The organism is Streptomyces bugieae (genome assembly GCF_036352915.1).
GTDB classification, from domain to species: domain Bacteria; phylum Actinomycetota; class Actinomycetes; order Streptomycetales; family Streptomycetaceae; genus Streptomyces; species Streptomyces endophytica.
In genome coordinates, this window is sequence record NZ_JAZBJP010000001.1 from 392,415 (window position 1) to 618,018 (window position 225,604).

Genomic DNA, 225,604 nt, shown 5'->3' on the forward strand with positions numbered 1-225,604 from the left:
CGAGGGCTGTTGCAGCGGCTGACCGGTGAGGGGGTGGGAAGCGGGCATCAGGTTCTCCTCATTCCGTGCCGGCCTCGACGGGGACCGGTGCCGCGTCATTGCGGGCGCCGCCCCAGCGGTGCTGGGTCTCGTGGTGGATGTGCCAGATGTCGTCCTCGGTCAGCAGGACGGAGACGACGTCGGGAAAGGCTTCCTCGAAATAGATGTAGGGCTTTCGGTTGTCGATGCGCGGGGAGTGGTAGTCGAGCCGGTCCTGCATGCCGTGGGCCCGGGTGACGGGCGTCGCGGGGTGATAGGTGAGGATGTTCGGGCTGGCCAGGTCGATCAGCTTGTCGTCGATGAGCCGGCCGACCTCGTGGATGGTCTCGTCGATGCTCGACCGGTTTTCCCCGTCCAGGCCGAAGAGGACGGAGGTGCCCAATTGCAGGCCGTGCGCCTTGACCAGCGCGGCGGCCTCCCGGACCTTTTCCCGCCAGGGTTTGCGCTCGTCCCGGCGGAGGTTCTTGTGGATATGGGTCATGACCTGTGTCGACATGCTTTCGATGCCGATGTAGACGTAACTGCAGCCGGCTTCCTTCATCTTCCGCAGAATGGCGTGGGATTCCTCCGCGGAGTGGAGTGCGACGAGGGTGTCGACGGTCAGCTGGGCGCCCCATTGGAGGCCGTGCAGCCGGTCGATGTCGTCCTCGTGGGTGAGGAATCGCCGGTAACGGGCGTCGAGTTCGGTGGGCGGGGTGCTCCGTATTCGGCTGAGTTCCTCGCAGAAATCGCCGATGTCGCGGTAGCGGCCGCTCCAGAAGACCGAGTCGTCGAAGAAGAGTGATTCGGCGCCGTAGCCGAGGTATTCGCAGACCCGCTGGACCGCCGTGCCGATCGCATCGTCCTTGAACCGCTTGAGGCCGTTGCTCAACTGGGCGGATTCGGAGCAGAAGTTGCAGCGGTAGGGGCAGGCGTTGGACACCATGAAGTGGGCGGTGCGCAGCACGTCCCCGGTTTCCGGGTGGGTGAAGATCGGGAAGCGGGAGCGGATGGCGAAGGCCTGGTACGGCGACGGCAGGGTGGCGAGGTCGAGCGCCCCGCCGCGCAGCGGCACCGCGTCGAGGGCGTCCCCCGCGGCCAGGACGACGAGGGAGCTGCCGGCTCCGGGCCCTTCCTCGGCGAGCAGCCCCTGCAGACACGGCAGCACCTGGTCGCGGTCGACCCAGGTCCGGTCGAGGTCGGTGGCCAGCGCGAGGGCCCGCATCAGCAGGTCCACGGCGTGGTACGCCTCACCGCTGATCACCGCGTCGACCACCCGGGGCACCTTGCCCTCCTGCATGACGGCCAGCGGGCTGCTGGGCTTGAGCAGCAGCGCCTGGCCGTCGGGGGTGGCCGTGGTGGTCTCGTCGACGTGCCGGCCGCCGAGGATGACGAAGGCCTCCGGGACCTCGCGCTTGGCCAGTTCCGCGATCTGCAGCGCATAGCGGTGGGCGGGCGATACGGCGCTGATGAGGACGACCCGGGGCCGGACCTCGCGGAGCAGCCGTACCCAGAGGTCGCGGGCCGTGTCGTCCCACACCCTGGGGTCGAACACGGTCCGGTCGGTGTTCGGGGCCGTCCCGTAGGCGCGGTATCCGTCGTCGCCGGCGGAGAGCCGGTACTTCTTGGAGGGGAACCGGGTCCACTCGGGTGCGAGATCGGTGTAGTGCTCGGCGTCCGCCAGCGGGCCGGCGTCGGCCACCGCCCGGTGCACGGCGAGGCTCAGCGCCGTGTAGAGGCACATCGGGTCGCCCGGGTAGGTGATTTCGCCCTCGGACTGGGTCATGACCGGTGCCAGTACGGACAGCACCGGGAAATAGCGGGTTTCCGCCCGGCCGTCGGCCAGGTACTCGGTCAATCGTTTTCTGCGGGTGCGGCGTCGTTCCCGGAAGGCGTCGGGGTCGGTCACGTCCCCGGCCCGGTGCAGCCGTACGGTGCCGTTCCCCGAATACACCTTTTCCATGGCGTGCGTGGCCATCAGTCCTCCGGATTTCCGATTTCTTCCGGGGTCTTTGCCCGGAACGCGGACATCGGTGACGCAAGGGATCCGGTGGGACGCCACAAAAAGAGCGGGTGGCATTCTCGCGATGGTGCCGGGGCGTTCTGCGCATGGGCGTCTGAACTCCCGGGAAAGTCCCCCGACTTTGTCCCCCGTGATCTTTCCGAACTTTACTAGCCCCGGCCCGGCGCGCGTCAACGACAAAGAAAAACTGTCCACATTGTCGTTTTCGGCCCGGGCGCCCAGGACCGGGGTTTCATTCCCCTCGGTGCCGGCGCAGCGCGGCGTCCATGCGCGCCAGCGTCTCTTCGAGGATCTGGGGTGACGTACCGAAATTGAGCCGGACGAACCCCTCGCCGTCGGCACCGAAGGCCGGGCCGGAGAAGAGCAGCACCTTCGCCTGGTCGCGGAAGAACGGCATCGGGTCGGCACCGAGCCCGAGGCTCCGGCAGTCGAGCCAGGCCAGAAAGGTGGCCTCCGGGGTGCGGCAGCGGACCCCGCGGGGCAGCCGCTCGGCCAGCCGCCGCCGGTTGCGGTCCAGGACCGCCATGACGTCGGCCAGCCAGTCGTCACCGGCCGTCCAGGCGGCCTTCAGCGCCTCGACCGCGAGCACTCCCACCTGTCCGAAGAGCAGCCCGCGCCGGGCGTCGACGGCCTCGCGGACGGCCGGCGGGCCGATGTGGGCCAGCGCGCAGCGGATCCCGGCGAGGTTGAACGCCTTGCTGCCCGAGGTGAGGGTGATGGTGCGGGCGGCGATCTCCGGGCCGAGCGAGGCGAAGGGGAGGTGCCGGTGCGGGGCGTGGGTCAGGTCCGCGTGCACCTCGTCGGAGATCACCAACAGATCCCGCCGGAGGACGAGTTCGGCCAGCGCCTCCAGTTCGTCCCGGCGGAAGACCCGGCCGGTGGGGTTGTGCGGGTTCACCAGGAAGAGCACCCGGCACCGCCCCACGTCCCCGTCCGCCGCGGCGCGTTCCATCCGCTCCTGGTCGAACCCCCAGCCATCCGGCCCCTCTTCGACGGGCACGGTCAGCGGCCGGCGGCCGATCTTCTCGATGACGTCGACGAACGGCGGACAGGCCGGGGTGTGCAGCAGGACGGCGTCGCCCGGGTCGGTGGCGACCTGCAGCGTGGCGAGCATCGCCTGGTTGATGTCGGTGAACAGCCGGGCGTGGGTGGGTTCGGGCCGGTGGCCGTACTTGCGGTGCATCCGGGCGGCGAAGACCTCCCCGAGCGGGCCGCCCTGACTCTCGTCGAACCACGTGGGGTAGCCGAGATCGCCGTCCGCGCGGCGTATCAGTGCCTCGCGGATGGCGGGTGCGGTCGGGAAGTCCATGTCGGCGACCCAGGAGGACAGCATGCCCTCACCGGCGGTGGCCCATTTCTCGCCGTCCCGTTGTGCGAGGTGGTGCAGTTCGACGGCGTCGAGCGCGGCCGGCGAAATGTCGGTGCTCATACGGCTCTTCCCCCTGCGGTCGGATGACACGGCGCCGTGCGGCCGGTCGGTTGCCGCGCGACAGGGAGACGGCGACGGATTTCCCCGCGTACGTCCTCGTCGAGGCCCCCTTGGGGAGTACATGATTATGCAGCAGGCGCGGACCGGGGTATGTGACGCCCGCCACATTGTGGCGGTCAGTGGTGGCCGGTTAATGTCGCCAACAGCCGGGCGCGCAGCCCGGATTGGCCACTGAGCGGGACAGTTCCCGGACTCGGAGGTTCCCGACCCGGCATCGGTGCGCAGCCGCGCCCCACCGATTGCCCGCCGCCGAAATTCCCCTGCGAAGTCGAGAAACTCCGAGACAGGAGACGGTAATTGTCCTCCCATGCCGCCCAACTCCCCACGGACCGGCCTCGTGGCGTCGATGCACCGGCGTGTACGGCAGTGGTGCGCCAGGAGATTCCCGGGCTGTACGACGACGCGGTCCGCGCGCTGGCCGCCTCGTGTGCGACCACCCCGGAGAACGTGCTCCTGGCCGGATTCGCCGCGCTGGTGTACCGCTATTCCGGGCAGAACCAGGTCGAGTTCCGGGTGGGCCGGGAAGGCGGCAAGGAGGCGCTGCTGCGCTTCTCCGTCACCGGCGGGAGCACGCTGCGCGGGCTGGCGGGTGAGGCCGGCGCCGTGGCGCACCCCGGGACGGCGCCGGCCCGGCTCGGCGTACGCATCGGCGCGCCCCCGGTGGACGGCGACCCCCGGCCCTACGAGGCCGAACTCGCCCTGCCGGCGGCGGACGCGGGCTCCCGGTGGGCCGCCCTCCACTTCGACGACCGGCTCTTCGCCCCGGCGACGGCGCAGCGGATGCTCAGCCACTACGGGCATCTGCTCACGGACGGCGTGCGCCACCCGGACCGGCCGCTGGAGCAGCTCGCCCTGCTCACCGAGGCCGAGCAGCGCCGCGTCCTGCTGGAGTGGAACGACACCGCCGTGACACTGCCCCACGAAGGTGCCTGTCTGCACGAGGTGTTCCAGGAGCGGGCCCGGCAGGCACCCGAGGCCGTCGCCGTGGTCCAGGGGACGGCCCGGCGGACGTTCCGGGAGATCGATGCCGCGGCCAACCGGCTCGCCCGCCATCTGCGGGACCTGGGCGTCGGCCCGGACGACCGCGTCGGCCTCTTCCTCGACCACTCCCCCGAGCTGCTCGTCGCCATGCTCGGGGTGCTCAAGGCCGGCGGGGCCTATGTGCCGCTGGACCCCGGGTATCCCCGGGCCCGGCTGACCACGATGATCTCCGGTGCGTCGTGCGTGGCCCTGATCAGCCGGACCGGGCTCGCAGACGCTCTGGGCAGCGGCGCGGATTCCGTGGTGCGGGGCCAGCTGATCCTGCTGGACCGGGACGGGGCGGCCCTGGCCGAGCGGCCGGAGGACGACCTCGAGCCCGTGGCCGGCCCGGACAACCTCTGCTACGTGATCCACACCTCGGGGTCCACGGGACGGCCGAAGCCGATCGCGCTGCGCCACCGGGGCGTGCTCAACAACATCGCGGACCTCAACACCCGCTTCGCCGTCGGCCCCGGCGACAGCGTGCTGGGGCTGTCCTCGCCGAGCTTCGACATGTCGGTCTACGAGTTCCTCGGCATGACCGCGGCCGGCGGCACCCTCGTGCTCCCGGCGCCGGGCCGCGCCAAGGAACCCGCGCACTGGGCCGAACTGGCCGCGGAGCACGGCGTGACCGTCTGGAACACCGCCCCGGCGCTGCTGGAGCTGGTGCTGGACCACCTCGACGCGACCGCCGCGGACGGCCCCGCGTCGCTGCGCTCGCTCCGGCTGATCATGCTCGCCGGGGACTGGATCCCCGTGAAGATGCCCGACCGGACGCGGGAGTTCGCGCCGGACGCGCGGTTCGTCTCGCTCGGCGGGGCCACCGAGGCCTCGATCTATTCGACGCTCTACGAGGTCGAGGCGACCGACCCCGGCTGGACCAGCATCCCGTACGGGCGGCCGATGGCCAATCAGCGGACCTACCTCCTGGACGAGGCGCTGCAGCCCGTTCCGCCGGGCGTGACCGGCGAGCTGTACCTGGCGGGCGACGGCCTGGCCGTGGGCTATCTGGACCTGCCCGAGCTCACCGCCGAGCGGTTCCTGGACTGGTCGTACGGCCCGGTGTCCGGCGAGCGGCTGTACCGCACCGGCGACCTGGCGCGGTGCGACGCCGACGGGCTGATCGAGCTGCTCGGCCGGACCGACCTCCAGGTCAAGATCCACGGGCTGCGGGTCGAGCTGACCGAGATCGAGTCCGTGCTGCGGGACCACCCCCGGATCAAGGAAGCGGCGGTGGCGGCGCGGCCCGATGCCACCGGCGCACCGGTCCTGGTCGGCTACGTCGTCCCGCGCGAGGGCGAGGTGCTCGACCCGGACGAGATCCGCGACCGGCTGGCGACCCGGCTGCCGGCCCATATGGTGCCCGGCACGCTGCTGGTGCTGTCCGCGATGCCGCTGAGCCCGAACGGCAAGCTGGACCGCAAGGCGCTGCCAGCGGCCCCGTCGCCGCACGACGGGGACCGGGACGGCACCGTACCCGCGGGCGCCGCCCCGAGCGGCCCGTGGGAGGAGCGGATCGCCGCTGCCTGGCGCGAGGTGCTGGGGGTCGAGGCGATCGGGCGGGACGACGACTTCTTCCGGCTGGGCGGCGACTCGATGAAGGCGCTGCGCAGCATGACGCAGGTCCCCGAGATCACCCTGGTGGACCTGTACCGGCATTCGACGCTGCGGCTGCTGGCCGCGCATCTCGAGGCCACGGCGGGTGGGCCCGGGGCCGCGGAGCGGTCACCCGGGCCGGACGCCGCGGTGTAGGGAAGGGTCCCTCGTGGGTCAGCCGGCGGCGGTGCAGCGCACCGGCAGCCGGCTGACCCCGGTCAGGAAGCTGGACCGGAGCCGTTCGACCGGTCCGGACAGCTCCAGTTCGCCCACCTGGTGGCGCAACTCCTCCAGCATGACCCGGAGTTCGACCCGGGCCAGCGGGCCGCCGAGGCAGAAGTGCGGGCCGTGGCCGAGGGTGAGGTGCCGGTTCGGGGTGCGGGCGAGGTCGAAGCGGTAGGGGTCCGGGAAGACGTCCTCGTCGCGGTTGGCGGAGGTGTTCCAGAGGGTGACGATGTCGCCCTCCTTGATGTCGCAGCCGCGCAGCGTGAGGTCCGTCGTGGCGGTCCGTCCGAGGTGGGTGACCGGGGTGGTCCAGCGCAGCACCTCTTCGACGGCGGAGTCGAGCAGGCCCTCGTCCTGGCGCAGGCGCCGCCACTGCTCGGGGTGCTCGATCAGGGCCAGCACGGCGCCGGCGGAGGACAGCCGGGTGGTCTCGTCGCCGCCGATGATGATGTTGTAGCAGTTCAGCAGCACTTCGGCGTCGCTCAGCGGCGTGCCGCCGGCCTCACCGTTCGCCAGCAGGCTGACCACGTCCGCGCCCGGGAACTCCCGCCGGCCGGGCAGCAGTCCGGCGTAGTACAGCAGGATGTCCTCCTGCGCGTCGGCCGCGGCCTCGGCGGCCTCCGGGGTGCCGTCGTCGCCCATCGCCGCCATCGTCAGATCGAGCATCAGGGTGCGGTCGGCGGGTGGTACGTCGAGCAGTTCGCAGATGGCCATCAGCGGGATCTGCGCGGCGACATCGGCGACGAAGTCACCGCCGCCGGCGTCGACGACGGCCGCCACCAGGTCCTTGGTGGCCGCCCGGACGCTGTCGGCGATCTGCGCCATGGCCCGGGCGGAGAACGCCCCCTGCAGCACCTTGCGCACCGCGGAGTGCCGGGGCGGGTCGGTGACGACCAGCATCCGGCCGCCGGCCGGGTCGCCGCCGGTGAGCAGGGTGCCGAGCATGTTGCCCTGTTCGGAGCTGAGCCGGGCGGTGTCGCGGTAGACGGTGGCGAGGTCCTGGTAGCGGGTGATCACCCAGAAGCCGGGACGGTCGCCGTCGGCCTCGCACCAGGCGACCGGGTGGGCGTCGCGCAGGGTGCGCCAGGCGTCGCAGGCGTCGGGGTCCGGGTGGACGGCCGGGTCGATGAGGTCGAACGGGATGGTGTGGCGCGGTGCGGTCATGCGGGTTCCCCGTCCGGGTTGCTGGTCACGTGGGCTCCTGTGGGATGGTCGGCGGCACGGCCCGTCACTCGGGGCGGGGCAGCGTCCGGAGGCGTTCGGCGAGCAGGGTGCCGATCTCGGCCAGCGGCTCGGGGGCGAGCATGTCGCCGTGCCGGCAGGCGACCTGGTGGGCCTCGATCCGGCCGCTGACGTACGGCGCCCAGTTGGCGGGCCGTTCGGGGTCCGGGCCCTTGTCCTCGGTCGCCTCGAAGAACAACAGGTCCGCGTCGAGCGGCCGGGAGTGGTGCCGGCGCTGGGCGTTGACGTTGTGGGTGAAGACCGTGGCGACCGCGGACAGTTGGCGGGGCCCGAGGGTGGCCAGGGCGCTGCCGTGTTCCTTGAGGAGGCGCAGCGCCGACTCCGGGCCGAGCGAGGTCCCTTCGGGCTGCGGGAGGCCGAGCGAGTGCAGCACCTCGGCCAGCGCCTGCGGTTCGTCGTAGTCCACCGGGCGGGCGTCGGGCAGCCGGGGGTACGCGTCGAGCAGGGCCAGCAGCGCGACCCGTTCGCCGTCGGCCCGCAGCAGCCGGGCCATCTCGTGGGCGACGATCCCGCCCATGGACCAGCCGAGGAGGTGGTAGGGGCCGTGCGGCTGGACGGTGCGCAGCCGGGCCACGTAGTCGCGGGCCATCTGTGACAGGTCGGCGGCGGGTGGTTGGCTGCCGTCGATCCCGCGGGACTGCAGGGCGTACACCGGGCGGTCGGCGTCCAGGTGCCGCAGCAGCCCGGAGTAGACCCAGCCGATGCCGACGCCGGGGTGGACGCAGAACAGCGGCTCGCGGGTGCCCTGCGGGCGCAGCGGTACGAGCACGTCCAGCGCGTCGTTCGGGTCGGTGGGCCGGTCCGGGTCCGCGAGCAGCTCGGCGATGCCGGCGACGGTGGGCGTGCGGAAGAGCGTGGCGATGCCGAGGTCGGCGCCGAGGGTGGCGCGCACCCGGCCGGCCAGCCGGAAGGCGAGCAGGGAGTGCCCGCCGCGCTCGAAGAAGCTGTCGTCGATGCCCAGCCCGCCGGACTCGGGGCCACGCTCGTCCAGGCCGAGTACCTCGGCGAACAGGGCGAGCAGCTGGGCCTCCAGGGGCGTGCGCGGGGCCCGGCTCGTGCGTCCGGGGGTGGTGGCTTCGGGTTCCGGCGCGGGCAGCGCCCGCCGGTCGAGTTTGCCGTTGGGGGTGAGCGGGAGGGCGTCCAGGACGACCACGACCGGCACCATGTGGCGGGGCAGCCGGCGCTCGACATGGCGGCGCAGGTCGAGGGCGTCGGCGGTGGCGCCGGGGGTGCGGACGGCGTAGCCGACCAGCCGCTGGTCGCCGGGGCGGTCCTCCCGTACGACGACGGCGGCCCGGTCGACCTGCGGGTGGTCGCGCAGCGCGGCCTCCACCTCGCCCAGCTCGATCCGGAAGCCGCGGAGCTTGACCTGGTCGTCGAGCCGGCCGAGGAACTCCAGGTCGCCGTCGGGGCGTCGGCGCACCAGGTCTCCGGTGCGGTACATCCGCGCGCCGGGTTCGCCGAACGGGTCGGCGACGAAGCGTACGGCGGTCAGGTCCGGGCGGCCGAGGTAGCCGGTGGCCAGGCCGAGGCCGCCGAGGTAGAGCTCGCCGGGGACGCCGGGCGGTACCGGGCGCAGGGCGTGGTCGAGGACGTAGGCGCGGGTGTTCCAGGAAGGCCGGCCGATCGGTGGGGCGGTGTCGAAGGGGCCGGTGCCGAGCCAGGCGGTGGCGTACACCGGTGCCTCGCTGGGGCCGTAGATGTTGGCGATCCGGGCGCCGGGGAAGGCCGCCGCGATCTCGTTGGCCACCGGGGCGCTGAGCGCTTCGCCCGCGAGGACGACGGTGCCGGCGGTCACTTGCGCGTCGAGCCGCGGCAGGAGGCCGGCGAAGACCGACGGGACGCCGCTGACCAGGGCGGGTGCGGTGATCGGGCCGGCTTCCAGGGCTTCCGGTTCGCCCAGTGCCAGCAGGTCGCGGTGGAGGCGTACGGTGCCGCCGGCGGCGAGCGGTCCGAAGAGCTCGAAGATCGAGACGTCGAAGCTGACCGAGGTGGTGGCCTGCACCTGCGCCAGTCCGTCCGGGCCGAGGAATCCGGCGATCCAGGCCATCAGGTCGGCCATGTTGGCGTGCGAGACGATGACGCCCTTGGGGCGGCCGGTGGAGCCGGAGGTGTAGATGAGGTAGGCCGGGTCGGCGGGGTGCAGCGGCCGGCTGCGTTCGTCGTCGGTGAGGTCGGCGCCGGACCGGCCGGCGAGCCGCCGCACGGTCGCCGGGTCGTCGAGGACCAGCCGCGGGGTGTCGTCGGCGGGCAGGGCCCCGGCCGTGTCGCGGGTGGTCACCAGCAGGGCGGGCGCGGCGTCGCCGAGCAGCAGCGCGATCCGCTCGGCGGGGTAGTTCGGGTCGATGGGCAGGTAGGCGGCGCCGGCCTTGAGGACGGCGACCATGGCCACCAGCAGGTCGGCGGAACGGGGCGCGGAGAGGGCCACGATCCGGCCGGTTTCCACGCCGTGTGCGAGGAGTTCCCGGGCCAGGCGGTTGGCCCGGGCGTTGAGCTCGGCGTAGTCGAGGACGGTGCGGCCGCTGATGACGGCGGGGGCGTCCGGCTGGGCCGCGGCCCGTTCCTCCAGCTGGCGCGGGAAAGGGCGGTCGGCGCTGCGGGGCCGGGACTCGCCGTGCCAGCGGTCGAGTTGGCGCAGCTCCTCGGCGGAGAGCAGGACGGTCCGGTCGTGGCGCCGGTGCGGTGCGGTGGCCAGGGCGGCCAGTGCCCGGCGGTAGTAGCCGCCGATCAGCCGCACCTGTTCCTCGGTGAACTGGGCGGCGTCGTACCGCAGATGGAGGTTGATCCCGGACGAGGTGAGGTCCTGGGCGAACTCGGCGCCGAACGGGATGCTGGTGTTGGTGATCCGCCGCTCGTCGAGCACGGTCAGCTCGTCGGAGCGTTCCAGTACGGATTGGTAGACGCGGAAGCGGGTGAAGTTGAAGAAAGTCTCGAAGAGTTCCCGGCCGCCGAGGAGGCGGCGGATCTCGGGCATGGGGTAGCGGCGGTGGGGCTGGAGGTCGATGTCGGTGCGGCCCACCGCCGCGACCAGGTCGTCCCAGCTCCCGCCGGTCAGCCGGGCCCGGAACGGCAGGGTGTTGAGGAACATGCCGAGGACCCGGTCGCCGTCCCGGTCCTCGGTACGGCCGTTGTGGACCACGCCGGTGACGACGTCGGCGGTGCCGGTCAGCATGCCGACGACGTGGGCGTGGGCGGCGAGCAGCACGGTGCGTACCGGGACGCCGACCCGGCGGGCGCAGCGGTCCACGCCCTCGGAGACCTCGGCCGGCAGCGACACGGGGGTGATGCGCATGTCGGGCCGCTCGGCGGGCGGGACCAGCCGGGGCAGGGTGCCGAGGTCACTGTCGGCCAGTTCGGCGGCCCAGAAGTCGCGGTGTTCCTCGGCGGCGATGGCCGCCTGTTCCTCGGCGATGAAGGCGCCGAAGTGGGCGCGGGGCGGTTCCCGGAACGGGGTGGCGGAGCCGCCGAGCAGGGCGAGGTAGCGCTCGAACAGCTCGGAGATCAGGGAGCGTTCGCTCCAGCCGTCGAGGATCACATGGTGCTCGGTGAGCCACAGCTCGAAGGTCTCGTCGGTGAGCCGCTGGAGGTGGAAGCGGATGAGCGGGGCGCGGTCCCAGGCGAACTCCCGGCGCTTCTCCTCCTCGAACCGCCGGTCCATGGCGCTCTGCCGGTCGGCGGCGGAGAGCTGCCGCAGGTCTTCGAAGGTGATCGGCGCGTCGACCCGGCGGTGCACCAGCTGGAGCGGTTCGCCGTAGGTCTCCAGGTCGAAGGAGGTCCGCAGGACCGGGTGGTCGGCGATCAGCGACTCCAGCGCCGTCCGCCAGGCGGCCTCGGACCAGCCGGCCCTGAGGTGGTAGCCGGCCACGTTGTGGTAGATCCGTTCGGCCGCGTTGAGGCCGCTGTGGTAGAGCATGCCGGCCTGGAGGCGGGAGAGCGGATAGGCGTCCTCGACGTCGGCCGGCAGCAGGGCCCGGTCCGCGTCGCCGAGCAGGGACAGCGGCCGGTAGTGCGGCCGGGCGGCGCCCGGGGTGACGGGCGTGGTGTGCGGGGCCAGTTCCCGGATCGTCTGGTGCCGCAGCAGGTCCTGGAGCTCGAATTCCAGGCCGAGTTCGCGGGCCCGGCCGAGGATGGCGATGGTACGGATCGAGTCGCCGCCGAGCAGGAAGTAGTTCTCGTCGGTGCCCACCCGGTCCTGGCCGAGCACCTCGCTCCAGACCTGGACGAGGATCTCCTCGGCGCGGTTGGCGGAGGCGGTGGCCGGGCCGCCGGCGGGGCGTTCCGGGGCGGGCAGCCGCCGCCGGTCGACCTTGCCGTTGACGGTCAGCGGGAAGCGCTCCAGCACGACGAAGGCGGCCGGGATCATATGGGCGGGCAGCAGGCCGGCCAGGTGGGCGCGTAGTTCGGCGGCGCCCAGGTCGGTGCGGCCGGAGACCGCGTAGCCCACCAGGCGCCGCTCCCCCGTCCGGTCGGGTTCGGCGGTCACCAGGGCCTCGGCGACGTCCGGGTGTCCGGCCAGCGCGGCCTCGATCTCGCCGGGCTCGATCCGGAAGCCGCGGATCTTCACCTGGTCGTCGATCCGGCCGCGGTACTCCAACTCGCCGCCCGGCAGCCGGCGGGCCAGGTCGCCGGTGCGGTAGGCGCGTCCGCCGGGGAGGGTGACGAAGCGGGCCGCGTCGAGTTCGGGCCGTCCCAGGTAGCCGCGGGCGAGCCCGGCGCCCCTTACGTACAGTTCGCCGGTGACGCCCTGCGGGACCGGCCGGCCCCGGCGGTCGAGCAGGTCCAGCCCCAGGTCCGGGATCGGCACGCCGATCACGCTGCCGTCGCCGTCGGTGTCCTCCTTGCGGATCGGCCGGTAGGTGACGTGCACGGTGGTCTCGGTGATGCCGTACATGTTCACCAGCTGCGGCCCGTCGGGGTGCCGCTCGAACCAGGGGCGGAGCGCGCGCGGGTCCAGCGCCTCGCCGCCGAAGACCACATAGCGCAGGGCGAGCCGCGCACCGGCGCCGGGCGGCGCGTCCGCGGCCCGCAGGTCCTCGCGCTGGAGCAGGGCGAAGGCCGAGGGGGTCTGGTTGAGGACGGTGACGCCTTCGGTGCGCAGCAGTGCCAGGAAGTCCTCGGGGGCCCGGCTGACCTCGTGCGGAACGATGACGAGGCGGCCGCCGTGGGCGAGCGCTCCCCACAGCTCCCAGACCGAGAAGTCGAAGGCGTAGGAGTGGAACAGCGTCCAGACGTCGTCCTCGCCGAAGCCGAACCAGGGCTCGGTGGCGGTGAAGAGCCGGGCGACGTTGCGGTGCGGGACGAGGGTGCCCTTGGGTTCCCCGGTGGAGCCCGAGGTGTAGATGACGTAGGCGAGGTCGTCGGGGGCGACGCGGGAGGCGAGCGGTCCGTCCGGGTGGGCGGCGATCGCCCCGGCGTCGTCGTCGAGGGAGACCAGGGCGCCGGTGAAGCCGTCCATCCAGCCGCCCGGGCGGCCCTGGACGACGACGTGGGCCAGCGCGGCGTCCCGCAGGATGTAGGCGAGCCGGGCGTCGGGGTACGCCGGGTCGAGGGGGACGTAGGCGCCGCCGGCCTTCTGGATGCCCAGGAGGGCGACGACGAGGTCCGGCGAGCGTTCGGCGGCGAGACCGACCAGGGTTTCCGGGCCGACGCCGTGGGCCCGGAGGTGGCGGGCGAGCTGGTTGGCGCGGCGGTCGAGTTCGCCGTAGGTGAGGTGCTCGCCGCCGTGGCTGACGGCGACGGCGTCGGGGCGCTGCGCGGCGTGGCGGGCGAAGCGTTCCAGGACGGTGGTGGCCTCGGGCCGGCCGTCGGTGGTGTCGAGGGGGGCGGTGCGGCGGTCCGGTTCCTCGGCGAGGTGCGGCGCCAGCTCGTGCACCGGGCGGTCCGGGTGGCGGACGATCTCGGTCAGCAACTGCCCGAAGTGGGCGGCGAATTGCCCGGTCAGCCAGTCCGGCCAGGCGCCCTCGAAGTGCGCGGTGCCGTCGGTGGTCACCACCAGGCGCAGGGCGTGGCCGCGCGCCTCGGGCGCCGGGTGGCGGGTGACGGTGCTGCCGCCGGGGAGGTCCCAGTGGGTGGGGTGCGGGGCGCGCAGGGCGAAGCCCACGGGGAGCGCGGGCTGTTCCTGTGCGGTCCAGTCGGTCAGCGGGTCCGGCTCGGGCAGCCGCCGCAACTGCCCGGCCAGTACGCGGAATCCGGGATTCGTGGACAGGTCGGCGTGCACGGTCGTCCGGGCGGTGAACGGGCCTATGGTGCGGGCGAAGTCGGCGCCGCGCGGGTCGGGGCCGTCGGCGGCGATCAGGACGTCGTCGGCGTCGGTGTAGCGGTTCACCAGGACGGCGAGCGCCGCCAGCAGTCCGTCGGCGAGCGGGGCACCGGCGGCGGTGCAGAGGGATTCCAGCGCGGCGAGGGTGCCGTCGGGCAGCGCCGACCGGTGGGTCCGGCCGAGCGTGCGTCCGGTCGCCAACGGCAGCTCCCCGGTGGAGAGTTCCCCGGCCGGGGTCGCGGGAGCGTCGTGGGCCGGGTCCGGAAGTACGACATGACCGGCGAACTGCCGCACAGGATCCGGCAGTTCCGGTGCGTGCGGGGCCAGCCGGGCGCGGTAGGCGGCGACGAGGTCGTCCACCAGGAGGGTGGCGGACCGGTCGTCGGCGATGATGCGGTGCAGGGTGAGGCGCAGGCGGAGTCCGGTGTCGCCGGTGCGCTGTGCCCGGGCCCGCAGCAGGGGGCCCGCCTCCAGGTCGAACGGGCGGTCCGGCGCGGGGGCTTCGGCGTCCTCGCCCACGGTTTCCCACAGCGGCGGCAGGTGGTCGGCGACCGACTGCACGAGGGTCGTGCCCTCGAAGACGAAGCGGGTGCGCAGTGCTTCGTGGCGGCGGACCACGTCCTCCAGCGCGGAGCGCAGTGCCGAGGTGTCGGGCACGCCGTCGAAGTCGAGGTCGATCACCAGGTGGTGGCGGGTGTGGTCCTCGGTCAGGGCGTGGGCGAGGTAGCGCCGTTGCTGCTGTGGCGTCGCCGCGACCGTACGGGCCGGACGCGCTTCTTCCGGTGCGGCCGCCCGGTCCGCCTGATGAGTGCTCACTGATCGTCGGCCCTTCTGTCACCGGTGTGCTATCGGGATCGTTCGGTTCGCCGGCGCCAGCCGTTCAGGGCCTGGGTCCGGGCGGCAGCGCGCACCACGGGCCGGGACCGTTCCGGTGCTTCCCCGCCGTCGTCGCCGGCCGCGTCGACATGGCGGGCGATGGCGCGGACGGTGGTGTAGCGGAAGAGGTCGGCCGTGGTGAGCTTCGGGTACGGGCGCTGCAGCAGGGCGAGCACGCGCACGATCTGTCCGGAGGTGCCGCCGAGGTCGAAGAAGTGGGTGTCCAGGCCGCGGACGGGGGCGCCGAGTACGTGTTCCCAGGCGCGCCGGACCACCTCGGTGGCGTGCCCGGAATGGGGGCCGGCCGACGGCTCGTCCATCACCGGTGCGGGGGCCGCCGTGGGCGCCCAGTCGGCCACCGCGGCGCGGTCCAGTTTGCCGTTGGGCAGCTGGGGCAGCGCCTCGACGAGCAGCCAGGCGGCCGGGACCATCGCGGGCACGAGCGAGACGGCTGCGTGCCGGCGGAGCTCGTCGGCGAGTGCGGCGGGCGCCGGACGCGGACGCCCGTCGCCGGCCGGGCTCGCCGGGTCGGTGGGGATCAGGCAGGCGGTGACCGCGGTGCCGTCGCCGCTGACGGTGGCGACGGCCTCCTGGACGGCGGGGTGGGCGCGCAACACGGTCTCGATCTCGGCGAGTTCGATCCGCTGCCCGAGGACCTTGACCTGGGTGTCGGCCCGGCCGAGGAAGCGCAGCCCGTGCTCGGGGTCGAGGGCGGCCAGGTCGCCGGTGTCGTAGCCGCTGCGCCCGTCGTGCTCGGCGAAGCGCTCGGCGGTCAGGTCCGGCCGCTGCCAGTAGCCCGATCCCACGCCGGCCCCGAGGATCAGCAGCCGGCCCGGGACTCCGGGCGGGAGCGGACGGCCGTGGGCGTCGACCACCCGGCACTCCTCCCCCGCCAGCGGGCGGCCGATGTGCACGGGTACCTGGGGCTCGACCCGCCACACCGTCGACCAGACGGTGGTCTCGGTCGGGCCGTAGCAGTTGAACACCGGGCCCGGCACCAGGTCGGTCAGCCGGTCGGCCAGGTCGCGGGCCAGCGGTTCGCCGCCGACGAACAGGACCGCGAGGCCGCCGAGCAGCCGCCGGCCGGCCGGGTCGTCGGCGAGGATCCGGGCCATGGTGGGGGTGCACTGGTAGAGCGCGCCGCGCGGCACCTCGGCGTCGGCCACCTGCTGATGACTGGTCAGCAGCACGGTGCGGCCGGTGGCGAGCGGCCAGAACAGCTCCAGCACGCTGATGTCGAAGGAGACGCTCGCGCCGGCGACCGACACCTGGGGCGGCTCGGGGAGGACCTGCGCGAAGGCCGAGAACAGCGCGGCCAGGTTGCCGTGGCGGACGATCACGCCCTTGGGCCGGCCGGTCGAGCCGGAGGTGTGGATGACGTAGGCGGGGTCCTGCGGCGCGAGGACCGGCCACTGCTCGGGCGCGCGGCCGGCCACCGTGTCCGGGCCGACCAGGGTGACGCCGGTGGACGCCAGGACCCGCGCGGCCGCCGCGTCGCCGACGACCACGGCCGGCCGGGCGTCCTCGACCATCATCCGGAGCCGGCCCGCCGGGTACCCGGGGTCGAGCGGAAGGTAGGCCGCGCCCGCCCGCCATGCGGCGACCAGGGCGACGAGCAGGTCCGCCGTCCTCGGCAGGCACACGCCGACCCGGTCGCCGGGCCGCACGCCGGCCTCGATCAGCGCGGCGGCGAGATCCCTTACCCGGCGGTCCAGTTCGGCGTAGGTCACGCGCTCGGAGCCCGCGATCAGGGCGGTGGCCCCGGGTGTGTGCCGGGCGTGCTCGGATATCAGCTCGGGCACCGCCGGGCCGGCCTCGGCGGCCGGCGTGGCGGGCGGCGGTGGGCCGGGGGTGTACAGCCGCAGCGCGGTGAGCGGGGCCGCCGGTGCGGTGCCGAACGCGGCGAGCGCGCCGGCCAGGTGCTCGGCGAAAAGGCGCGCCGACGCGGCGGGCAGGGCGGCGCGGTCGTAGCCGACCGTCAACGTGAGTGCGCCGGCGGGATCCTGATGGAGCGTCACGGCCAGGCCGTACTCGCTGCGCGCGTCCTCGGCCGGTACGAGCTGCCATCGCAGGTCGCCGGTGGTCAGTGGGGCCGCTGCGGTGGCCTGGGTGCAGATGATCTGTGTCAGCGGTGTCCGGCCGGGGCGGCGGGTGGCTCCCGACACGGTGAGGATGTCCTCGATCGGCAGGTCGCAGTGGTCGAGGGCGTCGAACAGCGCGTCGGTGGCCCGGTCGAGCACGGAGGCGGTGTCGGCGCCGTGCAACGGCAGGCGTACCGGCAGGGTGTTCTGCAGACAGCCGATGACCTCGGCGTCCGCCGCGGTGCGGGTGGTGGCGACGCTGGCGAGCACCACGTCCTCGGTGTCGCCGTACCAGCCGACGACCACCGCGACGGCGGCCAGCACCTGCGCGAAGGGCGTGGCCCCGCTCTCCCGGGCGCGCTCGCGCAGCGCGGCGGTGAGTGCGGCGTCCAGCGGCAGGGACACCACGCCGTGCCCGGTCCCGCCGCCCGGTGCGGTCGGGAGGTGCGGCAGGGCGGTGTCCGTGGGCGCGCCGGCCAAGTGGTCGGCCCAGAAGGCGTGCAGGGCCGCGCGGCGTGCGGGCTGCGGCGCGGGCCGGTGGGGGTCGGCGGCGGTGAGCGCCTCGGGGCCCTCGGCGTACGCGCGGGCGAGCTGCCGCAGCAGGACGGCCGCGGAGTCCTCGTCGAACACCGCGTGGTGGACGCCCACGAGGCAGTGCGTGCGCCCGGGCATACCGACGATCCGGATCCGGCACAACGGCCCCGCGCCGTGCGGGAGCGGGGCGCGGGCCTCCGCGATCCATCCGTCGAGGGCGCTCTCGTCGTCCGCCCGTCCGGTCCGGATGTCGACCTCGGAGACGGGGTGGGTGCGCTGGACGAGTCCCTCCGCCGTCGGGTGCAGGGACGTCCGCAGCGCGGGCTGCGCCCGGCAGACCGCCCTCGCGGCCGCGGTCATCCGCTCCTCGTCGACCGGGCCGTCGATCCGGATGTGCTGGAGGAGAGTGGTCGCCCTGCCGCCCTGCTGGTCGAGCAGGAAGAACCGGGTCTGTGCCGAGTCGGCGGGCCTGACCGCATTCCCGGCATCGTCATCGCTGGTCACCGAACAGCCCCCCGACTGAAATCCGCACCGGAATTAGTCGGGCCAGGCTATGAAGGCGGTTTGACCTTGTCAAGAAGAATTCTCGGGGCCACCGCACACACCGCCCGGGAATTCAACAAGAATGCCGGAGACGGCATTGTGATCTACCTCACATTGATCAACTTCCCGATGGCGCTGTAGCGTCAACCAAACCGTTGAGGCGGGTAATTGAGCCCTGCGGCCGTGAAAACTGGATGGAGTCGACCACCCCCCAGTGACACGCCCCGTGACACAACGTGGCGCAGAAGCGGGGAATTCGGACTCATAGAATTCGGGGGCTGTTCCATGGAATTCAATGCTGACCCCTCCCTGCCCTCCTCCGAGAATTCGGCTGAAGTGGCGGAGAATCTCTGGAGAGAAATACTCGGGTCTGGTGCTGATCTCGGTAAAGGATTCCTGGAGAACGGCGGGGACTCTTTCCGCGCGGTCCTGCTGAGCAGCCGGCTCTACGAGCTGACCGGCCGGGAGGTCGAGTACCTCGACGTCCTGGAGGCCGACGGCGCCGGTGCGATCGCCCGCCTGCTCGCCGCCGACGGCGCGGGGAGCTGACATGCGCTGGGAACTGGCCCCGAATCAGGTCGACCTCTACACCGCCGACCAGGCCGCCGACGACCCCTCGACCTATCTCGTCAACAGCGTGTACCGGATCACCGGCCCGGCCGACGAGGCGCTGCTCACCGAGCGCTTCGCGCGCCTGGCCGAGACCTACCCGGTGCTCGCCTCCCGCGTGGTGGAGGACGACGGGACGTGGTTCCTGGAGACCGCGCCGAACCCGCCGCAGCTGCAATCCGTGCGCGTCACGGACGAGCCGGACGGCGCAGCGGCCCGCCTGCGGGTGCGCGAGGAGCTGACCTTGCCCCTGGACCTCGCCAAGGGCCCGCTGTGCCGCGCCGTGCTGCTCCGGTACGCGCCGGACACCGCCGACCTCGTCATCGTCGCCCACCACCTCGTGGTCGACGGCCGGTCCATGGAACTGCTCGCCCGCGGCCTCCTGACGGACCGGACCGCCGAGCCTGCCACCGCCTACGCCGACTGGGCGGCCGCGGCCCACGGCCGGCTGCCCCGGCGCGCCGGTCGCGCGGCCGAGATCCGGGCCGAGCTGGCCGCGGCCGATGTCGTCCTGTCCCTGGAGTGGGCGGGCGCCGCCGGCGACGCACACGCCAGCGGCGGCGGCGTCGCCGAAGCGTTCCTCCCGGCCGCGCTGCACCGGAGCCTCCGCGACCTCGGCACCGAACTGGGGGTCACCCCCTACTCGGCCGTCCTCGCCGCGGCCGCCCTCGTCCTCGGCCGCAACTCCGGGGCCGCGCGCCCGGTCATCGGCACCACCGTCTCGCGGCGTTCACCGGCGCACGCCGACACCGTCGGGTACTTCAACAACACCGCTCCCGTCCCGGTCCACCTCGACGGGCAGGCCACGGTGGCGGACTTCCTGCGGGAGGTGCACCAGCGCGGCCTCCAGGCGTACCGCGACGCCGACCTGCCGCTGTCCTCCGTACTGCCGGGAACCGGCCTCACCGCGCCCCAACTGGTGGTGTCGGCCATCGACACCCTGCCCACACTGCGCGAGGGCGACCGGCACGCCGTCCCGCACGAGGACCAGGGACTGGGCACCGCGCACTTCCCGCTGACCGTCGGCCTGTACCAGGAGCACGGGCGCACGGACGGGATCCGGATGCTGCTGCGCCACCAGCGGGCGCTGGTCACCGACGCGGCCGCCGCACTCTTCTTCCGCCAACTGACGGCCGTGCTCACGCACTTCACCGAACGGCCCGATGGACGCCTGGACGAGGTGGACACCCTCCCGGCCGACGAGCTCACCGCCCTGCTCACCACCGGACGGGGCGCGCGGCTCACGGATCCCCCGGTGGCACTGACCGAACTGTTCGCGCGCCAGGCGCACGAGGCGGCCGAGCGCACCGCCGTGGTCTGCCGGGGAGAACGGGCCAGTTACCGCGAACTCGACGAGCAGTCACGGCAGTTGGCGCTCGCACTGGTGGAATCGGGAGTCCGCCCCGGCGACCGGGTCGGGGTCTGCCTGGACCGGGGCATCGGGCAGGTCGCCGCCGTGCTCGCGGTGCTCCGGGCGGGCGCCGCCTACGTCCCCCTCGACCCCGACTACCCGCCGCAGCGGCTCGCCTTCGTCATCGAGGACACCGGGCTGCGGACCGTCGTCACCGAGGGCGAACTGCTCGCGGACGTCCCCGGCCTGCACCGGGTCGCGCCGGACGCCGCACCCGAGGACCCGGATCCGGCCCTGCCGGACGTGGACCCGGAGAGCACCGCGTACCTCATCCACACCTCCGGCTCGACCGGCCGTCCGAAGGGGGTCCGGGTCAGCCACCGCAACGTGGCCGCCCTGCTCGAAGCGACCCGCGGGGAGTACGCACCGGGCCCCGACGACGTCTGGTCGTACTTCCACTCGCTCGCCTTCGACTTCTCCGTCTGGGAGATCTGGGGGTGTCTGCTCACCGGCGGCCGGCTGGTCGTCGTCCCCTACGACGTCTCCCGCGACGCGGAGGCGTTCCACGAGCTGCTGCGCGCCGAGGGCGTGACGGTGCTCAACCAAACCCCTTCGGCGTTCGCCCAGTTGGTGAACGCCGCGGCGTTCCGCGACGGCGGGCTGGCGGTGCGCCTGGTCATCTTCGGCGGCGAGGCGCTCGACCGGGGCGTCCTGGTGCCGTGGTTCGCGCGCTACCCCGAGGACGTCTGCCGGCCCGTCAACATGTACGGGATCACCGAGACCACGGTCTTCTGCACCTGGCACCCCGTCGACCGCGCCGAGGCGCTGGGCGGCAGCCGCTCGATCGGACGGCCGATACCCGGCTGGGACCTGTACGTCCTCGACGAGCGGGGGCGCCCGGCGGCTCCCGGTGTGCCCGGTGAGATCTGGGTGGGCGGCGCCGGGGTCACCCAGGGCTACCTCGACCGCCCGGAACTGAACGCCGAACGCTTCACCGAGGACCATCTGACGGGAACGCCCGGCGCCCGCCTGTACCGCAGCGGCGACCTCGGCCGGTTCCTGCCGGACGGGCAGATCGAGTACCTCGGCCGGCGCGACGACCAGGTCAAGATCCGCGGCCACCGCATCGAACTCGGCGAGATCCGGCACGCCCTCCTGGAGGACGACCGGGTCCGGGCGGCCGCCTCCCTGGTCCGGGCCCCGGACGGGCCGGCGACCGCGCGGATCGACGCCTATGTGGTCACCGACACCGACGCGCCCGGGGCGCTGGCGGACATCCGGCAGCGGCTCGCCGAGCGGCTGCCCGGCTACCTGCTGCCCGCCACCCTGACCGCGGTGCCCGAACTGCCCCTGACCGCCAACGGGAAGCTCGACACCGCACGGCTCCCCGACCCGCGGCCCGCGGAGCCTCCCGCGGCGCCCGGGCCCGCCGAACCCTCGGGTCCCGAGGCCGCCATGGCCGCCATCTGGCAGCGGGTCCTTGAGGTGCCCGTCGCCCCCGACGACAACTTCTTCGACCTCGGCGGCACGTCCGTGCAAGCGGTGCTGCTGGCCACCGCCCTGCGCGAGGAGAACTACCCCGCGATCCGGTTGCGGGACATCTTCCGCAACTCCACCCCCCGCCGGCTGGCGGCCGCCCTCACCCCGCGGACGGACGCATGAGGCCCCCGCTGCCGGCCCCGCCGGGCACACCGCAACCGAGCAGCTCGTACGCAATGGAAGGAGAACCGGCATGACGGAGCTGGACAATGCCGTGGCCGTGGTGGGGCTGTCCCTGCGGGCCCCCGGCGCATCGGACCCGGAGACCTTCCTCTCCCGACTCGCCCAGGGCGAGGTCGCGCTGCCGGCGGCCAAGGGGGAACAGACCCGGAACGGCAGACTGCTCAGCGGGCAGATCGACCGGTTCGCCGAGTTCGACGCCGAGCTGTTCGGCATGGCCCCCGCCCACGCGGCGCTGACCGACCCCCAGCACCGGGTGATCGCCGAACTGGTCTGGGAGGCCCTGGAGGACGCCTGCCTCGACACCCAGCGCGCCGGCAACCGGGTCGGCGTCTACCTCGGTGGCGGCCCCGACATCTACCTGCACCGCAACGTCCTGCCGGACGAGCGGACCGTGCGCGCCCACGGCACCGAGCAGATCATGCTCGGCAACTCCCGTGACTTCCTCGCCACCGCGCTCTCCTACCGGCTCGGCCTCACCGGCCCGAGCATGACCGTGCAGACGGCCTGCTCCACCTCCCTGGTCGCCGTCCATCAGGCGGTGCGCAGCCTGCTCACCTACGAATGCGACGTGGCGATCGCGGGCGGGATCACCGTCTTCCCGGTCGAACGGCCCGAGCACGACGGGCCCGAGGGCGGCATCTACGCGCCCGACGGCCGCTGCCGCAGCTTCACCGTCGGCAGCCGGGGCACGGTCCCGTCGAGCGGCGCGGGGATCGTGGTGCTGCGCCGGTCGGCCGATCTCGCCGACGGCCCCGGCCGGGCCCGTGCGCACATCATCGGCAGCGCGGTCAACAACGACGGCGCCGACCGGATGGGCATGACCGCGCCCAGTCCGCGCGGCCAGGCCGAGGTGCTCCGCGAGGCCCTGGAGGTCTCCGGGCTCTCCCCCGCGGACATCGGCTACATCGAGGCGCACGGCACCGGAACCGTCCTCGGCGACCAGGTCGAACTGGCTGCGCTGGCCGAGGTCTACGGCACCGGCACCGCCGCCCCCCGCTGCGCCATCGGCACGGTGAAGCCGAACATCGGCCACACCGACAGCGCGGCAGGGGTCCTCGGCCTGATCAAGACCGTGCTGGCACTCCAGCACGACATGCTCCTGCCGGTCGCCTCCCAGCCGGGCGACGGCCCGGACGCGGACCTCGGCGCGGCCCGGTTCTTCCTGCCGCGCGCGGCCGCGACCTGGAGCGCCGAGGTCCCGCGCCGGGCCGCGGTCAGCTCCTTCGGCTTCGGCGGCACCAACGCGCACGTCATCCTCGCCCCGGCCGACCCCCTCCCGGAACCCGCCCCCGCCCAGGGCGTCCGGCCTCCGGTCGCCGTGCTGTCGGCCGCGACCCCGCAGGCCCTGCGCGACAAGGCCAGGGATCTGACCGACTGGCTCGACGGCCCCGGCGCACGGGCCGGCCTCCCCGGTGTGCTCGGCACCCTGTGGCACGGCCGGCGCCAGCTCGCCCACCGCGCCGCCGTCGCCCTGCCCACCGACCCGGCCGCCGCCCGCGAACGGCTGCGGCAGTGGCTGCTGGAGACCGCGAAACGGGCCGACACGCCACCGGCCGTGGCGGACGCCCCGGTGGCCGTGCTGCTGCCCGGACAGGGCATCCGCCTGGCCGGCACCGCTGCGTCGGCCGCCGACGACCCCCGCTTCGGCGCGGACCTCGACCGGTTGTACGCCGCCGTGCTGCGGGCCGGCGGCCCCGATCTGCGCGGCTTCGAGACCTGGGCGGGCGACGACCCGCGGCTGCTGGACACCGCGGTGGTGCAGCCGCTGCTCTTCGTGGTCGGTCTGGCGCACCTGTGGCGGCTGGAGCGCCGGGGCGTCCGGCCGGGCACGCTGCTCGGCCACAGCGTCGGCGAGTTGACCGCGGCCGCGTACGCCGGGGTGTTCGGCGTCGAGGACGCGGCGGCGGCCGTCGTGCGGCGCGGAGAGCTGATGGGCCGGGCCCCGGCCGGGGCGATGCTCGCCGTCCCGCTGGACGAGGAGGCCGCCCGCGACCTCGCCGCCGGGCTCCCTGCCGACGTCTGCGGCGTCAACGGCCCGGAGACGACGGTGCTCGGCGGCGACCCGGACACGGTCGCCGAGCTGGAGCGGCGCTGCACCGGGCGCGGGCTCACCGCGCGACGGCTGGAGACCGCGCACGCCTTCCACTCCCGCGCGATGGAGGAGGCCGCCGCCCGGTTCGCGGAGTTCCTCGCCACCGTGCCGCTGTCGGCCCCCCGGCTGACCGTCCTCTCCAACCTCACCGGCGCGGAGCTGACCGCCGAGCAGGCCACCGACCCGACCTACTGGGCGGCGCAGTTGCGCGGAACCGTGCGGCTGGCCGACGGTGTCCGGACGCTGCTGGCGGGCCGCCCCGCCGCGGTCGTCGGCATCCACGGCGGCCGGGCGCTGACCAACCCCGTACGGCAGACCGCCCGCCTGCTGGGCATGGCGCACCCGCCGGGCATCATCGAGCTGCTCGGGCACTCCGGTGACGACGAGGCGCAGGCCCACGAGGACGCGCTGGCGCGGCTCTGGGCGGCCGGCTGCCCGGTGGACTTCGACGTGCCCCACGTCACCTCCCCCGCTCCGCTGCCGCGTTACCCGTTCGCGCACACCCGGCACTGGATCGAGGCGACACCGGGGGCGCTGCCCCACGAACGGCCCGCCACCGCCGCCGCTGTCCTCCGCGAGCCGGCACCGCCGCGGGAACCGTCGGCCCCGGCGGAGCACACCGGAGAGACCGGAGAGGAAGAGACCGGCAGCGACCTCGCCACCACCATCACCGCCATCTGGCAGGAGGCGTTCGGCGGCGAACCGCTCGGCCCGTCGGACAACTTCTTCACCCTCGGCGGCACGTCGCTGCAGGCCGCACAGCTGCTCACGGTGGTCAACGACACGCTGCTGCTCGGCGTGGCGCTCGGTGACCTCTACGAGCACTCCGACCTCGGCGCCTTCATCCGCCGCGCCGAGGAGCTCGCCGCCGGCCGGGACGACGCCGAACTCCTGCGGCTGCTCGACGAGATCGAAGGTGTCCAGTGAGCGACCTCTCCGAGCGGCTGGCGGCCCTGACGCCGGAACAGCGCCGCGTCCTCGGCCAGCAGATGCGGCGCCGGGCCGCCCGTACCGGCACCCCGCCCGCGGACGGGTCGGCCGGCGGCGCGCCCGCCCGGCAGAGCCTGTACTTCTTCGCCAGCGCGGACACGGTCTCGGCCCGCGAGTACTACCGCTTCGTCCTGGAGGCGGCGGAGCGGGCGGACGCGGCGGGGCTGCACGCCGTCTGGCTGCCGGAACGGCACTTCGTGGACTTCGGCGGGCACTCGCCGAACCCGTCGGTGCTGGCGGCCGCGGTCGCCGTGCGCACCGAACGGCTGCGGATCCGGGCCGGCAGCGTGGCCGCCCCGCTGCACCACCCGGCCCGGATCGCGGAGGACTGGGCGGTGGTCGACAACCTGTCGGACGGCCGGGCCGGCATCTCGTTCGCCAGCGGCTGGCACCCCGACGACTTCGTGCTGGCCCGTACGGACTACGCCGGGCGGCGCGCGGACACCGTGCGGATCATCGAGCAGGTGCGGGCGCACTGGCGGGGCGAGACGCTCGCCCACCCCACCACGGCGGGCGGCACGGCCGAGGTCCGCACCGGTCCCCGCCCGGTGCAGCCGGAGCTCCCGGTCTGGCTGACCTCGGCCGGCAACGGCGAGACCTTCGAAGCCGCCGGGCGGGCCGGCTGCGGCGTGATGACCGCACTGCTCGGCCAGACGCTGCCGGTGCTGCGGGAGAACATCGCCCGCTACCGCGCGGCCTGGCGGGAGGCCGGGCACCCGGGAGAGGGTGACGTGGTGGTGATGGTGCACGCCTACGTCAGCGACCGGCCCGATCTGGAGGACTACCTGCGCTCCGCGATGCACGGCTATCTGCGCGCCTACCGCAGTCAGACGACCGCGCCGGGCGAGGACGAGGCGGTGCTGCTGGAGAGCGCGTACCTCAACTTCCTGCAGGGCCCCTCGCTGCTCGGCTCGCCCGGCAAGGCCGCGGAGGTGCTCGGTCTGCTGGGTACGGCGGGCGCCGACGAGGTCGGCTTCCTGGTGGACTTCGGGCTGCCCACCGAGGACGTACTGGCCGCGCTGCCCGCCCTGTTCGACTGCCTCCCCGCGGAGCGTGCCCGATGAGCGGCGCGGAGTCGGCGCTCGCGGCCCGGCTCGCCGCACTGGCCCCCGAGCAGCGGGCCGCCCTCCTGGCCAAGCTGTCGCAGCAGCGCTCCGGCAAGCGCCCGCTCCGGCCCCGGCCCGGGCCGCGGGACACCTTCCCGGTGGGCATGGACCAGGAACGGCTGTGGATCCTCGACCAGCTCTATCCCGGCACCACCACCTACACCCTGGGGTTCGGGCTGCGCTTCCTCGGGGAGTTCGACCGGTCGGCCTTCTCCGAGGCGGTGGCCGTCGTGGTGGGCCGGCACGAGCTGCTGCGCTCGGCCATCGAGACGGACGGCACCCGGCCGGTGCTGCGGCTGCACCCGGACCGGGGCGCCGACCTCACCTTCACCGACCTGTCGGCCGGGCCGGACGGCGAACGGGAGCGGCGCCGGGCGGAGTTCATCCGGCAGCACGTCCGGCGCCCGTTCGACCTGGCCCGTGACCCGGTGCTGCGGATCGGGGTGGCCGACCTCGGTGGCGGTGACCACCAGATCGTGCAGACCATGCCGCACTCCTTCACCGACCAGTGGTCCTACGTACGGCTCAACAGCGAGCTGCTGGAGGCCTACCGGGCGGTCCGGGAGGGCGGTGAGCCCCAACTGCCCGACCTGCCGGTGCAGTTCGGCGACTACGCCCAGTGGCAGCGGGAGTACTTCGACAGCGAGCACGGCGAGCGTCACCGGGCGTTCTGGCGCAGCTACCTGGCGGACCTCCCGGACCGGCCGCTGCTGCCGTACGACCACTCCCCCGAGACCGAGGACCGCGCCGGGCGGCAGTACAACTTCGTCCTGGACAAGGGGACCGCCGCCGCCTTCATCGCCCGCGCCAAGCAGGCCCGCAGCACGGTCGCCAACGCGATGGCCGCCGTCTACGCGGCGCTGCTGTACGAGGAGAGCGGCGAGCGGGACGTCCTCCTCGGGGTGCCCAGCGTGACCCGCGGCGAGCCGGCCGTCCAGGACCTGGTGGGCTTCCTGCTGACCAACGTGCCGCTGCGGATCCGGCTGCCGGAGAATCCGACCCCGCACGACTTCATGGCCGCCACCCAGGCCGCCGGTGCCGAGGTCGCCGCGCACCACGAGACGCCGTTCGGCGAGATCGTCCGGGCGGTCGCCCCCGAGCGGTCGGTGCACAGCTATCCGCTGCTGCGCACCATGCTCGTCCATCTCGACCTCGCCGAGACGGTGTCCTACTCGGTCCCCGGCGCCACCGTCTACGCCAACGCGGTGCCCGAGGGGATCTCCTCGATGGACGCGACGGTCGCCTGGTGGCATCTGGGCGACCTGGTCTACGGGCGCTTCGAGTACCGGACCGCGCTCTTCGAGCCGGAGACCATCGACCGGCTCGCGCGGCGGCTGCTGCAACTGGTCGAGGTCTTCGCCACCGCGCCCGACACCCCGCTCCCCAGCCCGGCCGGGCGCGCCGCCGAACTGGTGGCCGCGGCCTGGTGCGAGGCGCTGGACGTGCCCTCCGCGGACCCGCGGGACGCGTTCGCCGACCGGGGCGGCACACCGCTGCTGGCCATGCGGCTCGCCCGGCTGCTGACGGCACGGGGCTTCACCGCCGGGCCCCGGGACATCACCGAGCACACCACCCTCTCCGCCCTCACCGAGCTGCTGCTGCCACGCGGCAACCCACTGGCGCGGGCCGCGATCGCGGACGCCGACGTCCCGGGGCGGGCCGGGGTCTCGGAGGAGTACCTGGAGCAGCTCTTCGCCGGCACCCGCCGTACGGAACAGGAGATTCGATGACCTCGCCCCCCGGGCCCGACGCCACGGTGCGGGAACGCCGGCCGCTGGTGGTCCTGCTGCTGGCGCATTACCTGTCGTCGTTCGGCAACGCGGTGACGGTGGTGACCATCCCGCTGTACGTGCTCGGCGTCACCGGCAGTTCCGTCTCGACCGGCCTGGCGGGTTTCGCCAACACGCTGCCGCTGATCTTCGCGGGCGCGGTCGGCGGGGTCTGGATCGACCGCATCGGCGGCAAGCGGATGAGCGTGGTCTGCGACCTGCTCGCGGGCACCGTCATCGGGCTGATCCCACTGCTCAACGACACCGTGGGGCTCGCCCTGCCGGTGCTGATGGGTCTGCTGTTCGTGCGCAGTCTGGGCTCGACACCGACCGGTGCCGCCCGGCAGAGCCTGCTCAAGGGACTCTCCGACCGCGCCGGGGTGCGGCTGGAGAGCGCCAACTCCTGGATGCAGGGCGCCCCGCGGCTCGGTCTGCTGGTCGGGGCGCCGCTCGGTGGTCTGCTCGCGGCCGTGTCCGGTCCGGTGGTGGGCATGTACGTGGACTCCGCGACCTTCCTGCTCTCCGCGCTGCTGGTCGGGGTCGCCGTGCCGGGCGGGCCGGTCGCGCCGGCCGCCGAGCGCCAGGGCTTCGTCCGGCAGCTCACCGAGGGCCTCCGGCTGGTCAAGCAGCTCCCGGTGATCGGCGCGATGACCTCGTTCGTCTTCGTCACCAATTTCCTCGACGACGCCTTCACGCCGGTCATCCTGCCGGTCTACTCGGACCAGGTGCTGGGCGGCGGGCAGTACCTCGGCTGGCTGGTGGCCGCCTCCGGCTGCGGCGCGGTGGCCGGCACGTTCCTCTACGGTCCCGCCAGCAAGCGGCTGCTGACCAGCCGCCGTTGGACGCTGCTGGGCTGCTTCCTGGTCATCGGGGGGCTGCGACTGGCCCTGGGCGGGCAGCCGAACGCGGTGCTGTCCATCGCCATCTCGTTCCTGCTGGGGCTGGCCGCCGGTCCGCTCAACCCGGTGCTGTCCACGGTGATGCTCAACAAGGTGCCGCAGGCCCTGTTCGGGCGGGTCTTCGCGCTGACCTCGGCCGTCGCGATGAGCGCCGCGCCGGTCGGCATCCTGGTGGCCGGCTGGGCGATCCACGGCATCGGCCTGCGCTGGACCCTGCTGGCCTTCGGTGCGACCTACGTCGTGCTGGTCCTGGTCTCGCTGCGGAACCGTGCGCTGCGGGAGATGGACAACCTGACCCCGCCGCCCGGGACCGCCGACGGCGGCGGCGCGCCGGGCACCGACAAGGAGCTGGCCCGTGACTGAGCGCACGGCGCCGCGGGTGCAGCCCGCCTCCGCGCTGGAGCGGCAGTTCTGGCTCGGTGAGCAGATCGCCCCGGCGAGCCCGGCCAACTGGGTGCTCGCCGAGGTCCGCGCCGACGGCCCGGTGGATCCGTCCGCGCTCGACGCGGCGCTGGCCGCCGTGGCCCGCCGCCACGAGGCGCTGCGCACCGCCTTCGTCATCGAAGGGGGACAGGTGGTGCGTACCGTCCTCGCGGAGCCGGTCGCCGAGCCGCCGCTGCGCCTCCCCGCCGGCACCGCCTTCGCGGACGCGGCCGCCGCGCTGCTCGGTGCGGACACCTTCGACATCGCCGCGGGCCGGGTCCACCGCGCCGCGGTCGCCCCGGACGACGACGGCACCACGGTCTTCCTCGCCGTCCATCACATCGCCTTCGACGGCCTCTCCCAGGAGGTGTTCGCCACCGACCTGGCCCGCGCGTACGGCCTGGCCGCCGAGGGCCGGGCGCCCGACCTTCCGGTGCGGGAGCGGCCGGCGCCGGTGGAACCCGCTGCCGCACAGCGCACCGAACTCGCCGCGCACTGGCGGAGCGTGCTGGCGGGCGCGGCCGACCTGCCGGTGCCGGACGACGGGCCGGCACCGGGCCAACGCGCCCTGGCCCGGGCCGGCCTGGCCGAGCGGCGGACCGCCTGCCCGCCCGCCGTCTGGCAGGCGGTGTGCGCCGAGGCCCGGCGCTGCGCCTGCTCCCCGTTCGTGGTGCTGCTGGCCGCGTACGGCAGGGCGCTGGCCGGGATCACCGGGGGTGCGGACTTCTGCGTGGGCACTCCGGTGGTCGCCCGCTCCGCCGGGCAGGCGGACGAACTCGGCTGTCTGATCAACACCGTGCCGGTCCGGATGCCGGAGCTGTCCGCGCCCGGAGCGGTCGAACGGGTCTGGGCCTCGGTCCGGGAGACCATCCTGGGCTCCGCGCTGCCCTGCGACGAGATCGTGCGGGCCGCCCGCACCGTCGCGGGCCGCCGGATGCCGGTGTTCCAGGCGGTGTTCGCCTTCGAGAGCTGGCGCCGGGTCGAGCACCCGGCGGGTCCGGTGCGGATGCACACCGTCCCCGTACCGCCCGTGGGTGCGGTCGCCGAGGTGCAACTCCAGGTGTGCGAGCTGCCCGACGGGACCCTGAAGTGCGTGGTCCAGGCGCCGACGACCGGTGCCTGGGCACCCCGCCTCCCCGACCTGGCGGACGCTTTCCGTACCCAACTCGGCCTGCTGGCCGCCGAATCCGCCCCACCGCTCCCCCTCGTCCCGGAAGGTCCCGCATGACGACCACGCTGATGTGCCTGCCCTACGCCGGAGCGGGAGCCGGCGTCTACCGTCCCTGGCGGCGCCGGGAGTCCGAGGTGCTGCGCGCGGTGCCCGTGCAGGTACCGGGCCGCGAGGAGGAGTTCAACCGGCCGTTCTACCGGACGATGGCCGAGGCCGCGGCCGGCACCGCCGAGCGCTTCCGGGCGGCGGCCGGCAAGGAGCCGTTCGTCGTCTTCGGGCACAGCTTCGGCGCGATCCTGGCCTACGAGGCCGTCCAGCACCTGGTCGCGACCGGGGGCCCGCTCCCGGTCCACCTCGTCGTGAGCGGTTCGACCAGCCCGCGGCACCGCCAGGCCGAGCGCCTCGATCCCGACGACGAGGTGGCGGCCGCCCAGGCCGCCGCCATCGCGGGCCGCGAGATCGAGATCTTCGCCGACCCCATGGCCCGCTCGCTGCTGCTCCCGGCGATGCGCGCCGACGTGGACATGCTGGCCGACTACACCCCCGCGACGCTCACCCCGCTGCCGTTGCCGCTCACCGCTCTCCGCGGTGACGCCGACCATCTGGCACCCACCGACGAGTGGCTGGACTGGTCCGCGTTCACCTCGGCCGCCTTCCGGACGGCGGAGTTCCCCGGTGGCCACATGTATCTGACGGACCACTGGGACGAGGTGTGGCGGACGATCGAGGAGCTGCTGTGAGCACCGCCGCGCTCCTCCCGCCCCCGCCCTGCCCCTTGGCACACCGGCCGACGAACAGGACCCGCCGATGACCTCCGCCGCTCCCTCCCCCACGACGCCGTACCCGCCCGCCTCCACCCTCTTCGGACTGTTCGCCGCGAGCGTCGAGCGGTATCCGGAGCGGATCGCGCTGGAGGTCCGGGACGAGGTCCTCACCTACGCCGAACTGGACCGGCTGGCGGCCGGCTTGGCGCAGCGGCTGACCGCAGCGGCCACGGAGCGCGGCACCGGGCGGCCGGCCAAGGTCGGCCTGCTGGCCGCACGGAGCCTGACGGCCTACGCCGGATATCTGGCGGCCCTGCGCGCGGGGGCCGCCGTCGTCCCGCTGAACCCGTCCTTCCCGGCCTCCCGCATCCTGGCCATCGCGGCCACCACGGACCTGGACGTCATCGTCACCGACGAGGACTCCGCACGGGCGGCCCAACTCCTGGCCGCCCAGGCGGCGGAGGACGGTGCGCCCCTCCCGCCGGTGCTCGCCCTCACCCCCGCCGAGCTGACCCGGCTGCGCACCCCCGGCCCCGAGGACGGGCCCCGCTCCCCCGCCGCACCCACCTCCGCCCAGGACATCGCCTACGTCCTGTACACCTCCGGCTCGACCGGCCGGCCGCGGGGCGTCCCGATCCGGCACGCCAACGTCCTGCCGACCCTTCGGTGGCTGGTCGAGGAGCACGGCTTCGGCCCCGAGGACCGCCTCTCGCAGAACGTCGAGCTCTCCTTCGACGTGGCCGTGCTCGAACTGTTCACGACCTGGTCGATCGGCGCGGCGCTGGTGATCCCGCGGCCGAACGACGTGGTGCGGCCGTCGGCCTTCGTCAGCGCCAAGCGGATCACCCGCTGGTTCTGCGTACCGTCCGTCGGCAGCATCGCGGCGCGGACGAACGCGCTGGTGCCGGACTCGATGCCGACGATGGCCGGGGTGATGTTCGGCGGTGAACGGCTGCTCAGCGAGCAGGCCGAGCAGTGGGCGGCGGCCGCACCGGGCGCGCGGCTGTGGAACCTGTACGGCCCGACCGAGGTCGCGATCGTGTCCACCGCGCACGAGCTGGGCAGCGGCAGCTCGCTGCGGCCGGCCGGTTCCAACGGGACGCTGCCGATCGGCCGGGTGCCGGACCACCTGGAGCACGTCGTCCTCGACGATGCGGGCGAGCCCGCGGAGACCGGTGAGCTGTGCCTCCGCGGCAGTCAGCGCTTCGACGGCTATCTGGACCCCGCCGACGACATCGGCCGGTTCCTGGCATGGCGCCCGGGCGAACGCGCGGTGATCCACGACGGGTCCGCGCCGCTGACCCGGGACCACTGGTACCGCACCGGTGACCGGGTCCGGGTCGAGGACGGCGCCCTGGTGTTCCTGAGCCGCCTCGACCACCAGGTCAAGGTCCGGGGCCAGCGCATCGAACTCGGCGATGTGGACGCGGCGTTGGCCCGCCACCCCGCCGTACGCGACGCGGTCGCCCTGGTCCGCGAGACCGGTGAGGACTCCGTCCTGGTCGCCTACTACTCGGGCGAGCCCACCACGGCCGCGGAGCTGACCACCTTCCTGCGCCGCCTGGTGCCCGTCTACATGATCCCGGGCTCCTTCACCCACCTCGCCGAACTCCCGCTCAACACCAACGGCAAGGTGGACCGCGCCGCGGTCGCGGCCTATGACCGCGAGGCCGCCGGCACTACCGCGCGGCCCGCCACGCCACCTCTTCGGGAGTCATCGGCGCAGTGATGCCGCAGACGTCCCCGACCTGCAGGTCGTCCGGTGTCCGGTACTCCTCCTTGGCGCCGATCACGGTGACGCACGTCCATGAACCGGGGTTCCAGAACAGGCGGTAGCAGGGGTCCTGACCGGACGGGATCTCCCTCAGCACCGTTCCGCGCTTCTCCAGCAGCCGCTGCAGTTTCCCGAACCGCAGCCTGCGGGCGAACCGCCCGTACCTGGACCGGAGCTCGTCGTTGACGACCTTTCCGCCGTACGCGAGCCGGTGGACCTGCAGGGTGAAGTGGTGCCCGGTCCACGGGCCGTCGGCGGACTCCCGCTGCCAGAAGAACTCCGCGAGTCCGTAGTCCCGCCACATGTGGTGACGGCCGGACCGGTTCTCCGCGAAATCCGTTCCCAGCAGGCCGGTCACCCGGTCCGGTTGATCGGTCGGCTTCGCGCCGAGCACCGTTCCCGACGTCACGACGTCCAGATAGAACGCCAGGGAATGGGGAGTCATCCCGCCTCCTCCGGCCGGCTCGCGCCGGGCAGGGCGGGCCTGGACGTGCCGGGGGTGAGGCCCGCCCGCGCGGCCACCGCGAGGGCCGCCTCGATGTCGAAGCGGCGGCCGGGCTCCGGGTCGGCGCGGCGCAGGACGGGCAGCAGGACCTCGGCGTCCAGCGTGCCGGCCCGGGCCGCGTCGAACGCCGCGTCGGCGAGGCGGTACGCCTCCCGCAGGTCGGCCGGGTCGGTGCAGTCCTCGAAGAGCCGCCCGCCGGACTCGCCGTAGGGGGCGCGCACGAGGGCGCTGCCGTCGTCATGCAGCAGTCCGGTGTCCTCCACCCAATAGCCCTGTTCCGGCCCGGCCGCGTGCAGGACCGCCATGACCGCACCCTCCAGCCACAGCTCCGTCGGATTCCACACGGCGCGTTTCCCTTCGTCTGCTTCGCGGCCGAGGACCCGGGTCGGCTCGCGGAAAAGGTACGTCATCGTCGGCGGAGCGCGCCTAACCGCCCGCGGGCGCGCCCGAGTTGTGCTGTTCGTCGAAGGCGGCGAGCATCTCCGGGGACCAGGTCAGTCCGCCGCTTCGCAGGTCGTCGGTCACCGCGCGGACCCAGCGTTCCTCGGCATCGACCATGGCCAGCAGGTATTCGTGCTCGATGAGGGTGACGCGCGGGACGCCCTCCCCGGTGTGCACGGCCAGTTGGGCCTTCAGGTCCGCGCGCTGGGCCGCGAGGCGGTCGGCGCGCCGCTCCAGCACGTCCAGCGCCTCGTCCGGGGTGAGCATGGGCAGGTTGGACAGGGCGGCCGGGAAGACGGGGAACTCGCCCTTCGGGACGGCCAGCATCTGGTCCAGCCACTCGCGGGCGACCGCCCGGCCCTCGTCCGTGACCTCGTAGACGGTGCGCTCGGGGTACTGCTGGTCGCGCTCGGTCTGCCGTACGGCGATCAGCCCGCCCGCGTGCAGCCGCTCGATGGTGCGGTACAGACCGGCCCGCTGGCCGACGTTGACCACCTGCTCCTTGCCCCACTGCTTGATCAGTTGCTGGATGCCGTACGGGTGCAGCGGCTTGTAGTGCAGCAGCGCCAGGACGGTGAGGGCGAGCGGCGAACTCTTCACGGGAGCGGTCATGGCGTTAGCGTAGTAGAGGCGAGACTAGTTGCATTGAGACTAGGTGCAGTGCAACTATGGATGCCAGGAGCCCGCTGTCCGGCGGGCGCATCCTCGGGAGGGGTCATGAGCGACAACGGCACTCAGGGCGGGCGCGGCGGCGCGGCCGTGCGGACGGCACTGGTCATCGGGGGCGGCCTGGCGGGCCCGGTCACCGCACTCGCGCTACGCAAGGCGGGCATCACCGCAACGGTCCACGAGGCCTACCCCGCGGCCGCGGACGGCGTGGGCGCCTGGCTGGCCCTGGCCCCCAACGGCCTCGCGGCGCTGCGGACGATCGGCGCCGACAAGGCGGTGGAGGCCCTCGGCCAGCCGGTTCCCGGGACGGTCATGGCGGACGGCGCCGGGCACCGCTTCGCCGCCTTCGACGGCTTCGCCGAGCTGCCCCCCAGCCTCGCGATGCCCCGCGCCACGCTCTACCGCGCCCTGACCGATCACGCCGCCGACCAGGGCATCCCGTTCGCCTACGGCAAACGGCTGGTGGGCGCCGAGGAGACCCCCGAGGGCGTCACCGCCCGGTTCTCCGACGGCACGTCGGCGACCGCCGACATCCTCATCGGCGCCGACGGCATCCGCTCCACCGTCCGCACCCTGATCGACCCGCAGGCGCCCGGGCCGGAGTACGGCGGTGTGCTGAGCTTCGGCGGGTACGCCACCGACAGCGGCGTCGAGGCCGAGCCCGGCACGATGTACTTCGCCTTCGGCCGCACCTTCACCGGCCACTGGCGCGGCCCGGACGGCCGGTTGATCTGGTTCGCCGGACTGCCGACCGACACCCCGCCGGACCCGGCCGACCTGGCGCGGGTCCCGGCCGCCGAGTGGCTCGCCGCGCTGCGCGAGGCCTACGCGGGCCACGTCCCGGGCGAGCGGCTGCTGCAGCACACCGACCCCGACCAGCTGATGGCGGTCGGCCGGATGGAACGCATGCCGTCGGTGCCGCACTGGCACCGCGGCCGCATGGTCCTGGTGGGCGACGCGGCACACGCCCCGTCCTCCAGCTCGGGCCAGGGCGCCTCGCTGGCCATCGAGAGCGCCGTGGAACTGGCCCGCTGCCTGCGTGATCTGCCCACGCCCGGCGAGGCGTTCAGCGCCTACGCAGGCTTGCGCCGCGAGCGGGTGGAGGCCGTCGGGCGGAACGCGGCCGCCGCCAACAAGGTCAAGGCCGGCAAGTCCGACCTCGAGGCCGCGGCCGCCTTCCCCACCCCCGAGCAGATGTTCCGCCCGCTCCACTTCCACCGCATCGACTGGGCGGAGACGGTGGCCGGGAACTGACGGTGACGGTCATCCGGTGATCGCCGCGGCCTCGGCGGCGGTGGCCGGTTCGTCGTCGCCCAGTGCGGTCAGCGCCATGGCGGCCCGGTGCTGCTCGGGGCTCATGCCGAGCAGCCCGGCTCCCCCGCTGTCCTCGCTCTCGTACAGCCGCAGCTGACCGTCCGCGTGGCTGCGCAGGATGGCGCGCGCCTCGTCGGTGCCGAGGTCGAGGGCGGCGGCGATCTGGCTCCAGGTGGCGCCGAGTTGCAGCGCCTCGTGCAGGGTCTCCGCACGGTACTGCTCGACGGCCCGGGCGATCCGGACGCCGAGCGCGAGCTGCGCCAGCGCGTCCCCGGCATCACCCCGCTCGTCGGGTCCCCGGTACGCGGCGGGCAGCCGGCGGTCGGCCAGCCGCTCCCCGTGGGCGAAGTGCTTCTCCGCCATCCAGGACAGCGGTGTGGTCACCGGTACGTCCTCGGGACGGCGGACCGTACGGGCCCGCCACTGCTCGTACTCGTGGCGGCGCTCCTGGTCGTGGTGGCGCTCGTGGTCGTGCTCGAACTCGCGCTGCTCACTCATCGGTGGTGTCGTCTCCCTCCGTAGGGCGTCTTCCGTAGTGGAACGACCACGGACATGTGCCCCGTACGGGCGGAACGATGTCTGCGTTTGCGCGGCGGCGTCCCGGGCAGGCGGCTCTTCGTCAAGGAACGGCTCGACAGCAAGGGAGCACGACCATGACCGCCGACAAGAAGACCTCTGCGAAGACCGAGCAGATCAAGGGCGCCGTGAAGGAAACCGTCGGCCGCGCCGTGGGCAACGAGCGCATGACGGCGGAGGGCCGCGCCGAACGGGCCAAGGGCGATCTGCGTCAGGCCGGGCACAAGGCCCGGGACGCCATGGAGCGATGACCGCGCCGCACGGCCGCTTCGGCGGCGACAACGGCGGCGAGGTGGGCAGAGCCCGCAGAGTGTGAGGCGGTGGCCCGGCGGATTCCCCCTCCGCCGGGCCACCGCCGTGCCCGCGCGTGTCGATGACGGGCGGGAGCCGGGCCGCTTGGCACAGTCGCAGGGAACGCGCCCCACGACCGGCGACTCGACTCTGCGGAAGGCCCATCGGTGACGGAACGCGAGACCGGGACGGCGGTGGCGAGCGGAGCCGGGGCCGAGCTCGACATCAGGACCGTACGCACGCCCACGCTGGACACGGCCTACGCCGTCAGCGGACCCGAGACCGGGCGCCCCGTGGTGGCGGTGCACGGCTGGCCGGACGACATCCACTGCTGGGACGGCGTACTGCCCTTCCTGCACGCCGCCGGATGCCGCGTCTACCGCCCGTATCTGCGGGGTTTCGGCGCGACCCGGTTCCGCGACCCGGCCCGGCCGCGCAGCGGGCAGATCGCGGCGCTCGGCAGCGACCTCGGCGAATTCCTCGACGCGCTGGACCTCGGCGAGGTCGTCCTGGCCGGGCACGACTGGGGCGCCCGCGCCGCGTACGTGGTCGGCGCGCTCTGGCCGGAGCGGGTACGCGCCATCGCGGCGATGTCGGCCGGCTACGCCACCCACCGCCCGGACACGCCGCTCCCCTACGCGCTCGCGCAGGCGTACTGGTACGAGTGGTTCGTCGCCACCGGCCGCGGCCGGAAGGCCATGGTGCAGGACCGGCGCGCCTTCTGCCACTACCTGTGGACGGCCTGGTCCCCCGGCTGGGACTTCTCCCAGGAGGAGTTCGACGAGACGGCCGCGGCATGGGACAACGACGACTGGGCCGACGTGACCGTGCACGCCTACCTCCACCGCTGGGGCGAGGCCCCCGGCGACCCCGCGTACGACACCGTCGAGGAACGCCTCGCCGCACCGGCCCCGGTCCAGGTGCCGACGATCGTGCTGCACGGCGCGGAGGACGCCGACAACCTCCTGGGCACCACCGCCGGCAAACATCAGCTGTTCGCCGACGGCTACACCCGTCAAGTCCTGGGCGGAGTGGGCCACTTCCCGCCCCGCGAGGCACCCGGTTTCACCGCCGAGGCGATCCTCAGCCTCTGCTAGCGGTCTTCCCCTTGCACGACCGTTACGGCCGGGTGCCGCCGCGCCGTAGCGGTGCCGTCCCATGGGCCGCGCCGCAGCAGTGCCGTCCAGAGGAAGGGCTCGCCGAAGTGCGGGGAGTCCGGCGGCTCGTCGTGCATGCGGCGCAGTTCCACCTCCGTCAGGTCGGCGAAGATCCGGCGCAGGGACTCCGGCGGGTAGGCGAGTCCGCCGTGCAGACCGGTGGACCGGCGGTAGAGGTCGGCGTCGCCGAGCTCGGAGCCACCCCGCTCATCGCCCGGCGCGAAGCAGGTGAGCGCGAGATGGCCGCCAGGGGCCAGGGCGCGGTCGAGCAGGGCGAGGTAGCTGATGCGGCGGTGCGGCGGCAGATGGTGGAAGCAGCCGGAGTCATAGATCAGGTCGTACGGGCCGCGGAGCGGGGCACCGTCGTCGGTTCCGACAACGGTGAAGGCGTCACCGCAGTGGAAGGTGATGTCGGCCCCGGCTTCCCGGGCGCGGTCCTCGGCCCAGGCGATCGCCGCCGGGGAGAGGTCCACCGCGTCCACCCGGAAGCCCCGGGCGGCGAGGTGGAGGGCATTACGGCCCGGCCCGCACCCCAGGTCGAGCGCGCGCCCGGGAGCGACCAGCCCGCGGTCGAGGTACGAGACCAGGTTCTCGTCGGGCTTCGCCACGAAGAACGGCACCGGCTTGGAACGGTCGGCGTAGAAGCCGTCCCACCAGGAGGCCGCACCGGCCGTCCAGCGGTCGGCCTCCGACGCGAACAGCCCGTCCAGCAGCCGGAGTACGTCCTCGACGGTGCACATGTGACGGTCGATCAGGTCACCGCCCCCGTCTCCCGGACCCCCGCCTTCCGGCCCCCCGCTTCCGGTCGCCATTCCCTTCCTCTCCTCCCTTTCCTTCCTTTGCTTCCGCATTACCCCTCCCCTTTCCCATCTCCTTTTCGGCCATTTCCTCCCCGCGATCGTAGTTCCGGTGCCGGCCGGGGCCCCGTTCCGGCGAGGTGCTCGGATGCCGTGACAGACCGTCTGGACGTCTCCAACGAGGGCGAGAAGGATGCCGGTAAGGGGTGGGGATGAAATGGCGGAGGAGGCCCCCGGGCCGGCCGGGAAGGGGGCAATCTCCCGCCGCGCCGAGCTGATTTTTCCGGCGTTCTGCGGGTACCAGCGTTCGTGCAAGCCGCCGCAATGGAGCGGCCGGTGCCCGTCCGTGCCGGCAGCGCGCTGCGCGCCCGCCGGCCCCACAGGGAAAGGCACAGGCACACCATGCTCTTCCTGGTCTTGGCAGTCTTCCTCTTCGGCGTGCTGCTGGGGACCGCAGGTCATGTCCCCGCGGCCGTCACGGTCGTCGCGGGAATCGCGATCACGGCATGGCTGGCGGTGTTCTTCGTCCGCGAACGCCATAAGGCGACGACCCCGTCGAAGGAGGCACAGCGATGACGTCCACCTGGATTCCGTTGAAGACCGGTCCGCATCCGCAGGCCGACCGCATGGCCGTGGCCGCGTTCGTCTGCGGACTGCTCGGGACGCTGGTCTTCAACGTCTTCTTCGGCCCGTGCGCGCTGGTCTTCGGCTTCCTGGCGCTCCGCCGCGGGACGATCCGTCGGCTGCGGGCCTGGCTGGGACTGGCCTTCGGCGCGCTCGACCTGGTGCTGCTCGTCGCCGTGTCGACGGCCACCGGCACCGTGAGCTGGCACCTCTAGGCCGGATACCGGCACATACGGGGCCGGACGCGTCCGCTCGCCCGGAATGGGGGACCAGCGGAATACGATCAACGGAAGTCGATCAATGGCAAGGGAGAAAAGTCATGGCTGATTTCCTTATGGACATCGAAACCATCCGCGCCCGGGCCCGCCAGGAAATCGAAAAGGGTCCGGTGACCGATGCGTACGGCGCCGATCTGGAGCGCGTGCTGCAGGTGCTGAACGAGGCACTGGCCACCGAAATCGTCTGCACGCTGCGGTACAAGAGGCATTACTACACGGCTTCCGGGATCTATTCGGAGCCGGTCGCGGCGGAGTTCCTGGAACATGCCACGCAGGAACAGGAGCACGCCGACAAGATTGCCCGGCGCATCGTGCAACTCGGCGGGAAGCCCGATTTCCACCCGGACACGCTGACGCAGCGGGCGCACGCGAGCTATGACGCGAGCGCCGATCTGGTGGAGATGATCAAGGAGGACCTGGTGGCCGAACGGGTCGCCATCGCCGCGTACACCGAGATCGCGCAGTGGCTGGGCGACGGCGATCCGACCACCCGGCGGGTGTTCGAGGACCTGCTGGCGCAGGAGGAGGAGCACGCGGACGATCTGCGCGGGCTGCTGGAACGCATTCCGCAGCATGGCAGGGCCTGAGGAAGGCTCCGCCCTTCCCCCTCGGGAGGCCTCCCCATCGGGGGGCCTTCCCATCGGGGGGCCTTCCCCATCAGGACGGATCGGGTCACAGATCGGGTCACATCAGGTCAAGCGTGACACTGATGGCCTTGCCGCCACGGGCCGTGGGAACGATGGTGACCGAGGTGGCGAGTTGGCGCACCATGGGCCAGCCGTAGCCGCCGACGTCCCCCGGTCCGTGGCGGGAGGCCGTCACGGGGTGGTCCGGGCTGGCGTCCTCGACGAGCAGGGTGAGGCGGTTGCCGGTGACGCGCGCGCTGAAGTCGATCAGACCGTCCGTGTGGCGGTGGGCGTTGGTGACCAGTTCGGACGTGATCAGCAGGGCATCGGTGAGCTTCATCGCCTCCACCGGCCCGGGATGGGCCTTCAAGAGGTCGCTGACGCGATCGCGTGCCTGCGCGGCTGTGGCCGGTACATGGGACGCTGCCTGGGTCACCGTTTCCCCCCTCCTCCGAGCCGGGCCGATCTTCGTGACACTCCTGCGTCTACCCGTGTTGTGCGGAATATCGCCAGCTTTTTGGCGGCCCGCCCACGCTACGGCGCCCGGGCCCCGGAGGACACCTGTTGTGATGCAGCCCGCCGGAGCGGTGCCGGGGAGCGGACCGGACGGCTACGCTCCTTGCGCACACCTCCCGTCACTTCCGCCGCACAAGGACGATCCCACCCGTGAAGAAGAGCGCGATAGCCGGCCTCTGCACCCTCGGCCTCCTCGTGGCCGCCGGCGCCTACGAAGGCAGCGCCATCGCCAGCGACCCGCTGACCCTCGCCGAATTCAACGAGATCAAGGCGGGCAGCAGCGTGCGCACCCTGCTCCGTTACGCGAGTACCTGCCAGCAGGAGAACAAGACCGAGCGCGCCGACAACTACCCCGTCACATGGACGTGTTACGGCGCCGACGGCAGCAGCAACGCGGTGTTCTTCTATTCCGAGGGCGTGCTCTTCAGCAAGTCACAGACGGGGCTGCAGTAGCCCGCCACACCCCCCGTCACATCTGTCGTATTATCCGCCTCTTTTGCGTTATGTCTGCATTCGGTAAAGCCCACGGTGTTGACCGCACGCGCGCCGCTTGGCGGGTGCATTCTCCTTGCTGCCCGGCCAGAGCCGGGGCACTCGCAGCATGGCAATGCAGAAAGGCATGATCCTCATGATTGACGGATTCAAGCGCGCCTTCGCACTGGGCGCCGCCACCGTTGCCCTCACCGGGGGCATGGCCCTCTCCTCGGTGGGTTCCGCCTCGGCCACGGCGCCGGCGCACGGCGACCACACGGCATCCAGGCACGTCGACCGGGGCCACTGCCGCGTGGTCCACGGCCGCTGGGTCCGGGTCTGGCACCCGGCCTGGCAGGACCGGCGCGGCCACCGCCACCCCGGCTACTGGACCCGCACCTGGCACCGGACGCACCTGGTGTGTCACCGGCACTGAGCATCTGACGCGATAGGCACGTGGGCCCCGGGGCTGGATCACACCCCCGGGGCCTCTGCGTCTCTTGCTTCCGCGAGGGCCGGAAGTGGAGCATGCGTGCACGCGCTTGTAAACAACGAGGCACAAGAACACTCAAAATAGGTAAACCTCAGCAGTCGGGCGCACCGTGCTCTAGCGTTCACCTCCGACACGGAGGCGGTCGCGTACCGGGGGGTCCGATCGCACCGGACGTGAGGGGACGACCAAGTGGGGGGCCATGGGGTTGTTCGAAGCTGCCGGTTCACGGGTGATGACGTCACCCGCCGGGACAGCCAAGCTGGAGCGCACGCCGCAGCGGCGCGAGGAGGAAAGGCACCGATCCACCGAACAGCGGCTCTTACAGGTGGCGTTGGCCGCCGACCTCCTCGGTGCGCTGGTGCCGATGGGGGCGGTCTGCGCCGCGACCAGGCAACCGCAACCGCTGCTCGTCGCGGCGCTCGCCGGCGCCGCCTGGCTGGCCGTTGGAGCGGCAAAGAATCGTTACTCCAGGGATGAGCTGGGCGGCAGCGGTGCGGTGCTGCCGATCCTGCTGGACTGGCTGACCGTCCTGGGCGTGCTGGCCGTCATCTGCGTCGTGGCACGGATCGACGTCTCCACCGAGATCTGTGTGCTCGCGCTGGTGCCGGGGCTGGCGCTGACGGTGCTGCGGCGCAAGCTCGTACACCGCTATCTGCAGGGCGTGCGCCGCCGCGCACAGGCGCTGCGCCGGGTGCTGCTCATCGGGGAACCCGGCGCCGTCGACCTGGTGTTGGAGGAGCTGGCGCACCGCACCGATCACGAGTACGTGGTCGTGGGGGGCTGCCTGGTCGGCGAGGAGGACACGGACTCGGCGCTGCCGGTGCCGGCCCGGCTGACCTTCGACGGGGACGGGCCGGACGGCGCGCGGGACGGCGAGACCGTGCTGCGGTGTGCGGCCGAACTCGAAGCGGATCTGGTCTTCGTGGCGCCCGGCCGCCGGATGTCCGCCGCGCGGGTGCGCCGGCTGGCCTGGGCACTGCACGACGAGGGACGGGATCTGGCCATACTTCCGGGGCTGATCGACGTGTCCCGGCACCGGGTCCGGCTGACGAAGGCCGCCGGACTGACGGTGATGCACATAGACCCGGCGGCACGACGGGGGCTGCCGGTACTGCTGAAGCAGACCACGGACCGGGTGGGGGCGCTGCTGTTACTGGTGCTGCTCGCGCCGTTGTTCGCCGTGGTGGCGGCGGCGATCCGGCTCACCTCGGCCGGCCCGGTCTTCTACTGGCAGATCCGGGTCGGCCGCGATCTGCGGCCGTTCCGGATGTGGAAGTTCCGCACGATGGTCGTCACCGCCGACCGGATGCGGGCCGCGCTGGAGTCGGCGAACGAGCACGACGGGGCGATGTTCAAGATCCGGCGGGATCCCCGGGTGACCCGGGTGGGCCGGGTGCTGCGCCGGCTCTCGCTGGACGAACTCCCCCAGCTCTTCAACGTCCTGGCGGGCCACATGTCCCTGGTGGGGCCGCGGCCGCCACTGCCCGAGGAAGTGGAGCGGTACGACGGGACGGAGCTGCGCCGGCTGTCCGTCAAACCGGGGCTGACCGGCCTGTGGCAGGTCAGCGGGCGGTCCGATCTCTCCTGGGACGAGACCGTGCGGCTGGACCTGAGTTACGTGGACAACTGGTCCTACGGCCGGGACATCGGCGTGCTGGCCCGTACGGTGCGCGCGGTGCTGGACGGCCGCGGTGCGTACTGAGCGGGTCGGCCGGCCCGGGTGTGCGGCCGGTGTGGGCGCTCGTGGGAGCGCCCGCCGTGCGCACACCCGGGGCCCGGCGGCGTCCTCACGCCCGGGCCGGCTGCGACCGCCAGGCGGCGTAGGTCGCGGCGATGCCGTCCGCGAGCGGGACGGTCGGCGACCAGCCCAGGGCGCGCATCGTGCTGATGTCGAGGAGCTTGCGCGGGGTGCCGTCGGGGCGGGACGGATCGAAGGAGAGCCGTCCCTCATAGCCCACGACGGAGGCGACGCAGGAGGCGAGTTCGGCGATGGTGAGGTCCTCGCCGCAGCCGACGTTGACCGGGTCCTCGCCGTCGTGGCGGCGCAGCAGCACTTCGCAGGCCGCGGCCAGGTCGTCGACGTGCAGGAATTCGCGCCGGGGGGTGCCGGTGCCCCAGAGGGTGACCTCGGGCAGGGCCTGCTCCTTCGCCTCGTGGAAGCGGCGGATCAGTGCGGGCAGGACGTGCGAGGTCTCCAGGTCGAAGTTGTCGCCGGGGCCGTAGAGGTTGGTCGGCATGGCGGAGATGAAGGAGGAGCCGTACTGCCGGCGGTAGGAGCGGATCTGCACCAGGCCGGCGATCTTGGCTATCGCATACGCCTCGTTGGTGGGCTCCAGCGGCCCGCTGAGCAGGGCGTCCTCGGTGATGGGCTGGGGGGCGTGCTTGGGGTAGATGCAGCTCGATCCGAGGAACAGCAGCCGGCGCACGCCTGCCTGGTGGGCTCCGGCGATGACGCTGAGCTGGATGCTCAGGTTGTCCTCCAGAAACTGCACCGGCTGGGTGCTGTTGGCCATGATCCCGCCGACCTTGGCGGCCGCCAGGACGACGGCGTCGGGCCGGGCCACGCGCAGCCAGTCCGCGGTGGCGGCGGCATCGCGCAGGTCGAGTGCGGTGCGGGGGCGGGTGAGTACGTCGTAGCCCTGAGCGGACAGTCGCCGGGCGACGGCGGAGCCGACCAGGCCCCGGTGGCCGGCGACGAAGACCCGGGCGGGCGGGGGCAGCAAGTCATCCATGGCCCGGATTGTGGCAGTGGAACCGATACACCCACCGGCCATTTCAGGAAATAACTACGTTTCTCGTGGGGGGAAGCCATGACCAAAACCGCCGTGATCACCGGTATCACCGGCCAGGACGGTTCGTATCTCGCGGAACTGCTGTTGGGTAAGGGCTATGAAGTGCACGGGCTGATGAGACGCTCGTCGAGCTTCAACACCGAGCGCATAGACCACATCTACCAGGACCCGCACACCCCGGGGCGCCGGCTGCTGCTGCACCACGTCGACCTGTCCGACGGGGTGGCGCTGGTGAACCTGCTGCGCGACGTGCAGCCGGACGAGGTCTACAACCTCGGCGCGCAGTCCCATGTCCGGGTCTCCTTCGACGCCCCGCTGTACACCGGCGACGTCACCGGGCTGGGTGCGCTGCGGCTGCTGGAGGCCATCCGCGCCAGTGGCGTGCGGACCCGGCTGTACCAGGCGTCGTCCTCGGAGATGTTCGGCTCCACCCCGCCGCCGCAGAACGAGTCGACGCCCTTCCATCCCCGCAGCCCCTACGGCTGCGCCAAGGTCATGGCCTACTGGTCCACCGTCAACTACCGCGAGGCGTACGGGTTGTTCGGGGTGAACGGGATCCTCTTCAACCACGAGAGCCCGCGCCGCGGCGAGACCTTCGTCACCCGGAAGATCACCCGCGCGGTGGCCCGTATCCAGGCCGGTCTGCAGCAGCACCTCTACCTCGGCAATCTGGACGCCGTCCGCGACTGGGGCTACGCGCCCGAGTACGTGGAGGCCATGTGGCTGATGCTCCAGCGTGACGAGCCCGACGACTACGTGGTGGCGACCGGGGTGGCCGCGACCGTGCGCGACTTCCTGCACGCCGCGTTCGACTGCGTGGGGCTGGACTGGGAGCGCAGCGTCCGCTTCGACCCCAAGTACGAGCGGCCCAGTGAGGTGGACGCGCTGATCGGCGATCCGTCCAAGGCGAAGCGGCTGCTGGACTGGTCGCCGAAGGTGCAGTACGACGAGCTGGCGCGGATCATGGTCGAGTCCGACATACGGCAGCTGGAGGACGAACTCTCCGGCCACCGGGTGCGGGTGGACCGATGACCACGGCCGCCACCGCCCGTCGGCTGCGCGGCTTCACCGGCGCCGGCTACGACAAGGGCCGCGGTCTGCTGACCCAGGCACTCTGGTTCGCCGTGCTCAACCTGTTCTTCGTGAAGTGGTGGTTCCCGCCGCGGCTTCGTCCCGCGGTGCTGCGGGCGTTCGGCGCGCGGGTCGGTGACCGGGTGCTGATCCGGCACCGGGTGCGGGTGCAGTGGCCGTGGAAGCTCACCATCGGCGACGACGTCTGGGTGGGCGAGGACGCCTGGCTGATCACTCTGGAGCCGATCACGATCGGCCATGACGTCTGTGTGTCCCAGGGCGCCGTGCTGTGCACCGGCAGCCATCAACGCCGGTCCCCCACCTTCGAGTTCGACAACGGGCCGATCCGTCTGGAGCCCGGCGCGTGGGTGGCGGCCCGTGCCATGGTGCTGCGCGGGGTCACCGTCGGTGCCGGCGCGGTGGTCGGTGCGGGCGCGGTCGCCCACCGCGACGTGCCCGCGGGGGCCGTGCACACCACCGGAGGTGCCCGGTGAGGATCAGCCATGTCGTGACCCTGGTGAGCGACGACGGGGCGTACGGCGGGCCGGTGAGCGTGGCCACCGGGCAGCTCGCCGAACTGGCCGCGCGTGGGCACGAGGTCGAGCTGATCGCGCTGTGGCGCGGCCGGGGCGGCCCGCCGCGCACCGTGGACGGGGTGCCGCTGCGGGCCCGCACCGCGCACACGCTCGTCCCCGGGCAGGGGTTCCTCGGCCTGTTCCACCCGGGGCTGCTGCCGCTGCTGTGGCGCGCCGCGGGCCGGTCCGGCGCCCTGCATCTGCACGCCGGCCGCGACCTGGTGTCGCTGGCCGCGCTCGCCGTCGCCGTACTGCGCCGCCGGCCGTTCGTGGTGCAGACGCACGGCATGGTCCAGCCGCGGTCGTCGGCCGTGGCCCGGCTCTTCGACCGGGTCTATGTGCCGCTGCTGCGCCGGGCGGCCGCGGCGCTGGTGCTCACGGACGAGGAGGAGGCCGGGCTGCGGCGGGTGCTGGGGCCGCGCGGGCCGCGGCTGGTCAGGCTGCACAACGGGGTGCGGCCGGGGGCGACCGAGGCGGCGGTGCGGGTGCCGGCCGAGGTGCTGTTCCTGGCCCGGCTGCAGGCCCGTAAACGGCCCGAGGCGTTCGTGCGGATGGCGGCGCTGGTGCACCGCAAGCGCCCCGAGGTGGCGTTCCCCGTGTACGGCGCGGACGAGGGACGGCTCGGTGCGGTCCGGCAGCTGATCGCCGAGGAGGGGCTCGGGGAGGTGGTGACGTACGGCGGTGCGCTGGACCACGCGGCCGCGGTGGAGCGGACCGCGCGGGCGGCGGTGTACGTGCTGCCGAGCGTCGAGGAGCCCTTCCCGATGAGTGTGCTGGAGGCCCTGGCCGTCGGCACTCCGGTGGTCTGCACGGACCGCTGCGGGATCGCCGGCGCGCTCCGGCGTCGCGGAGCGGCGCTGGTGACCGACGGTTCGCCGGAGCAGCTGGCCGATGCGGTGCTGCGGCTGCTGGAGGACGAGGCGTTGCGGGAGCGGGTGGTGCGGGCCGGCCGCGCGGCGCTGGACGAGGAGTTCTCGCTCGCCGCGGTGGCCGACCGGCTGGAGGAGCACTACCGGTCGCTCGCGGGAGGCGGATGAGCCGGGTGGCGGCGGGGCCCCGGCCCCGCCGCCGATACCTCACGTCCCCGTGCCTAACGGCCGCCGACCCGGCCGTCCGTGGCCAGCCGCAGCAGGGCGGTGATCCGCGCCAGTCCGGCCCGGCTGCTGAGCCGTTCCTCGGCGTACCGGGGACCGCGGGCGCCCAGCCCGGCGGCCCTTACGGGGTCCTCCGCGAGCGCGCGGACCTCGGCCAGCAGTGCCTGGGGGTCCTCAGGGGCGATGACGGTCCCGGCGCCCGAGCGGAGGACCTCCTGGGCGGTGCCGCCTTCGGCCGCGACCGAGGCGATCACCGGCCGGCCGGCCATGAAGTACGAGGTCAGCTTGGACGGCAGGCTCATGTCGAGCACGGACGCCTTCTGCGTCACGGCGAGCGCATCGGCGGCCGCGAGTACCTCGGGGAACTCCTCGGCGTCGGCCGGCGGGAGGAAGGACAGCGCGCGGACGCCGTCGCCCAGCCGTTGCAGCGCGGCGCGCTGGTTGCCGTCCCCCATGAGCACGATCCGTACCGGAGCGGCTTCGCGGTCGGCGAGCCGGGCGGCCTCGACCAGCACCTCCAGCCCTTGTTTGAGGCCCATGTTGCCGGCGTGCAGCAGCACGGTCTCGTCGGCCGCCCAGCCCAGCCGGGCCCGGGTCCGCTCCCGGTCGCCGCGCGGGCCCGTGACGTGCGTCCAGTTGGGCACCACGTGGATGCGCCCGCGGGGCACCCCCATCGCCGTGACCCGGGCCACGAAGGACTCGTGCACCACCCCGACGACGGCGGCTCCGCGCAGGACGCGTGCCTCGACGGCTCCGGCCAGGGCCGCGGCCCGGCCCCCGCCCTGGATGCCGCTCTGCTCGGCGGCCGCGCCCATCAGGTCCTGGACGACAACGACGTGCGGCACCCCGGCCCGCCGCGCCAGCCGGCCGCCCAGCACTCCGCCGGCCAGGGTGGGCATCTGGGTGAGCACCACATCGGGCCGGACGGGCGGCGGCGCCAGCAGGCCGTGCGCGAGGATGCTCGCCTCGAACAGCGCCCGGCGGGCGGCGGTCTGCACCGCCGGCACGGTGTGCCACCGGCGGTGCACGGTCACCCCGCCGCGGTGCTCCCGCATCCGCCGGTGGCCGCGGTAGCCCTCCGCCACCCGCCAGGACGGGTAGTGCGGCAGGCCCGCGAGGACGTGGGTGTCGGCCCCGGACGCGGCGAGGTGCTCGGCGATCTGCGTCGAGTACGGCCCTATGCCGGTGTGCTCGGGTGCGTAGTTGGTCGAGACGACCAGCACGCACCGCCCGTCGAACGAGTCTTCCACGGATGCCCCCCTCAGGCTGTGCGGGTCATCGTAGAAGCGGTCAGGGCATCCCGGACTGTGAATTGGGTTGCGATTGTGTCCCGAAGCCACTCTTGTCATCCGATGTCGCTTAGATTGTGGGCCGCTGACGGGGAGTTGGGGGTGGTGGGCCGGTGAGGGCGGGGCGTCGGACGGCCGGTGGGCCCGGGCGTGCGGTGGCCGCGCTGGGCTGCTGGGCGTTGTTGCTGGTGGTGTTGCTGCCGCTGCTGGTGCTGCGGTCGCTGGACGCCCGCTTCGGTGCCGCGCTCGCCGTCCAGTGCGTGGTGGTGGTGCACACCGGCGCGGCGCTGGCGCGGGTCCTGACGGACGTCCGGGCCCGGCTGATCGCCTTCGGATTCTGGCTGTTCTCGTACGTGTGGCTGGGACTTGCGCCGCTGGCGATGCTCGCCACGGACGCGTATCCGCGCGGGTTCGTGGTCGATGCGCACACCGCGTTCGTCTCAACGGCCCTGGTGGAGACGGGACTTCTGGCGTACAGCGCGGGGTCGGCGGTGGCGGCGTGGCGGGCCGGCCGCGGGTCCGCGGTCCTCGAACCGGTGCTCGCGCGGCGGCTGGCGCCCGGGCGGGTGCTGCTGCTGTGCGGGGCGGCGCTGTTGCTGGCGGTGGTGCTGATCCCGCAGCAGGGCGGGCTGTCGGCGTTCTTCCTCAGCCGGCAGGCGGCCAACGAGGCGGCGGCGCTCGCCGAGCCGTCGGGGTCGGCGGACCGGGCGATGTCGGCCTGGCTGTTGTCGGTGCCGGCGTTCTGGGCGCTGGTGGCGCTGGTGCACGTGCCGCGGTTCCAGGCCGGCGACCGGATTCTGCGCGGGTTGCGCCGGCTGCTGCTGCCACTGCTGGCCGCGGTCAACGTGGTCGTCAACAATCCCATCAGCCAGCCGCGGTTCTGGGCCGGGACGGTGCTGCTGGCGCTGGTCTTCGGCGCGTCGTGGCTGCGCGGGCCGCGGGCGTTCCGGGTCGGCGCTGCGGCGGTGGCGGCCGTGGTGCTGGTGGTGTTCCCGTACAGCGACTACTTCCGTTACGACAAGCGGGAGCCGGTCCGCATCGTCTCGCTCGCCGAGCAGTTCACGTCCAACGGGGACTACGACGCGTTCCAGCAGATCGAGACGGGGGTGGACTACGTCCGCACCCATGGCTTCACGCCGACGGCCGCGCTCGGGCCGCCGCTGTTCTTCGTGCCGCGCGCGGCGTGGCCCGGCAAGCCGGACGACGCGGGCATCCTGCTCGCCCGGCACGCGGGGTACTCCTTCGAGAACCTCTCCGCGCCGCTGTGGATCGAGTCGTACATGTGGGCCGGGTTCCCGTCGGTCGTCGCGGTCTTCGGTCTGATCGGCGCGGTGGGGCGGCGGATCGACGGGCTGCGGCACCGGCTGCGGCGGCATCGGGGCACGCTCGCGGCGCTGCTGGTCCCGGCGTTCGGGTTCTACCAACTGGTGTTGCTGCGCGGCAGCCTGATGGCGATCGTCGGGCCGCTCGCGCTGCTGGTGTGCATCCCGCTACTGATCACCCGCAAGCCGGGGCGCCCGTCCCCGCCCGCGGCCGCGCCGGAGCCGGTGGCCCCGGCGGACCGCACCGCACCGTCGCTATGCACAGGAGGAACACGTACGTGAGCGTCTTCGACGAGCCCGCGGAGGAACCGGACCAGATCCGTGATCAGTTGCGCCGGCTCTTCCGGTACCGGGCGTTCATACTGCTCGGCCTGGTGCTGGGTCTGCTCGGTGGCGGTGCGGTGTTCGTGCTCGCCGGCCCGACCTATACGGCGACGGGTGAGGTGGTGGTGCATGCGATCAGCACCGCGCCGTTCGAGGCCGGCGGGATCTCGGCGGACAAGCAGATCAGCATGGGCACCGAGCGGCAGATCGCGCAGAGCGCGTCGGTGGCGGCCGGTGCGGCCAAGGCCCTGCGGGAGCGAACGGATCCGGCCGTTCTGCAGCGCGATCTGCGGGTGAGCAATCCGCCGGAGACCCAGACCCTGCTGTTCGAGTACAGCGCGGATTCGGCGGACCGGGCGTCCGCACTGGTCAATGCGTTCGTGCACGCCTACCTGACGTACCGTCAGGATGCCGCGGCGCAGCGGATCGAGACCACGGTCGGCAAGCTCGGCGACGAGCTGAAGCCGCTCATGGCGCAGCGCAAGGTGCTGGACCGGCGGATCGCGGACGCGAGCGGCGGTGCGGGGCGGGCCGCCGACGAGTCCGAGCGCAGGGACCTGGTGTCGCAGATCGCGGATCTGCAGGGGCGGATCTCCAGTCTGAAGTCCCTGGACACCACGGCGGGCGACATCGTGCGCAAGGGTGATCCGCCGGCCTTCCCGTCCAGCCCCGGCCTGGCGATGCTGCTGCTCGCCGGTGCGGTGGGGGGCCTGGTACTGGGGATCCTGGCGGCGTGGGTGCGGTCGGTGCTGGAGCCGCGGGTGCGGTCGGTGGCGGACGTCCAGGACAACCTGCGGGCTCCGGTGCTGGGCATACTGCCGCGGCGGCGGGGTGGCGAGCAGGTCCTGGAGGTGGGCCGGTCCGGTCACGGCAACCGCGCGGAGGCCTATCGCACCATCGCGTTCCGGCTGATGCACGACCTGCGGTTCTCCGGCACGGACAGCCTGCTGATCGTCTCCCCGCGGGAGAACGCGGAGGCACTCTCGGTCGCGGTCAATCTGGCCGGCGCGTTCGCCGAGATCGGCAACGACATCCTGCTGGTGGAGGCGGATCTGCGGACGCCGCAACTCGCCCAGCGGCTGCCGCTGCGGCCCGGTCACGGCCGGCCGGTCCCGGGCAGCTGGGCGGAGGGCGAACGACTCGCGGTGGAGGCGGGGGTGGACGGCCGGTTCGAGCTGCTGCCCGGCCGTGAAGTGCCCAATCCTGCCCGGGTGTTGTCCTCGCCGCAGTTCGCACGGTTGCTCAACGCGCCGTCGGGCCCGGACGAGCGGGTCGTGGTGGTCACCGGGCCGCTGCTCTCGCACGCGGACGGGCTGGCCGTCGCCAAGCAGGGCGCCGGCGTGGTCGTGGTCTGTGACCTCAACGAAGTGCGCCGGGACGATCTGGACCGGGTGTGGGAGCTGATCACCGGGGCGGGCGGGCACATTCTGGGTGCCGTGCTGGACAAGGGACGCCGCGGTCCGTCGCTGCGCCGGCTGACGGACGGCGGCCCGACCCGCCGCAAGCGCGGCTCGCACCAGCCCCGGACGACCGTGGTGGCACCGTCCGTCCGGCCCGGTCCGCCGGCACCGCGCACCGGCCCGGTGGGGGCGGACGGCGCGTCCGCCGATGCCCGGCCGCTGCGCGGGTGACCGACGTCCGCCCGGCGGGCCCGGGCAGCGGGACGACGACAACGGGCGTCCAGCACAAAGGAGTTGAGGGCGGCGGCGTACGGACGACGGCGCGCGGGAGTCTGTTCGCGCTGGCCGGTTCGGCGGCGAACGCGGTGTTCGGGTTCCTGCTCGTGGCCGTCGTCACGCAGGGGCTCGGGGCCCGCGGCGCCGGTGCGGTCTTCACCGCGGTCGCGGCCTTCACGATCCTCAGCAACGCCCTGAAGCTGGGGGCCGACACCGCGCTGGTCCGTTTCGTCTCCCAGGACCTGGAGCTGACCGGTGGGGCCGGGGTGCCGGGGCTGCTGCGGACCGCCGTGCTGCCGGCGCTGGTGGCGAGCGGGGCCGGGGCCGCGGTGCTGCTGTTCTCCCCCGGGCTCGCCGGCCGGCTGCTGCCCGAACTGGACCCGGGGCAGGCCGGTGCCGTGCTCCGGCTGTGTGCGGTGTTCCTACCGGTGACGACGGTGACGCTGGTGCTGCTCGGTGCCACCCGGGGGTACGGCTCGGTGGTGCCGTTCGTGGGCGTGGAGCAGATCGGCAAGCCGGTGCTGCGGGTGCTCCTGGCGGTGCCACTGGTGCTGTGGATGCCGAGCGTGTCCGGCGTCTGGGCGGCCTGGCTGCTGCCCGGGGTGCTCGGCGCGGTGGCGGCCGGGATCTCGCTGCGGCGATCCCGGCGTACCCATCCCGGTACCGGCCGACCGCCGCCGCGGGCCCGGGAGTTCTGGGCGTTCGCCGGACCGCGCGCGGTGTCGTCGCTGTTCGACATCGCCGCGGTGTGGATCGGCGTGATCCTGCTGTCGATGCTGGGCACGAGCGCGGAGGCCGGCGTCTACACGGCGATCGGGCGGCTGATCACCGCCGGGACGCTGCTGCAGCTGGCGGTCCGGCTGGCGGTGGCGCCGCAGATCAGCCGGCTGCTGGCGGGCGGTGACCGGAGCGCGGCTCAGCGGCTGCACCGGCTGTCGACGCGGTGGATCGCCCTGTTCTCCTGGCCGGTGTTCGTACTGCTCGCGGCGTTTCCGCGCACCGTGCTGTCGGTGTTCGGTACCGGCTTCGCCGACGGTGCGCCGGGGCTGGTGGCACTGGCGGTGGCCGCCCTGGTCAACGTCGGGGTCGGCAACGCCCAGACCGCGCTGCTGATGGCCGGGCGGAGCGTGGGGAACCTGGCGGTGGCGGGGTCCGCGTTCGTGGTCCAGGTGGGCAGCGGGGTGTGGCTGGTGCCGCGGTACGGAGTGCTGGGGGCAGCGGTGTCCTGGGGGCTGGCGATCGTCGTGGACAACGGGGTCTCGGCGCTGCTGGTCCGCCGACGGCTGGGGTTCCGCACCGTGGACCGGGCCTATCTGCTGGCCGCGCTGACCGGGCTCGGGGCGGTGTCGTGCGGGGCGTTCGGCATGCGAGCGGTCTGGGGTGACAGCGTGGCCGGTGCGCTTTTCGCAATAGTTTTGGCAATCGGGGCGTTCGGCGCACTGGTCTGGCGCTATCGTTTGCCGCTGGGGGTAGGGGAGTTCTTCGGTGCGCTGCGCAAGCGCGGTTCGGAAAACTCACGGTGAACGCTCGTAGCAATTCCACACGGAATTCCACTCGTTCGCGCGTCCTGTCCCGACAACATTTCTTGCTCGCGCCATGCTTCCAGGGGGGACCTGTGCGCCAACGAAGCAGACCCATTCATCTCTTCCTCGCGGCCGCGGTGCTCGGCACCGCTTCGACGGCCCTCGCCGCCGGTCCCGCCCAGGCCGACGGCGAGGCCACGCTGACCGCCGATCCGCTGAGCACCTGGCAGACCGACGGCATCGTGTGGTCCCTGGCGTACGCCAAGGGCATCGTCTACGTGGGGGGCCGGTTCGATCACATCCGGCCGCCCGGTGCGGCCCCCGGCGGCGGCGGTGAGCTCGCCCGGAAGAACTTCGCGGCCTTCGACGCCAAGACCGGCCAACCGCTCGCGTGCGCCCCGGCGTTCAGCGGCGGTGAGAACACCATCCGGGCGATGAAGGCCTCGCCCGACGGTTCGCTGATCTACATCGGCGGCTCGTTCGGCAAGGCCGGCCCGGTCGGGCGGTCCAACACCGCCTCGCTCAACACCGCCGACTGCACGATCGGCGACGACTGGAAGCCCACGGTCAGCTCGACCGTGCGCGCTCTGGACGTCACCGACGACGCGGTCTACATCGGCGGCCAGTTCTCCACCGTCCAGGGGCAGACCCGTGAGCGGGTCGCCGCACTGCGTCCGACGGGTGCCCTGCTGCCGTTCAAGGCCACGATCCGGGGCTCGTCGATCCCGAACGACCCGACGCCCGGCGTGAACGCGATCACCGTCGCCCCGAAGCTCAACAAGGTCATCATCGGCGGCCGGTTCACCTCGGTGAACGGCAGTCTGCTGAGCGTGCACGCGCTGGCCGGGCTCGACGCGACCACCGGCAAGGTCGTCAACACCTTCACCGGCTGGATCCCCAGCAGGTCGGCGGTCAAGGCGCTGGTCAACGACGGCACCAACTTCTATCTGGGCGCCGAGGGCACCGGCGGCGGCGTCTTCGACGGGCGGATCGCCGGCCGGCTGTCGGACGGCGGGCAGATCTGGAAGGACACCTGCCTGGGCGCCACCCAGGCCGTGCTGCCGTACAAGGGCGTCCTCTACAGCGGGTCGCATGCGCACAACTGCTCCGACACCCCGGGCGGTTTCCCGGACATCGGCAACCGGCAGCACTTCCTCGCCCAGTCGATCTCGGACAAGACGATCCTGCCGTGGTTCCCGGACACCAACGACGGGATCGGCGAGCAGATCGGCCCGCGCGCGCTGACCATGGCGGACGGGATCCTGTGGGCGGGCGGCGAGTTCACCACCGTCAACGACGCGCCGCAGCAGGGCCTGACGCGGTTCGCGGCGGCTCCGGACACCGGTGCGCCGCAGGTGCCGCTGATGAGCGGGTCGAGCCCGTCGCGCGGGAAGATCACGCTGACCTGGAAGGCCTCGTGGGACCGGGACAACGGCGCGCTGACCTACAAGCTCTACCGGGACGGGGTGTATCTGACCTCGCTCACCAAGGACTCGCGCTACTGGAACCGGCCGGACATGAGCTTCACGGACACCGTGCAGCCCGGCTCGGCGCACCGCTACTCACTGGAGGTCACCGACGGCACCAACGTCTCGGGCCGCAACGGCCCGGTCAACGTCACCGCCAAGAACTGACCGTTCGCCGACTGGGGAGCACATGACGCACCGCGTGGGGTACGCACCCGGGGTCTACGACTTATTCCACATAGGGCATCTGAACATCCTCCGGCATGCGAAGAGCCAGTGCGACTATCTCGTGGCCGGGGTCGTCTCGGACGAAATGGCCGAGCAGGCGAAGGGCACGGCACCGGTCATTCCGCTCACCGAGCGGCTGGAGATCGTGCGCAGCGTCCGGTTCGTGGACGCGGCCTTCGTGGAAACCGTGCCGGACAAACTGGTGACCTGGCAGCAGGTCCGGTTCGACGTCCTCTTCAAGGGCGACGACTGGCGGGGAACGAGCAAGGGCGACAAGCTCGAACGGGATTTCGCGACGGTCGGCGTCGAGGTCATCTATTTCCCCTACACCGTGCACACGTCGAGCACACTGCTGCGCAAGGCGCTCGACGGGCTGGCGAATTCGGCGTAGTGAGGAAGGCCGGCAGAGGTGTGCGGAGGCATTCCCCGGAGTTTTTCCGGGGAATGCCCCGCCGTCTCGTCCCCGGCGTCAGCGGGCGGGTACGGACAGTTCCCGGTACCACTTGACGAGGAACGCCACCATGAAGAGGAGATGGGCGGCGAGCAGCGCGCAGTACGCCACGACGAACAGATCACGGCTGCCGAAGAGCAGGAACGCCGCGCAGAACACGCCGTAGTCGACGGGGAGCAGGGCCACGGCACGCAGGGTGGACACCGGTGCCGCGGCGGGGCGGTCCGCGCCGTTCCGCAGCCGCTCGGCGCGCTTGAGCTGGTCGGTGAGGATTCCGCCGAAGAAGACCATCACCGCGGCGAATTGGAAGGCCACCGGCAGCAGCAGGAACACCGGGTCGGAGAATCCGAAGTGACGGTAGAAGGCGATGAGTACGGCCATGTGGACGGCGAGCATCTTCGCGCAGTCGACCACATGGTCCAGCCACTCCCCCGCGGCGCTGCCGGCCCCGGTCAAGCGGGCGAGCTGACCGTCGGCCGAATCCAGCGCGAAACCCAGCACCAGTGCCACGACGATTCCGAGCGCCGCGGCGGGCGAGGGCCGGAGCGCCGCGATCAGCACCACTCCGGCGAAGGTCACGGCCGCGCTGATGAGCGTGACCTGATTGGGCGTGAGTTTCAGGCAGTAGCCCGCCGCGGCCAGTATCCGGCCGGCCGGCCGGTTCACATAGCGCGAATACAGGGACACCCCCTTCGCGGATTTCTGGGCCGCCGACAGTTCCCTGAGCGCATATCCGAACTGACTCATGTCCCCCCCACTCGATGAAATGGACCCCCCGGAGGAGCACATCATGGCAGGCAGGACCTCTCCGTCAAATGGTGGTGCCGGCCGCCGGACGGTGCTGGCGGGTACGGCCGCCGCGCTCGCGGCCGCCCTGGCCGGCTGCGACGCCGCGCCCTCCGGGCAGCCGTCCGACGACGCCCCGCAGGGGCCGCTGGTCACGGGCCGCAAGCCCAAGGGCAAGGACGTCATCGACGTGGTGGCGGACTGCGGCGCCAAGGGGGACGGCCGCACCGACGACAGCCGTGCGTTCGCCCGGGCCTACGCCTACGCGGCCGGCCGGGTCTGGGACCACATCGGCCGGACCGTGATCGACATTCCGGCCGGGACGTACCTGATCCGGTCACCGCATGCGCTGCTCAACGCGCCGGCCGGCAAGCTCAAGGCGAACGGCCTGCGGTTCCGCGGGGCCGGGAAGCGGATGACGCAGCTGATCTTCGCGCCGTCCCGGTCCGAGGACGCCTATCTGTGCCGCAACGAGGACGGCTGGGCGAATGTGATGTTCGAGCAGATCGCCTTCCGCTCCGCCACGCCCGGTGCCTCGTTCTTCTACTCGTTCTCGACCGGCCAGGCCCAGGACTACCGCTTCTCCGAGTGTGAGTGGACCGGTGAGTGGACCTACGGGCTGGCCCTCGACGGCAGCAACACCAACTCCGAGATGCGCTGGGACGCGTGCCGGGTGGGCGGCTCCTACCGCAAGGCGTTCCTCTACTCCGGGCTGTCGCAGAAGTCGCCGGACCGGTCGCAGCAGGACCAGTTCCTCAACTACTGGTTCACCGACATGAAGGTCGAGTACTCCTGGGGGAATTTCCTGGAGTTCCCCTACGGGGGCTCGGTCACCTGCCGCGGCGGTTCGTACATCATCACCGGCCGCCGCCCCGGCGACTCCCCCGACTACGGTCGGACCAGCACCTTCTTCCGTTTCCCGCGCGGCCCGCACCACGACTCCGTCCAGCGCTTCCACGCCGAGGACATCCGCTTCGAGGTGCGCGGCCCGGACACCGTCGTGATCGACTGCGCCTGGGACAGCGGCACGGTGCACTTCAACGACTGCGACGACACCGCCCACTCCTTCAAGCCGTTCGCGGAGACGAGCCGCCCGCACCGCTACCGCATCGGCCCCCGGGGCCCGTTGGTGCGTTACGACTCGTGCCAGCTGTCCGGGAAGCACTTCTACGAGGAGGACGCCGGCGGCGGCCCGAAGGCCCGCTACGACATGTGCCTGCTGCGCAACCACTCCGCGCAGGACTTCATCGAGGGCGCGGGCGGGCGGGTGTCGTTCGTCGACTGTCTGGGGACCTGAGCCGCCCGCGGGCGAAAACGCGCTTTCGGTGCGGAGTGCGGACAGGCACGATCACCGCATGCAGATCCTGTCCTTCCCGGAAGCGGACACTCCCGCAGCACTGCGCGCGCAGGTCCTGGACCTCCAGCGCCAGGCCTGGCCCCCGGCCGAGCCCTCCCCCGGCCCACACCCCACCCTCACCCACGATCCGGCGCTGCATCCCCGCTCGATGCTGCTCGTCGACGACGACGGCACCGTGGTGGCGGCGCTGGACGTACTGTCCAAGCCGTTGGTGCACGCGGGCCGGCGCTACCGGGCGGGCGGACTGAGCACGGTCGTGACCCGGTCCGCCGTACGCGGCAGGGGATACGGCCGGCGGCTGGTGGCCGCCGCCCGTACGGCCATGGGCGATGCGGGCCTGGATCTGGGCGTGTTCACCTGCGACCGGCCCCTCGAACCGTTCTACCGGAGCGCGGGCTGGCGGCTGCTGCCCGGCACCCACCTCATCGGCGGCACTCCGCAGTGCCCCCTCTCCAGCGACCGGCCTCCCTTCGACAAGGTCACCATGGCCGCCTTCTTCTCCGCCGAGGCCCGGCGGCACCACGCCGCGTTCCGGCATACCCGTCTCGCGCTGTATCCGGGGACGATCGACCGGCTCTGGTGAGGCGTCGGCGGGCGTGGTCCGGGCAGCAGTTGCCTCCCGCGGTCGTGGGATCCGACGATCCTTCACCGGCGGGCGGATTAACGCAGGGTGACCAGGGTAGGAACGATCCGCAACCGAAGAGGCTGACGGAACAGCAGGTCAGGGCCATGCTCTTGACTTGCGCTGCGATGGACGCACGAGAGGAGTGACTCTCCGTGTAGGGCACACGGAATGGCCGGCGGACGACGGCCGGCGGACCGGAGACGTGCGCGGGAGGACGATGTGGCGGCCCGGTGGCACGTCTCGAGGACGACACGAACGAGGTGATCCTGTTGAGCAGCACCACGGCCCGGCACCACGGCACGACGCCGTCGGCCCCCTCGCCGTCGGCACAGGTGACGACGCTGGCCAGGCGGCCCAGGGCGGCCGCCACGGCGCGCGACGTCACCCGGAAGTTCCTGGCGGGCCTGCGGCCCCCGGTGGACGACGGCGCCGCCGACGCGGTGGTGCTCGTGGTCTGCGAGCTCGTCACCAACTCCGTACGGCACGCGGCCGGTTCCTCGTGTTCGCTGCGGCTGGCCGTCTGCGGCGACGCGCTCGCGGTGGGCGTGACCGACGCGTCCTGCCGTCCGCCCGTGGGACGGGCGCCCGATGTCGACGGCGACACCGGGGGGTTCGGCTGGCCGATGGTCCAGCGGCTCGCGATCGCCACGTCGGTGTGCCTGACGGACCAGGGCAAGACGGTGCACGCACTGATCCCGTGCCGCCGGCGGGCCCGGTGAGTGCCCACCCGTGAACACCCGCGGTGCTCTTGCCTACCCCGGCTGCGGGGTCCGGCGGAGGGTCAGCGCGAGGGTGTCGTCGGAGTGCAGGATGACCGCGTGCATGTCCTCCGCCAGGGCACCGGGGATCTCCCTTATCGGGCGGTGCCGGTGCTGTAACACGCTCTCGATCAGCCGCTGTTCGCCCTCCAGCGGGTCCCGGCGGCTCTCGGTGAGGCCGTCGGTGTAGAGCACCAGCAGGTCCTGCTCGTCCAGCCGGGCGCGCAGCAGCCGTTCGCTACCGGGCAGCGGGAAGCCCACGCCGCGGCCGCGTACCTCCAGGAATTCCGCGGTCCCGTCGTGGCGGACCACCAGCGCCGGCGGGTGGCTGCCGTTGGCCAGGTGCAGTTCGCCGGTGGCGGGGTGGAGCCGGGCGAGCAGGACCGTGGCCATCAGATCGGGGTCGAAGGGGGTGAGGATCTCGTGGGCGCGCGCCACGATCGATTCCAGGGGGTGGCCTTCGAGGGCCAGGGTGCGAACCGCGTGGGTGACGTTGAGCGCGCTGCGGGTGCTGCGCACGCCGTGGCCGAGGGCGTCGACGATGGTGATGTGCACGGTGCCGTCCGGGAGCAGGAACCAGTCGTAGAGGTCTCCGCCGGTGGGGGCGTCGGTGCCGGCCGGTGCGTAGTGGACGGCGAGCTCCAGGCCGTCGAGGGTGAGCGGCGGTGGCCGCAGGGCGTCCTCGAGTTCGCGCAGCGTCTGGCCGTGGGCGTTGCGGAGCCGCTCGTCGCGCTCTTCGAGCTGGACGTAGAGGGCCAGCACCCCGGTGTTGGTCTCCTCCAGTTCCTCGGTCAGCCGGCGCTTTTCGGCCACGAGGGCGTCCACCCGGCCCAGGGCCGCCCGCAGTTCCTCCTCCAGCGCGGCGGTCTCGGTCGTCGCGGTGTCCGCGGCGCCGTGCGGGCGGTGCGCTGCCGGCCCGCCGCCGGTCTCGGAGAGCGGGACGCGCCAGGTCAGTGCCCCGTCGGGGCCGGTGCGGGCCGGCAGCGGGGAGTGCCCGGCGCGCGGGGGGCGGGTGGCGTCCGGGGTGCGGAGGGTGAGGACGAGCGCGGGCGCGCCGCGCCGGCCCCGGCCGACCTCGCGGGTGACCTCCAGGGTCACCGCCTGGCCGGCATCGAGCGCGGCACCGGCCGATTCGCTCACGGCGAGCACCAGACGCGCCCGGGTCTCGACGGGCAGCGCACTGGATTCGGCCAGCCCGCGGACGGCCTGCTGGAGCGCCGGGAGGGTGTGGAGTACGCGTGGGGTCACAAGGGTCTCTGATAGCGGTTGGCGGCAAGGACGGTCGCGTCGTCCCTGGTACGGCGGTGGCCGTGGGCCAGGGCGGCCACGAGCAGGGGCGGCGGCAGGCGCAGCAGGAACGGCGGCGGGGTGCGGGTCCAGCGGTGGTCCAGGCCGTCGGTCTGCAGCACGGCGGTGGCCCCGTCCTCCATGGGCAGCTCCCGGGGGTGGGCGCGGGGCAGGTTCAGGCCGGCCACGCCGGGCTGCCCGGTGAGCTGGTGGTGGACGCCGTCAGGGGTGACCACCAGGGCGCGGACGTTGCCGACCCCGCAGTACTCGGCGCGGTCCGGGTGCAGCCGCAGCAGTCCGGCGGCGGCGCCGCGGGTGTGGCGCAGGGCGCGGTGGACGGCATGCAGGATGTCGGGCAGCGGGGCGTGCGGCTCGCGCTGGAAGGTGCGTACCGCGAGCTGGGCGGCCTCGGCGGCCTGCGGGCCGTGGCCCAGTCCGTCGACGACGAGGGCGGTGCGGGCGTCCGGCCCGTCGGCGACGGCGCAGGCGTCACCGCTGAACCGTTCGCCGGCGGCCGGGAGGCAGACCGCCCCGAGGCCGTGCAGGTCGGTGGCGAGGCGGGCGGACGGGGTGAGCCGGGCGCAGGCGAAGGTCCCGTCGGTCGCGGCACTGCGGATCGTGAAGGTGGTGGCGATCCGGCCGACCGCGCCCAGGCCCGCGCCGAGGGTGTCGGTGGTGGTGTAGCCGTCGGCCAGGCACCGCCCGAGCTCCGGCATGCCCGGCCCGCGGTCGGCGGCGAGGATCTCCACGCCGTCGCCGAGCGGGGTCCGCTGGACGTACAGGGCGCCGTTGACCGCGTGTTTGGCGAGGTTGCTGCCCAGTTCGGAGGCGAGGACGGCGGCCTGGTCGGGCAGCGGTGCGGGCAGCGCGCCGTCCCGGGCCAGCGCGCGGGCGGTCTCCGCGGCGACGTGGACGGCGCTGTAGTGGTCGATGGGGACGCACGCCGTGGGCGGCGGGGCGGTCATCGTACGGCCCACCGTGTGGCCGTCACGGTCGTCCCGCCGCCCACCTCGGTGCGGATGTCGAATTCGTCCATCAACCGCCGGGCGCCGCCCAGGCCGTGTCCGAGGCCGTTGCCGGTGGTGTAGCCGTCGGCGAGCGCGGTGGGGACGTCGTCGATGCCGGGGCCGTCGTCGGTGACGGTCAGCCGCAGACCGACCGCGTCCCGCCGGGTCGGGTAGTCGATGGTGAGGGCTCCCCCGCCGCCGTGGACGTAGGCGTTGCGGGCGAGTTCGCTGGCGGCGGTGACGACCCTGGTCTGGTCGACGATGCTGAAGCCGGCGCGGCGGGTGGCGGCCCGCACGGCATGACGGACCGTCAGCAGGTCCTGTTCGCTGCGCACGGCGTACGTGACCGGCCGGGCGGCGGCCTCGCCGTTGGCCGCGCGGCGTTCCGCGTCCCCGAGCACGGTCGTGCCCCCGGACTCACCGGCGCCGGTCATGGCGTACCTCTCCGGGTGGCGCCGGGCTCTGGTGCCAGCCCAGGGCCGCCATGCCCTGTTCCGCGTTGAGGGCGGTTTCCACCCCGGTCAGCTGCAGTCCCAACTCGGCGAGCGTGATGGCCACCGGCGGGCGCATGCCGGCCACGATGACCCGGGCGCCCAACAGGCGGGCGGTGGTGGTGAGTTCCATCAGCGTGCGGGCGACGAAGGAGTCGATGATCTCCAGCCGGGAGATGTCGATCAGCACCCCGCGGGCTCCCTCGGTGGCGATCCGCTCCATGAGCTCGCTGGTGAAGCGCAGGGCGGCCTCGTCGTCGAGCTCGTTGAGGAGCCCGGTGACCAGGACGTCCCCGAGGCGCAGGATCGGCACTCCGGTGGCGGGCGGGCTGCTCATCGCTCCGTCCCCGGTCCGGTCAGGGCCGGCGCGGCGTCGGTGAGCCGGATCGCGGTGGCCAGTGCGTCGGCGAGGGTGGCGCGGGTGAGGATGGTGGACAGGTCGATGCCGAGCTGGGCGATGGTCTGGGCGATCGGCGGCCGGATCCCGCTGATCACGCAGTCCGAGCCCATCAGCCGTACCGCGTTGACGGTCTGCATCAGGTGCTGGGCCACGGCCGTGTCGACCGTGGGCACGCCGGTGATGTCGATGATGGCGACCAGCGCCTCGTGCTCCTGGATGGCCTCCAGGAGGTTCTCCATCACGACCTGGGTGCGGGCGGTGTCCAGGGTGCCGATCAGGGGGACGGCGAGCACCTGGCGCCACAACCGCACCACGGGCGTGGAGACTTCGAGCAGCTGCCGGCTCTGCCTGCGGATGATCTCTTCCCGGCCGTCGACGTAGGTCTCGAAGGACAGTGCGCCGGCGGTGTCCAGCAGACGGTTCGTGAGGACGGAGGCGGCGAAGAGCTCGTCGCCGTCCCGGGTCTGCCGCTGTACGGCCTCCATCAGCGCTTCCTTCAGCGCCATCACCGCGAGCGAGGTCACGGTGGGGGTCACGCCGTTGCGGGCCCGGCGCAGCGAGAGGTCGGACACCGCCTGCCGCAGCGCCTGGTGGCCGGTGAAGACCCGGTCCACCGGGAGGTCGCCCTCCAGACCGGCGAGCAGGGCGCCGAGCAGTGCGTCGGCCTCCTCGCGCAGTGCGCTCTCGCCGACCCCGTCCCCCGAGGCCGCCCGGGCCAGCTGCAACTGCACCCAGCGGTCGGCGATGTCGTCGGCCTCCGTGCGCAACGCCCCCGCGATGCGCTCCCGTGCTGCCGCCTCGGTGGTACGCAAACCCCAATCCTTTCTGACGATTTACCAGGGCGGTGCCGCCCCGGTCGTTCCGCGCGAGCCGCCCCCGGCCGCTCGCGATCTTCCTCGCCGCCGGCAATGCTACCGAGGCGGTCACGTATCAGGATGCCCAGTTCGAGGCGGTCCGATCAGGAAGAGTGCGGGCCGACCGGTGCGCGGGCAGGAATTCGTCCTGGCTTGGCCGCCCTCAGCCCGGGCCGCCCAGCAGGTCCCCGATCGCGGCGATACCGGCCGTGATCGCGCGCTCACCGAGATCGCCGAAACCGAGGACCAGTTGGGCGGGTGCGGTGGCGCCCGTCGAGCGGCAGGCGCTCATGCCGTGCAGGCCGACGGACCGGGTACGGGCGGCGGCGATCACGGTCTGCTCGTCGGTCTCGGGTGCGAGGTGGGCGACGGCGTGGAAGCCCGCTGCCAGGCCGGTCACCGCGACGCCGGGGGCATGAGTGGCCAGCGCCGCCACCAGGGCGTCCCGGCGGGCCGCGTAGACCGTCCGCATCCGGCGCAACTGCCGGTCGTACCTGCCGGACTCGATCAGCTTCGCCAGAGCCAGCTGGTCGAGCGTCGGGGAACCGCGGTCGGCCAGTTGCTTGAGCGCGCTGACGGGTTCGGCCAGGGCGGGCGGGCAGAGGAGCCAGCCGAGGCGCAGCGCCGGGGCGAGGGACTTGCTGACGGTGCCGATGGCCAGGACCCGGTCGGCCGCGAGTCCCTGCAACGACCCGACCGGCTCCCGGTCGTAGCGGAATTCCGCGTCGTAGTCGTCCTCGATGACGAAGCCGTCCCGGCGCTCCGCCCAGTCGAGCACGGCCAGCCGCCGCTCGGGGGCGAGGACCACTCCGGTCGGCCACTGGTGGGCGGGCGTGACCACGACGGCCCGGGCGTCGGTGGCGGCCAGCGCCGCGACGTCGATGCCCTGCTCGTCCACCGGTACGGGCACCGCCGACAGGCCGGCCGCGGCCGCGGCCGCGGTGAGGGTGGCCGGTGAGCCGGGGTCCTCGTGGGCGACGGTGCGGATGCCGGCCCGTGCCAGGGCGCGCAGGGCCAGGCCGAGGCCCTGGGCGTAGCCGGAGCAGATCACGAGCCGTTCGGGGGCGGCCGCGCCGGCCCGTACCCGGCGCAGATAGCCCGCGAGGACGTCGCGGAGCACGGCGCTGCCGCGCGGGTCGCCGTAGTCGAGTTCCGCGGTGGGCAGGGTGCGCCCCGCCTCGCGCATCGCCCACAGCCAGTCGCCGAGCGGAAAGGACCGGAGGTCGGGGACGCCCCAGCGGAAGTCGGCGAGCAGGCGCGGGGGTTCGGGGTGGGACGGCGGGGCCGGCGACGGTGGTACGCAGGCGCCGGCGGCGACCCTGGTGGCGGAGCCGACCCGGGTCACGAGGTAGCCCTCGGCCTGGAGCTGGGCGTAGCAGTCCTGCACCAGGCCGCGGGACAGGCCGGCCTCGTGGGCGAGTTGGCGGGAGGAGGGCAGCCGTTCGCCGACCTGGAGCCGGCCGGTGCGGATGGCGTCCCGCAGTTGGCGTTCCACCTGGGAGCGCAGCGGTTCGCCGCTGTTCCGGTCGACGGCTACCAGGAGATCGGGCGACAGACCGGACCACTGTGGCGGCACGGAATTGGAGCTTACCGGGGGTCCACCCGGACTTTAGCGTCGCCCCATGACCACATCGATGGACCCCCGTTGCCCGGACAACACGGCCGGTGTGCGGCCGCGGCTGGTGACCCGCGCGCTGCTGCTGCGCTTCGTGAGCATGGTCGGTGCCTCCGCGAGCTTCTTCCTGCTGTTGCCGGTCGTGCCGCGGTACGCCGAGGCGTCCGGCGGGGGCAGCGGGGCGCCGGGCCTGGCCACCGGAACGCTGATGCTGGCCACGGTCCTGGGGGAGTTGGCCACTCCCTGCCTGGTGGGCCGCTTCGGCTACCGGGTGGTACTGGGCGGTGGCCTGTTCCTCCTGGGGGCACCCGCGCTGGTACTGCCCCTCTCGGGCGGAATGGCGGGGATCGTCGTCGTCTGTTTCCTGCGCGGGCTGGGGTTCGCGGCGGCCGTCGTCGCGGGTGGCGCGCTGACCGCCTCGCTCATACCGGCCGCGCGCCGCGGGGAGGGGCTGGCGCTGGTCGGCGTCGTCTCGGCGGTGCCGTCGCTGTGCGGCCTGCCGTTGGGCGTGTGGCTGGTGGCGCAGGTGGGGTACGGCCCGGTCGCGGTGGCCGCCGGGCTGGTCGCGCTGGTGTCGGTCGCCGCGGTGCCCGGACTGCCCGACCGGGAGGTGACGGCGGGGCCGTCGGTGGGTGTGGTCGCCGGGCTGCGCGACGGGGCGCTGCTGCGGCCCGCGGCGGTCTTCGGGACCACCGCGCTCGCGGCCGGGATCATCGTGACGTTCCTGCCGCTCGCCGTGGCGTCCGGCTCGGCCGGCGTGGTCGCGGTGGCGCTGTTCGTCCAGCCGCTCGCCGCGGTCGTCGCGCGCTGGGTCGCCGGCAGGTACGGCGACCGGCACGGGCCCTCCCGGCTGGTGCTGCCCGGTCTGCTGCTGTCCGCCGCCGGAACGCTCGGCCTCGCGCTGACGGACAGCCCGGTCGCCGTGCTCGCCGGTGTCGCCGTCTTCGGCACCGGATTCGGCATCGCGCAGAACGCCACCCTGACGCTGATGTTCGCCCGCGTGCCCGCTTCCGGTTACGGCACGGTGAGCGCGCTGTGGAACGTCGCGTACGACGCGGGCATGGGCGTGGGCGCGGCCGGCTTCGGGGTGCTCGCCGGGTGGACGGGCTATCCGGCGGCCTTCGCGATCACCGCCGTCCTGATGCTGGCAGCGCTCGTCCCGGCCCGGCGCGACCGCACCGCCGGGCCGCGCCACGGCGGTTGACGGTGCGTCCGCGCGAGGTCCGGTGCGTCAGCTCTCCTGCCACCTGCGGCCGGTCCCGCGGAACAGCGCCGGGTAGACGCCCAGGTAGCGGAAGGGCTTGATGGCCGCCATGTAGAGGGTGCCGAACGGCCCGTTGGGCTTGACGAGGACGGCCATCTGCCCGCGGTAGCCGTCGGCTCCGTCCGGGACCCAGCCGATGTGCATCACCGCCCGCACGGTCCGGTTGGCGATCTCGGCCACCCACTCGTCGTGCGTCAGGTAGACGGAGGTCAACGGCACCGCGCGGAGGTCGGGTCCCCGCGGGCCGTCGCGGAGGTCGGCCGGCAGCCGGTCCCGCAGCGTCCACTTCCGGCTGCCGGGACCGGCGACCGGCTTGTCCCACCCGAAGAGGTGTCCGAGCGCCCACCGCGCGGCGAAGAGGGCCCGCGGTACGAGGGAGAAGTGGTGGGCCCCGCGTTCGGGTGCACCGCCGCTGAACTGGCGCACCAGGCGCGCGAGATCGTCCGGACCGCCGGGCGTGGGGAGCGCCCACACGTCCTCGACCTGGAAGTCCCCGGCGATCTCATGGATGCGCCAGGGACGGGAGGTGTGCGCGGTGCTGGGGAGTCTCATGGCCGGCCCCTATCTATACGGTGGCGTATAGATCTAGGCTAGCACCGGTCTATACGGCTTCGTATAGACCGGGCGAGAAGTGAGAGGAGACGCAGCATGGGCGTGACCCGCACGCCGCGCGGCAAGTGGATCGAGGAAGGACTGCGCGCGCTCTCCGCGGGCGGCCCCGAAGCCGTCCGGATCGAGGCCTTGGCACAGGCCCTCGGCGTCAGCAAGGGCGGCTTCTACGGGTACTTCAGCAATCGGGAGGCCCTGCTCACCGAAATGCTCGACGCCTGGGAGCGCGCGGTCACCGATGAGGTGATCGAGCAGGTCGAGAGCGGAGGCGGGGACGCCAGGGCCAAGCTGGAGCGGCTGTTCGCGATCGCCTCGTCGTCCACGGAGGGGCCGCTGCGGGGCACCGCGGCCGACCTCGCGGTCCGCGACTGGGCCCGGCGCGACGAGGCCGTCGCCCGGCGGCTGCGGCGCGTCGACAACCGGCGCATGGCGTACCTGCGTTCGCTGTTCGGCCCGCTCTGCGCCGACGAGGACGAGGTCGAGGTACGCAGCCTGCTCGCCTTCTCGCTGCGGATCGGCAACCACTTCATCGCCGCCGACCACGGCCCGCGCAGCCGCGCGGAGGTGATGGGGATGACCGCGAAATGGCTGCTGCGGTAGCCGCCCCTTTGGACGATGCTCTCTCAGACCCGCACGGGAAGCCGCCGGTTGCGCGCCGCCCGGTATTCCCGGGCCAGGACCCCGAGCGCACCGGCGACCGGCGGCCGGGTGGCGCCGGCGAGCAGGGCCGCGCCCTTCCGTTGCACCGTGCGCACCCGCAGTTCCTGCAGGGCGAGCAGCGCGCGAACGAGCGGCCGGCCGGGTGCCGCCACCCGCTCGACCAGGTCGCACGAGGCCGACAACCCGGTCCGGACCAGCGCCAGTTGCTCCGGCACCAGGGCCGCGAAGGCGGTACGGGCGGCGGGACCGGCCTCGGTCAGGTCGTGGTGGGTGAGCCCGTGCCGGGCCAGGGCGTCCTGGGGGATGCCGAGCCGCCCCTGCGGCAGGTCCTCGGCGATGTCGTCCAGGAAGTCGAGGCGCTGCATCGCCTCGATGAAGCTGCGGCAGCCCGCCACGTACGCCTCCGTACCGGTCTCGGGCGCGAGCAGGCAGGTGAGGAGCATGAAGGCGGGCAACGAATAGGCGTCGATGTAGTCCTGGAAGTCCCGCTCGGTGGCGAACCCTGCCCAGTCCAGGTCCGCGGCCGCCCCGGCCAGGAACGCCCTTACGTACGGCTCCAGTTGGGGGTGCCGGGTGACGGTGTGCCGCAGCGCGCGCAACAACGGCTCGTCCGCCGGGCCGCCCGCGAGCGCCGTTCGTACCTGTCCGTCCCATTCGGCGAGGGCCGCGGCACGCTCCGCCACGGGCCCCTGGTCGATCCGGTCGTCCGTGTGGTGCATGAAGGCCGTGGCGGCGAGGACATCGGGGACCAGCGCAGGGGGGAGCAGCAGCCGCACCGCGGTGTATTCGGCGCGGGCGAACCGCGCGACCAGGCGGCGCTGTTCGGTGTAGTCGCGCCGCAGCGACGGGTCCGTGATCCCCGCCCGGTCGAGTGTCACCGGCCAGCCGGCCATACCGCTCCCCTCATTGGTGCCGCGACGACCCTAGACGACCTGCGCGGGAGATTTCGCACCGGGTGGCACGCCGCCCCGGCACACTCGCCGTACCGCCCCACCCCCCTCAGCGCCCCGTACGGGCGACAATCGCCGTATGCCGGGGCGCTGCCGCCGCGCTGAGCCCGTCGTTCCGGGACCCGGTTCGAGGCCGCGGAGCCCGGTGTGGAAGGTACCGGTGTCACTCCGGTTCCTCCGCCAGCCAGGTGGCGATGGCCTGGGCGATGGGCTGGTCGGTCTCGAGCTGGACGAAGCCGAACTGGCCGCCCTGGTTGCATTCCAGGAACCACCAGGCCCCCTCCCGGTCCTCCGCGAAGTCGAACGCGCCGTAGGAGATCTGGGCGAGGCGCAGGTACGTGGCCACCGAGCGCCGGACCGTGTCGGGGACCTCGGTGGGCTTCCAGGCGGCGTTCTGGGTGAAGCGGCTGTCGACCTCGTCCGGATCGGCCTGCTTGCGGGCGGCGAAGAGCCGGCCGCCGACGCAGGTGAGCCGGATGTCGGCCTGCTTGTGGACGTGGCGCTGGAGCAGCGTGGGGGAGGCGGCCACTCCGGTGAAGTCCACGTCCGGGCCGATGCGCGTGGTGGGCAGCACCATCGGGGGTTCGCCGGGGTGTTTGCCGGAGACCGACTTCACCACGAGGTCGCGGTGGGTGGCGGCGAACTGCCGGGCGTCGGACGGGAAGGTGGTGATCAGGGTGGGCGGGATGGTGAAACCGCTCTGCTGGGCGAGGTGCAGCTGCCAGGGCTTGTAGCGGGCCTGCGCGGCCGCGACGGGGTGGTTCATCCAGCGCGCCGGTGTGCAGGTGAGCATGCCGTAGAGGGCGTGCTCGGCCTCCCCGGCGAGCCAGGCGGACTGTTCCGCGGCGTGGGTGCCGGGGGTCCCGGGCCGGCGGACCCATATCGACCGCAGACTGCGCAGGCTCACCATGCGCTCGCCCGCCTTCAGGTAACCGTGGAAGGAGTGGTGGGCGTAGTCCGCCGACAGGGCGACCCGGCCCGGCAGGTCGGCCGGGTCGAGGCGGACGAGCGGGACACCGCGGTCGTGGAGGATCGTGACCACCATGTCCGCGGTCAAGTCCTCCTCGCAGGTGAGGACCAGGACGGTCATGGACGCTCAGTCGTCGAAGTGGGTCTTGGAGCCGGCCGTGGACGCGGTGGTGCCGGTGGCCAGCAGCACGGCCCGGCTGGAGGTGGCCGGGCGTCCGTCGGGCAGTACGTTGAGTTGCCGCGTGGCGTCATAGGTGTACGGAGCGGCGGTCGACGGCGTCACCGCCGGCCGGGCGTAGCTCAACGCAAACGGTCGCATGCTTTCTCCTTTACAAGACCCGGTTCCCACCCGCCGCGGTGGCGGTGTGGTGACGGGAGCCCCCACCTGATGACTCTGCACGGAGGACGCGACAGTCCGGTCAAATAGTTGCCAGTTTTGCTCGTTTCCGACGATCCTCTTGACGGAAATGCGGTGAGAACGTAGCTGCCGACCCGGTACGTTCGGTCTGACGGCACGGCGCCGGGGCCCCTAGGAGAGCATTCCCTCTGCCGTGCCGTAGATGGCCGTGAAATACGCCTCCTCTGACGGGGTGTCAGCGATGGTCAGCCGTCCGACACCTCGGCGAGCCGGAACGGCCCCGCGGCGCCGGGGCCGAACATCACCGGCAGATTGCGTCGCCGCGGTACGACGACGAGCGGTTCGTCGCGGTACTCGCGGAGGAATTTCTCCAGCGGTTCCCAGATGAGGTCCCGGTAGCCGGATTCGGTCCGCTGGTGCTCGAAGGAGAGCGTGAGGGCGGACTCCACGAGGCTCACGCTCACCGAGTCCACCTCCAGCCACTCCCCACCGATCCAGGCTTCGAGCCGCACGTATGACATGACGCAAGAGTGCCCCGGACGGTGCGGCGACCGCAATCGGCGTCCGGGCGCGCGCCGCGCTCAGGGGGTACGGAAGGACGCGGCGGGGAGCGCGCGCAGTACGCCGTAGACGGACCACACCACCGAAACGAGCGGTACCGCGACGATCGCGCCGGCCACGCCGGCGGTGACCGCGCCGCAGACCACCGAGAGCGCCACCACGACCGGATGCAGCTGGACCGCGCGGCTCATCACGAGCGGATGCAGCACATGGCCCTCGATCTGACCGATGACCACGATCAGCAGCACGACGATCAGCGCGATCACCGGGCCCTTGGCGGCCAGCGCCACCACGGCGGCCACGGCCAGCGCGACCGGCGAGCCGACCAGCGGGATGAAGGCGGCGAAGAACTCCAGCACGGCCAGCGGGACGGCGAGCGGCACCCCCAGGATGAACAGCGCGACGCCCACGAGCACGGCGTTGATCGCGGCGACCAGGACGATCCCGCGGGTGTAGCCGGTGAACGTCGTCCAGGCGGCGCGCCCCGCGAGGCGAACGGGGCGGCGCCGGGCGCCGGGCAGCTGGCCGCCGAACCAGCGCCACATCCGGCTGCCGGAGTGCAGGAAGAAGACCGAGCAGAACAGCGCGAGCACGCCCACCGTCGCGGCCTCGACGATCCGGTCCACGCCGCTCAGCGCCGTACTGATCAGCGCCGAACGGTGGGTGGAGACGAACCGCCGGACCCAGGTCTGCAGATGTGCGAGGGTGTCGCGGCTCAGGTGGACCGGCGGGCCCTGGAGCCATCGCTCGATCCTGGCCACACCGCCGTCGAACTCCCGGCGCAGGCCCGCCCACTCCCCCGCGACGTTCGCGCCGATCAGGCTCAGCACGCCGAAGAGCAGCACGATGCCGAGCAGCAGACCGGACGCGACCGCCACCGACCGGGGCATCCAGCGGTTCAGCAGGCTGGTCAGCGGCTCCAGAAGGGCCGTCAGGACGAGCCCCAGGAAGACCGCCAGGGTCACCAGGTGGAACTTGCCCAGCGCCACGAAGACCGCGTAGACGACCGCACCCACGATGATCAGGCGCCATCCGTAGGCGGCGGCGGCCCGGAGCATCGGGGACAGCCCGGCGGGTTCGGCCGGGCCGTGCTCCGGCGCCCCGCCCGCCGTCCGGCGTACGATCACGACCCGCCGGGCGGGGCCGGTCCGCAGTACGGTGCCCGCACCGCGCCGCCGGTCGCCGCTCCCCGGGGCGCCGGACGCGCTCTCCCGCTTCCTGCCGGGTCGGTTCCGCACCTGGCCGCCACCGCCCTCCGCGCGCCCGTGCCTACCCAGAGGTGGTATCACCCCACAGCGGTTCTCGAACGCCCGCGGACCGGCATTCCCCCGAAGGCACCCGAGCGCACGAGGACGTTCGTGTCCGGATATGGCCGGTTATCGAGCGGTCATGATCCCGAGGCGAGTCAAGGACACGCTTCCGGAGCTGGAGGCCTTCGCCCACGCCATACAGGCGCGGCGGCCCGCCGAGGGCACCTGGTGCGAGGCGTGGGCCGTCCGCGACGTGGTGATCACGGACGACATCGTGGTCACGGCCGGCGCGGAAGGCACCGGCATCCGCCTCGCCCCACCGGAGGGCAGCGGCTACTGACCCGGCGGCGGGCGGCCCGGCGGGCGGGGGTCCGCACCGGTCTGTTGGGTGTCCGCACCGGTCCGGCGGGCGAGGAGGTCGGTCACCAGCGCCAGCGGGGGCCAGTTGATGCTGCCGTGGCGGGCCACGGCGTACGCGCGCAGGACGACCCGCGGTGCCGCCAGCCGGACGATGCGGACGCCGGGGAAGGGCGCGAGGTCCCCGGGCAGCAGCCCGACGCCCAGCCCCGCGGCGATCATCGCCTGCACCAGGTCGAGGCTGTCGGCCTGATGGGTCACCCGGGGCGTGAAGTCCGCCATCGAGGCGAGCGTGCGGATGGCCACCTCGTCCGCGGAATTCCGGGAGTTGACGATCCAGTTCTCCGCGCGGAAGTGGGTGACGACGTCCAGGGCCGTGCCCTCGGGGACCTGCGTACCGGCGGGGACGCCCAGGCCCCATTCCGTGGTCCACAGCGGCGTCGCGCCGACGGACGGGTCGAGGGTGGCCGGTGCGAGGTTGTAGTCGTAGGTGAGCGCGAGGTCCGTTTCGTCGGCGGCGAGGGCGTGCAGGGCCTCGGCGGGCTCGTGCTCGCGGATGAGGACCCGCACCTGGGGGTGGCTCGCCGCGAGCTCGGTGACGATCGGCAGCAGGTACGCACGGATCGCCGTGCCGAATCCGGCGACCCTGAGGGTGCCGTGCGGCTCGGCCCCGGGCCCCAGGTCGAGCCGGGCCGCCTCGACCGCGGCGAGGATCGTCACGGCGTGGTCGGCCAGCCGCCGGCCCGCCGGGGTCAGCCGGACCCGGCGCCCATCCGGCTCGATGAGCGTGGTGTCCGTCTCACGGGCGAGCGCGGCGATCTGCTGCGAGACCGTCGAGGTGGTCGTCCCGAGGGCCTCGGCGACGGCACGCATCGACCCCAGCCGGGACAATTCGGCCAGCAGTTCCAGGCGCCTGGTCTCCATGCGCGCCATTGTTCAGCTTTCCCGAACGGAATGTCCATGATCGGCACGTGGACGGCAACGATGCCGAGACCGTCTACTGGCGGCCATGACCGCGCCACCCGCCCTGACGTCCCCCGCCACCGCCCGTCGCCCCGCCCTCCGCGGGACGGATGCCGGTGTCCTGATGGCCCTCGCCTCGATGAGCTGCGTCCAGCTGGGACTCGCGCTCTCGGTGCGGCTCTTCGACCAGCTCGGGCCGGTGGGAACGACGGCGCTGCGCCTGACGTGGGCGGGGGTGCTCCTGCTGGTCCTCGTCCGCCCGCGCCGCTCCGACTTCACCGGCCGGGACCTGCTCGCCTGCCTCGGACTGGGGGTGGTGACGGCCGGGCTGATGCTGCTCTTCATGTGCGCGGTCGCCCGCATTCCGCTGGGGACGGCCAGCGCACTGGAGTTCCTGGGGCCGCTCGGCGTGGCCATGTTCGGGGCGAGGGGCGGCCGCAAGCTGTGGGCCTCGCTGGCCGCGGTGGGGGTGGTGCTGCTCACCGAGCCCTGGCACGGCGGGAGCGACCCGGTCGGCCTCGGGCTCGCGCTGGCCGCCGCGGCCTGCTGGGCCGGGTACATCCTGCTGACCCAGCGCGTCGGTGACCGGGTCACCGGTCTGAACGGCCTGGCCGTCTCGATGCCGGTGGCCGCCCTGGTCGCCACGCTGTTCGCCGGACCGTCCGCCCTGGGGTCGGTGACCTGGCCGCTGGTGCTCACCGGTCTGGCGCTGGCGGTGCTGCACCCGGTCATCCCGTTCAGCCTCGAATTCCTGGCCCTGCGCCGGCTCTCCACCACCGCCTTCGGCACCCTGATGAGCCTGGAACCGGCCATCGCCCTCGTCATCGGCGCCGTCACCCTCGGCCAGCTGCCCGGCGCGGGCCCGGCCGCCGGGGTCGTCTGCGTGGTCCTCGCCGGCATCGGCGCCACCCGCACCGGCCGCCGCGCACCGGCGTCCGCGGAGGGCCCGCCTCGCGGCGAGTGACGGCCGTGCCGCTGCGCGCAAGAACAGGTCAGGCGTCCACCACGTCGACCGTCGCGCCGCGGTCGCGCAGGGCGGCGAGTTCGGCGGCGGGGGTGGCGCGGTCGGTGACGATGCGGTCGTAGCGCCCGGCGTCGCCGTACGCGTGGGTGGCGGTCTTGCCGAACTTGGTGTGGTCGACGAGGAGCAGGGAGCGCTGGGCGCAGTCCAGCATGGCTTCCTTGATCTCGGCGTACTCGCGGATCGGGTGGAAGAGCCGGCCGCCGAGGACGGAGACCGCCGACATCACCGCGAGGTCGGCGCGCAGCCGGCTGAGGGCGCGCAGGACGTCGGGGCCGACGCAGGAGCCGAACTCGCCGCGGTAGCGGCCGCCGAGCAGGGTGACCTCGGCGCCGGGCGTCTCGTCGAACAGCCGGGCCACGCCGAGGGAGTTGGTGACCACGGCGACCGCCTCGGTCCGGGCGATCCGCGCGGCGAGCGGGAACGACGTGGTCGAGTCGTCCAGGACGACGGTGCTGCCGGGCCGGATCTCGTCGGCGACCGCGGCGCACAGCGCCTCCTTCAGCGGGCGCTGTACGCCGATGCGGAAGCGGGTGGCGGTTTCCATGGTGAGGGTCGGGAAGGGTGCGGCCCGGCCGCGTTCCTTGCGCAGCAGCCGGCGTTCGGCGAGCTGGTCCAGGTCGCGGTGCATGGTCGCGAGGCTGACCCCGAAGTGCCGGGCCAGTTCGTCGATCCGGACCTCTCCGCGCTCGACGACGAAGGCCAGTACGTCCTGTCGTCGCCGGTCGACCTCGGCCAGCGACGACCGTGTGGAAGCCATCGGGGCCGCCCCTTTCCCGGTCGCACAGCGGCAGCGGCGCGCCTACCGCTGCGGATGGATGACGGCCTTCACCGCGGTCGCGTCCTTGGTGGCGACGGTCAGTGCGTGCTCGGCCTCGGCAAGACCGTAACGGTGCGAGACCAGCGAGTCGAGCCGGACCGCACCCGACTCCACCAGCGCGATCGCGGTGGGCCAGGTGTGGGCGTAGCGGAAGGTGCCGGTGAGTTCGAGTTCGTGGTTCTGCACCCGGCTGAGCGGGAGCGGGATCTCGTCCCCGCCCATGCCGATGAGCACGACCCGGCCGGCCCGGCCGACGGTGCGGATCGCCTCGCCGGTCACCGCGGGGACGCCCGAGCACTCCAGCAGCACGGTGGGGGTGTACCCGGCGTCGGGCAGCGGGGTGCGGGAGACGTCGAGGGCGCTGGCGCCGGCCGCGCGGGCGAGTTCCAGGCGGTGCGGGACGACGTCGGTGACGAGCACCTCCCGGGCGCCGAAGGCGCGTGCGGTGCGGGCGGCGACCAGGCCGATCGGTCCCGCGCCGGTGATCAGTACCCGGTCCCCCGCGGCGACGCGGGCCTTGCGGCAGGCCCAGACGGCGACCGAGAGCGGCTCCAGCAGGGCGGCGTCCTCGGTGGACAGGGAGTCGGGGACGTCGTGGGCGAAGTCCTGGTGGACGGCCAGGTATTCACAGAAGGCGCCGTCGACCGGGGGTGTGGCGAGGAAGCGCATGCCGGGGCAGAGGTTGTAGCGGCCCGCCCGGCATTCACCGCAGGCGCCGCACGGGGTGCCGGGCTCGATGGCGACGCGCCGGCCGGTCCGCCGAGGGTCCACGCCCGGTCCGCAGGCGACCACGGTGCCGGCCGCCTCGTGGCCGAGGACGAGGGGTTCCCGTACGACGAAGTCGCCGATCCGGCCGTGCCGGTAGTAGTGCACGTCGGAGCCGCAGGTGCCGACCGCTTCGACGCGGACCAGGACCTCCCCAGGCCCGGGGGTGGGGACGGGGCGTTCTTCGAGCGTCAGCCGCTCGGGGCCGTGCAGGACGGCGGCGCGCATGGTGGCGGGGATCTCGGCCTTGGCGGAGGTGGTCGTCATGGCGGGCACGGCTCCCTGGGTCTTCGAGGATGTGCGCTCTTTTTCAGCAGAGCAGGCTTGACTTCGCACAAAATACGAGAAGACTTTGCGGCCGGTCCACCGTTCGGCGGCATCTTCCGGCTCCGCCGACGCGGCGGTGGAACCCGCGTCCCCTTCCTTCTCCGCCCTGGAGGGCCCATGAGCAGCCCCGCCCCGTCGTCGAGCCCGGCCCGGACCACGGCCGGTGCGCACCAGCCGGCAGCCGCCCGCTCCCGCCTCGTACGACTGGGCATACCCCCGGCTCTCACCTGGGGTTTCGTCGGCGTGCTGCTCTTCATGACCGGCGACGGCGTGGAGACCGGGTTCTTCTCGAAGTACCTGGCCGACCACGGCCTGGCCAAGGCCGATGCGGCGGTCGTCATCGCCGTCTACGGCATCACCGTCGCCGTCGGCGCCTGGCTCTCCGGAGCGCTGTCCGACCTCTGGGGGCCGCGGCGCGTGATGACCGCCGGGTTCGCCATCTGGCTCGTCTTCCAGCTGCTCCTGCTGTCGGTCGCGCTGCCGGCGATGAACTTTCCGCTCCTGCTGCTCGTCTACGGGCTGCGCGGCTTCGGCTACCCCTTGTTCGCCTACGGGTTCCTGGTGTGGGTGACCGCGGCGACCCCGCCGCACCGGCTGGGCACGGCGGTCGGCTGGTACTGGTTCGCCTTCACCGGCGGCCTGCCGACCCTCGGTTCGCTGCTCGCCAGCGTGACGATCCCGCAGGTCGGCTCGTACCGCACGCTCTGGTGCGCGCTCGGACTGGTGACGCTCGGCGGACTGCTCGCCCTGCTGCTGGTGCGCGAGCCCACCGGACGGTCCCGGCTCGCGCCGGCCGGTGAACGGCCGCTGGCGACGCTGGCGGGCAGCGTCTCGATCATGCGGCGCCGTCCGCGGGTCGCCGTCGGCGCCGCGGTACGCGTCGTCAGCACCGGTTCCCAGTTCGGGTTCCTGGTCTGCATGCCGTTCTTCTTCACGGAGACGGCCGGATTCAGCACCTCGGAGTGGCTGCGGCTGCTCAGCGTGATGTTCACCGCGAACATCTTCGCCAATCTCTTCTTCGGCGCCGTCGGGGACCGGCTCGGCTGGCAGCGCACCATGACCTGGTTCGGTGCCGTGGCCTGCGCACTGACCTGCCTCGCGCTGTACTACGTCCCGCTGGTGGCCGGCCCGTCGTTCGCCGCGTCCGCGGTGGCCGCCGCCCTCTACGGCATCGCGCTGGCCGGCTACGTACCGATCTCGGCGCTCGTGCCGGCGCTGGCGCCGCGCCACAAGGGGCAGGCGATGTCCGCGCTCAACCTCGGCGCGGGGCTCAGCACCTTCGCCGGGCCGGCCGTCGTCGCGCTCGCCCTGGGACCGTTCGGGATCGAAGGGATCGTCTGGATCTTCGCCGGACTGCACCTCCTGACCGCGGTCGCGATCCGGTTCCTGGAGCCGGACCCGGAGTTCACCGTGTCCGCCGCCACCGCGGCCGAGGACGGTGCGGCCCTTCCGGCCGGCCGGCACTGACCGGCCGTCAGCCGGACGGCGCCGTTCAGTCGCGGCCGCCCGGCGGGAACGTAATGTGGCAGATCGGTACATCACATGACATAGCGAGGACCTGCATGCACGCTCGCCGTCTCGCCACCGCCGCCGCTCTCGCGCTCGCGACCACCGCACTCGTCGGCGCCGCTCCCCCGCCGGGCACCGCGCCCCCGCCCGGCATCCGGACCACCGCCGGGCAGCCCGCCGGCAGCACCGAGGTTCCCGTCGAACGGGGCACCGCCCGCTTCCGTGTCCCGGCCGCCCTGCTCGCCCGGCTCGCCGCCCGCGGTGTGGTCCCCAAGGCCCTCGGCACCAAGGGGGCACTCGGCCCGCACACCGCACACGACGGCAGCCGCACGCTGAGCCTGCGCCTCTCGGGAGGTGCGGTCACCAACAGCGGCGGCAAGGCCGGCGGCGAACTGCGGTTCGGCGCCGCCGGACTGGCCCTCGTGCACGCCAAGGCCCACAAGACCGTCCGGCTCACCCGCTTCACCGCCGAGCTCGGCCAGGGCACGCTCAGCGCCGGCACCGGCCGCGGCACCCGGATCACGCTGGGCAGCTTCCCCCGCGCCGATCTCAGGTCCGCGCTGGACACCAGGACCCGGGTGCTGCGCCTCAAGGCCCCGGTCACCCTGTCCGCGTCCGCCGCCGAGCGGCTCAACAAGGCCCTCGCGACGAAGGCGTTCACCCGCGGTACCCGGCTGCTGGACGTCCGGGTCACCGCCTCGCTCGACCGGACCGCCGACCTCCGCACCGCCCTCAATCTCCACGGGCGGCGAAGTCCTGCGTCCACCAAGGCCCGCCGGTGCCCGCCCGGATGCCGACGCCGATGTCCTTCAGGTCGCACTGGAGGGTGTTGCGGCGGTGGCCGGGGCTGTTCATCCAGTCCTTCATGACGGCGGCCGGCGTCGGCCGGCCCACCGCGATGTTCTCGCCGTACGCGGACCAGGAGTAGCCGGCCGCGGTGATCCGGGCTCCCGGATCGGCACCGTCCGGATTGGTGTGGCCGAAGAACCGGCGGGCGGCCATGTCGTCCGCATGGCGCTGTGCCGCCCGCTGCAGCGCCGCGTTCCACCGCACCCGCGGACAGCCGTGCGCCGCCCGCTCCCCGTTCACCAGCCGGATGACCTGGTCGACGGCCTGCCGTACGGACCCGGCGGACGGGCGCTCGACAGCAACGGGGGCCGGCGCGGCCAGGGCCGCCGGGCCGGCCGGCAGGGCGACGACCGTGGCGGCGAGCACAAGGGCCGGGGCGTGGCGCGGACGCCTCCCCCGCCGGGCGTGGTGCGGACGCTTGCCGTGCGCTCCGGGCATGCCGAAACTCCCCCTCTGCGGAACGGGACCGTGACCTCGAACGGCCCGCTCGCCGGGCGGTGCGCGAGGGGCGCGGAGTGCCTGGCCGGAGGCGGGCGCGTTCATGCCCCGGTCCACCGGCCTGACGGGGCATCACCGGCGCGCGGGGACGGCGTGGGGCGGCGGACCGGCGCGGGCATGCCGCCGCCGCTCCCCCGTCCCACGCCGCCCGCGCCGGGCGTCACCGGTCGGCCGCGGTGGCCTCCGCCGGCAGCGCCGCCGCGAGCCCGGCCGGCAGCGGCCCGGTGTGGAGCACGCCCAGCCGCTGGGTCGCCCGGGTGAGTGCGACGTACAGATCGCTGGTCCCCAGCTCCTGCGGCTCCACCACCAGGACGGTGTCGAACTCCAGGCCCTTGGCCTGCCGCGGATCGATCAGCACCACCGGGCGGGTCAGGTCCGGGGCCGGTCCGGCGGACGCGGACGGGAGCAGCGGCAGCAGGTCCGCGTGCCGGGAGCGCGGGGCGATCACCGCGAGTCGGCCGTCCTCCCGGCTCTCCTGTGCGACGGCCTCGGCCACCGCGCCCGCGAGGTCGCCGGCGCGCCGCGCCCAGGGTCGTACGCCGGTGGAACGGATCGAGCGGGGCGGTGCGAAGCCCGGGTCCAGGGACCGCGGCACGTGCGCCGCGACCTGCATGATCTCGGTCGGCGTACGGTAGTTGACGCCGAGCCGGGCGTGGTGCCAGCGGTCGCCGACGTACGGGGCGAGGATCGTCTCCCAGGCGCCGCAGCCGCCCGGTTCCGCGGTCTGGGCCGGGTCGCCGACCAGGGTCATCGAGCGGGTCGGGCAGCGGCGCATCAGCAGCCGCCAGGCCATCGCGGAGAGTTCCTGTGCCTCGTCGACGATGATGTGGCCGAAGGCCCAGGTGCGGTCGGCCGCGGCGCGTTCGGCGGCGCTGCGGTGGTCGGCCTCCTCGTGCCGCTCGGCGAGCAGTTCCGCGTCGACCAGGTCGTGCGCGCCGAGCACCTCCGAGTCCTCGTCGTCGCGGTCCTCGAACTCCTGGGTGCGGGAGCCGTAGGACAGGTCGAGCACGCCCTGGGCGTATTCGATCTGTTCCAGGCGCTCGGCCTCGGCGGCCGCGCGGGCCGCCGAGTCGTCCTCGCCGAGGAGTTCGGCCGCCTCGTCGAGCAGCGGGACGTCCGCGGGCGTCCACTCGCCGCCGGTCCGCCGGATCGCCTCGGCGTCCGCCTCCGGGAGGTGGACGGGCTCGGCGAGGAAGTCCGCGACCAGCTGCTGGGGGGTCAGGGCGGGCCACAACTCCTCGATGGCGCGGTGCACTTCGCGGCTGGTGGCGATGGCCTTGCCGAGCTGGGCGATGTCGTCGGCGCCGAGCAGGTTGGGGCCGCCGTAGGGGTCGGTGCCGAGCCGGTCGGTCAGTTGGGCGGTGAGGGCGTCGATGATGCGGAACGCGAAGTGCGGGCGGGCGAGGTTGTGCGGCAGCCGGGTCTCGCGGGCCCGGCGCCGGGCCTCCATCGCCATCTGTGCGTCCAGGCGCAGTTCGCCGTCGTCGTGCTCGATGACGATCTCCGGGTCGGGCAGGGTCTGCCGGTCCTGGACGAACCGCGCGAGCGCCTCGGCCATGGCAGAGGCGCCCTTGACCTCGGCGGCCCGGGGCGTGTCGGTTCCGGTCGCGGTCACGCCCGGGAAGAGTTCCGCGGGGGTGGCCAGCAGCACGCCGGTCTCGCCGAGCGCGGGCAGCACCTCGCCGATGTAACTGAGGAAGGCGGGGTTGGGACCGACGATCAGCACGGCGCGGCGGGCGAGCTGTTCCCGGTGGGCGTAGAGCAGATAGGCCGCGCGGTGCAGGGCGACGACGGTCTTGCCGGTGCCGGGACCGCCCTCGACGACGAGAACGCCGTGGTGCGGCGCGCGGATGATGCGGTCCTGGTCGGCCTGGATGGTCTGCACGATCTCGTGCATCCGGCCGGTGCGCGCGGTGTCCAGCGCGGCGAGCAGCACGGCGTCCGCGTCGGCGCCTTCGTGTCCGGTGCGGACGGTGTCGGCGAGGTCGAGGATCTCGTCGTGCAGGGCGGTGACCCGGCGGCCCTCGGTGGTGATGTGGCGTCGGCGCCGCAGGCCCATGGGGGTGTGGCCGGTGGCGAGGTAGAAGGGGCGGGCGACCTCGGCGCGCCAGTCGAGGACGAGCGGGGTGTGGTCGGCGTCGTCGCGGCGGATGCCGATCCGGCCGATGTGGTGGTCGCGGCCGTCGCGGAAGGCCAGCCGGCCGAAGCAGAGCCCGGACTCCCCCGCGTCGACGGCGGCCAGTACGCCGGACTGCTCGGCCACCGCGACATCGCGCTCCAGGCGCGCCTGGGCGTTGTTCCCCGCGAGCGCCAGGGCCTTTCGTACCGCGGTCGCCGCTTCGGCCCGCATTTCCGCGAGGCGTTCGTAGAGCAGGTCGATGAATTCCTGCTCCTGCCGCAATTCCTCGTTTGACAATTCGACTCCGCTCAAGTACAGTTTGCTTTGGAACGTTGGGTAGTGTTCTTGCGCAATCAAGACACAGAAGCCCCCAATATACGCAGAGAAATACCCCGGACGTCAATTCGTCGCGGGGTATTTTTGCGTCTCCGAATCGACGGGCGATGGGTGTTCCGCGTTCCGGGCCCGTTCAACTTCCGGCCACGCATCCCGCGCACTCTTCGGAACGAGATATTCCGTTTGGTGACACCGCGGTGGCCCGCCATTCCGGCCGCCGTCTACGGAGGGCCCCATGGCCGGTTTGCACACCCCCACCAACCGTCGTCGATTCCTTCTCTCCTCCGGTGCCGCCGTCGCCGGGGCCGGCGCCGCATGGGCACTGCCCGGCCAGCGCCGGAGCAGCGCGGCCGCGGATCCCGGACCCGCGCGGACCGGCTCGGTGCCGTCGCCGGCCCGCCCCGCATCCGGTCGCCCGGCGCCGTACGGCGTCACGACTCTGGAGACCACCGCCCGGCTCACCGGCACGAGCGGCTACCGGCGTCTGGCCTCCGGGCCCGGCTGGCCCCTGGTCGTACGGGACGAGCTGGCCGCGGCCGGGCCCCGGCGGCAGGACCGGCGGACCCCGCTGGCCTGCTTCGTCCAGCTCACCGATCTGCACGTGGCCGACGTCCAGAGCCCGCTGCGCACCGAGTTCCTGCGCGCCGGATCGCCGGGGTCCTGGCGGGTGCAGGAGGCGCTGTCGGTGGCCGGTGCGGTCTCGCTGGTGGAACAGGTCAACGCGATTCGCGGCGGACCGCACACCGGGCGGGCGCCGGCCTTCGCGATGTCCACCGGCGACAACATCGACAATCACGAGACGGTGGAGCTGGAGTGGTTCCTCACGCTGATGAGCGGGGGCCGCATCACGCCGAATACCGGTGCCCCGACGTCGTACGAGGGCGTCCAGAATTCCGGGCTCCCGCTCTACTGGCATCCGGACGCCGGCCTGCGCGACCAGGACAAGCGGCGCGGGCTTCCGGAGATCCCCGGATTCCTCGACGCCGCGATCCGCCCGGTGACCAGCCCCGGGCTGCGCATTCCCTGGTATTCGACGCCGGGCAACCACGACGACCTGCCGGGCGGGTGCCTGAATCCGGCCGACCCCTGGCTGTGCGACTACATCGCCGGGGGCCGCAAAATCTTTTCCGTCCCGGACGCCGATGTGGCCGCACTGGCCCGGGTGCTCAACACCGGTGACGATCCCAAGAGCGCGGTGCTGAAGGAAGTTCTGCAGCGCAATTCCGCCGGGGCGCGCAGTGTGGTGGCCGATGAGCGGCGGCGGATGGTGACCCCGCGGGCGTATCTGCGCGCGCATCTGGATCCGGTCCACGCCGGGGCGGGGCCGGCCGGGCACGGCTACACCGAGAACCACCTCGACGGCGAGCGCATGTACTACACGTTCCCGGTCGCCGAGAACGTGCTCGGCATCAGCCTCGACACGACGTACCGCAGCGGCCACTTCGAGGGGTCCCTGGACAGTGAGCAACTCGGCTGGCTGGAGCGGACGTTGGCGGCGCACAGTTCCCGATACTTCGACGCGGACGGCCGCCCGGTGCGCAACCCGGGCGCGGCGGACGCCCACGTTCTGGTTTTCAGCCACCACCACAGTCCGAGCATGACCCGGCGACCGGACGCGGCCCGCACGGACGCGCCGCGGCACGACGGGGCCGAGGTCATCGCGCTGCTGAACCGGTTCCCGAACGTGGTGGCGTGGATCAACGGGCACAGCCACGTCAACCGCATCACCCCGCATCCCCACCCGACGCCGGCCCGGTCCTTCTGGGAGGTCAACACCGCCTCGCACGTGGACTATCCGCAGCACGCCCGGCTGCTGGAGCTGGTCGACAACCACGACGGGACGGTGTCGCTGTTCACCACGCTCATCGAGTCCGCCGCGCCGCACCGGGCCGACCTCGGCGATCTGTCCGCGGTCGGGCTCGCGTCCCTGTACCGCGAGCTGTCGTACAACGCCCCGGGGCTGGCCGACGGCATGGCGGGCGGGGTGCTCGAGGAGATGGCGGGCCGGCCGGCGGACCGCAACACCGAACTCCTCGTCCGCGGCTTCCGGGGATGAGCCGCGACCGGTCGGATCCGGTCAGAACTTGGAGGTGTGGCGGGCCTCTTCGGCCGCTTTGAGAACGGTGGGGAGGGCGGCGCCGCTCGCCGCGGTGACGGCGGCCGCCACGGCTCCTTCGAGGAAGGGGGCGTCGGCCAGGACGGCGTGGATGCCGGGGTGGTCGGTCAGCACGAGCCGGGTGGCGAGGACCGAGCTGCCCAGGTCGGGCAGGACCACCGCGCCGGCCTCGCTGGTGGCGGCGGTGCGCAGCGCGCGCAGGATACGCGGGTAACTCGTGCCCGTACGGCCGTCATCGGTGCCGCCGGCCGGGGCGACGACGACTCCGGGGCCGGCCATCTGCTCGACGAGGGTCCGTACGCCGAAGGCGATCTCCGCACGGTGCGACACAAGTACGATGCCAACCAGCGGTGTCATGAACGAGGACTCTAGTGGCCGGAACGCCGTTCAGCAATACCGAACAGGAGTTGATCGATGGTCCAGGCTGTGCACAGGGCGATCCACGTGCTCCGGGAGCTCGCCACGGCGACGCCGCGCCTGGGCGTCACCGAGCTGGCCGACCGCATCGGGGTGGCGAAGCCGACCGTCCACGCCCTGCTGCGCACGCTGGAATCGGAGGGCATGGTCGTCCAGGACCGGGAGACCGGTAAGTACCGGCTGGGCCCGGGCCTGGTGACCCTCGGCAACGCCTATCTGGACTCGCACGAGCTCCGCACCCGCGCCGTGACCTGGGCGGACCTGCTGGCCAACCAGGCCGGTGCGGCCGTCTGGGTGGGCATTTTGACGGGCAGTCAGGTTCTGGTCATCCACCATGCGTTCCGGCCCGGCGGGTCGGTGCAGGTGCTGGAGACCGGGGCCAGCCTGCCCTGGAACGCCTGCGCCATCGGGAAGGCGATCGCGGCGTTCCTGCCGGCCGAGCGGCGCGGCGAGCTGCTCGCGGGCGAGCTGGCCCGGGTCACCGGGGCCAGCATCGACGACCCGGGCTGGCTGGCGACCCAGCTGGACCGCGCCAGGGAGACCGGATACGCCCTGGAGGAAGGCGAGTTGACGCTCGGCGACGGGGGTATCGCGGCGCCGGTGTTCGACCGCAGCGGCGAGGTGGTGGGTGGGCTCGGCCTGGTGGGACCGGTCGAGCGAATCTTGGCCGAAACCGCTCGCCAGGAGTGTGCGATCGCGGTCCGCGAGGTCGCCCGCAGCCTGTCGCGGGATCTCGGCGCGCCGCGCAACGCGGGGCTGCGCGCCGCCGGTTGATGTGCGCGGAAGACCGCGCGACTTCATCACGGGTTCATCAACTCGCCGTGCTCAGGGGCCGCTTGCCCCGCGATTGTGTTGCCTGCGTTGCCAATGCGCCGAAGCCCTTGACGGGGCCGGGGTCGCTGCGTTTTGCTCTCTATGGCCATTCGGCAATGCCGAACAGCTTTCGGTAAAGCGTTAGTTATCCGACTCGCCCTCAAGGTTGCGGGCACCCGGGGCAACGAAGGAGCGCCTGCCATGCGGAAGCCTGCGGAGAAGACCGACAACTTAGTGTTGTCCGGGCCGGTGATGCCGGGGCCGGGGTTCCACGCGTCGACGAGAACCCCGCCACGGCGGCCGGGCGGCCCGGACGCTCATACCGGCGGCCACCGGGCCGGCCGGACGGCACGACCCGGCCGGTGCAGCACGATCGGCAGAACCGGAGGAGTAGCGGTGGACGCGGCGCTCGCCCTCGGCTGGATGCAGCACGTCGCCTCGGCCATGCAGCGGGACCGGGACCTGCTCACCCGCCTGGACTCCGCCATCGGCGACGGTGACCACGGGGCGAACATGGCCCGGGGGTTCACCGCGGTACAGACCGGCCTGGCCCGCTCCGGGCTCGTGCCCTCCGCACTCGTCGCGGCACCGGACGGCACCGACGCACCCGGCGAGATCCTCGTCCGGGCCGGGAACTGTCTGGTCTCGGTCGTCGGAGGCGCGTCCGGACCGCTGTTCGGCGGCGCGTTCCGGGCCCTCGGCGCGGCGCTCGGCTCCTCCTCCGAGGTGGACGCCCGCCGGTTCTCGGCCGGGCTCGCCGCGGCGCTGGCGAAGATCCAGCAGCTGGGCGCGGCGGTGCCGGGCGACAAGACCATGATCGACGCATACGCTCCCGCGGTCGACGCCTTCCGGGCCGCCGCAGAGTCCGGCGCCGCGTTCGCCACGGCGGCGCACGCCGCGGCCGAGGCCGCCGAGGCCGGGATGCGGGAGACCGTTCCGCTGCAGGCCAGAAAGGGCCGGGCGGCGTATCTGGGGCTGCGCAGCATCGGCCACCAGGATCCCGGCGCCACCTCAACCGCCGCCATTTTCCGCTCACTTGCCGAGGCGTCCGGTCCCCTCCGCTAGGCCGCTCCCCTTACCCCTTGCTCCGTCGCCGCACGCTTCCGGCGCCGTGCCGAGCCGCGGTGTGCCGCTGCGTGCCGCTCCCACCTCCCGAGCAACAGATTGGATCATTGTGACCGCCCACTCCATCGACCACGTTGAGTTCTATGTGGGGGACGTCAACCAGGCTTCCCACTACTACTGCGGGACCTATGGCTTCCGGGTGGTGGCCGAAGCGGGGCCGCTCACCGGCTTCGCCGGCGCCCGGTCGCTGGTCCTGGCGCACGGCGGCGTCCGCCTGGTGCTGACCTCCGCCCTGCACGCGGACCACCGGGCCGCGCGCTTCGTCCACCGGCACGGCGACGGCGTACGGGACGTGGCCCTGCGGTCGACCGATGCCGTCGCGGACTTCGAGCAGGCGCTGGCCGCCGGGGCCGAGCCGGTGTCCGGGCCGGAGACGTTCGAGGAGGACGGGGTGCGGGTGGTCCGCGCCACCGTCGCCGCGACCAACGACCTGGTCCACAGCTTCGTCCAGCGCGACGGGGACGACGAGGCGACCACCCACTTCCTGCCGGGGCGGTACCGGCCGGTGGCGGAGGGCGCCGAGGCGTCCGGCCCGGCCCTGCTCCGCTCGGTCGACCACCTGGCCCTCTGCCTGCGGGCCGGTTCGCTGGAGACCATGGTCGACTTCTACCAGCGGGCGCTGGGCCTGAAGCACACCTACGACGAGTACATCGTCGTCGGCGGCCAGGCGATGGCCTCGAAGGTCGTCCAGGACGAGACCCGGGGCATCACCTTCACCATGGTCGAGCCCGACCCGGTCGCCGGTCGCGGGCAGCTCAACGACTTCCTCGACGGGTTCGACGGCCCGGGCGTCCAGCACGTCGCCTACGGCACCGACGACATCGTGCACGCCGCCCGTGAACTCCGGCTGTCCGGCGTGGAGTTGCTCTCCACCCCGGCCGGCTACTACGCCTCGCTCGCGGAGCGCGGCATCGAGGTGGGCATCGACCCGGCGGTGCTGCAGGACCTCGGCCTGCTCGCCGACCGGGACGAGTGGGGACAGCTGGTCCAGGTCTTCACCCGGTCCCCCTACGCCCGGCGCACGGTGTTCTTCGAGCTGATCCAGCGGCTCGACGCCCGGACCTTCGGCAGCGGCAACATCAAGGCGCTGTACGAAGCCGTGGAGCGCGAGCGGGCACGCACCGACGAGGCCGACGATCCGCGCGACGCGGTCCCCGCCGGCGCGCCCGCGAAGGCCGGCGTATGACCGCGCGGGCCGGCCGGGAGCCCGGGACCGACGCCGGGGAGGTGCTGCTGTCGCCGGAGGACTACGAGACGGCGGCCCGCGCCCGACTGGACCGGGCGGTGTACGACTTCATCGCCGGCGGCAGCGGGGACGAGGTGACGCTGCGCGGCGAGCGCGCGGCGTACGACCGCTACCGGCTGCGCCCGCGGACCCTGGTCGACGTCTCCCACTGCGATCCGGGCACCACCCTGCTCGGCTCCCCGGTGTCCTTCCCCGTCGGTGTCGCGCCGATGGCGTACCACCGCCTGGTCGACGCGGAGGGCGAGACGGCGACCGTCCGGGCCGCCGGTGCGGTCGGCGCGCTCACCGTCACCAGCACCTTCGCCAGCCGGACGATCGAGGAGACCGCCCGGGCGGCGTCCGGACCGCTCTGGCTGCAGCTGTACGTGCTGCGCGAGCGGAAGGTGACCGAGTCGCTGGTGCGCCGGGCCGAGGCGGCCGGCTACCGGGCGCTGGTGATCACCGTCGACGCGCCGCGGATGGCGCGCCGGGAGCGCGATCTGCGGAACGGTTTCAGCCTTCCGCCGCACATCCGGCCGGTGAACCTCGACGACGGCCAGTCCGGCGGTCTGCACGGCAGCCGGGCCGGCAGCTCCACCCTGGCCGAGCACGCCGCGCGGCACCACGACGCCGCGTTCACCTGGCAGGACCTGGCCTGGCTGCGCTCGCTGACCAGCCTGCCGCTGGTCCTCAAGGGCGTACTGACCGGACAGGACGCGCGGCAGGCGGCCGAGTTGGGCGTCGAGGGCCTGATCGTGTCCACCCACGGCGGCCGGCAGCTCGACGGCGCGATCGCGGCGCTGGACGCGCTGCCGGAGGTCGTGGCCGCGGTACCGGAGACCTGTGAGGTGCTGGTCGACGGCGGCATCCGGCGCGGCACCGACGTGCTCAAGGCGCTGGCGCTGGGGGCCCGTGGGGTGCTGGTCGGCCGCCCGGTCCTGTGGGGCCTGGCCGTCGATGGCGCGGCCGGCGCCGAACGGGTGCTGGCCACCCTCCGCGCGGAGTTGACGGACGCGATGGCCCTGACCGGCCGCCCCGCCCTCGACGCGATCGCCCCGGACCTGCTGCACCTCTCCCCCGCCGCGACGGCACCCGCCGCCGGCCTTCCCCACCTCTCCCCCGACCACCTTTCCCAGCCCCTCCTCACCAACGACAGGGATATGGCATGACTCGCAATGACACCCCGCGCCCGCTGACCGCCGCCGAACAGGCGTTGCTGCCGACCGATGACGAGGTGCAGTTCTACCAGGAGCACGGCTGGTATCTGTCGAAGAAGCTGCTGACCGACGAAGAGGTCGACACGCTCAACGCCGCGGCCGACCGCTTCTACGCCGGCCACCGGGACCGCACCCTGCCGAAGCGGCCGCCGCGGCTGGCGTACTGGGAGCCGGAGAAGGGCGACGTCCACCGGCACAACGACTACATCTTCTACGAGGACGAGACCATCCGGAACATCCTCTCCAAGCCGGTGATCGGCGCGGTCGCCGCGCGGATAGCGGAGACCAGCCAGATACGGCTGTGGAACAGCACCCTGATCCACAAGCCGCAGCGCGCGGACGACGAGCGCAACATCGTGCCCTGGCACTTCGACCGGCACTACTGGCAGACCTGCTCCTCCGACGAGATGCTGACCGCGTTCATCCCGTTCCACGACTGTGGCGAGGAGATGGGCACCATCACGATGGTCGACGGCAGCCACCGCTGGAAGGAGACCGGCGGGGACGACACCACCAGCCGGCACTTCGCCGAGCGGGACCGGTCGGAGCTGGAGGACATGCTCGCGGAGAACGCCGCGTTCAACAACTCCGAGGTGGTCAAGGTCCCGGTGAACATCCCCAAGGGCCACATCAGCTTCCACCACTGCCGCACCTACCACGGCAGCGGGTACAACCTCAGCGACCGTCCGCGGCGCGCCATCTCGCTGCACCTCCAGGACCGCACCAACCAGTGGCGGCCCTACGAGCTGTCGTCCGGCGACCTCGTCGTCTACAACAATGACGTGCTGGTGCGCACGGACGCGCACGGCAACCCCGACTACACCGACCCGGACTTCTGCCCCGTCCTCTGGGAGGACCCCCGGTGACCAACGGCTCCACCCCCACCGTACTTCCGGCCGGCGAGCTGCACGGCTCGCTCGGCGACCCCCTGATGGAGGTGATGAATTTCCTCAACGAGATCACCTCCCGCTATCCGGAGGCGATCTCCTTCGGCCCGGGACGCCCGTACGAAGGGCTCTTCGAGGTCGAGCGGATCGGTGAGTACCTCGCGGCCTACCAGCGCCACCTCGTGGAAGACCTGGGCCGCACCCCGGACGAGGTGCGCACCCTGCTGTTCCAGTACGGGCGCACCAACGGCCAGATCCACGAGTTGGTGGCCCGGGCGCTGCGCAACGACGAGGGCATCGAGGCTGCGCCGGAGTCGCTGGTGGTGACCGTGGGCTGCCAGGAGGGCATGTTCCTGGTCCTGCGGGCGCTGTTCGCCGATCCGTCGGACGTGCTGCTGGTGCCGTCCCCGTGCTACGTCGGGATCACCGGGGCGGCCCGGCTGCTGGACCTGTCCGTCGCGCACGTCCCGGAGGGCCCGCAGGGAACGGACCCGGAGGTGCTGCGCCGTACGGTCGCCGAACTGCGGGCGGCCGGGAAGCGCCCGCGGGCGTTCTACGTCGTGCCGGACTTCGCCAACCCGACCGGGACCTGTATGCCGGTCGAGGCCCGCCGGCGGCTGCTGGAGCTGGCCGAGGAGGAGGACCTGATCCTCCTGGAGGACAACCCCTACGGGTTCTTCACCCGTACCGGCACCGGGCTGCCCACGCTGAAGGCGCTGGACGAGCGGCGGCGGGTGGTCTACCTGGGTTCGTTCGCCAAGACCTGCTTCCCGGGCGCCCGGGTCGGCTATGTCGTCGCCGACCAGGAGGTGGAGGCCGCGGACGGCCGCCGCACCCTGCTGGCGGACGAACTGTCCAAGCTCAAGGGCATGGTGACGGTGAACACCCCGGCGCTCAGCCAGGCGGTCATCGGGGGCATGCTGCTCACCCATGACTTCCGGCTGCGCGAGGCCAACAAGCCGGCCGCCGACTTCTACCAGGAGAACCTGGCGGTCCTGCTGGAGAGTCTGGAGCGGCTGCTGCCGCGCGAGCGGCGGGAGGCGGCCGGCATTGGCTGGAACGTGCCGGACGGAGGGTTCTTCCTGACCCTCACCCTCCCCGTGTCGGCGGACAATGCGCTGCTGGAAGAGTCCGCCCGCGAGCACGGAGTGATCTGGACACCGATGAACTACTTCTACCCGGACAGTGAGGGGGGCCGGTGCCAGCTCCGGCTCTCCCTGAGTTATCTGACGCCCCAACAGGTCGCCGAGGGGGCCCGCCGGCTGGTGGGTCTGCTGGAACGGAGCTGCCTGTGAACGCCGTCCTCTACGTGGTGACGGTGCTGATCTGGGGTTCGACCTGGCTGGCCATCAAGGGCCAGCTGGGCGATGTGCACCCCACGGTGTCCGTCGCCTACCGGTTCGCGCTGGCCGCGGTGATCCTGCTGGCCTGGGCCCGGCTGCGCGGGCTGCCGCTGCGCTATCCCCTGCGGGTGCACGGGCAGTTCGTCCTGATGGGCGCGCTGATGTTCTCCACCAACTTCGTCTGCTTCTACTTCGCCGAACAGCATCTGACCACCGGCCTCGTCTCGATCATCTTCGCGATGTCGCTGCTGGTGAACATGGTCTTCGCCCGGGTCTTCTTCCGGCGGACGATCACCAGGAAGATGCTGCTCGGCGGGGCGATCGGGCTGCTGGGGATCGTCACCGTCTTCTGGCCGGAGTTCCAGAACTTCGGGCTGTCGTCCGGGTCGGGCCAGGGCATCGTGCTCTCCGCCCTCGGCACCCTGGTCTTCTGTCTGGGCAACGTCGTCTCCGGCAAGACCCAGGCCGCGGGCATTCCGGTGGTGCAGGGCACCGGCTTCGCGATGGCCTACGGGGCGCTGCTCACGGCCCCGTTCGCGCTGGTCTTCGGTGGCGGGGCGGCCTTCGACTCGTCGTTGAAGTACACCGGTTCGCTGGTCTATCTGGCCGTCTTCGGCTCCGTGGTCGGCTTCGGCGCGTACCTCACGCTGCTCGGCCGGATCGGCGGTGAGCGCGCCGCGTACGCCATGGTGCTCTTCCCGATCGTGGCGCTGTTGCTGTCCACGGTGTTCGAGAGCTTCCACTGGACGGTGCGGGACCTGGTGGGCGTCGCCCTGATCCTGATCGGCAACGCGGTGATGCTGACCAATCCGGCGCTGTTGCGGCGGCTGATCGGCAGGCCGGCCGAGGCGACGGAGCCGGCAACCCCGGCCCAGGCACCGGCCGACCGGTAGTACCTCCCCCAGGACCCTCCGGGCCCGCCCGTTCCCCTGTCGGGCGGGCCCGGATGCGTCCGCCTTCCCCCTTCACGGCCCAGGAGCGTTCTCTTGCATACCGCTTGCGTCGTCGGCACGGGTCTCATCGGTACTTCCATCGCCCTGGCACTCACCGGCCGGGGAGTGACCACCTATCTGATCGACCGCGACCCGGACAGCGTGCGGATCGCCGCCGCACTCGGTGCCGGGGTCCCCGGTCCCCCGCAGGCCCCGGTGGACGTCGCTGTCATCGCGGTCCCCCCGTCGGAGGTCGCCCGGACCATCGCGGACCACCAGAAGGCCGAACTGGCCCAGGTGTACACGGACGTGTCCAGCGTCAAGGCGCTGGTGCACGCCGAGTGCCTGGCCCTCGGCTGTGACACCACCGGTCTGGTGGGCGGGCATCCGATGGCCGGAGGGGAGCGCTCCGGCCCGCTGACGGCCCGCGCCGACCTCTTCCAGGACCGCCACTGGATACTCACCCCCACCCCGGAGTCCCGGGAGAGCGCGCTCAACCGGGTGCTGGAGCTGGTCTCGTTGTGCGGCGCGGTGCCGGTCCTGCTGCCGCCGGCCGACCACGACCGGGCCGTCGCGCTGGTGTCCCATCTGCCGCACCTGATGGCGAGTCTGACCGCCGCCCGGCTGGTGGACGGCGAGGAGTACGCGGTCCGGCTGGCCGGCCGCGGCATGCGGGACGTCACCCGGACCGCGGCCGGTGACGCCGGGCTGTGGACGGACATCCTCGCGGCCAACGCGGCGGCCCTCGGCCCGCTGCTGGCCGAGCTGGGCCGGGACCTGACGACGGCGGCCCGGGCGCTCGCCCGGCTGACCGAGGACGTCCCGGAGCAGCACACCGCCGCCCTGGCGGAACTGACCGGGGTGCTGCGCCGCGGCAGTGCGGGACGGGCGCGGATCGCCGCCCCGCACGGGCCGGCGGGCGCGGACCGGCACAAGGTGCTCTCGATAGCCGTCGGCGGTCCGCAGCGGCAGCTGGAGCGGCTGCTCGGCGATGTGGCCGAGGCCCGGGTGGACCTCGAAGGCATGGTGCTCCCGGAGGCACCGGCGGTCCCGGACGCGACGGACGGCGCGGTCGAGTTGTGGGTGGCCCGGGACGTGGCGCGCCCGCTCACCGACGCGCTCCGCGACCGGGGCTGGGCGGTCCGCTGAGTTCCGGCGCATTGCCGCGGCGGCACGGGGCACCCGACCACAACGGGGCGTACCGGTGCGGAAGTTGCCGACCGGTGTGCGGCCCGGCCCGCCCGCCCCCCGCAGCGGACATCGACCGCGCTCCGTAGCGCGGAACGGAGGTACCCCCATGGACTGGCGTCATCGTGCCCGGTGCCGGGACGAGGACCCGGAACTCTTCTTCCCGGTCGGCAGTACCGGCCCCTCGCTGCTGCAGATCCAGGAGGCCAAGGCCGTCTGCCGGCAGTGCCCGGTGATGGACGAGTGCCGGGAGTGGGCCCTCGCCTCCGGCCAGGACAACGGCATCTGGGGCGGCCTGGACGAGGAGGAGCGGCGCGCCGAGCGGCGCCGGATGGCCCGCCGGCGGGCCCGCAGCAACTCCTCGTAGGCGGTGACGTGGCACGGCGGTGCCCGGTGGGTGCCGGGTTTCCGGCCGTGCCGCGGATACGCTGCCCCCGCACCGGGCGGCCCTGCCCGGGTGCGGAAAGGACGGAAGTCATGGCCCTGCCCGCGGACGCCCACCCCGGCCCGCTGCGCGTACTGGTCCTCGGTGCTTCGCTGCGGGCCGAGTCGGCCAACGCCCGGCTGGCCGCGCTCGTGGCCCGGATGATGACCGAGGCCGGCGCCACGGTCGACCTCGCGGGGCTGCGGGACTTCGGCATGCCGCTGTACGACGGGGACCTGGAGGTGGCGGAGGGGCTGCCGGCCGGCGCGCTGGAGCTGCGGGACCGGATCGAGCGGTCCGACGCCTTCGTCATCGCCTCACCGGAGTACAACGCCTCCGTGCCGGGCGTGGTGAAGAACGCGATCGACTGGGTCTCACGGGTCCGGCCGCAGCCGTTCAAGACCAAGCACGCGCTGCTGGTCTCCGCCTCCCCGTCGCTGGTCGGCGGCAACCGGGGGCTGTGGGCGCTGCGGGTGCCGCTGGAGCACCTCGGCACCCGGGTCTACCCGGACATGTTCAGTCTCGCCGCCGCGCACCAAGGCTTCACGGAGGACGGGCAGTTGGCCGACTCCGGGTTGCAGCAGCGGCTCGCCGAGACCGTCAGGGCCTTCCTCAGCCTGGTCGAGGCGGACGCCCGCTACGTCTGTCTGCAGCGCCGGTGGTACGAGTTCCTCGGCGACCGCACCGAGGCGCCGGTCACCCAGCGCGCCGAGGACTGAGCGGGCCCGGTGCGCGCCCGGCGGGTCAGGTGCCGTAGACGGCGGCCACGTTGTTCCGCGGTGCGGGCCGGGTCCTGGCGGCCGGCCCCTGGGCGAAGGCGCGCAGCAGGTTCTCGGTGGTACGGGTGACGAACGCCCTGGTCCGGGCGTCCATCCCGTGGTCGCGGCCGTCGTCGCCGGTACCGGCCATCAGCGCCTCGACCCAGCGCATCGTGCCGGTGGCGAAGACCCCGGCGCCGCTCGCCACGGTGTAGTACGCGGAGTCCGCGTGGCTGCTGCGGCCCGCGCAGACCAGCGGTGAGTGGGCGATGATCTCCAGCTGTTCCGGCGTGGGCGCCTCGGGGGTGACCCGGTCGTACTCCACGCCTACGAGGTGGTCGAACGACGCCCCGCGGCCGGCTCCGGTCCCGGCGAAGAGCCAGTGGTCCGGCTGGTGGACGACGTAGGGGGCGTCGGTGGGATAGCCCTCGTAGAAGACGCCGGTGAGGGACGACTCGGGGTCGGCGGCGGGTGGCAGGCGGAAGTCCTGGGTGGGCGGCTCGCGGTGGTCCGCGAAGGACGGGTCGTCCCGGTAGGCGGTCTTGTAGCAGGTCACGGTGCGCAGCGCGGCGGCCGGGCCGGGGTCCAGCCGGACCCGGCGGAAGCAGGCGTTGGCGCCGAGGAAGGCGAGGTTGGCGCCGGTGTCGCGGGCCCGGGTGACGTGCGCGCGCTGCTGCGGGGTCCAGTACTCGTCGTGGCCGAGCGAGAGGACGGCGGTGGCCCCCCGCAACGCCGCCGGGGAGCGGTGGACGTCCACGGACGTGGTGTAGGCCAGGGGGAGGCCGAGCCGTTCGGCGAGGACGACCACGGCGCGCTCGTAGACCAGGAACTTCTCGGCGCCGTTCGCTTCGTAGGGCCGGTCGAAGCTGACGGCCAGCGACCGCGTCCCGTAGGCGCCGTCCTCGCCGGCGTAGAGGCTGTGGCCGCCCCACCGGTTGTACGCCTGCCAGGTCGTCACGGCGTGCATCAGCACGGTCCGGCCGGCGGCGGTCGCGGACCGGACGACCAGCGGGACGTACCGCTGGTGCCCGTGGTCCGCGTCCAGCCGGAGCAGATACGCGCCCGGTGGCCAGCCGGTGGTGCGGACGGCGAGGGTGCGCTGCCAGTCCGCGCGGACGGTCCGGGTGCCGGGCAGCAGTCGCGGGCGGTGCTGGCGGCTGCCGGCGACCCGCGGCGAGTGCCAGACGAGCCGGGCCTGGGCGCCGCCGTACCAGCCGACGCGGTAGGCCGAGACCCGGAAGCCGGGGGCGGTGGTGGAGACGTACAGGCCGAATTCCTCGCCCGGCCGGACGCTGACCCGGTCGGTGTAGCCCTCGACGGCCTCGGGCGGGCCGGGCGCGCGCAGCCGCCAGTCGGGGCTGCCGGCCCGGGCCCGTTCCGCGGTGAGGTCGTCGGGGCGGGTGCCTCGGACGGGCCCGGGGTTCGTGCCGGAGGGGGCGTCGCAGCCGGTGGCCGTGACGAGGGCGAGTCCGGCGGCGCCGGCCGCGGCGGCCCCGAGGAAGTGCCGCCGGACCAGGCCGCCGGGCCCGTCGGCGCGGCCGGCGTCGCCGTCGCGCGGCGCGCGCGGGTGCGCCTCCTGGTCCCCGTCGCCGCCGCTCATCGCACCACTCCCGTGCGCCGCCGGGCCCTGACCGGGCCGGTCCGTCCTCTCCGGACGATCATCCGTGGCGACGGCCGGCCGGACGACCGCAGGGGTCCGAATGCGGGTAGGGCGGTCACGCATGTTGCTCTCGGTACGGAAAGCGGGAAGGGGGAGGAGAGTGCGTGAAGTAACCGATCCGCTGTTGGATCTCGTCCGGCGGCACAGCGAGCCCGTCGTCGCGCAGACGCTCCGCTCGACCATCGCCGCCGTGATCTCGTACGTCGTCGCGCTGATGGTCAGCAGCGAACCGGCGCCGCTGACCGCACCCCTGACGGCCCTGCTCGTCGTCCAGGTCACCCTCTACACCACGCTGACCACCAGCGTGCGCCGGGTGAACTCGGTGGTGGTCGGGGTGGTCATCGCCATCGGCTTCAGCTCGCTGGTGGGTCTGACCTGGTGGAGCCTGGGGCTGATCATCCTCGCCTCGCTGGTGATCGGCCGGTTCGTGAAAGCCGGCGAGTTCGTCCCCGAGGTGGCGATCAGCGCGATGCTGGTGCTCGGGGTGACGACGACGCGGGTGGCGGCGACGGCCTGGGACCGGGTGCTGGAGACGCTGATCGGGGCGGTGGTCGGGCTGCTGTTCAACGTGCTGTTCGTGCCGCCGGTGCTGGTGCAGCCCGCCAGCCAGGCGATCGAGGGGCTGGCCGGCCGGATGCGGGTGCTGCTGCTGAGCCTCAGCGACGAGGTGGTCGGCCATACGCCGGTCGTGGAGGCCGCGGCCCGGCTGCACGAGGCGCGGCGGCTGGACCACGACATCGTGCAGGTGGACGCGGCGCTGCGGCAGGCCGAGGACAGTCTGCGGCTCAATCCCCGGGTCAAGGAAGGACTGCTCTCCCGGGTGGTGCTGCGGACCGGTCTGGACACGCTGGAGATCTCCGCGGTGGTGCTGCGCACGGTCTGCCGGACGCTGACCGACCTGGCCAAGGCCCGGACCGAGGAGTCGCTGTTCTCGTCGCGGATCGGCGTTTCCCTGAGCGAGCTGTTCCGGCACATGGCCCGCGCGGTGGACAGCTTCGCCGTGCTGATCACGACGCAGGTCAGCGCGAACGCGGACAAGGCGGAGGACCGGCTGGTCAAGGAGCTGGCCGCCAGCCGGGAGAGCCGCGAGACGGTGGCGCATCTGCTGCTCGACGAGGTGCAGGAGCATCCACGGCAGTGGCAGTTGCACGGCGCGCTGCTGGCCGAGATCGACCGCATCCTGGACGAGTTGGACGTGGAGAAGCGCTCCCAGCGGCTGGTGGAGGAGCTGGACCGGCAGTCCCGTGAGCAGCGGGAGAGGTATCCGCTGGTGGACAAGCTCCGGGGCCGGCTGCGGTTGGGCCGGTCGCGCCGCGAGCCGGTGCTGTGACGGGCGGGTGCGGGGTGTGACCCGGCGCGCCGGCGCCCGCCGCGTGGGCCTCGGTGGTCCACGGGCGGGCGCGCGACAGGGTGCCGTCGGTCGCTAGTCGCGGCCGGCGACCGCCTCGGCGAGGGCGAGGATCCGGCGGGCGTCCTCGACGTGCAGGTTCTCGATCAGCCGGCCGTCGACGGTGACCACGCCGCGCCCTTCGCGGGTGGCCTCGTCGAAGGCGTCGATGATCCTGCGGGAGCGCTCGACCTGCTCGGCCGAGGGGGCGAAGACCCGGTTGCACGGCTCCAGCTGCGAGGGGTGGATCAGGGTCTTCCCGTCGAAGCCGAACTGCCGTCCCTGGACGCACTCCGCCTCGAATCCGGCGGCGTCCTTCACGTCGTTGTAGACCCCGTCCAGGATCACCTTGCCGGACTCCCGGGCGGCCAGCAGCGCCAGCGACAGCCCGGTCAGCAGCGGGGCCCGGCCGGGGACGTGCTCGGCGTGCAGTTCCTTGGCCAGGTCGTTGGTGCCCATGACCAGTACGGTGAGCCGTTCGCTGGCGGCGGCCACCGCGCGGGCGTCCAGCATCGCGCGCGGGGTCTCGACCATCGCCCAGATGGCCGTGCGGTCCGGGGCGCCGGCCGCCTCCAGTGCGCGCTCGACCTCCCGCACGGTCGCCGCGGACTCGACCTTGGGGACGACGACCGCGTCCGGGCCGGCCTCGGCGGCGGCCCGCAGGTCGTCGGCGTGCCATGCGGTGCCCGGCCCGTTGACCCGGATCGTCACCTCGCGGTGGCCGTACTCGCCCGAGGCCGCGGCGGCCGCGACCCGCTTGCGGGCGTCGGTCTTCGCGTCGGGGGCGACCGCGTCCTCCAGGTCGAGGATGAGGGCGTCGGCGGGGAGCGACTTGGCCTTCTCCAGGGCGCGTTCGTTGGCGCCCGGCATGTAGAGCACGGAGCGGCGCGGCCGCAGGATCGCGTCGGACACGGGACTTACTCCTTCTCTGCCGCGGCGTAGGCGTCGCGCAGCTCGGGGTCGCGGGCGGCGAGGGCGTCGGCGAGCTGGGCGACGACCTGGCACTGCTTGTAGGTGGCGTCGTCCTGCATCTTGCCGTCGATCATCACCGCGCCGGTGCCGTCACCCATGGCGTCGATGACCTTGCGGGCCCAGGCGACGTCGGCGGGGGACGGGGAGAACACCCGCTTGGCGATGGCGATCTGCACCGGGTGCAGGCTCCAGGCGCCGACGCAGCCGAGCAGGAAGGCGTTGCGGAACTGGTCCTCGCAGGCGGTGGTGTCCTTGATGTCGCCGAACGGCCCGTAGTACGGCAGGATGCCGTGCGCCGCGCAGGCGTCGACCATCCGCGCGAGGGTGTAGTGCCACAGGTCCTGCTGGAAAGTGGCCCGCGGCGCGCTGCCGTCCGCCCCGTGCGGGTCCTCCCGTACGAGGTATCCGGGGTGGCCGCCGCCCACCCGGGTGGTCTTCATCCGGCGGCTGGCGGCCAGGTCGGCCGGGCCGAGCGAGATGCCCTGCATCCGGGGGCTGGCGCCGGCGATCTCCTCGACGTTGGCGACGCCGGTGGCGGTCTCCAGGATGGCGTGCACCAGGATCGGCCGCTGGATGCCGGCCTTCGCCTCCAGCTGGGCGAGCAGCCGGTCGACGTAGTGGATGTCCTCGGCGCCCTCCACCTTCGGCACCATGATGACGTCCAGCTTGTCGCCGATCTCGGTGACCAGCGTCAGCAGGTCGTCCAGCGCCCAGGGCGAGTCCAGGCTGTTGATCCGGGTCCAGAGCTGGGTGTCGCCGAGGTCCGTCGCCTTGGCGACCTTCACCAGGCCGGAGCGGGCCGCCTCCTTGCGGTCGGCGGCGACGGCGTCCTCCAGATTGCCGAGCAGCACGTCCACGGTCGGCGCGATGTCCGGCACCTTGGCCGCCATCTTCTCGTTGCCCGGGTCGAAGAAGTGGATCATCCGGGACGGCCGGAAGGGTACTTCGCGCACCGGTGCCGGTGCACCGACGGCCAGCGGGCGGAAGAAGTCCTTCGGAGAGCGCATGCAGTCTCCCTGGTCGGAGAAAGAGGGGTGCGGGCCGCCGCCGGCTGTCCGGCGGCGCCATCGGGCCCTCACTCTAGGCCCGCGGACCGGTAACGCTACTGGTCAGTACCTGTGCTGTTGGTCACCGAACGCAGCGCGGCGGCACGGAACATCGGCTTCGCACCTAAGATCCACTTCGTGCAGCTTCGCCCTTCCCGCCCCACCCGCGCCCTCCTCCTGGCACTCGTCCTGGTGCTGCCGCTGGGCGCGGGCTGCTCCACCGGCCGCGACCCGCAGGACACCGGCGCGGCGACGCCCCGCGCGGTGCGACCGCCGGCCGCCGACGCGGAGTTCGACTACCAGCTCGGCGGCCCGTACCCGCCGCCCCGCGGCGTCCGCGCGGTCTCCCGCGACCGCACGGCGAAGCCCGTACCCGGCCGCTACAACGTCTGTTACGTCAACGCCTTCCAGGCCCAGCCGGACGAGACCCGCACCTGGCAGCGGCGCCACCCCGACCTGCTGCTCCGCGACGGGGACGGCAGGCCGGTCGTCGACGAGGACTGGGACGAGCCGCTGTTCGACATCTCCACGGCCGCCAAGCGCACGGCACTCATGGACATCGTCGGGCCGTGGATCGACGGCTGCGCCGAGGCCGGCTACGACGCGGTGGAACCCGACAACCTCGACTCCTACGAGCGCGCGGACGGCCGGCTCACCGCCGGGGACGCGGCGGCCTTCGCCCGGCTGCTGGCCCGCCGCGCCCACCAGCGGCGGTTGGCCGTCGCGCAGAAGAACACCGCCGATCTGCTGCCCCGCCGCCGGTCCATCGGCTTCGACTTCGCCGTCGTCGAGGAATGCGCCCGCTACGAGGAATGCGGCGATTTCGCGGACGCCTACGACGACCGGATCTTCGTCATCGAGTACCGCGCGCAGGACTTCGCCGCCGCCTGCCGCACCTGGGGCCCGAGGCTCTCCGTCACCCTGCGCGACCGGGACCTCCGGCCGTCGGGCACCAAGGGGTACGTCGACCGGCACTGCTGACGGCGGGTCGGGCAGCCACCCACGGGCCGTCCAGCCCCGGTCGGCGGTCCCTCCTACGCCGTCTCGTGACCGGCCGTGCCGTTGATCCGCTCGATCGCCTGCCGGGCCTGTTCCTGAGGGGAGCGGGCGGGCAGCGGGGACACCGTGGTGGAGGTGACCGCGGGGGGCGTCCGTTCCTGGGGCACCGTTTTGACGGGCGGGGCCGGCGGCCGGATCCGCAGCCGGTGGGCCGCCGCCTCGTCCAGCGTCACCGGGCGTTTGAACCGGGCGGCGAGCTGGGTGGCCTCCTGGCCGAGGGCGGCGACGTCCTCCCACTGGAGGCGTACCACCAGCGACACTTGGGCGTCACCGTCCGGCATGGCCTGGAGCTGCGGGTTCCCGGCGTCGGTCATGGGCGCTCCTCACGTCGTCGGCCCATGCCCCGGTGGGGCACGGTTGCCGGAAGATACGGGCGTCGGCCCGCGGGCGTTCACTTCCCGCCAGATCTTCCCGTCGGATCCGGGGAGGTCGGATCCGGTTCCGGCGAGGTCAGATCCGGTTCCGGGGAGGTCAGATCCGGTTCCGGGGAGGTCAGATCCGGTGAGAGTCATGGCGTCATCCGGGGCAGACTGGGCGTATGCCGCATCTCCCTCCCCAGCCGCCCCAGCAGCCCGACCCACCCCGCGGCCTCCCCGAACCCGGGTTCCCGCCCGAGGAGTACGCCCAGCGGCTGGCCGGTACACGGGAGGCGATGGCGCGCGACGGGCTGGATCTGCTGCTCGTCACGGCGCCCGAGGACATCCACTACCACTGCGGCCTCAACCACCAGGGGCACTTCGCGGTCACCGCCGGGGCGCGGGAGAACGCGGTGGCCGCCGCGGTGCACGACGCCATGTTCCGGGCCGGCGGTGACCTGCCGGGCTTCGCCCCGCTCGTGCGCAGCACCGACCGGCTCGACCAGGAGCATCTGACCTGGACCCGGCGGGAGTTCGGGCCCCGGGACGGCGTCTTCCTGGAGCTGTCCGCCGCCTACGGGCGCTACCACGCACCCCTCGCCCGGCTGCACCACCTCGACCCCCGGGACGCGGCCCGGCACCGCCCGGCGGCCGAGGCCTCGCAGGAGGCGATGCGGGCCCTGTGCGCGGCGCTGCGCCCGGACCGCACCGCCGAGCAGGTCTTCGGCGCGTGGCGGGCGGTCGTCGAGGAGGCGATCGGCCGGCCGTACCGCCGGCACCACTGCGGGTACCTCGTCGGGATCGGCTTCCCGCCGAGCTGGATGGGCGGCACCCGCACCCTGCGGCCCGGCAACCCGCTGCGGCTGCGCGCCGGGATGACGTTCCACGTCCAGTCCTGGCTCCTGGACGAGCGGCTGGGCACCTACGCGTGCTCCGACACGGCGCTGGTCGCCGAGGACGGCTGCGAGGTGCTCACCCGTACGCCGTATCCGCAGTGAGCCGGCGCGTCACCACCGCGCGCCCCGCCCCCCGAGCACCCCGACCGTGCGCCCGGAACGTGCCACGGGCGCATTCCCGGCGGCCCGAGTGCGCCCTGTCGGGCGTCACACCCAGCCGCCACCATGGGGCGGTGCAGCCCACAACCGGCTTGGAGGCCGACTGATGGACGCAGGCCGCCTGTCCCGTCTCGACGACGACGCTTACGAACAACTCGTCCTCGACAACGCCCACCCGCCCGCACGTGACCCGGAGGTCTGGGCGGCCCTGCTCGACCCGGCACTCATCGACCGCACCCGCGACGCCCTGAACACCCTCTTCCAGCGGAGTTCGTCGGTGCTGCGCAAGCGGCGGGAGGAGCGCGAGCGGTTCCGCCTGGAGTGCTTCGCCCGCGGACCGGCCGGCAAACAGGAGTGGTTCGCCTCGAAGCGGGAGTACGACGCCTGGCGGCACCGCGCGGCGAACTTCAGCCGGACGGTGCAGAACGCCCTGTCGGAGATCAACAAGGCGAAGAAGGAGCTCAACCGCTCCATGAACCACCAGGTCGCGCAGAACCACCGCGACCGGCTGCGCGACCTCGCCTGCGCGGTGCACCGCCACCAGGCCGCGCACGCCCGGTCGGGTGGCATCGCCGACCAGGCCGACTACGAACTCTGGCGCACCCTGGACCGGATCACCGTCCCGATAGGGCCGGCGAACGAGCCGATGTCGCTGCGCACGATGCTGGACATCTACTGGAGCGAGGTGAGCCCGGTGAACGAGAGCAAGGAGCGCCGGGCCCGCGCGGAACGGGCGATGCGCGCGGCACCGGCCGGGCAGGCGGCGCGGTTCAGCGGCGTGCCCAAGGCCCGGCACGTGGGCAACGGCAAGCACCTCGCGTAACGCGCGCAGCGGCAGCCGCGCCCGTGCCGCTCACGCCACGGCGTGGAAGAGCGCCGCCGCCGCGCCCCGGGATTCGACGCCCAGTTTGGTGAGGATCTTGGCGACGTGGAACTTCACCGTCGACTCGCTGATGTGGAGTTCCTGGGCGATCGCCCGGTTGCGGTGCCCGAGCGCGAGCCGCGCCAGAACCTCCAACTCCCGTTCGCCCAGGGCGGTGAGGGGGTCGGGCGCGGGGTCCTGGGAGACCCGCAGCGGGATCGTCGCCGACACCGTCGTGCCCCAGCCGGGCACCGCGTCGACGTCCAGGCGGCCCTTGAGGACGTCGAGCCGGTCCCGGACCCGGCCGGGAGCCAGCGCTTCCGGGGTGAGGGTGCCGGGCCCGTCGTCCCGTACGGTCGCACGCAGTTCGTCGTCGTTGATCTGCCAGCAGACGTGCACCCGGGTCACGGCTTCCTGTTCCAGTGCCTTCATCAGCACGGCCCGGACGACCGCCCGTGCGGTGTGGGCGACGTCGGCGGCCAGGGTGCGCACGGAGTCGGGCGTGCCCAGTTCGAGCCGTACGGGGCTGTAGCGCACCATCGGCCGGAGGGATTCGGCGAGCCGGGCGAAGGCCTGGTCGGCCGGTTCCTCGGCGATCTGCTGGTCGCGTTCGGCCTCGGCCCGCAGTTCGACCAGGGCGGAGACCGCCAGGTCCGTGGCGGTGGCGCGGGCCGCCGCATCGTCGAGGGCGCGGCTGCGCAGGACGCCCAGTACGCCGGTGAGCGCGGCCGAGTAGGCCTCGCCCAGCTCGGCGATCACCCGCGCCCGGGTGCCCGCCGCGGTCCGCGAACGGGCCAGCGCACCGGGCATGGCCTCCGCCGCCAGCCGTTCGAAGTGGCTGGTGACGATGTCCCACAGGGCCTGGACGAGCGCGGTGCCGCTCTCGTCGACCGGTGTCGCCCCCGCTTCGCGCACCAGCAGCAGGACCGCGCCGCGGGGCGTGGCATGGCTGGTCACCGCGAGCACCGGACGCTCGGCCCCGGCCAGGTCGAGCGTCCCCTGCCACGGCCGGCCCGGGGTGCCGGTGGCGAGCAGCGGAGCCAGGTCGGCGGTGGAGAGCCGTCCGGTGATCTCCGGGTCGCCGGCCGTCTTGAACGGTGAGTGCGCGCAGTGCGTGGAGAGTTCGGCCGCCGCACGGTGCGGGACCACCTCGGACAGCACCTCGGAGAGCCGCGGCAGGATGTCCCCCAGCGGCTGGCGGATCACCTCGTAGGCGGCGGTCAGGGCGGGCACGGCTCCGGTCAGCTCCATGGTCGTCAGCCTAGCCAGGCGCGGCGGAACGGGCGCTGGACTTTTGGCCAGGGAGGACTGGCCCGATGGCCGGGGACCGGGCGCTCCCCCGGAGGCGAGGCTGGAGCCCTCAACCACCAGCGTTCTCACACCACCACGGGGAGATGCACCATGAAGGCGATCATTTACCACAGCTTCGGCGGCCCGGAAGTGCTCACGTTCGGGGAGACCGAGAAGCCCGAACCGGGCCCGGGGGAAGTCCGGGTGAAGGTGGTGACGGTCGGCGTCAACCCGCTGGACTACAAGCGGCGTTACGGCTGGGTGGAGCAGCACTACCCGACCACGTTCCCCGCGGTGCCCGGTCTGGAGTTCGCCGGGATCGTGGACGCGCTCGGCCCGGGTGACCACGAGGTGTCCGTCGGCGACGAGGTCTTCGGCTGGACCGCGACCGGTGCCTACGCCGAGTACGCCCTCGCCGGCGACATCGTGCCCAAGCCCGCCGAACTGTCCTTCCGGGCCGCGGCGGCGCTGCCCGTCGCCGGGGAGACCGCGCAGCGGGTGCTCGACGAACTGGGCCTGGCCAAGGGCGAGACGCTGCTGCTGCACGCGGCCGCGGGGGCGGTCGGCCAGGTGGCCGTCCAACTGGCGGTGGCCCTGGGCGCCACGGTGGTGGGCACGGCGTCGCCGGCCAACCACGACTTCCTGCGGGCGCTCGGTGCGATACCGGTGGCGTACGGCGAGGGGCTCGCCGACCGGGTCCGGGCCGCGGCCCCGCAGGGTGTGGACGCCGTCTTCGACGCGGCCGGCCATGACGTGCTGCCGCTCTCCATCGCCCTGCGCGGCGGGACGACGGACCGCATCGTCACCATCGCCGATCCGAACGCGGCCGAGCACGGCGTGCCGTTCTCGGCGGGCGGTACGCCGTCGGAGCAGGTGCGCGCGGGCCTGGCCCGGCACGCCCGGCTCGCCGTCGAGGGCCGGCTGTCCGTGCCGGTCGTCGAGACCTTCCCGCTCGCCGAGGCCGCCAAGGCCCAGGAGCTGAGCGAGGCGGGCCATGTACGGGGGAAGCTGGTCATCGAGGTCTGAGCCGTCCCCGTCCGTCGGTTCGGAATGACCAGGGGTGACCAGGGTGCCGTCACGGTCCGCGAGGCCGTGGCGGCCTTCCCGTTACCTGTGGGGTTTTCCGTTATTCCTGGCATTTCCCGTGGTCCCTGAGCTTTCCCGTTGCCCTCGCCCTTCCGACCCTCTACGTTGAGCGGCGCCTGAATCAGGCTCAACTCGCCGCTCCGGCGGCGACGTTCGGAAGGACTAACCCCCCATGCTCAGACGCTCCCCCTCCATACCCGGCACCGGTCGGCACCGTGGTGCCACCGGACACGGCCCGCGCCGCCCGTCGCTGCGCACCTCCGTCTCCGGCGCGCTGGCCATCGCCGCGCTGGCCGCCACGACGGTCGCCGCGAGCACCGCACAGGGCGCCACCACCCCGGCCCCCTCCCCGCAGGCCCAACGCACCCAGCACGTCGAGTACTTCACCGGCCCGGGCGGCCACCCCCGGCACACCTCCGTGGCGGCCCCGAAGCCGCTGTCCCGCTCGCAGAAGACGGCGATCGCCGCCGGCGACGGCGATGTCACGCCGATCGTCCAGAACGGCCCGGTCGGCAGCAAATTGGACGTCGTCTTCATCGGCGACGGGTACACCTCCGCCCAGCAGGAGGACTTCCACGCCGACGTCCGCGCCAAGTGGGCGAAGATCAGTGCCGTGGAGCCGTACGCGTCCTACGCCGGTCAGTTCAACGTCTGGGCGGTGGACGCCGTTTCCCACGACTCCGGCGTCTCCGGTGACCCGACCCAGGACGTGGTCCGGAACACCGCCCTCGGCTCCGCGTTCTTCTGCGACGGGACCGAGCGGCTGCTCTGCGTCGACACCGGAAAGGTCGAGGCGTACGCCGCCAAGGCCCCGGCCGCCGACCTGGTCGTCGTCCTCTCCAACTCCACCAAGTACGGCGGTGCGGGCTACAACGACATCTCCTCCCAGGTCGGCTACGACGGGATCGCCACCGCCTCCTCGGACAACGACCGGTCCGACCAGATAGCGGTGCACGAGACCGGCCATTCGCTCGGGAAGCTCGCCGACGAGTACGACTACGGCGAGTCCGGCACCTACTCCGGCCCCGAACCCCAGCAGGCCAACCTCACCACCCTCTCCGCCGACCAGATGGCCGCACAGCGCCAGAAGTGGTACCGCTGGCTGGGCCAGGAATCCCCGGACGGCGGTCCCGTGGGTGCCTACGAGGGCGGCGGCTACTACCAGTACGGGCTCAACCGCCCCACCGAGAACTCGATCATGCGGAGCCTGGGGCGGGAGTTCAATCTCCCCGGCCGGGAGGCGATGATCGCGGGCTTCTACCGGTTCGGGAGCGTGCTCAGCAGCCCGTTGGCCACCGACCGGGCACTCACCCGCGGCACCCGCATCCGTGTCACCGTGCCGGCGTCCGCGCAGCTCAAGTGGTACGTCGACGGCCGGGAGCGGAAGTCCGCGCGCGGCCGGACCACGGTCGTGCCCCGGGCCCTGGGCGTCCCGGCCGACGGCCGCCGGCACACCGTCACCGCCCGTGCCGCGGACCGCACCGGCGCGGTCCGCGACCCGGCCCTGCGCCGGGTGATGTCGGGCGCGCTGAGCTGGAAGATCGCGCCGTAACAGGCTTCGGGGTCAACCACCGTCCGCTGGGCGGTGGTTGACCCCTGGAGCTTTGGCCGTGAGGCCCCCCTCCCCTCCCCTCCCCGACTGCTCAAGAACCTGGGAGGGGAGGGGTGGTGGTGGAGGTGCGGCAGGGCGGGAAATGCGCAGGTCAGCGGCGATTGTCAGTGGTCCCTGACACACTCGGCGGTATCCACATCGGGGACCGTCCGCGTCCGAGAGGGCACGACCGGGAGGCCGGGACCCGACACCGAGAGCCCGGCACCAGGAGCCCGACGATGGGAGCCAGACGATGACCGACCGATCCACCCCTGCGCACTACTCCCCCCAGCTGGACAGCGACACCCGCCGCCCGACGCCCGCGACGGGCAGTGAGCGGGAGACGTTGAGTGCGGTGCTGGATTGGCACCGCGCGACCTTCGCCCTGAAGTGCGCCGGCCTGTCGGCGGAGCAGCTCTCCCGGATGGCGGTGCCGCCGTCCGAGCTCTCCCTGCACGGCATGGTCCGGCATCTGGCCGGCGTCGAACGGTGGTGGTTCCGGATCCAGTTCGCCGGCGAGGACCTGCCCTTGCTGTATTACTCCGACGACGACCCCCACCAGGACTTCACCGCTCTCGACGGAGATCCCGACGAGGCCTTCGCCGTCTGGCGGGCGGAGTGCGAGCGGTCACGGCAGATCGTCACCGCCGCGGCATCACTGGAGGAGACCGGGATCCGGAAGAGAACGGGCGAACCGGTCTCGCTGCGCAGCATCCTTGTGGACATGATCGCCGAGTACGCCCGACACAACGGCCATGCCGATCTGCTGCGCGAGCGCCTCGACGGCACCATCGGCCGCTGACCCACACCACGGAGAGCCCCCTCCCTTATGTGACTCAGGTCACACAGTGGGGTGTCATACGGCGAAGTGCCCTTCTCCGTGTACGGAGTGACGGGCCCGCACCGGGCCCGGACCTACGGGGAAAGGACAACACGTGCGTAACAGGGGAGTTCTCACCACCGCGCTGGCGGCCGCCGCGCTCACGGTCGCCGGTCTGGGCGGCGCCGCCCAGGCCCACGCCACCACCGACGCCAAGACCGCCACGCCGTCCCACGTCACCGCGGCCGAGCCCGCCGCCTCCGTGCGGCACCAGGTCCGGCCGATGGACGGTCCGCCCGGAACGGTGTGGACCGGCAAGAAGTTCTGGACCCTCAGCGGCTGCCAGGCGGCCGGCACGGACCTGGTCGCCAGCGGCAAGTGGGCCGACCCCTTCTGCGACGGCTCGGGCCTCATGTGGGACCTGTGGGCCCGTCCGCTCTAAGCCGCTCAAGACGCCGGTAGGTCACCAGTGGGCCACCGGTAAGCCACCGGTGGCCCATCGCTAAGCCACCAGTAGGCCACCGGTAGTTACGAGCGCACCATCCGCACCTCAACGATCGTCCCCGCGCAGATCCGCGGCTGCGCGGGGACGTCGCCGTTCCGGCCGCGGCCGACGCCCCTCCCGCATCTCGTCACACCACCGCCTCACATGAGGTGCTCCACCGTGCGCACCACGCGTTCCAGCAACGTCTCGTCGTACGGCAGGAACGGCAGCGGGACGGCCCGTCGCCCCGTCGGCAGGCTGATCTCCACCGGATCGCCGTCGCGGGTGACCCGTCCGGTGGCCAGGTGGATGGCGTAACGGCCGTCCAACAGCAGCTGCCGGGCGCCGAGTTCGACCCGGCCGGACGCTATCTGCGCCGCCAGGATGCGGCGCAGCGCCTCCCGGCGCATTCGTGCGCCCTCGCCCAACGGCTGGGCGTAGAGGCGGTTCAGCTGTTGCCAGGCGCCTGGTTCGTGGGCGTGGGTCTCGCACCAGCCGAAGCTGCCGGCGCTGACGAGCAGGTCGACGGCGCGCAGGATCTCCGAGAGCCGTACGGCGTCGACCTCCGCCAGGGGCTGGGGACCTCCGTCGGCGCGAAAGAGCTTGACCTCCATGGCCTCCGCCCAGCCACTGGCACCGGGGTAGAGAGACCCGGCGATCACGAAGCAGGCCGTCAACTCGCCCACCGGCAGGACGAGTACGTCGTCCTCGATGTTCCACCCTTGGCGCACGGCCAGCCCCAGGACGGCCTCGATCCGGAGCAGGTGACCGTGGAACATGGTCGTGGAGTGGGCGGAGTCTCCGGTGGTGCCGCCCCCGGCGCCCTCGTCTCCGGTGCCCTCGGGACGGTAGTGCTCCCGGTACGCCTGGCGGAACGGCTGGCGCAGCCCCAGCTCCGCGATGCGGTCGCGCCAATGGTGCCGTTCGGCGGCGGTGGCGCGGGCCGGATGCCAGAGCCGGACCGCGGCGGATCCGGCCGGCTCCGGGGCGTCGTCGGCCGACCCTGCGGCGGGCAGGACGGCCCGCCACTCCCCGGGCGCGTACTCCACCTCCCAGATGAGGCGTTGCGCGGCGACACGGACCACGGCACTCCGGTCGAGGGCATCGCGCCAGCGGTCGTACCGATGGACGGTGCCCTCCAGATAGCCGCCCTCCACTCCGCGGATCAGCGTGCGTATCTGGGCGCGTGCCTTCGCCAGGAGGTCACGGGCGGCCGCGACCTCGTCGGGATGGTCCCGCCGGGCGGCGGCCGGCACGGACTTCAGCGCCCGGCCGCCGGCGCTCTCCCAGGCCAGGGTGGCTTCCTCGCCGACCGTGAGCACGGCGGTGTACGGGCCGCAGGGGAGGCGTCGGGTACCGTCCGCATCGAGGCCCAAGTCGGGTAGCCGGAGGGCGAGTTCGGGGCGGCGGGCGAGGTTGCGCTCGGCGCGTCGCAGAATACGGTCGAGCTTCTTGGTGACGCCGGCGTGCCGGACGACGCGCCGGGCCTCGCGCAGTGCGGCCACGGATTCGGGGGTCGGGTGGGCCTCGACGGCCTGGGCGAGGCCGATGCAGGCGGCCTGCGACGGCAGGGTCTTGGCGGTGGTCGGCGCCACGGCGCTGTGCGGCAGCAGGGTCGCGAAGAGCTCCCCGGCCCATGGTTCGTCACGCCGCAGGGCCTGCCGGGCCGCCCGCCACAGGGTGTCGGCGTCGGCGGCGGTGAAGGCCTTGTCGGCGGCGTACGGGATCCGGCCGGCGTGCACGGCGGCGAGGTGGTCGGCCGCGGTGCTCAGCACCTGGCGGGCCAGCTCGGTGTGCAGTTCCTCGGCGGACGGCCCGAGCGCGGCGCCCGTCAGCAGCGGCCACTCGCCGGTCAGCGGTGGGTACCGCCGGTCCTCGGCGATCAGGGCCCGTTCGCGGGGGCCCGTCGCGAGCAGCACCTCGACCTCCGCCGAGCGCAACGGGCTGTCGGCGTACAGCTCCTGCAGGCGCCCGGCCAGCTCGCGTTCGGCATCCGGGCCGGCCAGCGCGGCCACCGCCAGGGCGGCATCGGCCGTTTCGTCGACCTTGCGCCCGGCGACCTCCACCAGGACGGCCGCGGGCTTCCCCAGCGCCTCCGCGTCCCAGGCCTCGGTGCAGCGCAGCAGGCCGCCGGCCGCGAACCGCACATCGCGGGGCCGCGGGGACTCGGCCAGCGCCAGGAAGAGTTCGGTGAGCGCGCAGGCGGTGAACGAGGGCTGCACCTTCGTCCAGGTGACCTCGCGGGCGACCTGGCGGGCATGGTCGGGCGCGTCCTCGTCGGCGAGGGTGCGGTACGCGACCGGCAGCAGCATGCCCAGCTCCGCCGGGGTCAGCTGGGCACACGCGGCCCAGAGGCCGCCGGACCATGCGGCGTCCTGCGGCGGTCCGGCCATCGCGGCGCGCAACTGGGCCGCGTGCGGTGACAGTTCGTTCATGTCGACGACCGTAGCCGCAGGGTCTGACAACGCCCCCTGACCTGCACCGCAGCCCGTGAACCCGGCCGCACCGACCGCCTCCGCCCAGCCGGTTCGGCCGCACCGGATGCCTCTCCCGCGACCCGCCTCCGTCCAGCCGGTTCGGCCGCACCGGGCGCCTCTCCCGCTCCCCGGAAATCCGTTTGCCCGACGGCTTCAGGGCCGCCTACGCTCCCCGATCATCGACGTGTAGCTCAACAGCAGAGCACCGGGCTCGGGACCCGGAGGGCGCGGGGGCGGCACCCGCCACGTCGGCTTATGAACGACGACGCTGAGCAGCAGCTTCCCTTCACCAGCGGCCCGCCGTACGCCCAGGCGCAGTTGGCCAGGGCCTTCGGCACCGCGCTCACCCATGAGGACGCCGCCACCCGCCGGCGCGCCGAGGAGCGGATCCGCCGCTGGCGGAGCGTGCTCGACGGAGTCGCCACCGGCCGCCTGGCCGTGGGGTCGCGGACCCCGGTGGCGGGCCTGCCGGCCTGGGTGACCCCGGAGGTCGTCCGCGGCGGTTTCGCGACCGGTGTGGCGAGCGCCGGCGGTCCGCTCCTCCCCCACGAGCGGGACGCGGCGCGCCGGGCGGGCGTTCCGGCCGACCGCCGGGCGCTCTTCGCGTACTCCCTGACCGAGGCCGGGCTGGCCGGACTGTGCCGACTGCTGGACGACGGGTGCTACGACATCGCGGTGCCCGAGGAGGCCGCGCTGCTCACCGTGGCCTGGCTGGTGCGCTCCGGGCAGGTGGCCGAGGCGCTGGAACTCGTCGACGTACTGGAGCCGTTCGCCGGGCGGTTGCGGTTCACGCCGCGGCCGGCGGCGGCGCCCGCGCCGGGTGCCTCCGCGGTGCACCGCCGGACGGTCGCCGAGGCCGGGCAGTCCCTGGCGCGCCGCCGGCCGCATGCGGCGGTCGAGGCGCAGCGTGAGGCGCTCACGGTCTGGCAGCCGTTCGCCGATGAGCTGCTGGCCCACTGGCTGGAGACCGCCGAGGGCGACCGGGTGCTGGTCCGCACCCCCGGCGAGGACTGGCTCGCGCGCGGCGCCGTGCTGCTGGACCGCCACCGGCAGCTGGCCGCGGCCCACACCCGCTGCGGTAAGCACCGCAAGCCCAAGGAGAACCTCGCCATCCTGCGGGCCTCTCTGGAGACCACCGTCGCCGGGCGTCCCCTCGATGCCCGCCGGCTCGGTCTGCTGCGGCATGCCGTGTCCTCCATGGTGCGGCGGCGCGGAGCCCCCGGTTCCGTTCCGCATACGGCGCTGCGGGCGCGGCAGGCGGCCGAGGCGGCGCTGCCGTCCCACCACGCGCTGGCGCAGCTGGTGCTCCGCCGGCTCGGCGGGCTGCCCCAGGAGGTGGGGGCGGCCGATGTCGCGCCGCTGGTCGTCGCGGTGACGGAGGAGGAGCACCGGGAAGCCGGCCTGCCCGTGGGAGCCGCGGTTCCGGCGGCGATCCGGCAGCTGGTCGAGTCCACCCTGAGTGCCCCGGTCGGCACGCTCATCGAGCGCGGTGTGGTGCCGTCGGCGGAGGTACTGGCCGAGCTGGTGCCCCAGTTGGTGGCCGCGACGACCGCGCAGGCCTATCCGGACGCGGCGCTGCGCCGGCTGATGGCCGCGCACTACCGGGCGTTCGCGCGCCGCCGTTCGCTGCTGCTGCTCAATCTGGAGCGGCAGGTGCGGGTCGAGGAGCTGCCGTGGGTGCGGGCGGTGGCCGGACAGCGGGCGGCGGACGCCGCCCAGGAGGAAGCGCTCACCACGCTGCGGCACCTCGGCGAGCTGGCCGTCCAGGGTTTCCCGGGCACCCTCCTGCCCAACCCGCTGATCCGTGAGCTCGGGTCGCTGGCCCGCCAGGCGGACCTCGACGCCCCTCTGGTGGAGGAACTCGCCGCGGACATCTTCATGGGGACGTTCTCCCGCAAGTTCCTCACGGCGGCGCGGATCGCCGGTGAACTGCTGGGCGGCACGCTCTACGCGCGCTACTACGGCATCGACTACGCGGCGCTGCGCAATCTGGCGATCGTCGAGACGAGCACCGCACTGGTCCGCGACTACCAGCCCCGGACGTCGCCGGGTTTCGCCCGGTTGTGCACCGAGCGGGCCGGGGTGTCCGGGCACGGCTCGGTGGCGGAGTGCGGTGCGGTGATCGAGCAGGCGCAGATCCTGACCACGCACAATCTGGCCACGCTGGTCGGCCGGGTCGGCATCGCCCCGGAGCCGGGCCCGGCCGATCTGGCGCGGCGCTGCTTCCGTACGGTGTGCCGGCTGACGGCCCGGGTGCAGCACCACCCGAGGCCGCTGGCGACGATCAAGGACGCGGCGTACGCCTGGCGGCACCTGGTGTTCCATCTGGCGCTGTGCGACCCGGGCGAGCAGGCCCGGGTGCTGGCCTGGCTGGACGAGGAGACGGCCCGCCATCCGTGGCATGTGGCCGCCCGGCTGGCGCCCGCCGTTGCGGGCCTGCGCCTGGTCGCCGACGGCGGCGGCTTCGGGCCCGACGGCACGGCGCGGGGCGGCCGGGCCCGCCGCTTCCTCGGCTGGAGCGCGCGGGGCCGCCACTGGTTGAGCGCCCCGCCCGCCGTGTGACGGTCGCCCCGGCCGGCGTGCTCAGCCGCGTGCTCCCTGCACCGCCGCGTCAGGCTCCGGCGCCCCCGCGCTCCGGTGCCGCAGCACCCACCGCAGCGGCGCGTACACCGCCACCGACACGGCGAAGGCCACGTAGTACGCGAGGTCGGCGCCGTGCAGGGCGGCCGCGACCGGGCCGGTGAAGAGGGAGGTGTTCATGAAGGGCACGGCGGCCGCGAACGCGGCGAGGAAGGCGACGCACGCCGGCCACCACGGCTGCGGTCGGGCGAACTCGGCCGCGACGTCGATCGGCGTCCCGCGCCGGGCCCTGGCCCGTACCCGCGCGTCCACGAGCACGATGCCCACGAAGCCGGGAATCCAGTAGCCGACGAACAGCAGCAGGTTCTGGAAGCGGACGGTGGTGTTCGCGGCATGCAGCCACAGAACGAGCAGGAAGCCGAGGACGGCGGCGGCCGCGGCGGCGAGCGGCCTGGGCACCCGCAGGCCGGCCGCCTGGAGGGCCAGCGAGCCGCTGTAGTCGTTCATCGCGTTGCTGCACACGGCCGCGGCGGCGATGGCGAGCAGGCCGAAGGCGCCGAGGACCCCGCCGCCCAGCAGACCGTGCACCCCGGCGGCGGTCTGGTCGGTGAACAGCCCGGCTCCCCACAGTCCCAGCGTCTGCACCCAGACGAAGGAGAGCACCATGCCGAGCAGGGAGTACCAGAACATCCGCGGCCGGGAGGTGCTGCGCGGCAGATAGCGGCTGAAGTCGGAGGCGTACGGCGCCCACGAGAGGGCCAGGCTGAGCGCCACGGTACTGGTCAGCACGAAGGCGCCGGCCCGGTCGGCGCCGTGCGCGGTGCCCGGCACCGGCAGCGGCACGCCGGTCAGCAGCTTGGCGCCGATGACCAGGAAGGCCGCGCCCAGCACGAAGGTCATCACGGTCTGGAGCCGGTGCAGGACCTCGTACCCGAAGACCCCGACGACGCCTTGCAGGAGCAGCACCACCAGTGCGCCCGGCCAGAACGGCCAGCCGAGCAGCTGCGCCAGTGCCTCCCCGCCGAAGAGCCCGATGAGGGCGTCCCAGGCGACGGAGGTGAGCCACTGCAGGACGCCGGGCAGCACCACCCCGCCGCCGAACGCGAGCCGCGCCAGCGGCAACTGCCCGGTGCCGGTCCGGCTGCCCCACGTACACAGGTACGCGGCCGGCAGCGCGCCGGCCACCGTGCCGAGCACCATCGCGACCAGCGCCGTCCAGAAATCCAGCCCCAGCGAGACGCCCACCGTGCCGGTGAAGACCCCGGTCATGGTCAGGTTCGGCGCACACCACACGGTGAACAGCCGGGCCGGCGTCCCGTAGCGGTTGCTCTCGGGCACCGGCTCGATGCCGTGCCCCTCGACCGCCAGGTCCCCGGCCCGTCCGGGCATGCGCCCACGGAACACGGAATCTTCGATGGTCATACCTCTCCCGGCATCAACGGCAGCGCCCTACGGTAGGCGGGGCCGTCGGCGGTGCCGTCACCGGGATGCCCTCGCCGGGGACGGTCGTCAGCCCAGGGCCCGGTCGAGGTTGAAGGCGGCGCTGATCAGTGCCAGGTGGGTGAAGGCCTGGGGGAAGTTGCCGATCTGTTCGCCGGTGCGGCCGATCTCCTCGGCGTACAGGCCCAGGTGGTTGCCGTAGGTGAGCATCTTCTCGAAGGCGAGCCGGGCCTCGTCGAGGCGGCCGGCGCGGGAGAGCGCCTCGACGTACCAGAACGAGCAGATCGAGAAGGTGCCCTCCTCCCCGCGCAGGCCGTCCGGGCTGCTGCGCGGGTCGTAGCGGTAGACCAGCGAGTCCGACACCAGGTCCTCGCCCAGCACGTCGAGCGTGGAGAGCCACTTCGGGTCGGTGGGCGAGATGAATTTCGCCAGCGGCATCATCAGGACGGCGGCGTCCAGGACGGTGTCGCCCTCGTGCTGGACGAATGCCTTCCGCTCCGCGGACCAGCCCCGGTCCATGATCCGCCGGTAGATCGCGTCGCGGGTCCGTCCCCACCGGAGCATGTCCGCCGGCAGACCGCGGTGGGTGGCGAGCCGCATCGCCCGTTCGATGGCGACCCAGCACATCAGCTGTGAGTACAGGAAGTTCTGTGTCCTGCCGCGGGTCTCCCAGATCCCCTCGTCCGGCTGGTCCCAGTTCTCACAGACCCAGTTGACCAGGTGGCCGATGGCGTCCCAGTGCTCACTGGACAGCGGCTCGCCCCATTTGTCATAGAGGTAGAGCGAATCGATGAGTGCGCCGTAGATGTCCAGTTGAAGCTGCTTGACGGCGTTGTTGCCGATACGGACGGGGGCCGAGCCCAGATGCCCCTCCAGATGGGACAGCTCCTCCTCGGGAAGTTCGCTGCGGCCGTCGATGCCGTACATGATCTGCATCGGCCCGGTCGCGCAGCCCTCGGGACGGATGTTGCCGGACAGGAAGTGCACGAACGCCTTGGCCTCATCCGTGAAGCCCAGCCTGAGCAGCGCGTAGATACAGAAGGCGGCATCCCGCACCCAGGCGTAGCGGTAGTCCCAGTTCCGCTCGCCGCCGATCTGCTCGGGCAGGCTGGTCGTGGGCGCGGCCACGATGGCACCGGTCGGCGCGTACGTGAGGAGCTTGAGGGTGAGCGCGGAGCGGTGCACCATCTCCCGCCAGCGTCCCCGGTACCGGGAGCGCGACAGCCAGCTCCGCCAGTACCGCACCGTGGCACCGAACAGCTCCTCGGCCTCCATCGCCGGACAGGCCCGCGGCTCCAGCCCCCCGCCGATACGGTCGAGCGCGAACACCGCGGCCTCGCCCTCGTGCAGCTTGAACGAGGACCAGGCGTCCGGACCGTCGATCTCTACCGGCACGCTGGACGTCAGCGACAGCGACAGCCCCGGCGACTCGAAGACCGTGTGGCATCCCTGACTGCTCACGGTGTGCGCACGCCGGCCGTAGTCGAACCGGGGAGCCACCCGGGCGATGAACGGCAGCGTGCCGCGGACGCACAGCACCCGGCGGATCAGCCGGTGCCGGTCCGCCTCGCGCGAGTCGTCGACGATCGGCATGAAGTCCTGCACCTCGCCGACGCCGTTGTCCGCGAAGAAGCGCGTGATCAGGATGTTGGTGTCGGGGAAGTAGAACTGCTTGGTCCGCGCGGGCACGTCGGCCGCCAGCTCGAACGACCCGCCGCGCTCGGCGTCCAGGATCGACGCGAACACGCTCGGCGCGTCGAATCGGGTGCAGCAGTACCAGTCGATGGTGCCGTTCGTGCCGACGAGCGCGGCCGTCCGCATATCGCCGATCAGGCCGTGCTCGGCTATGGGGATGTAGCGCGGCGCGTCCGCCTTACTGGGACGCAGGCTCTCACCGGCGGCCATGTGACCTCCCCGGCACTGGGGGCAGGAGGGCTCGGTCCAGGGTACCTCCGGGCCGTGACGCACTGCGAGCGTTGAGGGGCGGGGAATGTTGCAGAGGGCAACGGATGACGGGCCCAGGCGGCGGCCGGACGGGCACCGGGGCCGCGATCACGCCCCCGGTTTCACTCGGCCTGGTCGGCCTGCGCCGGGTGCGCCGCCGTCGCCAGCCGTGCCACGACGCTGTCCGCCAGCGCCTCCGCCTCCTCGCGCGCCATGCCCCGCTCGGTGGCGCGCTCGAGGATGTGCGTACGCACCAGTGCCAGCTCATCGCGCGCCAGCTCGACCAGTACGCGGTCCGGCCCGGCGGGAGCACGGCGCAGCAGCCTGCGCAGACCCGCCCGCCCCCGTGCCAGCGCGCTCTCCGTGGCCATATCGACCCCGCGCCGGGCCGCCTGGTCGAGGACGAGCCAGACCACCGGGGTGACCAGGGACACCACTTCCGCATAGCCGAAGCCCAGCGGCACTTCCCGCTGCCCCTGCCGGCTGAGGGTCCGCACGACCCGATCGTCGTCGAACTGCCGCAGGCTGTCGACGAGCGGCAGCTCGTGCGCCGCACGCTCCGCCACCACCTCGCGGACCACATCACGCACCTTGACCATCTTCAACCCCCGTACCTCTCAAGCCTGTTGAGACCATTTCAACACGCTGCGCGGCAGCAGCAAGCAGCAGATTCCGTCACTCCCCGGGCGGGCCCCGCGAAACGCAGGCCCGAACGCACCCGGCACACCGCCCGGAGCAAGTTCATCCACACGCCCTCTCGCCACACCGGGCCTCCCCGTAGGACCATGGCTCGCCCGCTCGGACCCACGAAGCCCGTCATCCGCATGCCGTGCACCGCGGACCGATCCCCACCCACACCCTCGGCTCTCCACGCTCGGCCGGCATCTCTCGGGAGGACCCCGATCATGCACAGACCGATCGCCGTACGCGGCCGCCGCCCCTTCCTGCTCACCGCCCTCGTCCTCGGGCTCGCCGGACTGACGCTCACCGTCCCGCCGGCCCCCTTCACCCCCGTCGCGCACGCAACCAGCGCTCCTCATCCAGCGCCGGCAAGACTGTCACCCGCGTCGACACCGGCATCCCCGTCCGCCTCGGACGACGACGCGTACTGGACCCCGCAGCGCATGGCGGCCGCCGAGCCGGTCGCGGGCGACACGGGTGGCCGGGCGGGGAGGAACAGCCTCCGCGCGGCGCGCCCGTCGGCGGAGGCGGACCCGGTTCCGCCCAGCCACCCGTTCGACGGCCTGCCACAAGTCGGCACGTTCTTCTGGACGGACGGGACCAACACCGGCCGCTTCTGCGGGGGGACGGTCGTCCGCAGCCCGCTGCGCAACCTCGTCGTCACCGCCGCACACTGCCTGCGCGCGCCCGATCCGAAGCGCCACCTGTCGTTCGTGCCGCAGTACCACGACGGCCTGAAGCCCCACGGGATCTACCCCGTCGACCGGATCTACCTCGACCAGCGCTACTACGACCTCGGTACGGACGGGGGCGCGCGCTGGGACTACGCGGTCGTACGACTCGGGGCGCGCGCCGACGGGGCCGAGGTGGAGGACGTCACCGGCGGGTACGACCTCGTCCCCTATCCCGGGTACGACCACCGGAACGTGCGGCTCATCGGCTACCCGGGCAACAGTGACACCACCCACCCCAAGCCGCTGGACTGCACGTCGTCCACGCACCGCTACACCAGCACCGACCCGGCCGCTCCCGGCGACTTCCTGGAGATCGCCTGCGCCGGCTATATCGGCGGCACCTCCGGCGGGCCGTTCCTCGTACGGGACTTCACCGGTTACGCCCTGATCGGGGTCATCGGCGGCTACCACACCGGCGGCGACTTCCCCGACGTCTCCTACAGTTCGTACTTCACCCTCGACACGCTGGCGCTCTACCTGCACGCCGTGCGCGGCGACACTCCGGCCGCACCCCGCACTCCCTCCTCCTGACAAGGCCTCGGCAGCGTCCCCTGTTAATCTCGGCAATGTCGCAAGAAAACCGGCTTTCCGGCGGAGAGCCGGTTTTCCGCACGGCAGATCTGCATTCCGGTCAGGCCGGCAATGGAAGGTGATGACCCGCGTTGGTGCCGTCGTTTCTCGCGTCCGCCCTGAATCGCCTCTTCCGGAACGAGTCATGGCGTCGGCTGCACGCACGGGCCGCATTCTGGGTGACCGTGGGCATGGGCGCGCTGCTGCTCACCGGCGCCGCTCTGACCGTCATCGCCGAATCAGGCGCGCCGCGGGCGAATATCACGTCGTACCCGAAAGCACTGTGGTGGTCGATCGAGACGGCGACCACGGTGGGGTACGGGGATTTCTATCCGGTGACGGTGTGGGGCCGGGTCATTGCGTCCCTTTTGATGCTGGGTGCCATTACGGCCTTCGGCGTCATCACGGCGGCCCTCGCCACCTGGTTCGTCGGCCGTGCGGAACGGGACGCGATCCGGCTGGGCAAGGCGATCGGCAGCCATGCGCGGGAGGACGCGGAGGCACTGCGGGCGGAGTTGCGCACGCTGCATGCGCGTTTCGACCACGTCGAGAACCTGATCAGGGGTCGCGGTCCGACCGCGCCTTCCTGACCGCTTCAGGAGCGTGGTCGACGGGGCTAAAGTGGTGCCGTGATCGATTCCTCCGACGTCCGCCGTATCGCCCTGTCCCTCCCGGAAACGGTGGAGAAGGAAGCCTGGGAGATGCCCACGTTCCGGGTGGCGGGGAAGATGTTCGTCACCGTTCCCGACGACGAGACGTCATGTGCCGTGCGTTGCCCCATCCACGAACGGCAAGAGCTGATCGCCGCGGAACCGCGCAAATTCTGGGTGCCGCCGCATGAGGCAGGTTCTCACTGGGTGCGAGTCCGGCTGGCCGAACTGGAGGACTTGGAGGAACTCCGGGACATCCTCGTGGATTCCTGGAAGCAGGCCGCCCCGGCCAGGCTGTTGGACAGCTTCCGCCCGAGCAGGAACGCGTAATCGAGAACGAGTGGTCGAGTGACCGGCTCGCGACGGCTACCTAGCCATGGTGACGGCGACGCAGATCGCTCCAGTCCAGGGCCTGGTTCGCTTTGATTTGGGAATGCTCCGCCGCCTCACGGATTTCGGCGAGGACATCGCCGTGCTTCTCGACCAGCTCTTCGTAGATGGGCGTGGTGCTGGAGGACTGCGTGGCGGTGGTCATGTCGGTGGTTCCTTCGTTCCGTTTACTGACGCTGGTTCGGCTCGGTAGGTATTCGCCGCCCCGGGAAGAAGGGAGCACCGGTGGGGTCAGCCGGCCCCGGCGGGTCGACTGAAACCTTGGTGCGCAAAGGGAGGTTGTCCCCACTGATACACCGCTCCCCCGTGCGGCGCTGGCCATCGTGTCATGCGCCTGGCGAGCATGCAAAGATCATCCCAGAGCCTGAGACCGTTGATCACCGTTGATGGTCGTACGCACGGTTTGTGCGTACGAAGGGTACGCGCGGACGGCTCACCGGGCCGGGGCGGGGCACGGTGCGTGCCCGCCGGAGCACCCACGATCCCGCGCTCGCCGCCCGCGCCCGGGAACGCTGCGGCTGGTCGGGGGACGCTGCGGCTTGGCGCGCCCGGGGTGGGCGGGCGGCTGCCAATACTGAGCGCATGCCGGAAATCGCGGAGGCGCGGGTGCGGAGAGCGGGGGCCGAATGAGCGCGCGAGAGGTGGCCGTCACGGGGCTGGGACTGGTGACGCCCGCGGGGGTGGGGGCCGCCGCCACCTGGCAGGGCTTGCTGAGGGGCGAATCCACCGCGGCGACCGAGCCGTCACTGGCCGGCCTCCCGGTCGACTTCTGCTGCCGGGTGCCCCACTTCGACGCTGCCGAGCAGCTCGGACGCCGGCTCTCCTGGCGTCTGGACCGGTGCGCGGCCATGGCCCTGGTGGCCGCCCGCGAGGCGGTGAAGGACGCCGGACTGGGCGCGGGCAACTGGGATCCCGTACGGGTGGGAGTCGTCCTCGGGGTGGGTACGGCGAGCATGGAGCGCTACGAGGCGGAGTTCACCAAGCTCACCGAGGGACGGGCCACGGACATCTCCCCGTTGGCCATTCCGCGCAGCGTGCCGAACATGGTGGCCGGCGAAGTGGGGATGGACCTCCAGGTGCGGGGACCGAACTTGACGGTCAGTACGGCCTGCGCGTCCGGGGCCACGGCCTTGGGGACGGCCCGCCAGCTGCTGCTCACGGATGCCTGCGATGTGGTGGTGGCGGGCGGCAGCGAATCGCTGTGCAGCCGGGTGCCGGCCGCCTGCTTCCACCAGATGGGCGCGCTGTCCCGGCGGGCGGACGATCCCGCGGGCGCGTCCCGCCCCTTCGACGCGGACCGTGACGGGTTCGTCCTGGCGGAGGGGGCCGGGGTGCTCGTACTGGAGCGGCTGGAGCACGCCCGGTCCCGCGGCGCCCGCCCCCGCGCCTACCTGTCCGGCTACGGGGCGTCGTGCGACGCGTACCACTTCACCGCGCCGCATCCGGAAGGGCGTGGGGCGGCCGAGGCGCTGTCGGCCGCGCTGGACGACGCGGGGATCGAGCCGGGCGACGTCCACCACGTCAATGCGCACGGCACGTCGACGGTCCTCAACGACCGGGCGGAGGCGCTGGCGCTGCGGCAGGTCTTCCGGCGGCCGCCGCCGGTGACCGCGGTGAAGGGGGCCCTGGGCCACTCGGCCGGTGGTGCCGGGGCGATCGAGGCGGCCTGCACGGTGCTGACGCTTGTGGAGCAGGTGATCCCGCCGACGGCGAATCTGCGGCGGCAGGATCCCGAGATCGAGCTCGATGTGGTAGCGAAGGTGCCACGGCCGTTGCCGATGGCGGCGGCGGTGAGCAATGCGTTCGGCTTCGGGGGCCAGAACGCCGTACTGGTCTTCCGCGCGGTGCCGTAGAGCCGTTCCGCCGTGGGGCCGGTGGGGGCGCACGGACGCGGCCGGAGGTCACGCGAATGCTCGTATTGCAACGGTGCGCCGGTGCGCCGGGGCTTCTGATCCCTGACACTTCGACATACTGCGAAGTATTCCGATAAATAGGAATAACGTCAGTGCCCCATGCCACAGCGCGGGCCCGCGGTGCGGACGCTACCGCGCCGCGGCCGGTGCGCGGTCGAAGGAGTGAGTCGTTGATCACGATCACCGGTGCCACCGGCTTTCTCGGCGCACAGCTCCTCGCCTCCCTGCTGCGCAGGGACGACCGTCCCGTCTGCGCCCTGGTCCGGGGTGATCCGGTCTCGGCCCGCGAACGACTGCTGAGGGCCGTACGCAGCACAGGCACCGGCCCCGGGACGGAAGCCGGATCCCGGGCTGTGTGGAACGCCGACGAGTTCCACCGGCGGGTCACCCCCGTACGCATCGAGCTGTCCGCCCCGCGACTGGGACTGTCCGAGGCGGAACACGCGGCACTGGCGCGGCGCACCCAGGAACTGTGGCACTGCGCCGCCGACACCAGCCCGCTGGGCCAGGCGGCGGCCCTCCACCGCACCAACGTGGAGGGCACCCGCCGCGTCCTGGAACTGCTCAGCGCCGGCGGGCGTACCGCGCGGCTGTTCCACATCAGCACCGCGTTCGTCGCGGGCAGGCGCCGAACGGGCCTGGTGTACGAGGACACACTGGACGAGCAGTACGGATTTGCCACCCTGTACGAGGAGTCCAAGTTCCGCGCCGAGAGCCTGGTGCGCGCATGGGCGCGGGCCGAGGGCCGGCCGGCGGTGGTCTTCCGCCCGAGTCTGCTGGTGACCGACCGGCCGCCCCAGGCGGGTGAGCCGCGCCACTGGCTGGCGGTCCAGGCGGCCCGGATCAGCATGCTGGAGCGACAGGATCCGGCGTTCGTCCTGCGCGCCGCCGGTCTGGCCGGCGACGACATCACCTTCCCCTATACGGCGCACGTGCCGGGACGGCCGGATGCCCTGGTCAACCTGCTCCAGGTCGACTGGGCGGTGGCGGCCATGCTGCGCTGCGCCGCCGCCCGCACCGCGAGGACGACGGTCGAACCGGAGTCACCGGTGGAGACGTACCACGTGACACACCCTCACGACTGCTCGGTGCAGGAGCTGGTGCGGACCGCCTTGAGCGGGTGTGACTGGCTTGATGTCACGCTCGACCCGGAGGTGACGGCCGACGGCATGCGGCCGCTGGAGCGGTTCCTGATCCGCCTGGCCGCCGGGCTGACTCCGCACTGGTGGTCCCGCCGCCACTACGACCGCACCCGCCTGGAGGCCGCGACGGCCGGCCTGGCACCTCCACCGGAGCTGTCCGGGGAGTACGTCCGCGCGGGCATGAGCACGCCCTCGTCGTCGGGGTTCTCCGCCCCTTCCCCCTCTCCCTCCTCCTCTTCCCCCTCGGCACAGAAGGGAGCCGTGACGGCTCGTGTCTGATCCCCGCCCGACGCACACTCCCCCTGCTTCCTCCGCCACCTACACCGTCATCTGCACGGCCCTCCACGAGACCTTCGGCATCGACACGGCCGAGCTGCATCCTGACGCGACGTTCGAGGAACTCGACGTCGATTCCCTCGCCCTCCTGGAATTCGCCCTCGTCATGGGCGAACGCCTCGGCGTGACCGGGGAGACCGAGCTGCGTCCAGGCATGACGCTGGCCGAGGCGACAGCACTCGTCGACACATACTCCCCGGCCGCGCACCCCACGTCCGCCGTGACTGCCGCGTCCAGTACGTGACCGAGCGGTTACCGCCCTCCACTCTCCCCGCTCCGCCTCACCCGCGATCGAGGTCGGGGCTGAGGGCGCCGGGGTTGAGGCCGGAGTCGAGGGGGGAACCCGTCCCCTCGATGTGACCGGATTTGACTGACGGTCCGTCATAACAGGGGGTGGCGCCCCGGGGACCGGTCTCGGGTTGACGAGAGCCGCGCCCCGGTGCCCACCAGTTGGCCCGCCCCGCCAGCCGCATCACCGACGGGACGAGCACCCCTCGCACCACCGTGGCATCGACCACGACGGCCAGTGCCAGGCCGACCCCCAGCTCCTTGAGCAGCAGCACGTCCGAGGAGGCGAGTGCGCCCATCGCCACGGCCACGGCGAGCGCCGCCGCGGTGAACAGCCGTCCGGTCCGCGAGATGCCGTGGACGATCGCCGCCGTATTGTCGCCCGTCGCCCGGTAGTACTCCTGGATACGGGAGAGCAGAAACAACTCGTAGTCCACGGACAGGCCGAATGCCACGCTGAACAGGAGCAGCGGAATGGTCATGTCGATCGTGCCGGTGACGGTGAAGTCGCCGAGCAGCGAACGTAGATGACCGTCCTGAAAGACGAAGACGATGCCGCCGAGGGCAGCGGTGAGGCTCAGGGCCGCCACCGCGAGCACCTTCAGCGGAATCAGCACACTGCGGGTGAACAGGAACACCACGGTCATGGTCCCGGCGGCGATCAGCCCCAGCGCCAGCGGAAGCCGGTCCGCCAACGCCGCCCGTGCATCGACGACTTGAGCGGCCCAACCGGCGAGATGCAGCGCGCCACCGGGCGCCGGCAGCCGGCGGACCGCGTGCACGAGCGCGGCGGCACGCTCCGACTGGGGATCGGGCCGCAGCGTCAACGTCACCACCGTGCCCCGCACCACGCGCCCGGTGGCTGCCGCGCCCAGCCCCGGAGCGTACGCTCCCCCGCCCGCCTCAGGGGTGTACGCTCCCCCGTCCCCCACTCGCCGCCCGCCCGCATACCGTCCCGTCGCGGGCACGGTCACCGTCGCCTGCCCCCGTACCCCGGCCAGCGCGGACAGCCTGCGCCCGTACGCATCCAGCGCCGCCCGGTCGGCCACCGGATCGACCCGTGGGAGGACCGCCACCAGGGTGCCCTCCGCGGACGTCCCCCACCCCCTGCGTACGAGGTCGGCGGTCGCATGCGAGGCGGCGCCGGCCGGCAGGATGCGTTCATCGGCGAGCCCGGGACGACCGTGCGCGAACGGCAGCACCAGCGCCGCCAGCACCACCATGCAGGCCGCTCCCCAGCACACCGGCCGCCGGGTGACCGCCCTCGCGACCGTGCGCCACAGCGGACTGTCCCCGCCGATCGTCGGCGCCGGCGCCCACCGGAACCGCCCCAGGGGATCCAACGCCGTGACCCGGCTCCCCCAGCGGACCAGTACCGCCGGCAGCACGAACACGGCGGTGACAGCGGCGAGTACGACCACCACCATGCCCGCGTACGCCATCGAGTGCAGGAACGAGAAGGGGAACACCAACAGCGCCGCCAGGGCCGCGGTGACCGTACCGGCCGACACCGCGACCGCACGGCCGGCCGTCACCACACTGGCCCGCGCCGCGTCCTCCGCGCCACGCCCACGGGCCTGCTCCTCGCGGAACCGGGCGACGATGAACAGGGCGTAGTCCACCGCCAGTCCGAACCCGAGCGCACCGATGAGGTTGACCGCAAAAACGGAGACGTCCGTGACGGCGGTGAGCACCCACAGCACCGCGAGCGCCCCCACCGCCGACACCCCGCCGACCAGCACCGGCAGGAACGCCGCCACCAGCGAACGGAACGCCAGGGCCAGGATCACGAAGGTCAGCGGTGCGGCGATCAGCTCGGCCCGCAGCAGGTCCGTACGCGCCTGCACGGTCGACTGCGCCAGGCTCCACGCCGGCCCGGTGGCCCGGATCGCGAACGGGCCGACCTCCCCGGTGTAGCGCGGCACGACCCGCTCGGCCGTACGCGCCGTGTCCGTCTCGCTCCCCTCCAGATCGACCAGCACGAGCGCGGCCCGCCCGTCCAACGACCGCAACCCCGCCGCACGACCGCGCTCAGGACCGCGAGCAAGATCACCACCGAGAGGACCACGAGGGCCGGGAGGACCGCCCCCGTCCGCCGCCGCCCAGTACGAGCGGACCCCGGCCACCCCTCCCTCAGCGGCCAGCCGCTCCGTCAGACGCCGTCCCGCGACGCGCACCGCCGGACCGTCCAGCGCATTCCGCGCCGATACCGGCCGTACCACCAGCACGAGTTCCGGACTGCCGGCACCGTAGCGAGCCGCCCAGGCCTCGGCCCGCGCCGAAGGCGTCCCCGACGCGGCCAGTCCGCCGACGGACAGCCGATCGGCCAGTCCCGAGGCCGCACACCCGAAGAGGACACTTAACACCCCCGCCACCACCAGCACCCGCCGCGGAAACCGCACCCCCCACTCCGCGACCCCCCACCGGCCCGTCGCGCCGCTTCCCTTGCCCATCACGCCATGGTCCGGCCGACCTACGGACGGACAGAGCTGACGCGCCGTCACCGGACACACACATGGAACGGATGGCGCACCATGAAGGGCGGACCAGAACTACGTCCCGGCTCCCGGCCCACGCCCCGCTACGATCACCCCGCTCCCCTTCCCCCCACGGAGGTCACCACCATGGCCCAGGCCCGTTACGTGCGCTTCCAAGGCACGACGCGCAGCCCGCACGGCCACTTCCCCGGCGTCTTCGCCCTCGCCAACGGGCTCGCGCGGGACGGCAGGCTGAGCGAGGAGCAGTACCGCTTCTGGCGCGCCGGCAACGACTGGTACGACGCCCATTACCCCAATCCGTCGGACACCGACCCACTCGTCTACGACCGGCAGCGGAACCCGGGCGCGGTGGCCTGGTTCAAGATCACCGCAACCCACCTCATCGACCGGGTGGACGGCTACCTGCACCTACTCGCCGCACACGGCGTGCCGTGCGAACGGCTGGAGTCCACCGATCCGGGCCACATCATCTACGAGGACGACGACCAGGTCGTGGTCGTACCCCGGCAGAAGGCAGGCGGCGACACGCCATCGGACCGGCGGGCGTCATCCGCTCATCTTTGATCTTGGTGAGGGGAATCTTGGTGAGGGATCTAGGCGAGGGGGATCATGGTGGGGGCCGATGGCCCCCGGGCGTTCCGGCTCGGTGCTCAGTGCGGGATGCCGTCGATGAGTTCGCGGGCGCCCTGGCGCAGCAGGGCCACGGCGACGGAGGTGCCGAGCGTTTCCGGGGTGAGCGGGCCGGCCCATTCGTGGGCGTTGAGGACGGTCTTGCCGTCCGGGGTGAAGACGCAGGCGCGCAGGGAGAGTTCGCCGCGCCGGTCGGTGGTGGCGTAACCGGCGATCGGGCTGTTGCAGTGCCCCTGCAGGACGTGCAGCAGCATGCGCTCGGCGGTGGTCTCCTGGAACGTCTGGGGGTGGCCCAGACCGCTGACCGCGTCGATGGTGTCGGTGTCGTCCTCGCGGCACTGGAGCGCCAGCACGCCCGCGCCGATCGGCGGGCACATCTCCTCGACGGAGAGGATCTGGGTGATCACGTCCGTACGGCCGATGCGCTCGAGACCCGAGACGGCCAGCAGCAGGGCATCCGCCTCGCCGGCCGCGAGCTTCTCCATGCGGCGGTTGGCGTTGCCGCGCATCGGCACGCACTGGAGGTGCGGGTGCGAGGCGGCGAGCTGGGCGATCCGCCGGACCGATGAGGTGCCGATCCGGGTGCCTGCGGGGAGCTCGTCGAGGGTGCGGCCGCCCGGGTCGATCAGCGCATCGCGGACGTCATCGCGCTCCAGGAACGCGGCGAAGGTCGTACCGGCCGGCAGCGGGCGGTCGCCCGGGATGTCCTTGACGCAGTGCACCGCGAGATCCGCCTCACCGGCCAGCAGGGCGGCGTCGACCTCCTTGGTGAACGCCCCCTTCCCCTCGACCTGGGAGAGCGCGCCCATCCAGCGGTCACCGGTGGTCTTGACCGGAACGACCTCGGTGGCGATGCCGGGGTGGAGGGCGGCGAGTTCGCTGCGCACCCGCTCCACCTGGGCCAGTGCCATCGGCGAGTCGCGGGAGACGATACGGATCAGTTCTGGGGCGGACATGAGCCCACGATAGACCGTCAGTTAGGGACGGCAGCCACCAGGAGGCCACCTGTGGGGTGTTTCCTCGGCGGCCGTTCCCGTCATCCGCGTGTTCGCGAGATACGGTCCCTTCATGTCCCGGTCAACACCCAGTTCCAGCGCCAGTTCCAGTTCGGGTTCCGATCCCGGTTCCGGTTCGAGTTCCGGTTCGAGTTCCGGTTCGAGTTCCGGTTCCAGCGCCGCTTCCGAGTCTCCTGCGTCCGCGTCCGTATCCCCGTCCCCGTCCTCCCCGTCCCCGTCCTCCCTCACCGTCACCGCGGACGACCTCGACCGGTGCGTGCAGCTCGCGGTGGCCGTACTGCGCGAGGCGCCCGCGGAGGTGTGGCAGCGGAAAGCCGGATCGCTGGAGTGGGACTGCTGGGAGACGGTCGAGCACCTCAGCGACGACCTCTTCGCTTACGCCGTCCAACTGGGGCCCAGAAAGCCGCCGTTGGGCGGTGAGGTGCCCTTCGTGTGGGAGAGCCGGCGGCCGGGCGGGCCCGCGAACGCCGTGCATGCCGACCGCGCGGCGGGGCCGGCGGGGCTGTTGCAGGTGCTGGAGGCGTGCGGTGCGCTGCTGGTCGCCATGGTGCGCACGACGTCTCCGGAGGTCCGGGCTCACCATGTGTTCGGGGCGTCGGACCCGGAGGGCTTCGCGGCGATGGGGGCGGTGGAGACCCTGGTCCACACCCACGATCTGGCCGAGGGGCTGGGGCTGACCTGGGAGCCGCCCGCCGACCTGTGCGCACGGGTGCTGGCCCGGCTGTTTCCTGACGCCCCGGGTGGTCTGAACGGTCCGGGTGAGCCGGGTGACCCGGGCGGTCCGGGTGATCCGGGCGGTCCGGGTCATCCGGGTGATTCGGGTGACGCGGAAGCCTCGTCGTCCCCCGGCCCCTGGGCCGTCCTGTTGTGGGCCACCGGACGCCGTGCCCTACCGGGGCACCCTCGTCGCACCAGTTGGCGCTGGGACAGCAGCGTTCGCCGATGAAGTCCAGGGTGAATGCGCCGACGGGGTGACGACGGGGCACGGCACGAGGCCCACCCTCAGTGCCGTGCCCACGGGTGCCGCAGCCGGATCCAGATGTCCCGGGCCCGCCGACCGGCCTCGGTGCGGCTCTTGGCCACGAGTGCCTGGGCCTGCTCCTCGGTCTCCACCATCGGTCCGGAGCCGCGCAGCGGTTTGCCCGCGGTCTCGTGCAGGAAGAAGGTGGCGATCAGCCCGATGAGGCCGGCCACCATCAGGTAGTACGCCGGGACCATGGCGCTGCCGGTCGCCTGCACCAGCGCGGACGCGAACAGCGGTGTCGTACCGCCGAAGAGCGAGACGGAGATGTTGAAGGAGATCGACAGTGCTCCGTAGCGCAGCCGGGTCGGGAAGAGGGCCGGCAGCGTCGAGGCCGACGTCCCCGCGAAGCACACCAGCAGCAGGCCCAGGATCAGGCATCCGAAGGCGGGCAGCAGGATGCCGCCGGCCCGGATGAGCAGCACCGCGGGCGCGGCGAGCAGGATCAGGGCGGCGCTGCCCGCCATGAAGACGGGCCGTCGGCCCCACTTGTCGGAGGTGCGGCCGACGGTGGTGATGGTGAGCACCACGACGATCATGGTGCCGAGCACCAGCAGCTGCGCGGTGAGGGGGTCCTCGCCGAGGGTCTCGGTCATGTACGTCGGCAGGTAGGAGGTCACCATGTAGTTGGTGACGTTGTAGAGCAGCACCAGGCCCATGCAGATCAGCACCGCCTGCCAGTGCCGGGTGAAGATCTCCTTCAGCCGTCCGTGGCCGGACTGGCGGGCCTCCTCGACCGGGTCCTCGCCCCCCGCGGCACGGGCCTCCTCCGCGTCGTGGTGTGCCTGTTCGGCCTCCCGCTGGAAGGCCGGCGTCTCCTCCAGCCGCAGCCGCATGTACAGGCCGATCAGGCCCAGCGGCCCGGCGACGAGGAACGGCAGCCGCCAGCCCCAGTTCACCAGACCGTCCGTACCGAGGACGCCGGTGAGCAGCGTGACCAGTCCGGAACCGAGCGAGTACCCGACGAAGGTGCCGAAGTCGAGCCAGCTGCCGAGGAAGCCGCGCCGGGTATCAGGGGCGTATTCGGCGATATAGGTGGTGGCTCCGGCGTATTCGCCACCGGTGGAGAAGCCCTGCACCAGACGGCAGATCAGCAGCAGAATCGGCGCGGCGAAGCCGATGGTGTGGTAACTGGGCAGAAAGCCGACCGCGAAGGTACTGATCGCCATCATGATCATGGTCGCGGCCAGTACGCGCTTACGGCCGATGCGATCGCCGAGCGGACCGAATACGAGGCCACCGAGCGGCCGGACGAGAAATGCCGCGGCAAATGTTGCGAACGTCGAGACGACCTGCGCCCCGGGCGAACTCGCCGGGAAGAACACCTTCCCCAGCGTGCCCGCCAGATAGGCGTAGACGCCGAAGTCGAACCATTCCATGGTGTTGCCCAGCGCGGCCGCCGAGACCGCCTTGCGGACCGCGGGCCGGTCCGTGACGGTGACGTCCTGGGCGCTCAGTGGGTGTTTGCGGCGGCGCAGCAGAATGCGCAGCATGCGGTCGGTCGCGGGCGTACCCCCGCGGGCCGGCTTCCGGCCCCGCCGCGGGGTCGGCGGTTGTTGACGTCCGGGGTTCATTTCATCCCGTCATCAGGGCGAGGTTTTCGGTATCACGAGCAGAGTGAGTCAGGCGTACTCACGTCCGCCGTTGTACTCAGCTCTGCTGTCTCCGGGCTGCTGTACTCGTGACGTCTCGCGTGTGCCCAGTGATCGCCGGACAAAACGGCCCACGACGGGAACAACTGCCTATCGCTTATCGAGAGTCATCACGCGGAACCCGGGGCCCGGAACCCGGAATACGGATCGCGGACACACCTCGCGAGTTCCTTCTCCATGCTGGGCGAATGCGGAGTGGTGAGAACTGAGCGCGTTCACTATTCCCTTGCCCCTTCCCGGTCGGGGAGGCATCCATGGTCCCGCGTGTCGCTCATCCGCGCTCGTCCGCGGGACGGATAAAGGACGGTGCCCGGACCGGCATGGGAGCCGGCCCGGGCACCGTCCGGTTGCAGCGGGACGAAAGGTGAGGACGGAGCAAGGACGAAGGAGGAACGAGGGCAGTTCAGGCACGCCTGTACGAGGAGAGGTGGGCGAAGACCACGACGTTGTCGACGTAGTCCCTGACCTTGCGGTCGTAGGCGCCCCCGCAGGTGATGATCCGCAGCGACGCGTCCGGCACATCGCCGTAGACCCGGTCGTTGGGGAAGTTCGCCTTGCTGAAGGTCTCCACGGAGTCGACCTTGAATGTGGCGATCATCCCGTCCTCACGGGTGATGTTGATCGTATTGCCGGGCTTGAGGGATTCGAGTTGCATGAACACCGCGGGTCCGGTCTTGGTGTCGACGTGACCGGCGATGATCGACGAACCGCGTTCTCCCGGCGAGGCCCCGTCCTTGAACCAGCCGACGAGGTTTTTGTCACCGGCGGGAGGAGCTTCGAGCTGGCCGGTCGGGCCGATGCCGAGCTGGGTGAAGGGCGCGTCGACCGCGATCTGCGGGATCGACAGCCGCTTCGGCGCGGAGCGGGGCAGAGCCAGTCCCGGAACGGCGGTCGGAGCGGATGAGGAGCCGTTCGCCCGGGGGTTCGCGGAGGCGGCCACGGCGTTGTGGGACTGCGACTTCGGATCCGCCGAGGTGTCGACGGAGTTGTAGACGAGGAGCGAGCCCAGCAGAAATGCTGCCGCGGACCACAACAGGCCGCGACCGACGGGGCGGGACGCGGGGGGCCGGGGCGGGTTCGTTTTCGGCTGGGGCGACTGCTGGGCGGTCATGTGCAGATGCCTTTCATGAACGGGCGGCGGCGGGTCGTGAGGAGGCGGTGGGAAACGCATGCGCCGCGGCCACCGTCCGCGAGGAACGGTGGCCGCGACGGCGCAGCGGCCTCCGTACGGGGCAGCCTTGTCAGGCCGTCGCAGAACCCGAGCCGGAACGGCGGCGCAGCATGTAGGCACCGGCGCCCAGACCACCGAGCATCAGCACGGAGCCGGCAGCCATGCTGCTGCCGGTCGCGAGGCCGCCACCACCGGTGTGGATGCCGCCGTGCGGCCGGCGGTGGTCGCCGTAGCCACCGTGGTCCCGGTCGCCGTAGCCACCGTGGTCCCGGTCGCCGTAGCCGCCGTGGTCCCGGTCGCCGTAGCCACCGTGGTCCCGGCCGCCACCGTCGCGTCCGCCACCGTCCCGGCCGCCGCCGTCACGTCCGTGGTCACGACCGCCGCCGTCCCGACCGTGGTCCCGGCCGCCGCCGTCACGTCCGTGGTCCCGGCCGCCGCCGTCCCGGCCGTGGCCGTCGCCGTAGCCGCTGCCCTGGTCCCAGTCGGCAAGCACGGCCTGGGCCAGTGCGCCGCCACCGGTGTGCACGCCACCGCTCGGCCGCCGGTGGTCGCAGTTGCGGCCCCAGCCGTAGCCACGACCGTGGTCCCGACCGTAGTCACGACCGTTGTCGCGACCGTTGTCCCGGCCGTTGTCCCGGCCATTGTCCCGGCCATTGTCGCGACCGTTGTCCCGGCCGTTGTCGCGACCGTTGTCGCGGCCATTGTCGCGGCCATTGCCACGGCCGTTGTCGCGACCGTTGTCGCGGCCGTTGTCACGGTCGCGGCCGTTGTCACGTCCGTAGCCACGGCCGTAGTCGCAACGGTTGCCGCGGCCGTGGTCACGGTCGCGATCGCGGTCGCCGTTCCTGTCGTGATCGTTGTTGCTGGCAGACGACCCGCTGCCCGAGGCAATATCCTCCATGATCATTGCGTGTGCGGCGGGCGCGGAGACTGCGAGGGCCGCTGTGATAGCGGCCGAAGCGAACAGGGTGCGGGCAGTGCGCATGGGGAGATGTTCCTTTCGGCGCGACTGCGAAGGCTGACTCTTTGTCGGCACATCGGATCGCAGTAGCGACGTGATCACCGTCAGCCGGATTGCGACCGCGCACCACCGGAGAACGTTGCATTCGAGGTACCCGATGGGCTCTTCGGGTGGCCGAAAGCAGCGGATTCACCCGTTGGACGGCGCGCGTCGTCGGCGTGTCGCACAACGAGTGGGCTAGGGGGCCGGGAGGGTAAATTCCCCAGCGGGATGGTTCACGACTGAACGACCGCGACCGCACTTTCGATGGCGCTGCAACCGCTGCTGCGGCGGTCATCCACGGCCGGGCGGCAGAGAACCCGACCCAGAGCGGTCGGCCGGGCCGCCACCCAACGGTGTCCCGAACTCCCCCTCATCGAGCCACAGTTGAGCACTCGCTGACGGGGTGTCATTTCGATCCACGCAGTACCGCTGCACCACAAAGAGCAGAGCGCCCGCCCCCCCACTGCCCTCCCGCCCATCCCCCGCCCGGAGTAATGCGTACGGCCAAGAGGCCGCCCGGGGAGGCGCCGGCTCGCCCCGCGTGTTCCAGCGCCGGCGGGCGAGGACCAACGGGCAGCCGCTCGCCGTATCAGCCGGCGTTCTCCCGAAGCGCCTCCTGGACGATGGCCTCCAGGCGGGCGTGGTGGGCACCGCGCCAGTAGACGCGGCCGCACGCGGTGCACTGCGCGAAGACGTCGTACGTACGCTGCGTGCCGTGCTGGAGTTGCTCGCGCACCGAGTCCTTGTCGGCGTCCGCCAGTTCGCCGTTGCAGGCGGTGCAGCGCGTCCACGGGGCCAGCTCGGGCGCGAAACGCCTCAGGACGTCGCGGAGTTGGTCGTCGGGCCGGTCGCTGTAGACGAACGCTCCCGCCCAGATCTCCCGTCGGCGCAGCAGCCCGCGGTCCCGGGAGAGCAGCACCCGCTGCTCCTTCGCCGAGAGCGCCGCCAGTGCGGCATCGCCCGGGTCCTCGTTCGTGTACGCGGCATCGACGCCCAGCAGCCGCAGCCGGCGGGCGAGGGTGCCGAGGTGGACGTCGAGCAGGAAGCGCAGCGGGGCACCGGGGACCCGTTGCGGGCGCTCGACGGCCCGCACCTCGATGCGCTCGCCCGCGCTCGGCACATGGGCGGGCGTCGCCTCGGCCCCGTCCACCACCAGACCGCCGACCTCGGTGAGCGGGACGCCCAGCGACTCGACCACATGGCCGAGCGTCGACGTCCCGTCGATCACCACGGGGGCATCCGCGGCACTGTGCTCTGCTGCGACGAAAACGTGCAGCTCAGGGGCGAAACTGAAGTGGACTACCGGTGCGTTCACGTCGCACAGCATGTCATCGGACGGGACGCACCGACCAGCAAATTCCGCCCCGGCGGACGCCTCCGCGGAACGGTCCCGGCCGGTCCCGCGGGTCGGGCGGTTCTCGCTACATACGGACCGTAGTGGTTCACTCCCCCGCTTGTGCACGGTGGAGCAGGCCCCGCTCCCCCGTCGCCCCTAGCCTCACTGCCACCCCACCAACATCACGAGCACGACCAACGAGGGGCGGTACCGGTGAACTGGCTCATCCATGACTACCGCGAGAACGATCTCGCCGAAGTGGTCCACCTGATCGACTCCACGGCCGACCTCGGGCAGGAGTCCGTCTTCTCGCTCGCCGAGTGCATCAGCGCGCTGACCTCGCGGCAGCCCGCCGTGGTGGCCGTCCACCAGGGAGCGCCCATCGGCGCCGCCCTGGCCTGCGTGGCGGGTGAGCGGGGCTGGGTGATGCGGATCGCGATCTCGTCGGCGTGGCGCGGCCGGGGCCTGGCGAGCGCGCTGCTGGTGGAGCTGGAGCGGCGGCTGATCGCGGCCCGGGTGAGCCGCATCGCGTACGTCCTGCCGGAGGAGGACCTGCTCGGTGAGGGGTTGCTGAACGCCGGCTACACGCGCCAGCCCGCGGTGGCCTACTTCGAGAAGGTCGAGCCGCACCACGGTCCGGCGGCCAGCCTCCTGGAGGACCTCGGCGGGCGGTTCCTGCCCGCCGACCTGTGGGCCAAGGTGGCAGGGATGGAGGCCGAGAAGGACCTGATCGAACGGCGGGTCGTGCTGCCGCTGGCGGAGCCGGAGCGGGCCGCCCGGCACGGGGTCCGGCCGCCGCGGGCGATCGCCCTGTTCGGCCCGCCGGGAACCGGAAAGACCACCTTCGCCCGGGCCATCGCCGCCCGTCTCGGCTGGCCGTTCGTCGAGCTGCTGCCGTCCCGGCTGGCCGACGAGGGCAATCTCGCGGCGGCGCTGCGCAGTGCGTTCGCCCGGATCGCGGATCTGGAACGGGTGCTCGTCTTCATCGACGAGGTCGAGGAGATCGCTCCGGTACGCCATGAGCCGGCCCAGCCGGGCGGGCTGCACGGCGTGACCAACGAGCTGCTCAAGCTGATACCGGGCTTCCGGGAGCGGGACGAACGGCTGCTGGTGTGCGCGACCAACTCGATCCGCTCGCTCGACCCGGCGTTCCTGCGCCCGGGCCGCTTCGACTACCTGATCCCGATCGGCACGCCGGACACCGTGGCCCGCTCGGCGATCTGGTCCCGCTACACCGACGGGCGGGCCGATGTGGACGTCGCGGCGCTGGTGGCGGCCAGTGAGCTGTTCACCCCGGCCGACATCGAACACGCCGCGCGGGTGGCCGCGCAGGCGTCGTTCGAGCGGGACCTGGAGTCGGTCGGCGCGGGGGCGGGCGCGCACGGCCGGTTCGGGGCGAGCACCGAGGACTACCTCGCCGCCATCGCCCAGTGCCGGCCGACCGTCACCCCCGCGATGATCGACGAGTTCGGCGCGGACATCACGGCCCACGCACGCTGCTGACGGCCGGGCCGGGGCCGAGTGCCCCGGCCCGGTCCGTGGCGCCCGCGGCCCGCCCCGGACGCGTACGTCCACCTCCGCCGCTCTCAGCAGCTCAGATTGTCGCCAGGTGTGGTGCCCAGGATCTGCACGAAGCTCGTGTAGTTGTTGATCCGGCTCTGCACCTGACCGGGGTTGCCTCCATTGCATTCGATGGACCCGTTGATGCTGCGGATGGTCTCCCCGAAACCGGCGCCGCTCACCATCGCCTGATGCGGCGTCATGGTTCCCGGTCCCTGCTGGGTGTTCCAGTACCAGAGCGCGGTCTTCCAGGCGACGGCGGGATCCTGCTCCACCAGGTAGGGGTTGTGCAGCAGATCGATGCCCAACGCGTCGCCCGCGGCCTTGTAGTTGAAGTTCCAGCTGAGCTGGAGCGGCCCGCGGCCGTAGTAGGCGGCCTGCCCGGCCGGGCACCCGTACGGCTGGCTGGCGTCGCAGTAGTGGGGGTAGTTGCTGGTGTTCTGCTCCACCACGTAGACGAGTCCGCCGGTCTCGTGGCCGACGTTGGCGAGGAACGCCGCGGCCTCCTGCCGCCGTACGGTGTCGCTCCCGGTGTTCGCGAACTCCGGGTAGGCACTGAGCGCCGCGGTCAGTCCGCTGTACGTGTAGAACGGATTCCGGTTCGGGAACATCTGGTTGAACTGCGCCTCGCTGACCACGAATTCCTCGGCTCGCGCATCGGCCCGGGCCCCGGCCGGAGCGGTACAGGAGGGACAGCCCGCCGCGGCCGCCGCGTGCCCGGTCGGGACGACGAGGGCGACACCGACGGCCAGGGTGGCGGCACTCAGTACCGCGGCCATACGTGTTCTCATTGCGAAACTCCTTCGCGCGGCCGACGGGCGCCGCGCGCCCCAGGAGGAGGACGGGGCGGGGCGGGACCGGACGGCCGCAGGGGTGGGGGGAGACAGGAATCGCGCGCACGCACACACAGAGACGAGCCGAGGTCTAGACCAACCGAAGCTCAACGGCAGGCTAGCCAGGCTCAGTTGGCCATGTCCAGACCAATGCGCGACTCTCCCGCTTCGTCGGAGAACACCTTGGAGAGCACCCCGGAGATCCCCCCTTCCCGGAGATCACCTCCCGGGATCGCTTCCCGGGCGGCCACCTCCCGACCGGCCACGTCCCGGACGGTCACCTCCCGGGCGATCACGTCGCCGACCCGCCCCTGTGCCACAGTGACCCCATGAACATGCGAACGATCGGACTGCTCGGCGGGATGAGCTGGGAGTCCACGGCGGAGTACTACCGGCTGCTCAACGAGCTCACCCGCGAGCGTCTGGGCGGCCTGCATTCGTCCAAGTGCGTGCTCTACTCCGTGGACTTCGCCGAGATCGAACGCCTGCAGGTCGAGGGTCGCTGGGACGAGGCCGCCGAGATACTCGCCGAGGCGGCCAAAGCGCTGGAGGCGGCCGGCGCGGACCTGCTGCTGATCTGCACCAACACCATGCACAAGGTCGCCGACCAGGTGGCCGCCGCGACCTCCGTCCCGCTCCTGCACCTCGCCGACACCACGGCGGAGGCGGTCCGCGCCCAGGGACTACGCCGCATCGGACTGCTGGGCACCGCCTTCACCATGGAGCAGGACTTCTACCGCGGCCGCCTGGCCCGCCACGGGCTCGACGTCCTCGTCCCGGACGCCCCCGGACGCAGCACCGTCCACAAGGTGATCTACGACGAGCTGTGCCTCGGCATCGTCCGCGAGGAGTCCCGGGCGTCCTTCCAGGCAGTCATCAACGACCTGGTCACGGCCGGCGCCGAAGGCATCGTGCTGGGCTGCACCGAGATCGAGCTGCTCATCGGCCCCGAACACAGCCCGGTCCCCGTCTTCCCCACCACCCGCCTGCACGCCGAAGCAGCCGTGGACCGCGCGCTGCAACCGTAGACCGCGCGCGCACCCCGCCGAGCACCACGCACACGAGCGTGCGACCCGACGGCAGGTCAGACGGCCCCACCGGCAACGCGCACAACTCCCCTCTCAACTACCCTTTCTCCACGAATTCTTGGGTGGCCCCGAGGTTTGAAGTGGCGACAGGTACTCTGACGTGGTGTCGCGTACCGAGTTAGAACGACTGGCCAGAATCCGGATGCAGGTCACCGGGGAAACGCTCGAACGCGCCATGGCCGTACTCCAGGGACAGGCCGCCGCACCGGACCCGGAGGCCGACCACGCCCCGGAGTCGGACCGCACCCTTCCGGATGTCGAGCCCGAGGCCACCGAGCCGGGCTTCGAACCCACCCTCGTCCCTGCGCTGGACGACGAACCAGCCCTGAGCGGCGACGGTGACGCCGAGCCTGCCGACCCCTCGGACGAAGGCGAGCCCCCGCCCCAGCGGCGGCCCCACCTGCGCGGGCTCTGACCGATGACCGGCTCGCCGCCCCACCTGTGCGTCACTCGCCCTTTGCGTCACTCGCCTCAGCATCACTCGCCGAAATCGCCGAATCGCACGTGGTCACTGCATCGCGCGTAGTCACTGCGGGCCGGGGGCCCTTTCTCGAGCACCGAGCGGCCGCGCGAGGAGCGGTGTACGGGGTGCCTGATGTCCGCCGCTGGCCAGCATGCGCACCTCACCCCGGTCACTGATCTCCGCGCGTACGATCCCCGATTCGTCCTCGTAGACCGGATACCCGCCCGCACCGGCCCGCTCGGTGCGACGGACGACCACCACGTCGTCCTCTACGGCGGGGGCTTGAAATACCAGCTCATAGCGTTCCGGGTAATCCATGGCGGCCTCCCGATACGGCTTGGCCCTTCCATCGTGACTCAGGCCCGCCGGGCGCGCCTCAGGAAAGCGCGCTAGGCACCTACGGAAAAACGCACGGGGCGATAACGGAGCGTGCGAGCCCCGCTCCCGTGCGCTGTCACGGGAGCGGGGCGGGTCCGAGAAGCGCCAGCAGCTCGGATAGTTACGGGCCCCACCGTACGGGCCACCACTGACAATCGCGGTCCGGAAGAGAGCATGATGTGCCGCGCGTACGACACCCGACAACAACTGGCCACCCGAAAATCGCCGTGGCGCGGCACCGGGGCATCACCCGATCAGGGGAGTCCCCTGCGGTCAACCCAGGGCCCTGACAAAACTGACTGATGCAGATGACCGCGGGCGAATGCAGAGAGCCGCAGGCGAATGCAGATAGCCGCGGGCGAATGCAGATGAATGCAGACGAATGCGCCAACCGAACCGAGAAAGCCCACCACACCCGGAAAGAGGTAGCGGAAAGTGACGAGGAAACCCCACTTCTCGATCGCGACGATCGCCCTGGATTGCCCGGACACCCACCAGCTGGCCGGCTTCTACGGAGGACTGCTGGGCTGGGACGTCACCGCCAGCGAACCGGATTGGGTGCTGCTCCGATGCCCGGACGGCGGCACCGGTCTCTCGTTCCAGTCCGAACCGGGCTACCGGCCACCGGTGTGGCCCGAACGCCCGGCGGAGCAACAGAAGATGCTGCATCTCGACATCCGGGTCGACGACCTCGACGAGGCCGAGCGGTACGCGGTCGCGCACGGCGCGGTCCGAGCCGAGCACCAGCCCCAGGACGATGTGCGGGTGCTGTACGACCCGGCGGGACACCCCTTCTGCCTCTTCCTCGACTGACCCACGCCCACCCCTCAACTCCCCCCGACTCCCCTCTCCCCACCTTCTCCCCGCCCTTCCTCGTCTTCCCCGTCTTCCCCTTCCGTCAGCTCGCCTGAGCTCACCGCCCCGGACGCGGAGCGTGTGGGAATGGACACATGCAGAGAGCGAATTCCGTGCACCGGACCATCGGTCCTGGCTGGTCAGGGAGTTGAGGGGGAGGCAGGGACGGGGGCCGGATCGCGCCATGTGAGCCACCGCGCCCCGCAGGCGGGGAGGCGTTGTCAGTGTCTGCCCCTAGCATTGCTCATATGTCCCCAACTCCTTCTGCCCATATGGGTGTGCCTGTCCCTGCCTCCGAGGCGAACGAATCGATTCGGCGGTTCGTGCGCGCGCGGCGCGGTCTGACCTGGACGGCGCAGGACATGGCGGAGTACGCGGCACTGCTGGAGGTCTGGACGCTGGCGGTACGGTCGGAGGACACGGACGTCGTGGTGGTCGAAGCGGCGTAAGAGCCCAGCACGCCCCGGACCATCAGGCAGGGAACCGGACGGGCTGGACACCGGACGGGCAGGACCCCAGGCAGGACACATGAGCACGCCACTCCCCGGCTTCGAGAGCTTCGGCACCCCCGCAGGAGGGCCGACAGCAGGAGAGCCCACAGCAGGAGAGCCCACAGCTGCGGGGAGCGAGCAGGCCTCCGGAGAGCAGGCCGGCAGCAGGACGACAGGCACCCGCCGGGAGATCGCCCCCGGCGCCGTACACGTCCCCGGCTGGCTGACCCTGGCGCAGCAGCAGACGCTGGTCGTCGCCTGCCGGGACTGGGCGCGCGGCCCCGTGCCGATCCGGCACACGAAGCTTCCGAACGGCGGCGTCATGTCCGTCCAGACCGTGTGCCTCGGCTGGCACTGGCAGCCGTACGCGTACACCCGTACCGCCGACGACGTGAACGGCGCCCGGGTCACCGAACTCCCCTCCTGGCTGGTCGAGTTGGGCCGCAAGGCCCTCGTCGCGGCATACCGGGACCAGGATCCCGCCGCAGCGGACACGTACCCGCCCCACACCTGCACCCCCGACACCTACACACCCGACACCGCACTGATCAACTTTTACGACGACCAGGCGAAGATGGGCATGCACCAGGACAAGGACGAGCGCTCGGACGCGCCCGTGGTGTCGCTCAGCATCGGCGACCGCTGCGTCTTCCGCTTCGGCAATACCGCGACGCGCACCAGGCCGTACACCGACATCGAGCTGGCCTCCGGCGACCTCTTCGTCTTCGGCGGACCGTCCCGCTTCGCGTACCACGGCGTGCCCAAGGTACGACCGGGCACCGGCGACCCCGCCACCGGCCTGGCCGGCGGCCGCCTCAACATCACCCTGCGCATGACGGGCCTCAAGGGCTAGAAGCCAGGGGAGGACGCAAGGGGCGGGGCTCAAGGGACGGGGCTCTCAAGGGGGCGCAAGGGTCAGGGCTCCGGGCGGATGACTCCCACGCCGGAAGCCCGCACACTGAACTCATGTGCCGCAGCATCAAGACGCTCCGCCCGCCCATCACCCCCGAGGTCACCGACGAGGACATCAGGGCCGCGGCCCTGCAGTACGTCCGCAAGATCTCCGGCTTCCGCGCCCCGGCCGCCCACAACCGCGAGGTGTTCGACCACGCGGTGGACGCGGTGGCGGCAGCGACCCAGGACCTGCTCAACGACCTACGGATCCGCGGCTCCGCCACCCGACAGCCCAGCCGGCCCTAGTCCCACCCGGCGCCGGAACACCACACGCACCCGCCCTGCTGGGCCACCCTCCCCTGCCTCACCCTCCTCCCCACTCGACCACCGCCTGCACCGGTAGGTGATCGCTCGGAAACTGACCGTGCGCGGAGTAGGTGTTGATCGTCGCGCGCCGGGTCCGGACGCCCGGCGAGGTGAGGATCCAGTCGATCCGGTCCCCGTCCGGCACCAGCGGCCGGTATCCGTGGAAGGTGCCGTACTGCGCGCTCCGCTCCTCGGCCGCGTCCCAGCTGTCGACGAGCGCCCCGCCGTGCAGCATCGCGTCGTACACGGGATTTCCGTGCGCCGCCACATTGAAGTCGCCGGTGACGATCCGGGGCGGTGCGGGGTCCAGTCCGTCCAGCCTTTCGGTGATCAACGCCGCGGACCGCTCCCGCGCATACTGATGCGCGTGATCCAGATGCGTATTGAGCGCGTAGAACTCGCTCCCCGTACGCAGATCCCGGAAACGCACCCAGGTGACCATCCGGATGACGGTGTTTCCCCAGGTCGCCGACCCGATCAGATAGGGAGTGTCGGACAGCCAGAAATGGTCGTACTCAAGCGGAGCGAGCCGTCCCACCCGGTAGAAAATCGCCGCGAATTCGTCCTTGCTGCCACCGCCCCGGCCGGTGCCCAGCCAGGCGTAGCGCGGCCCCAGGTCCTCCGCGATGTCGCGCAGCTGACCGTAGAGCCCCTCCTGGGTACCGAGCAGATGCGGGCCCTCCCGGCGAAGGAGGGCCCGCATCACGGGGCGGCGCTCGGCCCAGGAGTGCGGCCGGGTGTCGGAGGCGTAGCGCAGGTTGAACGTCATCACGCGCAGCGCCGGCCCGCGGTCGGCGGCGTACGCGGTCCCCGACCCGTACGCCGCCGTCGTCACCACCGGCCCGGCGACCGCCGCGGCCGCCACCGCCCGCACCACGGCCCGCCGTCGAAACCCCGACCCGGCCACATCCGTCATGTCAGTCATCCCCCACAGACTCGCGGAGACCGCGGTGGGCGGGAAGTGACCCGCGGGGGAACGCGCGCGGAATCAGCCTCAGCGGTCGCTGGCCGGCCCCCGCCAGTCCGCGTGCCGGATACGGGACAGCTCCCGCACCTCACCGACCGTCCCCCACTCGTCCCGGCCCAGCCGCGCCAACGGCTTCAGCCGGGAAATCTCGGGATGACCGTCCACCAGCGCGTCCTGCGAAACGGCCGCATGCACGACCCGTCCGAAAACGATGACGGAGTCCCCGATCCCCATGGTGGAGTGCACCTCGCACTCCAGCGCCACCGGCGAGGCCGCCACCCGCAGCGGCTTGACCCGCAGACTCGGCTCGGACTCGATCCCGGCCGCCTCGAATTCACTCACACCGTGCGGGAAATCGGTCGCCGTGTCATTGATCTGCTCAAAAAGCCCCTCGGACGCAAAATTCACCACGAATTGACCGGTCGCCTCGATGTTGAGCAGGGTGTCCTTCCGCCCGACCGAACTGAATTGCACGACGGGCGGCGCAACGCTGGCAATGTTGAAGAAGGAGTGCGGGGCGATGTTGTGCACCCCGTCCGCCGAGGTGGTCGACACCCAGGCGATCGGCCGCGGCACCACGGTGGCGGTCAGCAGCCGGTAGAAGTCGTTGCGGGACATGACAGCGGGATCAAAGTCAGTACGCATGCCGATCAGTATCCAGGTGGCGTCCGCGGACCGTACAGCGGATCCACGACACCACGCAGCCCCTGACCTCGGCAGACAGTGCCCGGCATCGAAGCCACCGAGCACCAGGAGCCGACACCGTGACAACAGCCCTCACCGACTGGGAGGACTTCGACGTCCGGGCGCTCGACGACCACCTGCCGCAGCGTGTCCCGCTCCGTCCGGTCGACGCTCAGGCGCCGGCGCAGCTTGGTGCCCACCCAGTGCGCCAGGTACGCCAAGTACGCCAGGTATGCCAAGGTCGGATCACCAGACGGGCCGTCCAGCCTGTTGGTCCGCGAGTTCGGCGTCGGGCTTACGTGTCTGACCGCTCAGGGAGCGTGCGGAAACGGCGTCAGCCGTGCCCGCCCGCGTCCGCGCCAACGCGACCGCATCGCCCTGGAACGCCCAGGACATCTTCGGCTCCATCACGTATCGGAACACCCGCCGTACCGGCCGCGTGCACAGCAGCGTGATCAGCGTGACGGCCAGCAACGTCACCACGACCTCGCCGGCCGGCGTGCGCACCCAGGGGAGGGTGTCGTACCAACCGGACCAGCGTGCCATCTTGATCGCGAAACCGTGCAGCAGATAGCCGTACAGCGTGCCCGCGCCCAGCTTCGTGAACCACGTCTGCCGCGGTGGCACCAGGGCCAGGAAGCACACGGTGAGCACCAAGGCGCAGCCGAACAGCGCGAGTTCCATGACCGGGGAGACCCACGCCGGCATGCCCAGGTCCTGTACGGCGTTGTTCTGCCGGAACCACGCGGTGTTCATGCGCGGCGCCGCCCAGTACGCGAAGACGGCGGCGGCCAGTATCACCGGCGCTGCCGCGACGCGGATGGCGCGCTGCCGCAGCAGGTCGAAGTGGGCCGGCTTCAGGTGCAGTCCGAGGACGAAGAAGGGCAGGAACTGCAGCACCCGCCGCATGGCGAAGTCGTTGCCGACCTGAGGTGAGGCCGCCGCGAGCACGGCGATCACCAGCGCCAGTGGGACGGGCCAACGCACGAGCTTCCAGAGAGGGGTGGTCAACCGCCAGATGAAGAGAGCCGCCAGGAACCAGTCCAGGTAGTACGGGCTGGTGAGGCTGATCGGCTCGTTCGGGGTGTCGTGCACCCAGCGCTGGAAGTAGGCGTAGAGAACCTCGAAAACCACGTACGGCACGGCGACACTGGTGATGAGCCGCTTGAGCTTGGCCGGGCTGAGGTCGAATCCGCGGGAGAAGTAGCCGGAGATGAGGACGAACGCCGGTATGTGGAAGGTGTAGACGGTCATGTACAGCGCCATCGCCACCCGGCCACCGTGGGTGAGCGGCTCCCACGTATGCCCCATGGCGACGAGGACGACCGCCAGGTACTTCGCGTTGTCGAAGAACGGATCTCTCCCGTCGGACTTGGGATCGATCCGTGGGGCGGGATCCTGCCGCGCCTCGGGCGCCGGGTCCACAGTGCGTTCGAGGGGTATGGCCGCGCGGAACATTTGAGGCACCCTAGCCGCACAGCTGTAATGGGCAAAACCGTCCACACGACTGAACCGTCGCCCGTCCGTCGGTTCGGCGCGACGACCGGCCAATTTGCGTATGCCGCCTGCTTGATGTCGCATCATCTGCCTCAAGGGAGGCGTGTACGCGGCGAACCGGGCCAGCCGTTGTCGCGCTACGGCGGAAGAGCCGCTCCGGGCATCGGATGGCGCCCGAGCAACGGTGCCGCCGCGAGACCCAGCCCTCGCACGCGCCCGGCTCTCCCCCCTGGACAGCTACCTCGCCGGGCGGCAGGCCATCGCACAGCTCTCACCCACTGCGCCGACTCCCCCGGACTGGGTGCCTGACCTGGCACAGCGGGTCACCCACCCTGAACGGGACACTCACGGCGCCTGGTTGGACCGGGGAGAGGGTGCTGCACGAACTGACGGAGCGGGAGGGATGTCAGGCACCGGCGCCGGAGCGGCTAGTTTGTATGCGGGACTGGTACGAAGGCCCGTGGTGGCAGAGGTACACGGGGGACGAGAGGTCGGGAAGAGTGTCGCTGCGCGAAGGTGATCCAGCCGAGATCGGTGGATATCCACTTGAGGCCCGGCTCGGCTCGGGTGGCATGGGCACCGTCTTTCTGGCCCGTACGAGTTCAGGGCGACCTGTCGCGATCAAGCTGATCCACCCGCAGTTCGCGGCGGACGACGAGTTCCGCACCCGCTTCCGACAGGAGGTGTCGGCGGCGAGGCGGGTGAGCGGCGCGTTCACCGCCGCCGTGGTCGACGCTGCCCCTGAGGCCGAGCAGCCGTGGATGGCGACGACGTATATCCAGGGGCCCACGCTCTCCCGGCGCATCGCCACGAAGGGCCCGCTGAGCGGAGCGGAGCTGAGGAGGCTCGCCATCGGGCTGGCGGAGGCTCTGCGGGACATCCACCGGGTGGGGGTCGTCCACCGTGACCTGAAGCCCTCGAACGTCGTGCTCTCGTCCGAGGGCCCCCGCGTCATCGACTTCGGCATTTCGCGCGCCGTGGACCAGCAGACGCTGACGGTGACAGGGCGGGTCATCGGTACGCCGCCCTTCATGTCTCCGGAGCAGCTGCAGGCGCCGCGTGATGTGGGACCGCGGTCCGATGTCTTCTCGCTGGGGACGCTGCTGGCGTACGCGGCGACGGGCCACGGGCCCTTCGACGCGGAGAGCCCCTACATAGTCGCGTATCAGGTGGTGCACGGGGTGCCGTCGCTGGAGGACGTGCCGGCGGCCTTGCGCGCGGTCGTCGAGTCGTGCCTGGCCAAGGAGCCCGATGGGCGCCCCTCGGCGGACGAACTCCTCCTGCTGCTACGGGACCTGCCGGCCGACCTCGGCCAGACCGACGCGAGCGGAGTTGGCGCGGGCCGCACCCGCGACACGATCACCCAGCATCATTTCGCGGCGCCGGCCACCCCGACAACCACCCCGGCGCCGACCGTCCCGACAACCACCCCGGCGCCGAGTGCCCCGTCAACCACCCCGACCGGTCCCGGTACGGGGAGCGCCGACACCTCCATCGGCCGCCGACCGCGTGGCCGATGGCGTCCCGTGCTCGCGGCTTCGGTCGCGGTCACGGTGGCAGCGATCGGTGGCGGAGTCGCGGCGCTGACGACGGGCGGCTTCGGGGGGAACAGCGGCGGCGACCAGGGCAACACCCTTGCGGCCCCGGTTGCCGCGCTTCCGGACGGCTTCAAGCCGTGGCACCGGACCGTGCCGGGCGGTCGCGAGGACATACCCGACGAGCTGCGTTGCGTCGCGCACGGCGACGCGCTGTTCTGCGGGGGCGGCGGTGTTGTCGCGACCCGTATCAGGGCCAAGGACGGCTCGCGGGTGTGGACGGCGAAGAGCCCCGGCGTCCCCACCAATGGCATGCACCTGGTGGGCGCCACCGACGACACGGTGGTCGGTTACCGCTTCGCCGCCCAGGACGCCCCTCAGGACCCTCGTAGCGAGGTGGTGGCCATCGACGCCAACGACGGCCGGGAGCTGTGGTCCGTGCCGTCCGGCGCCCAGTCGACGGCCGTCACGGGTCGGACTCGGGACGCCATTGTGGTCGGCTCCGACGTCGTGACGGTCGACGCTTCCAACTCCCGCTTCGAGGCCCGCAACGCGCACAGCGGTCAGGTCACATGGAGGTCGTCGTTCCCTGCGGGAAAGCAGTGCGCTCCCGTCCCGGTGGGCCCCCAGCTCGTCGCGATGTGCGCGACGGACGCGGAGGTGGATGCCGCGGCGGTGCGCCACCCCACCCTGTACCCGGTCGACCGCGCCTCGGGGACCCTGGGCAGGCCCATCGCGGTCAACGGCCCCGCCGTCCCGATGGGCGTCGCCAACGGCAGGCTCGTACTCCTGCACGTACGCCTGGGGGGAACGGAGCTGGACCGCTACAACGGGGTGGCACGGGTCGACCCGGTCTCGCAGAAGGTCACGTACTCCCGCCTGGCCAAGACGTACACGGGGACGCCCGGCATGGCGGGCAGCACCGTCTACGTGAGCGGGCAGACCGGTCTCGTCACGGCACTCGACCCCGCGACCGGCCGGGAGAAGTGGTCGCGGCAGACTGACGTGGAGGGCGCGTCGGGTCCTGTCGTGGGAGCCGACGCACTGTATTTCAGCTCGGCCACCGGACGGGTGGTCGCGCTGTCGCCGCACGACGGCAAACCCCTGTGGACAACAGATCCGCAGGCCGATGGGTTGACGGGCCAGGAGGGCGCAAGCCCGCGGGTGACTCTTGCGGGGCGTGCGGTGATCGTGGCCGCGGCCAAGAACACTCTCTTCGCCTTCGACGCGCAGAAGCCGCCGAAGTCGGGCTGACCCGGGTGGCGGGACGGCGGCTGCAACCTCGCCAGGGAGTACCGCGGGAACCTCCGCCGCTGGCACCACGTACCAAGATCCGGGCCAGGCGCGGACCAACTCGGCTTCGCAGCGGGCATTTCCACCCGTTGGCCGATACCGCTTTCCTCAGAACTTCGCAGGACTCCTGTCACTGGGGGCCGCGCTTGTGATCTGTACGGTCACCGTCGGCTGTTCGTGGTGGGCCTGGCCGTCTTCGGGCTCCCGAAGGACAGGGCTGGACGCGTCGTCCGCTCACGGTGTGGCGGTCGCTTGCGTTCACCCCCTGTCTCACCGATCACACGTTCCCTTCCCCGCGGACGGAGAAAGCACCCGCGGCAGCCGCCAGAACTGCCGCCTCCGCGGCCCGTTTCGGGAGTTGCGGGTCCGGATCGGCACGCAGGAGCACCAGTTGGTGGTAGAGCGGCGCCGTGGCGGCGATCAGCAGGCTCCGCGCGTCCGTGTGCTGTGCGGGGAGTTCACCGCGCTCGATGGCGCGCTCAACGAGGATCTCGCACTGGGCGTACCGGTCCGTCCACAACTGCGTCTGGGCCCGCGCGGCCCGTTCGAAGTGGAACGAGGCAGCCATCAGGGCGACGGCGAACGACGGCTGTACGACCAAGGACTCCTGGATCTCCTGGTTGAGGGCCGTCAGATCGCCGCGCAGCGAGCCGGTGTCCGGCGGCTGCCAGTCGATCTCGCCGGCGGCGTCGATGACGTCGACGAGCAGGCCGCCGACATCGTGCCAACGCCGGTAGACCGTGGCGCGGTGTACTCCGGCCCGCGTCGCGACACCCTCCATCGAGAGTCCTTCGTGACCGCGTTCAGCGAGTTCGGCGCGCACCGCATCGAGAACCCGGGCGCGGATGCGGGCGGTGCGACCGCCCGGACGGCGGTCCGATGTCGTGTCCAGTGGGTCTGTCATCGGCAATCAGTATCCGGTTGATCAAGGCGGCAGGGCCGTGCCAGCATCTTAACGCGACAGTTGTCGCTCTCGGTCCACCAGAGAGGAACCGCCTCCGCGATGCCGCCCGTTCCCGCCGACCCCACCGCACTCCACCCGATGCCCGAGCACCCGCGCGTGGTTCTGCTCAAGCCGTTGGTGAAGTCGCCGCTGATCGAGGTCGGTGACTTCTCCTACTACGACGATCCGGACGACCCGACCGCGTTCGAGACGCGCAACGTCCTGTACCACTACGGCCCCGAGCGGCTCGTCATCGGCAAGTACTGCGCGCTGGGGACAGGCACCCGGTTCATCATGAACGGCGCCAACCACCGGATGGACGGCCCTTCCACCTTCCCGTTCCCCACCATGGGCGCCTCCTGGGCGGAGCACTTCGACCTGATCACCGACCTGCCCGGCCGGGGCGACACGGTCGTCGGCAACGACGTGTGGTTCGGCCACGGCGCCACGGTCATGCCCGGTGTACGCATCGGTCACGGCGCGATCATCGCCGCCGGCGCCGTGGTCACCGGCGACGTCCCCGACTACGGCATCGCCGGCGGCAACCCCGCCCGACTCATCCGCACCCGCTACGACGCCGCTGACATCACCCGGCTCCTCACCGTGGCGTGGTGGGACTGGCCCGTGCAGCACATCACCCGGCATGTACGGACGATCATGTCGGGGACCGTCGCCGACCTGGAGGAGGCCGCCGCGCAGATCGACCAGCCCTGACACCGCGTCCTCGCCACACCACCCGCACCCGTCCCGCGCCGGGAACGAGTGATCGCCCATGTCCCGTCGCCGCGCCCATATCGCGATGGTCGGCGTCCCCATCGCCAGCCATGTCCTACCCAGCCTCGCGCTCATCCGTGAGCTGGTGGCCGGCGGGCACCGGGTCACCTACGCCAACGACCCGGCCGACCTGTACCTCTACGACATCGGCGCCCTGTGCCGCGCGCCCTCGCCGAAGCGCAGGGCCGTCCCCTCGTGCAGCTGTCCCCGACGTTCGTCGGCTGGGACGGCTACCAGGAGGAAGTCGCGGCGCATCTGCGGAAGCTGCCGGGCGCCGACGCGTACCGGGACACGTTCGCGCGGTGGCTCACCGACTGCGGTGCGACCACCACGGACGTGGACACGTTCTCCGGCCCACCCGCCCGGGCCCTCGCCCTGATCCCGCGAGCGATGCAGCCGCACGCCGAGCGAGTCGACACCGACACGGTGACCTTCGTCGGCCCCTGCTTCGGCACCCGAGCGGACACGGACGGCTGGACCCGCCCGGCGGCCGCGGACAACGTACTGCTGATCTCGCTCGGCTCGGCGTACACGCGCCAGCCCGCGTTCTACCGCCAGTGCATCGCGGCCTTCGGCAACCTGCCCGGCTGGCACGTTGTACTCCGGATCGGCAAGTACACCGACCCCGAGGAACTCGGCACCATCCCGCCCAACGTCGAAGTGCGCTCCTGGGTCCCGCAGCGGGCGATCCTGGAACAGGCCGACGCCTTCGTCACCCACGCCGGCATGGGCGGCTGCGGCGAAGTCCTCCTCGCTGGCGTTCCCATGATCGCCGTACCGCAGGGAGCCGAGCAGTTCATGAACGCCGACCGGCTTGTGGAACTCGGCGTCGCCCGCCGCGTGGACACCGCTGACGCCAGCGCCGAGACCCTTCGTGCGGCGCTGAACGACCTGGTCACGGACCCGGAACGGGTCGACCGGTCCCAGCAGTTGCAGGCCGCCGCCCGGACCGAGGGCGGCACCCTGGCCTCAATTCCTGATAATCACAGTGATTCCCGCGTTCCGCATGGCGTCAACGGCGGCTTGCGACTTGTTTTTGACGTCTTCCGTGGCGTGCGGCTGGTAGAGATGATGTGCATCGACGGTGATGGCGAATTTGTGGGTGGTACCGCCATCCTTCGGCTGGTAGCCCTTCCTGGCGAACTCGATGAGCCGTTCGGTGCAGCCTTCTCCGTGTGTCTTTCTGCAGGTTTGCATGGTGGTGGAGCACGGGCTCGTGGAAAGATCCAGTACCAGCGTGTGGTTCAGGGTGTCGTCGCTCCCGACCCGACCGAGGCTCAGGGCGGTGGTGCGCAGACCGTTTTCATGGTTGGCGATTGCTTCGTCAAGTATGTCGAGCAACTGGTCCTCGGCGTGGTCACCCGGCGAGTGTGGAGAGGTTTTGCTGGTGGTGGTTCCGATGGGTTGCCCATTCAGAGTCCCAGTGCATCGGGTGCTGAATCCGGGATGTTCATCGACGTCTTCCTCCGGCGCGTAGTAGGCGGCGGCCGCGCGCTGAATATGGACGTCCTCCCGCCCTTGACCGTGGCCGCACCCCGGCCCGTGCTGGTGGGGCCCGCCACTGACTGCCATCCGCTGGACGGTTTCGTCCGGGCCGTCTGCCGTCCTGCTCCGGGCGACGACGGAGGGAGCGGTCGCCTCACCCGCGCGGAAAGCGGCGCCGTCGTTCCCGGCAGTCTGTTCCGAGTCCTGCTTCGGGTCGGTGAAGGTGATGCCGGCGCCGTTGCTGTGGCCGGTCTCCGGTATGCCCAGGAGGTTGTTGTTGACGTGGCTGAGCTCGTGGCCGATGAGATTCTCGTCGTGCACGCTCGCTTCGGCGGACAGGAAGATGTGGTTGTCGACCGTCATGGCCTCGGCCCCCATCGCCGCGGTGGCGCGCTGAGCCACCGCGTCGCGATGCAGGCGGGTGGAGGAGATCCTCTTGTTCTGGTAGAACGACTCGGCCTTCGCCACCACCGGCGAGGGCAGCGACTCGCTGGAGGAGTTCATGGCGGCGGCCAGCAGCGCGCTCTGTCCCTCCGGGCTGGTGTCCGGCACGGCGTCGTGGAGGTGTGCGTCCTCCTCCGCAGCGCGCGCCACGGTGGCACCCACGGATCGCTGTACGGGGGATCCCTGCGTGTGAGAAGCGCATGCAGGACCGTGCTGGTGCCCGGTCTGCGCCCATGAATGCCCGGCCTGACGCAGCATCTGAACGACCGCCGCGTTGCCGGCAGAACCGTTCAAGTCGAGCATTCGTTGCACCGCCGTGCCTGGGGAGGGGGAAGCCGCGCGCGCCCGCGCGGCCGCACGCGCCTTCTCGTCCTTGCTGTTGTCGTCCCGGGCCAGGCCCATCTGCGTTCCTCCTGAATCGAGGGCGAACCAATCGGTTCACCCTTACGTGCAGGACCGAGGCGGCTCCAGGGACGCAGGGGCAGACTCGCCGGCCACACGGGCAGTCGTGCGCGGCGGCCCGGGCCGGTGTGCCGCGGCCTGCGGGCGGGCCGCCCGCCGGTAGGCGGGACAACGTGCGGGCGGCGGTCGCGTCCCCACAGGCGATCCGCCGTCATCTGCGACGACGCGGAATCCGCCTGGCGTCATGAACTGAGCTGAGCTGCCGCGAACTTCTTGCGCCACGCCAGCGAGACATACACCAGGGCGACCAGGACGGGCACCTCGATCAGCGGGCCGACGACACCGGAGAGGGCCTGGCCGGAGGTGACGCCGAAGGTGGCGATGGCGACGGCGATGGCCAGCTCGAAGTTGTTGCCCGCCGCGGTGAACGCCAGGGTCGCGGTGCGGTCGTAGGCCAGGCCGAGGCCCTTGCCGAGGGCGAAGGTGCCGCACCACATGAGCGCGAAGTAGGCCAGCAGCGGCAGCGCGATCCTCGCGACGTCCAGCGGCTGCGAGGTGATCGTCTTCCCCTGCAGCGCGAAGAGGATGACGATCGTGAACAGCAGTCCGTAGAGGGCGAACGGGCCGATCTTCGGAAGGAAGCCGGTCTCGTACTTCTCACGGCCCAGCTTCTTCTCGCCGAGGCGGCGGGTGAGGAAGCCGGCCAGGAGCGGGATGCCGAGGAAGATGACGACGTTGAGGGCGATCTTCCACAGGGAGATGTCGAGATGCTGTCCGTCGCCGAGGCCGAGCCAGCCGGGCAGCAGATCCAGGTAGAACCAGCCCAGCAGGCCGAATGCGATGACCTGGAAGACCGAGTTCAGGGCGACCAGTACCGCCGCGGCCTCGCGGTCGCCGCAGGCCAGGTCGTTCCAGATGATCACCATGGCGATGCAGCGAGCCAGACCGACGATGATCAACCCGGTGCGGTACTCGGGCAGGTCAGGCAGGAAGAGCCAGGCCAGCGCGAACATCACGGCCGGGCCCAGGATCCAGTTGATGACCAGCGAGGAGACCATCAACCTCTTGTCGCCGGTGACGGCGTCGAGCTTGTCGTAGCGGACCTTGGCCAACACCGGATACATCATGATCAGCAGGCCGACGGCGATCGGCAGGGAGATCCCGCCGATCTCCACCTTCGCGAGGGCGTCGTTCAGGCCGGGGATGACGCGGCCCAGACCCAGACCGAGCCCCATCGCGATCAGGATCCACACCGCCAGGAAGCGGTCGAGGGTGGAGAGCTTGGCAACGACGGAAGAGCCCTGGGCTTCTTCCGTCGTTGCGGGGGCTTCGGTGCGGGTCACGGACAGGACCTCTTCCGGTCAGCGGCGGTACGGGCTTGCTCGGCCAGCTCCGTGAACTGCCCGGCGAGGGCGGCGATGACGTCCGGGCGCAGCTTGTAGTAGGTGAACCGGCCGCACGGCTCGGTCTCCACCACACCCGCCTCGCGCAGCACCCGCAGGTGGTTGGAGAGGTTCGTCTGCTTGGCACCGGTCTCCTCGACCAGATGTGTCGTGCAGAGCGTCTCCCGGGCGAGCAGATGCACGATCTTCAGCCTGAGCGGGTCGGCCAGCACCCGAATCAGGTCAGTGTCGACTGACGTCATCATGGACTGATACTCTCACATCAGCTGACGCTGACACCAGCCCAGGCTGATTCGTGGAGCCCGCCGAAGGGGTTCTCATGACCGCATCCACTCCGCCCGTCCTGCCCGACGAACGGCTGGCCGCCGGGGCGGCCCGCCTGACCGTGCAGCACGCCGGCCGGTTCTCGGCCGAGACCGTGCAGCGTCCGCTCGTCGGCTCCGACGCCCGCCCGGCCACCACCGCCCACGTCCACTCCCACCTGGTGGTGCTGGCCGAGCGTCTGACAACCGAACGGCTTGATGCGCCGGCGCATGTGCAGGGGGCGCCGGGCAGTGGCCTGCCGCGGGTGCTGTTCGTCTGCAGCGGCCCGTCGCCGATCCCGACGGCGCCCCGATCGCCGTCGTGCGCCGTATCCGCGACGAAATCGACGCCCACCTCACCGACCTGCTCGACTCCCTGCCGAGCGACCGACCTCCCGCCCGCACCAGCACCCGCTCAGTGAAGGAAGAACCCATGCCCTCCGCACCGCTCGCCTCCGTGCTGTTCGTCTGCGTCCACAACGCCGGCCGCTCGCAGATGGCCGCCGGATTCCTCGGCCACCTCGCGGGCGACCGCATCGAGGTCCGCTCGGCCGGCTCCCTGCCCGCCGACCAGGTCAACCCCTCCGCGGTCGAGGCGATGAAGGAGGTCGGCATCGACATCGCCAACCAGCGGCCGAAGGTCCTGACCACCGAGGCCGTCCAGGCGTCCGACTACGTCATCACCATGGGCTGCGGCGACGCCTGCCCGATCTTCCCCGGCAAGACGTACCTCGACTGGGCCCTGGAAGACCCCGCAGGGAAGGGCGTGGAGTCCGTCCGGCCCATCCGCGACCAGATCAAGACCCGCATCGAGGCGCTGATCACCGAGATCGACGCGAAGCCGGAGGCCTGAACGCCGCGCCCGACAGCGACGTACACGAGGTCATCGCCACCGGCTCCGCCGGACACACCGCCGCGCTCTACTCCGCCCGCGCCGGCCTCAACCCGCTCGTCTTCGAAGGCGCCGTCACCGCAGGCGGCGCCCTGATGACCACCACCGAGGTCGAAAACTTCCCCGGCTTCGCCGACGACAACCAGGGCCCCGACCTGATGGACGCCATACCCGCCCAGGCCGAACGCAGCGGCGCCGGGCTGTCGCCGACGACATCGTCTCCGTGGACCTGACCGCCCCTAACCCACCGGTACGTCCTTGCCGGTCAGCTGCGCCCGAATGCCGTTCTGTGTCACGGAGATGTCGCGCAGCCGAATGTCGCCCGGCAGGTTGTCCGGCAACTGCACGGAGAACTCCATCTGCTGCGCGACCTTCGGCTCCCGGAGCTTCCGTAGGCCCTGGATGAGCGAAGGGTCGATGCCGGTGGGCTTGAGCAGCGACGGATGGCCCACGAGCGTGTCCAGCACGCTGCCCTTCATCATCTGCTGCGGAAGGACGTTCTTCCCGGTCGCCTGTTGCAGCTCGCCCTTGTCCATCTTGTCGGCGACGGGTGCGGTCAGCTGCAAGCCACCGCCCTTGCCCGGTACGTAGGTGAGCAGGCCGGGCACCACCACGCGCGTGTCCTGCACGGTCATGCGCAGGCCGCGGTCCCCGGTGCGCTGCAACCGCGCACGCCCCCGGATCTGGGCCTGCTTGTCGCCCACCGGCAGGGCGCCGTCGGCCAGCACCGTGTTCTTCTCAGGGCCGGGCATCAAGTGGATCTGCGACGCGCCGACTTCGCGGTTCAGGTCCGTGAAGTCCAGGAGGACGTCACCGCGCACCCGGCTCAGCACCGCGCCCTTGACCGAGGACGGCAGGCTGCCGACGATCCGGATGTCGTCCACCGTCCCCTTCACCTGGGCGACGGAGAGCTTCCCGGCGTCGACATCGGGGACGTCGACCTCGACGTGGTCGATGGTGCCCGCGAGCACCTGCCCGATGAACGGGAAGCTGTCGATGTGCACCTCGGGCTCGGCGTGCAGCTTCAGCGCCTTCTGCACCTGCTGCGCCGCCACGTTCTCCGCGTAGAGCACGGCCCACCGGTCCCCGAGCGTAAGAAACGCAAGAACGATGGCCAGTGCGACGACCACCTTCGCGGTCCTCCGCACCATCCGACGTGACGTGCGCGCGGCCTGCGGGTGCTCCTTCTGGTCGCCGGTAACCGTGTTGCCGGTGCCTGCGTCGGCTGCGGTGGTGGCGCTGCCCGTGCCTGTACCGGAATCGGCGCCGGCGGTGTTGCCCTGGGCCGACGAGGCGTCCGGCTCTACACCGCCCTGGGCCGTCGGTTCGTCCGGGCACTGGTTGTCCGAGCCCGGGCCGTCCTGGGCAGCACGGCTCGCCGGTACCCGCGCCTTGGAGTCTGCGGAAGGTTCGTTGGAGAGCATCGCCACCATGCGACCACACCCCAGGCACTCGAACCAAGTTGTGCGTACCAAGACCCACAAGTGCGCCCAGATCGCAGGCGAAAGCTCGAAGCATGTGGTGCGACCACACCGACGATGCGCTGCCCGCAGCGGAAAGGCTCCAGCACACGGCGACCGCAATCGCCCGCACGCCCGGCACCGGCGGCCACCCGCCGACGAGCCCCACCACTGCGGACACCGCCCGGCTGTGGCCGCACGCCCCCGACGACCTCGCCGGATCACGCATCGTGTCACGTGAGCAATAGCCTTGACCTGCAAGGCCATTGAGCGCATCGCGTTTCCGACCCAAGCAGTGGCACCCTTTCCGCCCGGTGGTCATGATGCCTTCATGACACCCGGGCGCGGAGAGGCTCTGGAACTCCTCGGTCCAGCTCTCCCACTACTCTGCGCGCAGACAGACGCACCAAGCTGCGCTATTCGAGCAGTACAAGCTGGGCGTGGAGATGGCCGACCGGGTCGGTGCGCTGATGGTGCGCTCCCACCGGCAGCTCAACGCTGCCCAGTTCAAGGTTGTGCACATCCCGCTGGCGTACGTGGAGCATTGGGTGCTCGTGATCCACTGCGCCGCGTCCCTCGTAGGGCTCACGGCACTCGCGATCTGACCCGGATGCCCACATGACGACATTCCGTGGATTCACCTCAAGGTCACGGACCCGAAAGGACCGCGTCATCGGCCGCACCCTCGTCGTGATCGGCATCATCTGGCGCCTCGCCGTCGCCGCCTACGGCATCGGAGTCTTTCTCCAGCTCATCCTGGCCCACGGCCTGTCGTCCTGGTGGACGATCACCCTCCACACCACCGTGCTGCTGGTGTGCCTGCGACTGTCCGATGTCGGCCGCCGGATCTCGCGCCACGGACGCCGGTACCTCACACCGGTCATCCATTCCGTGGCGGACATGAGCGACGACCCGTTCGTGCTGTATCTGCGTCCGTTCGCCGCCGATGCGGACGGAGCGTCCATGGCACAGCAACCCGAGGTCCCCTGGCCCCCCGTGGGCTTCATCACCTCAGGGCGCACCTTGGAGGAGCAACTCGGCAGGCTGTTAAGGGAGTTCGGTGTCCTGATCACGGTGGGTCAACCAGGTGAGCAACTCCCCTACGCGGGCGCACACCGCACCTATCTGCCACTGAACGACTGGCAGGACACCGTACGCGAGCTGATGCTGCGCGCACGGCTGGTCGTGCTCGTCGCGGGGCCGGGCCCCGGAACGATCTGGGAGTACACGGAGGCGATCCGTCTCCTTCCCCCTTGCCGCCTCCTCCTGGCCGTCTACCACGGCCCCGAGATCTACGAAGCGTTCCGGCAACTGTCGGCAACGGCATTCAGGCAACAACAGGGCGAGCTCTCCTCACAGCTGGGGACCTCTGGCTTGCCACCGGCACTGCCGGACTACCCGAAGCCCACGGAATCGGGCACGCGGGACTACGCACTCAAGGGAGTCGTTCACTTCGACTCGGAGTGGGGATCGCACTTCATACGCTTCGATCCGACCAAGGGAGGTGTGATGCGCAGCCGAGCAGCCACCAGCAGGGCGGTCCGCCAAGCGCTGCGTCCCGCGTTGAAGGCGATCCGACTCGACGGCGAAACGAGCTGATGCCGCATGAAGATGTCGAGGCCCTTCTCCACCGGACTCACTCATCTGCTGGCGCCGCCAACTGTCCCCACCCGGACGGCCATTGGGGCCATGGCGCTCCTCAATCAAACCCCCGGAACAACGAAGGGCCGCGCCTTGGCGACGGCGATGCGGACCCCCGGCATCGCCATGGCAGCGCTCGGCAGCTAGGGGGAGAACGTGGCGGAGAACGTGCTCGTCATCGTGTACACCTGCTACGCCGGGCAGATCGCGGCCGCACTGCAGACCCTCCACACCGAGATCGCGCGCGGGCGGCGGCACGATTGCCAGCTCGATGTCCAGGTCATCTGCGGCCACGACCAGCCGGTGCATGTCGGACGCGACCGCTCAGCGGCAGGTGATGAGGGGACCGGCCCAGTCGGCGTGGTCGGAGTTGTTGCCGTTGCCCCCGTCGGTGACCACGAGCCGCATCTCGCTGCCGCCGGTCAGGTCTGCGGTGAGGTGCTTCGCAGGCTGGTCGACCGTCATCAGCCCGCTGTCGGCGACCTTCGTGCCGTCCCGGTAGATCTGGAAAACCACCGAGCCGTTCGCGCCCACCTCGTCGTCGATGCCCACGTCCACACCGAGGGCGGAGCAGGCGCCGCCGAGGTGGTAGGTGATCTCGCTGAAGGCGTGGGCCCCCAGCCCTTCGGTGTAGCTGGTTCCCTGGATGGTGAGGGGGCGTCCGTCGATGCTGCGGTTCAGCCGTACCGGCCCCCAGCCGTTCTGGCTGGCGGTCCACGGCCGGGAGACCAACGGGGTGATACGGGCGGGCGACGGCTTGTCGTCGGAGCCCGGGCGCCCGGAAGGCGACGGCTTCGCCGACGACGAGGGCCGGGAACGCGGATGCTTCGACGCCGTGGTGCGGGTGGGGGACGGGGAGCTCGACACCGAGCCGGAGGCGGTCGCCGAGCCGCTGGGCGAAACCGTCGGCGGGTGGTCCGGAGTGGTCGCCGATGAATGACCGGAATGTTCGGGGCTGCCGGCCGAGGCGTCATGGCGGGCCGGTCCGAGCAGGGTGCCGACGGATATGGCACCGCCGGCCAGGACCGTCACGGCAACAGCGAGCACGGCGATGCGCGCCGGGGAGAGCCGGGACGCCTGGGCAACGCGCGGTTCGCCGGACGGCTTCACCCCCGGAGGGGGCACAGGGACGGCGGGCTCGCCGCCGGTGGCTGGCTCCCGTTCGCTGGCGAAGGGATCGGGCCCATCCCCTGACTGGTTGGCCAGCCAGGACTCGAAGTTGTCGCGCAGTTCGGTGTTCCGGGAATTGTGGTGCCAGGCGGCGGCGGTGTCGCGTACCGCCGCCAGCAGCCTGTCCCGCCATTCGGTGTCAGCCCCCTCCCCCGGTTCTTGGGAGTGCAGGACGCCGTCGATGGCTTCCTTCGCCAGATCCGCTGCGGCCTGGGAGCTTCTGGAGCAGGAACGGGCGTAGGCCAGTACGGCGGCGTAGTGCCGGCGGTGAAACTCGTCGAGGGCTTCCTCGCCTGTCTGCGCTGCGCCGTCCGGAGCCGGCGTGCCGTACGGATCAGCCGTCGCCCGGCTTCCGGTCCGGGCTGCGGCACGGATGCGCCGGACCAGCTCGGTGTCGGAAGGTGTTGTCCCACCGACGGTGTCGAATTGCTTGTGCATGATTGGGCTACTGACCCTTCAACGTCCTGACAGTTAGTGAAAATACCGCAGGACGTGGACAGATGTGATGGCTGACCGTTGGTGAGACTCCCACTGGCCTTCAGTCAAACGGCTCGCCTTCCCGTGGGGAGGTCGCCAACGGCCAGCAATCCACCGCGATGGTGAACTCCTCAGTTGTACAACTCGACGCACGCGTCCTCCGGGGACTTGTTCTCCGCGTGACAACAGCCCTCACCGGGTTGCCGCGAACCGGTGAGCGCGGTCATTCCTCCGCGGTGAGCGCACGGTGAGTCCGCGGTGAGTGCTCCCGTAGAAGGTCTGAGGCATGACGAACCTCAAGGTACTGATCTCCGGCGCCTCCGTCGCCGGCCCCGCGCTCGCCTACTGGCTCCATCAGCATGGCTTCCAGACCACCGTCGTGGAGCGCGCCCCCGCGCTCCGCGACGGCGGCTACGCCGTCGACTTCCGCGGCGAGGCCCATCTGACGGTCCTGCGCCGCATGGGCATCCTGGCCGACCTCGAGCGCGTCCGGACGGGCATGGGCTCGATGTCCTACGTCAACAGCGCGGGCAAACCGCAGGCCAAGCTGCCCGCCGACATGTTCGCCGGGGACATCGAGATCCTCCGGGGTGACCTGGCCCGGATCCTGTACGACGCCACCAGGCAGCACACCGAGTACGTCTTCGGCGACTCCATCACCTCCCTCACCGAGGACGCCCATGGCGTAGCCGTGTCCTTCGAACACGGCGCGCCGCGCCGGTTCGACCTGGTGATCGGCGCGGACGGACTGCACTCCCACACCCGCCGCCTGGCGTTCGGTCCGGAGGAACAGTTCGTGAAGCACCTGGGCGTGCACTGCGCGATCTTCACCACCGCCAACCACCTCGGGCTCGACCACACCGGGCACGCCTACCGCACCGCGGGCAGGCTCGTCGCGCTCCACAGCGCCCGCCACAACGCCGAGGCCAGGGCCGTCTTCTACTTCGCCGCGCCGCAGCTGGATGTGGACCGCCGTGACGTGGCACGGCAACAGGCCGTCCTCGCCGAGGCCTTCACCGGGAACGGCTGGGAGACCGACCGGCTGCTGCGGGACATGCGGTACGCCCCCGACTTCTACTTCGACTCGGTCGGCCAGGTCCATATGGACACCTGGTCCCGCGGCCGGGTCGCCCTGATCGGCGACGCCGCCTACTGCCCGTCCTCCCTGTCGGGCATGGGGTCGGGCCTCGCTCTGGTCGGCGCGTACGTCCTGGCGGGCGAGCTGGCCGCCGCGCACGGCGACCATCGCGTCGCGTTCGCGCGGTACGAAGAGGAAATGCGCGAGTATGCGGTGGGCTGCCAGAAGATGGGTGACGGCGTCGCCAAGCTGATGGTCCCCGGAAACCGCGCCCTGGCCACGCTCCTCGACCGCTATTACAAGGTCATGCCGTACCTGCCGGGCAAGAACATGGCCTCCAAGATCGCCCGCAAGGCCGCGGAGAACATCACGCTCCGCGACTACCGTGAACGTGCCCCGCGGCAGGCGCACTGCGCGGAGAAGTCGTCCCCACGCCCTCGGGCCTAGTTGAGGGCCCACGGGCACCGGCACGCCGTGCCCACACGCTCCTATCGAGGCCGCCTACGCGGAGCTCTACGGACATAACCCCAGGGTGACGGCATATCCGGACTCCCGCATCGTCGACCATCTGGTTGCGCTTAGCGGACTCTCCCAGTCACACAGCAAGGAGCAGAGCAATAGAAAGCGGTAGAAAGGTGGTATGCGCGGACTTCCGGGCCAGTTGTGGCACAGGTTTCTCCACTCGTGCAGGAGCCTCCGTGTGCCCGGCCGACGCTCTCGCCGGGGACGCGCTCGTCGGACTCACCAAGAGCGCAATCAGCCCCCCGCACACAGGGTGCGCAGTCTCGCCGGCGAGGTGTTCATCCTCCAACTGGTGATTGTGGTGCTGCTCCTCGCCGCCGCCGTTGCGGCCCTTGTGGTGCAAGCTCAGCACGAGAGCACATCGGACGCCCGGCACCGGACGCTCGCCGCGGCCGAGGCGTTCGCAAGCGCTCCGGGGATGCTCACGGCACTGCACAGTTCCCATCCGTCCGCGGTGCTCGAGCCGCGTGCCAAGGCGGTCCAGAAGGCCGCCGACGTCGACGCCATCATCGTGTACGGGCTGGACGGGATCACCATTGCCCACAGCGATCCGACCCGGATCGGGCAACAGGTCGTCGGCCCCTACGCGGAGGCGGCCGCCGGCCGGGCGTTCACCAGGACCTTCGATAGCTCACTGGGGCGCTCCGTGATCTCGGTGGTCCCCGTCAAGGACACGGACGGCTCGGTCGTCGCCATCGTCGCGGCACCGGTCACGATCGAGAATGTGCAGCACGCGGTCAACCGGCAACTGCCCGTCGTCTTCGGGAGCGCGGCAGTGGCCCTCGGCCTCGCGGCGGGCGGGGCGGGACTGGTGAGCCGTCGGCTGCGGCGGCAGACGCACGGCCTGGACCCGTCCGAGATGACTCGGATGTATGAGCACCACGACGCTGTCCTGCACGCGGTGCGTGAAGGCGTTCTGATCACCGGTGCTGACGGGCGTCTGCTGTTGGCCAACGACGAAGCCCGCCGCCTGCTGGACCTGCCGGCGGACGCGGAGCGGCGCCCCGTGACGAGCCTGGGGCTGGATCCGGGCCTCGCCAGGCTCCTGGTGTCCGAGGATCCGGCCACCGACGAGGTGCATCTGGCGGCCGACCGGCTCCTGGCGGTCAACAAGCGACCCACCGCCCCGTACGGGCCGGCCGGCAGCGTGGTGACGCTGCGCGACACCACCGAACTACAGGCGCTGACCGGCAGGGCCGAGGCCGCCCGCGGTCGGCTGAATCTGCTGTACGAGGCCGCGGGGCGGATCGGGACCACGCTGGATGTGGTGCGCACCTGCGAGGAACTGGCGGAGGTGGCGGTCCCCCGGTTCGCCGACGTCGTCACGGTCGAGCTGCTGGAGCCGGTCCTGGGCGGCGAGGAGCCGACCGGGGGGAGCACCGAGATGCGCCGCACCGCGGCCGTAGGTCTGGGGAAGCATCACCTCTACCCCGTCGGCGAGCTGATCCGGTTCGTGCCCGCCAACCCCATCGCCACCGCCTTGGTCAGGGGGCGTCCGGTCGTCGAGGCGGACCTGAGCACCTCCGCAGGCTGGCGGGCCCAGGACCCCGAACGTGCCCAACGGATCCTGGACCAGGGCATCCGTGCCCTGGTCGCCGTGCCGCTCCGGGCCCGTGGGGTGGTGCTGGGCGTGGCGAGCTTCTGGCGTGCGCAGGTCTTGCCGCCGTTCGAGGACGACGATGTGTCCTTCGCCGAGGAGCTCACGGCCCGGGCGGCGGTCTGCATCGACAACGCGCGCCGGTTCACCCGGGAGCACGCCGTGGCGGTCACGCTCCAGCGCAGCCTGCTGCCGCGCAGCCTGCCCGAGCAGACCGCGGTGGAGGTCGCGTACCGCTACCTGCCCGCGCGGGAAGGGGTGGGCGGGGACTGGTTCGACGTCATCCCGCTGCCGGGGGCCCGGGTGGCGCTGATGGTCGGCGACGTGGTCGGGCACGGTCTGCATGCGGCGGCGACCATGGGACGGCTCCGCACCGCGGTGCACAACTTCTCCGCCCTCGACCTGCCGCCCGAGGAACTGCTGGCGTACGTGGACGAACTGGTGGCCCGGATCGACTCCGACGAGGCCACCGCCGAGGGGGACGGGCAGGGGATCACCGGGGCCACCTGCCTGTACGCCGTCTACGATCCCGTCTCCGGGCAGGTGGCCACCGCCACCGCCGGCCACCTGGGGCCGGCGGTGGTCCACCCGGACGGAACCGTGGCCTTCCCGCAACTGCCGGTCTCCCCGCCGTTGGGCCTGAGCGCAGGTCTGCCCTTCGAGAGCGCCGAGCTGACCCTGCCCGAGGGCTCCCAGCTGGTGCTCTACACCGACGGGCTGGTCGAGGACCGCGACCGCGACCTGGACGCCGGCCTGGCGGCCCTGCGCAGTGCCCTGGCCCGGCCCGGCCGGGTTCCGGAGGCCACCTGCGCCGCGGTGATCGAGGCCCTGCTGCCCGCCCGGCCCAGCGACGACATCGCGCTGCTGGTGGCCCGCACGCATCGGCTCGGCTCCGAACGGGTCGCCGAGTGGGACGTGCCCCAAGATCCGGCGGCGGTGGCGCCCGTCCGCGCCGCCTGCGTCCGCCGTCTGGCCGAATGGGGCCTCGCCGAGATCGGCTTCATCACCGAGCTGATCCTCAGCGAACTGATCACCAACGCGATTCGCTACGGCGCCGAGCCGATCCACGTTCGTCTCTTGCACGACCGTGCGCTGATCTGCGAGGTCTCCGACGGCAGCAGCACCTCCCCGCATCTACGCCGGGCCAAGACCACCGATGAGGGCGGTCGCGGGCTGTTCCTCGTCGCCCAGTACGCCCAGCGCTGGGGCACCCGCTACACGCCCACCGGCAAGATCATCTGGGCCGAATGCGCTCTCCACGGCGAAGGCACCCAGGCCGGGGAAGGCCTCGGCGAGATCCTTCTCGACCAATGGGACGACCTGGCGCCGTGAGGTGGGCACGGCGTCGCCGCACGACCGGCCACCACCGCCCCACCCGGGACCACGCCGGGCGCAGCTACGGCCACCGGCCAGGCAGCCGATCTACGCTGAGCCTCGTGACCCCGCCCACTCGGCCCCCACGTGCCCGAGCGACGGCCGCCGTCGCCGGTTGCTGCCTCGCCCTCTCGGCACTGGCTGTGAGCGCCTGCGGCGAGCCGTACAAAGCTCCGCCCAAGAGATCGTCGCTGGCCACCTCCGCCGAGGACGTGGGCGGTATGCAATCCCTCGTCTCCGCTGCCAAGAAGGAGGGCACCCTCAACACCATCGCGCTCCCCCGCGACTGGGCGAACTACGGCGCGCTGATCGACGGCTTCGAGCGGAAGTACGGGATCCGGGTCAGGGTCGAGAATCCGGGGGGTTCCAGCCAGGACGAGATCAACACGGTGCAGGCTCGCAAGGGCCAGGCCAATGCCCCCGACGTGCTCGACGTCGGCGACTCGTTCGCGCACGCCGGTGTCCAGCAGGGCCTGCTCGCTCCATACCACGTGGCCGCGTACGACAGCATCCCGGAGAACCAGAAGGATCCGCTCGCCCGCTGGTACAACAACTACGGCGGCTATGTCTCCATCGGCTGCGCCGCCGAGCTCGTCGAGACCTGTCCCAAGACCTTCGCCGATCTGAAGAAGCCCCAGTACAAGGACAAGGTCACGCTCGACGGCGACCCCACCCGGTCGGGGTCCGCGTTCGCCGGGGTCTACGCGGCCGCCCTCGCCAACCACGGGTCGTTCGACGACATCCAGCCAGGCATCGATTTCTTCGCGGAGCTCAAGAAGGCCGGCAATTACAGCTCCGTCCGCACCACCGTGCCACCGGTCGACAAGGGCGGGTCTCCGATCATCATCAGCTGGGACTTCCTCAATCTCAGCCGCACCGAGCCGCTCCGTCGCAAGGGCGTGGACTGGCGGGTCTCCATCCCCTTCGACGGGAGTTTCGCCGAGTACTACGCGATGGCGATCAACAAGTACGCCCCGCATCCGGCGGCCGCGCGTCTGTGGCAGGAGTACCTCTTCAGCACCGAGGGCCAGAACCTGCGGCTCTACGGCTACGCCCGTCCGGTTCTGATGGCCGCCATGGCGGAGGACGGCACCCTCGACAAGGCCGCCGCCGCAAAGCTGCCGACAGTCGAGGGCACGCCGGTCTTCCCGACGGAGACGCAGATTCAGAAGGCGCGGGAGGCCATCGCCCGGGGCTGGGCCGATGCCGTCTCAGGCTGACCCGCCGGGGCGCAGGACGAGGTGTCAGGCGCCAGGCGGGACACCTTGGCGGCTTTGTTGACCGCCACGGTGGTCGTGGAGGACCGCATGCCGGCCCGGTGCCGAATCGTGCCTGGGTTCAGCCTTGCCGGGCTGTCAGCTGGGGGTCCGTCACCCCTTCGGGGCAGGCGAGCCGTTCGATGTCCCAGTCGGCGCGCCCGGCGCCGGCCCGGTACGCGCTGTCGTAGAAGGCGAGGACGGCGGCGCGGGGATCGCTCTCGGCCCGGGCGTCGTCGTAGCGCAGCACGGCCAGGTGGCTGCCGTCCCGCGCATGCCAGCGTGCCGTCGTGGGCACGAGTGGCTCCTCGGCCAGATGCGCGGGCTCCGGGGCGGTGTAGGAGTAGAACGCGGGCTCGGCGAAGGTGTCGTCCCCGAACCAGAAGCCGAAGCTGATCACCTCCCGGGAGTACGCCTCCCGGGTCACCGGGTCGACCTGCGGCGGCTGGTCGACGCGCCGCTCGGAGAACCGGGTATGGGCGATGTCGAAGGTGTGCCAGAAGTGGTGCACCGGGCTGGACTTCCCCGAGAAGTCCGCCGCGAACTCCTCCAGCACCGACGCCACCTGACTGAGGACCCGCCAGTAGCGGTTGACGTGCCGGGGATCATACGTCGCGTGCTCGGTGTCCTCGGCGAACGGCCGGCCGGCGTCGGGCAGGTCGAACGGCCTGGGGATATCGAGCCGCACCCGGACGTCCAGCGCGGCCAGCGCGGCCATGACCGCGTCGTGGAAGGACGCCACGGACTGGCCGATGAGCGGGAAGGAGATCTCCCGGCCGTCCAGAGTCGACACCACCAGCTGATGGCCGACGAAGTCAAAATCCATCGTGTAGATCGGATTGCCGTCGACCTGCCCCATCGGGCGGGTGGTGATGCCGCGCCCGGTGAGGTGGAACGGGACATTCCACCAGTGATTGCGGCGGGCGCTCGCGGCGAGGCGGACCTTCCCGACGACCTGCGCGAAGCGGTGGAGCGTTTCCTTGGTGTCACGCCACTCGGCGAGCGGGATCGGCGGGAACAGCTCCATCGTCAACACCTTCCGCTTCCCTGACGGCCGGACGGGGCCTGGAAGACCATGATGACCACGCCGGACAGGCACGGCATCTCGTCACACCCGGGAGGCGTATCAGCGCGCGTGCGCGGCACCGCCCCAGTTGGCCGAGCGGTGCGGGTTGAGCGGCCTGATGGCGTGTAGGCGTCCCGCTACATCGTCGCCGACTTCGAAGTCTGCGGTATGGAACTGGTAACTACCCGCCGGCAGCGGCACAGGCAGCGTCTCGGCTTGTTCCAGAGAATGACCCGGGACCGTTGCATCAAACATGATCAATTGGCCATGGATATCAAGCACGGGGCCTTGATGCCAGTCGTCGATACGATCGAACGAGCTGTGGGCCCCGTCGATCAGTGCCTCCGCGGATGGCGCATAGCTCCATTGGAGCAGGCATTGGAGATCTGGCAGGAACGTAGCGGGCAACGGCTCGTCCGCTACGACGATGCCTGGCACCTTCTGGGCAGCCGGGCCGAATTCCACTCGCCCGAGATAGTCTTCCACCAGACATGCTTCGTCGTAGTCTTCGCCCTCGATTCCCCGCCAAAGGGCGGCGTGAGTGGCGCTAACGATGACGAACGGGCCTCCGGTGGACTCGATCCATTTCGCCGGGTTACTTGCCGCTTCGACGGGAGTGTCCATACCTTCCATCACTTTCCCTTGCTCTCATACAAGGGCCTCATGATAGGCGCGAGCTGCCGTGCCCAGCCCGCTTGCTGTCGGCTGCACGGCAGGCACTGCGGGTAGAGGCGCTGCGGCGTCCCGTCGGGGACCCATGAACTGATGGGTTGGTGGTCGGGCACGAAGTTCCCGCCCTTCGAGAACGGGTCCTTGGAGCCGCACGTGTGGCAACCGAACTGCTCACCAAGGTCGTTGATCTGCCTGCGCTCCTCAGCGGTGAACTTCTGGGACTTGCTCTGCGCTGGAATGGATTCCTGAGCGTAGTCCCCGACGGTGCACACCTGCTCAGGGTCGCTGCGCTGGGCCTTCTTCTTCGGGCAGCTCTCAGGGGACAACCCCAGAGGGTCAGACCAGCTGTGGGGGTTGTGCGGGTAGGTGGCGGGGTTTGGTGCGGGCTCCAGTCCGAGTGGATCGGGCGTGAGGTAGCGCGCCGTATCGGGGTCGTAGTGGCGGTGGAAATTGTAGTGGAGGGCGGTTTCCTGGTCGTCATATTGGCCAGGAAACCGCAGCGGTGTGTGGGCGGTGGCATCGCGATTCCGTGCGGTAGTACCCCAGAGCGTTCTACGGGAGTACCAGGCAACGTGTCCGGTCTCATCGACGAGATCTGTGGGCGTACCGACGAGATCGGTGATGATGGCGAAGAAGCGGGAGTCGATTTCGGACTGGTCCCAGTCGATTCGTCGCTCGGTCTGCGTCAGGGGGCGATGGTCTTCGTGATCCCAGGTCAGAGTGATGCCGGTATGGAGAGTGGTCTGTTCCGCGAGGCGCGTGCCGTCCCAGGTGAAGATGGTTTCTTCCGCGACTGAACCGTCCGCTGACAGCCGGCGCTTGGCGGTCCTGCGTCCCAATGGGTCGTATGTGTAATTCCATACCGTCCCGTCAGGGGTGGTGCAGGCGATCAGGCGGTCTTCGGCATCCCACTGATAGCGCCAGGTATCCGGTTTCTTCGACAGCCGGGTTTTCTGGCGTTGGAGGGTGCGCCCGGCGTCGTCGTATGCGTACCGGATCCGGCCGGCGGTCAGAAGTCGGGTGCCGGAGTACGTGCGCTCGCCACGAGCGGCGGTGCGACCGGCATGGTCCGGCCACTCGGCAGTCGTCTGGTTGCCGGCCACGTCGTAGGCATATGACTCGGACCAGTTCTCGGCTGTCACCGCCACCGGTCGACCGACCGGGTCCAGATCGAAGTGACTTTGCGTTCCCCTCAGCTCATCGATGACGGCCGTGAGGTAGCTGTCGGAGCGGTAGCGGTAGGCGCGCGAGCGGACGGTCCGGGCTTGTGTGGCCAGCGTCTGGTGGGTGGGCCGACTGCGTTCGTCCCAGGCAGTGGTGAGCGTGACAACGTCGTGCGCGGTGCCGAAAGCGCGATGCACTTCGCGGCCCAGCTCATCGTGGGCGAACGTCATCCTGTGCCCATGCACGGACATCTCCGTGCGATTGCCGGCGAGGTCGTAGGCAAGGTGTGTGGCTACGCCTGTGGGGGTGACGCGGGAGATGCGACGGCCTTCCGCGTCATAGGAATAGGTCGTCGTGCGACCATCCACGGTTTCTGACAACACGCGGCCCATGACGTCACGTTCACAGGTCAGCGTGGAGGTCGGGGAGACGGCCCCGATGAAGTCACCGGCCCTGTTGTAGCGGTACTCGGTGACCTCGCCCGCGGCGCCCTTGCTCACCAACTGGCCCACAGCATTCCAGGCATAGGTGAGGGTCTGCCCCAGCGGATTGGTGCGGGACGTAGGCCGGCCGGCGGCGTCATATCGGTAGGTGATGGTGCGATCGTCGAAATCCGTCTCGGATAGCAGACGTCCCGCAGCATCATAGGTGTAGTCCCAGGTGAGACCCTGTGGGTTCCGTACGCTGGTGATGTGAAGCTCGGTGTCGTAAGAGAACTCGTACCGGACGCCGTCGGGGCCTGTGCGCGCCGCCAATTGGTCGAAGTGAGTGTACTCGTAGCGCGTGAGGCCGCCGTTGGTGTCGGTGTGGGACACACAGTTGCCCTCACCGTCCCACGTCCACGACTCCTCGCGGCCGTCTTGCAAGACGCGTCGGGTGGGGTTGCCTTCGACCGACCACTCCAGTCGCACGATCGCCCCAGTGGGATCAATCAGCTGTGTGACATGCCCGAATGCGTCCCGGACGACGGACGTGGTGTTCCCCAGCGGATCCCTGACGGCCGTCGGTAGTCCTGCGGCGCCGTTGACGAAGTGCCTTGTTGCCCCCGTCAGGTCCGTGACCGCCGCAACAGCCCCGGTCGCATCGTGGGTGAACGTCGAACGCGCGCCGTCCGGAGTGGTGACCGACGTGCGATTTCCGTTGCGGTCCCACTCCTGCTGCCACACCGCGCCATTGGCGCCCGTTATCTCAATGGGCAGGTGGAGCGCGTTGCAGGTGATCGTTTGCACGCTGCCATCGGGCAGTTGGATCGCCGCCAGGTTGTGGTCGTCATCCCATACGTACCTGGTGACGCTCCCGCACGCATCCGTGGAGGAGAGGAGCTGGTCCCAGCTGTCCCATTCTTTCCGGCTGGTGTTGCCCAGGGAGTCGGTCTCGGCCACGACCTGAAGTCGTTCGTTGATCCGGTAGTGGGTGGTGTGGCCAAGGGAGTTGGTGGCCGTGGTGATGCGGTGGCCGGTTTCGGGGTCGGCCTGGCGGTATGCGTAGCGGTAGCGCAGGTGGCCGTCGGCGCCGCCCTGAGACACGCAGCGGCCGCTCGTGTCGTAGGTGTACTCATAACGGCTGCCGTTGGTGTCGACCCACGCAGTCATCCGGTGGAGATCGTCGTACTCATACCGGCCGGGAACGCCGGAGGATTTGGTAACCGCTGTGAGGTTGCCCATGTCGTCGTGCTCATACGACACGACCAGGGCGTCATCCCCGTCTTCCGCGCCGCCGGCGAGGTACAGCGCTGTGACACGGCCCTGCTCGTCGCAGATGAACGTGAGGTGGTATCCACCGGAGTGCCTGATGGCAAGCGGAGCGCCGGTCTCGTCGTCGTAGTCGAAGGAGAGGTAATTGCCGTTGCGGTCCGTCAGCTCATCGAGCAGGGCCAGGCCGGGGGCGTGTGCGGCTTCGGAGAAGTATCGGGTGTGGCCGGTTCTGGGATTCTCAATGGCCCAATCACCCTGAGGTGTGCGGAACAACGGCCAGCGAGGTCCGTGGTCCGGCAGCCTCCGCTGACCAGGCTCAGGGAGATCGTAGGACAGCAGCATTCCGTCCTCGGTGACGAAGATGATCCCCTGCTCGTCGATCTCCAGGCGCTGGTCAACCGTGGAGGACCAGGACGGCCCTATGCGCCGACCAACGCGGTACGAGGACTCGAATTTCCGCACGAACCGGAGAGGCAAGATGCCGGGCAGGGAAATGTCGGTTTCCGCCAGGAAGACGTGTCCGTTGGCGACGTCCACCGGATCCCCGCAGTCCTCCTTGGCGTTCTCGGGTCGGGTGTTGTTGTTCTCGTGGTTCTCGCCCAGCTGGTCCCGTGTCTTGCTGTTCGTGCTCGGGTGCTTGGACTCGCCCCCCGCTGCGGTCGGATGAGGGCTTTTGGGGGTCTCCTGGTGTCCGCGGTTCTTGAGGAGATTGTCGAGTTCCGCGGCGTGCTTGGCGTCGTTTTCGGCGTGGTTGGTGGCGACCTGCTTCATCCGGTGACCCGTCCCGTGGTACAGGTCCTCGACCGCCTTGCCCGCGTCCTTGCCGAGGGTCTTGCCCAGCTTCTCCGCCGCGTGCTCCAGCGCCTTGACGATCGGATTGCTCATTCGAAGCTCGCCCCCGCAGCCTTCGTCTGGAATTCCGCGGCGTGCGACGCCACCGTCCGCGCATGTTCGTGCAGCTTCTCCGCGCGCGCGTGCAGCGCCTCCGGGTGGATGGAGAAGCTCTCCCCCGCACGCCCCCCGGCCCCGCCGGCGGAGACGCCCAGGGCGGACTCGGCAGCCTGGAAGACCAGGCCACCGACCGCCTTGCTGACCGTCTCCACCAGGGGATTGACGGCCGCCTCGATCACCTGGCCGATGATGTACTGCTCCAACTGCTGCACCAGGTAATCCATCAGCTTCTCGGCCGCTTCCACGACCAGCGCCTCCGCCGCCTCCGCGATCCCGAGCGTGGCGACGGCGGCGGCCTGGTCCGCGATGAACGTGATGGCCAGCACCGTCAGTTCGGCGATCGCCTCCAGCTTCATCGCCACGATCGTGTCCGCCGCGATGTCCAGCGCATCGGCCACCACATGACAGGCGTTGACCAGCTCCGTCATGTGACCGTCGGACATCTGGCCCCACTTGGCCAGCAGCGCCTCGTACGACGCGCCCTGGTAGACGTCGCCCAGCTGTTTGACCGTGGACGTGGAGTCCTTGTGGGTGTCATCCACCTTCTGCGCGAAATCCCGCACGTGAGAGGCGAATTCGCGGACCTTGTCCTCGTCGATGTTCGGCCAGTTCACCCCGATGAACTGAAGGAACGACACCACCTGTTCGGGCAGCTCGATCGCCATTCCGTCCCCCTAGTTGACAATCCCCACATAAGCTCACCAGAAGATCTCCAAGAGATCGCAACTGGAAGGTCAATGAATAGCCCCGGCAGGGTCAACGCTGTCTCTATGCAGACAGATTGGCGAAAGTCAGTTGGGCGCCCTGGATTGGCAGATCCAGTCCGCTGCGCTGAGCGCGCTCCACCGCGCGCTGCGCGTGATCTGGGAACTGCAACAGGAACCGGCCGGCTTTCGCGAGCTGCGCCGACGTGCGGACGCGATGTCCTCCAGCGTGCTGACCGATCGGCTGCGGGAACTGACCGAGGCGGGAATCGTGGCCACCGACGCCGACGGCGTCTACCACCTCACCGAACTGGGCAACGCCCTTCGCCCCTCGCTCGAACCCCTGCGTGTCTGGGCGGAACGGTGGTCGACCGAACTGTCCGCCCGGCAGGGAGACGACGACAGCTGAGGTCGAACCCGCACCACCGTGCCGACATGCCGGGCGTTGCGGGCGGCACGTCCTCCCGTGTGCGCTGCGCCTCCCGCGGAGGCCTTGCCTCACCTGCCGACGAAGTCGCGAAGGAATCGGCTTCGGAGTCGGGAAGTCCACTGGTGTGCCGCAGGAGCCGACGCACGGCGATGCGGAGCCCGTCGGCCCCCTTTCCGCACGCGAGCCCCGATGGGCAGAGGCCCTGAGCAGCCGGATTCGCCTTCGGCCGTGGCCGCCGCTACGGAACTATCGTGGACGTCGGCCAGGCCAGGCAGTTGGCCTGTCGGCAGCTGCCTCACTCCGATCCGTAGTACGGCGCGGAACTCCTCCATCGCCGCGTTCACGCCGTCGCGCTCACCGGTGGCGAGTGGCTCGGCATGCGGTGACCGACGTCGATCGCACATGAGCGCAGCATCAGCGCTGCCGGCCGACGCCTGGCCCACGGCACCTATACCGTCGAGCCGCTGTCAGGCGGGGGCAGTCGCGTCTCGTTCAGCTACGCCTGGGCGCGCGCGCCTTTCGCCGAGCGCCTGTTGGCGCCCGCCGTCCGGGCCACGATGCGGCGGGCCAACCGCAGGGTCATGCGACGCCTGGCCGCCGAGTTGGCCCGTCACGTCTCCCCCACCAGCTCCTGACGGCTTCGTTCCCCGAGCGCCGGTCAGTCGCGCGCCACCGTCAGATCGAGGAAGTGGGTGGCGCAGGAGATGCATGGATCGTGGTTGCGGATCGTCCGCTCGCACAGGGCGGTCAGTTCGGCATCGGTGGGAGCAGGGCCTGCGTCGAGGCGCGCCTGCACCGTGCGGCGCAGGTCCTGTTCGATGGCGGCCTGGTTCTGGGCGGTCGGCGGGACGAGGGCGGCCCCGGCGACGGTGCCGTCCGGGTCCAGGGTGTAGCGGTGGTAGAGGAGGCCGCGGGGTGCCTCCGTCGCGCCGTGGCCGGTGCCCGCCCGCGCGGGCACGTCGACGTACGGGCGTGGTGGGGGCTCGTAGGCATCGATGAGGCGCAGCGCCTCGCCGACCGCGTAGAGGACCTCGACGGCGCGGACGATGATGCTGCGGAACGGGTTGCGGCACACCGCGCCCTCGCGGGGGTCACCGAGCCCGGCCTCCCGGGCGGCCTGCAGCACTTCAGGGGGCAGCCAGCGGCCACTGATCGCGTAGCGGGCGAGCGTCCCGGTGAGGTGGCGGTTCCCGTCGAGCCGGGAGTGCAGGCCGGTGGAGTGCGGCACCTGGGTTTCCACGACGTGGTCGGGGAACGCGGGCAGCGGGAAGGTGCGGGTGGGCAGGGCGCGGTCGCTGTCCGGGGGCAGACCGGCGGTGCCGGGAGCGGCCATGGCGGTGGGGGCGCCGGAGTCGATGGGGTAGGTGCCGGGTTCGGCGAGGGCGAGCAGTTCGTTGTCGAGTCCGGCGTCCGGGAAGTCGAAGCCGGCCACCCAGCGCACGGTCGCTTCGGCGTCCTCCCGGGCCTGCTTGAGCCGCTCCGCCAGGGGCCGCAGCTCGGCTCCGGTCGGCACGCTGTGGAATCCGCCGAGGCGCACGTTGATGGGGTGGATGGCACGACCGCCGAGCAGTTCCATGAGGGCATTGCCGGTCCGCTTGAGCGCAAGACCCCGCTCGACGTGGGCGCGGTGGGTGCGGGCGAGGTCGATGACGCTGTCGGCGCCGAGGAAGTCGGGGGCGTGCAGCAGGTGGATGTGCAGGGTCTGACTCTCGATCCATTCGCCGCAGTAGAGCAGACGGCGCAGGGCGGCCAGCTGCCCGTCCACCACGATGCCGCAGGCGTTCTCGATCGCCCGGCAGGCGCTCATCTGGTAGGCGACGGGGCAGATGCCGCACACCCGGGAGGTGATGTCGGGCGGTTCGGTGTAGGAGCGCCCGCGCAGGAACGCCTCGAAGAATCGCGGAGGTTCGTAGATCTTCAGCCGCGCCTCGGCCACCTCGCCGTCCCGCAGCCGCAGATGCAGCGCGCCCTGGCCCTCGACCCGGGCGAGGGATTCCACCCGCAGCAGCTTCGATTCCTGGGGGCTCACTCGGTGAGCTCCTTCCGTGCGGCCGCCTCGAACTCCGGTGCCGCGGTGTTGAAGGTGCTCAGCACCCGTACCACGTCCAGGGTGTCCATGCCGTCCCTCCGCAAGAGCGGGATGAACGAGCCGAAGTTCGTGGAGTACGACGGGCCGAAGCAGCCGTAGCAGCCCCGGCCGTACGCGGGGCACAGTGCGCCACAGCCGGCGTGGGTGACGGGGCCCAGGCAGGGCGTGCCGTGCGCGACGGTCACGCAGACGGTGCCGCGCCGCTTGCACTCGAAGCACACGCTGTGCGCCGGCACGTCGGGTGTCCGGTCGGCCAGGTAGGCGGTGATGACCTCGACGAGCTGACCGCGGTCGATGGGGCAGCCGCGGAGTTCGAGGTCGACGGGCACGTGGGCGCTGATGGGCGTGGAGGTGGCGAGGGTCTCGATGTAGTCGGGGTGGGCGTAGACCGCGGCCTGGAACTCGGCGACATCGGCGTAGTTGCGGAGTGCCTGGACGCCGCCCGCGGTGGCGCAGGCGCCGATGGTGACCAGGCGGCGGGAGGCGGCGCGGATCTGCAAAATCCGCTGGGCGTCCGCTGCGGTGGTGATCGAGCCTTCGACCAGCGACAGGTCGTACGGCCCCGGACCGGGCGCACTGGACGCCTCCAGGAAGTGCGTGATCTCCACCCGCCCGGTGATGCCGAGGAGTTCGTCCTCGCAGTCGAGCAGAGTGAGCTGGCAGCCGTCGCAGGAGGCGAACTTCCACACGGCGAGCCGCGGACGCCGTCCGGACGTGGGTGTCATGTCACAACTCCCGTACGGAAAGGAGGGGTTCGGCCTGAGCCCAGGTGACGACGGGCCCGTCCCGGCACAAGAGCAGCGGGCCGAGCTGGCAGTGGCCGCAGTGACCGGTGCCGCAGTGCATGGTGCGTTCCAGGGACACCCGGATCCGCTCCGGAGCCAGTCCTCGGTGGGCGAGGTCGCGGGCGGTGGCCCGCATCATCACCTCGGGGCCGCAGAGGAAGGCCGTGGCGTTGTCGACGTCGAAGCCGGCCCGGTCGAGGAGGGTGGTCACCACGCCCACGTCCCCCTGCCAGGCGTCGTCGGGACGGTCGACGGTGACCTGGACCCGGGCACCGGCCGTCCGCCAGCCGTCGATGTCCCGTGCGCACACGAGGTCGGCCGGGGTACGGGCCCCGATGAGGACGTTCAGCCGGCCGTACCCCTGAGGCCGGGCAAGGGCGGTCCGGATCAGCGGTCGCAGTGGTGCCAGGCCGAGACCGCCGGCCACGATCACCAGGTCGTGCCCGGCGGCGGTGGGCAGGTCCCAGCCGGTGCCCAGCGGCCCGCGCACGCCGACCGTCTCGCCGGGCCGCAGGCGGTGCAGGGCGCCGGAGACCGCTCCGACCGCGCGGACGGTGTGGGTCAGCCGGCTCCCTCCGATGCCGCTCAGCGACAGCGGGATGTCGCCGACTCCGAAGGCGTACACCATCGCGAACTGCCCGGGGAGGAAGCGCGGCAGTGCGCTTGCCACGGGTTCCAGGACGATCTCGGCGGTGTCGGGCGTCTCCTCGGTGCGGCCGACCACCCGGTAGGGGAAGGGGGTCAGGGCCGGGCGGGCGGAGGTCACGGCGTTTCCCCGTAAGCCGTGGGAGCGTTGCGGGCCGGCGGGCCGTACAGGTCCAGAAGGCGGGTGCGCGCGGCCCTCAGGCGCCGGCCGATGGCCACCGAGGCGACGCACCGGGTGACGGCCAGGCCGAAGGCCGGATCCGCGTCGATCGCGGCCCGGACCTGGTGCGCGTCGAACTCGTACGCCTGCACCTCGCCCCGTGTCTGCGCGCCCAGGTGCCACCTGTAGGGCTCGAACAGCCAGGACCAGCCCAGCAGTTCACCCTCGCCGAGAGTCTCGACGACGGTCGGGCCGCGGCCCGGTTCGTACGTGTCGAGGGCCACCAGGCCGGCTCGGACGATCCAGAAACGGTCGGCCGTGCCGCCCTCGTCGAAGATCCGGTCACCCGGAGGGAAGGTGACGTCATGGGCGAAGCCGAGCAGCCGGTCGCGGTGTTCGGGTGGCAGGGCACCGAGGATGCCGCGCGTGCCGTGCCCCTCCGCCGTCATGAGGGCACCTCGTCCGGTCCCGCGCCCGCCGCGCGCTCCGCGTTGAGGGCGTGTGCCTCTTCGGTGATATCGATGCCGACCGGGCACCAGACGATGCACCGGCCGCAGCCCACACAGCCGGAGCTGCCGAACTGGTCGTACCAGGTGCCGAGTTTGTGGGTGGCCCACTGCCGGTAGCGGCTGCGGCCGGACTCGCGCACGGGCCCGCCGGGCAGATGCGAGAACTCCAGGTCGAAGCAGGACTCCCAGCGTCGCCAGCGCTCGGCGTGATCCCCCGTCAGGTCGGTGACGTCCTCGGCAGTGGTGCAGAAGCAGGTCGGACAGGCCATGGTGCAATTGCCGCAGGTCAGGCAGCGCGAGGCGACGTCGTTCCAGCGGTCCGCGTGCAAGGTCTCGCGCATCAGCAGCTGCAGGTCCACGGGCGGCATGGTGCGGCCCATGCGGTCCGCAGCCGCTGCCACACTCCGCCGGGCCGTCGACTCGGTCTCCTCGTCCGCAGGCCGGCGCGGCAGCTCGGCCAGCACCGATGCGCCGTCGTCGCTGCCGGCCCGCACCCAGAACCGGTGGTCGCCGTCCTCCGCCACCTCGGTCAGGGCCAGGTCATAGCCGCCGTCCGCGGCGGGCCCCGTCCCCATGGACGTGCAGAAGCAGGTGGCTCCCGGTTCCGTGCATTCCGCGGCCACCAGGAAGGCGCGTTCCCGCCGCGCGCGGTAGCGGCTGTCGACGTGCGGGCCACCGGCCAGCACCCGGTCCTGCACGCCGATGGCCCGCAGGTCGCAGGGCCGCACGCCGAGGAATGCGTACGACGGGGGTGGCGGGGCGTCCTCCGTCACGACCAGCGCCCCGTCGGCCTGCCGGTCCACGGCCCACTGCCGCTCCCGCTGCGGATGCAGAAACGTCTTCCAGGACTGCGGCCCCGCGCTGTGCGCGAAGACCGCACCGTCCTCGCGCGGGCGCAGCCGGTAGTGCCCGGCCTCCAGCTCGACGCCCCAGCCGTACGGCAGGTCGTCTCCGCCGGCGATTTCGGCCAGCACGATCGCCCCCTCGCGCACGGTCGGTCCGATGACCGTCCGGCCCCGGGCGGCGAGGATGCGGATCAACGCGTCCAGACCGTCCGTGCCGATCACCGCGGTGGTTCCGTCGCCCGTCATCGCCTGCCTTCCGGCATGGATCATGCCCATGCCGCCATTGTGTGTGGCGCTCCTTCCCCCACGCGGGCCGACGGGCCCCGTGCTGCCCCATACGGCCCTCGCGGTCGCCCGGACGGGCCTGGGCCGGGCGACCGCGAGGGCCTCAGGGAGGCTGCCGAGCCGCGGTCGCGAGAGCATCACGCCATGGATGCTTCTGCCGTCGGCCCGCGAACCGCCGTCATCGGGGTCGGCAACGAGTACCGGCGCGACGACGGCGTCGGCTGGGCAGTCGTGGCCTGCCTCGCGCAGCGAGGGGCGCGGCGGCCACTCCCACCCGGCGTCAGGCTCACCTGTACCGACGGCGATCCGGCACGCCTGATCAGCGCGTGGGAAGACGTCCGGTTGGCCGTCCTCGTGGACGCTGCACACGCTCGCCCGGCCCGTCCCGGGCACGTGCACCGCTTCCGGTGCCCGGGTGAGCTGCCGTCCACGCCCCGGGGTGAAGCCGGCTCGCACGGCTTCCCCCTGGGCGACACCATCCGCCTCGCCCGGGCACTGGACCGGCTTCCGGAACAGCTGCTCGTCTACGCCGTCGAAGCCACCGACACCGGCCTCGGCACCGGGATGTCACCACAGGTCACGGCGGCCGTGGAGCCGCTCGCCCAGCGCATCGAGGAGGATCTCCTGCGGCACTTCCGGGGCGGTCGGTGATTCGTGGTGCCGTGCATCGGGCCCGGCGTCGTACCCCGACCGCCGACCCGTCACCTGGTGGGGCCGTTCGGCCCTCACCTGCGCTCCCCAGGTGTGCCACGGTCGAGGTACAGGCGAAAGGGGTGCGTCGTGCCCCTGCAGACGATCCGCCGGTCGTGGCGGCACAATCCGCTCAGGCGCGGCACCGACGTGGCCGAGGCATGGATGTTCCTGGTCACCGCGGTGCTGCTGGTCGTTCTGCCGCTGGCCGCCGGCATCATGACGGCCGGTGCGGTGAACGCTGCGACCCGACCCGAGAGCCACGGCTGGAAGAGCGTGTCCGCCACGCTCACGGCAGATCCCCCCGCTCGCATCGGCCTGAACTCGGCGGACAGCGCGGGCGGCCGCGTCCTCGCCACCGTGCGGTGGACAGCCACGAACGGCACGGTACGAACGGGAGAGACGGCAGTGGCACAAGGTCTGCGCGCGGGCGATCGGACCACCGCCTGGCTCGACCGGCACGGCTCCCTCGTACGCACCCCCGTGACGTCCGAAGACGCCGTCGTCCAGGGCATCGCGGTCGGTGTCGTCACCGCTTCGGGCACCGCGCTGCTGATCCTCGGCGTCAACCGAACCGGAAGCGTCCTGCTGAACCGCCGCCGCTACGCCCAGTGGGAGAAGGACTGGGCGGCCGCAGATTCCGCATGGCGGCCCCGGCAGACCTGAACGCGCACAGGTGCGGTGAGCCTGGACGAGCCTTCGACGCCTCGGATCGCGGCGGGCGGCCGTGGGCTACGCGAGATCCCGGTGCGGAGCCTCTTTCCGGTACGTGAGGCGATCGACCACCGCTGTGACACCGTCGACCTGCCGTGTCATCCGTACCGCGAGGGCTGCGGTACCGCTGTTCTCCAGGCGGCCGCTGAGTATCACCAGACCGTCATGGACCGCGACGTCCACGCTCTGCGGGCTCAGCCACAAGGAGCGCACCACGATCTCGTCGACCACTTCGTCGCGGATTTCCGCGTCGGTACGAACGAAGACCTGCAGCACATCGCGCCGGGTGACCATGCCGACCAGGCGGGCTTCCTCGTCCACCACGGGAAGCCGCTCCACGCCGCTCTCGCTCATGAGGCGGGCCGCCCGGACCACGGAGTCGTCGGCACGGACCGTACGCGCCGGAACGGACATCACCTCGCCAGCGGTGGGCATGCCGTCCGCGGCCGCTGCCCGCCGGTCGCCCTGCAGGTCGGTGGCCGAGACGACGCCGATCACCCTGTCGTCGGCGTCCACCACGGGCAGGCCGTCGATGCCGTATTCCGCCAGCCGCCGCGCCACATCCACGACGGGCGTCCCGCTGCGGGCGCTGACGACCTCGTCGGTCATGATGCTTCCGACCCGTCGGCGCTTCATCTCGCCCCGCTCTCGTCTCAGGTGTCCGGTCCTCACGGAAGCCGGCGCAGATAAGGGTCACGGGCGTGGCGCGGCAGCAGGCGGACCCGGGCGTCCACCACGGTGATGCCGTCCGGCCTGGCGATGACGGGGTTGCACTCCGCCTCGGCGAGCTCGGGCAGGTCGTCGGCCATCCGGGAGAGGCGTGCCAGCAGGTCCGCAAGGCCACCGACATCGGCCGGCGGACCGCCTCGGTAGCCGAACAGCAGAGGTGCGCAGCGTGGTGCGACGAGCAGTTCGCGGATGTCGGTGTCGGTGAGCGGGGCGAGTCGCGCGGCATGGTCGGCGAGCAGTTCGCTGGTGGTACCGCCGAGCCCGAAGACGACCAGGGCACCGAAGACTTCGTCCTGGATGACGCCGGCCAGCAGCTCGGTGCCGCGGGCGGCCATCGGCTGGACGAGGACTCCGGTCAGTGCCGCGCCCAGACGGGCGGTCAGGTCCCGGTAAGCGGCGCGCACCTCCTGCTCACCGTGCAGATCGAGAAGGACGGCACCCCGGTCGCTCTTGTGCACCAGTCCGGGCCCCTGAGCCTTCACCACCACGCCCCCGTCGGGGGCTGCGAGCCTCGCGGCGGCATCCACCGTTTCCTGCTCGGTGCGGGCGCACACCTGCGGCAGACGGGGAATCGCGTAGCAGTCGAAGAGCTGCTCGGTCTCCCGCGCATCCAGCCACCCGCCGCCCGGGGCCTTCCCGAGGGGCGCTTCCACCAGGGCGCGGGCCCGCGGGGAGTCGACGCCTGCCACCTCCGGGACGCCGCCCTCCGGCCTGGCCAGCCAGCGGGCGCGTTCGACGGCGTGGCAGAGCGCCCGAGCCGCGGATTGCGGTTCGCCGTAGGAGGGCACGGTCCGTCCGTCGTCCGTGCGGAGAAGCCGGACGCGATCCGTCTGGTCGAGCCTCACCACGACGAAGGGCAGATACGCAGGTTCCTGTGGCGTCGGGCCGGTCAGGGCGGTGACGAGGTCGGCGCCCACCGCCGAGGCCAGTGCGGTCGGTACCAGGGCGAGCAGGACAGCATCCACCGCCGCGGACCGCACGATCCGGTCCAGGCACTCGCGCACGGTCTGTACGCTCACCGCCGGTGTGAGGTCGACGGGGTTGGCTGCTCCCGCACCGCCGGGAAGCACGGCGAGCAGTTCGCCCACCAGGTCCGGTGGCAGTTCGGGAACCGTCAGTCCCGCGTCCGCACACGCGTCCGCGGCGAGCACTCCCGCGCCGCCGGCGTTGGAGACCACGGCGACCCGTCCGCCTGCGGGAAGCGGCTGGGAGTGCAGCAACGCCGCGGCGTCCAGCAGCTCGCCGAGGGTCCGGGTGGCGGTGATGCCCGCCTGGGCGAACAGCGCCCGACGCGTCATGGTCGGAGTCGCCGCAGCGGCGGTGTGCGAGGCGGCGGCCCGGCGGCCGGCCTCCGAGCGTCCGGCGTCGACCGTCAGCAACGGCATCCGGCGGGCGACGCGGCGGGCCGTGCGGGAGAAGGCGCGGGGGTTGCCGAACGACTCCAGGTGCAGGAGCCCCAGCTCGGTCCGGCCGTCGCACTCCCACCACTGGAGCATGTCGTTGCTGCTCACGTCGCGCTTGTCGCCGAGCGAGACGAAGCTGGAGATGCCGATGCCCAGATGTGCGAGGCCGTCCAGGAGCGCGATGCCGACCCCGCCGGACTGCACGGCGACCCCGGCGGTGCCCGGCAGCGGTTCGGTGACCGCGAAGGTCGCATTCATACGGACCGGCTCTTCGGTATTGGCGATCCCCAGGCAGTTGGGGCCCACCAGCCGCATCCCCCAGTGACGGCAGGCAGCCGTCAGGTCCGCCGTCTGCCTCGCGTCGAGGCCGGACGTCACCACCACCAGTGCTCCGACGCCCGCTCTGCCGCACTGGTCCGCGGCCTCGGGAACGGCGGCAGCGGGGATGGCGAGGACGGCGAGGTCGGGCGGCTGCGGAAGCTCCGCGACGGACGCGTACGCCGGGATCCGCAATACGGCGTGCGCATGCGGGTTGACTGCGTGAAGGCGCCCGGCGAAGTGTGCCTCCCGCAGATTGTGGAGTACCGCCCGCCCGACCGACCCCGGCCTCGTGCCGGCTCCGACGACGGCGAGGGACCGGGGGCGCAGCAGCGGCTGCAGGCTGGCGGTGTCGGCGGTACGGCCGCGGACGTCCAGCGCCGAGAGGTAACGCTCATCCGGCGCGAGCCGGATGACGCCGCGCACGGTGGTGCCGTCGTACTGCCGGGTGACACGTAGTCCGAGGTCCGCGAAGACTCTGTGGATGAGGTGGTTGTCGGCGAGTACGTCGGCGGTGAAGGCCTCGATCCCGTTCTCGCGGGCCACCTCGACGAGGTGTTCCAGCAGCAAGGTGCCTACGCCACGGTGGTGGAAGTCGTCGGCGACCGCCAGGGCGATTTCGGCTGCTGCGGGATCGTCGGTGGTCTCGTACTCGGCGACGCCGACCAGGCGGTCTCCTTGAAAGGCGAGCAGAGTGCGGTGCCCGGGGCGAGCCGCCTCGCAGACCCGGTCGGCGGCCTGCTCGCCGGCACGGCGGCTCACCGCGAAGAACCGGCTGCGCAGATTGTCGGCGGACATCTCGTCGTAGAGCCGGAGTACCGATCCGCGGTCCTCCGGGCACGCCGGGCGCAGCCGTATCGTGCTCCCGTCGGTGAGCAGTGCGCAGACCTCACGGGTGCGCGAGGGGGTGTGGGTCATGGTGCCGGCCTCCGGGGGATGCCTGCGGCGGGCGAAGGAGGCTCAGGAGCGCGGCCGCGCCGGCTCAGGCGGCGTCGGAGCCTGAGCGGGTCCGGTCAGCTCGGATGTCACGTCCACGACGCCCTCGACCGCCCGCGCCAGGCGGGCCGCCACGGCCATCAGTGCCCTGTCGGGGAGCGGGCCGCTGAGGGTGACCACCCCGTCGGTGACGTGGACCGCCACCTCGTCCGGCGTTTCGGGGAAGAGCCGCTCGACGATATCCGTGCGCACTTCCGCCGCCAGCTCCTCGTCGGAGCGCAGGAAGACCTTCAGCAGGTCGGAGCGGCTGACGATGCCCTGCAGCATCCCCGTGGCGTCGACCACGGGCAGCCGCTTGACGGACTTGCGGGCCATCGTCCGCGCCGCCTGGGCCACGGTGTCACCGGCATGCACCGTCAGGGCGGGCGCACTCATCAGTTCCCCGGCAGTCAGGGCACCGGCCTTGCGCACATCGTCCGACCGTCGCAGCCCCTCCGGCCGGTCCGGCGCACCCTCCCGAAACTCCTCCTTGGGCAGCAGATCGGCCTCGGAGACCACCCCGACCACCCTCCCCTCCCCCGCCAGGACGGGCAGCGCGCTGACCTTCCACTGCTGCATGGTCTCGACGATCTCCTTGAAGCCTGCTTCCTGCCCGATCGCCACCACGGTCTGGGTCATCACATCGCTGACGATGTAGGGAGTGTGCTCCATGACGCCTCCTCGGCAGGCCCGCCGTCACACAGCCGTGGCCACGTCTCCAGCCTGCAGACCCACCACCGCCCAGGGCAGGGGCCGTCCGGCCCTAAGGTTCACCGACCCATCGCCGGCGGCTCGGAGCGTGCGGACGGCGGGGCGGTCACGTCGAACGTCACATCCACGACGCCCTCGACCGCCCGCACCAGGCGGGCGATCACAGGTATGAGGGAGGAGTCCCGGATCCGGCCGCTGAGCGTGACGACGCCCTCGGCGACCGTGACCTGCAAATCCTTCGCCGGTGCCGTGAACAGCGCGCCGACGACGTCCCGACGGATCTCCTCCGCGAGGTCCTCGTCCGTGCGCAGAAAGACTTTCAGCAGGTCGGAGCGGCTGACGATGCCACGCAGAACGCCATGTCCATCCACCACCGGCAACCGTTTGACGGACTCGTGCGCCATGATCCGTGCGGCCTGTGAAAGCGTGGCGTCGGCGCGCACGGTGTGGGCCGGGCTGGTCATCAGTTCCCCGGCCGTGACCGCCTCCGCCCTGCGTACGTCGTCGACCCGCCGCAGCTGCTCCAGACGGTCGGGATCCGACTCCCGGAACCCCTCCTTGGGCAGCAGATCGGCCTCGGAGACCACCCCGACCACCCTCCCCTCCCCCGCCAGGACGGGCAGCGCGCTGACCTTCCAGCGCTCCATGGTCTCGACGATCTCCTTGAACCGTGCCGCACGGTCGACCGCGGCCACGGTCTCGGTCATCACGTCCCTGACGATGTGCGGGGTGTTCAGCATGGTGCCTCCTCAGGTCCCGCGGTCGTCGTGACACCTCCAGAGTGGGACGTGCGGGGCGCAGCCGGGGATGGGCCGCCCGGCCCCTTCCCCGGCGGGCCTGCCCGGGAATCCGGTGCGCGGGCGGTGCCGAGTAGCCAGGCGAGGTCCGGGCGCGCAGCATGAAGACACCGCTCACACCACCCGCCCACCTGGAGGTGAGCACCGTGAACATGCCATCCCGATACCGCCCCGGAAGCATGCTGGAGCGGGCCTTCCCAGCCATGAACTGGGGGACCACGATCGCCTCGGAGTTCGACGACCTCTACAGCAGGATGGGGCAGCTGCTGGAGACCGCCGGTACCCTCCCCGCATCGGGCTCCGAAGGGAACTGGGCACCGCTGGCCGATATCCATGAAACCGACGACGCCTACGTGGTCGAGGCCGAACTGCCCGGCGTGAAGCGTGAGGACATCGACGTGGAGATCGGCAATCGGGACCTGTCGATCACCGGCGAATACCGGCAGTGCGAGCGTGAGGGCGTGCTGCGCCGCACCACCCGGCGGACCGGCCGGTTCGAGTACCGGACGCTACTTCCGGCCGACGTCAAAACCGATACGGTCACGGCGAGTCTGACCGACGGCGTGCTGACCGTCACCGTTCCCAAGGTGCAGGCCGCGAAGCCCCAGCACATAGAGATCACCACCTGAGCCCGTCGGCCTCAGGCGCGGCGCGGGCACCACTGTGGTGCCCGCCCCGGCGCGGAGGACCTTGTACGAGAGGCACGCCATGTTGGAGAGAGCCGAGGACGCACCCGCCGGCGTCGACGCAGTGAAGGCGACCGGAACCGTATCGAAGAACGACTACGTGACGGTGATCGAGCCGCTCATCGACAACGCACGCAGCGAAGGCCGGCGGATCCGGCTGCTGTGCGAGCTCGGACCCGAGTTCAAGTCGTTCACCCCGGCGGCCGGTTGGGAGGACCTCAAGGTCGGCCTGGGTTCCCTGCGGCTTTTCGAGGGCTGCGCGCTCGTCACCGATACGCGCTGGATCCGCGAGGCCACCCGCATGACGAGCTTTCTGATGCCCTGCCCGGTGCGCGTCTTCGGCACCCAGGAGCGTGCGGAGGCCCTGCACTGGCTGGCGTCGCTGCCCGAAGGCCCCGGTATTTCCCATCGCCTCCTGACCGAGTCCCAGGTACTCGTGGCCGAAGTGGAACACCCGCTGCGGGCAGCGGACTTCGACGCCCTGGCACTGACGGCGGACGGCTGGCTCAGGACACACGACGAGTTGGCCGGCGTCGTGATCCATGTGCGAGAGTTCCCCGGCTGGGAGAACATCGGCAGCATGATCCGTCACGTGCGGTTCGTCCGCGACCATCACCGCAAGGTCAGGAAGATCGCGCTCGCGGCCGACAGCAAGGTCGCCGCCCTGGTACCCCAGCTCGCGAATCACTTCGTCCGGGCCGAAGTGCGGCGGTTCGGGTACGACGACCTCGACGCCGCCGTCACCTGGGCCGCCGCCCCTCCGGATCAACAGGCAGCCGGGGCGGGCTGATCCAGCGGATTCGCCGGCTCCACGTGGCTGGTGGCCGGTGGCGCTCACGCGGGCTGCGGTACGACCGCCACCGGGCACTCCGCATGATGCAGGGCGGTGTGCGCCGTCCGCCCCAGTTGGAAGCCCACCGGACTCTGCCTGCGTTGCGCTCCGATCACCAGCAGGTCCGCGGCAGCGGAGCGGTGGGCCAGCACCTTGTGCGCCGCCCCCTCGACCGTGAAACGTCGTACCCGCACCGTCGGATGCCGACCGGTCTCCTCCGCAAGCCCCTCGTCCAGCACGGCCGAGGCCCGTTCCTCGTGATGGCGCCCGGGCGCTCCGGCCAGCAGCGGATGGTCGGCGGTCTCGTGTGCGGGGCAGCGCCATGTGCGGACGGCGTCGAGAGTGCCGCCACGGGCCTCCGCCTCCCGGAAGGCGAACCGGACGGCTTCCGACCCTTTGGCCGCATCGCCGATGCCGAGGAGGATGCGGCCATGTGTCCCTTCCCGGCCCGCTCTGTCTCCCCGTACGACGATCACCGGACACCGGGCCCGGGCCGACACGGCCAGCCCCACCGATCCGAGCAAGAGGCCGGTGACGGCGCCGCGCCCGCGCGAGCCCACGACCACGGCGAACGCGTCCTCACCCTCCCTCAGCAACACGGTTTCCGGATCGTCGCCCAGCACCTGCGTGGAGATGTCGAGGTCCGCGTGCCGCAGGCCGGCGCGTTCGGCCGCGGTACCGACGATGTTGTCAGCGAGTACCTCCTCGGCGGGGCGGGCGAGGCTCAGAGCGAGCGCCGTACCCTCGTAGCGCTCCCAACGGGAGGCGTACACCAGCCGCAGCGGCACGCCATGGAGCGCGGCCTCGTCCGCCGCCCAGTCAAGCGCACGGAAACCGGCGTCCGACCCGTCCACACCGACGACCAGAGAACCCTGCATCGTCACCACTGCCTCTCTCACCTCGAGCGAGCGGCGCTCAACAGCGTGGCAGCGGCCGCCCGTTCTCAGTGCTCCCCGCCTCGCACCACAACGACCGGGCAGGGCGCATGCTGGGAACAGTGCTGGCTGACCGAGCCCAGGAGCGCTCCGCTGAAGCCGCCACGTCCGCGGCTGCCCACGACCAGGAGGGAGGCATCCCCAGCCGCCTCCAGCAGCACTGCCGCGGGCGTTCCGTACGCCACGGTGGCCTTGACCCGAGACATGTCGCCCGCCTTGACGACCTCTCGGATCGCGCCGTCAAGTGCCTGGTCAGCCCACATCTTTATGTTCCCCGCGAGTTCCTGCGGCGCGTCGAGCCAACCGATCGAACCGTAAAGCGGCGGATACTCCCAGGCGATCACGGCGTTGACGTGGGAGTCGGTCAGGTCTGCCTGACGTACCGCCCACCGCAGCGCCTCTTTGGACGATTCCGATCCGTCGACCCCGACGACGATACGGCTGGTTCCCTTGCTCGTCTTGCTTGCCTTGCTTTCCTTGCTTTCCTGGGGTGCCTTGGGTGCCTCAGGTTGGCCGTTCATGGTTCACCTCCGCGATGCAACGTGCCGCCGGCTCCCGGATACCGCCGTCAGGCGGCTTCTCGCGGGACGATGACGAGAGGTCCGGGCGCCAGGTGCGACAGCGTGCGACTGGTCGAGCCGAGCACCATGCCCCGGAATCCGCCCACCCCACGTGATCCCACCACCAGACAGCGTGCGTCCACGGCCGCCTCGGCCAGCTGCACCGCCGGGCTGCCCATCACCACCTCCTGGTCCACCGTGACCTGCGGATACTTCTCCTGCCAACCGGCGAGCGCCTCGGAGATGTCGATGTACGACTCCTGGAGGTCCGCCGGCCAGTCGCCGTAGCGGGGACGCCGTACCTGCACCGCCCGTAGCTCCACGCCGCACACCGCGGCCTCCTCGAAGGCGAAGGCAACCGCCGAGACCGAGGCGACCGAACCGTCCACCCCCACCATGACCGGCCCGGACCGGGACGCTTCGTGTTTCGGCTCCAGCACGAGTGCGACCGGGCACGGAGGGTGCCCCACGAGGGACGGCCCGACCCCGCCGAAGGTGACGGCCTCCCCCGGCCCGTGCACCCGCTGAGCCCCGACCACCAGCACGGACGCTTCCTCGGCAACCTCACGCAGCACGGACGCCGGACGGCCGTCGAGCAGTCGGGTGGTGACCTGAAGCCCCGGCAGCCGCTGCTCCGTGGAATCCCGGAAGTCGTCCAGCAGCGACTGGCCGGTGGCGCGGAAATGCGAGGCCCACGCCTGTTCGGGCGAGTCGCGCCGTTCCTTGGGAGCGGCCCCGGCGGGCCACTCCTGAGCATGTACCAAGCACAGCGAAAGGCCCCGTCCGGCCGCGGCATCCGCCGCCCAGTCCACTGCTCTTCGTCCCGTCGACGACCGGGTGACCCCCACCACCACCGGGTTGTGCGCGTCGTAGCTGCTCATGCTCCCTCTCCTTCCGGAGGGCGGTACGGGGCACCTCGGGCCGGCTCCGGTACGGGCCGCCGCGTGGTGGTGTCGTCATGTACGGCGGTGAGCCGGTCGATCACCTCGACCACACCGTCGACGCTCTCGCACATCCGCACCGCCATCGGGACCAGGCTCTTGCGTTCCAGGGCACCGCTGAGCGTCACTGTTCCGTCGTCGACCTCGACCGTGACGGCGGACGGCGGGAGACCCATCGTGCAGGTGAGCACTTCCTCCAGGATCTCCTCCTGGATGGCACGATCGCGCCGCAGGAAGAGCTGCACCAGGTCGCGGCGACTGATCACGCCGATGAGCCGGCCGGACTCGTCGACCACGGGCAGCCGCTTGACCTTCTTCTTCTCCATCGTCCTGGCCGCCCGTACGGCGGACCACTCGGGCCGGGCCACCACAGCCGGGCTCGTCATGAGTGCATCGGCCGTACTCGGGCCCGCCTTCGTGGTCCGTCGGCGCAGCAGGTCGGCCTCGGAGACCACCCCGATCGGCCGCTCGTCCTGGTCGACGACGGGCACAGCGGTGATGTCGTACTCATCCAGCAGGCGCGCGATCACCCTGAACGAGGTGCCGGGCTGGACGACGACGGCGTTGGGCGTCATCAGATCGGCGACGCTGCGATGCCTCATCTCTGGCCGGTCCCTTCGGAATGCGCGGTGGGGACGTGTGGGGGGGTCGCCCACAGGGGCGCCGGTACTCACGAGCCTGCCTCGTCCCGATGCTCCTCAGGTAGGGCCGGGTGGCACCTGGCAGGGCCGGGTGGGCCCCTCCCCACCGTCAGTGGTGCGGCGGCACATTGGCCTCACAGGCAGCAATCGCCGCTCCCCTGATGGCCACGGCGTCATCAGGTCGGCGCCGGATGCCGTGCAGGCGTACCGGCATGGGAGGCAGATCATGGCCAGGACCGGAGAATGGGGGGTCCGTCTCTACCTCTTCGAGGAAGACGGGACGACGAAGGCACGCATGGTGCTCGATACCGGCACCACCTCGCTGACCGGGCACGGCACGGCCCAGTGCAGTCCGGAGGACCCGGATGTTCCGGAGATCGGCGACGAACTGGCCGCCAGCCGGGCGATGAGCGATCTGGCCGCACAGCTGAAGAGGATCGCGTACGGCGACCTGGAGGGGGTGCGGGCGCCGGCAGCACCGGCCCGGACGCGGCGAACCGAGCCGGCAGGTTGAGCGGCCGGTCAGCGGGCCGGCCCCGACATCGGCACCTGCCCGGCAGCACCTCCGCGCGTAGCGTCGACGAGTCCGGGAACGCCGCTGCCGTCCCGACCGGTCTCTCGGAGGACGAGGCCACCCGACGGTTGGCGGACACCGGTCCCAACGCCCTGCCGGCGGAGCCGCGCACCCCGGTGTGGCGGCGCGTGCTGCAGCAGTTGAAGGACCCGCTGATCGTGGTCCTCCTGGTTGCTGCCGCTCTGACGATTGCCACCGGAGACTTCCGCGACGCGGCCGTCATCCTGTTCGTGATCACCGTGAACACCGTGGTCGGCGTCGTGCAGGAGGTACGGGCCGAGCACGCCGTGGCCGCGTTGTCGGCGATGAGTGCGCCCGCCGCCCGGGTGGTACGGGACGGGACGGAGCGGTCCGTGGCGGCGGCCGAAGTGGTCCCGGGAGACCTGATCCTGCTGGCTGAGGGCGACATCGTTCCGGCGGACGGCGACGTACGGGACGCCACCTTGCTGCTGCTGGACGAGTCCTCGCTGACCGGCGAGTCCGTCCCGGTGGAGAAGGCTCCTGACGGGGAGACACCCCGTGGCACGGTCTCAGCGGGGACGGTCGTCGTCCGCGGCCACGGCCGCGCGGTGGTCACCGCCACCGGCGCCAGGAGTGCGCTCGGCCGCATCGCGTCGCTTCTGGGTACCGCCCCCGGCCGCACGCCGCTGCAGCGCCGGCTGGTGGGGTTCGGGCGCGTGCTGGCCGCCGTCACCGTGGCGTTGTGTGCCGTGGTGCTCGCCCTGGGACTGGTGCGCGGGCAACCGGTGGAACTGATGATCGTCGCTGCGATCAGCCTCGCCGTCGCCGCCGTACCGGAGTCGCTGCCCGCCGTCGTCACCCTCGCCCTCGCCCTGGGGGCACGGCGGATGGCGGAGCGGCACGCCATCGTTCGCCGACTGCCTGCCGTGGAGACCATGGGATCCATCACCGTGCTCGCCACCGACAAGACCGGCACGCTGACGGAGGGGCGGATGGCTGCCGAGGAGTTGTGGACACCGCACGGAGGAGCGTCGGTTACGGGCGACGGGTACGCACCGGACGGTCGCGTCATACGCGCCGGTCGGGCGGTCACCGCGCGTGACGCACCCGATCTCGCCGCGCTGCTGAGTGCCGCGATGCTCTGCAACGACGCCGCTCTGGAACCCCCCTCGGACCGCGGCACCGAGTGGCGGGCACTGGGCGATCCCACGGAGGCCGCCCTGGTCGCGGCGGGAGCCAGGCTCGGGCTTGACCGGGCGGCGCTGGACCGTGAGCTGCCACGAGTGGACGAGGTCCCCTTCGAGACGCGCCGCAAGCGCATGACGACGGTGCACCGCCGCCGGGACGGTGGACTGTGCGTCGTGTGCAAAGGTGCGCCCGAGTCCGTGCTGCGGCGCGAGGTCCTGGCCGACGGGCCGGGGCTGATCACGCGGGCGGCCGCGCGGGCGGAGGCATGGGCGCGCGGGGGCCACCGGGTGCTCGCCGTCGCCACCCGCGATCTCGAAGCACACTCCGCACGGCCGGCGAGATGGGAGGAGGGACTTTCACTGCTCGGATTGGTCGGCATCCTGGACCCGCCCCGGGCCGCCTCGGCGACCACCGTTGCCGCCTGCGAACGGGCCGGGATCGTCCCCGTACTCGTCACCGGGGACCACCCGCTCACCGCCCGTGCCCTGGCCGAGCGCCTCGGTATCGCTTCGGGAGGTGCAGCGGTCACCACCGGAGAGCAGATACGGCACGGGACGGCGGGTGAACTGACGAACGTGCGGGTCTTCGCCCGGACCACGCCCGAGCAGAAGCTCGACATCGTCCAGGCCTGGCGTGGGGCCGGGCACGTGGTGGCGATGACCGGGGACGGGGTCAACGACGGACCGGCCCTGCGGCGGGCCGACATCGGCGTGGCCATGGGGCAGCGGGGCACCGAAGTGGCGCGTCAGGCGGCCGATCTCGTGCTCGCCGACGACAATCCGGCCACGGTCGTCGCCGCGGTGGAGGAGGGCCGCCGCGTCTACGCCAATGTGCGCCGGTTCCTGCTCTATGCGCTGGCCGGAGGCACCGCGGAGATCCTCGTCATGCTCCTCGGCCCCTTCCTGGGGATGCCGCTCCCCCTGCTGCCCGCCCAGATCCTCTGGATCAACCTGCTCACCCACGGCCTGCCCGGCGTGGCCCTCGGCGCGGAACCCGTCGAACCGGAGGTGATGCGCCACCCACCGCGGCCGCCCGCCGAAAGCGTGCTGGGCGCCGGGCTGTGGCCGCGGATCCTGGCCATGGGGGCATTCGTCGCCACCGTCACCCTGGCGACCGGGCTCTGGGCGAGGGAAACCGGGCGTCCGTGGCAGTCCATGGTCTTTCTGGTCCTCGGCGCGACCCAGCTGGGCGTGGCCCTCGGCTCCCGTGCCCGCCCCGGCAGCCTGGCCAATCCCTTCCTGCTGGTGGCCGTAGGCGCAGCCCTCTGCCTGCAGGTGGCGGGTGTCTGGCTGCCGCCCCTGCAGGCCCTGCTGGGAACGGAGCCGCTGACCCTCGGCGACTTCGCGATCGCAGCCGGGCTCTCCGGCCTCGGCCATGTCGTCATGCGCCTGCAGCGGTGGCTGTGCCCCGAGCAACCACCGCGCGACACCGCAGGGCCCGGCATGAAGACTCGAATCAGGGACGGAGCAGGCCGAAGCAGCGGCACGGACCGTACGGGCGCACGCAGCACGCACGGCTGACGAGACCCGGCGCCGAGCCGAGCGGGCAGGCCGTGGAGAACGCGCGCCCCCTGACTCTCCGGCCGGGAGCGCGGCGGGCCACGGGTCATTGGAAGGCGGCGTGGATTTCCTGCTCGGTCGCGGCGTGGGAGACGACGAGGAGTTCGTCACCGGCCTGGAGCCGTATGTCAGGGGTGGGGACGGTGGGTTGACCGTCGCGGATGACGGTGGTGATGACCGTGCCGGCGGGGAGCACGATGTCGGCCAGGGCCCGGCCGGCCGCGCGGGACTGCGCGGTGATCGCGGTTTCGATGACGTTGACGCCCGCCTTGCTCAGGCGGAGCAGCGCGACCGTGTCGGTGGCGCCGGTGGCCTCTTCGATGAGCGAGATCAGCGGGGTGGCGGCGGGAACGGGGATGTCGACGCCCCAGCGGTGGTCGAACAGCCAGGTGTTCTCCGCGTCGTTGACCCGGGCCGCGACCCGCGGGACGTCGAACCGCCGCTTGGCGAGCAAGCTGATGACGAGGTTGTCCTCGTCGTTGCCGGTGGCGGCGATGAGGAGGTCGGTGGTCAGGGCGCCGGTGTGCTCCAGGAAGCCGGGCTCGCAGGCGTCGCCCGCGGCGAGACGCACGGCGAGGCGGCCTTCGAGTTCGGCGATCCGGTCCTCGTCGTGGTCGACGAGGGTGACGTCGTTCCGAGCCGCGGCGAGCACCTGGGCGATCTGGGTACCGAGCCTGCCGGCGCCGACGATCAGGGCTTTCACGTCCCGAGCTCCTTGTCGAGAAAGCCGCGCAGGCGGCCGAGGGCGGTGGCTGCCACGGCGAAGGTGACCAGGTCGCCGGGCTCGGCGGGGGTGCTGTGCGCGGGCACGAGCGAACGGCCCGCGCGGGTGACCTCCACGACGCGGATCTCACCGTCGATGTCGAACTCGGTCAGCCGGCGCCCCGTGAGGTAGCCGGGCAGCTCGGAACGGACGAGCAGGGTCTCCCCGTTGCCGAAGGAGAGTTCCGGCGTGAGGTGGCGGTGCAGCAGCATCCGGTGGATCTGCTGCACCGTCCAGCGGACGCTCGCGACGGTGGGGATACCGAGTTCGCGGTAGATGTCGACTCGGTCGGGATCGTAGACCCGGGCGAGGACGATGGGGACCCGGTACGTCTCCTTGGCGGTCCGGGCGCTGACGATGTTGCTGCTGTCGGTGGCGGTGACGGCGACGAACGCGTCGGCGTGCTCGATTCCGGCGGCCTGAAGCACGGTACGGCTGAAGCCGTTTCCTTCGTGGAAGTGGCCGGTGAAGCCGACGGGCAGCAGCCCGCGTGCCTTGGTCAGGAGGTCGACGACCCGTACGTCGTGGCCCTCGATGGCGAGCTGCGCGGCGAGCCGGGACCCGACCCGTCCGCAGCCGACGATGATCACTCTCATCGTCCTGCTCCCTTCCTGGCCCCGGGGCGGTGGCTCCGCAGCCACCACTTGCGGGTTTCCTCAGCAGCCAGCAACAGCGCTCCGAAGCCCGCCAGGACCGCCCAGTCGGCCGCGGCCAGCGGGGCGGTGTGGAAGACGGCCTGCAGCGCGGGCAGATAGCTGATCGCCGCCATCAGGCCGATGCCGAAGCACCCCGCGGCCAGCAGCCAGGGATTGGACAGCAGCCCGATCCGGAACACGCTCTGGCGCTCGGTACGCACGGCCAGCGCATTGAAGAACTGGCTGACCACGATCCCCGCCTGGACCATGGTGATCGCCTCCCGGTAGACGGCGTCGTCCTCGGTGAAGCGGGAGTACGGGATCCCGGCGGCGTGGATGTGCCAGAAGAAGACGACGCACACGCCGAGCGCCTGGATGCCGCCCAGGAACAGGATCCGGCCCATCACCCCGGCGGAGAACAGCCGCTCCCGGCGGGAGCGTGGCGGGCGGTCCATGACGTCGGGCTCGGGCGGCTCGGCGCCCAGCGCCAGCGCGGGCAGCACGTCCGAGCCGAGGTCGATCGCCAGGATCTGCACGGCGGTGATCGGAACGAGCGGAAAGCCCACGAAGGTCGCGGCCAGGATGGGGACGAGCTCGGCGATGTTGTGGCTGAAGAGGTAGATCAGGAACTTGCGGATGTTCTGGTAGACCGAACGGCCCAGTCGCACCGCGGTGGCGATGGAGGCGAACGAGTCGTCCAGCAGCACCATGACCGCCGCTTCCCTGGCGACGTCCGTCCCGGAGGCCCCCATCGCCACGCCGATGTCCGCGTGCTTGAGGGCGGGGGCGTCGTTGGCTCCGTCACCGGTCACCGCGACCACCTCGCCGCGCCGCTGGAAGGCGGTGACCACCCGCATCTTGTGCTCGGGACTGACCCGGCACAGCAGCAGCTCGGCCGGCCCGGCGAGCAGGCCGTCCAGGGCGTCGTCGTCCATGCTGTCGAGGGATGCGCCGGTCACCACGGTGGGAGCGGCCTGCCGCACGATGTCCACCCGGCGGGCCACGGCCTCGGCGGTCAGCGGATGGTCGCCGGTGACCATGACGATACGGATTCCGGCCTGCCGGCAGGCGTCGACCGCCGCACTGACCTCCGGCCGCGGTGGGTCGAGCATGCCGAGCAGACCGAGCAGGGTGAGCCCGGATTCCGCCTCGTCCTGTGTGACGTCCGAGCCGCTCACCGGCCGCCAGGCCGCCGCCAGCACTCGCAGCCCCTGGGAAGCGAGTTCGTCGTTCGCCGCGACGACTTCGGCGCGCAGCTCGTCCGTCAGTGCCCGCCGCTCGCCCTTCCAGTCGATGCCGGTGCACCGGGCCAGCAGCTCTTGCGGGGCGCCTTTGACGTACGCGTGGTAGGTGCCGCTGTCCCGGGACCGGTGCACGGTGCTCATCATTTTGCGGACCGAGTCGAACGGGTTCTCCGCCACGCGCGGCGCCGCGTCCTCCTCGGCGGCCGGATCGATCCCGGCCTTCTCCGCCGCGACGAGCAGCGCCCCTTCGGTGGTGTCGCCGAGCACCCGCCAGCTCCGGTGCCCGGCCCGGGAACCGCTCTGGTCGGCGGCCAGGGGAGGCACCAGCCGGGCGTTGCTGCACAGTGCCGCGGCCCGGAGCAGCTCGCGCACGGCCAGGGGATCGGTGACCTCTCCGACCGGCGCGTACCCCACGCCCGAGACGGGATGCGATGCGCCGCCGGCCCATACCTGCGTGACGGTCATCTCGGCCTGCGTCAGCGTCCCGGTCTTGTCCGTGCACACGACCGTGGTGGACCCCAGTGCCTCCACCGCCAGAAGCTTCTTGACCAGCGCGTGCCTGCGGGCCATCCGCCGTACGCCGATCGCCAGCGACACCGACAGCGTCGCGGGCAGGCCCTCGGGCACCAGGGCGACCATCACTCCCAGTGCGAACACGAACGTTTCCACGAAGGGCTGACCGGTCGGCACGCGCACCGCGAACAGGGCCGCCCCGATGGCCAGGGCCACCCCGGCCACCCGGCGGGCCATCGAGGCCACCTGGAGCTGCAGCGGGGTCTTCTGCCCCGGCGCCGCCGACGCGAGCCGGAAGATCCGCCCGAACTCGGTGGCCGGACCGGTCGCGAACACCACGGCCTTCGCGGTCCCGGCGACGACGTCGGTGCCCATGAACACGCAGTTGCGGGCCTCCAGCAGCGGTCCGGCCGCCTCCGCGTCGCCGGTGCGGCCGACCGCATCGCTCTCCCCGGTCAGAGCGGCGTTGTTCACCGACACCTCGTGCGCCTCGACCAGGCGGCAGTCCGCCGACACGGCGTCCCCGGCCTCCAGGACCACGACATCGCCCGGCACCAGCTCGCGCGCGGGCACCTCCCGCCGCTCCCCGTCACGCAGCACCCGGCAGGTGTGCGGCACCATCGCCTGCAGGGACTGCGCGGTCCGCTCGGCGGAGTACTCCTGGGCGAAGCCGATGGACGCGTTGAGCACCACCACGGCGAGGATGGCCACGGCCAGCCGGAACGTGCCGGCGTCCGGGGGCTGCTGGAGCGCGTAGGCGAGAAAGGTGATCGCGGACGCGACGAGCAGGACGATCGCGAACAGGTCGGTGAACTGCGCCGCCAGTTGCCGCCACACGCCCCGGCGTCCGGCGCGCGGCAGTTCGTTGGGGCCGTACCGGTCCCGCCGCGTCACCGCGTCCGCCGCGCCGAGACCCCGCGGCGAGGTGTCGAGCGCGGCGAAGACGTCCCCGGGTGCCACCGTCTGCAGAGGAGAGCCCGCCGCTTCGGCACCGGTCGGCGGCCCCGGGCCGTCACCGGGGGTCAGGAGCTGAGTCATGGGGTGCGTGGTCCGCGGTAACACGTGTCGCGGGGGCCTTGCACTCCGGCCAGGAGATGACCGGGAGCGCGAAGTACCAGGGGAACCATGGCTTCATCGTGGCGGCGGCCGTTGAGAGGCGCACCCGGTGGCGGACAGGCCGGCGGACCGTCCGGCCGGATCCGCTCGAACAGGTCCTGTCTGCGGCGTGCGGAGAGACGGCGGAGGAGTTCGAGGCGCGCACGAGCACCCACGCCGCGGTGACGCGCCGCTGCCGGCGCCTCGGACAGCCGTTGTGCGGTCACCGAAGCCTCCCTCGGCCCGTGGCGGTGACTCAGTCGGTGTGGATGCGTCGTCCCGTGAGGCGCTCGGGCTCGATGAGCACCCACAGCGGTCGTTCACCGCCTGCCCAGGGCTTCGTATGGGCCCGCTCGGTCAGCCGGCGCACGGCCTCGGGTTCGGTGACGGCACGGGCCGGGCCGAGGACGAGCACGCTCCAGCCCCGACTCATGGCCTCGTCCACGTGGTCGACCTCGAAAGCCACCTTCTCCCCCACCGCCGCTGCCGGAGCCGTGCCCGGCGCGGTCCGATAGGCGATCGCCCCGTCGACGACCTCGTAATTCACCGGGACCACCGTCAGCCCGTCGGCCGTCATCACCGCGATGCGTCCCACCCCGTGCGTCGACAGCCGGCTCCGGCATTCCTCGGGATCGAGCTCCCGCAATTCGGGGTGGTACCCGGCCTCGCCGCCACCGGGCGGCAGATCGACCCCGGCACCGCGCAGCTGCCGCACGGTGGTGCCCAGCGCACCGGCCAGGCCGTTGAGTGTGCCGCTGGTCGGATTCGCCGGCCGTTCCTCCAGGTAGGCCAGGTAGGACGCCGAAATGCCACTGCGCTCGGCCACCTCCGCCCGGGTGAGCCTCTGCCGCCTGCGCTCATGGGCCACCCGACGCCCGACGTCACCGGGGTCGAACGGCCACAGGGCGGGCTTGTCCGACTCCGCCGGCGTCGGCCGGGGCCGCTCGGCCTCCGGCGGATGTGAGAGGTGCTGGACGTGCGCGTCCGGCCCCGGGAAGACGAGGGTCACCTCATTCGTGTCCGCCCAGCGCACCTCGTAGGGCGGAGTCCCGTCCTCGTGAGGAACCCTGACGATTTCGCCGTCCCGCCTGACGGCGCCCGTGGACGGGCTCTCCACCACGAGCTGGTCTCCGATGTGCGCTCGCATGTCCTCACCGCTCTCCGACGCTGCCGTGACATTCCTGCTTTCAACGTGGCACAGCGGCAGGCCGACGGCATGCGCCCACCCGGCCTCACGCCAGGGCCGAACGGACCTGATGCGGCTTCCCGCCGCCGAAAGGGCCGGTCGGCTCATCCGGCGCGGAAGGCACCGGGTCAGGATGGAGAGGTGGCCAGGCGACCGCTCTCATGATCCGCCGGAGGGAGAAGGACATGCATCACCGAACGGTCGGGGAACTCATGACCAGGGGCGTCATCCAGGTACCGCCGCAGACACCGTTCAAGGAGATCGTCAGGACGCTGGCGGAGCACGACGTCACCGCGGTCCCGGTGGTGGATGCGGCAGGCCGCCCGATGGGCGTGGTCTCCGAGGCGGACCTGCTCCGCAAGTCGGCGGACCAGGCCGATCCCGCCGGCCGGACGCCGATCCCGCACCTCGAGGCCTGGGAACGGGCCAAGGCCGAAGGAGCACGGGCGGAAGAGCTGATGTCGGCTCCCGCGGTGTGCGCGCGTGAGGAATGGACCGTGGTCGAGGCAGCCCGCCTGATGGCGGTCCAGAACGTCAAGCGCCTTCCCGTGGTGGACGAGACCGACAAGCTGGTGGGCATCGTCAGCCGCGCCGACCTCCTGCGGATCTTCCTGCGCCCCGACAACGCGATCCGCGCCGAGATCACCCAGGATCTGCTGCACCGGACCCTGGGCCTCGCCCCTTCCGGGGTGACCGTCGAGGTACGCGAAGGGCAGGTCACCCTCACCGGAACCGTCCCGGCCAAGGGCCTCATCCCCGTCCTCACGCGGCTGTGCCACAGCGTGGACGGCGTCATCTCGGTCTCCGAGCACCTCGCGTACGAAACCGACGACACCCGCGGGGCCTCCGTCGGGACCTGAGCCGTCCCCCTCCGCACGCAGCGGGCCTCGTACCCGCGGGGCGACGGACGGTGCACCGCGCAGAAGGGAGTCGGTGATGAGTGACCCGGTGGTGGTGGGGTTCGACGGCTCGGAATCGAGCTTCGCCGCGGTGGAGGTCGCCGCGCACGAAGCACACCTGCGCGGCACCGCGCTGCGCGTGGTGCACGCGTTCGGCTGGCCGGCCCGGGACACGCCGCTCGGCCGCACCAGGCTCGGGCCGGCCGAGTCCGGGCTGCGCGACTTGGCCGAGCACATCGTCGCCGAGGCCGTGGCACACGCGCAGAACCTGGAACCAGCGGTGGACGTCACCCACACCGTCGTCATCGACGATCCGCTCTCGGCACTCGAAGTCCAGTCACACGCCGCCGAGTTGATCGTGGTCGGCAGCCGTGGGCTCGGCAGTTTCGCCGGTCTGCTCGTGGGATCCACGGCCGTCCACCTCGCGGCGCACGGCGCGTGCCCGGTCATGGTGGTCCGGGGCAGACCAGCGCCCGAGGGACCTGTGCTCCTGGCGGTCGACGGCTCACCCGAGGGTGCGGAAGCGGTGGGCTTCGCGTTCGCCGAGGCGTCGCTGCGAGAGGCGGGGTTGCTCGCCCTGCGCGTGTGGAACACCTGGACCGAACGCGCCTATGAGACCCCCGGCGATCTGCGGAGGATGGTGGTGAACCTCGACCGGCTTCACGACGAGGAGGAGCGGTTGCTCGCCGAATCGCTGTCCGGCCATCAGGTCAGGTACCCGGAGGTCACCGTGCGCAGGAGCCTGATGGAGTCCCGTATCCGGCCCGCCCTGATCGAAGCGAGCCGCAGCGCCCAGTTGCTGGTGGTGGGAGCACGTGGCCGGGGTGGCTTCGCGGGCCTCCTCCTGGGCTCCGTCAGCCAGGCCGTCCTCCATCACTCGCACTGCCCTGTCGCGGTGGTCCGCCGCCGGGAGTGACCGTGACCGTCCAGGAAGCCCATTCCCTTCGCGTATCGCCCAGGCGGCATGCCCTGCGCGGCAGGCCGGCGAGCGCGCCCCACAGCCCGTTGGACCGGTCGGCCCGCGGCCAGGCCCCGCGGCCCCTCCCCGAAGCCGGGCACGCCGGGCAAGGGGCATCGGAGACCGCAGCTCTCGCTCCGGAGGTACGCCATGACCAGCCCTGTCCCCCGCCCCGTGGCCGTCGGCGTGGACGGATCACCGGCCGGCCTCGCCGCCGCCGACTGGGGTGCCCGGGAAGCACAGCTCCGGGACGCACCACTGCGGCTCGTCCACGCAGGGGAATGGCAGCCCTACTCCCATCCGCCACCAGAGGGCCCGGAGGCCGCCCGACGCTGGTCCGAGGGCGTACCGCAGGAGGTGACCACCTGGCTGCACCACCGCCATCCGGGCCTCGACATCACTGCGGAGCGGCTCACCGGCCCTCCCCCGGAGGTTCTGTGCGAAGCCGCCCAAGCGGCAGAACTCCTGGTGATCGGCACCGTCGGCATCGGCCCGGTCGCCGGGTTCCTGCTCGGCTCGGTCGCGCTGGCCACGGTGGCACACAGTGAGCGCCCCGTCGTCGTGGTACGGGCCCGGGCGGCGGACGACGGGCCGCACCGGGGACACCCTTCCGGGGCGGCCTCCCCATGGCCGGTGGTCCTCGGCCTCGACCTCGGTCGGCCCTGCGACGACGTCATCCGCTTCGCCTTCGACGCGGCGGCGCTGCGCGTCGCTCCTTTGATCGTGGTGCACGGCTGGAACCCTCCGATGTTCTACGCCGTCGGCGCCGACCCGAACGAGGACGCCGACATCGCGGCCGAAGAGCAGGCGACCTTGCGCCGGACGCTGGGGCCCTGGCGCGAGAAGTACCCGACCGTGGACGTGGCGGAGCAGGCCGTCATCGGGCAGCCGGCCCGCCACCTCCTGGAAGCCGGGAGCCGGGCCGCCCTCGTCGTCGTCGGTCGGCACACGCCCTCGCCGAGGGCGCTCCCACCCCGCATCGGGCACATCGCTCATGCCCTCCTGCACCACTGCCCGGCTCCGGTCGCGGTCGTCCCCCACTGAAGACGATCTCAACCAGCGGCACGGCCCACCCCGAAGTCCGTGGCCCGTTCAGAAGTCGTAGCAGACGTAGGTGCCCTCGGGCCCACGGGCGATCCGGTCCGAGCCCCAGCAGTGGAGCATCGGCCCCACGCGGTACAGGGCGGCGCCACCGGCCAGCAGGACGAGGACGGCAAGCACGGCGGTCACGGTCCGCATGGCCGTCATCCGCCGTACGAGCCACCAAGCCCCGGCGACCGCAAGCGTCCCCAGTCCCAGCATGACGGCCGATATCGGGGCGGTGTTGTTCTGGAGCCCGGGAAAGCGGTCCGGGTGCGCGGCCTGTTGGACGGCGGCGAAGGCGAAGAAGAACAGCAGCAGCCCCAGCAGCAACAGTCCGACAGAACCGGCCCCGCGGCCGACGGCCGCGCCCCGGCTCCGCGGGCTTCCGGGCGCCCCGGCGGCGTCCGCACGCACCAGCCGCCGGTCGAGGACCGCCCGGAGCCGGTCCACCTCCTCCGGGTCCGCCACGGCCCGCTTGGGCAGGACGACGAAACCGACGGCGGACTTGTCGGCGCTGAGCAGCACGAACAGCTCCGGCGTCTCGACATAGCGCGAGTAGAGGTGCCAGTCGTGGCTGCCCGAGCTGTGCGCGGTGGTGATCCGGACCCCGGTGTCGTCGACCGTCCCGCGGATGTCCCCCTGCCGTTCGGCGAGCCGATGGAGGCGGCGCGCCTGCAACCACGGCACCGCGGTCATGAAGACGACGAAGACCACCACCCCCACATACAGCTCCCACCGTGTGCCATGGCGGCCGGAGCCAGCCGCCGACAGCAGGGCGCCGACGGTCGAGACCGCCACCGTCCAGACCAGCGCCCCGCGCTGAAAGCGTCCCACGCCGGTGCTTCTCGCGCGTGCCCGCAGCGCGGACGCCAATTCGCCGACGGTCGGCCGGTAGGCCAGCTCCACCGGTCTCTCAGCGACCGCATCTGTTTCCCGGCCCTCGGCCATGTCCCCTCCACAGTTCGGTGATCAACCGGATCGTAGAGGCATTTTCAGCCACTCCCGCGACCGGCGGTGGTCGGCGCCGTACGTCATCGAGACCAGGGCCGTGAGACAGGACTCCGGGGCCGCTGTGGCGTGATCGTTCATGGAGCCGTGCATGACGGAGGTGGTGGATCGGTCGGCGCCCCGACCGCTTCGGTGCCGCGGACGGCCTCCGGGCCCGTGGCCCCGCAGCCCAGAGGGAGGGAACATGGAAGTGAGGTCAGCTGCGGGCAATGGGCCCGCACCCGCGCGACGCGGGAAGTGAATTTCGATGTTCTGGCATGACCGCTACGGTGTGAGCGCTTGGGGCTGGCTGGCGATGTCGGTCAGCATGATCCTCTTCTTCGCGCTGCTCATTCTCATCGTTGTCCTCATCGTTCGCGCACTGAGTCGATCGGGCCCCCTCCACAACGGGCACCCGGCCCCTCGGGGCGGCCCCAGCCCCGAGCAGATCCTTGCGGAGCGGTACGCACGCGGGGAGATCGACGAGGAGGAGTACCACCGTCGCCTGGCCACCCTCCGCGGGCCCCCACGCTGGACCAGCGGGACAGGTACCGGCCAGCCGTGACGGCCAGTGGCCCGATGCCCACACCTCACGTGGCACGTGGTGATGTTGCGGGGAGCCGCACAGCGCCAGGGTGAATGCAGCCCCTGATGGCTCGTTGGCCGCATGCGTCCGGGCCTCCGTGGGCGGGCGGAGAGCCCGGTCGCCGCGAGGCCGGCTCGCTCAGGCGTGGCAGGTATCAGGCTCGGTGCCGGGCGCCCTTGGGGCGGCACCGCTTCGAGGGCTTCGGCGGCCGTGCGCTCGATGGCCTCGAAGTGTCCGTCCAGGCTCATCCGCAGGCGTTCCCGGTGCTCGGTGGCGAGGCTGCGCAGAGCCGCCACCTTGTTCTCCAGGTCGTAGCGGATGTCGTGCAGGGTCTCCAGTTGCTCGCCTGGGCGATGACCTCGCCGGCGGTGCGGTCGGCGAGGGTGAGGACACGGTGGGCATGGGGCGGTGCGAAGAACTGTACGGTTTCAATTTTATGGTGACGCCGACTCAATACTCATAGCGAGGAGCAACCATCCATGGCGGTCTCGATGGGATTGCATGTCAGCCCGGAATTCCCCGCGGTGCTCGAGCGGATTGACGCACTCGGCGGGGCGCTTGAGGCGGACGCGGACGCGGCCGAGGAACTCGCAGACTCACCGAGGACGTCGGGCGGGCGTTGCTGGGTGCCGGGGTCGTGAGGGCCGCACTGCCGCAGAGCCTCGGCGGCTACGAGTTCTCCCCATGCCAATTGATAGAGACGGTCGAGCGGGTCAGCTACCACGATTCCGCGGCCGGTTGGACGATGATGGCGCTGCAGTTGATGACCGGCACCACTGCGGCCTATCTCGATGCTGTTGCGATGGCCGACTTGTTCCCGGATGTCGCGGGTGGGGACCACGCGTTGTTGGCTGGGCACGGCACCCGGCCCGGGCGGGCCGTCCCGGTGGAGGGTGGCTATCTGGTGAGCGGTAGTTGGCAGTTCGCCTCCGGTATGGCGCACGCCACCCACATCCACAGCGCGATCCAGGTCGAGGGCACCGGGGAGCTGCGGGTGCTGGCGATGCCGAAGTCGCAGGTGGAACTCGTCGACAACTGGGATGTGCTCGGGCTGCGTGCGACGCACAGCATTGATTACCACTGCGCCGATGTGCATGTACCGGCGACGCACACGTATCTCGCCACCACGACCGACCCGGCCAACGGTGGCGCGATCTATCGCCTCGGCTTGGTCAACATGTCCGCGATCGGACACACCGGTTGGGCGTTGGGTGTCGGGCGGCGCCTGCTCGACGAACTGAAGAGGGTCGCCGCGGCCAAATCCGGCACACATAACGCCGCCGTCGACACCGCGCAGTTCCACGCGGAGTACGCGACGGCCGAAGCCAAGCTTCGTTCGGCACGGGCGTGGGCGATGGAGGTATGGCGGGGGATCGAAGACACCCTGGAAGCAGGCGAGTTGACGAGTACGGAGCAGGACACGCTGCTCAGGCTGGCGCTCAACCACGCGACGTGGACCGTGCAGGAGGTGGGTCAGACGGTGCACCGATGGGCCGGGACGGCGGCGATCCGGCGCGGGCCGATCGACCGGTTTCTGCGTGACCTCGGCACGGGTACCCAGCACATCACGTCAAGCCCCACGGTCCTGCAGAACTGCGGGAAATGGCTCAGCGGCGCGCAACCCCAAGCGCACTGGGAATTCCTCGACTTGACGCCGTGACCCGTACGCCGGTCGAAGCGCAGGAGGGCGCGGATGCGGTCGCCGATCAGGTAGTCGATTGCGCGCGGCGGATGGTCGCCGCCTGATTCGGATAAGGCGGAGCGCCGACGGAGCTTACGGTTTCGAAGAAATCAGGTGCTCTGGAGGCGTACATGAGCAGCTGTACCAGGAGTTCGGTGCGTTGACCGGGCACCCGCCGCTGTCCCCCCTACGCTTTGACTTCGCGCTGGACCTGGCCACGTCCAAGGGCCGGGCGGTGCGGCTACCGGTCCGGTCCCTCGTCGAACAGCTGGACTCGGGAGACCCCCTCTTCCAGCGCTCGGACGTGCAGCGCAGCCAGCTGCGGGCCCTCATCACCGCCCTGCTCCTGGCCCAGCCGCACTCGCACACGGCCGAGCTGCGGGACGGCCCTCCCCCCCCCGGCCACCCGGCCACCCGGCCACCCGGCCACCCGGCCACCCGCGTGCGGTACGCGCAGCCCTCGCGTTCATCGAGGCGAACCTCACCGAGCACATCAGTCTCAGTGACATCGCTCAGGCCGCCCACTGCAGCCCTCGCACCATCAGTTCGGCGTTCCGCAACCGACTCGGTCTCTCGCCCCTGTCCCACGTCCGCACCCTGCGGCTCGACCGGATCCGTGCGGACATCCTCGCCTCCACCGACCCCATCGGCACGATCGCCTACCGGTGGGGCGTCTCCCACCTGGGCCGCTTCGCGAGCGCCTACCGCGAGCGCCTATCGCGAGCGCTTCGCCGAACTCCCCTCCGACACCGCAGCTCGAAGGTAACCCAGCTTCCTGTGGAGCGTGGGAAACCCGTGGGCGACGCCCGGCATGGTTAGATCCGGCACCCCTGCCCATGGCGCGAAGAAACGGGATCGTAGCTCACGCGCACCGGCCGGCGGCCGGATTTGAGCATCGTCGATCAATCCGCTTCCTTGCCCAGTGCAACGGTTAGCGTGGCACCGCCCACCCTCGCCCGGACGGCGGCGCCCGTCGGCACTCCGTCGCGCGCAATCCAGGAGGCACGATGAAATCTCATGCGCGAAACCCCCGGCCCACCTCGAACCGCGGCCGCCTCATAGCCGCCGCAGTCGCCCTCACCACGGCCATCGCTGCCGTGTCGGTGTGGCTGTGGCAGCGGAACAGCTCTGCCGACGAGTCCGTCTCCGCCAATCTGCCGGCCGCGAGCGCGGCCCTGGCCGGCCCTGGTGGGGGCAACACCGGCACGGTCTCCGCGTTGGACAAGCTCTTCCTCACCAAGGTCCGGCAGGCCGGCCTGTGGGAGATGCCGGCGGGCCGGCTCGCCCAGACACACGCATCGAGCGAAGCCATCAAGCGCGCCGGTATGCATCTGCTCGAAGGGCACAGCAAGCTCGACGAGCTGGACCGCGAGGACTCCCAGGCGCTGAACGTGCCCATCCCCGACCAGGCCACCGCCGAACAACAGGGCTGGGTGGACCAGCTGAAGAACGCCCGGGGGCAGGCGTTCGACCAGCTCTTCGTGGACCTGCTGCGTGCCTCCCACGGCAAGATCTTCATCACCATCGGCGAGGTGCGCGCCACGACCAAGAACTCGCTGATCCGGCGACTGGCCGCGCAAACCAACAACACCGTCCAGGACCACATGGACGTCCTGGAGGACACCGGACTCGTCAAAGACTCCACCCTCGACGACGTCGCCTCGACCATTCCCAAATGACCTTCCCACGGCACTCCACAGCGCCGGGGCGTTGCTGAGTGGTCACCAACGACTCGGCAGGGGCGCCGGGGGGCCGACTCGCACGACGTTGCTCCAGGCGCCCCCACTGGTGAGGGGGCCGCTCCTGGTCCGCACGATCCCGCTGTCACCGTTCGGCCTGCTGCTCCTTCCGCCGCTGCGGGCGGTCGCCAGGTGACGGCGCGCGGCTGACGGCACCACCCCGGTGCCGGGACGTCTTCCCCGTCTCCGTCACCGGCCGGTCGTGCCGCAGGTCATCGAAGAGCCGGGCCGACCTCCTGACGTCCCACTTCAGTACGTTGCCCTTGGGCGTGGGGATACCGATACCGGACACAGGCACGTGGATCTGCTTGCCGTGTCCGCCCGTGACGCTCTGCACGGCGCGGAACATCCTGCTGAGATCGCGCAGGCTCATGCCCTTGTCGACGATGAGCGTGTCGAGCCCGGCCTGCACGGCCGGACCGATCTTCAGCGGGTCGAAGAGGGTGTCTGGCCGGGCGGCCTGGTGGGCGAGGGTCGACAGGAACTTCTGCTGGTTCCTCGACCGGCCCAGGTCGCCCTCCCTCTCCTGGTGCCGCTCGCGGACGAAGGCGAGTGCCTGCTTGCCGTTCAGGGTGTGACAGCCCTTGCGCAGATCGGCGCCCGACTTCTCGTCCTTGATGTCCCGGTCCAGGCACATCCGAACGCCGCCGATGGCGTCGACGATGTTCACGAACCCGGCGAAGCCGATCTCCGCATAGTGGTCGACGCGCAGCCCGGTGTTCTTCTCGACGGTGTGCACGAGCAGTTCGGGGCCGCCGTAGGAGAAGGCGGCGTTCAGCTTGTCCCCCTCGGGCCGCTTGGTCTTGCCCGTCGACGTGTCGAGGCGGCCGGGCACGGTGATCCAGGAGTCGCGCGGCAGGCTGACCATGCTGGTTCCGTGGGCCCCGGTGTGCAGCAACATCATCGAGTCGGTGCGCCGCCCGCCGCCCCCGCCGGCGTGCAGGTCTTTCACGTCGTCCTCGGAGAGCCCGTCGCGGCTGTCCGAGCCCACGATGAGGTAGTTGGTGCCCTCGCCGGGCGGCGGACGGTCCCCGTACGCGCCGAGGTCGACGTCACGTTGGAGCCGGGTCTCGGCCCAGCCGTACGTGCCGCCCGCCACGACGACCACGGCGGCCAGCAGGACGAGCACCGCCCTCCGCAGCATCCTGCGCTTCTTCGGCTGCCGGGCGTGGGCGCGCCGGGGCCCGTAGCGCGAGCTGGGGCGTTCGGCGAACCGCTCACGCGCGGCGGCGCCTTCCGGGACCGCGGACGGGTCCTGGCCGGCGTACGGACCCGGATCGGCATACAGCTCCGGATCGGCGTACAGATCCGGATCGGTATGGAGCTCCGGCTCGACGTACGGTCCCGGTCCGTCCTCCGGCTCCGGGCGCCACAGCTCGCCCGTCACCCTCACCGGCCCCCGGCGCACGGGACGACTCCCGGCGTCGCCGTGCCGGCCCTGCTCCCCTGTGGGTGTGGTGCGCCCGGCCCGCTGGTCAAGCGGGTCTGTCATGGTCAACTCCCTTGGTCACGTCCCAGGTCCGACTCGCGCGGACGCTCGCCGGTTCCCCTCCGGTCCCCTCCGTCCCCTCACTGCGACGACAGGCTCCGCCGCGGGGGCAGCTCCTCGAGCGGATCTCCGGACGTCTCCGCGGACGGCGCCGCGAGCAGATACGGGTCGGCGGTTCCGGTGCGCTTCATGCTGTGCCACTTCAGGCGGGTGCCGAGCAGCGCCGTGATCACCGAGTGGATGACCACCAGGTACATCAACTGCCGGTAGACGAACTGCTGGAGCGGCAGCACCCACAGCACGCGCAGCCGTTCGCGGTCGAGCCGTAGCGCGTACGCGGCGGTGACCAACTGGACGGCGAGGAACCCGAACCAGACGAGGGCGGCCTCCACGGGGTCGCGGAACAGCGCCCCGAAGAGGGCGAACATGTCCACGACCGGTGCGCACAGCGGCAGCACGATCTGGAACAGCGTGACGTAGAGCAGCACGCGACGGCCGAAGCGTCCGGCGGGGCCGACCTCCGTCACCGCGTGCCGGTGCTTCCACATCGACTGGAGGGTGCCGTAGCACCAGCGGTAGCGCTGCCGCCACAACTGCCGTACGGTGCTGGGCACTTCGGTCCAGGCGACCGCGGACTCCTCGTAGACGACGCGCCAGCCGGCCCGCCAGAGCGCCATCGTGAGGTCGGTGTCCTCGGCCAGGGTCTGGTCGCTGACGCCGCCGACGCCCATCAGCGCGTCCCTGCGGAAGGCGCCGATCGCCCCCGGCACCGTCGGCATGCACTCCAGGACCTCGAACATCCGCCGGTCGAGGTTGAAGCCGAGGACGTACTCCAGGTGCTGCCATTTGCCCAGCAGGCGGCGCCGGTTGCCGACCTTGGTGTTGCCGCTGACCGCACCGACCGCCGGGTGGGCGAGCGGCTGGATCAGCCGGGCCAGCGCCGCGGGTTCGAAGATGGTGTCCGCATCGACCATGACGACGATGTCGTACCGGGCGTGCGCCAGGCCGGTGTTGAGGGCGCTGGGCTTGCCGCCGTTGGGCTGCCGGATCACCGTCACCCGCGGGTCGTCGATGCGCTCGGCGATGTCCGCGGTGGCATCGGTCGAGCCGTCGTCGATCACGATGATCTGCAAGTGCGGGTGGGTGGAGGCGAGCAGCGAGTACACGGTGGAGGCGATGCCGGCCTCCTCGTTGTACGCGGGCACCAGGACCGTCACCGGGTCCCGCACTTCGCGCAGCCGCGGTGCGCCGGGCCGGTACCGGTGCAGCCTGCGCACGTGGAGCCGGGCGAACACCGCGAACAGGAGCATCCGCAGGACGCCGAGCACACCCGCGAGGGTCAGCGTCCACACCATCACGGTGAGGAAGGCGTGCCCGAGCCGCTGCGACAAGATCAGGCCCTCACCCTTGATCTCCTGGGTGACCGGGACCTCGTCGAGGAAGGAGAGCCGGCCGAGGCCGCCGCTGATGGTGGTGAACCGCTTCACGCTGCGGTCCCCCAGAAGATCCTCGGCCTCGTGGTAGCCCAGGTCGGTCTGGCTGTGCTGTGTCACCAGCCCCCGCCACGGCTTGCGGTCCTTGTGGTCCGAGGCGACCACCAGATACCCCTGTGCCGCCGCGCGCTTCGCGGCCGGCCACTCGGCGCCGCAGAGCGTGTCCGCGGCCGTGGTGTGCGGCAGCCGCAGCAGGGTGGTGTTGATGCCGGCCGCCCCCGCGAGAGCGCTCTGGGTGAGCGACAGCTCAAGCCGCGCGCGCAGCGGTGAGGCGACACCGAGGTCGCCGCCACTGTAGGTGTACGAGCCGATCTCGTGCCCCTCGCGCAGGATCCGCCGGATGAGCTTCGGGTGCTGGGCCGCGTCCTTCCCGTACACGAAGAAGGTCGCCCGCACGTGGTGCCTGTGCAGCAGGTCGAGCAGGCGCGGCGTCCACACCGGGTCGAACCCGCCGTCGAAGGTGAGCGCGACGGTCCCCGGCGGCATGGCCGCGGTGGCGACCCCCTTCGGGCCGAACCGCAGCAGCGGCTTCCCGTCGTCCGCCGCGTGCGGGATCGGCCGGGTGCACGGCGGCTTGGTGCGCGCGGCGTCGACCTGATGGGTCGTCCAGCCCTCGAAGAGGAGGGTGACGGCGACCACCAGGAGGACCAGCAGGAGGACGAGCCAGTGTCCGCGCGGCGGGCGTCGAACAGCGGCGGAGTGCCCGCTCACTGCTTCGGGCCTCCGGCCGACGGGGCGGATCTGCCGGCCGGCGGGCGGTGGTGGTCGTCGCGGTCCGCGTGGGCCCTCGCCAGCGGTCGGTGCGCCTCGGCTCGGGCCGGTACGCCGTGGTCGTGCTGCGACCCGCCGGTGTCCGGGCCGGCAGGCACCGGTGCGTTCATGCTCGGCGGGTGCGTGCCGACGGGCTGCCGGAGTCCGCTGATCAGCGTGCCGACGAACAGCAGATACCCGAGGCAGCCGCATCCCACGGCCAGGGCCACGCCCTGCACCGTCCACCTGCGCCAGCCCGACTGGCCGATGAAGACGGGGAGTTGGGAGGCTTCGGCCTCGGGACGCCGTGCCGCCGGGGTCACGCGAGGCGCCGCGCCGCGGGGCGGCATGCGCGGTGTCATGTCCTGCCCGGTGTGCTGCGCCGTGTACGGCTCCCTGCGGGCAGGGGGTACGGACGACAATCGCCCGTCGTGCGGTGTGCTGGCTATGTGGGGGATGCCCTGCACTGGTGCTCCTGATGTGTGGCCGCGCACGCGCGACTCTTTGTGTGTGGGGGTACGGACCCGGGGGCCCGCTGTACTGCCCGTGAGACGTCGGAGCCGCATCCCGGTGCCCGGCGCGTACGGGCGGTTCCCCTACGTGCGCATGCCCTGCGCCCTTCCCGGGTGGGGCCGGGAAAGCCACGTACGCATGTGCCTTCACAAGGGCCGGGAGGCCAGGGTGCAGCCCTCAGCCATCACGCAGCCCCCGACCCTACTCGGGCACCCGGGTGGCACGGCAACAGGCCATCTGGCCTTCGACGTCGTGATGAATGACACGTACGACGTCGACATCACGGTCACCCATGCCGACACCCGATCGGCCGCAGGGCGCCGCTGGCTGTGACGGTCGAGACGGTTGGCTATGCGTGATCCGAGCGTGGTGTGGTGGTGTCGTCCTGCGGGGTGGTGGTTTGGGTTCTGGTGTAGAGGACTTCGCGGCCTTGTTCTGCGGCGCGGATGAGTGCTTCGCTGACGAAGTCGAGGAAGCGGGCGGCGTTTTCGAGGCGGTTGGCGGCCGGGGTGCCCTGGCCGAGGATGGTGATGCCTTGTCGTGCGGTGTCGATGAACTCGTCGTTGGCGCGGGCGCTGCGGAGCATGGATTGGTACCACAGGTCGTCGTCGACGACGTAGCGTTCGCGGCGGCGTTGGTCGCGTTCTCGGCGGACGAGGGCCAGGCCTTCGAGGAAGGTGATGGCTTTGGAGATCGATGCCGGGCTGACGTTGAGGCGTTGGGCGAGTTCGGCGGCGGTCAGGCTGCCGGTGTCGGTGGTGTAGAGGCAACCCAGTACCCGGGCCATCATCTTGGGCAGGCCGGAGGTCATGAAGACGGTGGTGAGCCTCTCCTGGTAGTCGCGCACGGCTTCGGCGTCGCGTCCATGGGGTTGCGGTAGCGCCTGCGATCCCTGGGCTGGGGTCTGCTTGCGGCGCTGGGTGCGTTGTTGGGTGGCACGCTGGGCCAGGTCGGCGCGGTAGCCGCTGGGGCCGCCGTTGCGCATCACCTCACGCGTGATCGTGGAGGTCGGACGCTCCAGACGCCGGGCGATCTCGGCGTAGGGCAGGCCGTCGGCCAAACCCACCGCGATCTGCTGGCGTTCGGACTGGGTGAGCCTGCCTCCCGGCATCACAACCCCCTTCATGCCCACGGATACCCATGGCGCTGCTCGACGTTCCTGATCCTGTTCCTGCTCCCTGGCGCCTTCACCATAGCGTTCATCTTCAACGCATTGCAACGGCTGGCCCTTCGGTCGTTGCGTTAAACGAGAGAACGTTGCAATGATTATTGGCCCTTGACCTGCATGAATGCTGCATCGAAGCAAAGATCTCGTTGCCGTGTACTGGAAAGCAACGTAGTGTTTCCACCGTTCGGAAACAGCGAGCCGCACGTCTCAAGGGAGAGCATGATGCAGAAGTTCACCACCCCCACCCCGATCGCCGCCGTCCTGGAAATCCCCGCCGGACGCGTGCAGTTGATCGCCGCGGACCGGACCGACACCACCGTGGAGGTCCTGCCGGCCAACGCCTCGAAAAGCCGCGATGTGAAGGCAGCGGAACAGACCACCATCGCCTTCGACGACGGCGTCCTGCGGATCGAGAACGCGGCGAAGAACCAGTACCTCGGCCCCTCCGGATCCATCGAGGTAACGGTCAAGCTGCCCACCGGCTCCCGCATCCAGGCCAAGACAGCCGCCGCCGAACTCCGCACCCTGGGCCGCCTCGGCGACGTCACCTTCGACGGCGCATACCGCCAGATCAAGCTGGACGAGACCGCAAGCCTGCACCTCACCGCGGTCGACGGCGACGTCGAAGTCGGCCGACTGGGCGGAACCGCGAAGATCACCACCACACGAGGCGACATCCGCATCACCCAGGCCACGGGCGGCACGGTCGTACTGGGCACCCAATCCGGCGACATCACCGTCGGCGCCGCCGCCGGAGTCTCCGCCCCCCTGGACGCCGGCACCAGCTACGGCCGCATCAGCAACGCCCTCAAGAACGACGGCACCGCCGACCTCGACATCCGCGCCACCACCTCCCACGGCGACATCACCGCCCACAGCCTCTGACCCACCCCCAACGAACACCCCTCGACAACCACCCACCCGCACATCCCACAAGGAGCACACAGTCATGTCCCCCAACCTCACCGGCCGGCACAGCGGTTTCTCCGACACAGGGCTGCGCAAGGTGCGCGACGTGCTGGCACGGCATGTGGAGTCCGGAAAGATTCCCGGGCTCGTCGCCCTGGTCAGCCGGGGCGACCAGACGCACGTCGAAGCGGTCGGGACGATGCGTCATGACGGCGGCGCGCCGATGCGCCGGGACACGATCTTCCGGATGGCCTCGACGTCCAAGCCGGTCTCGATCGCGGCGGCGATGGTCCTGCTGGACGAGTGCCGGCTGCGCCTTGACGACCCGGTGGAGCCGTGGTTGCCGGAACTCGCCGACCGACAGGTGCTGAAGCGGATCGACGGTCCGCTCGACGACACCGTGCCGGCGCGGCGGCCGATCACCGTACGGGACGTGCTCACCTCCACATTCGGGCTCGGTATGGATATGACGGTGCTGGGCACTCCGATCATGGGCGCGGTCTTCGAGCAGGGGCTCACGCCCAATCTGCCGGAGCCGATGCCCGAGCCGGACGAGTGGATGCGTCGCCTGGGCACGCTTCCGCTGATGCATCAGCCCGGCGAGCGCTGGCAGTACCAGATCAGCAGCGATCTGGTCGGCGTGCTCGTCGCCAGGGTCACCGGCCAGTCCTTCGAGACGTTCCTGCGCGAGCGCATCTTCGAGCCGCTGGGGATGCAGGACACCGGTTTCCATGTGCCCGCCGACAAGATCGATCGGATGCCGACCCTCTACGCCCCCGACCCGCAGACCGGGGAGTTCACCGTCTGGGACGAGGCCGAGGGAGGGCGGTGGAGCTCGCCTCCGGCGTTCCAGGGCGGTGGCGGTGGGCTGGTCTCCACCGCTGACGACTACCACGCCTACTTCCGGATGCTGCTGAACGGCGGGATACACCGGGGCGAGCGGATCCTGTCCCGGGCCGCCGTCGAGCTGATGACCACCAACCGCCTCACGCCCGAGCAGAACGCCGCCCGGACCGCCCTGGCCCGCGACAACGTCCATGTGTCCTTCGGCCAAGGGCAGCACGGCGGCTGGGGCTTCGGGATGGCGGTGCGCACCTACCGCGGCGACTACGCACCCCTCGGCCAGTTCGGCTGGGACGGCGGAAGCGGCACCTCGACCTACGCCGATCCGGCCAACCAGCTCACCGGCATCCTGCTCACCCAGGTCGGGGCGTCCGTCCCGCATTCGGTGCGGCTCATGCACGACTTCTGGACCACGCTCTACCAGGCCATCGACGACTGACACCGCCCCCACACCCGGTGCGCCCTCGGCCCTCCGCGCTTGCGGGATGACGGACTCTCCCTCCGCTTGCGCCCGTCGGGGGCTCAGCCACGGGTGCGGGTCGGCGCCAGCGCTCGGTGGATGCCGACCGGTGCGCCGGGGAGGCGGAGGGCCGCGGCCAACGACACCGCCAGGGCACAGGCGATGACGGAGTACGCGGCCCGGTAGCCGCCGGTGGTGTCGGTGAGGAGGCCGGTGACATAGGGGCCCGCGAAGCTGGCGAGGCTGCTGGCCGCGTTGACGCCGGCGAGGGCCGTCGCCGCGCGGGGGCCGGACAGGATCGCGGTGCACCGGCTCCAGAAGGCAGGAACCGCGGTCAGAATCCCTGTCCCGGCCACGGTCAGCGCAGCCAGGGTGAGGACGGGTGCGGGTGAGAGTGCGGCCAGGGAAATGGCGGCTGCGGCGGCCGCGATGGGCGCGGCGATGAGGTACGTCCGGAGGCTCACCCGGTCGCCGTGACGGCTCCACGCGAGCATGGCAACGGCGGTGAAGACGGACGGCAGGGCTGCGAGCGCGGATGCGGCGGACGCCCCGGCGCCGGGGAAGAGGGAGGCGGTGACCTTGGGCAGGAAGAACTGCAGGGCGTACGCGGCGAAGCTCGGGCCCGCATTCACCACGGTGAAGTGCGCGGCGTGACCGAGCGTGGTCCGGTCCGTCGATGAGGGCGGGGCGCCCTGGGTCAACAGGGCTTCGAGTTCCTCGCGTTGGGGTGCCGTCAGCCAGGTCGCATCGCGTGGCGTGTCGGTCAGCAGGCGCAGTGCGGCGACGCCCAGGACGACGGCGGGGGCGCCCTCGATCAGGAACATCGACCGCCAGCCACTGAGACCGAAGAGGGAAAAGTGGTCGACGAGCAGACCCGAGACCGGCAGCCCGACCATGTTGGAGACCGGGATGGCCAGCAAGAACAGCGCCAGCGCGCGGGTGCGCTGGCGGCAGGGGAACCAGGCGGCCAGGTAGGCGACGACGCCGGGGAAGAATCCGGCCTCGGTCAGCCCCAGCACGAACCGGGTCAGATAGAGCCCCTGTGCGTCGGTGACGAACGCGGTGGCGGCCGAGCACACACCCCAGGCGGTGATCACACAGCACAGCCAGCGGCGGGCGCCGAACCGCTTCAACGCCACCGCCGCCGGGACCTGAAAGAGCACATAGCCGAGGAAGAAGATCCCGGCGGCGGTGCCGTAGGCGGTGGCGCTCAGCCCCAGATCGGCGTTCATCGTCAATGCGGCGACGCCGATGTTGGCGCGGTCCAGGAAGTTGACGACGTACAGCACGAACAGCAGCGGCAGCAGCCTGCGTGCCACCACGCGCACCACGCTCGTGGCGCCCTCCGTTGCCCTGTCAGCCCTGGTCTCCGTACCCGTCGCCATCGGCCGTCTCCGCTCCCCTGGTCTCGTCGTGCCTCGTTCAATGAACGCGCCGGAGGGAGATCGGTTGTGCGGTACGAGGGAGGGTGGCGCTCGGCAACCCGAACGGGGCAGCCGCGCACCGGGCTCTTCCACCGGCAGCAGACGCAGCTGCTCTGCGAAGCAGGCGGCCATGTCCCCGGTGCCCGTTCAGGCACGGAGGTCACGTCATCGATGGGGCGTGGAACCGGAAGGTGCCGGAGGGAAGGTCACGGTGAACTCGGTGTGGCCGGGGCGGCTCGTCAGGGATACCTGGCCGTGGTGGGCGGTGACGACGGCCTCCACGATGGCGAGCCCCAGTCCGGTGCCGCCGGCCGCACGCGAGCGGCTGTGGTCGACGCGGACGAAGCGGCCGAAGACCTCCGGCCGGATCTCCTCGGGCACACCGGGGCCGTCGTCCAGAACCGTCAGCCGGACGTCGTGGTCGTCGGCGGCGAGTCGCACCGTGACGGCGGTCCCCGGTGGGGTGTGCGTCCGGGCGTTGGCGAGCAGATTGGCGACGACCTGTTGCAGGCGGTGTTCGTCGCCCGTCATGTTCACGGCCGTCTCGGGGAGGTCGAGCAGCCACCGGTGACGGGGGCCGACCGCCCGGGCGTCGTCGACCGCGTCGAGCACGAGCCGTGTCAGATCCACCGGTTTGCGTTCCAGCGCACGGCCGGCGTCGAGGCGGGCGAGCAGCAGGAGGTCGTCCACCAGCCGGCTCATGCGTTCCGACTCGGCCTGGATCCGCTCCAGGGAACGCCGGATCTCGCCGGGTACCGGCCCCGTGTGCCGCAGGGCGAGTTCCGCATGGCCGCGGACATTTGCCACCGGAGTCCGCAGCTCATGGCTGGCGTCGGCGGCGAAGTGCCGGAGCCGGTTCTCGCTGGCGTGGCGACGCTCCAGTGCGTTGCCGACGTGGCCGAGCATGCGGTTGAGGGCGGTACCCACCTGCCCGACCTCGGTGCGCGGGTCGGCGACCGGGACCGGCGCCGGCATCGCCACCTCGCCGCTGGCCAGCGGCAGCTCGGCGACCCGTGCGGCCGTGGTGGTGACGCGCCGCAGGGGCCGCAGCGAGAGCCGTACCCACAGCGCGCCCAGGACTCCGGTGACCAGCAGCGCCCCGCCGAACACCGCGGCTTCCACCGCCTCCAGCCGGTGCACGGTCTCCTCGACCGGGTGCAGCGGCAGGCCCGTGATCAGTACGTCGCGGTCGTCGCCGGACACCGCGTTGACGCGGTACCGGCCCAGGCTTGCCAGTCGGATGCTGTGTCCGGAGCCGTCGGTGGGCAGGGCCGCCAACGTGCGGCGGTCCTCGGCGGACAGCGGCACCCTGGCGTCCGTCTGGTCCCGGACGACCGCTGCCTGGGTCGGTATGCCGCGCAGCAACCGGGCGCCGAAGGTGCCGTCGGACTGGCCGCGGGTGTCCGGCCGGTTGTCGGCGTCCGGCCGGGCCTCGTGCTCCAGGCTCACCGCGAACCGGCCCGCGGAGGCGGAGAGTTGCTGGTCCAGGCGGCCTACCAGGAACCCTTCGAGCGCGACGACCGTGGTGATGCCGACTGCCAGGCAGGCCAGCGCCAGCAGGGCGACCAGACCGGCGGTGAGCTGGCTGCGCAGGGTGCGGGGGACGAGCCGCTTCACGAGGGCTCCGGCTTGAGGACGTAGCCGACGCCGCGGACCGTGTGGATCATCGGGCTCCGGCCGGCGTCGATCTTCTTGCGCAGATAGCTGATGTAGAGCTCGACGACGTGGGACCGGCCGCCGAAGTCGTAGGACCAGACGCGGTCCAGGATCTGCGCCTTGGACAGCACCCGACGGGGGTTGCGCATCAGGAAGCGGAGCAGCTCGAACTCGGTGCGGGACAGTTCGACGAGCTCGCCGGCGCGGAGGACCTCCCGCGCCTCCTCGTCCATCACGAGGTCGCCGACGACCAGCCGGTCGCCGTCCGGCTCGTGAGCCATCCCGGCCCGGCGCAGCAGACCGCGCAGCCGCGCCAGCACCTCCTCCAGGCTGAACGGCTTGGTCACGTAGTCGTCGCCGCCCGCGGTGATCCCGGCGATCCGGTCCTCGACGGCGTCACGCGCGGTGAGGAAGAGGACGCAGACCGTCTGCAGCTCCCGGCGCAGCAGGTGCAGCACCTGCAGGCCGTCGATGTCGGGCAGCATCCAGTCCAGGACGACGGCGTGCGGGCGGAAGCTCCGGGCCACGGCGAGCGCGGAGGCGCCGTCGGCCGCGCTGCGGACCTCCCAGCCCTCGCTGGTCAGGGCGCCGGAGAGCACTTCGGTGAGGTCCGGCTCGTCGTCGACCACGAGGACCCGTACCGGCGAGCCGTCGGCGCTGTGCAGCGGGGCGGGAGTGCGGTGAGTGTGCATGGTGACTCCAGCATCCCTCGCCCGGTGGCAGGCGGAGGTATGAGCCGGCTCTGAGTTTCCTGTGAATCGGCGGGCGGGAGGGCCGCTCAGAGAGTCCTCAGAGGTTGCGCTGCGACGCTGGCGCCGACCACGGAAGGAAAGCCTCATGAGCACCGTCTCCGCCACCCGCCGGACCACCACCGGCCGCACCCCGCCGCAGTGGCCGCCGTCGCCGGCGCCGCTGCTCGCGCACTTCGCGATCTGGGCAGGGGCGGCCGGCGTGCTGGCCCTGTGGTGGACCGGTACGGCGTCGGTCGTGGGCCCGGCGGGCTGGCTGACCGGCGCCGGCCGGATCACCGGGCTGCTGGCCGGCTACGCCTGCGCGGTGCTGGTCGCGCTGATGGCCCGCGTTCCCCTGCTCGACCACACCCTGGGCACCGACCGCCTGGCGCGCTGGCACGCGGCAGGCGGCCGCTACACCGTCTCACTGGTGCTCGCGCACATCCTGCTGATCATCTGGGGCTACACCCTCACCTCGCGGAGCGGTGTCCTGCACGAGACGACCACGCTCGTCCTCGACTACCCGGACATGCTCAAGGCCACCGCGGGCTTCCTGCTGCTGGCGGGCACCGGTGCCGTCTCCGCACGGGCCGCCCGCCGCCGGATGAGCTACGAGACCTGGCACTACCTCCATTTCGCCACCTACCTGGCGATCTTCCTCGCCTTCGGTCATCAACTCTCCAACGGCGCCGACTTCGTGGGGCGACGGCCCGCCCAGCTCGGCTGGTACGCCCTGTACGCGGCGGTGGCAGCACTGATCGTCTGGTACCGCTTCGCCGTTCCGGTACGGCGTGCCCTGCGCCACCGCCTGCGGGTCACCGAGGTCCGCCCGGAGGCGCCGGGCGTGGTCTCCGTGCACCTCACCGGCCATCGGCTGACGGAACTCGGCGCCCGGCCGGGCCAGTTCTTCCGCTGGCGCTTCCTGGCACCGGGCCTGTGGTGGACCGCCAACCCCTACTCCCTCTCCGCGCCGCCACTCCCCCACCACCTGCGCATCACGGTGAAGGAGGCCGGCGGCCACAGCGCGGCCCTGGCCCGGCTGCGACCCGGCACCCGGGTGTGGGCCGAGGGCCCGTACGGTGCCTTCACCGAGGCACGGCGGCGGCGCTCCAAGGTGCTGCTGCTCGCGGGCGGCGTGGGCATCACCCCGCTGCGCGCGCTCTTCGAAACCCTCCCCGGCGAGGTCACGCTCGTCTACCGGGCGCGGCGCCCCGAGGACCTGGCGTTGCGCCCCGAGCTCGATGCGATCGCCGCGGCCCGCGGTGCGGCCGTCCACTACTTCGTCGACGAACCCGCCGCGTACTCCGCGCCGTTGACGGCACGCGCGCTCAGTCGCCTGGTACCGGACCTGGCCGCGCACGAGGTGTATCTGTGCGGCCCGCCCGGCATGACCACCGCGGCCCGCCGTGCGCTGCGCGGCGCCGGCATACCCCGACGCCACATCCACCACGAGTCGTTCGAGTTCTGAGGAGCCCCTGTGCGCCGAGCCGTTCTGACCGCAGCGTCGACCAGCGCACTGGTCGTCCTCCTGCTCTCCCTCAAACCGCACCAGCCCGCCGCGCTGACCGGCGACCCGGCCCAGGCGGGTGCCGCGTCGGCTCCGACGCCCTCCGGACGTCCGTCCCAGGGCAGCCATCCGGCCGACGGCACCTACACCGGCGCCCCGATCCGCACCCGCTACGGCACCGTGCAGGTCACGGCCACCGTCAAGGCCGGCCGGCTGACCGCCGTCAAGGTGCTGCACGCCCCGTCCGAGAACGGTCGCGACCGTGAGATCGCTGCCTACGCCCTGCCGCGCCTGACACAGGAGGCGCTGAGCGCGCACAGCGCCCACATCGACGCCGTGTCCGGCGCCAGCTACACCAGTGCGGGATACGTCCAGTCCCTGCAGAGCGCACTGGACCGGGCCGGTGTCTGAGTTCCGGCGCGGCCTGCGCCACGTCGAGGAGGCGATGGGCACGGTGTTCTCCTTCGACGTCCGCGACACGCGCACCCCCGCCATCGAGGCCGCCGTACACGACGCCGTCGCCTGGCTCCACCACGTCGACGAGGTCTTCTCGACGTACCGCTCCGACAGCGCCATCAGCCGGCTCGCCCGCGGCGAGATCGGACTCGACGACTGCCCCGCGGAGGTGCGCGAGGTCCTCGACCTCTGCGAGCGGGTGGGAACCGCCACCCGTGGTTGGTTCAGCGCCACCCCGGGCGGCACTCTCGACCCGTCCGGGCTGGTGAAGGGCTGGGCGGTCGAACGCGCCGGACAGCTCCTGCGGGCGGCCGGCGCCCACCACACCTGCGTGAACGGCGGTGGGGACCTTCAGCTCAGCGGGGAGGCGGCGCCCGGAATCCCGTGGCGCGTCGGGATCGCCCATCCGCTGCGCCCGGGGGAATTGTGCGCCGTCGTCACCGGCCGCGACCTGGCCGTCGCCACCTCCGGCAGCGCCGAGCGCGGCCCCCACATCCTGGACCCCCACACCCGCGCTCCCGCCGCCGGCCCCGCATCCGTCACCGTGGTCGGCCCCGGCCTGACCACAACCGACGCCTACGCCACCGCGGCGTTCGCCATGGGCGCGGGGGCGCAGGACTGGCTGGAGGGACTCGACGGATACGAGGGTCTCGCGATCACGGGTGACGGCGAGACCTGGCGCACACCGGGGTTCCCGGGGATCTCGTGCGCCGCATAGCCGTCGTTTCCGGAGGAATCCCCCTTTCGCCCTGCCACCCGCACCGTGTTCCTTGACGAAAAAGGGCCGCGGAACGTGGCTGGTGATAGGCCCTGGCCATGCCGCGATCCCCCTCATTCCCGGAGTGCGAACGACGCCCTCTCTTGCCACTTCGCGCCGTCATGCACCATGGCATGTGCTGGAACCCCTGCTCGGGCCGACGGATCGAACCGTTCGCGCCATGCGCGGACGGCCGGCTCCGCTTCCGGGATCCTGATGATGAGTCCCGTCCGGCCCGCCCGAAACCCCGTCGTGCTGTCGTCTGCCATGACACGGCATGCTGCCACCCCAGAGGGCGAAGACCACCAAGTCCCGCCAGAACCCCGTCAGAAGCTGAAGCTCATCAGCGCCGCCGACTTCAAGCGGGCCGTGGCGTCGAAGAAGCCCACCAGCGTCTCGTAGGCGCCCTTCAGATATTCGGGTTCGTCGTCGTCCTCGGGATCCCAGATGTTGGGGTACACCTCTTCCTCGGCCATCCGAGCCGGGTCGTAATGGCTGACCAACCGCTCCCACGGCAGCGCGCCCAGCCGCTTCGCGATGTCCTGAACACTCTCGACGCTCCAGCTGAACAGCGTGCCTTCGTCGTCTATCTGGTAACCGTCCATCAGGAACTCAAGGGGCTCATCGGCCTCGCCGAGCAGGAACTCCAGGCCGGCCCAGGCCTTGTCGAGGTAGGCGCCGGGGTTGTCCGGCCGGAGCTCGTCGACCTCCCAGAGGAACTCCCTCGCCCACTCGGCGTCCTTCTCGGCCCTGTCCAGCTCCTCCGGTGTCACGCACGTGAACGAGATGACCATGCCCATGAAGGCAGCCCCCATCATCGAGTTGAGATCGACCCATCCCTTCAACGAACGAGTGTTCCACGCTGCACTGACAGCCTGAGCGTGGGTACGGAAGCGGGGCGGGCAGCCGATGAAGCTCTGCCTCAGGTCACGCCAGGCGATGCCTGGCGGAAGGTGACCGCGGTGGCGCTGAGCGGAGACCGCCGTGCCGAGCCGTCACGCAAAAGGTCTCTTCCCGAGCGGGAAGAGACCTTTCGTTGGAGCGCCCGGCAGGCCTTGCACCTGCATTTCCCACCGGCTGGTGGACGTCTTTCCTTGGACCACAGACGCGTGACTCCCACCCGCAGGCCGGAGCTACGCGATGATCATACCGGATCCTCGGGCGGTTGGTTCACGCCGCCGGGGTCGACGGACCCGCCAACCCCGCTGACAGACACAGATCAGGTCAGTCCCACTGCTCGTCCGCGAGGGAGGTGACCGGCTGGGGCTTGCCGATCACGGCCAGGGCGATGAAGAAGTTGATCTGGCCGATCGCGATGGTCAGGGTGGCCAGTGCCTTGTCGTCGTAGTGCTTGGCGACCTCGGTGTACAGCTCGTCGGAGACGCGCTCCTGGCCGTGCGGCGCGGGCTGGAGGGTGGCCTCCACCAGGGCGAGGGCGGCGCGTTCGGCGTCGGTGAAGTAGGGGGCGTCCTGCCAGGAGGAGACGGCGGTGATGCGCTCCTCGGACTCGCCGGCCTTGCGCAGGAAGCCGGTGTTCAGGATCGTCAGGTAGGTGTTGTTGACGATCTGCCCGGCGTGCCCCAGGTCGGGAAAAGGACGTGTCCGGCGTCCCGGTGCGGTGGGGCGCCGGACAGGGCGGTCCTTCCTCCGGTCAGCTCGTGTGGACCTTCAATGCCGTCCGGACGGCAGACTCCAGCGCGCCTTCGATCCAGGCGGGCTTGATGGACGTGTGGTCCCCCGCAAAGTGCAACGGCCCCTCGGATGTGGGGACGTCAGGAAACAGTTCCGCGTGCTGACCAGGGAAGAGCACGGACGCCTCACCGTAGGCGTAGTGGTCCCGCATCCACGACTGTGTCTTGCACTTGTTGGTGAAGAAGACCTCGCACCGGCGGCCGAAGACGGCCTGCACTCCGGCGAGCGCGCGCAGATACCGTTCGTCGTCGGCGAAGGCATCCCACTTGAGGGCGTCGTCGGACCAGCTGTAGGAGGCGAGCATGATGCCGCCGTCGCTGCCCTCTACAGGGTGCGCGTGCTCGAAGTACATGAACCGGTTGGCGTTGTCGCTCACGTTGCCGCCGCCACGGATATGAGCGGCATCCGGCTCGCCGCCCATGACTGGCCGGAAGACGGCAAAGCATTTCCTGAGTTCGTCGGGGATCGTCACCCCCAGGTCCCGCACTGACTTGTGCGCGCCGAGGTACCGGCCGTCCTTGACCGCGCCGGCCTTGTACTTGTCGTAGAGATTGTCCGCGATGGAGTTCAGTGCCTCCTTCCACTGCGCCTCGTCGCCCTCGAAGACCTCCGTGACACCGCCCTTGCCTGTCTGGCAGTCCTCGGAAACGGTGTGCACCCGGACCTTGCCTGCCTGGTGTTCGATCCGTACGGCGCGCCTGTCGAGGGTCACCTTCCCCTTCACAGGCTTGTACAGCGCGTCGGCGAGCAGCGCGGTGCCGCCCTTGATCTCCCAGAACTTGGTCTTGGGGTCGATCAGCGCGCTGGACAGGAAGCTGTGGGTGAAGGACAGGTGCAGCCGTGAGGTCAGGTTCTGGATGGTGCCGATGAGGTCGATGGTCCTGGTGTCGAGCTCGGCGACTTCGGTGAGGTACCGGTACATGGACCAGTGGCCGTACTTCTGGAGGATCTTGGCCCATCCCTTGACGAGGGCTGCCCCTTCTTTTCCTCGGATGAGCCGGAATGCGGGTTCGAGGGCCTGCGCGAGGATGGCGGATGCGGTCTTCGTGCGGTGGGGGCCCGTGACACCGAAGGTGTCGTTGATTTGTGCAGGGTTCTTCTCGTAGTCGGCCCGGCGCATGTGGATGCCATTGACGTGGATCCAGGCACGGTTGGCCTTCTTCGTGGGGTTCTCCACCTCCACGTCCACCAGGTAGAACTCCTGGAGCGGGAGGCCGAACTTCTTGAGCAGTGCCATGAGGAGGGGGTGACTGTCGGGCAGCCGCATGGCACCGGCTTCGGCGTACTGCTGGGGATCGGCGAAGGGCTGCTCCCCCTTTTCGTGGCCGCCCTTGCGGAACGTCTTGATGCGCCCGCCGACGCGATTGCCGTTGGCCTCGATCACGACGACGTCGTGGCCTGCCCGATGGAGCAGGTTGGCTGCCAGCAGGCCGGCCGGGCCGGCCCCGACGACCAGGACCCGCTTCGTTGCCTTCGCGCGGCTGGTGGGCAGGCCGTTTTCGACGGCCTTCAGGTAGGTCGGGACGAGCGATCTGTCGTGCTCGTCGTAGACGGCGATGGCGCGGGCGACTGTGGTGTACGCCCTGGGGTCGATGCCAGGCGGCACTGCGGCCGGCGCCGCGGAGGGTGCGATGGCGGGGCTCAGTGCGGTCGCGGGTGCGATGGAGGCGGCGGTCAATCCGGCGGCGAGCGCCGACGCGCCGGTCGCCGTCACCACGGCGCGCCGTGAGGGCTGCGTCTCGTGCGACCGAGACGCAGGACGCGTGGCAGGTAAGGCATCGGAGGCGTGTTGCTTCTCGCCCGATGCGTCGGGGTCGCTCGTGCTCGGAACGGTCACGTGGGGAGTGCTCATGTCGTGTGAATTCATCGCTCATCACACTTGGCATACGAGCGGTGCGGAGCCAGTGTCTTCACACGGACGGGAACGGTAAACCACTCTCTCGACTACATGACGCGTCACCCGGTCAACGACCGTAAGGCAGGCGGCTGTTCGCACCACCGACCTCAGCACGGCACCAGGCCGCCCAACGCGACGGGACCGGCCGTCGATGCTCCGGCGACCAGCGCGCGGCGCAGTGGTGACGCGGCGGTCACCGGATTCCTGCGACTCGATGAAGCGCCCGCTGCTCCCGCGTTCGAGTGGTTGTGGCCAGCCCCGGACCGGGACCCGAGTCGTGGCGCGTGGACTGGCATAACGTGAGTCGCCCATCGCGGATTGTGCGATCGCGCGGATTGCGGGCCGGAGTGGTCGCAGCGTGAGGAAGGCGACATGGACAGTTCACTTCTCGCCGCGATCATCGGCCCTACGGTTGCCTTCCTGGTCGCCGCGGGTGGCGCGGTGCTGCGGGCCCGAAGCAACCTCCGTACCGCCGCGCGGCTGATCTACGCCGAACTCACCAGGAACAGCGCGGCGGTCATGTACTTCAGGCAGACCGGCCACTGGGCCGCACCAGCCCTCCCGCGGGCCGCCTGGGACGAATACGGTGCGACGATCGCCCGTCGGCTCAGCAGCGAGCCCTTCGAGGCGGTGCGCCGAGGGTACGAGGCGCTGGAGATCGTCCCTGTCCTGACGGATGACTCGTTCAACGACACGGACCGCGACCGCCTGCTCGGTGATGCGGTGGCTTGGCTGGTGCGGGCAATCTCCACGCTCGGCCACATCGCCCACATCTCCGACCCCCAGGTCCAGTCAACGATCCACCGGCTCACCAGTCCGTCCGCTGCGACACCCGAACGCCCTCTTCCACTGCCCGGCCCCGGCAGCGGCATCATCTCCCTCGCGATGCAGGAAGCCCTGGTGACCATGCAGTTCAGCGAGGCGGCCCAGCCGGCGCCCCCGCCACCTGCGCGGCCCGCGGAGCCGCCCGTCCCGGCATTGCCTCCCACCGCGCAGATCCCCGAGCCGACCGTTCCCGCCGCGGTCATCGGTGCGGAGGCACCGAACGCCGACTACGTCGTCTGCGATGCCCAGCACAAGGAACGCCTGCACCGGCCCGTCCTGGCCCGCTGGACCGGACAGCCGCCCACGAGCGACCCGGTCGTCAACGAGACGTACGAGGCGCTGGCAGCCGTGACGGCATTCGGCCGTCAGGTGCTGGAGCGCGATCCGCTCGTCAAGCGGCCCCTCACCGCCGTTGTCCATTACGGCCGCAACTTCAACAACGGCTGGTGGGACGGCGAGCAATTGGTGCTCGGGGACGGGGACGGGATGATCTTCCAGTCGTTCAGCCGGTGCACCGACCTCATCGCGGGTGAGGTGTGGCATGGAGTCGCGGAGATGCAGCGGTACTTCGGCTGGGAGGGCGAGAACGGCTCCCTGCGTGTGTCGCTGTGCGATGTCTTCGGCCAACTGGTCAAGCAGCACGCTCGTAACCAGACGGTTGAGGAGGCTGACTGGGTCGTCGGAGCAGGTCTCCTGGCCCCCGGCGTCAAGGGGATCGGACTGCGCTCGCTGAAGGCCCCCGGCACGGCCTACGACGACCAGTCCCTCGGCAAAGACCTCCAGCCCGCCCATATGGACGACTACGTCCACAACACGGAGGAAACGGGCGGCCCCCGCATCAATAGCGGCATCCCCAATTTCGCCTTCTACTCGGTCGCTCAACGCCTGGGCGGCAAGGCATGGGAGAACGCCGGGCGGATCTGGTGGGAGGCGCTCATCGGTGAGGGCATGCGCGAAGGACTCCTCTTCACCGACTGGGCACAGCGCACGGCCGACGCGGCCGGAATGCTGTACGGCCAGGACAGCGCCGAGCACCAAGCGGTGCTCGGCGCCTGGGACCGGGTCGGTGTGCGCGCGGCCGGCTGAAGCGCCCAGTCGCACCGTGGGGTCCTGCCGAACTCCCGCGCCTCCAGGTCGCAGCCACGACAGCGGCGTACACGCCGAGGCGCCGAGGCAGTGAGGCGGCGAGATGCCGGGTGCACGTCAGGCGCTGGCATGTGCTGTCAGCAGGGCGGCCCTGTCGTCAACGCATCCTTGAGAGCAGGTCGTTGACGGCCCCCATCACCGCGTCCGCCCGCTCCTCGTGCAGCCATCCATGCCCCGCGTCGTCGAGGACGCGCTGCTCGCCGCGCGGGGACTCGGCCGCCACTTCGGCGTGCAGGGCGCGCTTGTTCTCGTTGATCTCGCGCAGCAGCTCCGGCGGCCACAGATGGGCCTGGGTGGCGTCGTGCCCCATGGCCGTGAGCACTATCAGCGGCACGTCAGGGGTGCCCGGGGCGTCCCGAAACTCCGCGGAGACCTTGTCGTAGAGGTTCTGGTTCTCGCGCGAGGCAGCCCGCCATGTGGCGAGATGGCGCGCGACCAGGGGCTCACGTACCGGCTCCGGCCATGCGGCGAAGTGCTGGACCATCTGGGCGCGGGACTGCTCCAGCTGATCCGGCGTGGGCTCCGCCGACTCCTGGCTCCCCATCTGCTCCAGCATCTCGTCGAGCCTCTCCCGTACCTGGCGCGGGGCGCGGGTCGCCATGTCCTCGTGGAAGGGGTCGAGCAGGAGCAGGCCGGCCACGTCGTCGGGGAAGCGCCTGGCGTAGTGGCGCGCGTAGGCCCCGCCCAAGGAGTGGCCGATCAGCAAGTAGGGGCCGGGAACGTCGGCGGTCTGGAGTAGCTCGCGCAGTTCGTCGGTCACTTCGGCGGCGGTACGGGGCAGTTCGGCGGGGTGGCTCCAGCCGTTGCCCCCGCGGTCGTAGAGCACGCTCGTGGTCAGCTCGGCGACGCGGTGGTGGATGTTCAGATAGTCCAGGCTCATCAGCCCAACGCCCGCGAGGAACACCGCCGTTGGGCCGCCAGCGCCGGAGCGGTACACCATCAGGCGGCGACCGCCGCCGATGTCGTGCAGACGCCCCAGGGGAGGTGGCGTGTCAGTCATGGTCTGCTCCTCTGCCATGTCAGTGCCGAGCGCCGGCGCATGCCACTGAGCGGCTCACCAGCACCACATTCTCAAGTTTGAGAACAGTATCACTCGTGAGACCATAACCGCATGGACACGGTCGACCTCCTCCTGCACCCCGTGAGACTGCGCATCGTGCATGCCATGTCCGGCGGCCGGACACTGACCACCTCGCGGTTGTGCACGCTGTTGCCGGACGTATCGAAGGCCACCGTGTACCGGCATGTGGGCGTACTGGCGGACGGCGGCCTGCTGGAGATCGCGGGCGAACAGCGCGTACGCGGCACCATCGAACGCCGCTATCGACTTCGGCGGGAGCGCGCGGTGATCGACGCCGACACCGCCGCTTCGGTTCCGCCCGAGGACCACCGGCGGGTGTTCGCCGTGGCGATGGCGACTCTGCTGTCCGAGTTCAACGCTTACCTCGACCGTCCCGGCGCCGCACCCGCCGCCGACTTGGTGGGATACCGCCAGCACGCGATGTGGCTCAGCCCGGACGAACTCACCGAAATGATCGGCGAAATGCGCGAGGTCCTGCTGCGCCGGATCACCAACGAGCCCTCACCCCAACGCACCCGTTACCTGGTCAGCCCGATCCTGTTCCCCTCGGAGGAGTCACAGGCAGCCAGCGACGAGGAATAGGGGCTACAAAACACGCTTCAAGGTCGTCACGATGCGATCCGGCCGAGCAGACTGCTGAGGGCATTCATCGCGATACGTCCGACTTGACGGGCGATATGTCGGAGGCGCCGAGCGCATCGATTGGTCGGCGCAGTTGCCACACCTTCGCGGGGGGCAGATTTCCCCACACGGTCCAACAGCCGATGGCGTACTGGTTGTGGTATTGGTTCAAGAGAAGTTTGACGTCGAGTTGACGGCGGGCCTCTGAGCGGGATGTCAGCAAGGTGCGGACCCAGCGACTACCGCAATAGGAGAAGTAGGTGAGAGTCCCACCTGGGCGGAGCAGCTCCAAGTAGCGACCCATGATCTCCTCAACCTGCCAGAGGGAGAAGTTGGAGAACGGCAGGCCAGAGACGATGACGTCATAGCGGCGGTCCGTGCTGAGCTGTTCGACAAATACGTTATGGACGCGTATTTGCTCCTGCTTGTCAGGAAAGTTCTGGTGGCCGTGCACCAGGCGACGCAAGTGCGCGGCGAAATGAGCGTTGGCTTCTACGATGTCCAGGCGGCTGCCCTGAGGCAGGCGGGGAAGCAGGGCTCGTGTGACCGAGCCGGTACCCGCACCGACTTCCAGGACGTTGGAAATGCGCGGCGCTCGTTCCAGCACCGGATCAGCGAGCAGGTTGGCCAGCGGCTTGCTGCTGGGGGCGATGGAACCGACCGTGCGATGGTTCCGTATCGATTCCGCCAAGAAGGTCCATCCTTCGTTGGCATGCTGGGTCCGGGCGCGGCTGTGGGGGGTGTTTTTGTTCATTAAGAAAAGAAATACCTGAGAGAATGTGAAGCGGTTGTGTTCGGCAAACCGCACTTCGAGCGCGGGGGAATCAGGCTATGACGACAGGGGGCATGGGGGGAAGGGGGATCGGCGAAACCTTCGTGTTTGCCTGGACATCAAGAGGGCGGGCGGGTCAAAGGGTATGCTCGCGCGAAAACTTCCCGCAGGCGGCGGATATGCAACGGTCGGCCGCGAACTCCCGTAACAGGCACCGTGGTTCAGAGGGAACGCCGCCAACGCCGGGCAGCCGAAGCCGATCCCGTCCCGGCGCAGCCGCGGCAGCGTGGCCGTAGACGACCTCGCTCAGATCCCCACAGGGCCCCAAAGCCGGACTGTCCTGAAGTGCCATGACTGGCCCCGCGGTCATTCTCTGGACGGACGGCCACCCACCCTGGGACCTAGACAGTTGCGTCACGGCAGCTGGTCGTTGGGCGGTGGGTCTGGGTGTGCCGGCTGGGCCGTCTGGCGCGCACGGCTGAGCCGCACGCCGAAGCAGGGCCGGCAGCCACGGGACGCCTTCTCATCGTGACAGGAACTTGCTGGTCGGCCCGCGCGTCGTGTCCGGTGTGACGAACAACGAAACGAGCCCGGCCACCCGCCCCGATGACACGGGCAGCGGGAAGACCGGGTGCGGCAACAGCGGCAGCGACACCATCGTCGGAGACATCCAGAACCTCGCCGTGGCCTGGGAGAAGCTCCATTACGAGTATGAGGAGTACCACGACGGCTCCCACGACCGGCTGGTCCTGGATTGCGCGGCGAGGCTGGGCGCCGATCCCGGCGGGCCGCTGGCCTATGTCTGGATATTCGGGCTGGTGGTGGCCGTGCCGCATCTGTCCTGGGTGCCCGGCGATGGGGTCAAGGAGGCCGCGCTCCAGGCACTCAGGGTTGCGGAGCCGGCCCTGTCGGCTCAGGACTGCGTGCATGACTCCCATCCGTACGAGATGCACGATGCCGAAGAGGACGAGGAGTTGCCCGGCTGGTTGATCGACCTCGTCGACGACACGCAGGAGTGGTACGAGGACCGCCCGCGCGACGAGTGGCGCTGCCCGCGCAACGCCGCCGGGTTCGCGCGGATCGCCCTGGATCTCCTCGACCCCGGCTCGGTCTCGGACGTCCCGCCGCGGCTCCCGCCGGAGGCGAACGCGACCATCGACACGCTGTCCGCCCTCCTCGAGGGCTATCCGAAAACCGATGTCTACGACGAGATCGAGGAGCAGGCCCGGGCCCTGCGGTCCGCCGAGGACCCGGACGACCGGGCCGGGCGGATCATGGTGGTCAGGGCGGTGGGCTGGTACGCCACATCCGGCATGGTGCGCCACAAGGGCGTCCTCGACGAGCTGATCGAGGCGCTGGAGGAGGCCCTGAGCCACTCCCCCGCCGATCCCTGTGAGCACGCCTGGGACGCGCACCCCCTCCTGCCCAATTTCGCGCCGGAGGCCGCCAGGCTCGGCATCGAACTGAGCTACCCCGGTGGTCGCCTTCGCTACGAACGCCAGCGCACGGAGCAGGGAGACCACGGCGCACCACTGGAGATCATGCTGTGCCCCGCCTTCATCGCCGGGCTCGGGCAGGAGTCCCTGACGCAGCTGCGCACCAGCCGCGACCGT

The 225,604-nt window shown here is 71.6% G+C and carries 197 protein-coding genes, 1 tRNA gene and 3 pseudogenes (2 of these 201 only partly in view); 105 read left to right on the top strand and 96 right to left on the bottom strand.

Annotated features, from left to right (window positions below; genetic code table 11):
- The 3 genes from leuA to V2J85_RS01985 form a co-directional block, all read right to left on the bottom strand.
- Positions 1–99, bottom strand: the 5' portion of a protein-coding gene (gene leuA, locus V2J85_RS01975; protein WP_419836725.1) for a 2-isopropylmalate synthase. The gene continues 1,743 nt to the left of window position 1, outside the view; only the first 99 of its 1,842 coding nucleotides appear in the window; its start codon is at positions 97–99; its stop codon lies beyond the left edge, outside the window.
- The gene (locus V2J85_RS01980) at positions 59–1,996 is read right to left on the bottom strand and encodes a B12-binding domain-containing radical SAM protein (protein WP_330820445.1); all 1,938 of its coding nucleotides are present in this window, start codon (positions 1,994–1,996) and stop codon (positions 59–61) included. The genes leuA and V2J85_RS01980 overlap by 41 nt, the downstream gene beginning before the upstream one ends.
- Positions 1,997–2,273: 277 nt before the next feature.
- The gene (locus V2J85_RS01985; RefSeq protein WP_330820446.1) at positions 2,274–3,470 is read right to left on the bottom strand and encodes a MalY/PatB family protein; all 1,197 of its coding nucleotides are present in this window, start codon (positions 3,468–3,470) and stop codon (positions 2,274–2,276) included.
- 357 nt (positions 3,471–3,827) lie between these two features.
- Here V2J85_RS01985 and V2J85_RS01990 point away from each other — a divergent pair, with 357 nt between their 5' ends.
- Positions 3,828–6,302, top strand: coding sequence for a non-ribosomal peptide synthetase (locus V2J85_RS01990; protein WP_330820447.1), 2,475 nt, complete (start codon positions 3,828–3,830; stop codon positions 6,300–6,302).
- A gap of 18 nt (positions 6,303–6,320) precedes the next feature.
- Here the strand turns inward: V2J85_RS01990 and V2J85_RS01995 are convergent, their stop codons facing one another.
- The 3 genes from V2J85_RS01995 to V2J85_RS02005 all read right to left on the bottom strand — a co-directional run bounded on the left by V2J85_RS01995 (position 6,321) and on the right by V2J85_RS02005 (position 17,867).
- Positions 6,321–7,535 carry a cytochrome P450 gene (locus V2J85_RS01995; RefSeq protein WP_330820448.1) on the bottom strand — a complete coding sequence of 405 codons (1,215 nt, stop codon included), beginning with the start codon at positions 7,533–7,535 and terminating at the stop codon, positions 6,321–6,323.
- Positions 7,536–7,599: 64 nt separating this feature from the next.
- Positions 7,600–14,688 carry an amino acid adenylation domain-containing protein gene (locus V2J85_RS02000; protein WP_330820449.1) on the bottom strand — a complete coding sequence of 2,363 codons (7,089 nt, stop codon included), beginning with the start codon at positions 14,686–14,688 and terminating at the stop codon, positions 7,600–7,602.
- A gap of 29 nt (positions 14,689–14,717) precedes the next feature.
- On the bottom strand, positions 14,718–17,867 hold the full coding sequence (locus tag V2J85_RS02005; protein WP_330820450.1) for a non-ribosomal peptide synthetase: 3,150 nt from the start codon (positions 17,865–17,867) through the stop codon (positions 14,718–14,720).
- Positions 17,868–18,191: 324 nt separating this feature from the next.
- Here V2J85_RS02005 and V2J85_RS02010 point away from each other — a divergent pair, with 324 nt between their 5' ends.
- From V2J85_RS02010 to V2J85_RS02050, 9 genes are all read left to right on the top strand, one after another.
- Entirely contained in the window at positions 18,192–18,455 is a 264-nt protein-coding gene (locus V2J85_RS02010; protein WP_330820451.1) for a hypothetical protein, read from the top strand.
- A gap of 1 nt (position 18,456) precedes the next feature.
- Positions 18,457–21,528 (top strand): non-ribosomal peptide synthetase, encoded by a 3,072-nt coding sequence (locus V2J85_RS02015; RefSeq protein WP_330820452.1) that lies wholly within the window; start codon positions 18,457–18,459, stop codon positions 21,526–21,528.
- A 70-nt stretch (positions 21,529–21,598) separates the two neighbouring features.
- A complete protein-coding gene (locus tag V2J85_RS02020; RefSeq protein WP_330820453.1) occupies positions 21,599–24,607 on the top strand; it encodes a type I polyketide synthase in 3,009 nt (1,002 codons plus the stop codon).
- Positions 24,604–25,734, top strand: coding sequence for a MupA/Atu3671 family FMN-dependent luciferase-like monooxygenase (locus V2J85_RS02025; RefSeq protein WP_330820454.1), 1,131 nt, complete (start codon positions 24,604–24,606; stop codon positions 25,732–25,734). Before V2J85_RS02020 ends, V2J85_RS02025 begins: the two co-directional genes overlap by 4 nt.
- Positions 25,731–27,506, top strand: a complete 1,776-nt coding sequence (locus tag V2J85_RS02030) for a condensation domain-containing protein (protein ID WP_330820455.1) — start codon at positions 25,731–25,733, stop codon at positions 27,504–27,506. Before V2J85_RS02025 ends, V2J85_RS02030 begins: the two co-directional genes overlap by 4 nt.
- Positions 27,503–28,807 carry an MFS transporter gene (locus V2J85_RS02035; protein WP_261953414.1) on the top strand — a complete coding sequence of 435 codons (1,305 nt, stop codon included), beginning with the start codon at positions 27,503–27,505 and terminating at the stop codon, positions 28,805–28,807. Before V2J85_RS02030 ends, V2J85_RS02035 begins: the two co-directional genes overlap by 4 nt.
- Positions 28,800–30,095, top strand: a complete 1,296-nt coding sequence (locus V2J85_RS02040; RefSeq protein ID WP_330820456.1) for a condensation domain-containing protein — start codon at positions 28,800–28,802, stop codon at positions 30,093–30,095. Before V2J85_RS02035 ends, V2J85_RS02040 begins: the two co-directional genes overlap by 8 nt.
- Positions 30,092–30,778, top strand: coding sequence for a thioesterase II family protein (locus tag V2J85_RS02045; protein WP_261953412.1), 687 nt, complete (start codon positions 30,092–30,094; stop codon positions 30,776–30,778). The genes V2J85_RS02040 and V2J85_RS02045 overlap by 4 nt, the downstream gene beginning before the upstream one ends.
- A 67-nt stretch (positions 30,779–30,845) precedes the next feature.
- Positions 30,846–32,531 (top strand): amino acid adenylation domain-containing protein, encoded by a 1,686-nt coding sequence (locus tag V2J85_RS02050; protein WP_330820457.1) that lies wholly within the window; start codon positions 30,846–30,848, stop codon positions 32,529–32,531.
- On the opposite strand, the gene V2J85_RS02055 is transcribed toward V2J85_RS02050, so the two are convergent.
- The 3 genes from V2J85_RS02055 to V2J85_RS02065 all read right to left on the bottom strand — a co-directional run bounded on the left by V2J85_RS02055 (position 32,482) and on the right by V2J85_RS02065 (position 34,134).
- Positions 32,482–33,021 (bottom strand): hypothetical protein, encoded by a 540-nt coding sequence (locus tag V2J85_RS02055; RefSeq protein WP_330820458.1) that lies wholly within the window; start codon positions 33,019–33,021, stop codon positions 32,482–32,484. The two genes, V2J85_RS02050 and V2J85_RS02055, sit on opposite strands and share 50 nt — an antisense overlap.
- Positions 33,018–33,425: a hypothetical protein gene (locus V2J85_RS02060; protein WP_330820459.1), complete on the bottom strand. Its 408-nt coding sequence runs from the start codon at positions 33,423–33,425 to the stop codon at positions 33,018–33,020. The genes V2J85_RS02055 and V2J85_RS02060 overlap by 4 nt, the downstream gene beginning before the upstream one ends.
- Before the next feature lie 82 nt (positions 33,426–33,507).
- Positions 33,508–34,134 carry a PadR family transcriptional regulator gene (locus V2J85_RS02065; RefSeq protein ID WP_261953408.1) on the bottom strand — a complete coding sequence of 209 codons (627 nt, stop codon included), beginning with the start codon at positions 34,132–34,134 and terminating at the stop codon, positions 33,508–33,510.
- Positions 34,135–34,239: 105 nt separating this feature from the next.
- Here V2J85_RS02065 and V2J85_RS02070 point away from each other — a divergent pair, with 105 nt between their 5' ends.
- Entirely contained in the window at positions 34,240–35,445 is a 1,206-nt protein-coding gene (locus tag V2J85_RS02070; RefSeq protein ID WP_330820460.1) for an FAD-dependent monooxygenase, read from the top strand.
- A gap of 9 nt (positions 35,446–35,454) precedes the next feature.
- Here V2J85_RS02070 and V2J85_RS02075 read toward each other — a convergent pair whose 3' ends face one another.
- On the bottom strand, positions 35,455–36,003 hold the full coding sequence (locus V2J85_RS02075) for a hypothetical protein (protein ID WP_261953406.1): 549 nt from the start codon (positions 36,001–36,003) through the stop codon (positions 35,455–35,457).
- Between the two features lie 155 nt (positions 36,004–36,158).
- Between V2J85_RS02075 and V2J85_RS02080 the strand changes: the two genes are divergently transcribed.
- Positions 36,159–36,332 carry a CsbD family protein gene (locus tag V2J85_RS02080; RefSeq protein ID WP_030796169.1) on the top strand — a complete coding sequence of 58 codons (174 nt, stop codon included), beginning with the start codon at positions 36,159–36,161 and terminating at the stop codon, positions 36,330–36,332.
- Positions 36,333–36,539: 207 nt separating this feature from the next.
- Positions 36,540–37,469 carry an alpha/beta fold hydrolase gene (locus V2J85_RS02085; RefSeq protein ID WP_261953405.1) on the top strand — a complete coding sequence of 310 codons (930 nt, stop codon included), beginning with the start codon at positions 36,540–36,542 and terminating at the stop codon, positions 37,467–37,469.
- Here V2J85_RS02085 and V2J85_RS02090 read toward each other — a convergent pair.
- Positions 37,466–38,269 carry a class I SAM-dependent methyltransferase gene (locus V2J85_RS02090; protein WP_419836726.1) on the bottom strand — a complete coding sequence of 268 codons (804 nt, stop codon included), beginning with the start codon at positions 38,267–38,269 and terminating at the stop codon, positions 37,466–37,468. The two genes, V2J85_RS02085 and V2J85_RS02090, sit on opposite strands and share 4 nt — an antisense overlap.
- 393 nt (positions 38,270–38,662) lie before the next feature.
- Here V2J85_RS02090 and V2J85_RS02095 point away from each other — a divergent pair, with 393 nt between their 5' ends.
- From V2J85_RS02095 to V2J85_RS02105, 3 genes are all read left to right on the top strand, one after another.
- A complete protein-coding gene (locus V2J85_RS02095; RefSeq protein WP_330820461.1) occupies positions 38,663–38,902 on the top strand; it encodes a hypothetical protein in 240 nt (79 codons plus the stop codon).
- Positions 38,899–39,165, top strand: a complete 267-nt coding sequence (locus V2J85_RS02100; RefSeq protein WP_330820462.1) for a DUF4190 domain-containing protein — start codon at positions 38,899–38,901, stop codon at positions 39,163–39,165. Before V2J85_RS02095 ends, V2J85_RS02100 begins: the two co-directional genes overlap by 4 nt.
- A 104-nt stretch (positions 39,166–39,269) precedes the next feature.
- The gene (locus tag V2J85_RS02105; protein WP_261953403.1) at positions 39,270–39,815 is read left to right on the top strand and encodes a ferritin-like domain-containing protein; all 546 of its coding nucleotides are present in this window, start codon (positions 39,270–39,272) and stop codon (positions 39,813–39,815) included.
- A 97-nt stretch (positions 39,816–39,912) separates the two neighbouring features.
- Here V2J85_RS02105 and V2J85_RS02110 read toward each other — a convergent pair whose 3' ends face one another.
- Positions 39,913–40,290, bottom strand: coding sequence for an ATP-binding protein (locus tag V2J85_RS02110; RefSeq protein WP_261953402.1), 378 nt, complete (start codon positions 40,288–40,290; stop codon positions 39,913–39,915).
- A gap of 230 nt (positions 40,291–40,520) precedes the next feature.
- Here V2J85_RS02110 and V2J85_RS02115 point away from each other — a divergent pair, with 230 nt between their 5' ends.
- The 3 genes from V2J85_RS02115 (at position 40,521) to V2J85_RS02125 (ending at position 43,036) form a co-directional block, all read left to right on the top strand.
- Positions 40,521–40,823, top strand: a complete 303-nt coding sequence (locus V2J85_RS02115; protein WP_261953401.1) for a hypothetical protein — start codon at positions 40,521–40,523, stop codon at positions 40,821–40,823.
- 166 nt (positions 40,824–40,989) lie between these two features.
- Positions 40,990–41,277 carry a hypothetical protein gene (locus tag V2J85_RS02120; RefSeq protein WP_261953400.1) on the top strand — a complete coding sequence of 96 codons (288 nt, stop codon included), beginning with the start codon at positions 40,990–40,992 and terminating at the stop codon, positions 41,275–41,277.
- A gap of 421 nt (positions 41,278–41,698) precedes the next feature.
- A complete protein-coding gene (locus tag V2J85_RS02125; RefSeq protein WP_419836739.1) occupies positions 41,699–43,036 on the top strand; it encodes a sugar transferase in 1,338 nt (445 codons plus the stop codon).
- Positions 43,037–43,121: 85 nt separating this feature from the next.
- On the opposite strand, the gene V2J85_RS02130 is transcribed toward V2J85_RS02125, so the two are convergent.
- Entirely contained in the window at positions 43,122–44,066 is a 945-nt protein-coding gene (locus tag V2J85_RS02130) for a GDP-L-fucose synthase family protein (RefSeq protein ID WP_261953399.1), read from the bottom strand.
- A 78-nt stretch (positions 44,067–44,144) separates the two neighbouring features.
- On the opposite strand from V2J85_RS02130, the gene gmd reads away from it, so the two are divergent.
- From gmd to V2J85_RS02145, 3 genes are read left to right on the top strand one after another with little or no spacing between them, the layout of a single operon-like run.
- Positions 44,145–45,158: a GDP-mannose 4,6-dehydratase gene (gene gmd, locus V2J85_RS02135; protein ID WP_261953398.1), complete on the top strand. Its 1,014-nt coding sequence runs from the start codon at positions 44,145–44,147 to the stop codon at positions 45,156–45,158.
- Positions 45,155–45,691 (top strand): DapH/DapD/GlmU-related protein, encoded by a 537-nt coding sequence (locus tag V2J85_RS02140; RefSeq protein WP_330820464.1) that lies wholly within the window; start codon positions 45,155–45,157, stop codon positions 45,689–45,691. Before gmd ends, V2J85_RS02140 begins: the two co-directional genes overlap by 4 nt.
- A gap of 14 nt (positions 45,692–45,705) precedes the next feature.
- Positions 45,706–46,809 carry a glycosyltransferase gene (locus tag V2J85_RS02145; RefSeq protein ID WP_330820465.1) on the top strand — a complete coding sequence of 368 codons (1,104 nt, stop codon included), beginning with the start codon at positions 45,706–45,708 and terminating at the stop codon, positions 46,807–46,809.
- A 53-nt stretch (positions 46,810–46,862) separates the two neighbouring features.
- On the opposite strand, the gene V2J85_RS02150 is transcribed toward V2J85_RS02145, so the two are convergent.
- Entirely contained in the window at positions 46,863–48,116 is a 1,254-nt protein-coding gene (locus V2J85_RS02150; RefSeq protein ID WP_330820466.1) for a glycosyltransferase, read from the bottom strand.
- A gap of 152 nt (positions 48,117–48,268) precedes the next feature.
- On the opposite strand from V2J85_RS02150, the gene V2J85_RS02155 reads away from it, so the two are divergent.
- From V2J85_RS02155 to V2J85_RS02175, 5 genes are all read left to right on the top strand, one after another.
- On the top strand, positions 48,269–49,759 hold the full coding sequence (locus V2J85_RS02155) for a hypothetical protein (RefSeq protein WP_261953394.1): 1,491 nt from the start codon (positions 48,269–48,271) through the stop codon (positions 49,757–49,759).
- Positions 49,756–51,432: a polysaccharide biosynthesis tyrosine autokinase gene (locus tag V2J85_RS02160; protein ID WP_261953393.1), complete on the top strand. Its 1,677-nt coding sequence runs from the start codon at positions 49,756–49,758 to the stop codon at positions 51,430–51,432. The genes V2J85_RS02155 and V2J85_RS02160 overlap by 4 nt, the downstream gene beginning before the upstream one ends.
- Entirely contained in the window at positions 51,429–53,000 is a 1,572-nt protein-coding gene (locus tag V2J85_RS02165) for an oligosaccharide flippase family protein (RefSeq protein WP_330820467.1), read from the top strand. Before V2J85_RS02160 ends, V2J85_RS02165 begins: the two co-directional genes overlap by 4 nt.
- Before the next feature lie 92 nt (positions 53,001–53,092).
- Positions 53,093–54,634: a fibronectin type III domain-containing protein gene (locus tag V2J85_RS02170; protein WP_261953391.1), complete on the top strand. Its 1,542-nt coding sequence runs from the start codon at positions 53,093–53,095 to the stop codon at positions 54,632–54,634.
- Between the two features lie 22 nt (positions 54,635–54,656).
- Positions 54,657–55,085, top strand: a complete 429-nt coding sequence (locus V2J85_RS02175) for an FAD synthase family protein (protein WP_261953390.1) — start codon at positions 54,657–54,659, stop codon at positions 55,083–55,085.
- Between the two features lie 78 nt (positions 55,086–55,163).
- Here V2J85_RS02175 and V2J85_RS02180 read toward each other — a convergent pair whose 3' ends face one another.
- Complete coding sequence (locus tag V2J85_RS02180; protein WP_261953389.1) at positions 55,164–55,892, bottom strand: CDP-alcohol phosphatidyltransferase family protein; 729 nt, start codon at positions 55,890–55,892, stop codon at positions 55,164–55,166.
- 43 nt (positions 55,893–55,935) lie between these two features.
- Here V2J85_RS02180 and V2J85_RS02185 point away from each other — a divergent pair, with 43 nt between their 5' ends.
- From V2J85_RS02185 to V2J85_RS02195, 3 genes are all read left to right on the top strand, one after another.
- A complete protein-coding gene (locus tag V2J85_RS02185; RefSeq protein WP_261953388.1) occupies positions 55,936–57,228 on the top strand; it encodes a glycoside hydrolase family 55 protein in 1,293 nt (430 codons plus the stop codon).
- Positions 57,229–57,286: 58 nt separating this feature from the next.
- A complete protein-coding gene (locus V2J85_RS02190; protein WP_330820468.1) occupies positions 57,287–57,871 on the top strand; it encodes a GNAT family N-acetyltransferase in 585 nt (194 codons plus the stop codon).
- Between the two features lie 311 nt (positions 57,872–58,182).
- Positions 58,183–58,632, top strand: coding sequence for an ATP-binding protein (locus V2J85_RS02195; RefSeq protein WP_330820469.1), 450 nt, complete (start codon positions 58,183–58,185; stop codon positions 58,630–58,632).
- A gap of 33 nt (positions 58,633–58,665) precedes the next feature.
- On the opposite strand, the gene V2J85_RS02200 is transcribed toward V2J85_RS02195, so the two are convergent.
- The 6 genes from V2J85_RS02200 to pdxR all read right to left on the bottom strand — a co-directional run bounded on the left by V2J85_RS02200 (position 58,666) and on the right by pdxR (position 64,286).
- Positions 58,666–59,919 carry a PP2C family protein-serine/threonine phosphatase gene (locus V2J85_RS02200; protein ID WP_261953385.1) on the bottom strand — a complete coding sequence of 418 codons (1,254 nt, stop codon included), beginning with the start codon at positions 59,917–59,919 and terminating at the stop codon, positions 58,666–58,668.
- Positions 59,916–60,923, bottom strand: a complete 1,008-nt coding sequence (locus V2J85_RS02205; RefSeq protein ID WP_330820470.1) for a SpoIIE family protein phosphatase — start codon at positions 60,921–60,923, stop codon at positions 59,916–59,918. Before V2J85_RS02205 ends, V2J85_RS02200 begins: the two co-directional genes overlap by 4 nt.
- Positions 60,920–61,399: an ATP-binding protein gene (locus tag V2J85_RS02210; protein WP_261953383.1), complete on the bottom strand. Its 480-nt coding sequence runs from the start codon at positions 61,397–61,399 to the stop codon at positions 60,920–60,922. Before V2J85_RS02210 ends, V2J85_RS02205 begins: the two co-directional genes overlap by 4 nt.
- Positions 61,383–61,793: an STAS domain-containing protein gene (locus V2J85_RS02215; RefSeq protein ID WP_261953382.1), complete on the bottom strand. Its 411-nt coding sequence runs from the start codon at positions 61,791–61,793 to the stop codon at positions 61,383–61,385. The genes V2J85_RS02210 and V2J85_RS02215 overlap by 17 nt, the downstream gene beginning before the upstream one ends.
- Complete coding sequence (locus V2J85_RS02220) at positions 61,790–62,668, bottom strand: STAS domain-containing protein (RefSeq protein WP_261953381.1); 879 nt, start codon at positions 62,666–62,668, stop codon at positions 61,790–61,792. Before V2J85_RS02220 ends, V2J85_RS02215 begins: the two co-directional genes overlap by 4 nt.
- 205 nt (positions 62,669–62,873) lie before the next feature.
- On the bottom strand, positions 62,874–64,286 hold the full coding sequence (gene pdxR / locus V2J85_RS02225; RefSeq protein ID WP_261953380.1) for a MocR-like pyridoxine biosynthesis transcription factor PdxR: 1,413 nt from the start codon (positions 64,284–64,286) through the stop codon (positions 62,874–62,876).
- Between the two features lie 46 nt (positions 64,287–64,332).
- Between pdxR and V2J85_RS02230 the strand changes: the two genes are divergently transcribed.
- Complete coding sequence (locus V2J85_RS02230; protein WP_330820471.1) at positions 64,333–65,529, top strand: MFS transporter; 1,197 nt, start codon at positions 64,333–64,335, stop codon at positions 65,527–65,529.
- A 27-nt stretch (positions 65,530–65,556) separates the two neighbouring features.
- Here V2J85_RS02230 and V2J85_RS02235 read toward each other — a convergent pair whose 3' ends face one another.
- Positions 65,557–66,141, bottom strand: a complete 585-nt coding sequence (locus tag V2J85_RS02235; protein ID WP_261953378.1) for a DUF2867 domain-containing protein — start codon at positions 66,139–66,141, stop codon at positions 65,557–65,559.
- Positions 66,142–66,237: 96 nt separating this feature from the next.
- Here V2J85_RS02235 and V2J85_RS02240 point away from each other — a divergent pair, with 96 nt between their 5' ends.
- Positions 66,238–66,798 carry a TetR/AcrR family transcriptional regulator gene (locus V2J85_RS02240; RefSeq protein ID WP_330820472.1) on the top strand — a complete coding sequence of 187 codons (561 nt, stop codon included), beginning with the start codon at positions 66,238–66,240 and terminating at the stop codon, positions 66,796–66,798.
- A gap of 23 nt (positions 66,799–66,821) precedes the next feature.
- Here V2J85_RS02240 and V2J85_RS02245 read toward each other — a convergent pair whose 3' ends face one another.
- The 5 genes from V2J85_RS02245 to V2J85_RS02265 form a co-directional block, all read right to left on the bottom strand.
- Positions 66,822–67,751, bottom strand: a complete 930-nt coding sequence (locus V2J85_RS02245) for a phytoene/squalene synthase family protein (protein ID WP_261953376.1) — start codon at positions 67,749–67,751, stop codon at positions 66,822–66,824.
- A gap of 220 nt (positions 67,752–67,971) precedes the next feature.
- The gene (gene tgmB / locus V2J85_RS02250) at positions 67,972–68,898 is read right to left on the bottom strand and encodes an ATP-grasp ribosomal peptide maturase (protein WP_261953375.1); all 927 of its coding nucleotides are present in this window, start codon (positions 68,896–68,898) and stop codon (positions 67,972–67,974) included.
- 6 nt (positions 68,899–68,904) lie between these two features.
- Entirely contained in the window at positions 68,905–69,096 is a 192-nt protein-coding gene (gene tgmA, locus V2J85_RS02255; RefSeq protein WP_261953374.1) for a putative ATP-grasp-modified RiPP, read from the bottom strand.
- A gap of 284 nt (positions 69,097–69,380) precedes the next feature.
- Complete coding sequence (locus V2J85_RS02260; RefSeq protein ID WP_030409927.1) at positions 69,381–69,656, bottom strand: hypothetical protein; 276 nt, start codon at positions 69,654–69,656, stop codon at positions 69,381–69,383.
- Between the two features lie 60 nt (positions 69,657–69,716).
- Positions 69,717–70,934: an AI-2E family transporter gene (locus tag V2J85_RS02265; protein ID WP_410011195.1), complete on the bottom strand. Its 1,218-nt coding sequence runs from the start codon at positions 70,932–70,934 to the stop codon at positions 69,717–69,719.
- Positions 70,935–71,085: 151 nt separating this feature from the next.
- Here V2J85_RS02265 and V2J85_RS02270 point away from each other — a divergent pair, with 151 nt between their 5' ends.
- Entirely contained in the window at positions 71,086–71,286 is a 201-nt protein-coding gene (locus V2J85_RS02270; RefSeq protein WP_330820473.1) for a hypothetical protein, read from the top strand.
- On the opposite strand, the gene V2J85_RS02275 is transcribed toward V2J85_RS02270, so the two are convergent.
- Positions 71,280–72,227: a LysR family transcriptional regulator gene (locus tag V2J85_RS02275; RefSeq protein ID WP_330820474.1), complete on the bottom strand. Its 948-nt coding sequence runs from the start codon at positions 72,225–72,227 to the stop codon at positions 71,280–71,282. The two genes, V2J85_RS02270 and V2J85_RS02275, sit on opposite strands and share 7 nt — an antisense overlap.
- A gap of 85 nt (positions 72,228–72,312) precedes the next feature.
- Here V2J85_RS02275 and V2J85_RS02280 point away from each other — a divergent pair, with 85 nt between their 5' ends.
- A complete protein-coding gene (locus V2J85_RS02280) occupies positions 72,313–73,230 on the top strand; it encodes an EamA family transporter (protein WP_261953371.1) in 918 nt (305 codons plus the stop codon).
- Between the two features lie 28 nt (positions 73,231–73,258).
- Here the strand turns inward: V2J85_RS02280 and V2J85_RS02285 are convergent, their stop codons facing one another.
- On the bottom strand, positions 73,259–74,047 hold the full coding sequence (locus V2J85_RS02285) for a DeoR/GlpR family DNA-binding transcription regulator (protein WP_330820475.1): 789 nt from the start codon (positions 74,045–74,047) through the stop codon (positions 73,259–73,261).
- Positions 74,048–74,089: 42 nt separating this feature from the next.
- Positions 74,090–75,139 carry an NAD(P)-dependent alcohol dehydrogenase gene (locus V2J85_RS02290; RefSeq protein WP_330820476.1) on the bottom strand — a complete coding sequence of 350 codons (1,050 nt, stop codon included), beginning with the start codon at positions 75,137–75,139 and terminating at the stop codon, positions 74,090–74,092.
- A 177-nt stretch (positions 75,140–75,316) separates the two neighbouring features.
- Here V2J85_RS02290 and V2J85_RS02295 point away from each other — a divergent pair, with 177 nt between their 5' ends.
- The gene (locus V2J85_RS02295; protein ID WP_330820477.1) at positions 75,317–76,666 is read left to right on the top strand and encodes an MFS transporter; all 1,350 of its coding nucleotides are present in this window, start codon (positions 75,317–75,319) and stop codon (positions 76,664–76,666) included.
- Positions 76,667–77,440: 774 nt separating this feature from the next.
- On the opposite strand, the gene V2J85_RS02305 is transcribed toward V2J85_RS02295, so the two are convergent.
- Both V2J85_RS02305 and V2J85_RS02310 read right to left on the bottom strand, forming a co-directional pair.
- Complete coding sequence (locus tag V2J85_RS02305) at positions 77,441–77,995, bottom strand: CAP domain-containing protein (protein WP_419836727.1); 555 nt, start codon at positions 77,993–77,995, stop codon at positions 77,441–77,443.
- Positions 77,996–78,215: 220 nt separating this feature from the next.
- Entirely contained in the window at positions 78,216–80,456 is a 2,241-nt protein-coding gene (locus V2J85_RS02310) for a HelD family protein (RefSeq protein WP_261957260.1), read from the bottom strand.
- Between the two features lie 289 nt (positions 80,457–80,745).
- Here V2J85_RS02310 and V2J85_RS02315 point away from each other — a divergent pair, with 289 nt between their 5' ends.
- Positions 80,746–82,566, top strand: a complete 1,821-nt coding sequence (locus V2J85_RS02315; RefSeq protein WP_330820479.1) for a TIGR03767 family metallophosphoesterase — start codon at positions 80,746–80,748, stop codon at positions 82,564–82,566.
- A 21-nt stretch (positions 82,567–82,587) separates the two neighbouring features.
- Here the strand turns inward: V2J85_RS02315 and dhaM are convergent, their stop codons facing one another.
- Positions 82,588–82,983: a dihydroxyacetone kinase phosphoryl donor subunit DhaM gene (gene dhaM / locus V2J85_RS02320; protein ID WP_261953365.1), complete on the bottom strand. Its 396-nt coding sequence runs from the start codon at positions 82,981–82,983 to the stop codon at positions 82,588–82,590.
- Positions 82,984–83,040: 57 nt separating this feature from the next.
- Between dhaM and V2J85_RS02325 the strand changes: the two genes are divergently transcribed.
- The 10 genes from V2J85_RS02325 (at position 83,041) to V2J85_RS02370 (ending at position 92,916) form a co-directional block, all read left to right on the top strand.
- A complete protein-coding gene (locus V2J85_RS02325; RefSeq protein ID WP_261953364.1) occupies positions 83,041–83,817 on the top strand; it encodes an IclR family transcriptional regulator in 777 nt (258 codons plus the stop codon).
- Between the two features lie 435 nt (positions 83,818–84,252).
- Positions 84,253–84,921 (top strand): dihydroxyacetone kinase subunit DhaL, encoded by a 669-nt coding sequence (dhaL, locus tag V2J85_RS02330; RefSeq protein WP_410011194.1) that lies wholly within the window; start codon positions 84,253–84,255, stop codon positions 84,919–84,921.
- A 109-nt stretch (positions 84,922–85,030) separates the two neighbouring features.
- Positions 85,031–86,167, top strand: a complete 1,137-nt coding sequence (hppD, locus tag V2J85_RS02335) for a 4-hydroxyphenylpyruvate dioxygenase (protein WP_330820480.1) — start codon at positions 85,031–85,033, stop codon at positions 86,165–86,167.
- Entirely contained in the window at positions 86,164–87,375 is a 1,212-nt protein-coding gene (locus tag V2J85_RS02340; protein WP_261953362.1) for an alpha-hydroxy acid oxidase, read from the top strand. Before hppD ends, V2J85_RS02340 begins: the two co-directional genes overlap by 4 nt.
- Positions 87,372–88,289: a phytanoyl-CoA dioxygenase family protein gene (locus tag V2J85_RS02345; protein WP_261953361.1), complete on the top strand. Its 918-nt coding sequence runs from the start codon at positions 87,372–87,374 to the stop codon at positions 88,287–88,289. Before V2J85_RS02340 ends, V2J85_RS02345 begins: the two co-directional genes overlap by 4 nt.
- Before the next feature lie 65 nt (positions 88,290–88,354).
- The gene (locus V2J85_RS02350; protein ID WP_419836740.1) at positions 88,355–89,605 is read left to right on the top strand and encodes an aminotransferase-like domain-containing protein; all 1,251 of its coding nucleotides are present in this window, start codon (positions 88,355–88,357) and stop codon (positions 89,603–89,605) included.
- A complete protein-coding gene (locus tag V2J85_RS02355; RefSeq protein WP_330820482.1) occupies positions 89,602–90,546 on the top strand; it encodes a DMT family transporter in 945 nt (314 codons plus the stop codon). Before V2J85_RS02350 ends, V2J85_RS02355 begins: the two co-directional genes overlap by 4 nt.
- Positions 90,547–90,639: 93 nt before the next feature.
- Complete coding sequence (locus tag V2J85_RS02360; protein WP_330820483.1) at positions 90,640–91,734, top strand: prephenate dehydrogenase; 1,095 nt, start codon at positions 90,640–90,642, stop codon at positions 91,732–91,734.
- A gap of 148 nt (positions 91,735–91,882) precedes the next feature.
- Positions 91,883–92,140 carry a WhiB family transcriptional regulator gene (locus tag V2J85_RS02365; protein ID WP_261953358.1) on the top strand — a complete coding sequence of 86 codons (258 nt, stop codon included), beginning with the start codon at positions 91,883–91,885 and terminating at the stop codon, positions 92,138–92,140.
- A gap of 116 nt (positions 92,141–92,256) precedes the next feature.
- A complete protein-coding gene (locus tag V2J85_RS02370; protein WP_261957257.1) occupies positions 92,257–92,916 on the top strand; it encodes an NADPH-dependent FMN reductase in 660 nt (219 codons plus the stop codon).
- A gap of 25 nt (positions 92,917–92,941) precedes the next feature.
- Here the strand turns inward: V2J85_RS02370 and V2J85_RS02375 are convergent, their stop codons facing one another.
- Positions 92,942–94,555, bottom strand: coding sequence for a N,N-dimethylformamidase beta subunit family domain-containing protein (locus V2J85_RS02375; RefSeq protein WP_330820484.1), 1,614 nt, complete (start codon positions 94,553–94,555; stop codon positions 92,942–92,944).
- A gap of 160 nt (positions 94,556–94,715) precedes the next feature.
- Here V2J85_RS02375 and V2J85_RS02380 point away from each other — a divergent pair, with 160 nt between their 5' ends.
- Entirely contained in the window at positions 94,716–95,945 is a 1,230-nt protein-coding gene (locus V2J85_RS02380; RefSeq protein ID WP_261953356.1) for an aromatic acid exporter family protein, read from the top strand.
- Between the two features lie 93 nt (positions 95,946–96,038).
- On the opposite strand, the gene V2J85_RS02385 is transcribed toward V2J85_RS02380, so the two are convergent.
- Complete coding sequence (locus V2J85_RS02385) at positions 96,039–96,914, bottom strand: HpcH/HpaI aldolase/citrate lyase family protein (protein WP_261953355.1); 876 nt, start codon at positions 96,912–96,914, stop codon at positions 96,039–96,041.
- Positions 96,915–96,919: 5 nt separating this feature from the next.
- Positions 96,920–97,981: an HpcH/HpaI aldolase/citrate lyase family protein gene (locus tag V2J85_RS02390; protein ID WP_261953354.1), complete on the bottom strand. Its 1,062-nt coding sequence runs from the start codon at positions 97,979–97,981 to the stop codon at positions 96,920–96,922.
- A 177-nt stretch (positions 97,982–98,158) separates the two neighbouring features.
- Between V2J85_RS02390 and V2J85_RS02395 the strand changes: the two genes are divergently transcribed.
- Entirely contained in the window at positions 98,159–99,001 is an 843-nt protein-coding gene (locus V2J85_RS02395) for an endo alpha-1,4 polygalactosaminidase (protein ID WP_410011193.1), read from the top strand.
- A gap of 53 nt (positions 99,002–99,054) precedes the next feature.
- Here the strand turns inward: V2J85_RS02395 and V2J85_RS02400 are convergent, their stop codons facing one another.
- Positions 99,055–99,393 (bottom strand): hypothetical protein, encoded by a 339-nt coding sequence (locus V2J85_RS02400; RefSeq protein WP_330820485.1) that lies wholly within the window; start codon positions 99,391–99,393, stop codon positions 99,055–99,057.
- A 224-nt stretch (positions 99,394–99,617) separates the two neighbouring features.
- Here V2J85_RS02400 and V2J85_RS02405 point away from each other — a divergent pair, with 224 nt between their 5' ends.
- Positions 99,618–100,433: a M24 family metallopeptidase gene (locus V2J85_RS02405; RefSeq protein WP_330820486.1), complete on the top strand. Its 816-nt coding sequence runs from the start codon at positions 99,618–99,620 to the stop codon at positions 100,431–100,433.
- A gap of 163 nt (positions 100,434–100,596) precedes the next feature.
- A complete protein-coding gene (locus V2J85_RS02410; protein WP_330820487.1) occupies positions 100,597–101,313 on the top strand; it encodes a hypothetical protein in 717 nt (238 codons plus the stop codon).
- Between the two features lie 30 nt (positions 101,314–101,343).
- Here V2J85_RS02410 and V2J85_RS02415 read toward each other — a convergent pair whose 3' ends face one another.
- Entirely contained in the window at positions 101,344–102,603 is a 1,260-nt protein-coding gene (locus V2J85_RS02415; RefSeq protein ID WP_330820488.1) for a LuxR C-terminal-related transcriptional regulator, read from the bottom strand.
- 150 nt (positions 102,604–102,753) lie between these two features.
- Between V2J85_RS02415 and V2J85_RS02420 the strand changes: the two genes are divergently transcribed.
- The 4 genes from V2J85_RS02420 to V2J85_RS02435 all read left to right on the top strand — a co-directional run bounded on the left by V2J85_RS02420 (position 102,754) and on the right by V2J85_RS02435 (position 106,581).
- Positions 102,754–103,668 (top strand): NADP-dependent oxidoreductase, encoded by a 915-nt coding sequence (locus V2J85_RS02420; RefSeq protein ID WP_261953350.1) that lies wholly within the window; start codon positions 102,754–102,756, stop codon positions 103,666–103,668.
- A 232-nt stretch (positions 103,669–103,900) separates the two neighbouring features.
- Positions 103,901–105,280: a M64 family metallopeptidase gene (locus tag V2J85_RS02425; RefSeq protein ID WP_330820489.1), complete on the top strand. Its 1,380-nt coding sequence runs from the start codon at positions 103,901–103,903 to the stop codon at positions 105,278–105,280.
- Positions 105,281–105,572: 292 nt separating this feature from the next.
- Positions 105,573–106,121 (top strand): DinB family protein, encoded by a 549-nt coding sequence (locus V2J85_RS02430; RefSeq protein WP_261953348.1) that lies wholly within the window; start codon positions 105,573–105,575, stop codon positions 106,119–106,121.
- Positions 106,122–106,254: 133 nt separating this feature from the next.
- Positions 106,255–106,581 (top strand): hypothetical protein, encoded by a 327-nt coding sequence (locus tag V2J85_RS02435; protein WP_261953347.1) that lies wholly within the window; start codon positions 106,255–106,257, stop codon positions 106,579–106,581.
- Positions 106,582–106,784: 203 nt separating this feature from the next.
- Here V2J85_RS02435 and V2J85_RS02440 read toward each other — a convergent pair whose 3' ends face one another.
- Entirely contained in the window at positions 106,785–109,058 is a 2,274-nt protein-coding gene (locus V2J85_RS02440) for a DUF4132 domain-containing protein (RefSeq protein WP_330820490.1), read from the bottom strand.
- 222 nt (positions 109,059–109,280) lie between these two features.
- Here V2J85_RS02440 and V2J85_RS02445 point away from each other — a divergent pair.
- Both V2J85_RS02445 and V2J85_RS02450 read left to right on the top strand, forming a co-directional pair.
- Positions 109,281–109,352: transfer RNA gene (locus V2J85_RS02445), tRNA-Pro, on the top strand.
- A 3-nt stretch (positions 109,353–109,355) separates the two neighbouring features.
- Positions 109,356–111,662, top strand: coding sequence for a hypothetical protein (locus V2J85_RS02450; protein ID WP_330820491.1), 2,307 nt, complete (start codon positions 109,356–109,358; stop codon positions 111,660–111,662).
- A 21-nt stretch (positions 111,663–111,683) separates the two neighbouring features.
- Here the strand turns inward: V2J85_RS02450 and V2J85_RS02455 are convergent, their stop codons facing one another.
- From V2J85_RS02455 to V2J85_RS02465, 3 genes are all read right to left on the bottom strand, one after another.
- Complete coding sequence (locus V2J85_RS02455; RefSeq protein WP_261953344.1) at positions 111,684–113,102, bottom strand: purine-cytosine permease family protein; 1,419 nt, start codon at positions 113,100–113,102, stop codon at positions 111,684–111,686.
- 87 nt (positions 113,103–113,189) lie between these two features.
- The gene (locus V2J85_RS02460; RefSeq protein WP_261953343.1) at positions 113,190–115,025 is read right to left on the bottom strand and encodes a glycoside hydrolase family 15 protein; all 1,836 of its coding nucleotides are present in this window, start codon (positions 115,023–115,025) and stop codon (positions 113,190–113,192) included.
- Between the two features lie 161 nt (positions 115,026–115,186).
- Positions 115,187–115,663, bottom strand: a complete 477-nt coding sequence (locus tag V2J85_RS02465; protein WP_261957255.1) for a hypothetical protein — start codon at positions 115,661–115,663, stop codon at positions 115,187–115,189.
- A 306-nt stretch (positions 115,664–115,969) separates the two neighbouring features.
- Here V2J85_RS02465 and V2J85_RS02470 point away from each other — a divergent pair, with 306 nt between their 5' ends.
- The 3 genes from V2J85_RS02470 (at position 115,970) to V2J85_RS02480 (ending at position 118,029) form a co-directional block, all read left to right on the top strand.
- Positions 115,970–117,010: a trypsin-like serine peptidase gene (locus V2J85_RS02470; RefSeq protein ID WP_330820492.1), complete on the top strand. Its 1,041-nt coding sequence runs from the start codon at positions 115,970–115,972 to the stop codon at positions 117,008–117,010.
- Positions 117,011–117,240: 230 nt separating this feature from the next.
- Positions 117,241–117,639, top strand: a complete 399-nt coding sequence (locus tag V2J85_RS02475; RefSeq protein WP_330820493.1) for a potassium channel family protein — start codon at positions 117,241–117,243, stop codon at positions 117,637–117,639.
- A gap of 39 nt (positions 117,640–117,678) precedes the next feature.
- Entirely contained in the window at positions 117,679–118,029 is a 351-nt protein-coding gene (locus V2J85_RS02480; protein WP_261953340.1) for an MmcQ/YjbR family DNA-binding protein, read from the top strand.
- Between the two features lie 40 nt (positions 118,030–118,069).
- Here the strand turns inward: V2J85_RS02480 and V2J85_RS02485 are convergent, their stop codons facing one another.
- Positions 118,070–118,234: a hypothetical protein gene (locus V2J85_RS02485; protein WP_261953339.1), complete on the bottom strand. Its 165-nt coding sequence runs from the start codon at positions 118,232–118,234 to the stop codon at positions 118,070–118,072.
- Positions 118,235–118,715: 481 nt separating this feature from the next.
- On the opposite strand from V2J85_RS02485, the gene V2J85_RS02490 reads away from it, so the two are divergent.
- The 3 genes from V2J85_RS02490 (at position 118,716) to V2J85_RS02500 (ending at position 121,724) form a co-directional block, all read left to right on the top strand.
- Complete coding sequence (locus V2J85_RS02490; RefSeq protein ID WP_261953338.1) at positions 118,716–119,942, top strand: beta-ketoacyl-[acyl-carrier-protein] synthase family protein; 1,227 nt, start codon at positions 118,716–118,718, stop codon at positions 119,940–119,942.
- Positions 119,943–120,172: 230 nt separating this feature from the next.
- Entirely contained in the window at positions 120,173–121,423 is a 1,251-nt protein-coding gene (locus V2J85_RS02495) for an SDR family oxidoreductase (RefSeq protein WP_330820494.1), read from the top strand.
- On the top strand, positions 121,416–121,724 hold the full coding sequence (locus V2J85_RS02500; protein WP_261953336.1) for an acyl carrier protein: 309 nt from the start codon (positions 121,416–121,418) through the stop codon (positions 121,722–121,724). Before V2J85_RS02495 ends, V2J85_RS02500 begins: the two co-directional genes overlap by 8 nt.
- Positions 121,725–121,761: 37 nt before the next feature.
- On the opposite strand, the gene V2J85_RS02505 is transcribed toward V2J85_RS02500, so the two are convergent.
- Positions 121,762–124,221 (bottom strand): MMPL family transporter, encoded by a 2,460-nt coding sequence (locus V2J85_RS02505; protein WP_330820495.1) that lies wholly within the window; start codon positions 124,219–124,221, stop codon positions 121,762–121,764.
- Between the two features lie 171 nt (positions 124,222–124,392).
- Here V2J85_RS02505 and V2J85_RS02510 point away from each other — a divergent pair, with 171 nt between their 5' ends.
- Entirely contained in the window at positions 124,393–124,830 is a 438-nt protein-coding gene (locus V2J85_RS02510) for a hypothetical protein (protein WP_330820496.1), read from the top strand.
- Positions 124,831–124,916: 86 nt separating this feature from the next.
- Here the strand turns inward: V2J85_RS02510 and hemC are convergent, their stop codons facing one another.
- Entirely contained in the window at positions 124,917–125,852 is a 936-nt protein-coding gene (hemC, locus tag V2J85_RS02515; RefSeq protein WP_261953333.1) for a hydroxymethylbilane synthase, read from the bottom strand.
- A 21-nt stretch (positions 125,853–125,873) separates the two neighbouring features.
- Positions 125,874–126,146: a hypothetical protein gene (locus V2J85_RS02520; RefSeq protein WP_330820497.1), complete on the bottom strand. Its 273-nt coding sequence runs from the start codon at positions 126,144–126,146 to the stop codon at positions 125,874–125,876.
- A gap of 22 nt (positions 126,147–126,168) precedes the next feature.
- Between V2J85_RS02520 and V2J85_RS02525 the strand changes: the two genes are divergently transcribed.
- Positions 126,169–126,858: a maleylpyruvate isomerase mycothiol-dependent enzyme family protein gene (locus V2J85_RS02525; RefSeq protein ID WP_261953331.1), complete on the top strand. Its 690-nt coding sequence runs from the start codon at positions 126,169–126,171 to the stop codon at positions 126,856–126,858.
- Between the two features lie 56 nt (positions 126,859–126,914).
- Here the strand turns inward: V2J85_RS02525 and proP are convergent, their stop codons facing one another.
- The 4 genes from proP to V2J85_RS02545 form a co-directional block, all read right to left on the bottom strand.
- Positions 126,915–128,426: a glycine betaine/L-proline transporter ProP gene (proP, locus tag V2J85_RS02530; protein WP_330820498.1), complete on the bottom strand. Its 1,512-nt coding sequence runs from the start codon at positions 128,424–128,426 to the stop codon at positions 126,915–126,917.
- A 562-nt stretch (positions 128,427–128,988) separates the two neighbouring features.
- A complete protein-coding gene (locus V2J85_RS02535; RefSeq protein WP_261953329.1) occupies positions 128,989–129,696 on the bottom strand; it encodes a class F sortase in 708 nt (235 codons plus the stop codon).
- Between the two features lie 130 nt (positions 129,697–129,826).
- Positions 129,827–130,657 carry a hypothetical protein gene (locus V2J85_RS02540; RefSeq protein ID WP_330820499.1) on the bottom strand — a complete coding sequence of 277 codons (831 nt, stop codon included), beginning with the start codon at positions 130,655–130,657 and terminating at the stop codon, positions 129,827–129,829.
- Between the two features lie 691 nt (positions 130,658–131,348).
- Positions 131,349–132,086 carry a Mut7-C RNAse domain-containing protein gene (locus V2J85_RS02545; protein ID WP_330820500.1) on the bottom strand — a complete coding sequence of 246 codons (738 nt, stop codon included), beginning with the start codon at positions 132,084–132,086 and terminating at the stop codon, positions 131,349–131,351.
- 222 nt (positions 132,087–132,308) lie between these two features.
- Between V2J85_RS02545 and V2J85_RS02550 the strand changes: the two genes are divergently transcribed.
- Positions 132,309–133,598, top strand: a complete 1,290-nt coding sequence (locus V2J85_RS02550; protein WP_261953326.1) for an ATP-binding protein — start codon at positions 132,309–132,311, stop codon at positions 133,596–133,598.
- A gap of 83 nt (positions 133,599–133,681) precedes the next feature.
- Here V2J85_RS02550 and V2J85_RS02555 read toward each other — a convergent pair whose 3' ends face one another.
- Positions 133,682–134,446, bottom strand: coding sequence for a chitinase (locus V2J85_RS02555; RefSeq protein ID WP_330820501.1), 765 nt, complete (start codon positions 134,444–134,446; stop codon positions 133,682–133,684).
- A 170-nt stretch (positions 134,447–134,616) separates the two neighbouring features.
- A complete protein-coding gene (locus tag V2J85_RS02560) occupies positions 134,617–134,808 on the bottom strand; it encodes a hypothetical protein (protein WP_261953324.1) in 192 nt (63 codons plus the stop codon).
- 15 nt (positions 134,809–134,823) lie between these two features.
- Here V2J85_RS02560 and V2J85_RS02565 point away from each other — a divergent pair, with 15 nt between their 5' ends.
- A complete protein-coding gene (locus V2J85_RS02565) occupies positions 134,824–135,516 on the top strand; it encodes an aspartate/glutamate racemase family protein (protein WP_330820748.1) in 693 nt (230 codons plus the stop codon).
- 163 nt (positions 135,517–135,679) lie between these two features.
- Positions 135,680–135,991, top strand: coding sequence for a hypothetical protein (locus V2J85_RS02570; protein WP_330820502.1), 312 nt, complete (start codon positions 135,680–135,682; stop codon positions 135,989–135,991).
- Between the two features lie 111 nt (positions 135,992–136,102).
- On the opposite strand, the gene V2J85_RS02575 is transcribed toward V2J85_RS02570, so the two are convergent.
- Positions 136,103–136,357 (bottom strand): DUF6296 family protein, encoded by a 255-nt coding sequence (locus V2J85_RS02575; RefSeq protein ID WP_261953322.1) that lies wholly within the window; start codon positions 136,355–136,357, stop codon positions 136,103–136,105.
- 495 nt (positions 136,358–136,852) lie between these two features.
- On the opposite strand from V2J85_RS02575, the gene V2J85_RS02580 reads away from it, so the two are divergent.
- From V2J85_RS02580 to V2J85_RS02595, 4 genes are all read left to right on the top strand, one after another.
- Positions 136,853–137,230 carry a VOC family protein gene (locus tag V2J85_RS02580; RefSeq protein WP_330820503.1) on the top strand — a complete coding sequence of 126 codons (378 nt, stop codon included), beginning with the start codon at positions 136,853–136,855 and terminating at the stop codon, positions 137,228–137,230.
- Positions 137,231–137,550: 320 nt separating this feature from the next.
- Entirely contained in the window at positions 137,551–137,721 is a 171-nt protein-coding gene (locus tag V2J85_RS02585; protein ID WP_261953320.1) for a hypothetical protein, read from the top strand.
- A gap of 79 nt (positions 137,722–137,800) precedes the next feature.
- Positions 137,801–138,616, top strand: coding sequence for an alpha-ketoglutarate-dependent dioxygenase AlkB family protein (locus V2J85_RS02590; protein WP_330820504.1), 816 nt, complete (start codon positions 137,801–137,803; stop codon positions 138,614–138,616).
- A gap of 113 nt (positions 138,617–138,729) precedes the next feature.
- Positions 138,730–138,963 (top strand): DUF2277 domain-containing protein, encoded by a 234-nt coding sequence (locus tag V2J85_RS02595; protein ID WP_261953318.1) that lies wholly within the window; start codon positions 138,730–138,732, stop codon positions 138,961–138,963.
- 58 nt (positions 138,964–139,021) lie between these two features.
- Here the strand turns inward: V2J85_RS02595 and V2J85_RS02600 are convergent, their stop codons facing one another.
- The 3 genes from V2J85_RS02600 to V2J85_RS02610 all read right to left on the bottom strand — a co-directional run bounded on the left by V2J85_RS02600 (position 139,022) and on the right by V2J85_RS02610 (position 142,132).
- Positions 139,022–139,948 (bottom strand): endonuclease/exonuclease/phosphatase family protein, encoded by a 927-nt coding sequence (locus V2J85_RS02600; RefSeq protein ID WP_261953317.1) that lies wholly within the window; start codon positions 139,946–139,948, stop codon positions 139,022–139,024.
- Positions 139,949–140,017: 69 nt separating this feature from the next.
- Entirely contained in the window at positions 140,018–140,635 is a 618-nt protein-coding gene (locus tag V2J85_RS02605; RefSeq protein ID WP_330820505.1) for a flavin reductase family protein, read from the bottom strand.
- 285 nt (positions 140,636–140,920) lie between these two features.
- The gene (locus V2J85_RS02610) at positions 140,921–142,132 is read right to left on the bottom strand and encodes an acyltransferase family protein (RefSeq protein ID WP_330820506.1); all 1,212 of its coding nucleotides are present in this window, start codon (positions 142,130–142,132) and stop codon (positions 140,921–140,923) included.
- Between the two features lie 539 nt (positions 142,133–142,671).
- Here V2J85_RS02610 and V2J85_RS02615 point away from each other — a divergent pair.
- Positions 142,672–144,960, top strand: a complete 2,289-nt coding sequence (locus tag V2J85_RS02615) for a protein kinase domain-containing protein (RefSeq protein ID WP_330820507.1) — start codon at positions 142,672–142,674, stop codon at positions 144,958–144,960.
- A gap of 316 nt (positions 144,961–145,276) precedes the next feature.
- Here V2J85_RS02615 and V2J85_RS02620 read toward each other — a convergent pair whose 3' ends face one another.
- Positions 145,277–145,903: a TetR/AcrR family transcriptional regulator gene (locus tag V2J85_RS02620; RefSeq protein WP_261953314.1), complete on the bottom strand. Its 627-nt coding sequence runs from the start codon at positions 145,901–145,903 to the stop codon at positions 145,277–145,279.
- Between the two features lie 99 nt (positions 145,904–146,002).
- On the opposite strand from V2J85_RS02620, the gene V2J85_RS02625 reads away from it, so the two are divergent.
- Both V2J85_RS02625 and V2J85_RS02630 read left to right on the top strand, forming a co-directional pair.
- Positions 146,003–146,656 carry a CatB-related O-acetyltransferase gene (locus tag V2J85_RS02625; protein WP_330820508.1) on the top strand — a complete coding sequence of 218 codons (654 nt, stop codon included), beginning with the start codon at positions 146,003–146,005 and terminating at the stop codon, positions 146,654–146,656.
- A 58-nt stretch (positions 146,657–146,714) separates the two neighbouring features.
- Positions 146,715–147,679 (top strand): annotated as a pseudogene (locus V2J85_RS02630) (macrolide family glycosyltransferase); the annotation flags it as partial.
- Positions 147,680–147,685: 6 nt separating this feature from the next.
- Here the strand turns inward: V2J85_RS02630 and V2J85_RS02635 are convergent.
- The 3 genes from V2J85_RS02635 to V2J85_RS02645 all read right to left on the bottom strand — a co-directional run bounded on the left by V2J85_RS02635 (position 147,686) and on the right by V2J85_RS02645 (position 150,695).
- Positions 147,686–149,047 (bottom strand): eCIS core domain-containing protein, encoded by a 1,362-nt coding sequence (locus V2J85_RS02635; RefSeq protein ID WP_330820749.1) that lies wholly within the window; start codon positions 149,045–149,047, stop codon positions 147,686–147,688.
- 242 nt (positions 149,048–149,289) lie between these two features.
- Positions 149,290–150,390 (bottom strand): ACR3 family arsenite efflux transporter, encoded by a 1,101-nt coding sequence (gene arsB / locus V2J85_RS02640; protein WP_261953312.1) that lies wholly within the window; start codon positions 150,388–150,390, stop codon positions 149,290–149,292.
- Positions 150,387–150,695 carry an ArsR/SmtB family transcription factor gene (locus tag V2J85_RS02645; protein ID WP_261953311.1) on the bottom strand — a complete coding sequence of 103 codons (309 nt, stop codon included), beginning with the start codon at positions 150,693–150,695 and terminating at the stop codon, positions 150,387–150,389. The genes arsB and V2J85_RS02645 overlap by 4 nt, the downstream gene beginning before the upstream one ends.
- Positions 150,696–150,769: 74 nt before the next feature.
- On the opposite strand from V2J85_RS02645, the gene V2J85_RS02650 reads away from it, so the two are divergent.
- The 3 genes and pseudogenes from V2J85_RS02650 to V2J85_RS02660 form a co-directional block, all read left to right on the top strand.
- On the top strand, positions 150,770–151,174 hold the full coding sequence (locus V2J85_RS02650; RefSeq protein WP_330820509.1) for a hypothetical protein: 405 nt from the start codon (positions 150,770–150,772) through the stop codon (positions 151,172–151,174).
- Positions 151,175–151,185: 11 nt separating this feature from the next.
- Positions 151,186–151,605, top strand: a complete 420-nt coding sequence (locus V2J85_RS02655) for an arsenate reductase ArsC (protein ID WP_330820510.1) — start codon at positions 151,186–151,188, stop codon at positions 151,603–151,605.
- Positions 151,602–151,879: pseudogene (locus V2J85_RS02660) on the top strand (thioredoxin-disulfide reductase); the annotation flags it as partial. The gene V2J85_RS02655 and the pseudogene V2J85_RS02660, both read left to right, overlap by 4 nt.
- A 4-nt stretch (positions 151,880–151,883) precedes the next feature.
- Here the strand turns inward: V2J85_RS02660 and V2J85_RS02665 are convergent.
- Positions 151,884–153,077, bottom strand: a complete 1,194-nt coding sequence (locus V2J85_RS02665; protein WP_330820511.1) for an LmeA family phospholipid-binding protein — start codon at positions 153,075–153,077, stop codon at positions 151,884–151,886.
- A gap of 83 nt (positions 153,078–153,160) precedes the next feature.
- Between V2J85_RS02665 and V2J85_RS02670 the strand changes: the two genes are divergently transcribed.
- The 3 genes from V2J85_RS02670 (at position 153,161) to V2J85_RS02680 (ending at position 154,703) form a co-directional block, all read left to right on the top strand.
- On the top strand, positions 153,161–153,352 hold the full coding sequence (locus tag V2J85_RS02670; RefSeq protein WP_261953307.1) for a hypothetical protein: 192 nt from the start codon (positions 153,161–153,163) through the stop codon (positions 153,350–153,352).
- 192 nt (positions 153,353–153,544) lie between these two features.
- Positions 153,545–153,709: a hypothetical protein gene (locus V2J85_RS02675; protein WP_330820512.1), complete on the top strand. Its 165-nt coding sequence runs from the start codon at positions 153,545–153,547 to the stop codon at positions 153,707–153,709.
- A 13-nt stretch (positions 153,710–153,722) separates the two neighbouring features.
- A complete protein-coding gene (locus tag V2J85_RS02680; protein WP_330820513.1) occupies positions 153,723–154,703 on the top strand; it encodes a hypothetical protein in 981 nt (326 codons plus the stop codon).
- 366 nt (positions 154,704–155,069) lie between these two features.
- On the opposite strand, the gene V2J85_RS02685 is transcribed toward V2J85_RS02680, so the two are convergent.
- Entirely contained in the window at positions 155,070–156,353 is a 1,284-nt protein-coding gene (locus tag V2J85_RS02685; protein WP_330820514.1) for an NPCBM/NEW2 domain-containing protein, read from the bottom strand.
- 325 nt (positions 156,354–156,678) lie between these two features.
- Here V2J85_RS02685 and V2J85_RS02690 point away from each other — a divergent pair, with 325 nt between their 5' ends.
- The 3 genes from V2J85_RS02690 to V2J85_RS02700 all read left to right on the top strand — a co-directional run bounded on the left by V2J85_RS02690 (position 156,679) and on the right by V2J85_RS02700 (position 162,183).
- Positions 156,679–157,917 carry an FAD-dependent monooxygenase gene (locus V2J85_RS02690; RefSeq protein ID WP_330820515.1) on the top strand — a complete coding sequence of 413 codons (1,239 nt, stop codon included), beginning with the start codon at positions 156,679–156,681 and terminating at the stop codon, positions 157,915–157,917.
- Between the two features lie 328 nt (positions 157,918–158,245).
- Positions 158,246–160,921 (top strand): SpoIIE family protein phosphatase, encoded by a 2,676-nt coding sequence (locus V2J85_RS02695; RefSeq protein WP_330820516.1) that lies wholly within the window; start codon positions 158,246–158,248, stop codon positions 160,919–160,921.
- Between the two features lie 104 nt (positions 160,922–161,025).
- The gene (locus tag V2J85_RS02700) at positions 161,026–162,183 is read left to right on the top strand and encodes an ABC transporter substrate-binding protein (RefSeq protein ID WP_410011192.1); all 1,158 of its coding nucleotides are present in this window, start codon (positions 161,026–161,028) and stop codon (positions 162,181–162,183) included.
- A 118-nt stretch (positions 162,184–162,301) separates the two neighbouring features.
- Here the strand turns inward: V2J85_RS02700 and V2J85_RS02705 are convergent, their stop codons facing one another.
- The 4 genes from V2J85_RS02705 to V2J85_RS02720 all read right to left on the bottom strand — a co-directional run bounded on the left by V2J85_RS02705 (position 162,302) and on the right by V2J85_RS02720 (position 168,431).
- Positions 162,302–163,246 carry a DUF5996 family protein gene (locus tag V2J85_RS02705; RefSeq protein WP_261953301.1) on the bottom strand — a complete coding sequence of 315 codons (945 nt, stop codon included), beginning with the start codon at positions 163,244–163,246 and terminating at the stop codon, positions 162,302–162,304.
- A gap of 99 nt (positions 163,247–163,345) precedes the next feature.
- Entirely contained in the window at positions 163,346–163,918 is a 573-nt protein-coding gene (locus tag V2J85_RS02710) for an immunity 21 family protein (protein ID WP_261953300.1), read from the bottom strand.
- Positions 163,918–167,700, bottom strand: coding sequence for a DUF6531 domain-containing protein (locus V2J85_RS02715; protein ID WP_330820517.1), 3,783 nt, complete (start codon positions 167,698–167,700; stop codon positions 163,918–163,920). Before V2J85_RS02715 ends, V2J85_RS02710 begins: the two co-directional genes overlap by 1 nt.
- Positions 167,697–168,431: a WXG100-like domain-containing protein gene (locus V2J85_RS02720; protein ID WP_330820518.1), complete on the bottom strand. Its 735-nt coding sequence runs from the start codon at positions 168,429–168,431 to the stop codon at positions 167,697–167,699. The genes V2J85_RS02715 and V2J85_RS02720 overlap by 4 nt, the downstream gene beginning before the upstream one ends.
- 130 nt (positions 168,432–168,561) lie before the next feature.
- On the opposite strand from V2J85_RS02720, the gene V2J85_RS02725 reads away from it, so the two are divergent.
- Positions 168,562–168,879 (top strand): winged helix-turn-helix transcriptional regulator, encoded by a 318-nt coding sequence (locus V2J85_RS02725; protein WP_261953297.1) that lies wholly within the window; start codon positions 168,562–168,564, stop codon positions 168,877–168,879.
- Positions 168,880–169,558: 679 nt separating this feature from the next.
- Here the strand turns inward: V2J85_RS02725 and V2J85_RS02735 are convergent.
- The 5 genes from V2J85_RS02735 to V2J85_RS02755 are packed head-to-tail and all read right to left on the bottom strand — an operon-like array spanning position 169,559 to position 174,209.
- Positions 169,559–170,929: a Ni/Fe hydrogenase subunit alpha gene (locus tag V2J85_RS02735; protein ID WP_330820519.1), complete on the bottom strand. Its 1,371-nt coding sequence runs from the start codon at positions 170,927–170,929 to the stop codon at positions 169,559–169,561.
- The gene (locus V2J85_RS02740; protein ID WP_261953295.1) at positions 170,926–171,714 is read right to left on the bottom strand and encodes an NADH-quinone oxidoreductase subunit B family protein; all 789 of its coding nucleotides are present in this window, start codon (positions 171,712–171,714) and stop codon (positions 170,926–170,928) included. Before V2J85_RS02740 ends, V2J85_RS02735 begins: the two co-directional genes overlap by 4 nt.
- Position 171,715: 1 nt before the next feature.
- Entirely contained in the window at positions 171,716–172,540 is an 825-nt protein-coding gene (locus V2J85_RS02745) for an FAD/NAD(P)-binding protein (protein ID WP_261953294.1), read from the bottom strand.
- A complete protein-coding gene (locus tag V2J85_RS02750; RefSeq protein ID WP_330820520.1) occupies positions 172,537–173,028 on the bottom strand; it encodes a cyclic nucleotide-binding domain-containing protein in 492 nt (163 codons plus the stop codon). The genes V2J85_RS02745 and V2J85_RS02750 overlap by 4 nt, the downstream gene beginning before the upstream one ends.
- Positions 173,025–174,209 carry a 4Fe-4S dicluster domain-containing protein gene (locus V2J85_RS02755; RefSeq protein ID WP_410011191.1) on the bottom strand — a complete coding sequence of 395 codons (1,185 nt, stop codon included), beginning with the start codon at positions 174,207–174,209 and terminating at the stop codon, positions 173,025–173,027. The genes V2J85_RS02750 and V2J85_RS02755 overlap by 4 nt, the downstream gene beginning before the upstream one ends.
- A 153-nt stretch (positions 174,210–174,362) precedes the next feature.
- On the opposite strand from V2J85_RS02755, the gene V2J85_RS02760 reads away from it, so the two are divergent.
- Both V2J85_RS02760 and V2J85_RS02765 read left to right on the top strand, forming a co-directional pair.
- Positions 174,363–174,869, top strand: coding sequence for a hydrogenase maturation protease (locus V2J85_RS02760; protein WP_330820521.1), 507 nt, complete (start codon positions 174,363–174,365; stop codon positions 174,867–174,869).
- A gap of 129 nt (positions 174,870–174,998) precedes the next feature.
- Positions 174,999–175,574 carry an Rv1733c family protein gene (locus V2J85_RS02765; RefSeq protein WP_261953291.1) on the top strand — a complete coding sequence of 192 codons (576 nt, stop codon included), beginning with the start codon at positions 174,999–175,001 and terminating at the stop codon, positions 175,572–175,574.
- Between the two features lie 66 nt (positions 175,575–175,640).
- Here V2J85_RS02765 and V2J85_RS02770 read toward each other — a convergent pair whose 3' ends face one another.
- The 4 genes from V2J85_RS02770 to V2J85_RS02785 all read right to left on the bottom strand — a co-directional run bounded on the left by V2J85_RS02770 (position 175,641) and on the right by V2J85_RS02785 (position 180,498).
- Complete coding sequence (locus V2J85_RS02770; RefSeq protein WP_261953290.1) at positions 175,641–176,231, bottom strand: CBS domain-containing protein; 591 nt, start codon at positions 176,229–176,231, stop codon at positions 175,641–175,643.
- 59 nt (positions 176,232–176,290) lie between these two features.
- Positions 176,291–178,990 (bottom strand): bifunctional acetate--CoA ligase family protein/GNAT family N-acetyltransferase, encoded by a 2,700-nt coding sequence (locus tag V2J85_RS02775; protein ID WP_330820522.1) that lies wholly within the window; start codon positions 178,988–178,990, stop codon positions 176,291–176,293.
- A 42-nt stretch (positions 178,991–179,032) separates the two neighbouring features.
- Positions 179,033–179,719 (bottom strand): CBS domain-containing protein, encoded by a 687-nt coding sequence (locus V2J85_RS02780; protein ID WP_330820523.1) that lies wholly within the window; start codon positions 179,717–179,719, stop codon positions 179,033–179,035.
- Between the two features lie 98 nt (positions 179,720–179,817).
- Positions 179,818–180,498, bottom strand: coding sequence for a CBS domain-containing protein (locus tag V2J85_RS02785; RefSeq protein ID WP_261953287.1), 681 nt, complete (start codon positions 180,496–180,498; stop codon positions 179,818–179,820).
- Between the two features lie 209 nt (positions 180,499–180,707).
- Here V2J85_RS02785 and V2J85_RS02790 point away from each other — a divergent pair, with 209 nt between their 5' ends.
- Both V2J85_RS02790 and V2J85_RS02795 read left to right on the top strand, forming a co-directional pair.
- Complete coding sequence (locus V2J85_RS02790; RefSeq protein WP_315975487.1) at positions 180,708–181,184, top strand: Hsp20/alpha crystallin family protein; 477 nt, start codon at positions 180,708–180,710, stop codon at positions 181,182–181,184.
- Between the two features lie 61 nt (positions 181,185–181,245).
- Complete coding sequence (locus V2J85_RS02795) at positions 181,246–182,031, top strand: SpoIIAA family protein (protein ID WP_261953285.1); 786 nt, start codon at positions 181,246–181,248, stop codon at positions 182,029–182,031.
- Between the two features lie 44 nt (positions 182,032–182,075).
- Here V2J85_RS02795 and V2J85_RS02800 read toward each other — a convergent pair whose 3' ends face one another.
- From V2J85_RS02800 to V2J85_RS02815, 4 genes are all read right to left on the bottom strand, one after another.
- Positions 182,076–182,951 carry a universal stress protein gene (locus tag V2J85_RS02800; protein WP_261957248.1) on the bottom strand — a complete coding sequence of 292 codons (876 nt, stop codon included), beginning with the start codon at positions 182,949–182,951 and terminating at the stop codon, positions 182,076–182,078.
- Between the two features lie 65 nt (positions 182,952–183,016).
- Positions 183,017–183,529, bottom strand: coding sequence for a universal stress protein (locus V2J85_RS02805; RefSeq protein ID WP_261953284.1), 513 nt, complete (start codon positions 183,527–183,529; stop codon positions 183,017–183,019).
- Positions 183,530–183,576: 47 nt separating this feature from the next.
- Positions 183,577–184,449 carry a universal stress protein gene (locus V2J85_RS02810; protein ID WP_261953283.1) on the bottom strand — a complete coding sequence of 291 codons (873 nt, stop codon included), beginning with the start codon at positions 184,447–184,449 and terminating at the stop codon, positions 183,577–183,579.
- The gene (locus tag V2J85_RS02815; RefSeq protein WP_330820524.1) at positions 184,446–185,111 is read right to left on the bottom strand and encodes a CBS domain-containing protein; all 666 of its coding nucleotides are present in this window, start codon (positions 185,109–185,111) and stop codon (positions 184,446–184,448) included. Before V2J85_RS02815 ends, V2J85_RS02810 begins: the two co-directional genes overlap by 4 nt.
- A gap of 265 nt (positions 185,112–185,376) precedes the next feature.
- On the opposite strand from V2J85_RS02815, the gene V2J85_RS02820 reads away from it, so the two are divergent.
- Complete coding sequence (locus V2J85_RS02820; protein ID WP_261953281.1) at positions 185,377–185,664, top strand: DUF1876 domain-containing protein; 288 nt, start codon at positions 185,377–185,379, stop codon at positions 185,662–185,664.
- Positions 185,661–188,393, top strand: coding sequence for a cation-translocating P-type ATPase (locus tag V2J85_RS02825; RefSeq protein ID WP_419836728.1), 2,733 nt, complete (start codon positions 185,661–185,663; stop codon positions 188,391–188,393). Before V2J85_RS02820 ends, V2J85_RS02825 begins: the two co-directional genes overlap by 4 nt.
- Positions 188,394–188,478: 85 nt before the next feature.
- Here V2J85_RS02825 and V2J85_RS02830 read toward each other — a convergent pair whose 3' ends face one another.
- The 4 genes from V2J85_RS02830 to V2J85_RS02845 form a co-directional block, all read right to left on the bottom strand.
- Complete coding sequence (locus V2J85_RS02830; RefSeq protein ID WP_261953279.1) at positions 188,479–189,135, bottom strand: potassium channel family protein; 657 nt, start codon at positions 189,133–189,135, stop codon at positions 188,479–188,481.
- Positions 189,132–189,791 (bottom strand): potassium channel family protein, encoded by a 660-nt coding sequence (locus V2J85_RS02835; protein WP_261953278.1) that lies wholly within the window; start codon positions 189,789–189,791, stop codon positions 189,132–189,134. The genes V2J85_RS02830 and V2J85_RS02835 overlap by 4 nt, the downstream gene beginning before the upstream one ends.
- The gene (locus V2J85_RS02840) at positions 189,788–192,625 is read right to left on the bottom strand and encodes a cation-translocating P-type ATPase (protein ID WP_330820525.1); all 2,838 of its coding nucleotides are present in this window, start codon (positions 192,623–192,625) and stop codon (positions 189,788–189,790) included. The genes V2J85_RS02835 and V2J85_RS02840 overlap by 4 nt, the downstream gene beginning before the upstream one ends.
- Positions 192,626–192,938: 313 nt before the next feature.
- On the bottom strand, positions 192,939–193,829 hold the full coding sequence (locus V2J85_RS02845) for a DUF1918 domain-containing protein (RefSeq protein ID WP_261953276.1): 891 nt from the start codon (positions 193,827–193,829) through the stop codon (positions 192,939–192,941).
- 224 nt (positions 193,830–194,053) lie between these two features.
- Between V2J85_RS02845 and V2J85_RS02850 the strand changes: the two genes are divergently transcribed.
- The 3 genes from V2J85_RS02850 to V2J85_RS02860 all read left to right on the top strand — a co-directional run bounded on the left by V2J85_RS02850 (position 194,054) and on the right by V2J85_RS02860 (position 196,769).
- A complete protein-coding gene (locus V2J85_RS02850) occupies positions 194,054–194,728 on the top strand; it encodes a CBS domain-containing protein (protein WP_261953275.1) in 675 nt (224 codons plus the stop codon).
- A 76-nt stretch (positions 194,729–194,804) separates the two neighbouring features.
- A complete protein-coding gene (locus V2J85_RS02855; RefSeq protein WP_261953274.1) occupies positions 194,805–195,683 on the top strand; it encodes a universal stress protein in 879 nt (292 codons plus the stop codon).
- A 192-nt stretch (positions 195,684–195,875) separates the two neighbouring features.
- Positions 195,876–196,769 carry a universal stress protein gene (locus V2J85_RS02860; RefSeq protein WP_330820526.1) on the top strand — a complete coding sequence of 298 codons (894 nt, stop codon included), beginning with the start codon at positions 195,876–195,878 and terminating at the stop codon, positions 196,767–196,769.
- 48 nt (positions 196,770–196,817) lie between these two features.
- On the opposite strand, the gene V2J85_RS02865 is transcribed toward V2J85_RS02860, so the two are convergent.
- Complete coding sequence (locus V2J85_RS02865) at positions 196,818–197,642, bottom strand: YcxB family protein (protein ID WP_330820527.1); 825 nt, start codon at positions 197,640–197,642, stop codon at positions 196,818–196,820.
- Positions 197,643–198,063: 421 nt separating this feature from the next.
- Here V2J85_RS02865 and V2J85_RS02870 point away from each other — a divergent pair, with 421 nt between their 5' ends.
- The 4 genes from V2J85_RS02870 (at position 198,064) to V2J85_RS02885 (ending at position 201,741) form a co-directional block, all read left to right on the top strand.
- Positions 198,064–198,360 carry an SHOCT domain-containing protein gene (locus tag V2J85_RS02870; protein WP_261953271.1) on the top strand — a complete coding sequence of 99 codons (297 nt, stop codon included), beginning with the start codon at positions 198,064–198,066 and terminating at the stop codon, positions 198,358–198,360.
- Positions 198,361–199,018: 658 nt separating this feature from the next.
- The gene (locus V2J85_RS02875) at positions 199,019–200,041 is read left to right on the top strand and encodes an acyl-CoA dehydrogenase family protein (protein WP_330820528.1); all 1,023 of its coding nucleotides are present in this window, start codon (positions 199,019–199,021) and stop codon (positions 200,039–200,041) included.
- A 528-nt stretch (positions 200,042–200,569) separates the two neighbouring features.
- Positions 200,570–200,881, top strand: coding sequence for a helix-turn-helix transcriptional regulator (locus V2J85_RS02880; RefSeq protein ID WP_261957247.1), 312 nt, complete (start codon positions 200,570–200,572; stop codon positions 200,879–200,881).
- A gap of 188 nt (positions 200,882–201,069) precedes the next feature.
- Complete coding sequence (locus V2J85_RS02885) at positions 201,070–201,741, top strand: DUF4142 domain-containing protein (protein WP_261953269.1); 672 nt, start codon at positions 201,070–201,072, stop codon at positions 201,739–201,741.
- A gap of 145 nt (positions 201,742–201,886) precedes the next feature.
- Here V2J85_RS02885 and V2J85_RS02890 read toward each other — a convergent pair whose 3' ends face one another.
- The 4 genes from V2J85_RS02890 to V2J85_RS02905 form a co-directional block, all read right to left on the bottom strand.
- Positions 201,887–203,293 carry an LCP family glycopolymer transferase gene (locus tag V2J85_RS02890; protein WP_419836729.1) on the bottom strand — a complete coding sequence of 469 codons (1,407 nt, stop codon included), beginning with the start codon at positions 203,291–203,293 and terminating at the stop codon, positions 201,887–201,889.
- A gap of 77 nt (positions 203,294–203,370) precedes the next feature.
- Positions 203,371–205,494: a bifunctional polysaccharide deacetylase/glycosyltransferase family 2 protein gene (locus tag V2J85_RS02895; protein ID WP_261953267.1), complete on the bottom strand. Its 2,124-nt coding sequence runs from the start codon at positions 205,492–205,494 to the stop codon at positions 203,371–203,373.
- Positions 205,491–205,856 carry a hypothetical protein gene (locus tag V2J85_RS02900; protein ID WP_261953266.1) on the bottom strand — a complete coding sequence of 122 codons (366 nt, stop codon included), beginning with the start codon at positions 205,854–205,856 and terminating at the stop codon, positions 205,491–205,493. Before V2J85_RS02900 ends, V2J85_RS02895 begins: the two co-directional genes overlap by 4 nt.
- Before the next feature lie 539 nt (positions 205,857–206,395).
- On the bottom strand, positions 206,396–207,157 hold the full coding sequence (locus V2J85_RS02905; protein WP_330820750.1) for a GbsR/MarR family transcriptional regulator: 762 nt from the start codon (positions 207,155–207,157) through the stop codon (positions 206,396–206,398).
- Between the two features lie 279 nt (positions 207,158–207,436).
- Here V2J85_RS02905 and V2J85_RS02910 point away from each other — a divergent pair, with 279 nt between their 5' ends.
- Together V2J85_RS02910 and V2J85_RS02915 are read left to right on the top strand one after the other, a co-directional pair.
- Positions 207,437–208,099, top strand: a complete 663-nt coding sequence (locus V2J85_RS02910; protein WP_330820751.1) for a DUF4097 family beta strand repeat-containing protein — start codon at positions 207,437–207,439, stop codon at positions 208,097–208,099.
- Positions 208,100–208,163: 64 nt separating this feature from the next.
- Positions 208,164–209,405, top strand: coding sequence for a serine hydrolase domain-containing protein (locus V2J85_RS02915; RefSeq protein ID WP_261953263.1), 1,242 nt, complete (start codon positions 208,164–208,166; stop codon positions 209,403–209,405).
- A gap of 83 nt (positions 209,406–209,488) precedes the next feature.
- Here V2J85_RS02915 and V2J85_RS02920 read toward each other — a convergent pair whose 3' ends face one another.
- The 3 genes from V2J85_RS02920 to V2J85_RS02930 form a co-directional block, all read right to left on the bottom strand.
- Positions 209,489–210,748 carry an MFS transporter gene (locus tag V2J85_RS02920; protein ID WP_261953262.1) on the bottom strand — a complete coding sequence of 420 codons (1,260 nt, stop codon included), beginning with the start codon at positions 210,746–210,748 and terminating at the stop codon, positions 209,489–209,491.
- Between the two features lie 267 nt (positions 210,749–211,015).
- The gene (locus V2J85_RS02925) at positions 211,016–212,467 is read right to left on the bottom strand and encodes a sensor histidine kinase (protein ID WP_330820530.1); all 1,452 of its coding nucleotides are present in this window, start codon (positions 212,465–212,467) and stop codon (positions 211,016–211,018) included.
- Entirely contained in the window at positions 212,464–213,198 is a 735-nt protein-coding gene (locus V2J85_RS02930; RefSeq protein ID WP_315975401.1) for a response regulator transcription factor, read from the bottom strand. Before V2J85_RS02930 ends, V2J85_RS02925 begins: the two co-directional genes overlap by 4 nt.
- A gap of 145 nt (positions 213,199–213,343) precedes the next feature.
- Here V2J85_RS02930 and V2J85_RS02935 point away from each other — a divergent pair, with 145 nt between their 5' ends.
- From V2J85_RS02935 to V2J85_RS02945, 3 genes are read left to right on the top strand one after another with little or no spacing between them, the layout of a single operon-like run.
- Positions 213,344–214,705, top strand: coding sequence for a ferredoxin reductase family protein (locus V2J85_RS02935; RefSeq protein WP_330820531.1), 1,362 nt, complete (start codon positions 213,344–213,346; stop codon positions 214,703–214,705).
- A gap of 9 nt (positions 214,706–214,714) precedes the next feature.
- Complete coding sequence (locus tag V2J85_RS02940; protein ID WP_261953259.1) at positions 214,715–215,155, top strand: FMN-binding protein; 441 nt, start codon at positions 214,715–214,717, stop codon at positions 215,153–215,155.
- Positions 215,148–215,918 carry an FAD:protein FMN transferase gene (locus V2J85_RS02945; RefSeq protein ID WP_330820532.1) on the top strand — a complete coding sequence of 257 codons (771 nt, stop codon included), beginning with the start codon at positions 215,148–215,150 and terminating at the stop codon, positions 215,916–215,918. Before V2J85_RS02940 ends, V2J85_RS02945 begins: the two co-directional genes overlap by 8 nt.
- A gap of 365 nt (positions 215,919–216,283) precedes the next feature.
- Here the strand turns inward: V2J85_RS02945 and V2J85_RS02950 are convergent, their stop codons facing one another.
- The 3 genes and pseudogenes from V2J85_RS02950 to V2J85_RS02960 form a co-directional block, all read right to left on the bottom strand.
- Positions 216,284–216,802 carry a YfbM family protein gene (locus V2J85_RS02950; RefSeq protein ID WP_330820533.1) on the bottom strand — a complete coding sequence of 173 codons (519 nt, stop codon included), beginning with the start codon at positions 216,800–216,802 and terminating at the stop codon, positions 216,284–216,286.
- 379 nt (positions 216,803–217,181) lie between these two features.
- Positions 217,182–217,532: pseudogene (locus tag V2J85_RS02955) on the bottom strand (carboxymuconolactone decarboxylase family protein); the annotation flags it as partial.
- A gap of 76 nt (positions 217,533–217,608) precedes the next feature.
- Complete coding sequence (locus tag V2J85_RS02960) at positions 217,609–219,516, bottom strand: FAD-dependent oxidoreductase (protein WP_330820534.1); 1,908 nt, start codon at positions 219,514–219,516, stop codon at positions 217,609–217,611.
- Positions 219,517–219,918: 402 nt separating this feature from the next.
- On the opposite strand from V2J85_RS02960, the gene V2J85_RS02965 reads away from it, so the two are divergent.
- A complete protein-coding gene (locus V2J85_RS02965; RefSeq protein ID WP_261953255.1) occupies positions 219,919–221,457 on the top strand; it encodes a M4 family metallopeptidase in 1,539 nt (512 codons plus the stop codon).
- A 157-nt stretch (positions 221,458–221,614) separates the two neighbouring features.
- Here the strand turns inward: V2J85_RS02965 and V2J85_RS02970 are convergent, their stop codons facing one another.
- Positions 221,615–222,517: an alpha/beta fold hydrolase gene (locus V2J85_RS02970; protein WP_261953254.1), complete on the bottom strand. Its 903-nt coding sequence runs from the start codon at positions 222,515–222,517 to the stop codon at positions 221,615–221,617.
- A gap of 111 nt (positions 222,518–222,628) precedes the next feature.
- Here V2J85_RS02970 and V2J85_RS02975 point away from each other — a divergent pair, with 111 nt between their 5' ends.
- Positions 222,629–223,180: a helix-turn-helix domain-containing protein gene (locus tag V2J85_RS02975; protein ID WP_261953253.1), complete on the top strand. Its 552-nt coding sequence runs from the start codon at positions 222,629–222,631 to the stop codon at positions 223,178–223,180.
- Positions 223,181–223,244: 64 nt separating this feature from the next.
- On the opposite strand, the gene V2J85_RS02980 is transcribed toward V2J85_RS02975, so the two are convergent.
- Positions 223,245–223,973 (bottom strand): class I SAM-dependent methyltransferase, encoded by a 729-nt coding sequence (locus V2J85_RS02980; RefSeq protein ID WP_261953252.1) that lies wholly within the window; start codon positions 223,971–223,973, stop codon positions 223,245–223,247.
- Positions 223,974–224,560: 587 nt separating this feature from the next.
- Here V2J85_RS02980 and V2J85_RS02985 point away from each other — a divergent pair.
- Positions 224,561–225,604 carry the 5' portion of a hypothetical protein gene (locus tag V2J85_RS02985; protein ID WP_330820535.1) on the top strand. The gene runs 504 nt beyond the window's last position, so only the first 1,044 of its 1,548 coding nucleotides appear in the window; its start codon is at positions 224,561–224,563; its stop codon lies off the right edge, out of view.

What these genes read in the sequence shown, in the direction of transcription:
- V2J85_RS01980 (WP_330820445.1), bottom strand. Translation starts at nt 1,996, where the DNA reads ATGGCCACGCACGCCATGGAAAAGGTGTATTCGGGGAACGGCACCGTA.
- V2J85_RS01985 (WP_330820446.1), bottom strand. Translation starts at nt 3,470, where the DNA reads ATGAGCACCGACATTTCGCCGGCCGCGCTCGACGCCGTCGAACTGCAC.
- V2J85_RS01995 (WP_330820448.1), bottom strand. Translation starts at nt 7,535, where the DNA reads ATGACCGCACCGCGCCACACCATCCCGTTCGACCTCATCGACCCGGCC.
- V2J85_RS02010 (WP_330820451.1), top strand. Translation starts at nt 18,192, where the DNA reads ATGGAATTCAATGCTGACCCCTCCCTGCCCTCCTCCGAGAATTCGGCT.
- V2J85_RS02015 (WP_330820452.1), top strand. Translation starts at nt 18,457, where the DNA reads ATGCGCTGGGAACTGGCCCCGAATCAGGTCGACCTCTACACCGCCGAC.
- V2J85_RS02020 (WP_330820453.1), top strand. Translation starts at nt 21,599, where the DNA reads ATGACGGAGCTGGACAATGCCGTGGCCGTGGTGGGGCTGTCCCTGCGG.
- V2J85_RS02030 (WP_330820455.1), top strand. Translation starts at nt 25,731, where the DNA reads ATGAGCGGCGCGGAGTCGGCGCTCGCGGCCCGGCTCGCCGCACTGGCC.
- V2J85_RS02035 (WP_261953414.1), top strand. Translation starts at nt 27,503, where the DNA reads ATGACCTCGCCCCCCGGGCCCGACGCCACGGTGCGGGAACGCCGGCCG.
- V2J85_RS02045 (WP_261953412.1), top strand. Translation starts at nt 30,092, where the DNA reads ATGACGACCACGCTGATGTGCCTGCCCTACGCCGGAGCGGGAGCCGGC.
- V2J85_RS02050 (WP_330820457.1), top strand. Translation starts at nt 30,846, where the DNA reads ATGACCTCCGCCGCTCCCTCCCCCACGACGCCGTACCCGCCCGCCTCC.
- V2J85_RS02055 (WP_330820458.1), bottom strand. Translation starts at nt 33,021, where the DNA reads ATGACTCCCCATTCCCTGGCGTTCTATCTGGACGTCGTGACGTCGGGA.
- V2J85_RS02065 (WP_261953408.1), bottom strand. Translation starts at nt 34,134, where the DNA reads ATGACCGCTCCCGTGAAGAGTTCGCCGCTCGCCCTCACCGTCCTGGCG.
- V2J85_RS02070 (WP_330820460.1), top strand. Translation starts at nt 34,240, where the DNA reads ATGAGCGACAACGGCACTCAGGGCGGGCGCGGCGGCGCGGCCGTGCGG.
- V2J85_RS02075 (WP_261953406.1), bottom strand. Translation starts at nt 36,003, where the DNA reads ATGAGTGAGCAGCGCGAGTTCGAGCACGACCACGAGCGCCACCACGAC.
- V2J85_RS02080 (WP_030796169.1), top strand. Translation starts at nt 36,159, where the DNA reads ATGACCGCCGACAAGAAGACCTCTGCGAAGACCGAGCAGATCAAGGGC.
- V2J85_RS02090 (WP_419836726.1), bottom strand. Translation starts at nt 38,269, where the DNA reads ATGTGCACCGTCGAGGACGTACTCCGGCTGCTGGACGGGCTGTTCGCG.
- V2J85_RS02100 (WP_330820462.1), top strand. Translation starts at nt 38,899, where the DNA reads ATGACGTCCACCTGGATTCCGTTGAAGACCGGTCCGCATCCGCAGGCC.
- V2J85_RS02105 (WP_261953403.1), top strand. Translation starts at nt 39,270, where the DNA reads ATGGCTGATTTCCTTATGGACATCGAAACCATCCGCGCCCGGGCCCGC.
- V2J85_RS02120 (WP_261953400.1), top strand. Translation starts at nt 40,990, where the DNA reads ATGATCCTCATGATTGACGGATTCAAGCGCGCCTTCGCACTGGGCGCC.
- V2J85_RS02125 (WP_419836739.1), top strand. Translation starts at nt 41,699, where the DNA reads ATGGGGGCGGTCTGCGCCGCGACCAGGCAACCGCAACCGCTGCTCGTC.
- V2J85_RS02130 (WP_261953399.1), bottom strand. Translation starts at nt 44,066, where the DNA reads ATGGATGACTTGCTGCCCCCGCCCGCCCGGGTCTTCGTCGCCGGCCAC.
- gmd (WP_261953398.1), top strand. Translation starts at nt 44,145, where the DNA reads ATGACCAAAACCGCCGTGATCACCGGTATCACCGGCCAGGACGGTTCG.
- V2J85_RS02140 (WP_330820464.1), top strand. Translation starts at nt 45,155, where the DNA reads ATGACCACGGCCGCCACCGCCCGTCGGCTGCGCGGCTTCACCGGCGCC.
- V2J85_RS02175 (WP_261953390.1), top strand. Translation starts at nt 54,657, where the DNA reads ATGACGCACCGCGTGGGGTACGCACCCGGGGTCTACGACTTATTCCAC.
- V2J85_RS02180 (WP_261953389.1), bottom strand. Translation starts at nt 55,892, where the DNA reads ATGAGTCAGTTCGGATATGCGCTCAGGGAACTGTCGGCGGCCCAGAAA.
- V2J85_RS02185 (WP_261953388.1), top strand. Translation starts at nt 55,936, where the DNA reads ATGGCAGGCAGGACCTCTCCGTCAAATGGTGGTGCCGGCCGCCGGACG.
- V2J85_RS02190 (WP_330820468.1), top strand. Translation starts at nt 57,287, where the DNA reads ATGCAGATCCTGTCCTTCCCGGAAGCGGACACTCCCGCAGCACTGCGC.
- V2J85_RS02205 (WP_330820470.1), bottom strand. Translation starts at nt 60,923, where the DNA reads ATGACCGCCCCGCCGCCCACGGCGTGCGTCCCCATCGACCACTACAGC.
- V2J85_RS02210 (WP_261953383.1), bottom strand. Translation starts at nt 61,399, where the DNA reads ATGACCGGCGCCGGTGAGTCCGGGGGCACGACCGTGCTCGGGGACGCG.
- V2J85_RS02215 (WP_261953382.1), bottom strand. Translation starts at nt 61,793, where the DNA reads ATGAGCAGCCCGCCCGCCACCGGAGTGCCGATCCTGCGCCTCGGGGAC.
- V2J85_RS02230 (WP_330820471.1), top strand. Translation starts at nt 64,333, where the DNA reads ATGACCACATCGATGGACCCCCGTTGCCCGGACAACACGGCCGGTGTG.
- V2J85_RS02235 (WP_261953378.1), bottom strand. Translation starts at nt 66,141, where the DNA reads ATGAGACTCCCCAGCACCGCGCACACCTCCCGTCCCTGGCGCATCCAT.
- V2J85_RS02240 (WP_330820472.1), top strand. Translation starts at nt 66,238, where the DNA reads ATGGGCGTGACCCGCACGCCGCGCGGCAAGTGGATCGAGGAAGGACTG.
- V2J85_RS02245 (WP_261953376.1), bottom strand. Translation starts at nt 67,751, where the DNA reads ATGGCCGGCTGGCCGGTGACACTCGACCGGGCGGGGATCACGGACCCG.
- tgmB (WP_261953375.1), bottom strand. Translation starts at nt 68,898, where the DNA reads ATGACCGTCCTGGTCCTCACCTGCGAGGAGGACTTGACCGCGGACATG.
- tgmA (WP_261953374.1), bottom strand. Translation starts at nt 69,096, where the DNA reads ATGCGACCGTTTGCGTTGAGCTACGCCCGGCCGGCGGTGACGCCGTCG.
- V2J85_RS02260 (WP_030409927.1), bottom strand. Translation starts at nt 69,656, where the DNA reads ATGTCATACGTGCGGCTCGAAGCCTGGATCGGTGGGGAGTGGCTGGAG.
- V2J85_RS02270 (WP_330820473.1), top strand. Translation starts at nt 71,086, where the DNA reads ATGATCCCGAGGCGAGTCAAGGACACGCTTCCGGAGCTGGAGGCCTTC.
- V2J85_RS02275 (WP_330820474.1), bottom strand. Translation starts at nt 72,227, where the DNA reads ATGGAGACCAGGCGCCTGGAACTGCTGGCCGAATTGTCCCGGCTGGGG.
- V2J85_RS02280 (WP_261953371.1), top strand. Translation starts at nt 72,313, where the DNA reads ATGACCGCGCCACCCGCCCTGACGTCCCCCGCCACCGCCCGTCGCCCC.
- V2J85_RS02285 (WP_330820475.1), bottom strand. Translation starts at nt 74,047, where the DNA reads ATGGCTTCCACACGGTCGTCGCTGGCCGAGGTCGACCGGCGACGACAG.
- V2J85_RS02290 (WP_330820476.1), bottom strand. Translation starts at nt 75,139, where the DNA reads ATGACGACCACCTCCGCCAAGGCCGAGATCCCCGCCACCATGCGCGCC.
- V2J85_RS02295 (WP_330820477.1), top strand. Translation starts at nt 75,317, where the DNA reads ATGAGCAGCCCCGCCCCGTCGTCGAGCCCGGCCCGGACCACGGCCGGT.
- V2J85_RS02305 (WP_419836727.1), bottom strand. Translation starts at nt 77,995, where the DNA reads ATGCCCGGAGCGCACGGCAAGCGTCCGCACCACGCCCGGCGGGGGAGG.
- V2J85_RS02315 (WP_330820479.1), top strand. Translation starts at nt 80,746, where the DNA reads ATGGCCGGTTTGCACACCCCCACCAACCGTCGTCGATTCCTTCTCTCC.
- dhaM (WP_261953365.1), bottom strand. Translation starts at nt 82,983, where the DNA reads ATGACACCGCTGGTTGGCATCGTACTTGTGTCGCACCGTGCGGAGATC.
- V2J85_RS02325 (WP_261953364.1), top strand. Translation starts at nt 83,041, where the DNA reads ATGGTCCAGGCTGTGCACAGGGCGATCCACGTGCTCCGGGAGCTCGCC.
- V2J85_RS02340 (WP_261953362.1), top strand. Translation starts at nt 86,164, where the DNA reads ATGACCGCGCGGGCCGGCCGGGAGCCCGGGACCGACGCCGGGGAGGTG.
- V2J85_RS02345 (WP_261953361.1), top strand. Translation starts at nt 87,372, where the DNA reads ATGACTCGCAATGACACCCCGCGCCCGCTGACCGCCGCCGAACAGGCG.
- V2J85_RS02350 (WP_419836740.1), top strand. Translation starts at nt 88,355, where the DNA reads ATGGAGGTGATGAATTTCCTCAACGAGATCACCTCCCGCTATCCGGAG.
- V2J85_RS02365 (WP_261953358.1), top strand. Translation starts at nt 91,883, where the DNA reads ATGGACTGGCGTCATCGTGCCCGGTGCCGGGACGAGGACCCGGAACTC.
- V2J85_RS02375 (WP_330820484.1), bottom strand. Translation starts at nt 94,555, where the DNA reads ATGAGCGGCGGCGACGGGGACCAGGAGGCGCACCCGCGCGCGCCGCGC.
- V2J85_RS02390 (WP_261953354.1), bottom strand. Translation starts at nt 97,981, where the DNA reads ATGCGCTCTCCGAAGGACTTCTTCCGCCCGCTGGCCGTCGGTGCACCG.
- V2J85_RS02400 (WP_330820485.1), bottom strand. Translation starts at nt 99,393, where the DNA reads ATGACCGACGCCGGGAACCCGCAGCTCCAGGCCATGCCGGACGGTGAC.
- V2J85_RS02405 (WP_330820486.1), top strand. Translation starts at nt 99,618, where the DNA reads ATGCCGCATCTCCCTCCCCAGCCGCCCCAGCAGCCCGACCCACCCCGC.
- V2J85_RS02410 (WP_330820487.1), top strand. Translation starts at nt 100,597, where the DNA reads ATGGACGCAGGCCGCCTGTCCCGTCTCGACGACGACGCTTACGAACAA.
- V2J85_RS02415 (WP_330820488.1), bottom strand. Translation starts at nt 102,603, where the DNA reads ATGGAGCTGACCGGAGCCGTGCCCGCCCTGACCGCCGCCTACGAGGTG.
- V2J85_RS02420 (WP_261953350.1), top strand. Translation starts at nt 102,754, where the DNA reads ATGAAGGCGATCATTTACCACAGCTTCGGCGGCCCGGAAGTGCTCACG.
- V2J85_RS02425 (WP_330820489.1), top strand. Translation starts at nt 103,901, where the DNA reads ATGCTCAGACGCTCCCCCTCCATACCCGGCACCGGTCGGCACCGTGGT.
- V2J85_RS02430 (WP_261953348.1), top strand. Translation starts at nt 105,573, where the DNA reads ATGACCGACCGATCCACCCCTGCGCACTACTCCCCCCAGCTGGACAGC.
- V2J85_RS02440 (WP_330820490.1), bottom strand. Translation starts at nt 109,058, where the DNA reads ATGAACGAACTGTCACCGCACGCGGCCCAGTTGCGCGCCGCGATGGCC.
- V2J85_RS02450 (WP_330820491.1), top strand. Translation starts at nt 109,356, where the DNA reads ATGAACGACGACGCTGAGCAGCAGCTTCCCTTCACCAGCGGCCCGCCG.
- V2J85_RS02455 (WP_261953344.1), bottom strand. Translation starts at nt 113,102, where the DNA reads ATGACCATCGAAGATTCCGTGTTCCGTGGGCGCATGCCCGGACGGGCC.
- V2J85_RS02460 (WP_261953343.1), bottom strand. Translation starts at nt 115,025, where the DNA reads ATGGCCGCCGGTGAGAGCCTGCGTCCCAGTAAGGCGGACGCGCCGCGC.
- V2J85_RS02465 (WP_261957255.1), bottom strand. Translation starts at nt 115,663, where the DNA reads ATGGTCAAGGTGCGTGATGTGGTCCGCGAGGTGGTGGCGGAGCGTGCG.
- V2J85_RS02470 (WP_330820492.1), top strand. Translation starts at nt 115,970, where the DNA reads ATGCACAGACCGATCGCCGTACGCGGCCGCCGCCCCTTCCTGCTCACC.
- V2J85_RS02475 (WP_330820493.1), top strand. Translation starts at nt 117,241, where the DNA reads ATGGGCGCGCTGCTGCTCACCGGCGCCGCTCTGACCGTCATCGCCGAA.
- V2J85_RS02485 (WP_261953339.1), bottom strand. Translation starts at nt 118,234, where the DNA reads ATGACCACCGCCACGCAGTCCTCCAGCACCACGCCCATCTACGAAGAG.
- V2J85_RS02490 (WP_261953338.1), top strand. Translation starts at nt 118,716, where the DNA reads ATGAGCGCGCGAGAGGTGGCCGTCACGGGGCTGGGACTGGTGACGCCC.
- V2J85_RS02505 (WP_330820495.1), bottom strand. Translation starts at nt 124,221, where the DNA reads ATGGGCAAGGGAAGCGGCGCGACGGGCCGGTGGGGGGTCGCGGAGTGG.
- V2J85_RS02510 (WP_330820496.1), top strand. Translation starts at nt 124,393, where the DNA reads ATGGCCCAGGCCCGTTACGTGCGCTTCCAAGGCACGACGCGCAGCCCG.
- hemC (WP_261953333.1), bottom strand. Translation starts at nt 125,852, where the DNA reads ATGTCCGCCCCAGAACTGATCCGTATCGTCTCCCGCGACTCGCCGATG.
- proP (WP_330820498.1), bottom strand. Translation starts at nt 128,426, where the DNA reads ATGCTGCGCATTCTGCTGCGCCGCCGCAAACACCCACTGAGCGCCCAG.
- V2J85_RS02535 (WP_261953329.1), bottom strand. Translation starts at nt 129,696, where the DNA reads ATGACCGCCCAGCAGTCGCCCCAGCCGAAAACGAACCCGCCCCGGCCC.
- V2J85_RS02540 (WP_330820499.1), bottom strand. Translation starts at nt 130,657, where the DNA reads ATGGAGGATATTGCCTCGGGCAGCGGGTCGTCTGCCAGCAACAACGAT.
- V2J85_RS02545 (WP_330820500.1), bottom strand. Translation starts at nt 132,086, where the DNA reads ATGCTGTGCGACGTGAACGCACCGGTAGTCCACTTCAGTTTCGCCCCT.
- V2J85_RS02555 (WP_330820501.1), bottom strand. Translation starts at nt 134,446, where the DNA reads ATGAGAACACGTATGGCCGCGGTACTGAGTGCCGCCACCCTGGCCGTC.
- V2J85_RS02565 (WP_330820748.1), top strand. Translation starts at nt 134,824, where the DNA reads ATGCGAACGATCGGACTGCTCGGCGGGATGAGCTGGGAGTCCACGGCG.
- V2J85_RS02575 (WP_261953322.1), bottom strand. Translation starts at nt 136,357, where the DNA reads ATGGATTACCCGGAACGCTATGAGCTGGTATTTCAAGCCCCCGCCGTA.
- V2J85_RS02590 (WP_330820504.1), top strand. Translation starts at nt 137,801, where the DNA reads ATGAGCACGCCACTCCCCGGCTTCGAGAGCTTCGGCACCCCCGCAGGA.
- V2J85_RS02595 (WP_261953318.1), top strand. Translation starts at nt 138,730, where the DNA reads ATGTGCCGCAGCATCAAGACGCTCCGCCCGCCCATCACCCCCGAGGTC.
- V2J85_RS02600 (WP_261953317.1), bottom strand. Translation starts at nt 139,948, where the DNA reads ATGACTGACATGACGGATGTGGCCGGGTCGGGGTTTCGACGGCGGGCC.
- V2J85_RS02605 (WP_330820505.1), bottom strand. Translation starts at nt 140,635, where the DNA reads ATGCGTACTGACTTTGATCCCGCTGTCATGTCCCGCAACGACTTCTAC.
- V2J85_RS02610 (WP_330820506.1), bottom strand. Translation starts at nt 142,132, where the DNA reads ATGTTCCGCGCGGCCATACCCCTCGAACGCACTGTGGACCCGGCGCCC.
- V2J85_RS02620 (WP_261953314.1), bottom strand. Translation starts at nt 145,903, where the DNA reads ATGACAGACCCACTGGACACGACATCGGACCGCCGTCCGGGCGGTCGC.
- V2J85_RS02625 (WP_330820508.1), top strand. Translation starts at nt 146,003, where the DNA reads ATGCCGCCCGTTCCCGCCGACCCCACCGCACTCCACCCGATGCCCGAG.
- V2J85_RS02635 (WP_330820749.1), bottom strand. Translation starts at nt 149,047, where the DNA reads ATGGGCCTGGCCCGGGACGACAACAGCAAGGACGAGAAGGCGCGTGCG.
- V2J85_RS02645 (WP_261953311.1), bottom strand. Translation starts at nt 150,695, where the DNA reads ATGATGACGTCAGTCGACACTGACCTGATTCGGGTGCTGGCCGACCCG.
- V2J85_RS02650 (WP_330820509.1), top strand. Translation starts at nt 150,770, where the DNA reads ATGACCGCATCCACTCCGCCCGTCCTGCCCGACGAACGGCTGGCCGCC.
- V2J85_RS02655 (WP_330820510.1), top strand. Translation starts at nt 151,186, where the DNA reads ATGCCCTCCGCACCGCTCGCCTCCGTGCTGTTCGTCTGCGTCCACAAC.
- V2J85_RS02665 (WP_330820511.1), bottom strand. Translation starts at nt 153,077, where the DNA reads ATGGTGGCGATGCTCTCCAACGAACCTTCCGCAGACTCCAAGGCGCGG.
- V2J85_RS02670 (WP_261953307.1), top strand. Translation starts at nt 153,161, where the DNA reads ATGTGGTGCGACCACACCGACGATGCGCTGCCCGCAGCGGAAAGGCTC.
- V2J85_RS02680 (WP_330820513.1), top strand. Translation starts at nt 153,723, where the DNA reads ATGACGACATTCCGTGGATTCACCTCAAGGTCACGGACCCGAAAGGAC.
- V2J85_RS02685 (WP_330820514.1), bottom strand. Translation starts at nt 156,353, where the DNA reads ATGCACAAGCAATTCGACACCGTCGGTGGGACAACACCTTCCGACACC.
- V2J85_RS02690 (WP_330820515.1), top strand. Translation starts at nt 156,679, where the DNA reads ATGACGAACCTCAAGGTACTGATCTCCGGCGCCTCCGTCGCCGGCCCC.
- V2J85_RS02705 (WP_261953301.1), bottom strand. Translation starts at nt 163,246, where the DNA reads ATGGAGCTGTTCCCGCCGATCCCGCTCGCCGAGTGGCGTGACACCAAG.
- V2J85_RS02710 (WP_261953300.1), bottom strand. Translation starts at nt 163,918, where the DNA reads ATGGAAGGTATGGACACTCCCGTCGAAGCGGCAAGTAACCCGGCGAAA.
- V2J85_RS02715 (WP_330820517.1), bottom strand. Translation starts at nt 167,700, where the DNA reads ATGAGCAATCCGATCGTCAAGGCGCTGGAGCACGCGGCGGAGAAGCTG.
- V2J85_RS02720 (WP_330820518.1), bottom strand. Translation starts at nt 168,431, where the DNA reads ATGGCGATCGAGCTGCCCGAACAGGTGGTGTCGTTCCTTCAGTTCATC.
- V2J85_RS02740 (WP_261953295.1), bottom strand. Translation starts at nt 171,714, where the DNA reads ATGACACCCACGTCCGGACGGCGTCCGCGGCTCGCCGTGTGGAAGTTC.
- V2J85_RS02750 (WP_330820520.1), bottom strand. Translation starts at nt 173,028, where the DNA reads ATGACGGCGGAGGGGCACGGCACGCGCGGCATCCTCGGTGCCCTGCCA.
- V2J85_RS02755 (WP_410011191.1), bottom strand. Translation starts at nt 174,209, where the DNA reads ATGGGCATGATCCATGCCGGAAGGCAGGCGATGACGGGCGACGGAACC.
- V2J85_RS02760 (WP_330820521.1), top strand. Translation starts at nt 174,363, where the DNA reads ATGGATGCTTCTGCCGTCGGCCCGCGAACCGCCGTCATCGGGGTCGGC.
- V2J85_RS02770 (WP_261953290.1), bottom strand. Translation starts at nt 176,231, where the DNA reads ATGACCGACGAGGTCGTCAGCGCCCGCAGCGGGACGCCCGTCGTGGAT.
- V2J85_RS02775 (WP_330820522.1), bottom strand. Translation starts at nt 178,990, where the DNA reads ATGACCCACACCCCCTCGCGCACCCGTGAGGTCTGCGCACTGCTCACC.
- V2J85_RS02780 (WP_330820523.1), bottom strand. Translation starts at nt 179,719, where the DNA reads ATGGAGCACACTCCCTACATCGTCAGCGATGTGATGACCCAGACCGTG.
- V2J85_RS02785 (WP_261953287.1), bottom strand. Translation starts at nt 180,498, where the DNA reads ATGCTGAACACCCCGCACATCGTCAGGGACGTGATGACCGAGACCGTG.
- V2J85_RS02790 (WP_315975487.1), top strand. Translation starts at nt 180,708, where the DNA reads ATGCCATCCCGATACCGCCCCGGAAGCATGCTGGAGCGGGCCTTCCCA.
- V2J85_RS02800 (WP_261957248.1), bottom strand. Translation starts at nt 182,951, where the DNA reads ATGCAGGGTTCTCTGGTCGTCGGTGTGGACGGGTCGGACGCCGGTTTC.
- V2J85_RS02805 (WP_261953284.1), bottom strand. Translation starts at nt 183,529, where the DNA reads ATGAACGGCCAACCTGAGGCACCCAAGGCACCCCAGGAAAGCAAGGAA.
- V2J85_RS02810 (WP_261953283.1), bottom strand. Translation starts at nt 184,449, where the DNA reads ATGAGCAGCTACGACGCGCACAACCCGGTGGTGGTGGGGGTCACCCGG.
- V2J85_RS02815 (WP_330820524.1), bottom strand. Translation starts at nt 185,111, where the DNA reads ATGAGGCATCGCAGCGTCGCCGATCTGATGACGCCCAACGCCGTCGTC.
- V2J85_RS02820 (WP_261953281.1), top strand. Translation starts at nt 185,377, where the DNA reads ATGGCCAGGACCGGAGAATGGGGGGTCCGTCTCTACCTCTTCGAGGAA.
- V2J85_RS02835 (WP_261953278.1), bottom strand. Translation starts at nt 189,791, where the DNA reads ATGAGAGTGATCATCGTCGGCTGCGGACGGGTCGGGTCCCGGCTCGCC.
- V2J85_RS02840 (WP_330820525.1), bottom strand. Translation starts at nt 192,625, where the DNA reads ATGACTCAGCTCCTGACCCCCGGTGACGGCCCGGGGCCGCCGACCGGT.
- V2J85_RS02845 (WP_261953276.1), bottom strand. Translation starts at nt 193,829, where the DNA reads ATGCGAGCGCACATCGGAGACCAGCTCGTGGTGGAGAGCCCGTCCACG.
- V2J85_RS02850 (WP_261953275.1), top strand. Translation starts at nt 194,054, where the DNA reads ATGCATCACCGAACGGTCGGGGAACTCATGACCAGGGGCGTCATCCAG.
- V2J85_RS02855 (WP_261953274.1), top strand. Translation starts at nt 194,805, where the DNA reads ATGAGTGACCCGGTGGTGGTGGGGTTCGACGGCTCGGAATCGAGCTTC.
- V2J85_RS02860 (WP_330820526.1), top strand. Translation starts at nt 195,876, where the DNA reads ATGACCAGCCCTGTCCCCCGCCCCGTGGCCGTCGGCGTGGACGGATCA.
- V2J85_RS02870 (WP_261953271.1), top strand. Translation starts at nt 198,064, where the DNA reads ATGTTCTGGCATGACCGCTACGGTGTGAGCGCTTGGGGCTGGCTGGCG.
- V2J85_RS02885 (WP_261953269.1), top strand. Translation starts at nt 201,070, where the DNA reads ATGAAATCTCATGCGCGAAACCCCCGGCCCACCTCGAACCGCGGCCGC.
- V2J85_RS02890 (WP_419836729.1), bottom strand. Translation starts at nt 203,293, where the DNA reads ATGACAGACCCGCTTGACCAGCGGGCCGGGCGCACCACACCCACAGGG.
- V2J85_RS02905 (WP_330820750.1), bottom strand. Translation starts at nt 207,157, where the DNA reads ATGCCGGGAGGCAGGCTCACCCAGTCCGAACGCCAGCAGATCGCGGTG.
- V2J85_RS02910 (WP_330820751.1), top strand. Translation starts at nt 207,437, where the DNA reads ATGCAGAAGTTCACCACCCCCACCCCGATCGCCGCCGTCCTGGAAATC.
- V2J85_RS02915 (WP_261953263.1), top strand. Translation starts at nt 208,164, where the DNA reads ATGTCCCCCAACCTCACCGGCCGGCACAGCGGTTTCTCCGACACAGGG.
- V2J85_RS02930 (WP_315975401.1), bottom strand. Translation starts at nt 213,198, where the DNA reads ATGCACACTCACCGCACTCCCGCCCCGCTGCACAGCGCCGACGGCTCG.
- V2J85_RS02935 (WP_330820531.1), top strand. Translation starts at nt 213,344, where the DNA reads ATGAGCACCGTCTCCGCCACCCGCCGGACCACCACCGGCCGCACCCCG.
- V2J85_RS02960 (WP_330820534.1), bottom strand. Translation starts at nt 219,516, where the DNA reads ATGAATTCACACGACATGAGCACTCCCCACGTGACCGTTCCGAGCACG.
- V2J85_RS02965 (WP_261953255.1), top strand. Translation starts at nt 219,919, where the DNA reads ATGGACAGTTCACTTCTCGCCGCGATCATCGGCCCTACGGTTGCCTTC.
- V2J85_RS02970 (WP_261953254.1), bottom strand. Translation starts at nt 222,517, where the DNA reads ATGACTGACACGCCACCTCCCCTGGGGCGTCTGCACGACATCGGCGGC.
- V2J85_RS02975 (WP_261953253.1), top strand. Translation starts at nt 222,629, where the DNA reads ATGGACACGGTCGACCTCCTCCTGCACCCCGTGAGACTGCGCATCGTG.
- V2J85_RS02980 (WP_261953252.1), bottom strand. Translation starts at nt 223,973, where the DNA reads ATGAACAAAAACACCCCCCACAGCCGCGCCCGGACCCAGCATGCCAAC.